The organism is Maribacter aestuarii (assembly GCF_027474845.2).
Taxonomy (GTDB): domain Bacteria; phylum Bacteroidota; class Bacteroidia; order Flavobacteriales; family Flavobacteriaceae; genus Maribacter; species Maribacter aestuarii.
This window is the reverse complement of sequence record NZ_CP107031.2, coordinates 633,847-864,532: the sequence shown is the minus strand read 5'-3', so window position 1 is coordinate 864,532 and position 230,686 is coordinate 633,847. Positions and strand designations below refer to the sequence as shown.

Here is a 230,686-nt window from a genome sequence, read left to right as displayed (position 1 = left end):
ATGGATTCCTAAGATGGAAGCTTTCAAAAGTATTGTACAAAACTTATATGCTGAAAAACGCAACAAAACTAAATTTGAGGGCATAACAACTTTTTTAAATTATGAAGAACTACTAGAGCAAAAAAATATTGATGCGGTTGTAATTGCTACACCAGATCACTGGCACGCTTTACAATCAATAGACGCCATGAATAATGGTAAGGACGTCTATTGTGAAAAACCAATGACCAATACTATTAAGGAGGGAAGGGCAATGGTCGATGCTACGATCAGGAATGACAAAGTCCTACAGGTGGGGAGTATGCAACGTTCTTGGGAAAAGTTTGCAAAGGCGAAAGAAATCGTTGCATCTGGTAAGCTAGGTGAGATTTCCAGGGTATTCGTGAATGTTGGTGATCCTGCAATAGCTTATAATCTTCCTAAAGAAGAAATACCAAAAGGAATTGATTGGAATCTTTGGTGTGGCCCAGCACCGTTACTAACATATCACCATACTATTGCCCCTGAAGTTGTGGATAAATATCCCGCTTGGAGAGATTTTAAAGAGACTGGTGGTGGCATTCTTTCGGATTGGGGCGCCCATATGTTCGATATTGTCCAGTGGTGTTTGGGTATGGACCGGACCGGACCTACTACCTATATTCCGCCCAATGATAAAAATTTTGTTAGAGGCCTGAAAATATATTATGAGAATGGCATTGAAATGGTACACGAAGATTTTGGAAGGGGATGGGCGGTAAGGTTTATTGGTTCTGAAGGAACTATGGACGTTAGCCGAAGTTTTCTGGAAACAACTCCAATAAATATTTTAATGCCCAATGGAGGAAATTCCACGGAACTCTTCAAGAATCAGGGAAATCATTATGAAAATTGGTTATCTGCGATAAAAACGAGGACAAGTCCGATATGTGATGTTGAAACAGGTCATAGATCAGCAACTATTTGTAATGTCGCTAATATAGCTTATGAATTAGGAACAACCCTGAACTGGGATCCTAAAAAGGAAAAGTTCAAAGGTAATTCTGAGGCGAATAAGCTTCGCAAAAGAAAAAACAGAAATTACGCTTTATAACTTGGGCATAATTAAAAGATGATTTCTAAATGAGGATGTTCTTCATTGAACAAGCCAGTTTTTTCTATGTTCAGATTTGTTCTCCACAAGTAAACGCGTTTAAGACTTGGTATCTGGGTTAAATACCCGAGACATTTTTCAGAAACACTAGTCTCATATAGATTGATGGTCTCCAGATGTTCAAGTACGGATAGCGGCTCGATTCCTTCATCGGAAATATCGGTTCGTTCTAGTTGTAGTCTTGTCAGATTTTTGAATTCAGCTACATATTTTAGTCCCCTGTCGGATATATTGCTTTTAGCAAAAGATAGCCAGGTGACATGTTCAGAAATTTCCGATAATGATTGAAGTTTTTCATCACTTAAATCTTTTCCCTCAAATTTAACGTCCAATAAATTATTCGTAAAGCCAAGCCTTTTGATAACAAAGCCCATACTGGATACATCCTTTATTATAGAACTATCTGCCGGCTCAATTTTTACGGTTTCGTACCATGGTTTGGGTGTTGTATCTATACCATATGTTCTTAATAAAAGAGATTTAACGGATTCATCAAGTTTTGCATCCTTAAGGCTTATCGCAAAATCAGCCCCATTGTTTATCCACCAATCAAGAAGTTGTATTTCGGAATAAGTCATGGATTCCCCTACTGGGGGCATAAACTTTGTATTTTTTTGGGATAAGGTAATTCTTTTGAAAATTTCGCTTTCTAGTGTATTTCCAGAAACAAGCACTGGCCCGCTCTCGCCCCCTACCATGAGAGAATCCGGATGTTCCATGTTTAGGCCGCCCCTTTTAACTTCCGCATTATGACAGGCAAAGCATTTTTTCGCAAAGCTTGGTTCAATCAGGTCATGGTAGACCAAAATAGAATCCTTGCCAATTAAATCAATGCGTTGAAGGGTGTCTTCTTTTTGAAATATATTCTTAATGGACCTAGGGGCATACTGCAATAGATAGTCTTGCCCATGAGTTAAATTACCACCTAAGTGACCTTCAAACAGGATTAAGCTCAAAACCAAAACGTTAAAGACGTAGTGAAAAACACCGGAATATTCTGTGGGTTTCTTTTTAAGTAGCCACCCTCCAAAGGATAACAGAACAATTAAAATCCCCAACCAACGATGCCAAAACAAATCGTTCTCAAGGTATAGACCAGTCTCACCCAACCACCAGCCGCATAAAGCCGCAAGAGCCCCACCAATACCGCTTAGTAGCCATGCAAAGGAAATTAAAAAACTTAGTTGTTTTCTTTTCACTATTCTCTCATACCATTCCATAAAAATGGCCAGCAAGAGGAAACCTATGGGTAGATGGACTAAAATAGGATGGAAGCGACCAATAAAATTGGTAAAATCAAAGGCTAAAAATAGAATCATTTTTCCAAATTGGTTTAGATCCTATTGAGTTTGATAGGGTATGTTTTGCCCGACGCCCACTGTGGTACATATAGATTACCATCGTTATCAATAAGGACGTCATGGGGATTTCTAAAGGTTTTTCCATCATATATAGGTTCTTGCAAAACGCCATTGAGATACTGGGGAGCATCACCCCCTGGCAAAGAAACAACTTTGTTGTCGGTATCAAGAACGGCCAGCATGCCATCCCAAGAATCCCAAGTTTTAGTAACGATTACTGCAAAATAAAGATTATCACCATGAATCACGGGCCTACAAATGGAGCATCCGGGCAATGGAACAGTTTCCAAATGCTGTCCATTCAAAGAGAATCTTTTGAACTCTTGACTTGCCCTAGATGTGATTAAAAGCGTTGGGTTAGATTTATCCCTTGTATCTAAAGTAATACCATGACAGCAATTAAATTCATTGGATTTGTTGCCAGTCCCTCCAAAGTGATTCATGTATTCACCATTGGCATTATAATGTATGATGTAGTTCTCCCCATATCCGTCCGCCACATAAAATTCCCCATTTGGCAAGATTGCCGTTTCGGTAGGTTTAAATTGCTCGTCTTCGGTATAACCATCTATTTCTTTGGGTCGGGACAAGGTCATAAGTATTTTACCGTCCAAAGTGGTTTTCCAGACTTTATGAGAATCAGGGTCAGTTATAAAGAGAAATTGATCTTTACCTTCTCCCATTATGGACAGCCCGTGTGCCCCTGGAAATTCTTGCCCCCAAGATTTCAAAACTTTACCGGACTTATCATAAACCAAAATATTGTCATTGTTGGTACCCGTGGTGGTCATTAAGATATGACCATTGCTGTCCATCACCATTTCATGGCAATCGTTAACAGGTGTTTTTGAAGGGTCCTGAACGCCCCATTCCTTATCAACGTTATAGGTGAAATTCCCATGGCCTACTATTGAACTCATATTTTTAGTTGGATTTATAATTCCAAAAGTTTCACTGGGTAAAATAAATCCGGCTGCGGAAGCTACCAGTGTATTTTTAATAAAATGCCTTCTTGTCTTTTTCATAATTTGATGTTTATCTAGGCTAAGATTTCTTTAACCACCTCTCCATGAACATCCGTAAGACGGTACCTTCTTCCTTGAAATTTAAAAGTTAGTCTTTCATGGTCTATACCTAATAAATGCATTACTGTAGCCTGAAAATCGTGAACATGGACAGGACGCTGTGTTATATTAAAACCAAAATCGTCTGTTGCTCCTAGAGTCACCCCACCTTTGATACCTGCTCCGGCCATAAAAATTGTAAAACACTTACCGTGATGATCCCTTCCAAAATTTGTTGCGGTCAATTGCCCCTGAGAGTAATTGGTCCTTCCAAATTCACCACCCCAGATTACTAAAGTATCTTCCAGCATACCTCGCTGTTTTAAATCTTTAATAAGGGCAGCCGTTGCCTGATCTGTATCCTTACATTGTCTGTTTAGGGCATTAGGCAGATTCCCGTGCTGGTCCCAACCTTGATGATAGAGTTGGATGAATTTGACGTCACGTTCCGCTAATCTTCTTGCTAACAAAGCGTTGGCGGCAAATGTGCCCGGTATTTTGCTATCCTCTCCGTACATGTCATAAATGTAATCAGGCTCATCGGCCGTATCCATAATTTCGGGCACAGAGGTTTGCATTCTAAATGCCATTTCGTATTGGGCCATTCTAGCCAATATCTCAGGATCACCTATATCGTTATGATTTAATTGCTCTAATTTTTGAAGATAATCTAATTGCTCTCTTCTTCCTTTAGCATCTACTCCAGGAGGATTAGTCAAATATAAAACGGGATCTTTTCCAGCTCTGAATTGAACCCCTTGGTGTTGAGAAGGAAGGAAACCATTTCCCCACAATCTTGAATATAGTGGTTGTCCACCGGTTTTGCCCTTAGTAACTAGTACCACAAATTCCGGAAGATTTTTGTTGTCCGTTCCCAAACCATAGCTCAACCAAGAACCCATTGATGGTCTTCCCGGTAATTGAGAACCGGTTTGAATAAAGGTAATAGCCGGATCGTGGTTGATAGCTTCAGTGTACATCGATTTTATGAAACAAAGCTCATCAACGATTTTGGAGGTATACGGCATTAAATTGGTCATCCAGGCTCCGCTATCACCATACTGATTGAATTTGGACAACGTGCCCGCTAGAGGAAGGGAAGCCTGCCCCGAAGTCATTCCTGTTAAACGCTGACCTCCATGAACGCTTTCCGGTAAATCTTGACCCTGCATCTTGTTCAGAAGGGGTTTATAATCGAACAAATCCAATTGAGACGGGGCGCCACTCTGGAACAAATAGATTATTCTCTTGGCTTTTGGCGCAAAATGGGGTTGCCCTAAAACACCGCCCGTTCCAAAATCCGTCGGTATTCCCTTAGGAGCATTCCCAAAAATACTCGTTGGATCTATCATTGCACCGAGTGACAACGCACCCATACCCAGTGTGGTTTTGGTTAGAAAATCCCTACGGGTATAATTTTTGTTGTGATTATCGCACATTGCTGTTAGTTTTATCTTTTGGTATAGGCCTCATCATGGTTTAACAGGGTATTAGCAACGATGGTCATGGCCGCTGTTTTTGTTTTATCTAAGGAATTATCGACCAGTTTTTCTCCTACTGACAACAGTTCCGAAACTTCGCTGGGGTTATCTCCAAACCTCCTCTCTTGATGTTCAAAAAGTTCTAGAAGCAAGCCTAATTCTGACTTTTTTGGTTTGCGGGTTAGTGCTAATCTAAACGCAAAGGCAATCTGATCTTCTAAGGTATCACCTCCTTCTTTCTGTGCTCGTTCAGCGAGAATTTTTGAAGCTTCCACAAACTGTTTGTCGTTTAATAACACTAAGGCTTGTAAAGGTGTATTCGTATTTTCTCTGTTTATGGTACATACTTCCCTTGAGGGAGAATCAAATGCTATCATCGCGGGATGTGGTTGTGTTCTACGTATGAAGGTATATAGACTCCTGCGATACAAACTATCTCCTTTAGATTCCTTATATCTCAATAATTCGTGGGAAAAACTAGTTTTCTCTATCCATAAATCGGCTGGTTGATATGGTTTAACGCTTTTGCCTCCTACAATAGGAACCAACAGGCCACTTGCGGCCAAGGCGTTGTCCCGTATCATTTCTGCAGGTAACCTGTACGAGTTACTCCTTGCGAGATAATTATTGCCTGGATCCTTCTGTTTGAGTTCCTCAGGTACAACAGAAGACTGTTTATAGGTGTGTGACATTACCATTGTTTTGAGTAACGCTCTTACATTCCAGTTGCTATCCCTGAAAGAACTCGCGAGCCAATCCAATAGTTCTGGGTGTGTTGGAAGGGAACCCTGGACTCCAAAATCTGTAGGTGTATCCACCAATCCCTTTCCGAACAATAACTGCCAATACCTATTTACAGTCACTCTAGCGGTCAGAGGATTCTCTTTTGAAAAAAGCCATTCGGATAAGCCCAATCTATTTTTTGGAAATTCAGGAGAGAATTCCGGAAGTATAGACGGAGTATTCGCCTTGACTTCATAAGAAGGCTGTTCATAATCACCTCTATTGTATAGGAATGCCTTTCTTTTGTGCGGCATTTCTTCCATGACCATTACTTCCATAACTGGATTCATGGTCTTTAGCCATTGCCCCCTTAAATGTTTAAGTTCTTCTTGTAGGTCTTTAATTTCATTGGATTGTTGTACCCAAAATGATTTGTCTACAGGTAAATTCTCATTACTATCGTCTAAAATTCCTAGCCTTTTTATCTCTTGAGGGGATAAGGTCCTCTGATAAATTCTGATTTCATCAATCTTTCCTAAAAAATTTCCATTTTCTCCCGTAAAACCTCTATAACTTTTTGCTACCCTGACCGGGGCGTCAAAAGCTGAATGGTTACCACTTCTTATTGTCTTAATGCTTTTGTATAAATTATCAAAACCGATTTCCACTGCTGCCAACTCACCATCAATATATAACTTGATATCTTTTGCCTTTGACGAACCGTTGTAAGTAAAAGCAACATGTTTCCATTCATTGATTTTTATGGAATCCTTGGATCGTACATGAATGTAGTTATGAGGTAGTGAATGAATAAGCCTAGCATTGAGATGATTTAGACTGTCCAAATAAAGGTCCCATCCTCTCCAAAAATTATTTTTATCCCCAGAAGTACCTATCAGGGTCTGTGTTTTTCCGGCTTCCCTTTTCGTGGTATTCATCCAAAGACTTATGGAAAAAGCATCGGTCCATTCAAAATTTGGAATATTATGAAGGTTGAGGTCATCATATTCTCCATCAAACTCAAAGGCCCTGTCCTTAACCCCTGGAACAAGCTCAGGAGCTTCTCTGGTAGTCGCATTTCTATTGTTATCCGCAACATGGCCTTTGCTGTTCTTGGTAAGATTGTCTAATGGATAGTAATCTAATAGTTGCTTTTCTTTAAAATTTGGAGGTAGATTTTTAATATAGGTATCTAAATTTGAAAGTTCTTTTTGAGTTAAAAGAAGTTTACCCTCTTTTTTATTAATAATTTCCTCCAAGTTTTTCAGTTTTTTTTCGGTGTCTTTATCCGGAAGCGCCAGCATAGGCCCATAATTGCCATCATCCCCGGTCATGCCTAATTCTTTTATATTATTAAAGAAGGCTGTCATTTTAAAATAATCCTCTTGTGAAATAGGGTCAAATTTGTGGTCATGACATTTTGCGCATGCAACGGTTAGGCCTAGAAATGCGGTGCCGACAGTTTCTGTACGGTCAAAAACATAGTTTAACCTAAACTCTTCTTCTATTGCTCCACCCTCTGCAGTCATAGGGTGGTTTCTGTTGAATGCAGTAGCTAATTTCTGCTCTTTGGAAGAATTTGGCAAAAGATCTCCTGCGAGTTGCCAAGTGACGAATTGGTCATACGGCATATTATTTTTAAAAGCCTCAATGACCCAATCTCGCCAAGGCCACATTAATCGGGCTCCATCTGCATGTAACCCATGTGAATCCGCGTATCGTGATAGATCCATCCAATCCAAGGCCAATCGTTCGGCATTTGCATCCGTACTTAAAAGGCGGTCCACTAACTTTTCATAGGCATCCACATTATCATCTGAAATAAATGCGTCAATTTCATTTATCGTAGGTGGTAATCCCGTAAGGTCCATGGTAACCCTGCGTAACAACCTTTCTTTGTCCGCCTCTTGCGATGGTTCTAAATCGGTCTGTTGAAGTTTATCCTGTATAAATTGATCGATTTCATTATGATGCGGCCATGAGTCATTTTCAACCTTAGGGATATTTGGTTTTTCCAATTGAAGAAATGCCCAATGCTTTTTCCAATTTGCACCTTGTTCAATCCATTTAATAAGGATTGCCTTTTCCGTTTTAGAAAGTGATAAATTAGATTCTGGGGGAGGCATTTGGACCTCTGGGTCACTGCTTAGTATCCTACGGATACTTTCACTACTGCCCGGACTCCCTTTCACGAAGGCGGTATTTCTGCTTTCTAGGGTAGCAAAAGCATTTTCTTCAATATCGAGTCGTAATCCTGCTTTTCTTGAATTAGCATCAGGTCCATGGCAAGTATAACAACGGTCCGATAATATTGGCTTAACATGAAAGTTAAAATCAATAACATCCGGTAAGTCGTTATAGGCCATTTCCAATTCGTCCGGAACATTATATTGGCAACTAAAAAAAAGAGACTTATTAGGAAGAATCCAAAATGCCTGAAATTCATGGATTAAGAAAATTAGGTTGTACCCTAAATTTACATTTTTTTTGAAAACTATTGTAATTCGTTTCTTTTAAATGAAAGGATTGGTATTTGGATTTAATTATAGTGTAAGGTAAGCAACTACTGTATTTTGACGGAGGTTTCTTTTTCGTGATAAATAATTAAGTTTTACCTTAGCCCCCGAAAAGGGATATTAGCTCAGTTGGTTTAGAGCGCTGCCTTGACAGGGCAGAGGTCACTGGTTCGAATCCAGTATGTCCCACAGTATTTTCTCTGTACTAAATGAGCTCCAATATTCGTTCCAGAGCCATTCCGCGAGAACCTTTTATAAATAAGGTAGATTCTTGTGGAAGTTTAAATTCTTGTATATGTTTCTTAGCATCATCGAAAGACTCAAATTTTTGAAATTTGCTTTTAGTTCCGTAAAAGTTTTTACCTATTAACACTACATCCGAAAATCCAAGGTTGGCCGCAAGTTCCGCTATGTACTGATGTTCTTGAGCGGCACTTTCACCAAGCTCGAACATATCTCCTAAAAACAGAATTGGAGCTTGTGCATCTAAGTCTTTAAAACTTTCCAAAGCCGCTTGCATACTCGTTGGGTTGGCATTATAGGCATCCAATATTATTTTATGCCCGTTTTTATTTATTACCTGTGAACGATTGTTATCTGATTCATAATTTTCAATTGCCCCTTTAATAGCTTCTAGTTCAACATTGAAATACTTGCCGATGAGAATGGCGGCACAACAATTTGGGAAATTATACGCCCCTATCAGTTTGGTTTTAACCGATAAATTTTCAAATTCAATTTCCAGATAAGGGTCGGTTTTTAAAAGTTTTATTTTGTAAAATTTGGAATCATGTGTGCTGTAGCCATATTTCTTAACGTAACCTGCTAACTTCTCCCGTTGAATAGGATCATCTGCATTCAAGAAAATACTTTTATTAAGGGGCATTAGATAATTATATAGTTCACACTTGCCTTTTATTACACCTTCTACACCACCAAAACCTTCTAAATGGGCTTTACCAAAATTTGTTATATAACCAAAATCAGGTTCAGCAATTTTGCATAAAAATTCAATTTCTTTTTGATGATTGGCCCCCATCTCTACAATAGCAATTTCTGTAACCTCTTTTACAGATAATAGCGTAAGCGGTACTCCTATGTGATTGTTCAGGTTTCCCTTAGTTGCAACGGTTTTATATTTTCTGGATAGAACGACATTAATGAGTTCTTTGGTCGTGGTTTTTCCGTTACTTCCGGTAAGACTTATTACCTTAGCGGCACATTGCTTTCGATGATAATTGGCCAATTTTTGTAGCGTTTCTAATACATCGTCTGTCAGTAGTGTACGTTCGTTTATTACATATTTTTTCTCATCAAGAACTACGTAACTCGCTCCTTTTTCTAATGCCTGTTTGGCATACTCGTTCCCGTTAAAATTATCGCCTTTCAACGCGAAAAAAATATCACCTTCTTTTATTTTTCTTGTATCGGTACTAACCGATGGGTAATCAAGAAAAATTTTGTGTAGCCTATCAATCTCCATAAAATCGAAGATAAAAAAAAGCCCTTTATGAAAAGGGCTTTTTTAATATCTGTTAAGGGAAAAAATTATTTAGCCTTCTTTCCTCTTACGGTTTTGTTTTTAGTCTTAGATTTCGAACCAACTCTAGACATCGCACATCTAAAACCGATGTAATCCGTAGCCATATACTGTGGCATATATCTTCTTTGTGCTGGATCTAGCCAGTAAGCTCTATCTCTCCAAGAACCTCCTTTGTAAACACGTACTTCGTCGTTTATTAGAGTAGTTCTGTTGTTGGACTGATCATATTGTCTGGACAATGTACCTGCTGAATCTCTTTCTACTTTGTGTTTCGGAGAATTGTACATTTTACGTTGATTCTCATCATCTTCATCGCTAAAACGGTCAAAGAATCTTGAAGAACCTGGATCACCATCCCTATAACCTCTATTGTCACTGGATGAGAAATTTGTTCTTAAATAAGTTTCTTCTTCGTCCACAGGGACCATTTTAATCTCGCCAGGCAAGTTTACGGCAACTACCTTTCCGTTTGGTAGTGTATCATAAATGATGGAATCTCTAAGGATATTTACTTTACCATCTTCACCGATAGCAGTTTTCATATATATATTACCCCTGTAGTAATTAAAATCACTTACCTCATCATCAACTATAGGTCTGTATACATCCGCAACCCACTCGGCTACATTTCCAGCCATATCGTACAGCCCTAGGTCATTTGGCTTATATGACATTACTTCTGCTGTAATATCGGCGCCGTCATCAGACCAACCAGCTATTCCGCCATAATCACCTTTACCTTGCTTAAAGTTGGCTAATTGGTCGCCTCTACCAACCCTTTGTCCGTTTCTTGTATAATCACCTTCCCATGGATATTTTTTTCTACCCCTATAATTATTGTACTCCCTTTGTCCGACTTGGGCCTGAGCGGCATATTCCCATTCGGTTTCAGTTGGAAGTCTATATTCTGGCATAATAACGCCGCTACTTCTTTTTGCAAAAGTAGATACACTATCCTTTTTCTTTTTGCCTTGAAGCGAATCTATCTGACCATTGTAAACGGATTCTGGCCTGTTTAAGTAAGCTTCTGTACTAAAGGTACCTGAAACTTCTCCGGTAGCAGCTTGATACTTTGCATCTTCGGAAAGATACCCCTCACGTTCCAACATAACTTCGTTAACCCTATCCGTTCTCCATTCAGCAAATTGGGTAGCTTGTATCCAGTTAACACCAACTACAGGATATTCCGCATAGGCAGGATGTCTAAGATAGTTGTTGGTCATGGTCTCGTTGAAGCCCAATCTATTCCTCCAAACCAAAGTGTCAGGCAAAGCACCTTTGTAAATGTTTGTATACTTTGGATTTTCTGGGGGATAGACGCTTTTTAAATAGTCCAAATATTCGAGGTACATGACATTAGTTACCTCGGTCTCATCCATGTAGAAAGACTGCACGTGCTGTGAGGTTGGAGTATTGTTCCAATCATGCATTACATCATCCTGTACTTTTCCTTTGGTGAATGTTCCACCTTCTACGAATACCAATCCAGGTGCAGTCTCCTGTTCCTTAAAATCAGTATTGTATTGAAAGCCACCTTCCTTCGCATTTATTTTCCAACCTGTAGCTCTGGAAACGTTCTTTGAAGATGAAGATTTCTTACAGCTGGTAACTGTGAAACCTCCCGCTATAACGGTTAATGAGAGTACAACTTTAATAAACTGTTTTTTCATAATTAGGACTTGAGTTCAATCTTTGTAAACAACTATCTTCTTATTTAATAGCTATAAGAATTGGATTTATATTTTTTTACACTTTCCGGTGATTAGAACGATGTTTTCAATAGATTATTTTATCCGTTAAAATAAATTTAATGTTCATCACTTTTAACTACCTGAAAAAGGTATCACTATCAGTCATAACGCCACAAAAACCATTATAGTATGGTATAGGATTTACTTTTTTTGAAGAGGCGCGTTATTTGTTGTATTTCTATCCAAAATTGATATGTGCTCGTTTATATAAGGACTTATGGAGATAGAAAAATCTAAAAATATCTTCATCTTAACATAAGATAATCCTTAAAAGGGCGTTTACAAGTACAATATGGTTGATATTTTCCTAAATCCAATCTTACACATAATGAAAAAATTATTGATTCTTTCTGTGCTGTGTGCCGTGGTTAAGTTAGGCGCTCAGGATGAGCAACGCGTTATTACTACTGCAGTTCCATTCTTGACTATTGCTGCCGACGCTCGTGCGGCGGGTATGGGCGATATGGGCGTCGCAACATCCGCCGATGCATTTTCCCAGCAGTGGAACCCGGCCAAATTTGCCTTTGCGGAGCGCAAAATGGGCATAGGTCTAAGTTACACTCCTTATTTGGAAAGTGTCATTGCTGACATAGGACTCTTAAGCGGAAATTATTACAACAAAATAAACGAGAACAGTGCTTTTGCCGTTAGTCTACGTTATTTTACTTTAGGTGAAATAGAGTTACGACAAACTGCTTCTGATATAGGAACGCTGGTAAAACCAAACGAGTTTGCCTTAGACGGATCGTACTCCTTAAAATTGAGTCCAACTTTTTCCATGGCCGTAGCCGGTAGGTTTATTAGTTCAAATTTGAAATTTCAAGATGCAAGCACGGACTCTCAAGCAGCTAGTTCGTTTGCCGTTGATGTAGCCGGGTACTACCGATCAAGGGAGGTGGCCTATGACAATTTTGATGGACGCTGGAGAGCGGGATTCAATATTTCCAATATTGGCGGAAAAATTCAATATGATGAAGGTGGACAAGAAAACTTTTTGCCGAGCAATTTAAGATTTGGTCTCGGATTTGATTTTATTCTAGACCAGGACAATGTTATCGGGCTTACTTCAGAATTCAGCAAATTATTAGTTCCTACGCCCCAGGATTTTGATGGGGACGGCGATATTGATTCCGAGGATAACGATATCTACCAAAATGAAAGTGGCTTTAGTGGTATTTTTGGCTCATTTGGCGACGCCCCTGACGGATTCAGTGAAGAACTGAAGGAATTCACCTGGGCCCTTGGAGCTGAATATTCCTATCAGAACGCATTTATGTTAAGAACCGGCTATTTTAATGAAAGCGAGGAGAAAGGTTCCAGAAAGTTTTTTGCACTTGGAGCGGGCTTTAAATTTAAAGCTGCACAAATAGATTTATCCTACTTGTTTTCAACATCGCAAGTAAGGAACCCATTGGAGAATACGCTTCGTTTTTCACTTACATTTAATTTAGGTGAAGAGTTTATCAATGATTAACAAAACATATTTAACACGTATATAAAACCCGCTTCAAAGCGGGTTTTTATGTTTTAAAAGTTACCTATCTTGTAAACACAAGTATGGGAATATGTATCGAAAATAATTTCTTAAATAAATGGCGGTAAAGAAAAAAATCACTTTTGAAATTACGGTTTTCAATGATCTTAAGGAACTGGAAAGTACGGAAGCGGAACTGCTCAACAGAGCTGTTGCAGTGAGGGAAAATGCCTATGCGCCCTATTCGGATTTCAAGGTTGGTGCGGCTGTTCTCCTGGAGAATGGTGAAATAGTTACCGGGAACAATCAGGAAAATGCATCCTACCCATCTGGCTTGTGCGCAGAAAGGGTCGCTATATTTTATGCAGGGGCAAAATTCCCTGGGGTACAAATTAAAACTATTGCAATATCCGCAGCTTCTGCCAATCACAAAGTCGATTCTCCGGCAGCGCCTTGCGGAAATTGTCGGCAATCCATTTCGGAATATGAGTTTAAACAAAAAAAGCCTATTAAATTACTGCTGATGGGAGAAGTTGGTGACATTATTCAGTGCAACTCCATTGCCGATATACTCCCGTTAGGATTTAATAGTACTTTTCTAAAATAACATAGGTTAAGGGTTCTTGTAAATTAAACGATAGTGGACTTTAGTGTTACGCTTCTAAATTCTTCCTCCCTTTTGTTTCTATTTTTTTTATCGATTCATTTATATGTGTATTTTTGTTCTCTTGTGATGCAAAAAAGTGCTACCTTTTTTCAAGTCCAACAGGATTTACAATAATTAAACAAAATAAATGGAAAAAATTACCAAAGAAACTTATTTGAAATGGTATGAGGATATGCTATTTTGGAGAAAGTTTGAAGATAAACTGGCCGCAGTTTATATTCAGCAGAAAGTCCGAGGTTTTCTTCACTTATACAACGGTCAAGAGGCAGTTTTAGCGGGTGCACTTCATGCAATGGACTTGACCAAGGATAGAATGATTACTGCGTATAGGAACCATGTCCAGCCCATTGGGATGGGAGTTGATCCAAAGCGGGTAATGGCGGAACTTTACGGTAAGGTTACAGGAACCTCTAAAGGTATGGGAGGTTCAATGCACATATTTTCCAAAGAACATAGATTTCATGGTGGTCATGGGATAGTTGGTGGTCAGATACCCTTAGGTGCCGGTATGGCATTTGGGGATAAGTATCATGGAAGTGATGCGGTAACCCTCTGTTATATGGGAGACGGTGCGGTAAGGCAAGGTTCACTTCACGAAACTTTTAATTTGGCCATGTTATGGCAATTACCTGTAGTTTTCATCTGTGAAAATAATGGCTATGCTATGGGAACTTCTGTAGCTAGAACCTCTTTCTCTACAGAAATCTGGAAACTTGGTTTGGGCTATGAAATGCCTTGTGGTCCCGTGGATGGAATGAATCCCGTTACGGTAGCGCAAGAAATGAGCAAAGCTATTGACAGGGCACGAAGTGGCGGTGGACCAACTTTCCTAGAAATGAAGACTTATCGTTACAGGGGGCACTCTATGTCAGATGCACAACACTATAGAACTAAAGATGAGGTGGAGGAATATAAGAAGATAGATCCAATTACACAGGTTTTAGATATTATCAAGGAGAATAAATATGCCACAGACGAGGAAATAAAAAAAATTGATAAAAGGGTCAAGGCTTTGGTTTCGGAATGTGAAAAATTTGCAGAAGAGTCGGACTATCCGCCAGTAAATCAATTGTACGATATGGTTTACGAACAAGAAGATTTTCCCTTTGTGCAACATAAATTATAATACATGGCTACAGTTGTAAATATGCCCCGTTTAAGTGATACCATGGAAGAAGGTACGGTTGCCGCATGGTTAAAAAAAGTGGGAGATAAAATTGAAGAAGGTGATATTCTAGCGGAAATAGAGACGGATAAGGCTACTATGGAATTTGAGTCCTTTAACGAAGGAACGCTGCTTCATATAGGAATTCCGGAAGGTGAAACCGCACCGGTGGACTCACTTTTAGCCATTATTGGGGAAGAAGGAGAAGACATTTCTGGACTTATAAACGGAAGTGAAAACACGGAGGAGGAGAAAGAATCTGAAAAAGAAGCAACAGAAGAGGATAACGAAAGAAAGGAGGAAACAGCTGACGCCGGCAACCAAACTTCGGCCGAAATTCCAGAAGGGGTAGAGATTATTAAAATGCCTCGTTTGAGTGATACCATGGAAGAGGGTACCGTTGCAACTTGGTTAAAGCAGGTAGGGGATACCGTTGAGGAGGGTGATATTCTTGCGGAAATAGAAACGGATAAGGCTACAATGGAGTTTGAATCGTTCTATTCGGGAACCTTATTGCACATAGGAATACAAGAAGGAGAATCATCTCCAGTTGATGCGGTCTTGGCCGTAATTGGACCAGAAGGAACGGATGTCGATGCTGTATTAAATGCTAAATCATCTAGCGGAAAGAAGGCTACTTCGGAGAGTGAAAAGAAAGAAGAAAAATCTGAATCTAAAACAGATACTTCCTCGAAGAAGGAGACAAAATCCGTTAGTGATGGTGAGCGTATTTTTGCATCGCCACTCGCTAAAAAGATTGCTGAAGACAAAGGCATAGACTTGTCGGATGTTACAGGATCTGGGGATAACGGAAGAATCATCAAAAAGGATATTGAGAATTATCAGCCGTCAAAAGCTGATGCAACCGCTACTGCCAAAGTAGAGAGTTCTGCGCCATCTGCACTTCCTATTAGCTTGCCTGTAGGTGAAGAAGGTAGTGAAGAAGTGAAGAATTCCAACATGAGAAAGGCCATAGCAAAGGCTCTCGGAAATTCTAAATTCACAGCACCCCATTTTTACTTGACTATTGAGGTTGATATGGACAATGCAAAAGAATCGCGGGCTCAAATCAATAGTTTGCCAGACACTAAGGTATCTTTCAACGATATGGTATTAAAGGCTTGTGCCATGGCATTAAAAAAACATCCCCAAGTTAATACATCTTGGAATGGTGATACTACAAGATATAATAAACATATTCATATGGGAGTTGCCGTTGCTGTGGACGAAGGCCTTGTAGTTCCCGTCGTTAAATTTGCAGATCAGTTGGGTCTAACCCAAATAGGTGCTGCGGTTAAGGATTTAGCTGGGAAAGCTAGGAATAAGAAGATTGCTCCTTCCGAGATGGAAGGAAGTACATTCACAGTATCGAATTTGGGAATGTTTGGGATTTTAGAGTTCACCTCCATCATTAACCAACCTAATTCTGCGATTTTATCTGTTGGTGCCATTGTAGAAAAACCTGTGGTAAAGAACGGTGAAATAGTAGTGGGTAGTACTATGAAACTTACACTCGCCTGTGATCACAGAACAGTGGATGGTGCCGTAGGAGCTCAGTTTTTACAGACTTTACGTTATTTTGTGGAAAATCCGGTTACCATGTTGGCATAACTTGGTATTTTAAATTACAATCTAATGGCATCCCTTTTCAGGGATGCTTTTTTTATCTTTAGAAAAACTAACGAATCTCTATGAAAAGAATAATAGTTTTGCTGCAAATACTGGCCCTAATAGGGTGTGGTACAGCAAAAATTCAGCAGCAAACCACCTTAAATCCTAACAACGGTCCTCAAGGGGTAAAGGGTAGGATTGCAACTGCACCAGAAGAAGTCACTGGAAATGATGTTACCACAAACAAAGCCAATACACAGTTTACATCTCCCGAAGATATTAAGGCTATAATGCAGTTTTTAGCTTCGGATGAAATGAAAGGAAGGGATTCGGGAAGCGAAGAAATAGAAAAAGCTGCGGATTTCATTAAACAGGTATTTGTGGATAACGGAATAGCTCCCTATTTCGAATCGTACCGAGACACTCTAAGAAATTTCGATAAAACTGCCTTCAATGTTGTTGGTTATATCCAAGGTTCGGACACCCGTTTAAAAGATGAGTATGTGATTTTAGGGGCGCACTATGATCATATAGGAATGGTTAGTCCAGATAATGGTGATGCTATCGCAAACGGGGCAAATGACAATGCTTCCGGAACCGCCATGGTATTGGAGCTTGCTCGTTATTTTGGAAAAAATAAGAACAACAAAAGGAGTATTATTTTTGCGTTGTTCAGTGCAGAAGAAAAGGGTCTAATGGGCTCTAAACATTTAGCTTCTAAACTTAGCGACAAGGATTTGGACCTTTACACTACGCTCAACTTTGAAATGGTCGGTGTTCCAATGGTTGATAAAAATCATCTTTTGTATCTCACGGGTTTTAAGCTATCCAATTTGGCAGAGATTAGTAATAAATATGCAGGTGAGCAATTGGTTGGATTTTTGCCCAAAGCAAAGGAATTCAACCTTTTTAAACGTTCGGACAATTATCCGTTTCATGAGGCATTTAGAGTCCCCTCGCAAACTTATAGTACATTTGACTTTACTAACTACGGTTACTATCACAAAGCAGGGGACGAGAACTCTGAAATGGATTTTACACATATGGCCAATGTAGCCAACAAGTTAATACCCATGGTGACCGGAATAGTAAATGCAAATAATAAGGAAATAAAATATAATTAATGGCTAATGTCATAGTAACGGGTGCGAGTAGGGGAATAGGCCTAGAATTGGTGCGTCTGTTCGCAGGGGATGGGCACAACGTGTTGGCACTATCCCGAAATATCAGACCTATAGATGCCTTGCGTATTGATACCGTAAGTACTATTTCCATGGATTTATCAGTTCCTTCCGAAATTGAAAAAGTCCATTCCTTCGTAAAGGTCAATTGGAATCAGGTAGATATCTTAATCAACAATGCGGGCATATTGCTGAACAAACCTTTTTTGGAGACTACCATGGAGGAATTTGAAGCTGTTTATAAGGTAAATGTTTTTGGAGTTGCTTTAATGACCAAAGCAATTTTACCAAAAATGCCGAAGGCTGGTCACGTGGTCACCATCAGTTCTATGGGCGGTGTTCAAGGGAGTATGAAATTCCCAGGACTTGCTGCTTATAGTTCTAGTAAAGGAGCAGTTATTACCATGACTGAACTCTGGGCGGAGGAATTTAAGGAAAGTGGGCCCTCATTCAACGTTTTGGCCTTGGGTGCCGTACAAACCGAGATGCTGGAAGAAGCTTTCCCTAACTACCAAGCTCCAATTACCGCTTTGGAAATGGCCACCTATATAAAAGAATTTTCGCTTACGGGGAATAAATTATACAACGGCAAATTATTGCAAGTATCCAGCAGTACTCCATGATATGCAGGATACGCTCCATAAATATTTGCCGGAAAGAGCTGTTCAGTTATGTTTTGACCTTATAAAGGAAAATAAGGTACATTTAAAAATAGTGAATGAGCGTGTGACAAGGCATGGGGACTACAGAAGATTGTCCAACGGCCAACATCAGATAACAGTGAACGCCACGCTTAATAAATACCGGTTTTTGATTACACTTGTCCATGAAATTGCACATCTGGTAGCTTTTGAAAAGTATGGCAGACGGATTAAGCCGCATGGATTGGAATGGAAAAGAACTTTTCAATATCTAATGTTGCCATTTATCCGTCCCGAGATTTTCCCATCAAAATTATTACCGCTTTTAGCGAGGCATTTTAGAAATCCTAAGGCTAGTAGTAGCACGGATGCGAATTTGTCCATAGCTCTAAAAAGATTTGACGAACAAGAATTAAATAAAACGTATGTATTTGAGTTACCTTATGGGAGCACATTTCGAATCTATAATGGGAAGCTTTTTAAAAAAGGAAACAAAAAGATAAAGCGGTACGAGTGTGTTGAGGTACATACGGGCAGAACCTATTTATTTCAACCCAACGCAGAAGTAGAATTAATTATTGACTAAATTATACTTGTTTTTACAATACGGGAATCCAATGCTTAGTGGAAGGATGAACAAGGTTAAACTCAAACTTATACATGAATAGAATGAATAAGAATTATTATGCCGTTTTAATGGCGGGTGGGGTCGGTTCACGGTTTTGGCCCATTAGCACAACGGAATACCCGAAACAGTTTCACGATATGCTGGGAACAGGGGATACGTTGATACAAAAAACCTTTAAGCGTCTTAATAAATTTGTGCCTACAGAGAATATCCTGATTCTAACCAATGAACGTTATAACGATTTGGTCTTGGAGCAGCTACCAAAAGTGAAACAAGAACAGGTCGTATTGGAGCCTGCCATGCGAAATACCGCTCCATGTATTCTATATGCGGCCTTGAAAATCCAAAAAATGAATCCAGAAGGGGTAATGATTGTTGCTCCTAGTGATCACTGGATAGAGGATGAAGAGGCTTTTGCTAATGATGTAACCGCCTGTTTTGAAAAATGTGCAAAGGAAGAAGTGCTCTGTACTTTGGGAATTAAGCCAACTTTTCCAAATACCGGTTTTGGTTATATCGAATATGATAAAACAAGTGAAAATCAAATTAAAAAAGTAAGTCAATTTCGGGAAAAACCGGACTACGAAACTGCAAAGGACTTTTTGGCTCAGGGAAATTTTCTATGGAATGCGGGTATCTTTATGTGGAGCGTGAATACTATTGTAAACGCTTTCAAAAATTATCAACCAGAACAATACGAACTCTTTAAAGCTGGTCTGTCGTTCTATAATAATGAAGCCGAGAGCGGTTTTATAGCGGAGCAATATCCCAAGGCAGAAAATATTTCCATAGACTATGCAATCTTAGAACAATCAAAGTCAATTTTTGTCTTAGAAGCTACATTTGATTGGAACGATTTAGGTACATGGGGTTCGCTATTCGATAAGCTGGATAAGGATAAGAGTGGGAATGCTATCGTAAATGCCAAAGTGCTTGCGGAGGATGCCCATGGAAACATGATAAGGTCGCCTAAAGATAAAATAGTTGTCGTAGATGGGCTAAAGGATTATATTATAGTCGACAAGGAAGAGGTGCTATTGATTTATCCAAAGTCCAAAGAACAGGATATTAAAAAAGTACTTTTAAAAGTTAAGGATGCTTTTGGTAATAATTATGCGTAATCATGCAGGAAAAATTGAATCAAGATAACATCACCCCTACAGAAAAACCGAGTGAAAGCGGGGAAGAGGTAAAAAAAGACTTTAAAGGTCTTGCCGGTAGTATAAAGAAGTTTTTGTCCGAACTATTAAATATTCGAACAAATACAGATCAAGCGGCCACCAAAGAAGCTATTATTGCGGATATTCCTTTTAAAGGGCATACGTCTTGGATACTCGTCTGTTCCATATTTATAGCTTCAATAGGTTTAAATGCAAATTCAACGGCAGTAGTCATTGGTGCCATGCTTATTTCTCCGTTAATGGGGCCAATTCTTGGTATAGGTCTTTCTGTTGGAATAAATGATATAGATACTTTAAAGAGGTCTTTGAAAAATTTTGCGGTAATGGTCGTCCTCAGTGTTTTGACTGCATTTTTATTCTTTAAATTTTTTCCACTTCAAGAGGAATCTTCCGAATTGCTGGCTCGTACGGCGCCTGATATTCGTGATGTACTCATTGCTTTCTTTGGTGGTTTGGCATTGGTCATCGCAAGAGCCAAAAAAGGAACCATTGCCAGCGTTATTTTTGGTGTTGCAATAGCAACCGCTTTAATGCCGCCATTATGTACCGTAGGATTTGGTCTAGCTATAGGTAATTGGGAATATGCTGGTGGTGCCATGTATTTATTTACTATAAACACTATATTCATTGCCCTAGCCACTTTCTTAATTATAAAACTGCTTCGTTTTCCAATGGTGCGTTATGTGAATTCCAAACGTAGGAGACTTATTGGCCGTCTAGCATCAGTATTAGCCGTTGCAGTAATGATACCTGCCAGTATAACATTTTGGAACGTCTTTCAAGAGTCGCTTTTTAGAAAAGCGGCCAATGAATTTATTTCAGAAAACATTGCACCTTATAAATTTTCTGGTGAAGGAAGGTTTTTAGAAGATTTTACCGATTTGGAATATAATTCCGGTAAAAATTCTTTGGTAGAAGTTGTTTTTATGGGAAATGAAACAGTGCCGGACAATATTATTGCCATGTGGAAATCCAAAATGAGTGAAAACGATAGATTAAAGGGTTGCGAGCTTCAGGTGATTCAAGGTTCGAAAAGTGGCGAGGCAGATCAATTAAAATACATTAATGAACTCTACGAATCCCAAAAGAATCAATTATCATCCAAAGATGAAAAAATCGCGTTTTTAGAATCAGAGCTTGGACGTTTGAACAAAGTTGCGTTCGGACAAATACCTTTCAAGGAAATTAGTATGGAGGCTAAGGCCAATTACGAGAATCTTGACCGTCTTGCATATTCCTATTTAATTTCTACTGACTTTACGAAAACGGATAGTATTCCGGTATTTGAAATAACTTGGAAGGACAATACGAAAAGAAGTCAAACGGAGAAAGATGCTCAAAAACTTCTAATGTGGTTGAAACTAAGATTGAACAATAATAATATTCAAATCAAGGAATTATCAAGTAATTAATTGCGTTCCTCAATGTACATCTGACGTACTTTTTTGAAAAGATCCGAAGAATAGACAAAGTTTGTAACCGCTTCGTTATCGGTCTTGAAAATTTCATTTTTCGTACCCTCCCATTCCTTGAATCCGTTTTTCAGGAAAAGTATTTTTTCTCCAATTTGCATAACGGAGTTCATATCATGGGTATTTATGACGGTTGTAATATCGTATTCTTCTGTTATTTCTTTAATGAGGTCGTCAATCAATATCGCGGTTTTTGGATCCAAACCAGAGTTTGGCTCATCACAAAAAAGATATTTAGGATTCATGACAATGGCACGGGCTATCGCCACCCGTTTCTGCATTCCTCCTGATATTTCCGAAGGAAACTTGTTGTGGGCGTCAATAAGGTTAACGCGTTTAAGTACCGTATTAACGCGGTCCTCCATTTCAGATTTGGATTGTTTTGTAAACATATCCAACGGAAAACGCACGTTTCCTTCAACAGTCATACTATCAAATAATGCACTTCCTTGGAAAACCATTCCCATTTCTTGTCGCAGATCCCTCTTTTCGTCATCTGTAAGTTCAGAATATCTTTTCCCGTCATAAATAATGCTTCCTTCTTCAGGCGTAAAAAGCCCCAAAAGACATTTCAAGAATACGGTCTTTCCCGAACCACTCTGGCCGATGATTAAATTTGTTTTTCCGGTCTCAAACGTTGTGGAAACACCCTTTAAAACGTGGGCTTCCCCAAAAGACTTATGTATGTTATCTACTTCTATCATTAGCCGAGCAGGAGTTGCGTTAATAAGTAATTCAAAATAATAATCACCACACTCGTCCAAACAAAAGAAGTAGTACTTGCTTTTCCTACCTCAAGTGCACCACCTTTCATATAATATCCATGAAAAGAAGGAATAGTGGCAATTACAAAGGCAAATAAGAGGGTTTTTATGAATGCATAAGCGATATGAAAGGGTATAAAGTCAGTTTGTAAGCCGTTAACAAAATCGGTACTGGTTAAAAACCCACCAAAAACTCCGGCCAGCCAACCCCCAAAAATACCAACGTACATAGATATGGCAATGGCAAAAGGATAAAATAACATAGCGATTATCTTAGGAAAAACCAAATAGTTCAGTGAGTTGACCCCCATAACTTCTAAGGCGTCAATTTGCTCCGTTACCCGCATGGTGCCAATGCTGGATGTAATATAAGAACCAACTTTTCCTGCCATGATTATGGACACGAATGTAGGAGCAAACTCTAATATGACTGACTGTCTGGTTGCGAAACCGATAAGACTTCTAGGAATAATGGGATTGGTCAAATTTAGTGCTGTTTGTATAGCCACTACAGCACCTATAAAAAAGGATATAAATACGATGATACCTAAAGAACCATAAATTAGCTCATCTATCTCCTTTAATATCAGCGATTTCATTATTCTCCATTTCGTCGGTTTTTTAAAAACCTCTCGGACCATAATTGCATAGCTGCCAACAGACGCTAAATAGTTCATGTATTAAAAATAGATTTCTTCGCGTAAAAATAACAATAAAGGAATGGATTTAAACCTCATTTGAACTTTTAAGGGCTATGTATTTTATTTACTTTTACCTTATTAAGAAATTCCGCATGAAAATTAGAAGTCTTTTTTCCTTTCCTACCTTTATTTTGGCACTACTTATCGCTTTTTCCGTTAATTCCCAAAAAAGAGACAAAACAGAGGAGACAACCCAAATAAAAGTGTCTCCAAAACTGGTTGTGGGTATCGTAGTGGACCAAATGCGTTATGATTACCTGACCAGATTTTACGAGCATTACGGGGATGATGGTTTTAAGCGGTTTGTAGAAGAGGGCTATAATTGCAAGAACAACCATTTTAACTACGCACCTACTAGCACAGGTCCCGGGCATACATCGGTTTACACTGGAACCACACCTGCAACTCACGGTATAATTGGAAATAACTGGTACGATAAGGAAAATGATATTGATGTGTACTGCGCTTCGGATGATACGTATAATTCCGTGGGCACTGCTTCTGATGCAGGTAAAATGTCACCACATAGAATGACGGTCACTACCATTACGGATGAGTTGAGATTGCACACGCAAATGAGGGGAAAAACAATAGCTATTGCCCTCAAGGATAGGGGTGCCGTACTACCCGGAGGGCATACGGCCAACGCCGCATACTGGTTTCATGGTGGGGATGAAGGAAAGTGGATAAGCAGCACCTATTATATGAATCAGCTACCTAAATGGGTGGATGATTTTAACTCCTCAGGAAAGGCTCAATCCTATAAGAAGGCTTGGACTACATTAGGTGATATAAATACATATTTGGAAAGCGGTCCGGATAATAATGGTTATGAGGGGTTGTTCCAAGATGAGGTTACTCCTACCTTTCCCCACAGCACGCCAAACCTATTAGATAAAACACGGGATTATGAATTAATTAAGGCTACGCCCTACGGAAATAGTATTACTACGGATTTTGCTATTGAGGCCTTAAAACAGGAAAACTTAGGTAAGGATGCGATAACCGATTTCTTAGCTATTAGTTTTTCAAGTACCGACTATGTAGGTCATAAATACGGTGTAAATTCAAAGGAGATACAGGATACTTATCTCCGATTGGATGAAGACTTGGCGCGACTGTTCAAAGCTTTGGACAAAAATGTAGGCAAAGAAGAGTATACCGTCTTCTTAACGGCAGACCACGGTGCAGTCGAAGTTCCTAGTTATCTTAAAGATCAAAGAATACCCGCTGGTTATGTGGATTATGAAACGACCCAAACAAAATTCTCAGAGTTTCTAAAATTCAAATATGGCACCGAGGATATCATTAAGAATTTTTCAAACCTTCAATTCTTTTTGGATGATAAAATTGTTAAAAATCTAGATTTGGAATTAAAAAACGTTCAAGAAACAATCGCGCTTGAACTTCTAAGCTATGATTATGTAGACAGGGTATATACGGGTTATCAAATGTGGCAGAACGACTATACCTCTGGAATACCCTATATCCTACAAAATGGCTTCAACCAGAAAAGATCTGGAGATATATTGTTGGTCTTAAAACCTGGCACTGCTAGTTACGGGTCTACGGGGTCAACACATGGTTCTCCTCAAGTTTATGACACGCACTGTCCTTTACTTTTTTACGGAAAGGGTATAAAGCAAGGAAGTACCGTAGCAAGAACGGAAATCCCTGATATTGCTCCCACAATAGCCACACTATTAGGAATATCCTTTCCGAGCGGTAATACGGGTCAGCCAATCGCCGAAGTATTAGAGTAATATGGTATTATGAGCAAACTTCCCATTGGCGTTTTTGATTCCGGGATTGGAGGAACCTCTATTTGGAAGGAAATTCAAGCCCTTTTGCCAAAGGAAAATTCCATTTATTTAGCTGATAGTAAAAACGCTCCATATGGAGAAAAATCTTCTGAGGAAATACTGGGACTAAGTATCAAAAACACCGAGTATCTTTTAAACCATAATTGCAAGTTAATCGTCGTGGCCTGTAACACGGCGACTACCAATGCCATAGACTACCTTAGAAAAACCTATAAGGTTCCATTTATTGGTATTGAACCAGCCATAAAACCTGCGGCCTTAAACTCAAGATCTAAGTCGGTCGGCGTTTTAGCCACTAAAGGAACCTTAACTAGTAGTTTGTTTCACAGCACTTCACTTAACCATGGGGAGGGGATAGAAATTGTGGAGCAACAGGGTAAAGGATTGGTAGAACTTATTGAAAGCGGTGAAGTGGGAAATGAAAAAACAAGGCAACTTTTACAAGAGTACTTACGGCCAATGTTGGATAAGGGAATAGATTATCTGGTTTTAGGGTGTACCCATTATCCGTATTTGATACCCTTATTAAAAGAATTGCTGCCCGAGAGCGTTAAAATCATTGATTCTGGTGAGGCGGTTGCGCGGCAGACGAAATCTATTTTAGAGCAGCACGGAATATTAAACCTTTCTAAGGTTAATGGCAAGCATCAATTTTATACAAACTCCAACGTGAGCGTACTTAAGCGATTTTTAGATGACCATAGAAATTCGGTTAAAGTGGCTTATTTGGATTTTTGACCTTTGGCGGGACAATTTTATTAAAAATTCCAAATAGTTCGGGATAGTCGTTATTTTATTCTTATGTAAGTTAAATAACTAAAAGCATACTTGTGCTTTTCATCCTTTGGATGGTATTCCTCGGTTACGAGCTTCCATGTTTTATGGTCAAGATTCGGAAAATACGTATCCGCCTCAAAGCTCTCATGTACCTTGGTAAGTTCTATCGTGTTCGAGAAAGGTTCGGCCTGTTTGTAAATTTCACCACCGCCGATAATGTAGGCGTGTTCATTTGAAACTAATTGGAGCGCTTCAACCAAAGAATTTACCACAATGCAGTCTTTAGAATCTACCTTATAATCTTTATCCCTGGTTATGATAATATGAATACGGTTGGGCAAGGGTTTAGAAAAACTCTCAAAAGTCTTTCGGCCCATAATGATTTTATGTCCCGTGGTTAGACGCTTAAATCTTTTAAAATCATCTGGAAGATGCCATATTAAATCATTATCCTTTCCTAAAGCACCGTTTTCCGCTGCCGCCGCTATCATCGTAATAGTATTCACTGTTTTTCTAAATTATATGAAACGAAATAGCAAAAAGCACGCCATTAAAATGCGACAATAACTATCTTTAAGCTAAGATACGGCAATTGATTTTTGTGCATAATCTATATGACAATTTGCCATAGATATTAAATAGAGAAATCAATTCATAGTCAACGCAGGTAGGGGTGGATACCATTGATGCAATACAAGTGTTGGAGGACTGACTTTTTGTTTATACAATAACAAGATATTACAGATATAAGATTTAGATGGAAAAAATAAGAAACGATTTTCCGGTAGTACGAAAAAGTATATATGTCAACACCGCCGTATTTGGACCTTTGTACGATTCCCTAATTGATTGGCGCCAAGAACACGATTTGGATTTGCTTTTGCACGGGAGCGATATGCGTGAAAAAACCATGAAGATACTGAGCGATACCCGTAAGACCGTTGGAACTTTTTTTAATTGTAAGACGGAAAATATAGCCTTGGTAAACAATTTTTCAACGGGATTGAACGTATTGTTGGAAGGATTGGACCCCAAAAGGAAAATTCTATTGCTGGAGAACGATTATCCATCTGTTAATTGGCCATTTGAAGATCGGAAATTTGACATCTCTTATGTAAAGATGAGCGCCGATGTGGAAAACGAAATTAGGGAAACCGTGCGCTCCGAGAATATTGACGTTTTGGCCATCAGCTTGGTACAGTGGCTAGATGGTTTTCTCATCGATTTGGAATTTATAAAGGACTTGAAGAAGGAATATTCTGATTTAATTATCATTGCTGATGGAACGCAGTTTTGCGGTGTAGTAGATTTCAATTTTGAATCCTCTGGAATAGACGTTCTTGGGGCCAGTGCCTACAAGTGGTTATTAGCAGGATATGGCAATGGGTTTATGTTGTTTTCTGACCAAGTTAAGGAGGAATTTTTTCCAAAAACGATTGGCTTTAATTCGGCAAATGGCGATGTTGATAAAAAGGAAAGCATCAGGTTTGCCAAAAAGTTAGAGCCAGGCCATTTATCCTGTCTCAATTTTGGAAGCCTTAAGTTCTCTTTGGAGTATTTAAAGAGTATAGGTATGGACAAAATATCGGCCCATAACAACAATTTGTCCCACAAGGCGAAACAGGAATTTACAGATTTAGGACTTTTAGACGATGATATAATAGAAAGGGCGAAGCATAGTACCATCTTTAATCTAAAAATTGACAATCATAAATTTCAACGATTATTGCATGAAAATGTATTGTGTGCGCAACGTGGAGATGGTGTACGTGTTGGGTTTCACTTTTATAATAATGAAAACGACCTGAATACGATTGTAAGAATCTTAAAAACAGCCTAGTTGTAATTATTTACTTCTAAATTTTGATGGTCCAATTTTTATAAGTGATGTTAAATCTTACCAAATTTTTATCAATTTCATAAAAATGATATTAATCATTGGAAATGAGCATCTTAATATAGTAGTTTTGCCGTAAATTATAAAAATCACATAATCATGGCAATAGCAAAACAATATTTAAAGACTAAACCGGTATGTAAGGTAACTTTTACAGTACCTGCAGAAGAAGCAAAAAAAGTAGCCGTAGTAGGTGACTTCAATAACTGGAGCCCAAAAGGTAGCACCTTGAAGAAACTAAAGAACGGTACCTTTAAAGGAACCTTCGACTTACCAAAAGAGAACTCTTATGAATTTAAGTACATCGTTGACGGTGCTTTCATAAATGAAACCGAAGCGGATGGATACAAGTGGAACGACTATGCTGGTTCTGAGAACGCTGTTCTAGAATTATAGTATTAGTTTAAAATATTAAAAAAGGCATGGAATTAATTCCATGCCTTTTTTATATGTTCTATCTATATTCCCCCGTATTACTTTACTACAGCTACACCTTTCCAAAAGGCAACCCTTCCTTTAATGCCTTTTGCCAATTCGCTCACTTCTGGGTAATACCAAGCGGCATCCTTATTTTCTTTTCCATCTACGGCTAAGGTATAATAAGAAGCGGTGCCCTTCCAAGGGCAATTGGTATGGGTATCGCTGGATTTGAAATATTCTTTTTTTATGCTCTCTGCAGGAAAATAATGATTGTTTTCGATAACCAAAGTATCATCACTTTCTGCTAGAATCGTGTCATTCCAAATTGCTTTCATAAGTTCAGTTCTTTTTTAAAACGTAATTTTTAAATTGATTTTGCGCGTCACTAAATTCGGTCTCAATAGTTAACCCTGATTCTTGTGCCAACCACTGCATGATTTCGTCGTCGTATTTCTGGGAAATTTCGGTATGAATAGTTTCCCAGGATTTAAAGCTAACTGTCAAATCTAATTTTTTTATTGAAACCTCTTGTGCTTCTTTTGAGACTAGGTAACTTTTTGCTGTACCGGTTTCCGGGTCGTACACTTCCCAATGCAAAAATTGATTTGGATTAAAGTCCCCTCCAAGTTCCTTGTTTATCCTGAACAAAATATTCTTGTTGAAGGCAGCGGTAATTCCCGTTGCATCATTATAGGCATCCAATATTTTTTTCGGATGTTTTTTTTGATCAACGCCCAAAAAAAGTAAATCATCCTTTAACATGATTTCTCGCACACTACGAAGAAAATTAATGGCTTGTTCATGCAAAAGGTTTCCTATATTGGAGCCGAGAAACAAGATTACTTTTTTGGCGTAGTTTAATTCATTGAAGGTCGAAAGGGTTTCAAAATAGGTTCCTTGTAGGGCTTTGGTTTTTACGGTGGGCAATTCATTTTCTATGGTTTCCGTCAATTGGTTCAGGGCATTCTGACTTATATCAATGGGTAAATACGTGAAATCTATATTCTGGTCGGACAATTCCTTAAGAAGGATTTTTGTTTTTTTGCCATCACCTGCACCTAATTCTATAAGATTAAAAGTTTCTGAGCCACGGGAAAACAATTCAGTGATATCAGTTTTGCGTTGTTCCAAAATAGCAAATTCCGCATCCGTTAAATAATATTCTGGCATCGCCATAATATCCTGGAAAAGTTTATCACCCACGGCGTCATAAAAATATTTAGAGGATAAATGTTTGGGGAAGTCCGTTAAACCTTGTCGCACTTCGCGTTCAAAATCTGTGGTGAGTTTCTGCGTACTTATTTTAGTCATGTAGTATATGTCGAGATTATTGAACCAACCTTAATCCGGTAAATTGCCACCTAAGGTATGTCGGGAAAAAATTGCGATAGGTAGGCCTGGAATGTTTAATGGGTGTGGCTACCGAGCTTCCCCTGAGCACTTTTTGATTCACCATAAATTTCCCATTGTATTCTCCCAGTGCGCCATCTGCTTTTTGGTAATTGGGATAGGGTAGGTAGGCGCTTTCTGTCCATTCCCAACGTTGTCCCCATTTGAAAAAATGTTGAGCGGCCTCCCATTCAAATTCCGTTGGTAGTCGCATACCTTTCCATTGCGCAAAGGCAAAAGCTTCAAAATAGGAGATGTGGGTCAAAGGCGCTTCGAAGTTTATTTTTTGCAGCCCGCTTAACGTGTAGTGTTGCCACTCACCATCAATTAGGTGCCAATATAAAGGTGCGGCAATGTGCTGTTGGTTTACCCAATCCCAGCCCTCGGCGTGCCAAAGCTCAAACCGCTTATATCCATCATCATTTATAAATTGAATAAATTCTCCATTGGTTACTAGTTTATTCGCTATCCGATAAGAATGTAGAAAAACCTTGTGCCTGCCCAATTCATTGTCATAGCAGAATTCCGCAGAATTGTGTCCAATCTCATAGATGCCTTCATCCATTGCTATCCACTCGCAGGTATGATTTTCGACTGGGTTTTCCTTGAATGTATTCGAATACTTCGGCAGTAGTGGATTATTTCCCAAAATATATTTAATGTCCGTAAGCAGTAATTCCTGATGCTGTTTTTCATGATGGATACCGATTTCCATTACTTCATCCATCTCATTATTGTCAACATTGGAAATCAATTCTTTAATGGCATTGGTGACATGGGCCCGATATTCATAGACTTTTTTGACGGAAGGTCTGGAAAGGTTGCCACGGTCCGAACGTACTACCCTTTTACCTACGCTTTCGTAGTAGCTATTAAAGACAAATGAAAAATCTTCATCATAAACCTTATAGTCCTCATCGTATACTTTTAAAATGAATTCTTCAAAAAACCAAGTGGTGTGTCCTAGATGCCATTTAGGAGGAGACACGTCTACGATTGGTTGTACCACATAATCCTCAATCTCTAAAGGTTGGCAAATAGTTTCGGTATGCTTTCTGGTTTCTAAGAAAAAATCCAAAAGCGAATCGGTAAGTATCATTAAAGCAATTTTACCTTAAAGATAAATAATAATTTCGGTCGAAGGTATTTTTAGAACTCTTCAAGCCGTGTCATAGACCGGTAGACTGAAACTAAAAGCAGTGCCCTCGTTAGGCTTGCTTAAAACTTTTATGCTTCCATTATGGAGTTCTATTATTTTTTTCACAATAGCGAGGCCAAGACCCGCCCCTTCCTTCTGTTTCGTTGTTTTGGTCTGGCGGTAGCGCTCAAAAATAAGTGCCTGGTTTTCTTTTCGAATTCCCGGACCTGAATCCTTAATCGTAATCTCAACATTTTTTCCTTTGGGTTCAATTTTTACGATAATCTCTCCTTTTTCAGGTGTAAACTTTAGGGCATTGTCCATTAAGTTCTGTATTGCTCTTTCAACAAGTGATATATCCGCAAAAACAAGGGGAATACCCTTCTTCATTTCTAATTTTAAACTTATATTTTTTTGTGCTGCCAGTACTTGATAATTCCTGTGAATATCGTTGGCCAACTCACTTATTAAAAATGGCTCTTTTTGTGGTTCAATCTGATTGGCTTCCAATTTCGAATATTCAAAAAGCTGTGAAATAAGTTTAGAAAGCCTTTCCCCACTGGATTTTATAGTTTTTAAATAATCTGAACGTTGCTCATTGGTTAGTTCGATATCCTTCATTTGCAAGGTTTCGATATATCCTTGCATAATGGCAAGTGGTGTCCGTAAATCATGTGAAATATTGGCAATTAACTCTCGTCGCAAAACCTCTAGCGACTTTATTTTTTCAATATCGTTCAAAATGGTATCCGCCATTTCATTATAGGTGGTAGCGACTCCTGCCAAATCGGTGTTCTCTGCGTCCTTAATTCTATATGTTAAATCCCCCTGCTGAAAACGTTTGGCGGCGTAGACCACAGCCCTTAAATTTTTTGTCAGATACCAGACTGATAATATTCCCAGAACTGCCGCAAAAAAAAGGGTCAAGAGGGATGTTCCCAACCCCAGTTTTAGGGCATAGCTATTAAAGAGCGTATTTCTGGTAGCCAGATAATCCTCTCCAGCCAATATAATATAGATGTAACCTTCTTTACCATTCTTATCAAAATGAGCGGCGGAAAAGACCTGTTTGTTGTCCAAGTTCTTTGGATCGTCCCCAAGAATATAATTCTGACCTTTAGAGGAAATAAACTTTTTAATTGGAGCTAGGTCTATTTTCTTTAGATTGGTATCCGGTGCATCATGGTCAAGAACTACAGAGTATTGTATACGCCCATCCAAATCTAGTAAGTAGACCTCAATTGCTCTGTTTACCGCCATCATGTCGTGCATAATATCTCCGAACAAAGCTTTGTTCACTACTCCCGCACTATCAATTGGGCTTTGGTCAATAAACTTCTCGTCAATTAAGTCTTGCGCCAAATTGGAATGCAGTCTTTGGGTAGTTTCATAAAAGTACTTATTGGATAGGTAGATGGTGGCTATTGTATAGCTTACCCCTGCCAAAACGAGAATGGCCAGAAAGGAGAATACCAGTCTTTTTATTAGCCTATTTGAGAGTATATTGTCACTCATAATTCCTCATTGAATTTGTATCCTACCCCCCATGTGGTCAAAATAAATTTTGGCTTGCTCATGTCTGGTTCAATTTTAGAACGAAGGCGGTTTATATGTGAGTTTACGGTGTGTTCATATCCTTCAAAGTCATACCCCCAAATAAGGTTCAAGAGTTTGGCGCGATCATAACTTTTACCGGGGTTGGAGGCCAACAACACTAATAGTTCAAATTCTTTTGGTGACAGTTCTATTTTGGTATCATTCAAAACAACCTTTCGCATTTCGATGTTAACTGATAGATTACCGAATTTTATTATATTTTGAGTTGAGTTGTTTAATTCGGTTTTAGAAATCATTTTTTGTCTTCTGAAAATAGCCTTAACCCTTGCGATAAATTCCCGAACACTAAATGGTTTGGTTAAATAGTCATCGGCACCCAATTCCAAACCTAACACTTTATCAATTTCCTCAGAGCGGGCAGTGAGCATTATAATGGGTGATTTTATCTTGTTGGCCCTTATCTTCTGACACACTTCAAGACCATCCATTTCAGGAAGCATAATATCTAGTATTATTAAATCCGGCACTTCCTCAATAGCTTTATGAAGGCCGTCACCTCCTCTTGTGGCAAAGGACACTTCACAACCTAAATCCTTCAAATGTATTTCCAACAAATGAATGATTTCGATGTCGTCTTCAATAATCAATACTTTTTTCATGAATAGCGAAATAAAGGGTAAAATGTCACGGAAAGTTCACAGTTCTTCAAAAATTATCCAGTTTCCGTGACTAAAAAGTCGTTTAAAATGGTCGTTTCTTTCAAAAACCTAAGAAAATAATGGTTAAGAAACTGAAAATCAATAGATAATAAAAATTGAATTTTGTGTGATACTTCTGTTACAGCATCTGGGTTTCTTTGAATCGGATTTAAAAATAGACCGATTATGAATAATTTAAAAACACTTTTACTGATACTTGCTATGTCTGTCTTCATAGTTAGTTGTGAGGACGACGACCCTACTGTCGCCGAAATAACCTTGGATGCGGGAACTTTATCTGGAGGACCTTTCACCTTTACAGTGGATGGAAATCCTGATATGGTAAGCGGGATAACCCTTGATGCGTCAACGCTAACGGGTAGTTTTCAAAACTATGTGATTACCGATGCAGAAAGAAACATACTTGGACTACCGCCAACTTTGGAGGCCGTTGAGGGTGTGAATTTTGATGAAGCCGGTGAGGGCTCTTGTTATATTTATCATTTGACCTATGAACAGGGCTTGAACGGTTTGGTGGCTGGAGAAAATCTGGATAATCTTTTTGGTGATTTTGACCTTTCCAATTTTATTACCGTAAACAGAAATGGATTGAACGCGGGTGTATTGGGAGGTGGTCCTTTTGAGTTTACGGTTAATGGCATGGCTGATATGGTTAGTGGTATCACTTTGGACGATAACTTGCTAAATGGCGACAACCAGACCTATGTTATAACAGATGATGCCAACACAATTCTTGGACTGCCACCAACATTGGCTGCGATTGAAGGCGTAAACTTTGATGAAGCCGGTGCTGGGGTATGTCTTATATGGCATTTGACCTATGCGGATGGACTAACAGGTCTTGAAGCAGGAAATAACGTTTCTGATTTGGTTGGCGGATATGCACTTTCAAATTCAATAATGGTCACTAGGAATGCTCTTAATGGAGGTACTTTATCAGGCGGACCATACGAGTTTGTTGTTGACGGAACACCGGATAAAGCAACAGACCTAGCTTTGGATGACACCGCAGTTAACGGTGGAAATAGTGGTTTTGTAATTACCGATGCGGATTTGAAGATTCTTGGATTGCCACCCACTTTGGAAGCCGCTCAAGGGGTTGATTTCGATAGTGCAGGGGCAGGGGTTTGCTTAATCTGGCATATTACTTATGAGGATGGATTGGTAGGTCTGGAAGTAGGAATGAATGCGGGAGATTTAGATGGTTTCTTCGCCTTGTCCAATTCAATAACCGTAACCCGAGAACCATTGGATGCGGGAACACTTTCTGGAGGTCCTTTTACTTTTACCATAGACGGCTCACCTGACATGGTAAGTAACATCACATTAGATTCCAGTAATTTAAACGGTTCTAACCAGACCTATGTAATTACGGATGATGTCCTCAATATCTTAGGTTTGCCGCCTACCTTGGCTGCGGTAAAAGGCGTAGATTTTGATGGAGCGGGAGTGGGTGTTTGTTATATTTGGCACTTAACGTATGAGAATGGTATTGTTGGTTTGGAGGCTGGAGAAAATCTGGATAATCTTTTTGGTGATTTTGACCTTTCCAATTTTATTACGGTCACCAGGGAATAATTTTTGAAAAAGAAAATTTATTTTGCTGTGAAGCCCAAGCGGAAGTTTGGGCTTTATTTATGGCTAATACCAGATATAAATATGCTCTATGCTAAATAGCTACCACTCCCTTAATATGTGGATGGGGATTGTAATCTACAAGCGTGAAATCATCGAACTTAAAATCAAATATATTTCTTACCTCCGGATTAAGAATCATTTTTGGAAGTGGTCTGGGTTCCCTACTTAACTGAAGCTCTACCTGCTCCATGTGGTTGTTGTATATGTGGGCATCTCCAAACGTATGGATAAAATCCCCAGGCTCATAACCACATACTTGCGCCATCATCATGGTAAATAAGGCATAAGACGCTATGTTAAAGGGAACACCTAAAAAGATATCGGCACTTCTTTGATATAGTTGACACGAAAGTTTACCGTCAGCGACATAAAATTGAAAAAAGGCATGACAAGGCGGTAAGGCCGCTTTTCCGTTGGCCACATTTTCAGAGAACGATTTAGAGGTATTCGGCAGTACGCCTGGATTCCAAGCGGAGACCAGCATTCTTCTACTATTGGGATTGTTTTTCAGGGAATTGATAACCTCTTGGATTTGATCAATATCGTCACCGTTCCAATTGCGCCATTGATGGCCGTAAACCGGTCCTAAGTCACCATTCTCATCTGCCCACTCATTCCATATACGTACACCATTTTCCTTAAGGTAATCAATATTGGTATCGCCTTTAAGAAACCACAACAGTTCGTACACAATGGACTTTAAGTGCAACTTTTTCGTAGTAACCATAGGAAATCCTTCGCTGAGGTCAAACCGCATTTGGTAGCCAAAAACGCTTTTGGTCCCCGTTCCTGTGCGGTCTCCTTTTTGGTTTCCTTCAGCTAAAACATGTTTAAGTAAATCGTGGTATTGTTTCATAAGTCCCAAGCCTTCCTAAGGGCATATTCCCTTTGGTTAAGTTTTGTAAAAATAGGAAAAGCCTATTGCCCTTTTGTCAAAGTCTGATAGGCTTTTATTAAAAATTATTAACCAAAGATTTAAGCACCCGTTTTGCGGGGTAGATGGCTTCACCCCAAAATCATACCTGCTATGGTCGCAGATAATAGGGAGGCCAAAGAACCGCCTAGTACCGCTTTCATTCCAAACTCTGAAAGGGTTTTTCTCTGACCCGGAGCCAGGGAACCAATCCCGCCAATCTGTATGCCTATAGAAGCGAAATTTGCAAATCCGCATAACATATAGGTTGCCATAATGATGGATTTATTGAACTTTAAGTGTGGCAGAGTTGTCATATCCTTTAATTCCGCCAGTTGAATGTAGCCTACGAATTCACTGGCCGCAAGCTTAATACCCAATAACTGACCCATGAGCATGATATCCTCATTGGCAACACCTATTAACCACATCAGTGGTGCGAATATGGTCCCTAAGATGGCTTCCAGCGAAAATTTCTGATAAGAGGTATTATTCGCAATCCAACCATTCAGGCTTGTAAGGTCTCCCGTCCATTCCAAAATGCCATTAATCATTGCAATGATGGCGACAAAAACCAATAACATGGCCCCAACATTTACGGCTAGTTTCAATCCTTCCGTAGTTCCATTGGCAATTGCATCCAAAATATTGGAACCTATTTTTTCTGAGGAAACACTAACGTCCGTATTTATGGTTTCCGTCTGTGGATATAACATTTTAGAAATAACAATTGCACCTGGGGCCGCCATGACCGAAGCCGCCAATAAATGTTTGGCAAACACAAGCTGTAGCACTTCGTCCTCACCTCCCAAAAATCCAATATAGGCCGCAAGTACCGCTCCGGCAACAGTAGCCATTCCTCCGATCATTACTAAAAGAATTTCTGAGCGGTTCATTTTTTCCAAATAGGCCTTAATCAAAAGTGGGGCCTCCGTTTGGCCAAGAAATATATTTCCGGCAACGGATAAGCTTTCTGCACCTGAGATACCCAGACTCTTGGACAATAACCAAGCTAGGCCTTTTACAACCTTTTGTATAATTCCTAAGTAGAACAATAAAGACGTTAGCGCTGAAAAGAAAATAATGGTAGGTAATACCTGAAAGGCGAAAATATAACCAAAAGTATTGGTGTCTACGACAAGGCCTTCAAAAAGGAATTTACTTCCCGCCCGGGTAAACTCCAGAATACTCACGAATACTTTACCAATCTGTTCGAAAACGAGTTGAACAAAAGGAACCTTTAAAACTCCTATGGCAATAATCAATTGCAAAGAGAGTCCTATTCCAACGGTTCTCCAATTTATTGCCCTTCTATTTGAACTGGATAAAAATGCAATTCCCATCAGCACCAGCATTCCTAAAATGCCACGCCACAGGCTATTTATGGAGAAACCTTCGTTCTCAACCACTGTAACAGAGGTTGGGGTTTCAATGTCGTTAAGGGTAATGGTGTCCACGGAATTTGAGATTGTATCAATTCCTACTGGGGTCTGAGAGAAGGTGTTAAGGGAGCAAATTAGGGCAAGAATAATGAACAGTAACCAAGTACTTTTTTTCATGTAGCGGTATTTGTACTTTAGTTTCTTTTGGAAATCTCATCCCTTAGTTTGGCCGCCTTCTCATAATCTTCATTGGCAACGGCCTTTTTGAGTTCTTTTTCAAGTTCCTCTATACTTAATTCTTGGTAGCCGTCCGAGGCACCTGACTCTATCTCAACAGTTTCGCCTTCTTGTAGAATTTCATCTACCATAATACTATCGTCATTTTTCTTTTCTTTGTCCTTTGTTGAGAATTTTAAAAAGATGCCAGCCTTGTCCAAAATGGTTTTATAGGTAAAAATAGGGGCGTTAAATCTGAGGGCTAAAGCAATGGCGTCACTCGTACGGGCGTCTATAATTTCTTCTATTCCGTCCCTTTCACAGATTATACTCGAATAAAAAACACCGTCTACTAATTTATGTATGATGACCTGTTTGATGACAATATCAAAACGGTCGGAAAAATTCTTAAAAAGGTCATGTGTAAGTGGTCTGGGAGGCTTAATTTCCTTTTCTAACGCAATCGCGATAGACTGAGCCTCAAAAGCACCGATGACAATGGGGAGTTTGCGGTCTCCTTCAACTTCATTCAATATAAGGGCATATGCGCCATTTTGGGTTTGGCTATAAGAAATCCCTTTTATTTTTAATCGTACTAGACTCATAGGTTTTATTAACTAAAAAAGGCTGTTCAAAATACTTGGGACGCCAACTATTTGAACAGCCCTTTCGGGGCACAAATTAACAAAAATTAAGCGTTTTGGGCTTTAAATTCCTTTAATTTTTCTATCAATTCGGGTACTACTTCAAAGGCATCTCCTACTATTCCATAATCCGCAGCTTTAAAAAAGGGCGCTTCAGGATCGGTATTGATGACTACTTTGGTTTTGGAGGCACTAACCCCCGCAAGATGTTGAATTGCACCTGATATTCCAATAGCAATATAAAGATTACTTGCTACGGGTTTTCCTGTTTGCCCTACATGCTCACCATGAGGTCTCCAACCCAAATCCGACACTGGCTTTGAGCAAGCGGTTGCAGCTCCCAAAACATCGGCCAATTCTTCTATCATTTCCCAGTTTTCAGGACCCTTTAAACCTCTACCCGCGGATACTACTATATCAGCGTCGGCTATGGTTGCCTTTCCAACCACCTTGTCGATGTCCACAGATTTAGTGGTAAACGCATCATCATCCAAAGAAACTAAAAAATCTTCTAATGAAACTTCAACCTTATTTTCAATTACACCGAAGGCGTTATTGGACACACCAATTATTTTTATATCGGACTTAATCTCGGTATGCGCAAATCCCTTGTTACTGAAAGCCGTTCTTTTTACTTTAAAGGGACTAGTGCCCTCAGGTGCTTCTACCACATTAGGGACATATCCGGCTTCCAATGATGCCGCCAAAAGTGGCGCCATATATTTAGTATCCGCGCTTGAACTTACTATAATTACGCTCGCACTTTCTTTTTGTGCAGCTTGTGAGATAGCTTGGGCATACGCCTTAGCATTAAATGTAGCCAATGCATCATTTTTAATGTTAAGCACCTTGCTGATTCCATAGGTACCCAACTCTTCGTTCGAATTAGAGTTGATAGCAATTGCAGTGGCAGTCGTGCCCAACTGCTTCGCAACGGACGCTGCATAGGATGCTACTTCAAAGGCATTCTTTTTGAATTTTCCGTTTTCGGACTCTGTATATACTAGTACTGACATTTTTTTAATTTTTGATTCTTAAATTATGGCAAGTAAACTGACTAAATGACCTTGGCCTCATTATGGAGCAAGTTCACCAATTCATCTACATTATCTGCCAATTTTACAGTTCCTTTTGGTGCGGGCTTATCAAATTTGATATCCGTTGTTTTTATGGCCGTATCTATGGGTTCTACAACATTGAGTTTTTTCTGTCGTGCTTGCATAATGCCACGCATGTTAGGAATTCTTAAATCGCTTTCTTCAACTAGGCCTTTTTGTCCGCCTACTACGAGTGGTAAGCTAGTGCTCAAGGTTTCCTTTCCACCATCAATTTCCCTGATTGCAGTAGCCTTATCGCCGTCCACTTCAAGACTGATGCAGGTATTTACAAAATTCATATCCAAAAGGGATGCAAGGATACCGGGAACCATTCCACCATTGTAATCAATGGATTCCCTTCCTCCAATAATCAAGTCATAATCTCCATCCTTTACAACCTGAGCCAATTGTTGGGCAACGAAAAATCCATCCGTGGGTTCTGCATTGACACGGATGGCTTCGTCCGCACCAATGGCCAGGGCTTTTCTCATGGTAGGTTCAACATTGGCCCCGCCAACAGTCGCAATATGCACCGTTGCACCTTGTTTTTCCTTAAACCACATAGCTCTTGTTAACCCAAATTCATCATTAGGATTAATGACGAACTGTACGCCGTTAGTATCGAATTTAGTATCACCATCAGTGAAATTTATTTTAGAAGTAGTGTCCGGAACATTACTTATACAAACTAATATTTTCATTAATCAAATGCTTTTAAAATGATGGTCACGAAGATAACTATTAATTTCGAAATTTACTATGCATGCATAGTAAATTTTATTGCTTTTTTGATTCTGCCAAAGGATATTTTGATATATAATTTGCTATTTTTGCTTGCTTTCAATCCAACAATTATTTACAGAAATGAAAACACTACAATTTAGAGAAGCGATAGCTGAAGCTATGTCCGAGGAGATGCGCAGGGATGAGTCCATTTATTTAATGGGAGAGGAAGTTGCGGAATATAATGGCGCTTATAAAGCTTCTAAAGGAATGTTGGATGAATTTGGAGCCAAACGGGTTGTTGACACGCCTATTTCAGAACTAGGTTTTGCCGGGGTTGCTGTTGGTTCTACCATGACGGGTAACCGACCTATAGTGGAATTTATGACCTTCAACTTTGCTTTGGTAGGGATTGACCAAATTATAAACAATGCGGCCAAAATAAGACAAATGTCCGGCGGGCAATTTCCGTGTCCAATTGTTTTTAGGGGCCCTACGGCTTCTGCAGGTCAGTTGGCAGCAACGCATTCACAGGCTTTTGAAAGCTGGTATGCCAATTGCCCTGGTTTAAAGGTAATTGTTCCATCCAATCCCGCTGATGCGAAAGGGCTTTTAAAAGCCGCTATCCGTGATGACGATCCGGTCATTTTCATGGAATCTGAACAAATGTACGGGGATAAGGGGGAGGTCCCTGAAGGGGATTACGTAATACCAATTGGTGTTGCGGATATTCGCAGGGAAGGTAAAGATGTTACCATAGTTTCTTTTGGGAAGATTATTAAGGAAGCGGACAAAGCTGCGGATGAGTTGGAAAAGGAAGGAATTAGTTGTGAGATCATAGATTTACGTACCGTAAAACCTATGGATTATGATGCCATATTAAAGTCTGTCAAAAAAACGAATCGCTTGGTGGTATTGGAAGAGGCCTGGCCTTTTGGGAATGTAGCTACGGAAATCACTTATCACGTTCAGGCACATGCTTTTGACTATCTGGACGCTCCAATCGTAAAAATTAATACGGCAGATACGCCTGCGCCATATTCTCCGGTTTTGTTAGAGGAGTGGTTGCCCAATCATAAGGATGTTGTTAACGCCGTTAAAAAAGTGTTATATAAATAATCGGTATCCTTTGTAAAAGTATCTTAGCTTCTTCGACCAAGGTTGAAGAAGCTTTTTTTTGATATGTTAATTGCGACGTAGCTTCTTTGGAATACATCATCATTCATGAAACAAACCTTAATTTCCCTTTTCATTTTATTTTCAATTCTAGTGCATTCACAGACCAAGGTTGGCGGAATTGTGGTGGATGAAGCTGGCGAGCCTGTGGCCTTCGCAAACATACTTTTTAAAAATTCTACAGAGGGGACCATTACCAATGACGACGGTAGATTCTATTTGGAATCCGATAACAATCATGAGGTGCTTGTAATTTCTTTTATTGGATTTGATAATGTTGAGATGCCACTGACTACCAGGGTGATGTACAATATGAAAATCACACTGATAGAGGCTACGGAACAGCTAAACGAGGTAATCCTGATTTCAGGAAAACAATCAAAAAAAATAATCCTGCGGTAGATATACTTCGCAAAATTTGGGCCAAGAAACGGGAAAATGGAGTGCGTAAGTTTAATCAGTATGCATTCGATAAATATGAAAAGGTAGAGTTTGATCTGAACACTATAGATAGTGCCTTGATGAAACGAAAGATATTCAAAGGGCTTGAGTTTATTTTTCAAGATTTGGATACTTCAAGAATTACTGGGAAAACGTATTTGCCCATCTTTTTGAACGAGACATTTTCAAAAGTTTACGGAGATAACATCCTAAAGGAAGAAAAGGAAGAAATATTGGGAAACAAGAACTCTGGGTTCGAGAACAATCAAGCGATAATAGCTTTCGTAAAGGACTTGTACCAGAGTTATGATATCTATGACAACTATCTAAAGTTTTTTGATAAAAGCTTTACCAGCCCACTCTCGCGGACAGGTGTGGACACCTACAACTACGCCCTGCGGGACAGCGCATTTATCGATAACAAATGGTGTTACAACATCGTTTATTACCCTAGACGGAAGAACGAGCTCACCTTTAAAGGTGATTTTTGGGTGAACGATTCCACATGGGCCATCAAGAATATCAACCTTGAAGTTACCAAAAGCGCTAACATCAACTGGGTAAAGGAGATTTACATAGAACAGGATTTTAACGTGGTAAACGATTCTGTCTTTCTATTGAAAAGGGATTATATGCTTAGTGATTTTAGTTTTCAAAAGAAAGAGGAATCAAGAGGTGTCTACGGGAAACGAACAACAGTTTTTGATAACTATAAATTTAATGACCCTAAGCCAAACGAATTTTATAGGAGAGACATAAATCCGTTGGATATTGATGTCATTGTAAAGGACGATGCTTTTTGGGAAAAGAACCGCTTGGAATCCTTGAACAAGGACGAGGCAGGGATTTACAAACTTTTGGACACACTAAAAACGGTGCCCAAATTCAAGTCTTACTATAATTTGGTGAGTATACTAGGTTCCGGATATGTAGAAATCGATAAATGGAATCTTGATGTTGGAACCATCTATGATTTTTTTGGGTACAACGATGCCGAAGGGCCACGGGTCCGTATTGGGGCTAGGACTTATTTTGGACAAAATGATCCTTGGCGTTTAGAAGGGTATACCGCTTACGGATTTACGGATAACAGATTTAAATACGGAATATCAGGTAAATTTTTGTTGGACCGCAAAAGCAGATTGATAGTATCCGGAGGAAATCGAAGGGATATTGAGCAGCTTGGTGTTAGTCTCACCGCCACGAACGACGTACTGGGCCGGAGTGTTGCCTCTTCATCCTTACTAACGGTCGGTGCCAATAACCGGCTAACGAATATTAATTTAAGTGCCCTTAATTTTGAAATGGAACCCATCACAAATTTCAGGGTTTCGCTAGGCGGAACATTCCGGACGTTAAGTTCTGCATTACCCAATGACTTTAGTTTAGAATATATAGATGCCGATTCCCCCACGGGAATATCTTCGGAGATTAGACAGTTTGATTTTAATACATTGTTAATATATACACCAGGAAAGAAGACCATTGGTTATGGAGTAGAGCGCAGGGATGTGAACGATACCTACAGTACCCTACTTCTGAATTTCACGAAAGGAACAGAAGGCTTGCTGGATAGCGATTTTAATTACAGCAAGCTGCAGTTTTCATACAGTCAGCCATGGCAAATTGGAGGTTTTGGTAGGTTATTGAGTACATTGGAATTGGGGAAGACTTTTGGTGAAGTGCCGCTGGGTTTACTAAGTGTGGTACCGGGGAACCAGACGTTCTTCTCTAATTATGGCACGTTCCCCAATCTGGATTTCTATGAATTTGTGACGGATACCTATGCTTCGGTTCATTTAGAACATAATTTTAATGGACGATTGTTTTCTAGGATACCTTTCATGCGTAAATTGAATCTAAGGGAAATTGTAGGATTGAGAGGGGTTTGGGGAAGTCTTTCCGTTGCGAATAGAGCGCTAAGTGCTCCGGCAACCTTAACTACACCATTGAGGGCGCCTTCGGATAAGATTTATTACGAGTATTCATTTGGGGTAGGAAACATTTTTAAAATATTCCGAATCGATTTTAATTTTAGAGGTAATTATCTAGATAACCCCGATGCAAGGCCTTTTGGTGTCACCGGAACCTTTGGCTTCAATTTTTAAGAAGATTTCGTACACGGGCAATTTGGCAAAACGAAAATCGTTTTGCTTAGAAATAATGATTTATTAAAATTCAAGAACCATGGAGGAAGTAACTTTTGACGTATTGATAGAAATACCAAAGGGCAGTAGAAATAAGTATGAGTATGATTTTACATTGAACAAGATTCGTTTTGATAGGACCTTGTTTTCCTCAATGATGTATCCGGGTGATTATGGTTTTGTTCCGGAGACATTAGCTCTGGACAAAGATCCTCTGGATGTTCTAGTGTTAGGGATAGAACCAACATATCCTATGGTGGTCATGGAAGTTAAACCAATAGGTGTTTTTCATATGGCAGATGAAAAAGGACCTGATGAGAAAATAATTTGTGTGCCCGTTTCCGACCCCATATGGAGTAGGAGGGATGATATCAGCGACTTAAATCCACATAGATTAAAGGAAATTGAGCATTTCTTTCAAGTTTATAAAGATCTAGAGAAGAAAAAGGTAGATACCGGAGGTTGGGGAGACGCTGAGGAGGCCATAAAAATTTATCACGAATGTGTAAAACGCTATGAAGAAAGCGAACATAAAAAGAAGCGCACGTTTACGATTTAAGTAACCTATTTTTAATTTTAAGCCACCTTACTTTATTGTAAGGTGGCTTTTTTTATTCTGTTCTATTTTACTACTTTAGCACCCGCTTAAAAAACTATAAATAATCAAACAAATGGAATTAATCGTAAACTATTTACCGGCATTCGGTATCCTGGCTTTGATCTTCGTATTCGTAAAGAATATATGGGTCGGCAAACAAGATGAAGGAGACGCCAAAATGGCTAGAATTGCCAAGAATATTGCCGATGGCGCAATGTCCTTCTTAAAAGCGGAGTACAAGATCCTTTCGGTCTTTGTTATAGCCGTTGCTATCTTATTGTATTTTAAGGGTAGTAATGAAACTGGTTCCCACGGTATGGTGGCACTTTCGTTTATAGTGGGCGCCATCTGTTCCGCGCTTGCAGGATTTATTGGAATGCGTGTGGCTACGAAGGCGAACGTAAGAACAACACAAGCGGCTAAAACATCATTGGGTAAGGCATTAGAAGTTGCTTTTGTCGGTGGTGCAGTAATGGGATTGGGTGTCGTTGGTCTTGGGGTTCTAGGACTCAGTGGACTGTTTATGATTTATCAAAATATATGGCCGGGTGCGGATAACCTTGGATTGGTATTGAACGTCCTTTCCGGATTCTCATTAGGAGCGTCCTCGATTGCCCTTTTCGCCCGTGTAGGTGGAGGTATTTATACCAAGGCTGCTGATGTTGGAGCGGATTTGGTTGGAAAGGTAGAAGCGGGTATTCCTGAAGATCACCCGCTGAACCCTGCTACGATCGCGGATAACGTAGGTGATAACGTTGGTGATGTTGCAGGTATGGGAGCGGATTTGTTCGAGTCCTATGTTGGTTCCATTATTGGTACCATGGTATTGGGAGCTTTTATCATTACTCCAGATTTCGCTGGTTTAGGTGCAGTATATCTTCCATTGGTGTTGGCCGCGGTAGGTATCATCATGTCCATTATCGGAACATTTTTTGTTCGGGTTAAGGATGGCGGTAACCCACAGACTGCTTTAAATATCGGTGAGTTTGGTTCTGCATTTTTAATGGTAATTGCCTCATACTTTATAATCAATGCCTTAATTCCTGAATCTGTAGAGGGTCTTCCAAGCGGAGCCATGGGAATATTTTATGCTACGTTGGCCGGTTTGATTGCTGGTCTAGGAGTTGGTAAGATTACTGAATACTATACCGGTACCGGTACAAAACCTGTGAACTCTATAGTTCGTCAATCAGAGACTGGTGCGGCTACAAACATAATTGCAGGATTGGGTGTGGGAATGATGTCTACTATGATTCCTATTTTATTAATTGCTGCGGCCATATTGATTTCACATCATTTTGCAGGTCTTTATGGTATCGCGATTGCTGCGGTAGGAATGTTAGCGAATACCGGAATTCAACTGGCGGTTGATGCTTACGGACCTATTTCCGATAACGCTGGTGGTATCGCCGAGATGGCGGAATTAGACCCGGAGGTTAGGGAGCGTACGGATAAATTGGATGCGGTAGGTAACACTACTGCTGCTATTGGAAAGGGCTTTGCGATTGCTTCTGCCGCTTTAACGGCTTTGGCGTTGTTCTCCGCCTTTATGAAGGTTGCCAATGTAAGTTCTATTGATGTTTCTAAACCTACCGTAATGGCAGGGCTGCTAGTAGGTGCAATGCTGCCTTTTGTATTCTCGGCATTGTCCATGAATGCTGTTGGTCGTGCTGCAATGGCAATGATTGAAGAAGTTCGTCGTCAGTTCAGGGATATCCCTCAATTAAAAGCTGCCTTGGAGGTTATGCGAGCGGTAGATTCAGATATGTCTAAAGCAACTCCGGAACAACGCGCGACTTTCGATGCCGCAGATGGATATGCCGAGTACGATAAGTGTGTGGATATCTCAACAAAGGCTTCTATTAAAGAAATGGTATTGCCGGGTCTTTTGGCCATAGCCGTACCCGTTGCAGTTGGATTCATTGGTGGTGCAGAAATGTTAGGAGGTCTTTTGGCCGGTGTAACTTCTGCAGGTGTGCTAATGGCTATTTTCCAATCTAACGCCGGTGGCGCTTGGGATAATGCTAAGAAAATGATAGAGTCCGATGGACGTAAAGGTTCAGATGCTCACAAGGCAGCCGTAGTTGGTGATACTGTTGGTGATCCTTTTAAGGACACCTCAGGTCCTTCTTTGAACATCTTGTTAAAATTGATGTCCGTAGTGGCATTGGTCATTGCGCCAAGTATCGCTATTAGTGGGGATACTATGACAGCTTACAACGAAGCAAAAATAAACACGGAGGTTGTTGCAAAACAAATGCAAAAGCGTGTTGAGGTTAAGATGGACAAAAATGATGATGGAAATACAACTGCTGTAATTACTACGACGACTACGGAGAACGGTGAGGAAAAGGTTACTGAACAAGTTTTTGAAGGTACCGAGGAGGAAGTAAAAGCTAAAATTGAGGCATTCAACGCTGCCTCAAAGGATGTGAAAGTTCAAGTAGAGAAAGTTGTTGAAGAAATTGAGGAAGAACGGAACTAAAATTCTTTCTTCTTTAAGAAAAGCCCTTATTCAAACTTGAATAAGGGCTTTTTTATTACTGCAATTTAAAAGTTATGGGCTGCGTAAATGGAACTTTTACTGGTGTACCCCTTTGCTTACCAGGTTTCATTTTTGGCAGTTTCTTTAAAATTCGTTCTGCTTCGTCCTCTAATAATTGATGAGGCCCTCTTTTCTTAATTGCACCAATAGTCCCATCTTTTTGTATAATGAATTGTGTGCTTACCCTACCTTGCAAGCCTATTTCCTGAGCCAATTCTGGGTATCTGAAATGTTTCTTTATATGCTTTTGCATCATTTCGTTAAAACAGGCCCTTTTGTCTTTTTCGTTCTCGCAACCAGGAAAAATTGGGACTTCTTCTATGGTAATCCAATTCACATCTACATCTTCTTCAATCTCGTCCACCTCAATTTCGTCCACCTCTAGAATTTCGGTGTCCGGATTTGCTTCCGTAGAAAGGATTTCCGTCTCCTCAATTTCTACATTATCTTCTTCTATTTTTATTTCAGGAGGTAATACTTGTTTTATTTTGGGCTTTTCAATTTTAAATTTTTCCAAGGGCTCTTCTTCAATCTCACTTTCGGAAACGATCATCGATAGGTCATAAATAGCATCCGATTCGTATGTTTTCCATTCAAGAGCAGCGAAAGTCAGTAGCATTACGATCAATAATCCAAAGACAAAATACAGGCTGCTATTTTTGTTCAAGTCTTTTTTAGGGTTCTTTTTTAGTTCCATTTTTTTAATTTTTAAGAATTAACAAGTACTTAAAGCTAAGACAAGGAATCAGGGATTGAAAGGACTACTGAGTAAAGTAGCTCTTTCATTGAGTAAAGCGAACTTAATAGGTTTCTAGGTTAACAAAAAGTATTTAGAGAAAAAATGAATAGAAATTCTCTGTGAGGATATGTAGCCCTGTTTTTTTTTAAATTTATTATTGTTCAAACAGCTTTGACTTTGGTTTCATTCACTTTCTTTGCAAAGAATTGTATTATATTCATTGATGATGGACTACAGTGACCTTACAACATTAGTAATAGCCTTTGGTCTCGGTTTATTGGTGGGTCTACAACGGCAACGCCACGAAGATGAAATGGCCGGGGTACGCACGTTTACGCTTATAGCTATTTTGGGGGTGCTTTCTGGATTTTTATCGCGTGATTTTGAAAATCCTTACTTGTTGCCGCTCATGGGTATCTCGCTAACCGCCCTCTTAGTAGTGGCCAATATCATAAAGCTCAGAAAGCTTTCAGACGCCGATATAGGGCAGACCACGGAGGTGGCCGCATTACTCATGTTCGCCATTGGTGCCTATCTGGTTATGGGTAATCAGGTTATAGGAGTTATCGTGGGTGGACTTTTGGCTATTTTATTATACGGTAAAGATCATCTTCATGATTTCATAGAAAATCTGAAGGATAAAGACCTTGCGGCCATTATGACCTTTGCAGGCATATCGCTTATCATATTGCCCATTTTACCTAATAAAACCTATGGTCCCATGGAGGTCCTCAACCCATACAATATTTGGCTCATGGTCGTTTTAATTGTGGGAATCAGCGTCGTCGGTTATTTCATTTATAAATACTTAGGAAAGAAAACAGGTATTATTTCCAATGGCATTCTAGGAGGTCTAATAAGTAGCACCGCTACTACGGTAAGTTATGCACGAAAAACGGCCGATGTCAAGAACATCAATAAAATTTCGGCCTTTATAATAACCACAGCCTCTGCAATTGCTTTGGTGAGGGTGATAATTGAGGTTAGTGTGGTCGTTCCTGAAAAACTTACCCAGCTCATTCTTCCCCTGGCGATCGAATTTTGTATAATGGCTATCATTTGTACCGTCTTATTCTATTTAATAAATAAGGACAATACCGATGATGAAATGCCGGAACCAGAAAACCCGGCACAATTCAAAAGTGCGCTTATATTTGGGTTATTGTACGGGCTTATTTTGTTGGCCGTCGCTTTCACCAAGAAGGAATTTGGAAACGAAGCACTTTATGCCGTAGCTATTATTAGTGGCTTGACGGATGTTGACGCAATTACCCTATCACTCTCGCAGCTAATGAAAGGCGATAGTTTGGCCACGACTACCGGTTGGCGATTGATTTTATTGGCCACACTTTCCAATTTACTTTTTAAGGGAATAATGGCCGCCGTATTGGGTTCTAAAGGCCTTGCCAAGTGGATTGGCATATCATTTGGACTATCTATTGTTTTTGGATTATTCATAATCTGGCTCTGGCCGAATTCATGGCACTTTTAATATGACGCTATTCGGAAAAAAAGATAAATATCAAATCATAGTCTTCCAGACTTATGGAACGCAAAGTCATTTTTATACTAGAGGCAGGGCTTTGGAGGATGAGAATATCGATTTGGAGCAAAAAGGAATTTTAAACCTTTTAGTAAATTTTTATAAAAGGTTTGAGACCGATGAGGTGGTCAATACGTCCATCTTGACCAATTTAGGTGATGGCACCTCAATTTCTGGTAAGACAGATGATGAAGGCTATTTCTTAATTGATAAGCAAATGGATGCTCTATCGGGATTGGCAAATGAAGAAGGCTGGGTGAATTTTGAAATAGCGTTCACGGATTTCGACTTAAAACGGGAAATTTTGAACAAAAATAAATTCCCTGGAGAAATGTTGATTCCTAGTCCCGAAGCTTCTTTTGGTGTCATTAGTGATATTGACGACACCATTCTCCATACAGGTGTGGTCTCTTCCCTAAAATGGAAGGTTGCCATCAATACTATTTTTAAGAGGGCGACCAAAAGAATGGCTTTGGAAGGAGCGTCAGATTTCTATCACAGGTTGCACAGGGGAAATACAGGAACGGAAGCAAACCCTATATTTTATGTTAGCCATAGTCCATGGAATCTCTATCGGTATTTGGAACTCTTTTTAAAAACGAACAATTTTCCTAAAGGACCTATTCTGCTCCGAAGTATGTCCAGCTTCAGATCTCGAAATAAAACGGACGGATTACCCGAAAAACAACGTGAAATCTTAAACATTCTAAAAACTTATCCGAAATTATCATTTATACTGATTGGAGATAGTGGTGAGAAAGACGGGGACATTTACCAAGAAATTGCGGGACAATTTCCAAAACAGGTAAAAGCTATCTATTTACGAATCGTGACAGATTCAAAACGAATGCTACGTATTAAGAACTTATTTGCAAATTTTAAGGATATTCCGTTTTTAATAGTAGAGAAAACAGAAGACGCCATTACCCACGCGAAGGAACATGGTTTTATTTCCTAGAACAGCCCGTGAATCTCGGCATCAATTTTATTGATTACGGTGCCCAGGTCCTCTGGGCTATCGACAAAGTCCAATTTATCCACATCTATGACTAAGAGATTTCCTTTTTCGTAACCATGAACCCATGCTTCATAACGCTCGTTCAATCTACTCAAATAATCTATAGAAATAGTGTTTTCATATTCCCGGCCCCTTTTATGAATCTGATTGACCAAATTGGGAATGGAACTTCTAAGATATATCAATAAATCAGGGGGTTTTACCAGCGTTTCCATCAACTCGAACAAACTGGAATAGTTCTTAAAGTCCCTGTTCGTCATCAATCCCATAGCGTGTAAATTGGGTGCGAAAATATGGGCATCCTCGTAAATAGTCCGGTCTTGGATAATGTTTTTACCACTTTCCCTAATTTGTAATATCTGCCGATACCTACTGTTTAGGAAATAAATCTGAAGATTGAAGCTCCATCGCTCCATCTGATTATAAAAATCGTCCAGATAAGGATTGTCCACAACGTCTTCAAAATGAGCTTCCCATTTGTAGTGTTTGGCCAATAATCTTGTCAGCGTGGTTTTCCCTGCTCCAATATTTCCGGCTACGGCAATGTGCATTGTGGTCAGTTTTTACGGTTAGTTCCCTTGAAAAGTTGTGCCGCACAATATACAAAGTATATTAAGTTTTAAGAAAAATAGTGGATGAAATACGGCATTAATTCGTAACCTATTTTGTAAACAGGTTTACCACTATTAAATAAGGTGAGAATAATTTTTAAAAGAAACAATTTTCATACTTTTGTGGTATCAAATAAGAGGAAGGATTTGACTGATTGCAACCTCGTTAAAAATGCTAAAGCAGTTTGTTCCAAATTTGATTTTGGAATCTCTTTCCAAGGGACTTGTAAGCTACTTTTTTATATCCTGTCAAATCTTCTTCATTCTAAAATAGTGTAATGGCATATTTATTTACATCAGAATCTGTTAGTGAAGGACATCCAGATAAAGTTGCAGACCAGATAAGTGATGCTTTGTTAGATCATTTTTTGGCTTTTGACCCAGAAAGCAAAGTGGCATGCGAGACGTTGGTGACAACGGGTCAAGTCGTGCTTGCCGGAGAAGTGAAAAGTGATACTTATTTGGACGTTCAGAATATTGCGAGGGAAGTCATCAACAATATTGGCTACACCAAAGGAGAATATCAGTTCAGTGGTGATTCCTGTGGCGTAATTTCTTTAATTCACGAGCAATCCCAAGATATTAACCAAGGTGTGGATCGCGGTTCCAAGGAAGAGCAGGGTGCCGGGGATCAAGGTATGATGTTCGGATATGCAACCAAGGAAACGGAGAACTACATGCCGTTGGCATTGGATATTTCCCATCGTATTTTAAGGACCTTGGCGGAGATAAGGAGAGAAGGTAAGGAAATTTCCTATCTAAGGCCAGACGCCAAAGCGCAGGTTACCATCGAGTATTCCGACGACAACGTACCACAGCGTATTGATACCATTGTAGTATCTACGCAACACGATGCTTTTAACACGGACGACGATAAAATGTTGGCGAAGATTAAATCGGACATCATTTCCATCCTTATCCCCAAGGTAAAGGCGCAACTTCCCGTAGGGATACAGCAACTTTTTGACAATCAAATTAATTTTCACATCAACCCAACGGGGAAATTCGTAATCGGCGGTCCCCATGGAGATACAGGTCTTACGGGAAGAAAAATAATCGTTGATACCTATGGTGGAAAGGGCGCTCATGGTGGCGGAGCATTCAGCGGAAAGGATCCCAGTAAGGTAGATCGGAGCGCGGCGTACGCGGCTAGACATGCAGCCAAGAATTTAATCGCGGCGGGTGTTGCAGATGAAATTCTAGTTCAAGTGAGCTATGCGATCGGAGTAGTAGAACCAACTTCAATTTTTGTGGATACTTATGGCACCTCTAAAATAGCACTAAGCGATGGGGCAATTGCGGAGAAAGTCGCCCAACTATTTGATATGCGCCCTTTTGCCATTGAAGAACGCTTAAAACTCAGAAATCCAATTTATTTGGAGACGGCGGCTTATGGCCATATGGGGAAAGAACCACAAACGGTAACAAAGGTTTTTGAATCACCTTACAATGGTAGGGTAGAAAAAGAAGTAGAACTTTTTACTTGGGAAAAGTTGGATAGCGTAGACAAAATCAAGGCCGCTTTTGGGATCAATTAATTTTTCACTTAATTCCATTTGGACATTTATCCAGATATCGTTTTACATTCCCGTATGGGGGATATGAGAGAGCAACTTAACCAAGTTGCTCTGTTTGTTTTATAACTGGTAAAATAACAATACTTTCACAGGAAAACCTTGTTGAAGGAGATGCATTTTATGATAGTAATAGCATAGCCTCTTCATTCTGAACAATCTAAAACAGGTTGTACACCACACTAATCACTACGTTTACCACAAAAATCAAAATGTAAGAAAAATACTACATATCTTTGAATGGTTATTAATCGTGACTCCCAAATCACACCATATTTAAAAAGATGAAATACGTAGTACTAGTACAAACTAAAGATGGACAGCGACAAGTACAGGTTGACGCCCCAAAAGTTGACCTGAGCTTGCTTTTATCCTATTGTATGGATTCTTTAAATAGCCTAATGAAAGCCTAATCTACTGCCCTATGAAAACCTACTTAAAACTCCGCTATGTGTTCTTGGCAATGTTAATATGTACGATATTGAACTCGTGCTCAAAGGATACCGACCTAGTCTCGGAGTACCTTATTAGGGACGCTGATAAAAATGAAGTTTCATTCGTATCTGAAAGAACTGTAAATTATAATTTTTCGGTGCCGGAAAATAAAAGATTCGCTAATTTGACACAATCTGCCAAAGGCATTGAAAACCTATAAAATTATCCAAGAATCATTGAGACCTGACACAGGTCATTTTAAAAAGAGTATTAATCGACAAAAATAGTACAATGAGAAATCAATTTAACCCAGAAACAGAAGTGCAAGTTTGCAGAAGTAATTTTTTATCCGGATTGGTTCTTTTGACCAAAAAACTTCTAATGTTCTAAAGTTTACATTCCCGAATCTTTACAAAAGCGACTCACCTACAAGTCGCTTTTTTTATCCGTTGTTGAGAATGGCTTTTAATTTATTTAAGGGAGATTACTTATTAATGGCAACAATTTTTTATTTGGTTTTACATGCTGCCATTTTAAAAAGCTTTTTATTTCATTAGCTTTAACCACCTAAAAGATATTTATGAAAACCGTTCTAACTAGATTTGTTCTATTGTTCACGATAGTCTTGTTCATTTCTTCCTGCAAGAGAACAACCAAAATTTCCAAAGACCAAATATCAGAAACTTATGTGGCCGACAATTATACCAAGAAGGAGGTAGATATAGAAATGAGGGATGGGGCAAAACTGCATACCACTATCTATTCGCCAAAGGATACCTCTAAAAAATATCCCATCCTCATGCAGCGTACCCCCTATAGCTCACGACCTTATGGGGAAGGCAACTTTAAGGAGCAGATAGGACCTAATATTCACTTAATGCTAGAAGGGAATATAATCGTGTACCAAGATGTGCGGGGCAGATGGTTAAGCGAAGGCCATTATGAAAACATGCGAGCTTACATTCCCAATAAAACGTCGGACCAGGATGTGGATGAGAGTTCGGATACCTATGATACAATTGAATGGTTGGTAAACAATGTGGAGAATAACAATGGTAAAGTTGGTGTATGGGGTATTTCCTATCCTGGATATTACGCAACGTATGCCACTATTGATGCGCATCCGGCTTTAAAAGCGGCCTCCCCGCAAGCCTGTATCGGGGATTTCTTTTTTGATGATTTTCATCATAACGGAGCTTATCTTTTGAGCTATTTTAGGGCTACTTCACTTTTCGGAACGCCGCGCCCTAATGGTGACCAACCTATTGACACGGCCTGGTACACATTGCCGGATATACAGACGGAGGATCAATACCAGTTCTTTTTGGACCAGGGGCCCTTAAAAAATCTAAACTCGTTTTTCGAATACGAAACGGCGGATACCCCACGAATGGGAGTGGAGGGTAAAACCGATGATTTCTTTTGGAACGAACTCATAGAGCATCCCAACTATGATGAACTATGGCAAAGCCGTGGTTTGATTCAGCATTTGGACAAATCGAAATCCCATGTGGCTACCATGATCGTTGGAGGGTGGTTTGATGCGGAAGATCTTTACGGTCCGTTAGAAACCTATAAAAAAATAGAGAAGAATCGTGAAGGATATAACACCATAGTTTTCGGACCGTGGGACCATGGGCGCTGGGCGAGAAGAAATGGTAGGAATTTAGTTGGTAACTACTATTTTGGGGATTCCATCTCAGAATTTTTCCAAGAAAATATAGAAACCAAATTCTTCAATCATTTTTTGAAGGGCGATGGCGATGCCGACAGCGGGTTGCCGGAAGCCTATGTATATGATTCGGGTAGAAAGGAGTGGGCAAAATATGATGCATGGCCTCCCAAAGGGATGGCCAAACAAGAATTTTTCCTCTCCGAAAATCAAGAATTGACAAAAGAACCTAATAGTATAACCGGCTTTCAATTTATAAGTGATGTCAAAAAACCGGTACCGTATTCAGAGGATATCAAAACAGTGTTTACACCCCGTAAGTATATGACGGACGACCAGCGTTTTGCCGCTCGCCGTTCCGATGTATTGGTTTTTGAGACAGATGTTTTGGAAGAGGATTTGACGCTGGCCGGGGATATTTTAGCAAAACTAAAAGTGGCCACCACGGGAACCGCTGCGGATTGGATTGTAAAAGTAATTGATGTTCACCCCGCGAACACGGAAACGAATGAAGAAATGCAGGATCATTTAAAAATGAGTAATTATCACCTAATGGTCCGTAGTGAGGTATTACGGGGGCGCTTCCGGAATAGCTTTTCCGACCCAGAACCTTTTGTGCCCAATCAGAAAACAGATGTGACCATAAAACTACAGGATGTGTTTCACACCATTAAAAAGGGACACAAGCTGCAAGTACAAGTACAGAGTACATGGTTCCCGCTCATAGATTTAAATCCACAGACCTATGTGGACAACATCTTTAAAGCGGATGAGGGCGATTTTAAAACACAGACCCATACAGTATTCACCGATTCTAGTCTGGAGTTTTCAGTATTGGATTAAAATTATATATGAGTGGTTTTAAATATGGATATTTTCAAAACCTATATTCACTATTAAGTGTTAATTAAAAATGGAAAAGTCAATAATCCTGGTTGTGATATTAACTATTATTGTCTCATGTAAAAATTCGAAAGAATCAATGGAACAACATGTTGCTGATTTCAAAATAATCGGAATATCAATCGAATCGACAAATGAAGGTGGAAAATCCGTAGAAGATATGGGTAAACTTTGGGGAAAATTTTACTCGGATGGAATCTCCGATAAAATAGCAAATAAAGAATCGGACCTGGTCTATTCAATTTTTACCGATTATGAAAGCGACTATACGGGAAAGTACACTGCTATTATTGGTCATAAGGTGGAATCATTGGAAGAAATCCCGGATGGACTTGTTGGAAGACAATTTAAAGGTGGAAAGTATGTAAAATTTGTGGCCAAAGGGGAAATGCCAAATGCTGTAGTGGATTTGTGGAAAAAAGTTTGGAAGGAGGATAAAGAATTAAAACGCAGGTATACGGCAGATTTTGAAGTTTATGGAGCAAAATCCCAAAATGGAGCAGAATCGGAAGTAGACGTTTTCATCGCCACAGAATGAAATAATATATAACGACTGTGCAATTCTTAGGACACTTCCGGTGTAATGCTATAAAATCATAAGGCCACAATCAGCCTATAGATGAAAATATTTCTCAATAATAATTGATTTCCTAATGAAACCCATTATCAAATTAAGATCGTTTGAGATAGAAGACAAAGTCCGTTTAGCCCAACTAGCGAACAATAAAAAGATTTATGATAATGTACGGGACCACTTTCCTTTTCCCTACAACGAGTCCAATGCTATTTCCTTTATAAATAGAACACTGGAGGAAAATCCAAAACAGACGTTCGGCATAACATACGAAGGTGAATTATGTGGTGGGATTGGTTTAATCCTGCAAACGGACGTGTACAGAAAAACCGCAGAAATCGGCTATTGGATTGGGGAGCCATTTTGGGGCAAGGGAATCACAACTAAAGCTGTAGCCCTCATAACGGAATACGGTTTCAATGAACTTGACCTGATCAGGATATACGCTGGGGTATTCGATTTTAATAAAGGTTCCATGAAAGTGCTCGAAAAAAATGGATTTATAAAAGAAGGGGTCTTTAAGAATGCCGTTATAAAGAATAACGGTATTTGCGATGAGCACCGCTACTATAAACTAAAGGAGGATTAAATAGGAACATTAAGGATATTTGAATTAAAGTTAGTGCAAATACAAAACCCTAATCTTCATCAGAAGAATCCAAAACCTTTAAATCCGCTAGGATTTTGTGAAATTTTTCCAAATCATTAGGTTTTTAAAACTTTCCTCCCTTAATTTGTGCTTTACAAAGTTCAAACATTTATTGAATAGTTATCAAGAAAGGTGGAGGGATTAGACCCTTTGAAGCCTTAGCAACCCTTTGTTCCTTACAAAGAAGGTGCTAAATTCTACCCTGGATTGGGGAAGGATAACCGTCATCGAAATTCTTTCGGTCTCACTTTCTTATAACTTTTTGATTTCACCTAACCGCGACGTCGGCTGGCTAGGGTTTGGCTTTTAATTTTTTTTGTGCCCCGAGCGGAGTCGAGGGGCCTAACTTTAAAAAAACAAGAAATCATGAGTGATCAAAAATTAGCAACAAACGCTTTACATGCAGGCCATGACACCGCCCTAACTGGAGGTACAAGGTCAGTACCTATTTATCAAACCACATCGTATGTATTTAAGGATACCGACCATGCCGCCAATCTGTTTTCTTTGGCAGAACTTGGATTTATCTATACACGCTTAAACAACCCCACCAATCAAATATTACAGGACAGATTGGCGGCAGTTGAGGGTGGTGTTGGAGCAGTAGTATTCGCTTCGGGAACTGCGGCTATTTCAACGGGATTATTAACGCTCTTAAGGGCTGGGGACCATATTGTGGCCTCCAGCAGTCTTTATGGGGGTACCTTTAATTTGTTGAATGTCACTTTGCCCAGATTGGGCATAACCACCACGTTTGTAGACGCATCCGACCCATCCAATTTCAAGGATGCTGTTAAGGAAAATACTAGGGCCTTTTTCGTAGAATCATTGGGAAATCCTAAACTGGACGTACTAGATTTGAAGGCTATTTCCAAGGAAGCCAAAGCGGCCAAAGTACCTTTCATTGTGGACAATACCGTGGCTACGCCTGTTTTATTAAATCCTATTGAACATGGCGCGAACTTGGTTATTCATTCACTGACCAAATATATTGGTGGACAAGGCAATTCATTAGGAGGTGCAATCATCGATGCCGGTACGTTTGACTGGACCAATGGTAAGTTCCCGGAATTTACGGAACCATCAGCAGGATACCACGGTTTGGTATACAGTGAAGCATTGGGTGCCGCTGCATTTACTTTTAAATTGATATTGGAAGGATTGCGCGATTTTGGGGGTGCTTTGAGTCCATTTAATGCCTTCCAAATCATTCAAGGATTGGAAACATTACCTGTTAGGATCAAGCAGCATAGCGCAAACGCTTTGGAGTTGGCAGAATGGTTGCAAGGTAGGTATGAAGTGGCGTGGGTAAACTATCCAGGTTTAAAAGGGAATAAATACTATGATTTGGCAAAGGAGTATTTGCCGAAAGGGCAAAGTGGTCTGGTGACTTTTGGCATAAAAGGTGGTTTCGATGCTGCCAAAAAAGTAACGGATGCGACCAAGATATTCTCTTTGTTGGCGAATATTGGGGATACGAAATCCCTGATTATTCACCCAGCTAGCACCACGCACCAACAATTGAACGATGAACAGCAAGCTGGTGCGGGAGTATCAAAAGATTTAATCCGGCTTTCAGTGGGGCTGGAGGATATAGCCGATTTAAAGGCAGATTTGGAACAAGCGTTCGCCGCTGTGGATAAATCTGTTTTTGCATAGCTCAAATGAGAATTCATTCCCCCTCTACAAATATAGGAGGAATGAATTCGTCATGGATTGAGAAAGGATAGTTTAGCACAAATCCAAAGCCCACCATAACCGAATATCTCCATTTAATTGAAGAGAGATACAATTTTATAGTCTAAACCTAAAATGCTACAGCATCTTAAAATTGAGCAGTATACCACTCTGGGTGGTGTTTCCCAAGATATAAAACTCTCCTACCAACTTTTTGGTCGGGAGCTTCATTCTGCACCTATCGTTTTGGTCAATCATGCCCTAACTGGTAATTCCAACGTCACTGGAAAGGAGGGCTGGTGGTCTGCACTGATCGGGAATGGAAAATGTATCGACACTCAAAAGTATACGGTACTTTCCTTTAATATTCCAGGTAATGGCTACGATAAGTTTGTCATAGATAATTACAAGGATTTTGTGGCAGGAGATGTGGCACGGATTTTCCTTTTGGGCTTGGGTCAGTTAGGGATAAATCGTCTATTCGCTATAATCGGTGGTTCGTTGGGAGGTGGTATAGCCTGGGAAATGGCTGCATTAAATTCCAAACTAACGCAACATTTGATTCCTGTAGCATCGGACTGGAAATCTACGGACTGGTTGATTGCCAACTGTCAAATTCAAGAGCAGTTTTTAGTAAATTCTAAAAAGCCGGTACACGATGCTCGTATGCATGCCATGTTGTGTTACAGAACCCCCGAATCCTTTAAGGAACGCTTTAAGCGAACCACCAATGAGGAGCTTCAGGTTTTTAATGTGGAAAGTTGGTTGATGCACCACGGCGAAAAATTGCAGGAACGGTTTCAGTTATCGGCCTATAAATTAATGAACCAATTGCTGAAAACCATTGACGTAACCAGAAATGGAGACCAGAATTTCATCAATCTACAAAATAGTGATACCAATATTCACATTATAGGTGTGGATTCGGATCTGTTCTTTACTGCCAAAGAAAACAAGGACACCTTTAAGCAGTTGGCGCAGGCCAATAGTAACGTAACGTACGGCGAGGTACAATCGTTACACGGACATGACGCATTTTTAATGGAGTTTGAGCAAATGGAAAAATTGCTCGACGGTATTTTTAATACCAATGGAAAACGCGGAAAAGTTAAGATCTTAAAGTTTGGCGGTAAATCTTTAAGTAACGGGGAAGGGTTGGAGCACGTCCTCGACGTTATTGTTTCCAAGGTCAAAAATAAGGAGCACATTGCGGTCGTTGTTTCGGCGCGAGAAAAGGCTACGGATCAGTTAGAGACTATCTTAGAAAAAGCTGCTAAAGGACATAACTACAGAAAGGAATTTGAGGCCTTTGAAAAATACCAGCAACATACCTACTCGAATGTAAACCTATCCAAAGAATTTGCTGCACTCGCGAGATTGTTCGAGGGCGTATCCTTACTAGGCGATTACAGCCCTAAGATAAAAGATGAGGTGTTGGCTTATGGAGAGTTGATATCGGGTAAGTTGGTCACTAAACTGCTTATTGGCAAGGGAATTAAAGCCAAAATGTTGGATTCTAGGGATTTGATTACTACGGATGATTCTTATGGAGATGCAAAAGTAATTGAAGCCTTATCCAAGGAAAGAGTCTTGATTGAATTTTCCAAAGTGCCAAGTGAAAGCGTAGCTGTAATCACTGGATATATAGGCGCTACGGAGGATGGGTCTACGACCACGCTGGGAAGGAACGGGAGTAACTATTCCGCCGCTTTATTCGCTAATTTTTTGGATGCGGAAGAACTACAGAATTATACCCACGTGGATGGCATATTTACCGCAAATCCAGATTATGTGCCAGAGGCAAGACGAATTTCCAATTTGTCCTATGCGGAAGCCAACGAACTGGCCAATTTTGGGGCTACCATTCTACATGCCAAAACGATAATTCCTTTAATCGAAAAGAATATTCCGTTACGTATTTTGAATACGTATAATAATGACAATGAAGGCACCCTGATCAGCGCTAAATCGAGTAAAGAAGGTATTAAGTCATTATCGGTAATTGAGGATGTTGCCCTGATCAACTTAGAGGGTAGGGGCCTTTTAGGAAAAGTAGGTATTGATGCCCGTATTTTCAGAACGTTGGAAGCCAACAACATCAGTGTTAGTATCATCTCTCAGGGTTCTTCGGAACGTGGAATCGGGCTTGTCGTAAAACGGGATAAGGCCAAAAAAGCAAAACTGGCGTTGGATAAAGAATTTACGAGCGATTTTCAGGCTAAGGATATCAATACGATAACCGTGGTGGCGGACGTCTCTGTAATCTCCATTGTAGGGCAGGATTTAAGCACGTTCCATAATCCGTACAATGCCCTCATAAAAAATAGGATTATACCACTCCTTTTCAACAATACGGTATCGGGTAAAAACGTGAGTTTGGTGGTAAGGAAATCCGATTTGACCAAGGCTTTGAACGTGATGCACGGACAAATATTTGGGGTCAGCAAAAAAGTGAATCTGGCCATTTTTGGGCATGGTAATGTAGGAGGAACCTTGATAGACCAGATTTTGAAATCGAACGAAACCATTGAAAAAAGAAAAGGCTTGGATTTAAGGGTTTTCGCTATCGCGAATTCTCGTAAAACATTTTTGAATGCCAAAGGAATTTCCAAGAACTGGAAAAAAGACATTAAGGTAAAGGGGAAGAAATATCAAATTCAGGATATTATTGATTTTGCCTCAGAAAACCATTTAGAAAATTTGATTGTGGTAGATAATACGGCCAGTCAAGATTTTGTGGCCCATTATTTTGATTTTGTAGAGAATGGTTTTGATGTGGTTTCTTCCAATAAAATAGCCAACACCCTAGGTTTTGATTATTACCAATTGCTACGGGAGGAATTGGTTAAAAGTCAAAAACAGTATCTCTATGAGACCAATGTAGGCGCCGGACTTCCGTTGATAGATACCATAAAACTCCTGCACTTATCCGGGGAGAACATCACCCGTATCAAGGGCGTTTTCTCGGGTTCCTTGAGTTATATTTTCAATACGTTTTCCGAAGTGGACACTTCGTTTTCCTCCATTGTTAAGGATGCCATGCGGCAAGGTTTTACAGAACCTGACCCCAGGGAAGATTTATCGGGGAATGATGTAGGTAGAAAATTGCTGATTTTGGCCAGGGAGTTGGATTTGAGTAACGAGTTCTCGGACATCAACATCCAGAATTTAATTCCTTCGGCTTTACAAAAGGGAGAAACAAAATTCTTTATGGATAACATAGAAGTGCTGAACGACAAGTTCAACGAAATAAAGAAGAACCAAAAACCCGGTCATGTGCTCAGATATGTTGGCGAATTGCATGGTAATCTGCAAAAGGAGAAAGGTATACTGGACGTAAAATTAGTATCGGTTCCCAAGGAAAGTGCTTTGGGGCAAGTAAAGGGTTCAGATTCAATCATAGAAATCTATACCGAATCCTACGGTAAACATCCACTGGTCATCCAAGGGGCCGGTGCCGGTGCCGCGGTAACGGCTAGGGGTGTTTTTGGAGATATACTGCGGATTGCAGAGAAAGGGTGAAATCCATTGGGTCACCGAAAAATATTAAGATGAGTACAAAGAAATTCGAAACCAACGCCATACGCACACAGGTAAATAGAACGGAGCATCTAGAGCACTCTGTACCCCTGTATTTGACCTCAAGTTTTGTATTTGAAGATGCCGAGGATATGCGCGCTTCTTTTGCCGAAGAAAAGGATAGAAATATCTATTCCAGGTACTCCAATCCAAATTCATCTGAATTTATAGAGAAAGTTTGCCAGATGGAGGGTGCCGAAGCGGGTTTTGCCTTTGCCAGTGGAATGGCCGCTGTCTTTTCTACCTTGGCGGCGCTTTTAGAAAGTGGAGATCATATACTTTCTGCAAGAAGTATTTTTGGGTCTACGCATTCGCTGTTCAATAATTTTTTTCCGAAATGGAATATTTCACATAGCTATTTTAAGATTGATGATTTGGATGCAATTGAGCAATTGATAACTCCAAAAACAAAATTGATTTATGCGGAATCGCCCACGAACCCCGGGGTTGATATTCTGGATTTGGAAGCACTCGGGAAAATTGCGAAAAAGCACGACCTGATTTTAGTAATTGATAATTGTTTTGCATCCCCCTATTTACAGCAACCTATAAAATTCGGTGCCGATTTGGTCATCCATTCGGGAACTAAATTAATGGATGGTCAAGGGAGGGTGCTGGCAGGAATTACAGTGGGTAGCACCGAACTTATAGACAAAGTATATCGTTTTTCCAGAATAACAGGACCAGCGTTATCTCCCTTTAATGCTTGGGTGCTGTCCAAAAGTTTGGAGACCTTGGCATTAAGGGTAGACAGGCACTGTGAGAATGCTTTGAAATTGGCGCAATTTTTAGAAAGTCACGAAAAGGTGAACTGGGTAAAATACCCATTCTTAAAATCGCATCCTAAGTATGAAATTGCGAAAAAGCAAATGAAGGCAGGCGGTTGTGTAGTGGCATTTGAAATTAAAGGCGGACTAGAAGCGGGTCAAAAATTCTTTGATGCTATAAAGCTGTTATCGTTATCTGCAAACCTTGGGGATTCAAGAAGTATCGTTACCCACCCCGCGTCTACAACGCACAGTAAATTATCGGTTGAAGAAAGGGCCGAAACCGGCATCACCGACGGTATGGTCAGGGTTTCCGTTGGCCTGGAACACATTGATGATATCATCGCGGATATTAATCAGGCGTTGGATTAATTTCAATAAGCAAGGTTTTATATGCTTTACAATGGCAAACCGGACTATATATTGTTTTTACCGAAAATTATGGAAAAGATTCGATGCTTCTCCATACATTTTGAGGGTGTCGTTACCTCATATTAGAAGCGTTATGAGTAGCCTTGGGTAGAATTTAGCGTACCCCATTCCAAATATCCAAATACATTTTCCATTGGCCTTCTTCTTTCCGCCAAATAACCACATATTTGCCTTTCCAAGAACTTTCGGAGCCGTCGGCTTTTTTGGTAGTGCCTTCGTAATACCCATAATCATAGGCTTCGACTCCAATTACTTTGATTTCTTCGGGTATTAATTTGTGATGGCTGATGCTAACACTTTCCGGTAAGGTCCAATACTTGAGAATGGCTTCCTTACCTGTAAGTATTTCCATATTGTTGGGAAATATCTTGGCATCGGCGGTATAGGAGTCGAGGATCATCTCATAATCGGAATCAACGATATGTTCCGAAAAGTTCTTGGCGTTTTTCAGAATCTGGTCAATATCTTTTTTAGGGCCCATATATTCCTGTGCAAAGCATAGGCTAGAGCTAAAAAGTAGTAAGAAGAAGGTGGTGGTGAATTTCATGGTAGCAGTTGAATTTTAGGAACTTACCTATCTGCTAAGCTAGTAAAATTTAAAGTTATATCCTGTTCTGTATGAGAATCTTGTAAGTAAAAAAGAGCTTCTCGATACATTTTTCCTTCTTCGTATTTCTAAAAAACTCGAATTAACATCCATTTTAGAAATCAAAAGAAAAATACGGGACGGGAGGTTATAGTTCATTCTTATACACCTTCCCATCTTTCATAATCAGTTTAAGGTTTTTCTCAGGATGGGCAACGACCTCAATGTCTTCTAATGGATTGCCTTCGTAAATCAATAAATCGGCGTAGGCACCGACTTGGATGACGCCCAATTTTCCTTCGCTATATGGATTAATTCTTCCTGATAACGATAGTAATCTGGCATTTTCAGAAGTAGCTTGTTTTAAGATTTCCAGTGGCGCGTACCATTTAGTTCGCGAAGTAAACTCGGTCAGTGCATAGGACTCGTAACCCAAATCCCCATAGGCATCTGAACCAAATCCAACGTTGATACCATATTTTTTTGCGAGTTTAAAAACCGTGTCGGTTCCTTCTAATACAGGCTTTATTTTTTTATACAGGGCCTCGGGAATGGTGTCCTTTCCTGGAACCCAAAAACTTGCGGGGGTATCGTTCCAAAAAGCCTGTGGCACTAGCCAGGCATCTTTCTCCTTAATCAATTTTATGGTTTCCTCATTTAGAAGATGGCCGTGGTCCAAACATTTTACCCCGGCGTTCAAAGCCCTTATTGCACCTTTAGACTCGTATATATGAACTGCAACATACGTATCCCAATCGGCCGCGGCCTGGACCGCTGCTTCAAGCTCTTCCGAAGTAAACTGTACCGAGTGAATGGGGTCAAAATCAGAAGAAATGCCTCCGCCTGCCATCACCTTTAACTGAGTGGCACCCTTTCTCAGGTTTTCACGGGCCGCTTTCAGAACCTCAGGTACCCCATCAACAACATAAGACCAACCTAAGAGGTCCGCTGCCTGCATTTGGCCTCCTGATAATATCACGTTTGGTTCATTGGCACTACGAAAATCCCCGTGACCGGAAGTTTGGCTAATGTAAGCTCCTGAAGGATAAATACGAGGTCCCGGTATTAAACCTTCATCTACTGCTCTTTTTATACCGAATACCGGACCTCCCAAATCACGGACCGTGGTAAAACCTAGCATCAAAAAGTTTTCTGCAGCTTTGGCAGTTCTTACGGAAGTGTACATCCAATGGGCCTCGTTTCTGGCCTCTTTTTCACTCATGTTGGCGGACAAATGCACGTGAGCGTCCGATAGTCCCGGAATAAGGGTAAAACCATTGCCATTAATTACAACTGCTCCTTCCGGTACCGTGATATTTTTACCAACGTTCAAAATCAAATTATCAGCAATAAGTACCTGCAAATTGTTTTGTATTCGGTCGCTTGTCCCGTCCCAAATATTTACATTATCAATGAACGTATGTTTTTGAGCATTTAGGGCGGCAAAGCAAAACAAAAAAAGTATAATGGAAGCGGTTCTCATGGTGTTGGTTTATTTCTTCTTAGTAAGAAAACCTAAGATACAACCTTTATGTAAAGTGCCTAAACCGAATACTAATAACTCAATTTTTGTTTTTTCATGGCCCTTCTGTAGTTCATAGCAACGGCATCGAATTTTAAATGTAACTCTTCGGTAAAATCGAAAGGTACTTGCTCGGGGCGTTGCGATTCTACAATACGCTTGTCCTGGTCAAAAATCACCTGTTCAAATTCCTCTAAAATAGTGTCTGGCCCGTCATGGTCATAATTGCGACCTATGATACAAAAGCCTCTGCACTTGTTATGCGAAATAGGCTGTGAAGTAAAGAAATAAACCATGCCTTTATCACCACCCCATCCTAGCCTTAAAACGATTGTATAAGGCAAGTGCAGCTCATATACGCTTCTGCGTTCTGGCTGTACGATGTCATTATTGGCAAAAATTGGAAAGTCATCACTGTTGGTGGCTTCGGGACGAACTACGGAATAGTGTAAGACAGCATCTTTGACCGTGACCTTGCATTCGGGTACCTTTGGTCGCTCAGGGTCTCCTAAAAGTCCGGGATGCACCCATGGAAAATGACCGAAATCGGTAAAATTCTCGACTTGTCTTGAACTATCACTCTTCCAGGTAAAGGGTCCGGTATTTACCAATTTCCAGTCGGAAGCTTCGTATTCCGGAATATTGGGAAGGTCATAAACCGGTGCCTTAAAAGCGACCCATACCAATCCGAATTTTTCTTGACAATGGTACGCGGGAGTTTTTGCTTTAGCCGGAATTTCTGCTTCGGGTGCTTGCGGAATCTTTACACAATACCCTTTTTTGTCAAACTGCCAAGCGTGATAGGGGCAGACAAGGCAATCGTCTTTTATCCATCCCAAAGACAGGGCTGTACCACGATGTATGCAAACATCGCGCATGGCGTGTACTTTGCCATCTGAAGTTCGCCAAACAACCAAAGGTTCATCCAATAGAAAAGTACCGTAAGGTTCTTCCGCTTTTATTTCTTCACTATATCCAACAGGATGCCAGCAAGCAAATAGTTTTTCAGGAAAAATACCATGTTTGAAATCCATCGATCTAATTTGTGGTTTTAATAGTTCTAGTAAATATATGAGATTGTTATTAAAGTCGATTGAAACAGCGAAGCGATTCAATTCACTTTACCTAATTTCCCTATCTTAGCCTCATGCTGTCAAAAAAGACGAAATACGGACTTAAGGCACTTGCCTATCTGGGTTCCCAGAAAAACAAGCAACCTGTTCAAATTGCTGAAATTGCTGCGCATGAGAACATTTCGCAGAAATTTTTGGAGAGTATTTTATTGTCCCTTCGGAAAACTGGCTTTCTTGGGTCTAAGAAGGGAAAGGGTGGGGGATACTACCTTATCAAAAATCCAGATCAAGTTTTAATGACTGATGTCATGCGTGTATTGGAAGGCCCCATATCCATGGTGCCTTGTGTGAGTCTCAACTTTTATGAAAAATGTAGTGACTGTCCGGATGAGGAATCCTGCTCCGTACACAAGCTAATGTTAATGGTCCGGGATGCCAATTTAGCCGTATACCGTACTAATACGCTGGCCGATATCATCAAATAGCCTATTTCATTATTTTGAGAAATTATGTTTTGCGTTTATCAAATCTATAATTGTTTGTGCCATTTGTTATTAATCTACTAAATCTATAGGGTAATTATAATTTTTTAAAAGTCCGATGGTTGTATTGTGGGGATAATTTCTATTTTTGTTATCCTATTAAGTTAGTAGGGTATTAATATTTGAGCGAAAGTATGATTGTAGATCAGTTAATTCTAGACAGAAAGAATACTAAAAGTAAATACGCTTCGGACAAGACTTCCGAGCGGCCCATTAGAAGCGTGGCAAAAGCCATAAGTTGGAGGGTAATAGGTACGCTGGATACACTTTTGATTTCGTATCTGTTTACGGGAAAAGTGGCTTTAGCAGCTTCCATAGCCTCAATCGACTTTGTGACAAAGATGTTCCTGTACTTTTTTCACGAACGTTTATGGAATAAAATTAATTGGGGTAAATAAATAGGATATGGTATTTACACAAGAAGAAATCAAAAAATTGAACACACAGTTCAAGGGAATTCCGCCTGAGGAAATCATTTCTTGGGCCGTAAAGCATTCTAAAAAAGCGATAGTGACCACTAACTTTCGCCCTTATGAAGTTGCTATTCTTTATGCTGTATCACAAGTGGACCAGGACATTCCCGTTGTTTGGTGTGATACCGGTTACAATACACCCAACACCTATAAACATGCCGAAATGCTTATACAGCAGTTAAATCTGAACATCGATTTGTACGTGCCCCTGCAAACAACGGCACACAGGGATTCAGTAATGGGGATTCCGCAAATAGATGATGCAAGGCATGCCTTATTTACAGAGCAAGTAAAATTGGAACCATTTAGGAGGGCAATGGTGGCACACCGACCGGATGTGTGGTTTACAAATCTTAGAAAGGGACAGACTGCCTATAGGGATTCTTTAGATATTTTAAGCTTGAGTAAAGACGGAGTCTTAAAAGTGAGCCCGTTTTACCATTGGAACGACACCCATTTGGACGCTTACCTAAAAGAAAGAAATTTACCCAACGAACACAAGTATTTTGACCCCACAAAAGTGTTGGAGAATAGGGAATGTGGGTTGCATAATTAAAAAGTTATTGGCTAGATAAAAATTCATGGGAATTAAGACAACAGATTTGGACATAACATTGAAGCCCGACGTAGCCCCTTTTAAGGATACCTCTCATATTAACGCCTTGGAGAATGAAGCCATTTATATATTTAGGGAAGTGGCGGCACAGTTTGAAAAACCAGTGCTCTTATTTTCTGGGGGAAAGGATTCCATTACGTTGGTTCGCTTGGCACAAAAGGCCTTTTGGCCAGCAAAAATTCCCTTTCCGCTAATGCATATTGATACGGGTCATAACTTTCCCGAAACGATAGAATTCCGTGATAGACTGGTCAATGAATTGGGATTGGAACTTATCGTACGAAACGTTCAGGATTCTATTGATGAAGGAAAGGTAAAGGAAGAATCCGGAAGATATTCTAGTAGGAATTCCTTACAGACAACCACTTTATTGGATGCCATAGAGGAGTTCAAGTTCGATGCCTGCATTGGGGGTGCGCGCAGGGATGAGGAGAAGGCCAGGGCTAAAGAGCGTATTTTTTCAGTTCGGGATGATTTTGGGCAGTGGGACGAACGTAATCAGCGTCCGGAGTTATTTGACATGTTGAACGGACTAATAGAAATTGGTAAGAACGTAAGGGTATTCCCAATCTCAAATTGGACAGAGTTGGATGTATGGTCCTATATAAAAGAGGAGGAAATTGAAATTCCATCCATCTATTTTGCCCATAAAAGAAAGGTCTTTTTACGTGATGGATTAATATGGTCCCATTCGGACTTCGTGTACCAAGAAGAAGATGAGGAAGTATTGGAAAAAATGGTACGCTTTAGAACTGTGGGGGATATGAGCTGCACAGCGGCCGTATTTTCCAAAGCAATGGATATTGAAGCCGTGGTCCAAGAAATTAGGAATTCTACCATTTCCGAAAGAGGGGCAAGAATAGATGATAAACGCTCCGAAGCGGCCATGGAGAAAAGAAAACAACAAGGATACTTTTAGAATTTGCTAAGCAAATTCCGCCTTTAGCTTTTGGCTGTTAGGCATTAGTAAATCATTAAAATGAGTATTAAATAGGCTAAATGCCAAGGGCAAATAGCTGAGAGCCAGATGAAAAATGGAAGTACTAAAAATAGCCACGGCAGGAAGTGTAGATGATGGTAAAAGCACCTTGATCGGTAGGCTGCTATACGATACAAAATCCTTAACAACAGATAAGCTAGAGGCCATAGAAAAGACCAGCAAGCAAAAGGGTTATGATTATTTAGATTTCTCTCTGGCCACGGACGGTCTGGTAGCAGAGCGGGAACAGGGAATCACCATTGATGTAGCACATATTTATTTTTCAACGGAAAACAAGAGTTATATCATAGCCGATACTCCTGGTCATGTTGAGTATACCAGAAATATGGTTACCGGTGCCTCCACCTCACAAGCAGCCATCATATTGATTGATGCCAGAAAAGGAGTCATTGAGCAGACCAATCGCCACTTTTTTATTAATAACCTGCTACGGATTAAGGAGGTAATCGTAGCTATAAACAAAATGGATTTGGTCGGTTTTTCAGAGGAAACGTACAATTCCATCAAGACTGATTTTGAACAGTTGATGAGTAAGCGTGATTACAAAGACCAGAAAATAACGTTCATTCCCGTTAGTGCGTTAAAAGGGGATAACGTAGTCAATTCATCTAAACATATGCCGTGGTACAATGGCGAAACGTTACTGGAGCATTTGGAGGGTCTGGATCTAGCTGCCGTATCCAATGTGGGTACACCAAGATTTCCGGTACAATATGTCATCCGTCCAAAAACAGATGAACATCATGATTTCCGGGGATTTGCCGGAAAAGTTTATGGAGGTGAGCTAAGCGTGGGCGATGCCGTAGTGGCATTGCCATCACGAACACAATCCAAAATCAAGGCCATCTATTTTTATGACAAAAAATACCAAACGGCTTCGAGAAGGTCCTCCGTCACCATAACCTTAGAAGATGAAATCAATTTGAGTAGGGGAGATATGTTGGTTAAGGTAGATGATTTACCTACTATAGAAAAGCAGTTTACAGCTACAATATCTTGGATGGATTCTGATACTTTGAAATTGGGTAAAAAATATATCGTACAGCATGGGGTGAACAAGGTATTGGCAAAAGTTGATAATATACATCACAAAATAAATCCAGATTATTCCGGTATCGAGGAAAATGTTGACGGGCTCGGAATGAACGATATCGCTCAGGTAAGTTTCCGGTTGAACAAACCAATTTTTTATGATAAGTTCAAGGAACATAGGACCAACGGTTCTTTTATATTAATCGACACCCAAACGAACGGTACCGTTGGGGCAGGGTTCATCAACTAAAAGATAATGGTGATAATCTAGGAAAGCGTTGAGCACTTTCCAAGTAGGGGGTAAGAGAGTTTTTTTTGAAGTATTGAGTTTATTTATCCTATAAATCCCATAGGATTTAAATATTAATTAAAATCTGACGTCCAATTGTTCGCGTCTAATGTCTAAATAAATGCAAAGTTTTAGAACAGAAATAGAAAATCCGGTCGTAGAAAAAGATATCGTGGAATTGGAACGCAAAATCCATGAGTTCCAAGAGGGGAAGTTGGATGAGGAAAAATTCCGAAGCCTGCGTTTGGCACGTGGGGTATATGGCCAGCGGCAGCAAGGCGTACAAATGATTCGGATTAAACTGCCCTACGGAAAGGTCACTTCCAAACAATTGAAACGTATTTGCGATGTTTCGGACGAATATTCCACAGGACGGTTGCATATTACCACGCGTCAAGACATTCAGATTCACTATGTGGATTTAAACCGCACTCCAGAATTATGGGCAGAACTGGAAAAAGATGAAGTCACGTTGCGAGAGGCTTGTGGTAACACGGTACGCAATGTAACGGCCAGTGAAACAGCTGGGATAGATGTGGATGAATCCTTTGATGTTTCCCCTTATGCCGATGCCTTATTTCGATATTTCTTAAGAAACCCTATAAGTCAGGAAATGGGTAGGAAGTTCAAAGTTTCTTTTTCTGCGAGTGATGTGGATACGGGGCTTTCCTATATGCATGACCTAGGCTTTATTGCCAAAATACAAAATGGTGAAAAAGGTTTCAAAGTAATGCTAGGTGGTGGTTTGGGCTCACAACCACGCCATGCAGATGTGCTTTATGAATTTCTACCCTCGGATAAAATTATTCCTTTAATGGATGGGGTAATACGTGTTTTTGATCGCTACGGCGAGCGAAAAAGTAGGGCCAAGGCCAGAATGAAATTCTTATTGAAGGATTTGGGTCTAGACGGATTTAGAAAATTACTGGAAGCGGAACAGAAAGCTGTTCCCATAGCTACATTTTCCATTGATGCAGACTCCTATCCAAAGGCGTATGTGGTTGATGTGGCCATTCCAAAAGTAGAAATTAAGGATATCAAGGCTTTTGAGCAATGGAAATACACCAACATTGTTCCGCAAAAACAAAATGGATTTGTGGCTATAGGTATCAAAGTGCTTTTAGGTGATTTTTATACGGATAAAGCAAGATTGTTAGCAGATTTGGTTCAGAACTATGCGGCGGGTGAATTTCGTTTATCACTCAGACAAAACATTTTAATACCCTATGTAAAAGAGGAACTTGTTCCGTTTTTTTATACAGAACTGCAAAAGCTCGGTTTCGTAGAGGCGGGATATAATAAGGCATTGGACATCACGGCCTGCCCGGGAACGGATACCTGTAACTTAGGAATTGCCAGCAGTACTGGAATTGCTGTTGAATTGGAACGAATCATCAAAGAAGAATATCCGCAATACATCAGCAATGCTGACGTAGTTATTAAAATTAGCGGTTGTATGAACGCCTGTGGTCAGCATAATATGGCCAATATAGGATTTCAGGGCATGAGCATCCGAACAAAGGACAAACTGGTCGCTCCCGCATTGCAAGTACTTTTGGGTGGCGGAAATATTGGGAACGGAGAAGGACGTTTTGCGGACAAAGTGGTAAAAATACCCTGTAGAAGAGGTCCCGAAGCACTTCGATTATTGCTGGACGATTTTGAGAAAAACGGTAAGGGGTATTCCTATTCCGATTACTATCAAGAAAAAGGTCAGATGTATTTCTATGATTTCCTAAAACCGCTTACGGATATTAATAACCTTACCCAAGAAGATTTTATAGATTGGGGAAATACGGAGCGATATAAAAAGGAAATTGGAATTGGGGAGTGTGCAGGTGTCGTCATTGACCTCATCGCCACGTTGTTATTTGAAAGCGAAGAGAAAATCCAAAATTCCGAAGCAACATTTGAGGAAGGCAAATGGGCGGCAAGTATTTATCATTCGTATTCTTCCATGGTCAATACGGCGAAAGCTTTGTTGACCGCTGAAAATACGAAAGTCAATACCCATTCCAGTATCATCAAGGATTTTGATGAATTGTTCATCACGTCGGGAAGAATAAATTTAGGAAGAGGCTTTGAAGAATTGGTTTTACAACTCAACAAAAATGAACCTTCGCAAGCTTTCGCAGAGCAGTATTTAGTGGATGCCAAAGGATTTTTAAAGGCCGTGGAAGCATATAGGAAATTAGAACTGGCCCATGTATAAAGAACCAAAATTAACGGTAGTGGGAGCTGGCCCTGGTGATGCTGAGCTCATCACCCTAAAAGCGATTAAAGCATTACAAAGCGCAGCTGTAGTTCTGTACGATGCTTTAGTTAATATAGAACTATTGGAATATGCGCCCAATGCGGAAATCATATTCGTTGGTAAACGTATGGGCTGTTATTCTTATCAACAAAATCAAATAAACGAGCTCATTGTGAATAGGGCAAATTCGCACGGCCATGTGGTACGATTAAAAGGGGGGATCCTTTTGTTTTTGGGCGTGGTGCGGAGGAAATGGAATATGCGGCCCAAAACGGGCTCACGGTAGCTATGGTTCCCGGGATTTCGAGTTGTTTATCCGTTCCTGCATCACAGAATATTCCGGTTACTAAGCGAGGATCTTCAGAGAGTTTTTGGGTGATTACTGGCACAACCAAAGAGCATAAACTTTCCAATGATATTGCCTTGGCCGCTAAGAGTAGTGCAACGGTAGTTATTTTGATGGGAATGTCCAAACTATCTCAAATTATTACACTCTTTAAAGAGGAGGGTAAATCGGAAACTCCTATAGCCATCATTCAGAACGGAACACGAAAAAATGAAAAGATAGGTATTGGAACCATAAACACCATTAAAAAGGAAGTGGAGAAACAGAATTTATCCAATCCCGCAATAATCATTATTGGACAAGTTGTAAAGCATAGGGCCATCATTAAGGAGATAGCTCAAAACCAAGAATTAGAGTTAATATGAATACTATGATCAAAACAGATATACTCATCATAGGTGCCGGTCCAACGGGCCTGTTCACCGTTTTTGAAGCTGGATTATTAAAATTAAAATGTCATTTGATTGACGCGTTGCCACAACCTGGTGGACAGTGTTCAGAAATTTATCCAAAAAAGCCGATTTATGATATTCCTGCATTTCCAGAAATATTGGCAGGAGATCTGGTCGATAATTTAATGGAGCAGATTAGGCCTTTTGAACCGGGGTTTACCTTGGGTGAACGAGCCGAAACATTGGACAAGCAAGAGGATGGTTCTTATATAGTTACCACAAATAGGGGAACGCAACACCAAGCACCAGTGGTTGTAATAGCTGGAGGTTTAGGTTCTTTTGAACCTAGAAAACCACCCATTGAGAACATAAGGGATTTTGAGGAAAAAGGAGTGGCCTATATTGTTAAAGACCCGGAGGTCTATCGTGATAAGAAGGTGGTGATTGCCGGTGGTGGTGATTCTGCACTGGATTGGGCTATTTTCTTATCCGAAGTAGCTTCTGAAGTTTCACTGGTCCATAGACGGAATGAGTTTAGGGGTGCTTTGGATTCTGTTGAAAAAGCATCGGAGCTCGCCAAATTAGGTAAAATCAAACTGTTTACCGAGGCTGAGGTAAGGAAGTTATATGGTGATGAGCATTTAGAGGCCGTCGTTATCAAGCACAACAATTCCGAAAAAGGCGAGACTTATCTTGAGGTCGATAACTTTATTCCCTTGTTCGGGTTGTCTCCAAAATTGGGTCCAATAGGTAATTGGGGCTTAGAAATTGAAAAGAATGCCATTAAGGTAAATAATGCAAAGGATTACCAAACCAATATTCCTGGAATTTTCGCCATTGGCGATGTAAATACGTATGAAGGCAAACTAAAGCTAATATTGTCCGGTTTTCACGGAGCTGCCGTAATGTGTCAATTTGCCTATCAACTTATCAACCCCGGAAAAAGATATGTCATGAAATATACAACTGTAGGCGGTGTAGAAGGATTTGACGGTTCTAAAAAAGAAGCCAAAAAAGAAGTCGTTCAAAGTATTGCATAATTCCTCTCAATTTAATTAGCTAGCCACCCTCTAACTTAATTTTTGTTTAGAGGGTTTTTACTTTCTTTTAAAACCTAAAAAAGGGAAGCATTATTTGTTTATGAACAAACTGTGGTGTTACTTTGTCATAGTTCTTATATAAACTGAATTTGTTATCAAGAAAGGCGGAGGGAATAGACCCTTTGAAGCCTTAGCAACCCTTTATCTGTAAAGAAGGTGCTAAATTCTACCCCTTTAAAACGGGAATAGATAACCAAAAAGAAAGACGCTTCGTCCCTACCTTTCCTTGATGATTATAACTTTTTAATGTGCGCAATGAGCGTAGGAAAGGAATATGTTGATAAAGGATTTACTACATAGAAGAATTTTAGTTTTAGATGGTGCCATGGGCACTATGCTACAACGCTATAAGTTTACGGAAGAAGATTTTCGTGGCGACCGTTTCAGAGATTGGGAGCACCCCCTGCAGGGCAATAATGATTTGTTGTCCTTGACGCAACCGGAAGCTATTGCGGACGTTCATAGAAAATATTTTGCGGCAGGTGCGGATATCGTGGAAACCAATACCTTTTCAGGCACAACCATTGCCATGGCCGATTATCACATGGAAGAATTGGTTTATGAATTGAATTATGAATCCGCCAGAATCGCGAAAAAGGTTGCTGATGAATTTACTGCTAATGAGCCGAACAAACCAAGATTTGTAGCGGGGAGCATAGGCCCGACCAACAAAACAGCGAGCATGTCACCTGATGTAAATGATCCTGGGTTTAGGGCAATTTCTTTCGATGAATTAAGAGTTGCCTACAAACAACAGGTGGAGGCGTTGCTGGATGGAGGTGCGGATATCATTTTGGTAGAAACCATTTTTGATACGTTGAATGCCAAAGCGGCACTTTTTGCCATTGAAGAGGTCAAGGAAGAACGAAAAATTGATGTTCCGATTATGGTGAGTGGTACGATTACTGACGCTTCCGGTAGGACATTATCAGGCCAAACAGCAGAAGCTTTTTTAATTTCTATTTCCCATATCCCGATACTTTCCGTTGGGTTTAATTGTGCCTTGGGAGCGAGTCAGTTGGTCCCTCATTTGGAGGTAATATCCAAAAAGTCGGAGCATTTTATTTCTGCACATCCAAATGCAGGTCTTCCCAATGCATTCGGGGAATACGACGAATCTCCCGAACAAATGGCCGTACAAATAAAGGAGTATGTTGAAAAGAAAATCGTAAATATTGTCGGTGGATGTTGCGGAACAACTCCGGAACATATTAGGGCAATTGCAGATTTGGTCAAACAATATAAGCCAAGGAAGTTGACAGTTTTCGGTTGATAGTTGTCAGTAAATCATAAAAAATGGAATATACTGAGTTGGAGGTTTGGAAAGAGGCTAGAGTTTTGGTAAATAATGTATATCAGATATCAAAAGATTTCCCGAGGGAAGAAATGTATGGATTGACTAGTCAGATATGTAGATGTGCTGTTTCTATTCCATCAAATATTGCCGAAGGCTGTGGTAGAAGAACCTCTGCCGATACCATTCAGTTTTTGTATATTTCTCGCGGGTCTTTGTACGAATTGGAAACCCAATTGTTCATTGCATTAGACCAAGGATACCTGAAAAAGGAAGATTCTGATAATCTATTCAAACAGATTTTAAAATGTAAAAAACTCATTAACGGATTTATCAAATATTACAAAAAGAATAATTGATGACTCAAGGCAATTCACAAATACCGACAACCGACAATCGACAACTAACAACTAGATGCCTAAAGTTAAGCGGCTTAGAGCCACTAGTCGTCACTCCCGAAAGCAATTTCATAAACGTGGGCGAACGGACTAATGTGGCCGGTTCAAAAAAGTTTCTACGTTTAATCAAAGAAGAAAAGTTTGAAGAGGCTTTGGACATTGCCCGAGATCAGGTCGAAGGTGGAGCGCAGATAATCGATATTAATATGGACGATGGCCTAATCGATGGAAGGGCGGCCATGGTCAAGTTCTTGAATTTGGTTATTGCCGAACCAGATATCGCTAGAGTGCCCATCATGATTGATAGTTCTAAATGGGAAATCATCGAGGCGGGATTACAAGTTGTGCAGGGCAAATGCGTAGTGAATTCCATTAGTCTGAAAGAAGGGGAAGCTGAGTTTATTCATCATGCTAAGTTGATAAAAAGATATGGAGCTGCGGTCATCGTAATGGCCTTCGATGAGGTCGGCCAAGCCGATAGCTATGACCGCCGCATCGAAATTTCGAAACGATCGTACGACATTCTAGTCAATAAGGTTGGTTTTCCTCCTGAGGATATCATTTTTGACCTGAATGTTTTTCCAGTAGCAACTGGAATGGATGAACATAAGCGTAACGCCCTGGATTTTATCGAGGCGACCAAATGGGTGCGTGAAAATTTACCGTATGCAAGTGTAAGTGGAGGCGTGAGCAATGTATCATTTTCTTTTAGGGGAAATAACCCTGTACGAGAGGCCATGCATTCAGTTTTTCTTTATCATGCAATAAAGGCAGGAATGAACATTGGTATCGTAAACCCAACCATGCTGGAGGTTTACGATGACATCCCAAAAGATTTGTTGGAACGTGTAGAAGACGTAATGCTGAATCGCAGGGACAATGCTACCGAGCGGTTGATCGATTTCGCTGAATCGGTGGTAGGAAAGGCCAAAGAAAACAAGGTCGATTTGTCATGGCGTGAAGAACCGTTGCAGGATAGAATCACGCGTGCTTTGGTTAAAGGTATCGACCAATATATTGTTGAGGACGTCGAAGAGGCTCGACAAGCTTCCGATAAGCCTATCGAGGTTATTGAAGGTCATTTGATGACCGGTATGAATGTTGTCGGCGACCTTTTTGGAAGCGGAAAAATGTTCTTGCCACAAGTCGTAAAGTCGGCCCGAGTGATGAAAAAGGCCGTGGCGCATCTCTTGCCATATATTGAAGAGGAGAAGCTCTTGAATCCGCAAGCGGGGGATAAGAAAGGAGCAGGAAAAATATTGATGGCGACCGTAAAGGGTGATGTACACGACATTGGTAAAAACATCGTGAGTGTTGTACTGGCCTGTAACAACTATGAAATTGTTGATTTGGGCGTTATGGTTCCCCCAGAAAAAATAATTGCTTCGGCTATTGAACACAACGTAGATGTTATCGGATTAAGTGGTTTGATAACGCCATCTCTCGACGAAATGGTGCACCTCGCAAAGGAAATGGAACGGCAGAATTTTAAGGTTCCATTATTGATAGGCGGGGCAACGACCAGTAAAGCACATACTGCCGTTAAAATCGACCCACAATACAGTCAGGCCGTAGTATATGTCAATGATGCCTCCCGTGCCGTTACCGTGGTCGGGGATTTATTACAAAAAGAAACCTCTGATAGCTATAAAAAATCGGTAAAAGCGGATTATGATGTTTGCAGGGAAAAATTTCTGAATCGCTCGCAACACAAAGAATACAAAACCCTTGAAGCGGCGCGACGAAATAAATTCCGAATTGATTGGAACACTTCCGAAATTGTGAAGCCGAATAAGTTGGGAATTCAAATAATCGAGGATTTGGAGCTCGAAAAATTGGTTCCATTCATTGACTGGACACCATTTTTTAGAAGCTGGGAGTTGCATGGAAAATATCCTGATATACTTAAGGATGATATTGTAGGCCCACAAGCCGCGGAACTTTTTGAAGATGCCCAGAAAATGTTAGCGGAAATATTGAAAGAGAAAAAATTGAAGGCCAAAGGCATTTTTGGACTTTTTCCTGCCCACTCGATTATGGATGACGATATTCAAGTTAACGTAGGTGAAAAAGAGTTACATTTTCCGAACGCTACGCCAACAATTGCAGCGCAAGGAAGGCGTTCCGGATTATGCGCTTGCCGATTTTATAGCTCCTAAAGAAACCGGTGAACAAGATTATATCGGCTGTTTTTGTGTTACTACAGGTTTTGGGACAGAGGAATTGGCCGCTGTATATGAAACGAATTTGGACGATTATAATTCAATACTAGTAAAAGCCTTGTCAGATAGATTGGCAGAAGCTTTCGCTGAATATTTGCATAAAGAAATCCGAACGAAACACTGGGGGTATGCGGCTAATGAAAATCTTAACAATGCAGCTTTAATTGAAGAGAAGTATAAGGGAATACGGCCGGCACCTGGTTATCCGGCCTGTCCTGATCATTTGGAAAAATTGACGATTTGGGAAATGCTACAAGTTGAGGAAAAAATTGGTGTAAAATTGACGGAGAGTTTGGCAATGTGGCCAGCGTCTTCCGTTTCGGGTTATTATTTTGGAAACCCCGAAGCGCTTTACTTTGGATTGGGTAAAATAAAGGAAGATCAAGTCAAGGATTACGCGGAACGAAAAGGCATTTCGATGGAGAAAGCATTAAAATGGCTGGCACCTAACATTGCCGATGACTAATTTGTTTTAAGTATGAAAGTAACAGATCATATAAAAGAGGCTAACGGAAAGACCTTGTTTTCCTTCGAGATAATTCCTCCTGTAAAAGGACGCAATATTCAAGAATTGTACGATAATATTAATCCATTGATGGAATTTAAACCTCCATTTATTGATGTGACCACTTCTCGTGAAGAGTATGTTTACATAGATCGTGATGGTCTTTTGGACAAAAAACTCACGCGAATGCGACCCGGCACGGTGGGAATTTGTGCTTCCATTAAACATAAATACGATGTAGATACCGTTCCACATGTGCTCTGCGGTGGATTCACGAAAGAGGAAACCGAATATTTGTTGGTTGACTGTCATTATTTAGGCATTGATAACGTAATGGCTTTGAGGGGTGATGCCATGAGAGAGGAACAATATTTTGAACCTACAAAAGGAGGTCATAAGTACGCAAATGGCCTTGTCAAGCAAATTCAAAATCTGAACTGTGGCAAATATCTTCATGAAGTCATTGAGACGGATGATTGCGCTGATTTTTGTATTGGGGTAGCGGGTTACCCAGAAAAACATTTGGAAGCTCCGTCATTACAATCGGATTTGAAACGGCTGAAAGAAAAAGTGGACGCGGGAGCAGATTATGTAGTGACCCAAATGTTCTTTGATAATAAAAAGTATTTTAATTTTGTTGATGCGGTAAAAGATATGGGAATTAATGTGCCCATTATTCCTGGGATCAAACCTATTGCGGTCAAGCGACATTTGCAGCTACTCCCCCAGATTTTCCGTATCGATCTTCCGCAAGATTTGATCGATGCCGTTGATGCCTGTGAGGATAATAAGGCCGTTCGTCAAGTAGGAATTGAATGGGGAGTTCAACAATCAAGGGAATTGAGAGATGCCGGGGTACCTGTATTACATTACTATTCTATGGGTAAATCCGATAATATAAAGGCGATAGCACAGGAGATTTTTTAGGTACGAGTTTTCAAGTGTCTTTCAAATAGTTTCGATAACCTTCACTTTTTATAACTCTTATACCTTGTGTTTCCTACTTCATAACTACCTTTGAATCCCATGAAACTTAAGTTCCTTATTGGCCTACTTTTTTGGGTTTCTATTTCTTATTCTCAGGAAAATACTGAGGTGAAGAAGTTTACCGTAGACGCTAATCAATTTTATGGTTCCGTACTGCTTCATAATACGGATATTACACATTTGATAACTGATCATCCCGGCGGGGTAATTCTAGGTTTAAATAGAAAAACCTACGGGTCACAGGAGTGGGAGGCATTGTATAACTATCCGGATTATGGTGCTTCGTTCATTTATCAAGATATGAACAGCGAAACCTTGGGAAGAAACTTTGGACTTTACGCCCACTATAATTTTTATCTACTAAAACGGAACGTACAATTTAGAATTGGTCAAGGAATTGCTTATAACACCAATCCTTATGACCGTGAGACAAATTTTAGGAATAATGCCTATGGTTCCGACTTTATGAGTTCCACTTATTTAATGCTGAATTATCACAAAGAGAATATTTTTAAAGGATTGGGTATCAAAGCGGGGATATCGCTTATTCATTATTCAAATGCCAATTTTAGGGCGCCCAATACTTCAACGAATACTTTCGCTTTTAACGCTGGTTTGGTTTATGATTTGGATGAGGGAGTGGAACTTGAATATATAGGCAAAACCGAAAATGAAAAAATTAAAGAACCGATTAAATATAATTTTGTTTTTAGAAGTGGCTTAAATGAGAGTGATGAAATTGGGTCGGGACAGTATGGATTTATTGTGCTTTCAGGATATGCCGAAAAACGCCTGGGGAGAAAAAGCGCCATTCAATTGGGAACGGACATCTTTTTTTCTAATTTCTTGAAAGAACTTATTCGGTTTCAATCCATTGCCTTTCCTGAAAATAATGTTTCGGCAGATGATGATTTTAAAAGGGCCGGTGTGTTCATAGGACATGAGTTGTTCATTAATAAAATGAGTGTCATCACCCAGCTGGGTTATTACGTATATTATCCATTTGATTTTGAAGGGCGATTGTACAATAGGGTAGGTTTAAAACGATATTTTGGTGAAACCGTATTTGGTTCGATAACGTTAAAATCCCACGGGGCGGCAGCCGAAGCCTTAGAATTTGGAGTTGGATTTCGTTTTTAAAGTAAAAGTGTAAAGAGTAAATGGTTAGTCACAAAATTAGAATAGATTTTTCTTTTAGGGGAAGTATGGGAGTGTCTTCTCGAGCTAAGAGAATGGCCCTTATCATTCTTCCTATACTCATCTGCATCTCCTCCTGTTCTACAGACGCTGCTCCCGACTGCTTGCAAAATGCAGGGGATTTGGTTAGACAGGAAATAATGCTTCCTAATTTTGACAAAATTACTGTCTTTGAGAAAGTAGCCTTGGTTTTAAAACAGGGCGATATCCAAAAAGTTGAAATAGAAACCGGAGAGTTTTTAAGGGAGGAAGTAAGCGTAGTGGTAGAAGGGGATAGACTTGTACTTCGGAATGAAAATGGTTGTAATTTCTTCCGAGAATATGGTGTGACCACAATTTATGTAACATCTCCAAATATTACGCAAATACGGAGTAGCACTGGCCTTGCCATAAAAAGTGACGGAGTTCTTGATTACCCAAACCTTGCCTTGTTCTCCGAAAGCTTTAATGAGCCAGAAGCGGAAACTACGGATGGCGAATTCGATATGACATTGAACGCTACTTCCGTAAGCGTTGTTGTCAATGGCATTGCCTATTTCAAACTATCGGGAACAACTGAAAATCTCAGCTTAAATGTAGCTGCAGGTGATTCACGAATAGAAGCGGAAAACCTCATTGCCCAAAACATTAATTTAAATCACCGAGGTTCCAATGACTTGTTGATACTTCCCGAATCGGCGATAAGAGGTACAATTCGCGGTTACGGAAATGTAATTAGCTTTAACCGGCCATCTGTCATTGAGGTAGAGGAGCTTTTTAATGGTAAGTTGATTTTTAAAGATTAATGTATAAAATCCCCTTTCTGGTTAAGTGGAAGATGGCTATATACCAGAGGGTTCGGTGGGGATGGGCATAAAACAAAGTCCAAAAGCTTGTGATTAGAAAAGTTTAAAATGTCTAGATTATAAGGCTAGATTCATAATGAGGTTATGAACCCTATCAAAAAATTTATCTTAAATCTTTTTGCCTCGAAACATTTTCTAGGAAGTGACTCCAAATTAATGGGCTTGTTAAGAGCTGATACTATTTTGCAGAACTTAATTGTAGAACGTAGAGTACCTGGGTTAGCTATTACGGTTATTAAAGAAGGAGAGGTTGTTTTTCGAAAAGGATTTGGTTACGCTGACTTAGATACCAAAAAGTTTGTGGATCCGCAAAACTCTATATTCCGTATTGCCAGTGTTTCCAAACCTATTGCCGCTACCGCTCTAGCACAGATGGTTTCTGAGGGAATTATAGATTTGGATGCTTCTTTTTATAAATACGTACCCTACTATCCTAAAAAGAAATGGGATTTTACCATCCGTAACTTGGCGGGCCATACCGCAGGTATTAGAGGATACCGTGGAACAGAATATGGGTTGAACCAACCTTACTCAATCAAAGAAAGTATCGAAGTCTTTGCAGCAGATGATTTGCTTTTTGAACCTGGAACGGGTTACTTCTATAATAGTTACGACTGGGTACTAATTTCATTGGCAATGCAGGAGGCCAGCGGAATTCCTTTTGAGCAATATGTTCATCAAACAGTTTTGAAGCCTTTGGGGATGTCCAATACATTTACTCCAGCACCTATTGTAAAGTCAATCGGAGCCGAGTTTGGCTCAGAAAATAACAAAGAATTCTCAACTCCACGCGAACAAACTGAAGAAATTTCCAGTTTTTATACCAAAAACCGGGACGGTTTCCGAAAAGCTATTTCAGTGAATAATTTTTATAAGCTTGCCGGGGGAGGATACCTATCCACATCGTCGGACATTGCCAAACTGGGACAAGCTTATTTGGAGAAAAAAGTTTCAAATGATTCCGTTTTAGGCCAATTTTTGACTTCGGAAATCATCAACGGAGAACCGACTTATTACGGCCTAGGGTGGCAGGTCAGTGAAGATATTAAGGGAAGGCCCTACTTTGGGCATATCGGAAATGGAATAGGAGGATATTCCAACTTTTTTGTCTATCCCAATGAAAAAATGGTTTTTTCAATACTCGTAAACTGTACAAATCCAAATGTTCAGGACGAACTTGATGAGATAATTCAAATATTTTTAACTGAAAACTTCAACGATAGTCTTTCATAGAATTTGATTGTTTCTGTATATTTAAAGAAGCAACCTAAAACCTTTAATTTTGAAAAACGCCAAGTATATCATTATTGCACTTGTTGCTTTAATGGCCTGTAAGTCCGAAAAAAAACAAAATGGGTCAGAAGAAGCTGAAACCACTTCTCTGAGGCAAGAAACCATTAAAAAAATTGACGTCCATGCGCACTTTAAATATGAACGGGATTATTTTAAGAACTTTTTCAACAAATGGAATATGCAGGGAATACTTGTAGATGTGTCCAAAGCAGATTCTCTAGGTATTGGGCGTAGTTGGGATGAATATCTTATTCTTTCCCAAGCTCAACCAGATTTATTTTTTCTCTGCACTTCTTTAATTGGCGTAGGGATTGATGCACCGGATTTTGCCGATAGACAAATTGATCGCTTAAAACATGAAATTGAACAAGGGGCTCGGATGGTTAAAGTTTGGAAGAACTTTGGAATGGTAACAAAAGATGCATCCGGTAAGTTTATACAAATAGATGATGAGAGATTGCAGCCCATATGGGATTTCCTGGAAGCCCAAAAAATTCCCGTAATGGCGCATATAGGAGAACCGGTACAAGCTTGGCGTCCTTTGGACGATCCTAACAATCCACACTATGGCTATTATAAGAACAATCCGGAATACCATGCTTTCCAACATCCTGAAATACCTTCCTATGAAACCATTATTAAAGCCCGGGACAATTGGATTTCCCGCAACCCTGATTTAAAGATTTTATGTGCGCATTTAGGAAGTATGTCCCATGATGTGGATATGGTTGCGGAACGCTTGGATAAATTTCCGAATATGTATGTGGAAACCGCTGCTCGTTTTGGCGATTTGGTAGGTCAGGATTCCGATAAGGTTAGTGGATTTTTTGAAAAGTATCAGAACCGCATTTTCTTTGGAACAGATTATGGGAACTCTAGTCCACAAGAAGGGAAAACAGAAATAGAACTCGAAGATGAAGAACAGGACCTTCAAAATGACTACAATCGTTTATGGACGTATGTAAGCTCCAAAGATTCCGTTGCAGAGCGCGGTCAAAAAAATATCGGTCTGGGATTATCAGAGGATGTTTTAAGAAAAATTTACTATGAAAATGTAGTTAATTTTTTGGAACTGCAGTAGATGAAATATTTGAAATTAATTTTTTTCGTAAGCCTTGTTTTATCTTACACCTCTTGTCAGCAAGGTGTGCCGCTATTCGAAAATAATGGTAATAGGGATTGGATACAGAAAGGTGATGCCAAATGGGAGTTTTCCGATGATGAAATTACAGCAACACTACTAAGAGGTTCAGGCTTTATCATGACAAAAGAGGTTTACGAAGATTTTGAACTTGAGCTGCAGTTCTATCCCGACGAAACCATAAACTCAGGAATTTTTGTTCGGTGTTCTGAATCCGAACTAAGTTACACAGATTGTTACGAGATTAACATTTGGGATGATCATCCCGATCAAAATGAAAGGACGGGAGCAATAGTATCCAGGGCAAAACCGATTTTGTATGTTGAAACCACAAATACATGGAATACCTATACGATTAGATGTAAAGGAAATAGAATTAAGGCATGGATAAATGGAAACCTCACGGCCGATTTGGAAAATGACGATTTGGGCAAAGGCTATATTGCATTGCAAGCGGCTGGCTTGGGAACTGTACGATTTAGAAATATAGTACTGACGGTCCTGTAGAATTATAGTCCTATCGATAATCATAAAAAAATACTAAACTTCCACTATTTTATTTTTTGTTTATAAAATTTATTTTAACTAATCAAAAATGATATCTGCATGAAAACTATAAAAGAATTTTTAATTCTATCCGTTATTACCTTTTTCACCTCAAATATGTCCGCCCAAGAGATTACTGTTTTTCAAGGTGCGTGGGGTAACCAATTTTATCAGGATAAGGAAAAAATGACATGGAAGGAATTTGCTATGGCAATGGACAACAATCCGGCCTCCCAAGTTTATTGGTCAAAAGCCAAAAAGCAGTATGGCGTAACTTTTATTACCGCACGGCCAACTTAGGTTTTGGTATATGGTATTTAGTCAATGAAAATGAAGATAAAAGCACTACGGCTCAAATTATTGGTTTTGCAAGTACTGCAATAGTGGGCTCTATTTTTTATTGCTTGGCTAACAAGAACAAGAAGAATGCCATTTTGGAATTTAACGACAGTCTAGGAAAAACTACCTATAGATTGGTACCTTCCCAAGAAGGAATAGGTTTAGCTCTAAAATTCTAGGGGCTTAAAAAAGAAATATTGAGATAGAGGGATATTTGTTATTTTTATGGAATGTCCAATAAACTTCCAAAAGATGACTAAACATATCCCTTTTCTATTGCTGAATGTTGCATGTTTTTTATTTATTCAATTCACACAATCGCAAAGCCCTGATGAGTTGGACCGGCTTTCGGATAAATACGCAGATGCCAGTATTCCGCTGTTAAAGGACTTGTTGAGCATACCCAACGACGCTTTTTATCCTGCGCATATAGAGCGGAACGTGATCTGGTGCGAAAAAGCCTTCGGTGAGCGTGGATTTGAAACCAAACGCATAGAGACTTCGCATGCACCTCTTTTACTTGCAGAAAGGAAACATCCAAATGCTCTGGAGACGGTTTTGATTTATCTACAATTGGATGGTCAGCCTGTGGACAGCACACGATGGTTCCAAGAAAATCCGTACAAACCCGTTCTCAAAAAGAAAAAGGATGAAAATGAATGGGAAGAAGTTCCGTGGGAAGCTAATGAACAAATGGATGATGAATGGCGAATTTTTGCACGCTCTGCAAGCGATGCAAAAGGGCCCGTAGCGATGTTTTTAACTGCACTTGATGCTTTGGCTTCAGAAGAAATCACCCCAAATTATAATATTAAGGTCATTATGGATTTTGAGGAGGAACTGGGTTCTCCAAGATTGCCAAATGCTGTAACCGAAAACGCAGAACTTCTTGAGGCGGATATGTTAATTATTTTTGATGGCCCACGGCATATAAGTAATAAGCCGACTTTAACTTTCGGAGCTAGGGGTATTGCCACAATCACCCTTACGACCTATGGACCAGTAGTTCCACAGCATAGTGGTCATTTTGGTAATTACGCACCCAATCCCGCGCTGCGTTTAGCAAAACTTTTAGCCTCCATGAAGGATGATGAAGGGAGAGTAACGATTCCTGGGTTTTATGACGGAATAACTATAGATGCTGAAACAGAGCGAATCTTAAAGGATGTTCCGGACAATGAAGAAGAGATTAAGGAAAGACTACAGATTGTTTCTACGGATAAAGTAGGAGACTATTATCAGGAAGCCATCCAATATCCATCTTTGAATATCCGAGGTATGCAGTCCGGTTGGATTGATGAAAAGGTCCGTACCATAATTCCAGGTTGGGCAAGGGCAGAAATTGATGTTCGTTTGGTACTGGAATCTGATCCAGAGCTATTAATTCAGTTGATAAAAGATCATGTGGCTGCTCAGGGATACTTTATAACGGCTAAAGAACCCACACGAGAACAGCGATTGGAATATGATAAAATCGTAACCTTTACTTCTGAAATATCCTATCAGTCTTTTCGAACCGACTTTGATTCCAAGGTTGGTCAGTGGTTGACCAAGGCCTTGAAAAATGCATTTGGAGAAAATCCCATCCGTATTAGAATGAGTGGAGGGTCTATCCCAATATCTCCTTTCGTGACCACTTTAGGTATCCCTGCGGTAACGGTACCTACGGTAAATAGAGACAATAATCAGCATAGCCCCAATGAAAATCTTAGGATTGGCAACTATAGGGATGGTGTAAAAACGATGATAGCAATTCTAAAGGAAGATTTATAATTTAATATTTCAAAAATCAAATAATCAATGTTATCGATCGTTACAGCTAAGTGTTATTAACTTATTCTAAAATCCTATGAAATCCATTTGCCTTCTCGTAATTACGTCATTATTTACTTTCATCGTTAACGCCCAGGAGATTACTATGTTTTCTTCTTTTACCGGCTACAAATATTATCAAGATGATAAGGAAATCTCAAAGGATGATTTACAGAGTTTATTGTATAAGAATGATGAGGTGAAGAAATTCTGGAAAAAATCTAAAACTCAAGAAGCCATATCCATAGTAGGAATAGCTTCTGAAATGAGTTTTGCTGTTTGGATGACTCTAGAGCTTTTGAATGATGACCCATTTTTATCTGGTAGAGATAGAGCTCAAAATGCTCTTGGACCTGCTTTAGGTGTTATTGGTACTGGAATTGTTGGTGGTATTTTTATGTATGCATCTAACAATTCTAAAAAGAAAGCCATTCTCACATATAACAAGCAATTTGACAATAAAACAAGCTTTAGATTAGTCCCAGCATGTAATGAAAATGGCTTGGGTTTAGCACTTCAGTTTTAAAGTATTCATAGAAAAGACTTCTTTTTTCGGTGGATTATTTTGTGAAATACTACGAATTAAGAATAATTCCGAAAAAAAAACAGCTAAATACTGGTTTTTAAATATAATTAGTACATTAGCCAAAGTTTATTTAAATAATGACAAAGCAATATTTCTGGAACGGTTTCTATTTCTACTTCTTTTTTAAGAGAGGTATGGGACTGTTGTAGTATATATAAAAATATCAGCAAATGAAGTCCCGTGAAAAACGGGGCTTTTTTTTTGAACAAAAACTAAAACGAAGTTGTCTTTAAGAATTGCCATACAAGGAATTAAGGGGTCTAACCACCATCAAGTGGCAAAGGATTACTTCGATGATACTATAGATTTGGTGGAATGCCTGTCTTTTGACAAATTGGTGGACAGTCTTCTCAATAAGGAAGCGGATCAAGCGATTATGGCGATTGAAAACTCAATTGCAGGCTCAATTATACCAAATTATAATCTCATATATCATAATGGTCTTCACATCATTGGAGAGCATTATTTGAATATACATCACAATTTAATGGTCTTAAAGGGCCAAAAATTAGAGGACATCAAAGAGGTGAGTTCTCATCCCATGGCATTGTTGCAGTGCAAGGATTTTTTAAAGCGTATCCTAAAATTAGATTATTAGAAGACGTGGATACGGCAGAAGCTGCCAAACGCATTACAGAGCAGCAACTTAGTGATGTTGCGGCGATAGCACCTAAAGTTGCGTCAGATTTATATGGCTTGGACATCGTAGCTGCGGACATTCAGACTATAAAGAATAATGCTACCCGATTTATTATTGTAAAAACAAAAAACAAAGAGCTGCCAAAAGAGGAAATCAACAAGGCATCGGTACGTTTTATAACGGATCACAAACGTGGTAGTTTGGCAACAGTGCTTAATGTTATGAGTGATTGTAATCTTAATTTAACCAAGATTCAATCATTACCTGTAATCGAAACTCCCTGGAAGTATGCCTTCTTTGTGGATGTCACATTTGACGGATATGAGGATTTTCATAAAGCAAAATCGCTATTGATTATCATGTTGGAGGATTTTAAGGTTTTGGGAGAATATAAAAATGCCATGCAATGATTGAAACTGCTGAAAGATTAAATACCGTACAGGAATACTACTTTTCTAAAAAGTTGAGAGAAGTCCGTGGATTAATGGCCAAGGGCAGACCAATCATAAATATGGGAATTGGAAGTCCAGACTTGGCTCCATCACAAGTCGTACTGGAAAGTATACAACAGGCTGTATTGGAAAATGGTGCCCATCAATATCAAAGCTATCAAGGGCTACCGGAATTGAGGAACGCCATAGCCGCGTTTTACAAAAATAAATTTGGGGTACTGGCCGATGCTGAGAATGAAATTCTTCCTTTGATGGGCTCTAAAGAGGGTATTATGCATATAAGTCTCGCCTTTTTAAACGAGGGCGATGAAGTATTAATACCAAATCCTGGATATCCAACTTATACCTCGGTAACCAAACTTGTTGGAGGCGTGCCAAAGTATTACGATTTAACTGCGGCGAATGAGTGGTTTCCTAATATCAAAATTTTGGAAGCAGAAGATTTAAGTAAGGTGAAATTAATGTGGGTCAGTTATCCACACATGCCAACCGGAGCACTAGCTACCTCAAAGCAGTTTCAAAATTTAGTGGCGTTCGCCAAAAGAAACAAGATTTTATTGGTCAATGACAATCCCTATAGCTTTGTGCTTAACGATGCCCCACTAAGTATTTTAAAAATTGATGGTGCAAAGGAGGTTTGTTTGGAATTAAACTCCCTAAGCAAAACTTTTAATATGGCTGGCTGGCGCGTAGGATTTGTTCTAGGCAGTGCAGACCATTTGAATGCCATATTAAAAGTAAAGAGCAATATGGATTCTGGAATGTTCTACGGTATTCAAAAAGGAGCTATTACAGCTTTGGAAAGCACAGATGATTGGTACGAGGAGTTAAATGAGACTTATAGAAGACGAAGAGATTTGATTTTTGAACTGGCAAACAAATTGAACTGCTCTTATGATGAAAAGGCAGTAGGCATGTTCGTTTGGGCAAAACTGCCTTTTGACAGTGCATCCTCAGAGGAATTTATCGATTCAATTTTATATGACAAGGATATTTTTATTACACCGGGAACTATTTTTGGGAGCAATGGGGAGGGATATATCAGATTTTCTTTGTGTGTGACTGAGGAAAAGATAAAAGAGGCCATAAAAAGATTTGAACAGTGAGCTAGTTGAAGTGGGATTTTTAGGAGTGAAATAAAGCATCTAAAATCTCAATTCTAAGATGAAACATATAAAAGTAATATGAACGTATTTGTAGTCGGTATCGGTTTAATAGGAGGTTCTTTTGTAAAGGACATCAAGGCAAAATTGCCCCAAGTAACCGTTTACGGTATTGATTCAAATCCTGAACATTTGGAAGAAGCACTGACCTTAAGGCTGATCGATGTAAAATCCAGCTATGACGATTTGCATCTGGCCGACTTTGTTATGGTTAGTATTCCTGTAGATGTAGTCTTGAAAGAACTACCTATAATTTTGGATAAAGTGAATGATGAATGCGTTGTTTGCGATGCTGGTTCTACAAAGGAGTTGGTGTGCGCCACTTTGGATGATCATCCAAAAAGACGAAACTTCCTGGCCTGTCATCCCATTGCGGGAACGGAGTTTTCTGGGCCATCGGCTGCTGTAAGCGGACTGTATAGTAATAAAACCAACATTATTTGCGAAGTTGAAAAAACAGCATTTAAATTACAGGAAAAGGCGCTTGGTATCTTTCAAATTTTAGGCATGAGAATTAGGTACATGAACCCCAAAGCGCACGACAAACATATAGCTTACGTATCCCATTTGTCACACATAAGTTCGTTTATGTTAGGAAAAACGGTAATTGAAAAAGAGAAAAACGAACGTGATATTTTTGATATGGCAGGGAGTGGTTTTGAGAGTACTGTACGCTTGGCAAAAAGTTCTCCGGCAATGTGGACGCCAATTTTTGAGCAGAACAAGGAGAACGTGGTTGAGACATTGGAAGAATACATCCAAAATTTATTGGATTTTAAAGAATTGCTGTTAAAGGAAGATTATAAGGGCATTTACGATGAAATGAACAACACGAATAGAATAAAATCAATTTTAAGGGGAATACCTATAAACAAGAAATAATGGAGAATACAAAAGAAATGAGGACCTGGTTAGATGATATGGGTTTAGACCATCCACTAGTTATAGCAGGGCCATGCAGTGCAGAGACCGAAGAACAAGTACTGCGCATAGCGCATGAATTAAAGGATACCGATGTCAATTACTACAGAGCGGGAATCTGGAAACCTAGAACACGTCCAGGAAATTTTGAAGGGGTAGGCGCCCTAGGGCTAAAGTGGTTGCAAAAGGTGAAGTCGGAAACCGGGCTGAAGACAGCTACCGAGGTCGCAAATAGAGCACATGTGGAATTGGCTTTGGAACACGATATTGATTTACTTTGGATAGGTGCACGGTCCACGGTTAGCCCGTTTATCATGCAAGAACTGGCAGATGCCCTGGAAGGTACCGACAAAATTGTATTGGTGAAAAATCCTGTAAATCCGGATTTAGCCCTATGGCTAGGTGGTATAGAGCGATTGCACACCGCAGGAATCGATAAATTAGGCGCCATCCATAGAGGTTTTTCAACCTATGAAAAAACAAAATATAGGAATATTCCGGAATGGCAATTGGCCATCGAGTTTCAGAACAGGTTTCCAGACTTGCCTTTGATCAATGACCCATCACATATTACCGGTAGGCGTGATATGATTTTTGATGTATCGCAGACTGCCCTAGATTTGAATTTTGACGGATTGATGATCGAAACGCACCATGATCCGGACAATGCCTGGAGTGATGCCGCCCAACAAGTTACCCCGCAAAAATTGGTTCAAATTATGAAGGATTTAAAAATACGTAAGGAAACGGACCCCGAAGCGGAGTACAACACCAAACTCAGTAATTTACGGGCTCAGATTGATGTCATCGATAATCAATTAATAGAGACTCTTGGAAAACGAATGAAAATTTCCGATGGTATAGGGGAATTGAAAAAGGAAAGAAACGTAGCCGTTTTACAATCCAACAGATGGAACCAAATATTGGGGGCAATGATTTTGGAAGGGGAGAGCAAAGGCCTAAGCGAGGAATTCGTCCTGCGAATGTTCAAGGCCATACACCAAGAATCCATTAATCACCAGGAAAAAATAGTAAATTCATAAAAGGATGAAACCCCGGCAACCGCCGGGGTTTTTTATTTGAATTGGCTCTGTTTACATATTGAAGGAGTTTCAACCTAATATTGAGTTTATCATATTTTTATGATGGGAGAAAAGCATATGGATTCACTTCTTAAAAATGTACCTGGTAATGAAAATGCCTTGTCCGTCTTGCTTTCCTGCATCCGCTTCAACACTACTGGTAACGAATGCTAGTTCCCAGCCATCCGCTGCCATTGCACTCAATTTGGAGGAAATCACGGCATCGTTCGCCGCAATATTCTGAAAACGTATCCCAGCAATGTTGTAAAAGTTCAATAATTTGGTTTCTTCAAAATCCTTCACGCGAATATCACCTCTATCGGATTTATTTCGTGTATTATCATCCTCGGTCTGTATGGATGAAAATTCTTTGTAATCGCGATCCGCATTGGCATCAATAATACGGGAACGTCCCAATCCGCTGGGAACTATTGATTCTATGCTGGTAATTACCTTAAATTGTTGGGCGTTCGCGTCCATAAACGCTCCAGTAATTAAAAATACAAGACAAATGATTCTTTTCATGTGCGTAGCTATTAAAAGGTTAAAAATTTTGGATGAATTTAAAAGCTATTTTCCGTTTAGACGAATCAATTTCAAATATTTATCCTCAATACCCTATTTATTGTTTAGTTTATGATGGGAATAGGGGTGGATGTTTATATTGGAATTCTTTATTTCTATGTAGTAAGGAACAGGGAATTCATATTAAATATTGTTATTTTGTACAGATGAAGAAAATAGGTCGCATAGCATGGTAGGAACCGTATATAAATCTACGGGAAGTTGGTATACCGTGAAAGCGAAGGATGGTTCTTTTTATGAGTGCCGGATTAAAGGTAAGTTCAGAATCAAAGGAATCAAAAGCACCAATCCCGTTGCGGTCGGAGATTGGGTACAATTTGAGATAGAGACCATTGGGGACGATACCATTGGGATAATTCATAAGATTGAGGATAGAAAAAACTATATTATTCGAAAGTCCGTCAATTTATCAAAACAAACACATATCATCGCTTCGAACCTAGATCAGGTGTTTTTGTTGATAACCTTGAACAATCCAACGACCTACACGATTTTCATTGACCGATTCTTAGTAACTGCTGAAGCTTATGACATTCCGGTCGTTTTACTGTTTAATAAAACGGACAGTTACAGCGAGGAAGAATTGGACGAGGTTAAATTTCTAGCTAACCTTTACCGCGAAATTGGCTATACCTGCATAGGCATATCCGCAAAAACGGGTAAGAATATCGACAAGGTAAAGGAACTGATGACAGGTAAGGTTTCCATGTTTTCGGGGCACTCTGGCGTGGGCAAATCCACATTGATCAATAAGATAGAGCCTCAGTTGGACATTAAGACCGCGGAAATTTCGTCGCAGCATCTACAAGGTCAACATACGACTACTTTTGCCGAAATGTTCGACCTTACTTTTGATGCTAAAATCATTGACACCCCTGGTATAAAAGGGTTTGGGATATTTGATATGGAAGCATCGGAAATTGGGGATTATTTTCCTGAATTTTTTAAGCTGAAAAGAGACTGTAAGTTCAACAATTGTATTCATATGGACGAACCCAAGTGTGCCGTAAAAGAGGCTTTGGAAGCGGGTACTGTTTCTTGGAGTCGCTACAGAAGTTACGTGCAAATGATAGCAGGTGAGGATGAGGGATATAGAATGGACGACTACGCGGAAAAGAAATGAAAGCGGTTATACAAAGAGTTGCACATGCAAGTGTTACGGTTGATGGTGAGACGACTGCCAAGATTGGAAAAGGACTGTTGGTGCTTTTGGGAATAATGGATGAGGACCAAGAAGAAGATATTTCATGGTTAACGAAGAAAGTGGCCCATCTTCGTATCTTCAATGATGAACACGGCATTATGAACAGGTCTGTAATAGAGGAAAATAGCGATATTATCGTGGTGAGCCAATTTACCCTCTACGCCTCAACTAAAAAAGGGAATAGACCTTCATATATTAAAGCTTCAAAACCAGAAATTGCCATACCGGTATACGAGTCTTTCGTGAAAACCATGGAGAAAGAATTGGGAAAAAAAGTAGGGGCTGGAATTTTTGGAGCGGATATGAAAGTCGCATTGCTTAATGATGGTCCTGTGACCATAATTATTGATACAAAAAATAAGGAGTAGAAATGAAAATAAACAACGCACAACAAGCTGTAGATGATTGGATTAAGAAACACGGGGTCCGTTACTTTAATGAACTGACCAATATGGCGCAGCTAACAGAGGAAGTTGGAGAGGTGGCACGGATTATAGCCAGACGTTATGGTGAACAAAGTGAAAAGGAGTCCGACAAATCCAAGGATTTAGGGGAAGAATTGGCCGACGTGCTATTCGTAGTGCTCTGTTTGGCAAACCAGACCAGTATAGATTTACAACAGGCTTTTGATAAAAAGTTGCAACTGAAGTCAAAGCGCGACCACGACCGTCATCACAACAATAAAAAGTTGAAATAATACTATATTTGGATTCTTTTAAATAAAATTTCTCTTGAAAATTCAATTATCGGGACCAGCGAATAAATTGTTAAAAAACAATGTCGAAATAACAGGTTCCAAGAGTGAATCCAATCGGTCTCTTTTTCTTTCAGCATTATATCCGGAAATTTCCATTATCAATTTATCCAATTCGGACGATGCCCAAGTGATGGAGCGTGGTTTAAAGCAAAACTCCGGTACGGTAGACATTCATCATGCCGGGACCGCCATGCGTTTTCTAACCAGTTATTTCGCTTCACAGGATGGGAAAGAAGTAATTCTAACCGGCTCCCAACGAATGACCGAAAGACCCATAAAAATTTTAGTGGATGCCCTGCGGACATTAGGTGCGGAAATCGATTATAAAAAAGAGGAAGGTTACCCACCGTTGAAAATAAGGGGAAAAAAATTACAGGGACAAAAGGTAAGCCTTCCCGCTAATGTTAGTAGTCAGTATATTTCTTCGCTCTTATTGATGGCCCCGAGCCTAGAAAATGGAATAGAACTGGAATTGATTGGGAAAATTACTTCCGTTCCCTATATAAAAATGACCTTAGGTTTACTCAATGAAATTGGGGTCGACACATCTTTTAAAGGAAATGATATCAAAGTTTATCCAAAGGGAACAAAAGCGCCTTTGACCTTAGTGGTGGAATCCGATTGGAGCTCGGCTTCCTATTTTTACAGTATCGTTGCCCTAGCGGATTTGGGTACGGAAATTACGTTATCATCCTATAAAGAAAACAGCTTGCAAGGCGATAGTGTTCTTGCTGATTTATACAATGCCCTAGGTGTACATACAACGTTCCAAGAACACCAGATTACCTTAAAAAAAGTATCGAGTTCGAATCCTGAATTATTTCAGGCGGACTTGGCAGATGCTCCGGATATTGCCCAGACAATTACCGTTACTTGTTTCGGTTTGGGGATAGGGTGCCACCTAACGGGATTACATACCTTAAAAATTAAGGAAACCGATAGATTGGTGGCCCTGGATGTTGAGCTTTCTAAATTAGGGGCAGATATTGCAGTAACAGATAAATCACTTACACTCAATCCAACGAATTCAATCAATGAGGGTATTGTAATTGATACCTATAATGACCATAGAATGGCTATGGCGTTTGCACCGTTGGCAATGAAAACCAATCTTTTTATAAATGATGCCGAGGTCGTTTCTAAGTCGTATCCCGACTTTTGGAAGGATATGGAATCTCTTCAATTTGGGGTCACTGAATTATAATTACGTTTTTACTTGACAACCCCTATGCGCAGATTGTATATTTGCACCCGCAAAACGCGCGGTTGAAAATCGTACATCACCCCTAATACATTTAGCATACATATGAAATTATCTCACTTTAGTTTTGAGCTCCCCAAAGAATTACTGGCAGAACATCCTTCAGAAAATAGGGACGAATCCAAATTAATGGTCATCCATAGGGAAACCGGTAAGATTGAACATAAAATGTTCAAGGATATGATCGATTATTTTGATGAAGGAGACGTAATGGTACTGAACAATACCAAAGTTTTTCCGGCCAGACTTTACGGGAATAAAGAAAAAACTGGTGCTCGTATTGAAGTTTTTCTTTTACGCGAATTGAATGAGGAACAAAGGTTATGGGATGTTTTAGTAGACCCAGCACGTAAGATTAGAATTGGAAACAAGCTTTACTTTGGAGAGGATGAGAGTTTGGTCGCTGAGGTTATTGATAATACCACATCTAGGGGGCGAACCCTTCGGTTTTTATATGATGGTGCTTACCTAGACTTTAGAAGAAAATTACGTGAGCTGGGCGAGACACCGCTTCCTAAATATATTAAGAGAGACGTGGAGCCAGAAGATGAGCAACGCTATCAAACCATTTACGCAAAGCACGAAGGCGCTGTTGCCGCTCCTACAGCGGGATTACATTTTTCCAAGCATCTTTTAAAGCGATTGGAAATTAAGGGTATCGATTTTGCCGAACTTACGCTACATGTTGGTCTGGGTACTTTTAACCCTGTAGAGGTAGAAGATCTTTCCAAGCACAAAATGGATAGTGAAGAACTTTTTATAGATGAGAAGGCTACAGAAATCGTGAATAATGCTAAGTTGAAAAAGAAAAGGATTTGCGCTGTAGGCACTACCGCCATGAGAGGTCTGGAGAGCGCCGTTTCCTCGAACCATATGTTGAATACCTATGAAGGGTGGACAAACAAATTTATTTTTCCTCCTTATGAATTCAGCATCGCTAACTGTATGGTCACAAATTTTCACTTACCAAAGTCTACATTATTGATGATGGTGTCGGCTTTTATGGGGCATGATTTAATGAAAAAGGCGTATAAACAAGCAATCCTAGAGAACTATAAGTTCTATTCCTATGGGGACGCTATGTTGATTATATAAGTCTGACATTTCTTCGCTGTATAAAATTAGGCGAAACATAGAATAATGATTATTTAAATCCTGCTTTATCAATTTAAATTTGAAAAGCAGGATTTTTAGCTAAAAAGAGTGTGGAAGTTAAGAAAAAGGATATTCGAGCCCTAACACGGGAACAGCTTCGAAATTTTTTTGTCTCCAACGGAGACAAGGCATTTCGGGGCAACCAAGTGTATGAATGGCTATGGCAAAAATCCGCACACTCCTTTGATGTTATGACCAACCTATCCAAGGAGACCAGAGAGATGTTGGAAGCTCACTACGTGATCAACCATATTAAAGTGGATCAAATGCAACGTAGTGCGGACGGCACCATAAAAAATGCGGTGCGCCTGCATGATGATTTGGTGGTAGAGTCTGTTCTCATACCTACCAAAACAAGGACCACGGCCTGCGTTTCCAGCCAAGTAGGTTGTAGTTTGGATTGTAGGTTCTGTGCCACTTCGCGTCTCAAACGGATGCGCAACCTGAATCCCGATGAGATTTACGATCAAGTGGTTGCTATTGATAATGAGAGCCGTCTATATTTCAATAGGCCATTGAGCAACATTGTATTTATGGGTATGGGGGAACCCCTAATGAACTACAATAATGTTCTAAAGGCCATCGACAAGATTACATCCAAAGAAGGACTGGGGATGTCCCCAAAACGCATAACAGTATCTACTTCCGGAGTTCCTAAACTGATTAAGCGAATGGCGGATGAACAAGTAAAGTTCAAGTTGGCCGTGTCGCTGCATTCCGCAATCGATGAGATACGGACTTCAATCATGCCCTTTAACGCTACCTTTACTTTGAGTGATTTAAGGGAGGCGTTGATTTATTGGTATGAGAAGACCAAAAGTAGGATTACTTACGAATATGTAGTTTGGGAAGGTATCAACGATACTCAAAACGATATAGATGCGCTGGTCGAATTTTGCCGGTTCGCACCTTCAAAAGTAAATCTCATCGAATATAATCCTATTGATGATGGGGAATTCCGACAAGCCTCTGATAAGGCCATAGATAGGTATGTGCGTACTTTGGAAAGCAACGGAATCGTTGTCACGGTAAGACGTTCCCGTGGCAAGGATATTGATGCGGCCTGTGGACAGTTGGCGAATAAATCTTAGTATTAGTTGGCAGTTGGCAGTTGGCAGTTGGCAGTTGGCAGTTGTCCGTTTTACAGGGAAAAAGTACAGCCAAAATTCAAACTTACAATAAAATATGTGGTTGTTTGTCCAGTAACTTCTATCCTTCAAACACAAATTTAATTCTATTTGCATCAACCATTAAACCTATCTCTTGAATACTGCTATCCGAACACTGCTAACTGCTCCCTTTTCCCTAATTTTAACGTTCAAAGCCACACCGCTTGAAGATAGTAGCGCAAATTAAGGAACCCGTAAATGACGAAATGGAGCTTTTTGAATCCAAGTTTCGGGATTCCATGACTTCCAAAGTGGCGTTGCTCAATCGCATTACCTATTACATCGTAAATCGGAAGGGCAAGCAAATGCGGCCCATGTTCGTATTTCTTACGGCCAAGCTATTAAACGATGGTGAAGTTAACGAGCGTACCTACAGAGGGGCATCGGTAATTGAGCTTATTCATACGGCTACCCTAGTACATGACGATGTGGTGGACGAAAGCAATAAAAGGAGAGGTTTCTTTTCTATAAACGCCTTATGGAAAAATAAAATTGCGGTTTTGGTCGGGGATTACTTGTTATCTAAAGGGCTCCTGTTGTCCATTGATAATGGGGATTTTGATTTGCTCCGGATAATTTCCGTTGCCGTTAGGGAAATGAGCGAAGGTGAATTGTTGCAGATTGAAAAGGCCAGGAGACTGGATATTACAGAGGACGTGTACTACGATATTATCCGTCAAAAAACTGCTACCCTTATTGCAGCCTGCTGTAGTCTAGGCGCTTGTTCTGTAAAACCCGAGAGTCCGGAAGTGGAGACCTTCCGCAAATTTGGCGAACTATGTGGTATGGCTTTTCAAATTAAGGATGACCTCTTTGACTATGGTAACCAACGTATTGGGAAACCTACCGGCATAGATATTAAGGAGCAAAAAATGACTCTACCCCTAATTTATGCCCTTAATCACTGTTCCAAAAAAGAAAAGAGCTGGGTAATCAATTCCGTAAAAAATCACAACAAGGATAAAAAAAGGGTTAAAGAGGTTATTGAGTTTGTAAAGGATAAGGGTGGTCTTGATTATGCCGTGGCCAAGATGCTAGAATATAAGGATACGGCCCTGGAACTATTAAAAAACTACCCTGAATCTGACTATCGGAGCGCGCTAGAGCTTATGGTAAATTACGTTGTTGACCGTAAAAAATAACTGTACTGCTAAAACCAAAGCGCCGAATTCATCTACCTACTCAATTTTAAATCATTGAATATCAATTTTTTGGATTAATTTTTGATTTTATTTTTATATACAGGCAACCATTTTATAAACTACAGCGTCTAGATAAATAGAAGACAGCATTAAAATTTTGAAAATCATACCACTATATAAAAACGAAAGACAGCTCATTAAGAAGGCGATTGCCGGTAATAATGATGCACAACAACGATTGTATAGTAAGCACGCACCTAAAATGCTGGGTGTTTGTAGGCAATATATTAAGGATGTTCATTTTGCTGAGGACGTGATGGTGCAAGGTTTTTTGAAGATGTTTAGAAAGTTGCACACCTTTAATCACGAAGGCAGTTTTGAGGGATGGGTCAGGCGAATTATGATACGGGAAAGTATTTCGTACTTGCGGAAACAGCAATTTGTGGTCTATGATGATGAGGTATTTCAAAATAATCAAGGAAGTGAGGTATCGCAATCGATGGATTTGGACACGGAGCATATTCAACAGTTGATAGATGGTCTGCCGCAGGGATATAAGATGGTCTTTATACTTTATGCCGTAGAAGGCTATAAGCACGCTGAAATTGCCGATATGTTATCCATTACGGAAAGTACGTCCAAGAGTCAATTGTTCAAGGCGCGAAAAATGTTGCAGGAAAAATTAAAAAATCAAAATATCATAGGTTATGGAACCAGATAAATTCGAAAAATATATAAAATCAAAATTGGAAGAACGTGAAATTACACCCAGTGCAGATGTATGGGCAAAAATTTCCTCCCAGTTGGATACGGAAAATAAGAGGCCCAACCGTAGGTTTTTCTGGTACGGAGTGGCGGCAAGTGTCCTCGTAATAATTGGTATTGTTGTTTTTTATAACAATTCAGGAATAGAGGAGGGAAGTAGAAATGATAATAGCATCGTTGAAACGCCAATTATTGGGGAGATTGATGAAAAACCGGACCTAAAAACCAATGATATTACGCCAGATGCCCTGGTGCTTGAGCAAACAAAGGACGGCAAAGGAACCAATAGTAAAAAGGCCGAAGATGAAGCGTCAAAAATGATAGAAAATAAGATGCTTTTAGAGGATAGTGGAAAACAAGAAATTGCTCAAAAGTCAACAAATAGAGAAATTTTTGATACTGCCCAAATTGCTAAGGTGCCAGAGCATGTGTTAGATTCCAAAATTGCTGAGGTCGTGGTGCAAGTAGATATGCTGGAACTTTCCACAGAGGTTTCCGATGCTGAAGTGGATTCACTTTTACGTAAGGCCCAAGAAGATATTTTAAGGCAACGGCTTTTTAACGTGGATAACACCGTTGACGCCATGGCTTTGTTGACAGAGGTTGAGGAGGAACTTGATCAATCCTTCCGAGACCAAATTTTCCAATCGCTAAAGGCTGGTTTTCTTAAAGTTAGGACTGCTGTCGCAGACCGAAACAACTAAATCTTACAATTTAATCTTAAATCGTTAACTCCATATTTTACTATGGGGACAGGAACTGGAGTTTTATTCATCAACTGATACCGAGTTTAGGCGAGGTATCAAAAACAATCAAAAAAATGAGAACAATCACACTTTATCTGTTAGTATTATTATCTTTTTTTATTACAAAATCTGTGTTTGCACAGGAAGAAAATAGCGAGCGAATAGACCGTTTGGAGCAACAGAAGGAAAAAATAACCTTACAGGAAAAAGAAGCGCTAAAGTTTGAGGTTGAGGAAATTAATAAACGTTTGGAAAATGGGGCCATTACTGAGAGCGAGGCCAATGACCTAAAGCAAGCTGCCGCTGAAAAAAGAGCGCTAAATATCGAAAACCGCATTGCGATTTTAGATAATCAAATTGCCTTGTTGCAGCGTAATGAGGGTAAGACCCTAATCCTTATGGAAATGGACACCTTGGACAATGATAGAATCCGTTTGGGTATAGATATCGATGGTAAACCTGTGGTTAGCTTTAATTCGAAAAGGTGGAAGCGCGAAATCAAGTACGATCGCAGAACGTACTCGGATTTTGTTTTCGCATTGGGACTCAACAATGCCATCATAGACGGGGAATCTTTGGAGGATAGTCCTTACAAAATTGGTGGTAGTCGTTTTTTTGAGATGGGTTGGCAATGGCGCACCCGTGTTTTTGAAAACTCAAATTTTCTAAGACTTAATTATGGTTTTTCCTTTCAGTTTAATGGACTTAAACCTAAGGACAACCAATATTTTGTAGCTGTTGAAGACGGGCAGACAGAGCTTCAGGAATTTGATTTGGAATTGAATAAATCCAAACTACGCATGGATAATTTGGTCTTCCCTCTACATTTTGAGTTCGGACCTTCCAAGTTGCGAAAAACAGAGGAGACCATGAGGTATTCCTTGAATAATCAATTTCGCTTGGGAATTGGTGGTTATGGTGGATTTAATCTGGGTACACGCCAGAAACTCAAGTACGACCGAAATGGCGAAAGTGTAAAGGACAAATTGAAAAGGGGCTACAATACGTCCAACTTTGTGTACGGCTTAAGCGCTTATGCAGGATTTGATGGGGTGCTGCTTTATGTGAAATATGACCTGAACCCAATATTCAAGGATGCCCTTGTGGAGCAACGCAATGTCTCGTTAGGCCTTAGGTTCGATTTATAAATAGCTGAGTGTTTATCTTAATGGAAAGGGTACGAGGTCACGAATCAGGATTATCGTACCCTTTTTTATTCTTCTAGCGCTTTAAGCATGGGTTCCGTAAATTCAGTTTTATAATATATCTTTTTGCAATGGTTACATTCCGCTGTAACAGTAGTTGAGATTTTAAAAAGTTTGATCCAAAATAAATGAAAATAATTGTGGAGTGAATACATGGTCAAGGTTCCCATTTGTTCACAATGTGGACAAGGAACATTGGCAACTTGTTCGGTTTTGGTTTTCCCTGGTCTAGTTCCAAAAAATAAGATCATAAACTAAAAAATACGATATCAAAGAAGTTCAAAGGAAACGGAAATGTAATAAACCCTCTTGTTACCCGTATTTCCGTAATAAACGGATTCGGTAATTTCGTTGTTGTTCGTATCGCTTATGCTAATAGCCTTTCCAATACTCCTTCCAATTTTTTGGGATATGGCTTCGGCTTTTTCTTTTGCATTATCGAATGCGGCCTTGGCATAATTTGCCATTTGTTCATCGGTTAAACGGGCTTCCATGGTAGTGTCCGAACGTGAAACTCCAATAGATTTGACGTTTAAAAATTTTTGCATTTCGGCTATGGATGTAGTTTTAAAGGTCATGACCGTACCTTCCTTCTCATAACCTAAAAGAGCATAATATAAGGCGTCCTCCGTAAGTTGGTCGGTTTTAATACCCGCCTTGGACAGCTTATCCAAATAGGTGGACTTTACTTCGTCCAAGCTCATGGTCATGGCATCGTAATACACGTTATTGAGACTTACGATCATCTTACTAGAATATTCCGGGCTTATGGAATAATCCGTCGTGCCGTTAACGTTAATACTGTTAGGCGTGGTTTGTGCTATTATTAATTGGGCCGTAAAAAACAGGAGTAATGCTAATAAATTCTTTTTCATTGTTCTTTTTATTCAATTCAATACTAATATAGGGGTAGAAATCGATATTTTTAGTTTTATTTTTACGTTTCCCAATCCTTTAAAAAACTAATTTTTGATTTCAAAAACAACCATAGATCAAGTTTATGAAACTGCCCGTTTGGAGGAGGTCATCGGGGATTTTGTGCAATTGAAGAAATCGGGTTCCAACTTCAAGGGTCTTAGTCCTTTTAGTGACGAGCGTACCCCTAGTTTTATGGTTTCTCCGGTAAAACAGATATGGAAGGACTTTAGCAGCGGCAAAGGGGGTAACGTAGTGGCCTTTTTGATGGAGCATGAACATTTCACCTATCCGGAAGCTATCAAATATTTGGCTAAGAAGTACAATATTGAAGTTGAGGAAACCGAACAATCCAACGAGGAGAAGGAGCAGGCCAACGAACGTGAAAGTATGTATCTGGTTTCTGAGTTCGCCCAGAAGTATTTTAAGGAAATGCTTTGGGAAAGCGAGCTGGGAAAGGCCATAGGTTTAAGTTATTTTAAGGAGCGTGGTTTCACCGAGGAAACGATAAAAAAATTCGATCTGGGATACTGCCTAGATCAGTGGGATGGTTTTACTACTGCCGCACTGGATAAGGGTTATAAATTGGAGTATCTGGAAAAAACGGGGTTGACAATCGTAAAGGAAGATGCAAATAACCCGAATAGCCCGAAAAAATTTGACCGGTTTAAAGGTCGTGTTATGTTTCCCATTCACTCGCTGAGTGGGCGTGTATTAGGTTTTGGTGGTAGAATACTTACGAACGATAAAAAGGCGGCCAAATACCTGAATTCTCCCGAAAGCGATATTTACCATAAGAGTAAGGTGCTGTATGGAATTTATCACGCTAAACAGGCCATAGCAAAAGAGGATAATTGTTATTTGGTAGAGGGGTATACGGATGTCATCCAGTTCAACCAACGCGGAATCAACAATGTAGTTTCCTCTAGTGGTACCGCTTTGACGCCCGAGCAGATTAGGTTGATCAATAGGCTCACCAAAAATATCACGGTATTGTTCGATGGTGATGCGGCCGGTTTGCGGGCCTCATTAAGAGGAATAGATTTGATTCTGGAACAAGGCATGAACGTCAAAATTTGTACGTTCCCGGAAGGGGAGGACCCGGATAGTTTTGCCAAGAACAATGACTATGAGGATGTAGTGCGCTATCTCCAGGAGAATGCTAAGGATTTTATCCAGTTTAAGGCTTCGTTATTAATGAAAGAAGCCTCTGACGACCCCATTAAAAGAGCGGATACCGTAAGGGACATTGTAAACAGTATAGCTAAAATTCCCGACCGGATAAAAAAGGAAATATACATTCAGGAGTGCGCCCAAATAATGAACATATCGGAAGCGGTATTGTTTAATACATTGGCGCAAATAGACAAAAAGGAATCCTACGAGGCCAAGAAAAAAACACAACAGGACCAGACCGCTTTTAATGTGGTCCGGAATGAAACCGTACAAGAAAAGGTAGATGTACAATTTGAACTAGAACGAAAAATAATTGAGATGTTACTGCTTTATGGCGACCAAAAAGAGGAATTTGAAGATTTGGTGCTTAAGGAAAACGACAAGGGCGATTTAATCTTAGAGCCAGAATTCCTGGAGATTAAGGTCTATGAAAAAATCTACCTTGATTTACAGGACGATGAAATTGAATTGGCCAATGAACGTTTCCGGAATATGTATTACAAGATTATAGAAGCTCTTAACGAAACTGAAGATTTTTCCATTAATGGTTTTATTTCCAACTTAGAGCAGGAAATGGCCAATGATATTTCTTCTATTTTAATGGAAGAGGAAAAATATGCCCTACATAATTGGGAAAGCAAGGACATTTACCCCAAAAGTAAAGCCACCGGTATTTCCCAATTGGTAAGTGAGACCATTTTAACGCTCCGCTGCTTCCTAATTAAGAAACGTATGGAGAGTTTGCAGAACGAAACGCAACATAGGCAGGATGATAATAAGGAAACTCTAGAGGAGATAATCAACTACCTGCAGTTGAACAAGCTTTTGAACAAAAAACTGAATAGGGTGCTGTCCTGAACCAAAAAAACCCGCAGATGCGGGTTTTTATCTTATAATTTAGTGTCAGATTAATACAGTTCCAGCGCTTTTGCCTGTTGCAATAAATCTACCATGTTGTCCACATTCAATTTTTTCATTAAACGTGCCTTATAGGTACTGACTGTTTTTTCATTGAGGTTTAATCCTTGGGCTACCTCTTTGTTTCGTTTTCCGCTGGCAAGAAGTTTTAAAACTTCTACTTCCCTAGTTGATAACTTACGGAAGAATCTTCTTGGCTTCTTGGTGCCTTCATCGAACGCTAACCTTTGGGCCAACTCGTTGGTGATGAACATGCTCCCTTCACTTACTTTGGTAACTGCGGAAATAATGTAATCGATATCCGAGGATTTGGCTAAGTATCCGAAAGCACCAGCCCTAATAGCACTTAACGCATAGACATCTTCCGATTGTCCGCTGTACATCAAGACTTTTACATCGGGATATTCCTTTTTGATTTTGCGTAAGGCGGCTATACCGTTCATTTCCGGGATATCCATTTCTAGCATTACAACATCGGGGGTTACATTTTCCAGTTTTTCAAAAAGTTCTTCAGTAGTGGCAACATCGTCCACCATTTCAAAACCTGTTGCGGAATCCAGTACGTTTCTAACGCCCATTCTGACGATGGGGTGGTTGTCCGCGATTAAAACTTTGATCATTATGTTGAGTTTTCTAGATTGTCTTTATGTGCTGATTGTGTATAAAACCGCACATGCAATGTAAGACTTAATAATCTAAATTAGAAGTCAAAGATGTACTATTTTTCTTTAAACCATTAATTTGTAAGCAAAAACTCGTTTTATATACCTGATTGTTAGGTGAGTGGTTTATTTTAACGTTTCTGGAATTATACAAATGGGAATGGGCAGCATTTTGTGTTGATTCATCGAATTAAACCTACTGAATATAGAGAACACCTCTCTGTCACGGCCCGTAAAGTCATCTATGGTCTTACCTTCGTCTTTCATTCTCATGGCCCATTCCAATTCTGGATAGGAGGCACCTATCTGGTCTTCATCGGTCCTGTCATCTCCCCATAGTCCATCTGTTGGAGGGGCTTTTATAATTTCTTCGTTCACACCCAAGAACTTTGCGATTTCATATACTTCTGTTTTTAACAAATCGGCTATCGGACTTAAATCTACACCTCCATCTCCATATTTGGTATAAAACCCTACACCAAAATCTTCAACCTTATTTCCGGTACCGGCAACGAGATAACGGTTCAGGGCCGCAAAGTAATACAAGCTCGTCATGCGCAGCCGTGCACGTGTGTTGGCCAAAGACATAAAGCGTTCCTCTTCATTTGCAACGGTAGGGAATGCGGCTACCAAACCATCAAAGATAGGGGTAAGGTTTACGGGCTGTCGTTTTACGTTCTCAAAATTAGCCTGCAACCAATCAATATGCCTAGATGCCCTATCCGATTGAGTTTCTGCCTGATGTATGGGCATTTCCAAGCAGAGCAGGTCCAGTCCCGTTTTTGCACAAAGGGTTGAGGTCACGGCAGAATCTATACCGCCCGATACACCAATCACAAATCCCTTCTGCTTGGCATTGGTGGCATAATCCCTTAACCAATCCACTATGTGGTCTATCACTTTTTCAGTTTGCATATCCCTATCAATATTTGTTTAAATCGATTAACTTTGCACTAAAAATAAACTGTACTCGCTGAAAAATAAAATGTAATTGGAAATACTTCGTATGAAAAAAACCATTTTTACCGTATTATCAATTTTAATGCTATTTATTGGCTGTAATGATAGCGATAAGGTGGCTGCCGAAGTGGCAAAAATCCCAATGGACCTGGAACTATCACGTTTTGACCTGGAATTCGCAGAGGCCACTCCAGAGGGACTTCCTGGTTTAAGAGCGACATATCCGTATCTGTTTCCCGCACCGGACAGCATCTGGATAATGAAAATGCAGGATTCCTTGCAGGTGGAGTTGTTTCAGGAAGTAGGGAATACCTTTCGCAGTTTTGAGGATGAGGAATTGGGATTACAGGAAATGTTCAGGTATGCCAAGTATTATTTTCCCGAATTCGTGCCACCGCATGTTATTACCGTGACGAATGATGTGGATTACAATAACCGGGTCATACTTACAGATTCTTTACTACTAATTGGACTGGACAATTATTTGGGTGCTGAGCATAAATTTTACGGAGGCTTTCAGCGGTATATTGCCAAGGGTCTTGACCGTAAATATTTGGTGAGCGACGTTGCCAGTGCCTTTGCAAAGAAAGTAGTGCCCAGACCACGAGATCGTACCTTTTTGGCGCGAATGGTCTATTTTGGCAAGGAACTGTATGTAAAGGATAAGCTGATGCCGGAAGCTGACGATACTGTCAAGATTGGATATTCCGAGGAGGAAATGGATTGGGCCATTGCCAATGAAGAACCTATTTGGCGAAATTTTGTTGAGCAGGAATATTTGTACAGTACGGACAATAAATTAAACCTCAGGTTTTTAGACCCTGCACCATTTTCAAAATTTGGTCTGGAGCTGGATAACGAGTCACCAGGAAGGTTGGGCAGGTACATTGGATTGCAAATTGTACGTTCCTTTATGGAGAATAATGATATTGGTCTAAAACAGTTACTGGCCATGCCGGCAGAAGAATTGTTTAAAAAATCAAACTACAAACCTAGAAACTAAATGGCAGATTTGCACACATCGGAAATAACTTTGATCGTAGGATTGGATGAAAACCGTGTACCGGAAAAATTGTCTTGGTCCGCTCAAGATGGGGGAATAGATAATGAAGATGCAAAAGCAATGTTGTTATCTGTTTGGGACAGTAAGAATCAGGAATCCTTGAAAATTGACTTATGGACCAAGGATATGCCCGTAGACGAAATGAAAATCTTTTTTCACCAAACCTTGGTTTCGTTGTCCAATACTTTTATGAAGGCCACCCAAGATGAAAAAATGACGGCCACCATGAAGGATTTCTGTGATTATTTTGCGGAGAAAATGGAATTAAAACGGTAGGCGCAGAGCCAGGTAACCATTATTCTGTCAGCAGGGTAATGTTCATTTCTATATTCTTGTCCACAAGCGTCCTATCGGACCAACTGCCCGTGTAGGCAATATCCCATTCATATCTGTTGATGGTAAACTTTGTGGCGAATGTGTCGTTTTCATAGTTTGCGAAAAACTCAATATGTCTAGTCACATCCTTCAAGGTTAGGAATCCTGCAACTTTTAGGCTGTCAGCAGTTGTTTGATCAATGATTGTAATCTGGAACTCAGCGTTTGGATGTTTTTCCACGTCAAAAAAATCCTGACTTTTTAGGTGGTTGTTCAAGTTGTTCCTTGGAATGGTTTCGTGCTCCGGAATATCCGTTACTAGTATGGTGGTCATGTCTACCACAAATTTACCACCTACCAATTGCCCACATTCACTTATTAAATAACCGTTTTTTAAATCGATTTCACCTTCGTGCTTTCCCGCTCCTCGCATTTTTGTTCCTTTCCAATGAATGTTCGAATTTACCTTGTCAATATAAGTGGTATCCCCATCAATCAATGCTGTGGGTTTTAATTTCGTATTTGTTATCGTCGCTTTTTGAGCCTTGGAATTGTGTCTCCCCATACAAGAAATAAACAGCGACAATATCAAAATTACGAGCATCCTATTCATACTTGGGAATATTTAGGCCTAAAATGATATCACGCGTGCCAACCCAAATACTATCTTTCCGTATAAATTGGATAATACCACTTCCTCCTCTATTTTTTAATCTTTTTCTTTTTTCTGATGTTAGAAGCGGGTCGTTGTCAAATACAAAATCATCTATGTAATACGGTTCTGGAATTTTTTCTTCCTTAATCGTGACATGAATGTGGGCAGGTTCATCCCTGCTTGGATAACTGCCTGGTTTTATGGTGTAGATTGAATAGCTTCCTAGCTCGTCGGTCCTTAGCCAACCTCTAATGTAGCCATGGGTTTGGCCCAATTTGTTTTTGGGCATGTTCCTTTCTTCATCTTCTTTAATAGCGTAAACCCCACTGGGATCTGTTTGGTAATAGTAGAGAACGATATTTGATGCCGGTGTTTTACCGTCTGTTTTATATACTGTTCCCGTTAGCAGGATTTTCTGGCCTTTTTCGTCGAATGCAGGACTAGTGTCGGTTGACAATAAACGTTCTGGTATTTTGTGGTAAAACGGTGGCGATTTGTCAAAATCATCACTTAAAATATTTATCTGTTCATTTGGAGTTTGTGCATGGCAAATGGACAAGTTCAGCCAAGTTAATAGTAGTATCCCTATTTTAAATAATCGTAGCATTTTTGAAGTTTTCCAATAAATGTAGGTGATAAATCATATGATCACGCAACAGATTTGAGACACCTATCTAAGTGGAGGGAATAATAGGTTTACTGGAGTAGTTGATGCCAATTGTTCCTGTAGTGCCTGCTTAACCTGATGATTTGACCGTTCTCAAGTTTCGCGTCGTAATCCCCATTATTTCTGGATTTTAGTTCTTTTAGGTACGTAACGTTTATGATTGCTGAGCGGTGCACTCTTAAAAAAATGGCCGGGTCCAATTCAGATTCAAATTCTTTTAAACTCTTGTTGTCAAGAAATTTTTGGTTGTTCGTACAAACCTTAACATAAGGCTTATCCGTCATAATAAGCTGAATTGTCGCTGTTGGAATAGTCATGATTTTCCTACCGATTTTAAGCTTTGTTTTTTCGGAATAGTGATGGAATATGTTAGTTTGCTTGTGTTTAGAAATAAAAATTGCAGGAAAAATAGTGTACCACAATAGGACGATGTAGAATTGATTGGAAAGGGCAGTATTAAAAATAGCAGAAAACCGATGCGGAGGCGTAAACACTAAATTAATTACAGAAAAGAATAAAGCTGTAAAAAATAGAATATGGATAAAGCTAAAAGCGATTCCAGCGACTAGATTTAAGGGTAGTTTGCCCACTTTGTTCTTGGGATTAATTTTTCTGATAAGTCGGTTTATTGAAACAGAAAAAGGGATGAACAAAAGCCAAAACGTATTGTAAAGCATGGATTCCGATATATAAAACCCCGTTTGCTTTATGTAACTGTAAATGTAGTCTTGAAGTACCGCTGACAGGAAAACAACGCCTACAAGAAAAAAATACAGCGGTATTTTACCAACTTTTGGAATTTTAAATTTCTCCCGTATGTAAACGGTTTGTTCCATTGTCATTTTCAGCTTAGGTAAAATTGCCTTAGCAAACAATCTATTCAACTATACTGTGTTTTGAAAAGTCTTAGAAAGCTGTTTGCCCTAGTCCTAAGTTAGTAAATATCCAGGATTTTTGTTTGAGGGATTCTCAAGAATGATTTATAGCCGCTGTTGTGCTTTCGTTAGTTTTTTAATTCGTTATCAACTTGTTTGATGCGACTTTCAACTTTTTGTTTTAGTTGTTTACAACGATTGAACTACGGACACTACGTGGGCAAACTGGCGTTTGCTTTTCGCCTTGCACATAGCGAATTCTTTTTGTTTTGTTTTTTATTGTTTAAAGCAAAATCCTAAAGATTTTACGGACTTCGTGAAAATATAGAATAACTTTTCGTCTAAGCCTTAAGCCCTATTTATAATTGGTCCAAACGTTCATAATTATTTTTCCGTTTGCTTTAAAACCCAATCCATAAGTTCATTTTTATTTATTGCATCCCAAGTTGATTGGGTATTCTTGATTGCTGATAAATTATCATTGGGTTGTAGAACAATTAATTCGGTATTCTTATTTCCTGCCAGTTCCAACTCGGCTAAAAAACCAACTATATCTGTCGAGTTATTCTCATACAAGGTTCTTAATTGTTTAGTTAGCTTATATTTTATGGCAGGTTCTATATACGCTCTAATAGCGTAGTTTTTGTAAGTCTTAACGTTTCTATTTTTTTCATCGAAGTAGCTGTATGCTGAGAAATTGTGATAACTCTCTGGATTATTTTTGGGCGTACCTTTCAAATGTGTTTCCAACAAATAATTTATGAATTTCGGTTCCCAAAGGTCAATTCGGTTAATTCTAATATCCCGTTCATGTTGATACCATTTTCTCGTAAAATCTAGCGTAAAATTGCAAATGACGATGCCTTTTACGTTGAGTTGAAACTCAAAACCGCCCTCTTTCATAAATTTAATATAGCGCATCGCTCTATGTCCTACTAAACTTGCTCCTAAAAAGAAAATGTTCTCATTCGGTAAATTATGTGTTTTAAAAACCTCTCTAATTAGCTCATGGGTAGAAACCATAGATGATTTTGAAAAATAAAAGTCTAGAGGAATTTCTGTTGAAACTGACAATACCGCAAAATCTTTTTCAGATGCTTGATTATACAGCTGCTTGGCGCTCCTATTCTTTTTGTCATACATGGAATCCTCTAGAAAAATGAGCACCCCTTTAACTTCCTTGTTTTCCGGAATCATTAGCGTATAACCTTTTTGAATAAAAGGCAAAAAGTCTTTTTCGCCCGATCCAACTCTAAGGCTAACATTCTTTGCGGGTACGTAATTTTCAACAATTTGCTGTGAAAAAGACTTAGTACTTATAAAGGTAGTTACGAGTAAAAAGAATAACTTAAAATGTATTTTCAATTTTGATTGGTTTAACTACGTACAAGTATTGGATTAAGGTTCGTTCTCGCCTCCGATGACCAGGTCTCGGCGTGGGAGAGGAAGGCACAAGAGTCCAAAGGACAATCCATGCGAACCTAAAGATAGCTTTTTTGCATATTATTTCCGTTTAGGAAATCCGTAAGCAATTAATTTTAGGCATAGTAACCAAAATGCTTTTCTCCGTTTGAGTTGTTCGTTTTAACGTCGTTCGAATGAAGTTCATCTAGTGAACTAACTAAAAAGTCCATTTGCCCAGGCGGCAACTAAAGCTATTATTTTAAAAATCCCATTGTTAAATGCATGAAAACAAATAGCCAATATTATACTAGAACTTAGTCGGATATATGAATATACTAAACCCCCCAATATTCTAGGTAGAATAATAATAGGTGAGAATAATAGGACCTCTGTAGTTATTTCATAGTTTTTGAGATGTAAAAAGCTAAATATAAACAAGAAGATATAGAAAATAGCAAGCTTATTTTTAAACCATAACTCTCGAAGTATGGTTACTCTTTTTGGTCGTAAGTAAAAATAAAACAAAGTTCCACCCCCTACACTAGATACAAAGCAATATAGATATTCTATTTCTCCAAATATTCGTAAAATTGCCAAGTTCAAACCCATTAAAGAGATAATAAGATTCCATTTGGAAAATTTTAAAGGTAGTCTATAAGTCAACTCTTCTATTATTGGTGCATAAACCGCCATCATGAATAATATTTCAAAATCGCTAGAATTTGCAAATCTTGACTTATTCATATTAAATGGTATTTTAAATATGTCTAGCGATTCTAAAAGGAAGGCGAGACCAAATGTGCATATTTTGAAAAGCACTAAAATTAAGAGCATTTTCAATAAGAAGAGTATTAGTTCTTTGTTGCTCCTTTCTTTTTTATTTGCAAATCCAGTTTTTGCTAGATTCCAAATGTTTTTTAGTTCTGACAAATTTTTCTTAAAATGTTTGGTAACCACAGCGCTAAACACGACAGCTACACAAGCAGTGGGCGGGTTGTTGCGTTGGCATTGATTTCTACGAAAATATAACAAAATCCATCCAACTATGTGACGGATAGCTATCTTCCAGTCGGATTCGCTCCATAGTTTGCCAACGAATCCGCTTGAGCGGACGTATGCTTGTGGGATTCCGTGGTATTGGGAGTATAATTACAGGGCCACCGAGCGGAGCGACCTATGAACACCCGTAAAATAATAAGTAGCAGTGAATAAATTACTTTTAGTGGCCGTTCATGTCGGTTTTGGTTTGATGCCCAACGGAGGTGATGTCGTTTAGGGCTTCCCATGGGGTAATCCGGTTTATCGCTGTGGTTCAGGTCAATGTACTTTGCGGGCGGGAGTGCGCAGCACGGAGCGATTAAAGTTCACCGAAGGTGTTCCGAGCGAAGCGAACACACGACGACCACGAAGTGGTTTGGCTAACTGACCTGAACGACCTTAATAAAATACATTTCATTGTATTTTATCTTTTGTTAGCATCTTTTTAGTATTTTTTCATTTGTGGTGATTTGTTATCGCTTCTGGAGAAAGCTCTAAAAAACGGGCAGCATTATTATATAGAATGTCTCTTTTCTCTTCTTCGGATAAAAATGGGGCTTCTTTAATCGTCCTAACTGCAATCGAAATAGCCCCTGGCCATAACATCTGATCCGTTCCAAACATGATTCGTTTTCCAAATCCAGCATCCATCAACTGTTGTAGTGCAGTGTAGAACGCTTCCTTTGGGAGTGCCCAGTTCAGGACTCCAATGTCTGTGTACAATTTAGGATAAATGTACATCATGGCTATCGTTTCAGAAATGTAAGGCCACCCGGCATGTGCTAAGAAAGCTTTCATTTTAGGGTGTCTGACCAACACCGGCTCAAACAGCGTTGGTTTGCCAAGTGTGGTTCTGAATTTTGGGGCAAAGGTGTGTGGTCCACCTGGAGGACCTAATCCTGTGTGCAAACAGATTGGAATACCATTATCTTCTGCAACTTGGTAGTATGGTTTCATCATTGGGTCATCCGGTGAAACACCGGCATATTGAAGCCCCAATTCTCCGAGAACATTGACTTGATTATTATCGAAATATAGCTTGAGAGAGTCTGGACTTAAAATCGGTTTGCCATCATCCCTTGTTTGAATACCCGTAATAAATAATCCGGGTCGGGATTGTTGCCATGTTTCAAGTGCTTTTACTGAAGTGCTACTTGTAAGTGCCAACTTGATATTATTTTTCTCAATCTCATCAAGTACCATTTGAAGATGAATCGCTGCATTTTCCGGTGAACTAAGTGCTTGTGAATAAGATTCACCTGCCCAGGAAGCTTTCACGTTTGGAGGAATTTCTTGATAGGCATGAAGGTGAATATCGATAATGGGTAATTGGGGTTCTTGCGCGAAGCACTTAATATTTATCGCAATTAACAGAATAAGAAAAAGTTTTTTCATGGTTTAATTCCTAATTGATGCTACGGTAAATATAACAAACGTTGCTATCCCGAAGGGTATCTATGTTTTGTTATATAGTGTTGTGTGTAGGTTGTTTTCATTCAGCAAATACATCATAATGAGTTACTTTTTCTTCAAATTCAAGTAAATAATCTTTATCCCGATGATAGTATTTAGCTATTTCATAATCATCTCCTGCAAAATTTTGGATTACATCTAGATTTTCCCAAAAAGTTATCAAGTTGAAATGAGCAATATCCCCTTCAATTCGTCTTAGAAATGTCAATTTTATAAATCCTTTGGTCTTTTTGTAATCCGGAATAGCCTCAGATTTCATAAAGTCAGTATACTCTTCAAAATGTTCGGCTTTAGTTTTTCCGTGCCATATTCTTGCTATCATATCCTTAATTTAATGTTCATTCCCTTTATAAATCCACATTGGTTCTGTTTCACCAGCTCTTTCAAAACCCACTTTTTGGTAAAAGTCAATGGCTTTTCCGTCAGCGGTTTACATCTGCATATGAAATTCTTTATACTTTTCCTGTATTTTAGCAACAATCATTTGTCCGATTCCTTTTCCTTTATGATTTGGGTGAACTAATAAATATGGATAGTAAACGACTAATTGACCATCAGAAATTGCGTTACCAATCCCAACCAATTCGTTACCACTCCATGCAGAAATAAGCGAATGAGAATCCATTAGAGCATTATATAATTCAACAGGTTTGTTGGCGGAACTCCATTTGTTTGCTCTATATAATTCGATTATTTGTTCCTTGTTAATATTTTTAGTTTCCGAAATCTTAATTTTCATTATTTAGTTTACGGTTTTAGATACTTACACACAACTACAGCGATAAACATGACAGCTGCGTAGGCAGTGGGCGGGTTGTTGCTTTGGTATTGATTTCTACAGAAATATAACAAAATCCGTTCAACTATGGTGCGGATAGCTGTCTTCCGATTGGATTCTCTCCATAGTTCCTCAAGGAGTCCGCGTTAGCGGACGTATTCCTGTGGGATTTTATGGTATTGGGAATATAAATTACAGGGCCACCGAGCGGAGCGACCGATGAACACCCGTGAAATAATAAGCAGTGAATAAATTACTTTTAATGGCCGTTCATATCAGTTTTGGCTCGATGCTCACCGGAGGTGATGTCCTTTAGGGTTTTCCTTGTGTTAATCCGGTTTAGCCATGCGAAGTATCCCGAAGGGCATTGCGTATAGGTGTAGTTGTGAGCAGTTTTTTTAATTTTCCATTTGTATAATTAGTTTCCCCTTCAATCCTCTTTTTTCAATTAGTTTATGTGCTTCTTTTGCGTCCTCTAATTTGATGGTTTTGGATATAAGGGGCTTTAGTTTCTTTTCCGAAAGAAGTTTAAAAAGCTTTTTTAAGTCACTTTCAAACCAATCACGATGCTTTTTATGCCATGAACCAATGGAGTAGAAGTTGGTAGAAGGCATCCAAGGGGCAAAATTCCATATTTGAACACGTAAAAAACTCTTTATCAAGTCCATTTTCGTTTTTGCATTGTAGGCTCCAAAAGCCACTAGTTTGCCTTTTTTGTTAAGTGTTTTAATAGAACGTTTGAAGTGGTCTCCACCAAATGGGTCAAATACTGCATCAAGTCCATTTGGTTCCAAATTCGTGACTACCTGAACAAAATCTTCAGACTTATAGTCAATTGGTTTACAGCCTAATTCTTTTAAGATGTCATGCTGATCCACTAATGCAGTGCCGTACATTTTCAGCTTTAAGATAGAGCCAATTTGTAATAAGGCACTACCAACTGCTCCTCCAGCTCCGTGAATAAGAATTTTGCTTCCTTCTTTAACTTTAACTGACCGAGTTAGCATTTGGTAAGCTGTCACATATGAAAGTATCATTGAGACTGCCTCGGTCGAATTCACATTTTCTTGTACGGTAACTAGTCGCTTAGCAGGTAGAATAATGTATTCTGAGTAAGCACCGATTACGGTCAGTTCTGCCACTTTTTGACCTACTTTAAAATCAGTAACTCCAGCACCTAGTTTGTCTACAACTCCAACCATGTCATAACCTGGCGTAATGGGAGGCTTCTTTTTAACATCAGGATAAATACCTCTGCGGATTAACGTGTCAGTAAAGTTGATACTAGTCGCTTGCACTTTAATCCTTACCTCACCTTGATTGGGTTCTGGAAGTCTTTCCGCTGTTTCAACACCTAATACCTCAGGACCTCCAAATTCGTTAAAACTAATGTATCTGTAGCTCATTATGGTTTGTCTTTTAATTGCCCACAACTACAGCGCTAAACACAACAGCTACGCAGGCAGTGGGCGGGTTGTTGCGTTGGCATTGATTTCTACAGAAATATAACAAAATCCATCCAACTATGGGGCGGATAGGTGTCTTCCGATTGGATTCTCTCCATAGTTCCTCAAGGAGTCCGCGTTAGCGGACGTATTCCTGTGGGATTTTATGGTATTGGGAATATAAATTACAGGGCCACCGAGCGGAGCGAACAAACGACGACCACGAAGCTAGAGCTTTTGGTTATTCTTTTTCTTTTTTTGTCCAAAGCTAAATCCATAAGATTTAGCGACATCATAAATATACACAGACCTTTCGACTTTGTCCTCAAGTCCGCATTAAGCTTAGGCCGTGTTGTAAAGAGTTATTTTAAGAGAGCTTGTTTGAATTCTAATACTTCTGAAAGATAAATTTCGTTCAAAAACTCATTGTAAACATCGTCTCGTTTGTAATCTATATTTTCTACTGTTTTAAGAATATGTTCTGTTGCTTTTTCGATCTGTCCAAGTTTTTGATAAGATTTTGCTATTCCAAAGTAGGATTCAGGTATGTTTTTCGATTGTATTAATGCTCGTTGAAATTCACAAATCGCTTTTTCGTAATTCCCAAGTTCATATTCACATAGTCCCAAATAAACGAAACTGTGAATATCTGCCCAGTCTTCTTTTTGGTTCTTGATATTGCGATTAAATAATTCAATAGCTTTTTGATAGTCCCTTTTTCCATAATAGCATTCTCCTCTCAAAAAGTCAATGTCTTCTCCCCAAGGCGCATCAACAACGTTTGGTGTAAGGCTGTCAAGTCTTGCAAAGTCCATCAAAGCTTTGTCGTAGTCACGCATTTTTCTTAATCTAATCCAACCTCGATATCCCAAATGTTTTTCTGGTTCTAGCTCTACGGCTTGGTCCAAATACTCGAACCCTTTTTTGAAATCTCCAGCTTCATTAAACGATACGGAACGCTCCATCCAAGCATCGCTATTATCTTGATTAAGCTCAATAGCTGCATCATAAGCATGCGCACCTAATAATAAGTCTGATTTTTCCCCGTCGGTTTTTGTATTCCACCAAATTGCAACTCCGACAACTACTAATAGGATTAAAGAGCCTAGACCAATGAATAAATATTTAAAAAATTTCTTCAATTTTTCCATTTTTAATTTTTAACCTTATTGGGTTATAGGTTCTATAATCTTTCTCTCTTTTCCAATCTGTTAGTCCAACTGCGATTTCCTCAAGACCTTTAGCTAACTTTCCGTTATTAAATTCCGTACTCTCATAATTTTCGTCGATTTGGAATGTTTCAATAGCGCAGAATTTCCCCGTTTTCGAGATATTAAGTCTTAATGTTATGAATCCGTTACTCGGTGTGATATTAGTTTCGGCTAATTGAATTTCTTTAAAAACCTTTCTTAAAGTTGGGCTTTCTCCCTTAAATCGGCTATTTATTCCATACAACCAATAGGGCTTTGTCTCTTCGTCACATTCATTTTTTTCCTGTGAAAAGGATAATAATGTTAAGAGTATTAATATGAGTAAACTTTCTTTCATTTAGACGTTTATAAGTTGATTCAAATCTATTTCTAATATAAGAGTAATGAAAAGCTGAATGAGTAAACCAGCCTTTTGAATTAGTAAACAAGATTTTTAATAATTGTGTACAACGGTCTCGGCTATGAGTAGTTGCGGACTTTTCCAACGCAAAGCGTTCGCCCACAATTAATCATACACCTAGTTAGCAAACGTTTTTTTTATTCCATCGTAGTTTTCCACTCTTATTTTTCCATTTGTTGGAATCATATTTTGCCACACCCAATTGTAATGTCTGATAACTTTTTCGGCGCTTATATGAGGTCTTTCTCCTGTAGTATGTCCGTCCGCAACTACGGTTATGTTATAATCTTTTGTCAGGGCAGATTGAATCGTGGATTCTACGCAAAAATCTGTTGCACAACCAGTAATTAGCAATTCCTGCGTTTTCAATTCTGTAAGTTTGTCCTGAAGTTCAGATTTGTAAAAAACATCGTTTGCGTATTTATCCAGTCGAATGTCTGTCGGTTTGATTTTAAGTTCATCTAACAATTCCCATTCCCAAGTATTCTTTTCAAACTCTCCAGCCCCACTTCCATCGTGTTGGATAAAAATCACTGGAAAGTCCATTTTTCGGAATAATTCCGCGAGTCCGTTTATTCGGTTTACAACTCCATTTGTATCAAATCGAGGAGTTTGAGGCGTGAAAGAGCCTTTTTGCATATCAATTACCAAAAGGGCTTTTTTTGTTTTCATCAGTTTGATTTAAATGTTTGCTAACGTCTCAGCTATGGCAAGTAGTGAAGGCAAGGAAACTTTTCGTTTCCGTCTTCGTACGAAGCTAAACCTTATTGTTTAGTTTTTTCTTTTGTTGTCCAAAGCTAAATCCATAAGATTTAGCGACTTCATAAATACACACAAACCTTTCGGGAAGCCTATAATAGCTATGTTTTATATACGTTATTGTAGCAAGTTTTTATTTGCAGTTTTTGTAAAATGTTTGACGGTCAATTTCTGGTACTTCTGGCATTTTTTCAATCAAGTCTTTTTCTAAATCGGTTTTTAGTTGCTCGAATGGAAGCCCATAAACCTCTTCAAATTTTCCAAATCCACCTTTCCAGACTTGTTCAAATTGGTCTACACCGTAATTTGCTAAAAGATATTCGACAATGTAAGCTGATTGATGATATGCGAAATTTTCGGGTTGCTTATAAAAATCCGCTTTGAGCAGGTCAATCGAAATTAGTTGGTCGGTTTCAAGAAAGTATCTGTAAATCTGTGCGACAGTCCATCCGCTACAGTTGTTTTCCGCAAATGTGCCAAGGCCTTCGTTCATCCAAGTTGACGATGCTGGTGGATAATTCCATTCCAACATTGCAATTAAATGCATTAACTCGTGTTTAATAGGTGGTCGAGTGCTGTCATTAGCAACAACGTAAAGGGTTTTGATGTGTGGATAAGCACTTCCACTTGGCGTGTTACCAGTTAGTGGTATCATTGCCTCTCTACTCGGTAAAATTCTTATGAAAATTGTATCGTTGAATTCTTCAAGTTTGATTAGTTCGCTGTCATATTTCATTGCTTCAAAACACTCGCTTACAAGTCTTTCTCGATTTTCATTTGCAAATCCGTTTTCTGGAAAAGTGAAAATTATATTGTCAATTTGCTTTTCTATTTGGCTTACTGTTTTCCAGCCGTCTTTTTGATTTGGTTTGAAGTTTTCTTTTCGTTCATTACATCCTATTATAATTATTGCAAGGCTTAAAAAGGACAGAAATTTTAAAGTATTTTCCATAGTTTAATGGTTTGGTCAAAATGTGCTACAACGGTCTCGTGTATGGCTTCGTTGCTGAAAATGTCCAACGGACTTTTCCTCCATTGCCCTAATTTAGCGAATCAGGCTGGATTTTCCATCTGGAAAATCCGAACGCAATGAGCTATACACAATGTTGTAAACAGTTATTTTATTAGATATATAGTCCTTTTGTACTTTTCAAAGTTTCTTAAGTCCACTTGTGAATAATTTGGATTCTCTGATGAATAGTACACATCAACTTCATATCCAAGACATTCTTTGTTTTTATAGCAATCAAACCTTTCAACTCCCACAGTTCCAACATATTTTTCATCATTTACATAATATTCGTAATCAATCGAATAACGAGCCATGTTGATAAATTCGAAGTCCACTATTTTTCCTACTACGTGTTTTTTATTCGTTTTTACATTGTAGTCTTTGATAAAATGGTAAGCAAGAGTGCCTATGATGGCCATGAAAATAAGTCCTAATACGAACTTGTCCCAAAATGGTTTTTCCTTAAATTTTTGTAGTAGAGTTTTTTGTTTATCCAAAATATTTCAGGAAAATTTTATAATTGTTTACAACGAAGTAATATAGATCATATGATCTATATATATTTTATATGGCGAACTAAGATAATCTTTAAATTTATGTCCAATTCATTCATAATTAATTGAGTATAAGCAATAGTCGCAAAATATGCGTTTACAATTGTTTATAGTCGATTAAGCTATTTTAATCGGCTAGCATTATAGGTTTTAATCCAAAATTACTGTTATCGGCCAGCCCTCAAATTGCTGGGCGTCCGGATGCGTCACATCCACATCGCGGGGCCAGCATTCAAAAGTTACGTTGTTATTTTTCTTATGAAAACGAATTAATCCATAACCACTGCCATGCGAAGGGTTTTCGGGATTCACATAGGCCATCATGGTAATCTTATTGTGAAACCCATCCAAGTAATTACCAGTCCAAGGTAAAGTGGTATCGGGATTAGGGTTTTCTCCTGCTTTTTCGTCTTCTGGCCACCACCAGCGGCTATAGTAATCGTTAACAATGGCGGGCACCACAAACGCCCAAGGGCCGTCACCAAATTCATCTAGTCCCTGTTTAATGACCGTGGCCAAATGCTGGTCGCCCGCAATGTGTACTGCTTTGGCTTGTTGTATCAGTTTCAAGGCTTTTAACCGCCCGGTCTGTGGCCAACCGTTACTATCCAAATCCGCATGTAGCCGATTATCTAGGGTGCCATGAATGTGCGCCCCGCCACAAAAACCGGTTTGGGAAAGCACCACCTTAATGGCGCCCTCATTTGTTCGGCCCCATTGGTCCAAAAATTCAAGTTGCCGGTCTCCCAGTAATTTGAGCCCAGGAAGGTCAATGGAAGCGGGATCGTAATCTGGATTTCGTATATGGTCGGGACGGGGTCCTTGTTGCGGAATTTTCCCCTCCGGTCCAGATTTGAATTTTCGGTCCTCCAAAATAGCGAAGTCTACGCCCCCTAAAAGCAGATTGGTGTAATAGACTCCAATACCCTGTTCAATTGGGGTAGGGTCAAAGGGATCGGGGAGGTGTGCCGTTTGGCACCGCTCTACCATCTTTACGTATTCCGGATGGTAGCGGTAACCCCCGTCCGGGCTGCCCGGAGTAACGGAGACTTTTCCATTTTCTCCCCAAAGGTTTCCCTGTCCAATATCATGGTCATCGGGAATGGTGATGCAGGGACGGTGACGAAACGTCTCCCTAAACTGTAATCCAAATTTGAGCCATGCGGCCGTATGTTCCGTATGGTCATAGGATTGATCGCCCGCAAAGAACATAAGGTCCGGATTCTGGTGATTTATATTGCGCACATAATATTCCCGCATTCCGCGATCTTTGTTGCTATTGCACGAGAGTGCCGCCAAGGTTATTTCTTCCTTTTCTTTAGGGTTTTTGCGAATGGTGCCTTCATAAGACGCGTTCTTGCCATGACGGAGCCGGTACCGGTAATCCTTTGCGTCATCCCAATTTTCTATACGGAATAGGGCGGACCAGCCCAAATCGTTTATTCGTTGCCGCTGAACTTCCTCCCAATTACCACTTTTTAAAATTTCTAAGGAAACGTCCCTTGTCTCTTCCGGATATAGGGGGTATAATTGTGCGCTCAGTTTTAAGGTAGTATTGGAAACGGTATAAATGCCAAAAGCGATGACACTATCCCGCGGTACTTTTAAATTGATGATGGGATTTTCACCTCTGTTCCACCAATCGTTTATGGCCAAGGTATCTATTTCTGAGAATGGAGCCGTAGTAGGTGGAATTCTTTCTGTTTTCTTTTCGGTACAACAAATAAAAGTTAAGGCGATACTTAACAGAAGAATAAGCTTTTTCATGGGAATGCGTGTTAGAAATTGTAAACTATGCGAACTAATGAACCATTTAAATATACTACTTTAGGGTATGGCTATGAAAAGTGAAGGAGTACAAAAATTAATATTAGTTTACAACGCCGATTCCGGTGTTAGAAATCTTATCGTAGATGGTGCGCATAAAATTTTAAGTCCGTCCACCTACGCTTGTAATCTCTGTGATATTACATTTGGGAATTTTAGGGAAAACAAGATTTGGAAAAAGTTCCGAAAACAATTGGAGGCTCAGGCAACGGAGCTGGAGTTCCTACACAAAGATGAATTTGCAAAAGCATACAAATCCAAGTTCGGCTATAAATTCACTTTCCCTATTATTTTGGTGCAAGGGAATGATTTAGAAATCTTCGTAAGCACGGACGAGCTGAACGAACTGAAAAATGCCGAAGGCCTTATTGCTATTCTAGAAGAGCGGATGTAAGTTCCCCGCCTTGGTTAAATGACAGGGAATACATAACTAGAAAGACCTTTTGTTATTGTACCTTATCGGCTATCCAAACTGAGAGAAAATCTCTATCCACTGCATGGGTGGTGCCATAAAGTTTACCGTTATCGTAATAGAAGGAAGTATTGTAGTCTCCTGAATTATCTCCTGAGGTTAATGCGGCATATATTATTCCCCGCTGTGTATTAATTTGTCCATTTTTAAGCTGAACTCCCTCTCGATAAAAAATACCTTCCATTTTATTGTCTTCAACACTTGTAATTCGCATTAGGGCAAAATTATTGTCGTCTTTGGTTTGTGGACTCATGTCAAGTTTCCACTCGCCCAAAAGGACCTCTGTATTTGTCTCTTTATTGTCTTGGGAAAAGATTGAAATGGTTAAGGAGAAAAAAATAAAGGCTACTGCTATTTTTGTTTTCATGATTTATATATTTTTAATTTTCTCAAACCTAGGACTTCTCACTACGGATTACGCCCCAATTTCAAAATTGAAACCACTTATAAAGATGGCATAGGTGCCAAATAAGAAAATGAAACCTTAAAAAGAAGTCTTTAGTTCGCTAGGTGAGATGCCCAAATGTTTCTTTACTGCTCTATTGAAAGACGATTTAGAATTGAACCCTGCTTCAAAAGCCAAGCTTAGAAGAGTGTATTTAGAGTTTTCTGATTGCTGTAATAATCGCTTTAATTCGTCCACCCTTAATTCATTTATATAATCTGCGAATTTTTTGCGTTTAACGGTGTTTAGACATTTGGTCAAGAGATATGGTTTAACCTCCATTTTTGAAGCCAAAGTACTCAGCGTAAGTTCAGGATTTTTAAACCATTTGTTTTGTTTCATTGTCAAATCCAAGTCGTTAGCCATTTGTGTTAATTGACGTAGTTCTTCATTGGAGACTTGCGATTTTAAAATCTTAACATCCTTTCTTTTGTAGCCTTCTAGACCTAGCCAATAGGTGAGCCCAGATATCCCTATAAAAAATGGGTAGTAGTAAAATTGTGTAAAATAAAAATAGGAGGTAAACTGAGCCTTGTTTATGAATACGAAATCAACCAGAAGAATGGTCAGCACAATCGAGAAATATACCTTGAATGAAATTATAACCCTTTTAAGCCAATTCATGCTGCCACTGGAAATAGCGCCCTTAAGACTTTCAGTTTTCAGTAGTTTTTGAGCCTTAGTAGTATAAATAATGATCAGAATGCTAGCCACAAAATAGATAGTTGAAAGGTTCATCCAGACTACATATCCCCAATACCCCAACCATGACAAACTTTCACGGGTACCGTCCCAATAGAGGTTTTGTAATCGCACGAAAATACTGAATCCTATTTGTATAAGGAAAGGGACCAAATGTAGTATATCTTTTTTCCTGAACTTAAAATAGGGAGTTAGGTGAGCCTTTAGATAGAAATAAAGCAGCGGTCCGTGAATCCAACTAAAATCCAACATAAAATAGTACCAGGTGTCATACCGCCCTAGACCAAATAAGCGTAAAATTTGAATTAACAAGCGATAGGAGAGAAAGAATAAAATTGTCGCTAGGAGCCTGTTCGCCATTTTATTCTCCTTGGTGCTTTTCATTAAAATACCTCCATAAATTAGCCCTTGGACACAGCCAATAGAAAGTAGTATAATGATTAATGTAGTGGTATTGTTCATCTAGGATTGAAAAATAGGTATTTTCAAAAATAGATTTAAATATTGAAATGTAGTCGGTAGGTGCGCTGAGCTGACAAATTTAGATGTAACTATGGGTTGAAGCTAATACATGAGGTCTAGTCTAGACTAATCTATTTCTTGGTGGCCTCAAAAAACTGAAGGTTTATGCCATCGATGTATTCAAGAAGCTCGTCCCGCCCAATTTTTTTACTAGATGAGGTGACGAAATGTTGTGGCGCTTCTTCCCAGGCACCAGAAAGCAGCTCATTGATGTAGTTTTCTACATGCTTTTCAATGGCAAGAGGCTTTAATTTGTCGGCCTTTGTAAATATGATGGCAAAGGGTATGCCGTTCTCTCCCAACCATTGCATAAAATCCAGGTCTATCTTTTGGGGTTCGTGGCGTATATCTATAAGTACAAAAGAGCATACGAGCTGCTCCCGTTGCAAAAAGTAGTTCGTAATGTATTTCTGAAAAATGTTCTTGTCGCGCCTAGAGACTTTGGCGTAGCCATAACCCGGTAAATCTACCAAAAACCAATTTTCATTGATTTTGAAATGATTAATGAGCTGGGTCTTTCCTGGCCGACCGGAGGTCTTTGCCAAGCTTTTACGCTCTGTGAGCATATTTATCAATGAAGATTTCCCAACGTTGGACCTACCGATAAACGCATATTCGGGTAGGGGTTCGTTCGGACATTTGGCAACATCGGAATTGCTCATTACAAAGTCGGCCGACTTTATTTTCATCAAAAAAAATTTAGAAATTTCTCTTTTCCAACCAAGCGTCCAATATGGCATTGAACTCCTTGGGATGTTCCATCATAGGGGCGTGCCCACATTCGTTGATCCAGAAAAGTTCGGAATCCGGCAGCAGTTCATGAAAGAGTTCCGCTACGTCGGGAGGGGTTACACTATCGTTCTTGCCCCAGATAATACACGTAGGGGTTTTCATCTTTGGCAGGTCCTGAGCCATGTTGTGGCGTATAGCGCTTTTGGCTATGGCCAAAGTCTTCACCAGTTTTACCCGGTCGTTAACGGTAGCAAAAACTTCGTCGACAATTTCCTTAGTGGCAACGGCGGGATCATAAAATACGTCCTGTGCTTTTTTCTTAATGAACTCATAGTCCCCCCTTTTCGGGTATCCATCGCCCATAGCGCTCTCATACAATCCAGAACTTCCGGTAATGACTAGCGCTTTGACCATTTTGGGATAGAGCTTCGTGTGTAGTAAACCAATGTGGCCGCCCAAAGAGTTACCTAAAAGAATAACATCTTTAAGTCCTTTGTGCTCTATAAACTTTTCAAGAAATTTTGCAAAGTTCTTTACGTTGGTCTTAAGCATGGGCATATCATAGATGGGTAGCTCGGGCACGAAAACTTTGTAGCCTTTTTTCGGGAAATAATCGGTTACCCCGTGAAAATTGCTCAATCCGCCCATAAGGCCGTGCAGGATGATTATAGGAGTACCTTCTCCTTTTTCAATATACTTGAATTTCCCGTCTTGTAGTATTTCGTCTTCCATTCAGAATGGTGCTGATCTTTGGGCAAATATAGACAATTACCCGTAATGGGATTCCACTCATTATACAGGTATCAATTTTATGCAGTAACTATTTTTCGATGGGTTAAAGCACTCAAAGGGGGAGAACGAACCCATTTAAAGCACACAAAATGACTAAAATGATGCAAAATCTGTCAATTTTATTAACAAAGTGTTTTTTAGTGGTAAAATGTGGTAATAATATTTATATATTTGAGTTATATAACAAAGACCAACAATTTTGGAAATCTATTTTTCAGGAGTTTACAATTGTAAAGCCGATGCTAAAGGAAGGGTAATGTTACCCGTTTCCCTTAGGAATCAGATGGCTCCTTTGCTCCATGATGGTTTTTTTATAAAGAAATCCTATTACGATGAATGTCTAGAATTCTATCCCGATGCTGTTTGGAAAGCCGAGATCAAGAAATTGAACGAGCGTTTGGGCGATAGTAGAAAGGATAGGGAATTTAAGCGAAAGTTTACGGCAGGGTTGCGCAGGGTAGAAATTGATGCAACAGGCAGGTTATTGATTCCTAAGGATATAATCGGTTTAGTCAATATTACAAAAGAGGTGACCCTTTCTCCTATGGACAATCGTTTGGAAATATGGGATAAAGCTACCTATGACGGTGAAGTGGATTCGGCCCCCGAGAGCAGGGAAGAATTAGCTTATGAGGTGAACTATGCCGAAAAACCAAAGGACAATGTATCATAATCCGGTACTCTTAAAGGAATCGGTAGATGGATTGGCTATAAAGGAAAATGGAATTTATGTGGATGTCACATTTGGCGGAGGAGGGCATTCCAAGGAAATATTGAAAAGACTGGGAGAGAATGGCAAATTGTACGCCTTTGACCAGGATGAAGATGCACAGGCCAATAGCCTTGCAGATAAAAGATTTGTACTAATTGGGGAAAACTTTAGGTATATCACCCAATTTTTGAAGTTCTATGGCATTCGGAAAGTAGATGGAATCTTAGCGGATTTTGGAGTTTCGTCACATCAATTCGACAAAGCGGAAAGGGGTTTTTCCACCAGGTTCGATGCGGATTTGGACATGCGGATGAGCAAACGAAATACGGTTTCTGCGTATGAGGTCATCAACTCCTATTCTTATGACGATTTGCGCAAAGTGTTGTTCGAATATGGGGATTTGCGTAATGCGAACGCTATGGCAAATGTGATTGTGCAGCAACGTGAAATTGATAGTATTAAAACCACAGAGGAGTTGAAGCTGGTATTAAAAAAGTTTTTGCCTGAGCATAAGAAGCATAAGATTCTGGCCCAGATTTATCAGGCCATTCGCATAGAGGTAAATCAGGAGGTTGAGGTCATCAAGGAGTTTTTGGAACAGGTTCCAGGACTTCTCGAAAAAGGTGGAAGATTAAGTGCAATTAGTTATCACTCTTTAGAAGACCGTTTAGTAAAACGCTTTATAAGGGCGGGGCAGTTTGAGGGAGAGCCGGAAAAGGATTTTTATGGGAATATAGACGTTCCCCTTAAAAAAGTAGGTTCGTTGATAGTGCCATCTAAGGAAGAAATAAAGTTGAATAATAGGGCACGCAGTGCAAAACTGCGGATTGCCGAAAGAATTTAAAATAAAGAACACTCATGAAAAAAGGTTTATTGGACATTTTAAAAGGGAAGTTCTTGGTAAGCGGTGATGCGCCAAAGAATTGGTTGTTCATAATTTTTGCTTCGTTTTTAGCCGCCGTAATGATCAGTAGCTCCCATAGTGCGGACAAAAAAGTACACAGAATTGCCGCTCTAAACGAAGAGGTAAAAGAATTGAGAAGTGAGTTTGTGGATGCACGGTCGGACGTACAACGATTGAAACTGGAATCCACTATTACAGGTACTGTAGCCGCCAAAGAATTATATCCCTCGGAGAATCCCCCAAAGAAAATTATGGTGAAATCCTTAAACGACGCTAAGTAAAAATGCCCGCAACCGATAAGAGCATACTAACTCGATTATATTTTGTAGCTGGCGCACTGGTGCTTTTTGCAGCGGCCGTTCTATTTAAATTGGTTTCCATTCAAGTTGTGGACGGCGAGAAATACATGGTCTTATCGGAAACCCGTACCACTAAAATGTTCACGATTGCGCCCAATAGGGGAAATCTCTATTCGGATGATGGGAGCTTGCTGGCCACATCGGTTTCTAAGTATACCATTCGTTTTGATGCGGTTACCGTGAAAGACGCCGATTTCAAGGAAAACATAAAACCTTTATCGGACGCCTTGTCCAAACTTTTAGGAAAAACTTCTTCACACTACCAACAGTTGTTACGTAAAGCAAAGGCCAATAAAAACCGATATGCATTAGTGGCCCGTAATCTGGATTACTCCGATTTTATAGCGGTCAAGGAAATGCCACTTTTTAACAAGGGTCCTTTTAAAGGGGGCTTGGTCATTGAGCAAAAAACCAAAAGAGAGCATCCCTTAGGGAAAATTGCGGAGCGAAGTGTTGGTTACGAAAGAGTGGATGAAAATGGATACCGCACCAGGGTAGGTATGGAAGGTGCTTTTGGAGAGTACTTACGTGGTGTGGAAGGAAAGCGACTAAAGCAAAAAATAGCCAAGGGACAATGGAAGCCTATCGGTAATGATAATATTGTAGAGCCTAAGGATGGTTATGATGTATATTCAACCATTGACATTAATATACAAGATATTGCCCACCATGCACTGCTTCGGCAATTGGAATATTATAAGGCCGATCACGGGACGGTCATCGTAATGGAAACCAAAACGGGTGAAGTAAAAGCCATTTCCAATCTGGGAAGAACATCCGAAGGGAAGTATTACGAGCGGTTGAATTATGCCATTGGCGAATCCCATGAGCCTGGTTCTACTTTCAAATTGATGAATTTGGTGGCCGCCCTGGAAGATAAAGTAATAGATACCAGCACTGTGGTCGATACCGAAAAAGGGAGATGGCGCATCTATAAGCACACGGTAAGGGATTCTAAAAACGGCGGTCATGGAGAGATTTCCGTTGCCAAAGCCTTTGAGGTTTCCTCCAACACAGCCTTTGCCAAAATAATACATAATAATTATAAGGACAACCCGGAGAAGTACGTGAATCGGCTTATGAGCATGGATATTCATAAAGAATTAGGTCTTCCTGTAAAAGGGGAGGGCACACCAATTCTACGATATCCTGGTGATAAAGGTTGGTCCGGTCTATCATTGGCGCAAATGGCCTATGGTTACGAAGTGGCGCTGACGCCTTTGCAAACGCTGGCTTTTTATAATGCCATAGCTAACAATGGTGAATTAATCAAACCTAGATTGATCAAAGAGGTTAAGGAATGGAACAAGACCATCAAAAAATTTGATAAAGAGGTATTGAACAGTGCAATTTGCTCCAAAGAAACGGCTAAAAAAGTACAACAATTGCTTAAGAATGTAGTGGAGCAGAAGCACGGTACAGGTCATGGTCTGTACTCCCCAAATTTTTCAATGGCAGGAAAAACGGGAACTACCCAAAAGAACTATGTTTCAAAAGACCCGGATAAGTTAAAATACATTTCAACTTTCGCTGGCTATTTTCCTGCGGATGATCCTAAGTATTCTTGCATCGTGGTTATCCACGAGCCGGATCAAAGTGTGGGTTATTACGGAGCGGATGTTTCCGGTCCTGTTTTTAAATCCGTTGCACAAAAGATTTACGCCAATTCCCCCTTAATTGACGAAGTGGAGGGCAAAGAGACTTTAATAGAGGGCTTGGAAGATAATTATCAAGGCTATTTTGCCGATGCCCAAAAGAATTATAACGAGGTGCCCAATGTAAAGGGTATGAGCGGCATGGACGCGGTGTCCATTCTGGAAAATCTCGGGTTGGAGGTGGAAGTAAGGGGTAATGGCACCGTACGTCGTCAATCCATATCAAAGGGAACGGATATTAAAAAGGTAAAGAAAATAGTGTTGGAGCTTTCATGAAGGTATTAAAGGACATATTGTTCGGGGTAAGTCTAACGGCGGTAAGCGGTACTACAAATTGTCGTATCAACGCCATATGCTTTGATTCCAGAAAAGTTTCTTTGGATGATGTCTTCGTTGCCATCAAAGGAACTCAGACCGATGGCCATCAATACATTGAAAAATCAATCAATGCAGGAGCTCGTGCAATCATTTGCGAAGAATTACCGGATAAGATTGTAGATGGCATTACCTATGTTGAGGTAGATAATGGAAATAAAGCACTGGCCATAATGGCTTCCAATTTTTATGGAAACCCATCTAAAAACTTGAAACTGATTGGGGTTACTGGCACCAACGGAAAGACAACGGTTTCCAGTTTGCTCTACCAACTCTTCAAAAAAGCAGGTTTTAAAGTAGGATTATTATCTACGATAAAAATCATGGTGGATGAAAAGGAATATAAAACAAGTCATACCACTCCGGATGCTTTGACCATAAACGAACATCTCAGCCTCATGAACGAAGCTGGGGTAGAATTTTGTTTTATGGAAGTAAGCTCTCATGGCATCCATCAAAAAAGAACGGAAGGTCTGGTTTTTGAAGGTGCCATTTTCACCAACTTGTCCCATGACCATTTGGACTACCACAAGACCTTTGCGGAATATCGCGATACTAAAAAAATATTGTTCGATAAGCTACCAAAAAGGGCGTTTGCGTTGACCAATATTGACGATAAGAATGGGTTGGTCATGTTGCAAAATACGAAGGCCAGAAAACTTACATATGCCCTAAAGAATTATGCGGATTACCGTGCACAAATTTTGGAAAACCAGTTTGATGGCCAATTATTGAAGATTGATGACAATGAACTGTGGACCAAACTAATAGGTCATTTTAATGCCTATAACATACTGGCCATCTATGCTACGGCAGATTTGCTGGGATTGGAAAAACTGGAAACCCTTCGTCTACTGAGCGAATTGGAAAATGTAGATGGAAGGTTCCAATATTATATATCGAAAAAGAAAATTACGGCTATAGTTGATTATGCCCATACGCCGGATGCTTTAAAAAATGTGCTTGAGACAATCAACACATTGAGGACTGGAAATGAAAACGTCATCACCGTTGTGGGGTGTGGTGGCGACAGAGACAGATCTAAGCGTCCGGTAATGGGCAATATCGCATCGGAAATGAGCAATAAAATCATTTTCACATCTGATAATCCTAGAACGGAGTCCCCAACAGTAATTATTTCTGAGATGGAGGCGGGCGTGGAGCCGCAAAATGTTAAAAAAATATTATCCATTGAAAATAGGGAGCAGGCCATAAAAGCGGCTTGCCAATTGGCAGATGAAAACGATATAATTCTGGTTGCGGGGAAAGGGCATGAGACCTATCAAGAGACCAATGGCGAAAGAATAGATTTTGATGATTTTAAAATAGTAAAGGAACAATTGCAAAGCTTGAACAAATAATTTTCCCCTAAAAAGGACTATTGAAGTGTTCTTTAGAATGCTGTATAAAAGAAAAATATGTTAACCTACCTGTTCGAATATCTTGAGAAACAATATCAGTTGCCCGGAGCAAGTTTGTTCCAGTTTAGCACCTTCCGTGCTGGCATGGCCATATTGTTTTCCCTGATTATCGCCACTGCCTACGGTAAGCGTATAATCGTATTTCTTCAGAAAAAGCAAGTAGGGGAATCCATTCGAGATTTGGGACTTGAGGGTCAAAAACAAAAGGCAGGTACACCCACTATGGGTGGTATCATCATCATCTTGGCGACATTAATTCCTGTTTTACTCTTTGCGAAGTTGGATAATATTTACATCATTCTTCTCATATTCACTACGTTATGGATGGGTGTCATTGGTTTTATAGATGACTACATCAAAGTTTTTAAAAAGAACAAGGAAGGATTAAAAGGCAGGTTTAAGGTACTGGGACAAATTGTATTGGGACTTATTGTTGGCGCAGTGCTCTATTTCCATCCCGAGGTAACCATGCGAGATCATTCCAAAACAACGATTACGAGCGATTATAAGGTGGAAGTAGTACAGGGTTCGGAAATAAAATCCACCATGACAACCGTGCCTTTCTTTAAGAACAATGAGCTGGATTATAGCAGTTTCATTTCATGGATGGGAGAAGGGGTAGTTGCCTATTCTTGGCTCATTTTTATCCCTATAATTATTCTCATCGTCACAGCGGTGTCCAACGGAGCCAACCTTACGGATGGCATCGATGGTCTAGCTGCGGGTTCCTCCGCTATAATCGTATTCACACTGGGTGTTTTCGCCCTGGTTTCCGGTAACATCATTTTCTCGGATTATCTGGATATCATGTATATACCCAGGGTAGGTGAGTTGTTGGTATTTGTTACGGCATTCGTTGGGGCTTTGGTAGGATTCTTATGGTACAATGCTTTCCCCGCACAAGTATTTATGGGTGATACAGGAAGTTTAACGATAGGTGGTGTCATTGCCGTTATCGCTATCATAGTCCGTAAGGAATTATTGATTCCCATATTGTGTGGGATATTCTTTGCAGAATCCCTGTCCGTCATGTTGCAGGTTGGGTATTTCAAATACACCAAAAGGAAAACCGGGGAAGGTAAACGTATTTTTCTCATGTCCCCTTTGCACCACCATTATCAAAAGAAAGGTTACCACGAGAGTAAGATTGTTACACGGTTTTGGATTGTAGGGATTATGTTGGCCATAGTAAGCATCGTGACACTCAAGGTGCGCTAAATGAAAAGATTGGTCATTCTTGGCGGAGGAGAAAGTGGAGTTGGTACGGCCATCTTGGGAAAAAAGAAAGGATATCAAATATTTCTTTCCGATAAAGGGAAGATTAAAGAAAAGTATAAAAACGTTCTTGAACATTTTGGAATTGATTGGGAAGAGGAAAAACACACTGAGGCTCGAATATTAGAGGCGGATGTAGTGATGAAAAGCCCGGGAATACCTGATACTGTGCCCTTGGTAAAACAGTTGGAGGCAAAAGGAATACCGGTAATTTCGGAGATTGAATTTGCTTCACGGTATACGGACGCTAGAATCATTGGAATAACCGGTAGTAACGGTAAGACCACTACCACTATGCTCACCAACCACTTGTTGAAAGGTGGAAACTTAAATGTAGGCATGGCAGGAAATATTGGGGACAGTTACGCCAAGATGGTAGCTGAAAACGATTTCGACTACTACGTTTTGGAAATCAGCAGTTTTCAGTTGGATGGTATCGTAGAATTTAGACCAGAAATAGCCGTGATAACCAATATCACCCCGGATCATTTAGATCGGTACGATTACAAGTTTGAAAATTATATAGCCTCCAAGTTTCGCATTGCGGAGAATCAAACTGCCTCCGATTATCTGATCTATGATGCCGACGATGAAGTAATCGTAAAGTGGCTCCATGATAACCCTGTCAAATCCAAACTGATGCCATTTTCTTTAAAGGAAACTTATGAAGAAGGTGCTTACATAGAGAATGAAAAAATAATAATTAGAACAACAATTGACACTATAGAAATGACAACAGACGCTTTGGCCCTTGAAGGACAACACAATTTAAAGAATACCATGGCGGCGGCCACTATCGCAAAGCTCTTGGGTATCCGAAAGGAAACCATTAGGGATTGTATCTCCAATTTCCAAGGAGCACCGCATAGGCTAGAAAAAGTCTTGAAGATTCACCATGTACAATACATCAATGATTCCAAGGCTACCAATGTGAATGCGACATACTACGCGCTGGATAGCATGAAGACACCAACGGTTTGGATTGTTGGGGGTGTGGATAAAGGAAATGAATACAAAGAGTTGATGCCGCTAGTGCGTGAAAAGGTAAAAGCGATCATTTGTTTGGGTTTGGATAATTCCAAGATTAAGGAGACTTTCGGAAATGTGGTGGATTTGATGGTGGAGACCTTTGCCATGGAAGAAGCAGTGAAAGTCGCGTATAAAATTGCGGAACGTGGGGATACCGTATTGCTTTCCCCGGCCTGTGCAAGTTTCGACTTGTTCGATAACTATGAGGACCGAGGAAACCAATTTAAAAATTGTATAAAGAATTTATAGGTGCTGAAATTATTTAAAAATATAAATGGAGATAAGGCTATCTGGGCAGTGGTTGCTTTGTTAGCCCTATTTTCATTTTTGCCCGTGTACAGTGCCAGTAGCAATTTGGTCTATGTAGTAGGTAACGGGACCACTATTGGGCATTTGGTTAAACATGCCGTTTTACTGTTTATGGGCTTTGGGATAATTTATGGGATTCATAAAGTGCCTACGCATTTTTTCAAGGGCCTTTCTTTAATAGCTATGCCCATAGTTTTGGTGCTGCTTGTATTCGTTTTGGCACAAGGCACTACCAGTGGAGAGACCAATGCTAGCCGTTGGATTCGAATTCCGTTTGTTGGTTTTGGTTTTCAGCCTTCGAACCTGGCAGCTGTCGTAGTCATGATCTATGTAGCCAGATATTTATCCAAAATTAAGGACGTAAAGGTGACGTTCAAAGAAAGCATTTTGCCCTTGTGGATGCCTGTTTTTTTTGTGGTGGTGTTGATACTTCCCGCCAATTTTTCTACTGCTGCCATTGTCTTTTGTATGGTTTTGATGCTTTGTTTTTTGGGTGGATACCCCATTAAATATTTAATAGGAATAGTAGGTACTGGAATACTTTGCTTGACCTTGTTTATTCTAACGGCGAAGGCTGCTCCGGAACTTTTCCCCAATAGAGTGGATACTTGGATGAGCCGTATCGACAGTTTTTCTAATCCTGAGGATACGGAGGGAACCTATCAAATAGAGAAAGCCAAAATTGCAATTGCCACTGGAGGTATTGTGGGCAAGGGAGCCGGAAAGAGCGTACAGAAGAATTTTTTACCCCAGAGCTCTTCGGATTTTATTTATGCCATCATTGTTGAGGAGTACGGTCTGATTGGTGGTTTCGCCCTGATGTTCTTTTACCTCTTTTTATTGTTCAGGATTGTGGTGGTCGCGAACGGATGCGAAAAGATTTTCAGCAAGCTATTGGTGCTAGGTGTAGGGCTACCCATAGTTTTTCAGGCACTGATTAATATGGCGGTGGCCGTGGAATTGTTTCCAGTGACCGGACAAAATTTGCCGCTCATAAGTAGTGGCGGTACCTCTAGCTGGATGACCTGTCTGGCCATCGGAATAATATTAAGTGCAAGCAATAAAAACCTGGCTAAAAGTAAACGTAGCAAATCCGGAATAGATGAGACCAACCCTTTAGAAGTTTTAAGTGGGCAATTATAGGTTCATACTTTCCGGAGGGGGAACTGGAGGGCATATTTATCCGGCGATAGCCATAGCCAATGAATTGGAAAAAAGACATCCTGAGGCGGAATTCCTATTCGTAGGAGCAAAAGATAGAATGGAAATGGAGAAGGTGCCGCAAGCGGGTTATAAAATAGAAGGATTGTGGATCACGGGGTTACAAAGGAAACTAACCCTTAAAAATTTAATGTTTCCGATAAAATTGATAAGTAGTTTGATAAAAGCATCTAAAATAGTATCCCGAGTTAAACCCCATGCCGTCATTGGTACGGGAGGGTTTGCGAGCGGTCCACTTTTAAGGATTGCTTCGGGTAGGGGTATTCCATGCTTATTGCAAGAACAAAACTCCTATGCGGGTATCACTAACAAATTACTTAAGGATCGGGTGGCAAAAATTTGTGTAGCCTACGATGGAATGGAAAAGTTTTTCCCCAAGGAGAAATTGGTGAAGACTGGGAACCCGGTAAGGGCCGATTTGGTAGAAATGATGGTGCCCAAAAGCGAAGCGTTGACGTTTTTCGGGTTGCAATCAAATAAGAAAACCCTTTTGGTGATTGGTGGTAGTCTAGGGTCAAAACGCATCAATGAACTCGTAGAAGCCGAGCTCACTTATTTAAAAAACCTCAATATTCAAATTTTATGGCAATGTGGCAAAGGTTACATTGAAACCTATGAAAAATATAATGCTGATGACGTAAAGGTTTATGCTTACTTGAACAATATGGACTTTGCTTACACCGTAGCCGATTTTATTATTTCTAGGGCCGGGGCGGGAGCAGTTTCTGAATTGTGTATCGTAGGAAAACCTACCGTCTTTATTCCATCACCGACTGTGGCAGAAGACCATCAAACGAAAAACGCGCTGGCCTTGGTTAAGGAAAATGCAGCCGTAATGATACGGGAGAAGGATTTGGAGCAGGACTTTGAAAAGGAATTCAGCCAAGTATTCGCATCGGTAGAATTACAGAAAGAACTATCCAACAATATGAAGACTTTGGCACTGCCCAATGCGACAAAAGATATTGTTGACGAGATTGAAAAACTACTGAATAGCAAGTAGAAAAATAAAAGAAATTAATGAATCAACAGCTCTTCGGAGCTTCAACTTGAAATTGAATTTTGGATTTAAATAAAATACATAATGTTTACTTCATAGGGATAGGTGGCATAGGTATGTCCGCTCTGGCCCGTTATTTCAAGTTCGTTGATAAAGAAGTTTCCGGATACGATAAAACGGAGACCCCTCTGACCATACAATTAGCGGAATTGGGAATTCCAATACATTATGAGGATGACCTGGACAGAGTTCCCGAGCAGTTTTTGGATAAGGAAAGCACCTTAATTGTATATACTCCGGCAGTATCTGCCGAACACGGGGAATATCAGTATTTTCTAAAAAATGGTTTTGACATTAAGAAAAGGTCGGAAGTATTAGGGTTGATTACTAAGGATACCTTTTGTTTTGCAGTTGCCGGTACACATGGCAAGACAACTACCTCGAGTATTCTGGCGCATCTGTTAAAAGAAACCGGAACGCCCCTAACGGCATTTTTAGGCGGAATTTCTGAGGACTTTGATAGTAATTTACTTTTGGAAGGAACCGAGTACTCTGTAGTGGAGGCGGATGAATTTGATCGTTCCTTTTTAAGGTTGTCGCCCAACGTGGCATGCATAACTTCTATGGATGCGGACCACTTGGATATTTATGGCGATAAGGGTGAACTGGAAAAGTCTTTTGCAGAATTTGTGAAACGTATAAAACCGGGAGGTAAACTTTTTGTACGACAAGGGTTGCCCTTGGATGGCATTACCTATGGAATTGAGGATGAATCGGATTACTGTATCCGGAACATAAAAATAGAACATGGTGCCTACATTTTTGATTTGGGAACTCCCGACACTGTGCTAAAGGGAGTTAAGTTTAACAAACCGGGAAGGCATAATTTGCTCAACGGTCTAGTCGCTTTTGCCATGGCGATACAAGGAGGTTCTCCACCGTATCGCCTGGCCGAGGCTCTAGGTACTTTCAAAGGAGTACAAAGACGATTTTCTTATCAAATAAAGACGGATAGCTTCATCTTCATAGACGACTATGCCCATCATCCAACGGAAATTGATGCCGTTTTTGACGCTGTTTCAGAGATGCATCCCAATAAAAAGGTACTAGCCGTTTTTCAACCGCATTTGTTTTCCAGAACTAGGGATTTTGGTGATGATTTTGCAAAAAGTCTATCCAGATTTAAAAATGTGCTGTTATTGGAAATATATCCGGCCAGGGAGCAACCCATGGAAGGCATTAATTCTAAATGGCTATTAAAAAAGATGACCAATACGAATAAAAAATTAATAAAAAAAGAAGAACTAACGGCAGAAATAAAAAGCCAAAATCCTGACCTTCTGATTACTATGGGAGCCGGGGATATTGGCCTAGAAGTAGAGAAGCTAAAAAAACAATTTGATTATGCGCATTAACTGGAATTACATCAAAATCTTATCGCTGGTAATAGTGATTACGGGACTTTACGCCTTTTCCAATCAAAGGAACAGCAGTAAAAAGGTGTCGGAATTTAAGGTAGAGTTCGTAGGTGACCAAAATTTATACCTCACGGAGGGGACGGTTAATAAATTGTTAATACAAAAATATGGGAGGCTCGAAAATGTGCCCAAAGAAAAATTAGTTTTGAATACTGTAGAAGAGGTCATCCAGGCCAATGAAATGGTAAAAAGTGCCCAAGTCTATCTTACCGTAGATGGTAAGCTTACGTCTAAAATTGTTCAGCGTAAACCAATCGGACGAATTGAGGGGAATGACAAATTTTATCTAGATGATGAAGGAAAACGTATGCCGTTTTCCAAAAATCATTCGGCAAGGGTGCCTATTATAACGGGTGAAATCACTGGTAAGAGCCTAGAGGACGTGTATGTCATCTTGGAATATATTAACAAAGACAGTTTTTTACGAAAAAACGTGATTGGTATACACGTGGAGAGGGAAAATAGTTACCAATTAAAATTTAGACTGAACCAGTTCGTGGTCAATTTGGGAGGTATTGAAAATTTAAATGAGAAATTCAGCAATTTCAAAGCTTTTTATACAAAAGCGAATAAGGACAAAACGTTGGAAAATTTTGCGGTAGTAAGTTTAGAATTCAATAACCAAGTAGTGTGCACTAAAATATAATAGAAAAATGGAAGAACCTAAGTACTCAGTCGGTCTAGACATCGGCACAACCAAAATAGTCGCCATAATCGGTAAGGAGAACGAATATGGAAAAATCGAAATTTTGGGCCTTGGCAAGTCTAAAAGTTTGGGTGTTCACCGCGGTGTTGTAAATAATATAACACAAACGATAAAATCTATTCAGCAGGCCGTTGAACAGGCCGAAGTAAATTCTGGGCTCAAAATTGGGTCGGTCGTCGTTGGTATTGCGGGTCAGCACATAAGAAGTTTGCAACACAGCGACTACATTACTAGGAAGGATTCTGAAGAAGTAATCAATGAAGAGGACTTGGATAAACTTTGCAATCAGGTATACAAGCTGATTATGCTTCCAGGTGAAGAAATTATTCATGTATTGCCACAGGAATACAAGGTTGATGGACAGGCGGAGATCAAGCAGCCAATTGGAATGTATGGAGGCCGTTTAGAAGCTAATTTTCATGTGGTCGTTGGTCAGGTAACTTCCATAAAAAATGTTGGAAGATGTATAAAAAGTGCTGGATTGAATCTAGGTAACATCACCTTAGAGCCCTTAGCCTCTTCGGATGCCGTCTTGAGTCAGGAAGAAAAGGAGGCTGGAGTTGCCTTGATCGATATAGGCGGTGGTACTACGGATTTAGCCATTTTCAAGGATGGCATTATACGGCATACGGCAGTAATTCCTTTTGGTGGAGGAGTCATTACGGAAGATATAAAAGAAGGCTGTTCCATTATTGAAAAGCAGGCAGAACTGCTAAAGACCAAATTTGGTTCGGCATGGCCGGGAGAGAACAGGGATAATGAGATAGTTTCCATACCCGGGATTAGGGATAGGGAGCCAAAGGAAATCACACTAAAAAACCTATCTAAGATTATCCACGCCAGAGTAGTGGAAATTATAGAGCAGGTCTACGTAGAGATAAAAAATTACGGTCACGAAGAGCAAAAAAAGAAACTTATTGCCGGAATAGTACTTACAGGTGGAGGAAGTCAGTTAAAGCACCTGAAACAGTTGGTGGAATACATCACTGGAATGGACACCAGGATTGGGTATCCAAACGAACATTTGGCTGGAGATTCAGATGAAGAAATTGCCAGTCCGTTGTATGCAACGGCAGTAGGTTTGTTGATGAATGCCGTTAAGAACGAGACAAAACCGCAACGACCCGAGTCTTATAACGAAGAGGAAGATATGGAAAGAGAGCAAAATGCGGTGAGCTCACATAATGAGGGGATACGAAGAGAACGCAAATCGGTCTTTGATAAATGGTCGGAAAAATTAAAGGAGTTCTTGGATAATGCCGAGTAGCCTACAGTAAATATAAAATTGAATACAATAACCAGTAATTAAAACATTATGAATAAGAACAGCGAATTTGATAACATATCCTTTGATCTTCCAAAAAATCAAAGCAACGTCATAAAGGTAATTGGAGTAGGCGGTGGCGGTAGCAATGCCATAAACCATATGTTCCAGGCCGGTATAAACGGTGTGGATTTTGTCATTTGTAATACAGATTCGCAGGCATTGGACAATAGTCCGGTACCTAATAAGATTCAATTGGGAGTTTCGCTAACAGAAGGTTTGGGGGCTGGTGCCAATCCGGAAGTAGGAGAACAGGCTGCTATTGAAAGCATGGAAGATATAAAGCGCATGTTGGATACAACCACCAAAATGATTTTTATTACTGCCGGTATGGGTGGGGGAACAGGTACTGGTGCTGCTCCTATTATCGCAAAATTCGCCAAGGAGTTGGATGTGCTTACGGTGGGTATTGTGACCATGCCTTTTCAGTTTGAAGGAAAAATGCGTTGTGAACAGGCACAGCTGGGAATCGAAAAATTGAGAAGAAATGTAGATTCTTTGATTGTTATCAACAACAATAAATTGCGTGAGGTTTACGGAAATCTTGGTTTCAAAGCCGGGTTCTCAAAAGCGGATGAGGTTTTAGCCACGGCAGCAAGGGGTATAGCTGAGGTAATTACCCATCACTACACACAAAACATAGATTTACGTGATGCCAAAACGGTGCTATCCAATAGTGGCACGGCAATAATGGGATCCGCTATCGCATCAGGTTCTGGAAGGGCGAACGAGGCCATCATGAAAGCGTTGGATTCCCCATTGCTGAACGATAATAAAATCGAAGGTGCTAAAAACGTGTTGCTACTTATCGTTTCTGGCTCACAAGAAATCACCATAGATGAGATAGGGGAAATAAACGACCATATTCAAGTAGAAGCGGGTCATGGCGCCAATATCATTATGGGTGTAGGTGAGGACGATACGTTGGGCGAAGCGATTGCCGTAACCGTCATTGCCACGGGTTTTAATATTGACCAACAAGACGATATCGTAAATACGGAAACCAAAAAAATCATCCACACCTTAAACGATGAACAAAGGGCGGAGCAGGAACTTTTAGACAATAAAACAGTTCATTCTTTAGAAGTTGAAGAAGAAGCGGAATTGGTGGAGGAACCGAAAAGAATAACGTATGAATTGTTGGATGAAGGGGATTTTGATTTGATACCTACTACCAATTACATCAAGAATTTCAATGTTTTTTACGAGGAGGTTCTTGTTGAAAATATCAAAGAAGATGATTTTGTAATTATTGAGACTTCAGCTGCTTTAAGGGATATAGAGGTTGTGGAACCGGAAATATTAAGAACAAAGAAAGAAGAAGACCAGTTCGCTATCAGTTTTGACCTCCCCTTGGTAACCGATGAAGAAGAAAAAGAAAATACGATAACGTTCAGTTTAGATGATGAGGTTAAGGATATGGACGTAAAAGATAGTGTTGAGGTGATACCAGTTTTGGAATATAATAAGAATGGTGAAACACGCTATAGTTTGGATGATTATATGCAATTGGAAAACCAACTTACCGGAGCAAAATCCAAGGCTGAGGAGTTTGAGCCTAAAATCATCGAGGACGAGTTGATTTTTGAAAAAAGGACCGTTGCAGAGCAAGAACAGGCACCGGTTGATAATAGGCCAATTGATCCAATGGAAAGACCCATTGATGAATTGAGGCTAAGGGCGGACGAGCGTAGAAGAAAGTTGAAGGACTTTAACTATAAGTTTCAGAATAGCCTAAGTAATATTGATGAAATCGAAAAGCAACCGGCATACAAAAGACAAGGTGTAAACTTGAACGAAAGTCAACGTGAATCTAAAATATCCAGAACTAGTATAAGTGGAGATAGCAATGATGAAATACAGTTACGGTCCAATAATTCATTTTTACATGATAATGTAGATTAATAAACCTAAAAAGACCACGTTTAAACCCGAAAACAAAAGCTGTTTTCGGGTTTATTTTTTATCTTCGTGCCGCTAAAAAGCATATTATGGGACTACAGCAAAAGGTAATGGAGCAGATGAAAACGGCGATGAAAGCAAAGGATACGGTGGCCTTGGAATCTTTACGTGCTATAAAATCAGCGTTGTTATTGGCACAGACCAGTGGGGAAGGTGATTTGTCTGAAGACGATGAAATAAAACTAGTTCAAAAATTGGTTAAACAGAGAAGGGATAGTGCCGCAATTTTTGCGGAGCAAGGTAGGAATGATTTGGCCGAACCTGAACTGGCACAAGTTAAAGTAATTGAGCAGTTTTTACCGGAACAACTCACTGAGGATGAAATAGAAAAAGTGGTTGTACAGACTATTGAGGCTACAGGGGCATCAGGTATGAAAGATATGGGAAAGGTCATGGGAATAGTTTCCAAAGAATTAGCTGGGCAGGCTGATGGGAAAACAATTTCCAGTATCATAAAACGAAAATTAGCTTAATAAAGTTATATGGCCGCGTGGCGCAATCCGCCATAGGCGGACATGCTGAATACAAGCCCGACTTGGTCGGGGCGCATCAGTAGAGAAATGAAGTTTTTCGTTTATGTTCTTAGAAGTATAAATTTTGACAGGAATTACGTTGGGTTTACCAGAAATGTTGGAATACGTTTAAAACAACATAATGCCGGAAAAACAAAATCAACCAAACCATATCTACCTTGGAAGTTGGTACTTGTTGAAGAGTTTGAGTTTAAAGAGGATGCTCTTGCAAAAGAAAAGTTTTTAAAAACTGGCAGGGGTAGAGAGTATATTAAGAATTGGCCGCGTGGCGCAACTGAATAGCGCATCAGATTTCGGCTCTGAGGGTTGGGGGTTTGAATCCCTCCGCGGTCACGAATAAATAAAAACGCTGCATCTCAAATCAAGCTTGCTTGAATTTGAAAGTGTGGTTTTTTTATTTTCAAAGCGGAGCTTTGAGGGAAAAACGAGCGGAGCGAAATTTATAGTAACTCCAAGTTAAAGTTCTGAACCAATCTGCCTTCTTATTTTACATGCGGTTTTTTTTTCCCATATCTTTAATTCTCAAAGGAATTACATGAAATTCGTATTAGCACCGGACAAGTACAAAGGCTCTTTATCAGGTGCTGAGTTTTGCAATGCGGTGGAGGAAGGGATTTTAAAAGTTCTCCCAAAAGCTACAATTCTTAAAAAGCCTTTGGCCGATGGAGGTGACGGTACTATAGCTGTAGTCAAACATTACTTAAATGCTGATACCATTAGTGTCCAGGTAAATGACCCACTTTTTAGAGTTATAGACTCAGGATATTTGTTATCTCATGATAGTAAAACTGCATTTATCGAAATGTCCGAAGCGTCTGGACTCAAATTACTGCACAGTGGGGAGCTAAATTGTATGGAAACCACTTCCTTCGGAACCGGAGAGCTCATTTTGGATGCTCTAGAAAAAGGGGTAGCTAAAATAATTCTTGGTATCGGAGGTAGTGCAACCAATGACGGGGGTATGGGAATAGCGGCTGCTCTAGGTTATGAGTTTTTGGACAAAGACGGCAACGTATTGAAACCTATCGGAAAAAATTTAAAAGCTGTTGCTACCATATGTAAGAATTTAGTATATAAGAAACTCTCTCAGGTCAAAGTGAAAGTTGCCTGTGATGTTAGTAACCCGTTTTATGGAAATAATGGAGCTGCGTTCGTATACGGGCCTCAAAAAGGAGCTTCTGAGAAAGAAGTCAAGCTACTGGACGAAGGATTAAAGAACTTTGCTGATTGTATACACGCGGAATTTAATGTTGATGTACAAGATATTCCTGGGGCTGGTGCCGCTGGTGGAGTAGGCGGGGGAGCCATAGTGTTTTTGAATGCCACCTTGACCTCCGGTATTGATTTAATAAAAGAATTGGCCGATTTTGATAAAGTTATTTATGGTGCCGATTGGATTATAACGGGGGAAGGAAAATTGGATGCTCAAACCTTATCCGGAAAGACAATCGCAGGAGTCCTTACAGCCGCCCACAAAAAAAACATAAAAGTTGCTGCATTATGTGGCGCTGTGGAACTGACTCCAGAACAGCAAGAAGAAATAGGATTGCACTATGTATGTTCAATTCTTAGGGGAGTATCCTCTTTAGAGGATGCCTTAGGAAACAGTTACGATAACCTCGTAACTGCAAGCTATAATTTTGCTAAACTCCTGAAGAAGGGGCTATAAGCATCAAATTCGCTCTTCCAATTATCGGCTATCTAAAATGTGTTGAGCGATTATTTTGGCGTGGACCCTGGAGTTTTCTATAAACCATTTATGGGTTTCCATGCCTCCGCATATGACTCCGGCTAAATAAAGACCCTCCACATTGCTCTCCATGGTGTCGGGATCATAGGCTGGAAGTCTTTTTTCGTCATCGGAAAGTTGTATCCCTAGCTTTTCTAAAAATTCAAAATTGGGTTTATAACCTGTAAGTGCCAAAACAAAATCGTTAGGTAGACTACGGGTGCCTTCTGGTGAATTTAAAATAATCTCTTCGTCCTTAATTTCGGTTACATTGGTATTGTAAAAGGCATTTATACTGCCTTCTTCGATGCGATTGATAATGTCTGGTCTAACCCAATACTTTACACGTTGACCTACCTCAGGACCACGGATGATTAGGGAGACTTCGGCTCCTTTACGGTAACACTCCAGTGCCGCATCTATGGCAGAATTGCTTGCCCCGATCACGGCCAGTTTTTGACCAGCATAGAAATGGGGGTCTTTATAATAATGGGAGACTTTAGGTAATTCCTCACCTGGAATATTCAATTTGTTGGGAATGTCATAAAATCCAGTCGCAATGATGACGTTGTTGGAAACGTAGTTACTTTTTGTGGTGGTTACAGCGAAAACATCATTCTGCTTGATAACGCTTTCTACTCGCTCAAAAAGGTGTATGTCCAGCTTGTTGGACGTAACAATCCTTCGGTAATATTCCAAAGCTTCGTCTCGTTTTGGCTTTGCTTCTTTACTTATGAAGGGAATCTCATCAATTTCCAGCTTTTCTGAGGAAGAAAAGAACTGCATGTTCACCGGGTAGTTAAAAAGTGAGTTTACAATGGGTCCTTTTTCTATGATTACATAGGTTAAACCCTTTTTCTGTGCTTCCAGACCACAGGCAATACCTATGGGCCCGCCCCCAACAATAACAATATCAAGTTTATCCATTAGGCTACTACTTCTTTTAACTCCCGGATGGTTTTTGTCGGGTCGGCACTTTTAAAAACAAAGCTTCCTGCCACCAGAACATCCGCTCCGGCCGCTACCAATGCCTTTGCATTTTTGGAGGTTACTCCACCATCCATCTCGATTAATGTATGAGCACCTTTTTTATTGATGAGTGTTTTTAAGGCCTTCACCTTATCGTAGGTATTCTCGATGAAGGATTGACCACCAAATCCTGGATTTACACTCATCATACAGACCACATCGATATCTTTGATAGTATCTTCCAATAAATTGATGTTCGTATGCGGATTTAAAGCCACCCCAGCCTTCATTCCTTCTGCTTTGATAGCCTGTAGCGTTCTATGCAAATGTGTACAAGCTTCATAGTGGACACTTAGTATGTTGGCTCCTAAATCGGCAAAGGTCTTAATATACCTATCGGGGTCTACAATCATTAAATGCACATCTAAGGGTTTAGTAGCATGCTCCGCAATAGCTTTGATTACCGGCATTCCATAGGAAATGTTTGGTACAAAAATACCGTCCATGACATCAATATGATGCCAATCCGCAGCACTATTATTTACCATTTCAACATCCCGCTGCAAGTTTCCGAAATCGGCCGCAAGTAGGGAAGGAGCAATTTTTGTCTTCTGCATTTTGTCTCACTAAAATTATATACTACAAAAGTAGTGATTTGAGTTGTTCTAGGAATAATACGAAATGAAGCTTATAGATTCTACTTTCCATAGTAATATAGGAGGTCGCTTTCGGCGGCAATGTAGCCAAAGGAACTCCACGAAGGACTATTAACTATGTCGGTCATGATTTCCAGAGCTTTTTCTTTTTCACCATTATAGAAATGCCAATTAGCGAGTCCGTATGCCACGGCATCGTTGGAGGGACTTCCTGTTTCGGTTTGTAAAAGGGAATCAACTGGAATTAGTCCTTTGTACAATTTACAAAGTTCGTAGTAGCTCTGGTTCTCAATAACATCCATTTCTAATGAGATTGGTATCAACATTTCATCCGCTAATTCAGGATTTCCCAATCGGCGTTGAATCATATACAGCCAATGTGTACTAGAAACGATATTGTCGGGTAAACTGCCCGATTCCCTGCACTTGAGATAAGCTTCGTAAGCTTTTTCATAATCGTGTTTCAGATAATATGCCAGACCTAAATGATACCAGATGTTCCCGTGCAAAGTGCTTACGGGTATATTTTTGGCATTAGGCATGCCATCGGGTTCAATTTCATTGTCGGTACCCTGTATCAATTGTCCAGCTTTTTCCAAATCGGAAATTGCCGCATCGAAATTGCGGAGTGAGATTTGCCGATGCCCTCGATGACGGCGAAAACGAAGCTCCTCAGGATATTTTTCGATTCCCTGCGTGTAAATGGAAATGGCCTCCTCATAGCGACCGAGATATGCCGTTCTTCTGCCGTACCAAATGATTGCCTCCACACTGTCCGGGTAAGACTCAAAGGTAGTTTTCGCCTCTTCATATTGCCTCAAAAGCTTTTCCGAGGGTGCCGGAACTATGAATTCCTTACCCAAGGGTGTCATAAAAACGACTGGTTTTTCAACCGTTTCTTTTGGTTTTGAGGGAACATTCTTTTTATCGTTCTTGCAACTCACAACTACTAGTAAAACCATTACCAGCGAATAGAGAAATCGTAAGTTCTTACCAATAATTTCCATAAAATTTAATTATTCTGGCGCTTCAATTTCTTCGATTTCTGCATTCTTTAGCGCGGTATTGACTTGTGGTAATTGCTCTGTCATTACGGTATTTAGATTACCCAAGTGTAATGCTAATTCTGTGGATAGTTCATTAAAAACTTTATATGCCCCGTCCGTTGGTCTGGCATCTCCATTTTCCACACTCCGCCGTAATGAAGCCAGACGGTTGTTCAGTTTAATCGGGAAATTCAACGGATCTTGTCCGGATTGGTTCTTTACCTGGTAAAGCTCTTCTTCTATGCCGGAAATTTTCTCAAGAAAAGGAGCTATACTTTTTTTATAAGCCTCACTAGGAATCTTGGATTTGGCACTATCAATAGTTTTCTTGATCTGTCGTATTTGTATGACAGCATTATTGGCTGCCGTAGTCTTCTGCATTATCTTATTGGCCAATTCGAATTGCTCATCCAGATGTTCTTTTGTAATTCCTTTTAGGTTTGGGTCGATATGAATATTGAATGGAAATGTCTTTTCGTAATCTTTGGTTTTCATCCTTACTTTATAAGTGCCTAAAGGTGCCTTTGGCCCACGTTGTGGACGAGCGCTCCAAATAATCATTCCATCAAATTCCGTTGCCCCAGGATACCTCAGGTCCCAGGTGAAGTTATTGATTCCAGCAGCGGTTGTCGGTTTGGAAGAGCCACCTGTTTCCCACCAAGGCGCATCCGGGTCTTTTTCATACTTTGGTTTGCTGCCGGTGAACGTATTGATAAGCATGTCATTGGCGTCCAAAATCTCAAAGGTTATACTATCCGCCTGTTCCTTCAGATAATATTGAATTTTTGCGTCATTAATTCCTCGTATGGGATCGGCAGGTTGGAATAAAACCGCCGATTCATTTTTCATTTCGTCGGTATATTGCCGTATGGGCTGAATGTCATCTAAAATCCAAAATCCCCTACCGTGAGAACCCAGTACCACATCATTATCTTTTACAACAAGGTCGCGTATTGGAGTATCCGGGAGCTCTAGCTGAAGGCTTTGCCAAAGCGCACCGTCATTCATGGAGAAATAAACGCCATGCTCGGTAGCCAAAAATAATAAACCTTCTCTTTCATGATCTTCCCGAACGGCCCTAGCAAAATGACCATCTTCTATTCCGTTGATGATTTTGGTCCACGTCTTCCCGTAATCATGGGTTTTAAAAACATAAGGTTTCCGATCATCAACCTGATATCTATTTGCTGCAACGAACAAGGTTCCTGGTCTGTGTTTGGATTCGTGAATAATACTTACCCTGGAGAATTTGGGTAAATCTTTTGGAGTAATGTCCTGCCATTTTTTTCCGCCGTCCCGAGTGATATGAATTTTCCCGTCATCCGAACCTGCCCATATAGTATTGATATCATGAAACGAGGGCGCCAATGCGAAAACCGTAGCATATATTTCGGGTCCGTTCATATCCATGGTTATAATACCACCGGTCTTACCCAAAGTCTCAGGGTCGGCATAAGTTAAATCCGGACTTATTTTTTCCCATGATTGCCCATCGTCCGTTGTTTTCCAAACGTGCTGTGAACAGGTGTACATGACATTTGAATCTTGCGGAGCGAACATGATAGGAAACGTCCATTGCCACCTTTCGGGAAGTGCGCTCGCAGGTTCGCCAGAGAAGAATCTAGGATATACTTGAATATCCCTTATCTGTCCGTTACTACGATCATATCGGGTTAGAAGAGCGCCTTGGCTTCCAGCATAAAAAATATCTTTTTTCTCCGGATGTTGCGTGATCCATCCACTCTCGCCCCCGCCTACTGCATAGTACCATCCGTGATTTGGGCCTCTGGCCTGCATATGTTCCCAACCATCGCTTGGCATGGCCAAAGTGCTATTGTCCTGTTGAGCACCCGCTACATGATAGGGCACATCGCTGGTGGTCATCACATGATAAAATTGTGTTGTGGTATAATCTTGTTCTGTCCAGCTTTTGCCTCCGTTAATACTTACATTACCCCCGCCATCATTCGAATTGATCATCCGCTCCGGATTATTGGGGTCTATCCACAAATCATGATTATCTCCATGGGGAACTTTGATGGTGGTATCAAAGGTTTTACCTCCATCCGTAGATTTGTACAGGCCTGTATTCAAACAATATACGGTTTCCTTGTCCAAAGGATCCGCATAAATTCTGGAGTAATAAAAAGCGCGCTGTCTTAGTTTGCGTTCGTCATTGGTACGTTCCCAGGTCTTACCACCATCATCAGAACGAAAAACCCCACCTTCATTGGCCTCCATAATGGCCCAAACACGATTGGAATCTGCCGGGGAAACGGTAACCCCAATTTTGCCTACCGGTGGTGCGGGCATACCTTCATTGCTTGTTAAATCGGTCCAAGTATTCCCACCATCCGTGGATTTCCATAATTTGGAGTCGCCGCCACCGCCCCACATTTTCCATGCTTTTCGTTGTACTTCCCAAGTGGTGGCATATAAAACATCGGGATTATTACGGTCAATGATTAAATCCACAGCACCTGCCTTGGGGCTAACATAGAGGACTTTTTCCCAAGAACTACCACCGTCCTTGGAACGAAAAACACCTCTTTCTTCATTGTCCCCGTAAGGGTGGCCTAAAGCTGCGACGTACACTAAATCCGGATTAGTTGGATGTATGCGAATACGTGCTACGGCCTGAGTTTCTTTTAATCCTAAGTGGCGCCAGGTTTTTCCTCCGTCCTCGGTTTTGTATACACCATCACCTTGGGTTATGCTTCCGCGCAATTGTACCTCGCCCATACCGATATAAACAATATCCGGATTGGTTTCTGCCACGGCAACAGCGCCAACAGAAGAACTGGTTATTTGTCCATCGGTAACCGGTGACCACTCCGTACCACCGTCAACAGTTTTCCAAAGGCCTCCTCCCGTTGCTCCAAAATAATATTCGTTCGGTCTACTGGGGCTTCCTGCACACCCTAAGGAACGGCCACCCCTATTCGGACCTATATTTCGCCATTCCAAACCTTCATAAAAGCTTTTGTCAATGGGGGAATCCGTAGTTGTATTTTTTTGAGCAAAGGTTGAAAAGTAACTGCACGTTAAGGTGGCAACGAACAGTATTTGAAAATAGGACTTCATAAAAATGTATTTAAAGTGAAAAGTATATTCAACGTGGTTTGTTTATAAATGTAATAAAATGACTTGGTACTTATTTGAAAGCTCACAGGTAAACCTCAATAAAATGCGTCGTCAAATTTTCTCGGCAATGATTTCAACCATCAAGCAAGTTGCAATGGACGCTCCAGTCGTATTTTCCAATGCTTCTAAATCAGTGAGCGCATCAGTAACTTGTTCAGGAGTAAGATAGCCTTGGGGAACAAGTCTTGGAAAGTAACTTTGGAAAAATGTTTTGGGCCATTGCCAAATACCGTTTTGCGGGGTAGCTATTTTCATCATAGGGCGCAATCCTATGACTTTCATGCCAATTCGCTCCAATATTGCCGGAAGGAATTTTCCAATGTCGATTTCGTTTGGAGAATCTTTAAAACTTTTAAGAGCCATTGCTATGCCATGGGCAAGTGCCTTTTTTGGAGGTTCTGTTTGCAAAACGCCCCAATCATAATATTCGTGAAGTACCATCTTGCCTTTTGGCTTTAGGGCATCAACTACTTTTTTCAAAACCTCCTCGGGGTTCGGAATCCAAGCCAGGGCCCATCTGCAATACATACCATCCAGGCTGGACTGTTGTAGTTTCATGTTATCAAAGTCTGCATGAATGGTTTCGATATTTAAATTGTATTGTTTTGCTACACCATCAAGGAACTGTATATATTTTTTTGATTTATCTATTCCTATAACCTTACCCTCAGCACCGGCAAGAAAAGCAAGTTCTTTGGTGCAGTAGCCCGGGCCACATCCTAGGTCAAGTAGTGTTTGCCCGGCTTTAAAATTGGCTAAGCGCCATCCGTGCTGGGCTTCTTCCGCCCATACTTGGTGTTGAACGCCCAATCTAAAAAGTTCCTCTGCATCCGCTCCTAAAATGTACGTTTTTTCGTTGTTCAATATTATTGTTCTTTATCTTGTTGATAGACTTCATGATTTGCATCCCCGCCCGCTTGTATGTAGGCAAACAGATTTTTGATTTCCTTTGGATTTAATCGATTTAATAGTCCTGAAGGCATCGGGGATAATGGAGATAATTCTCGTTTCAAGACTTTATCCTTTAGAAGTTCTACCGTATAACCCTCATTAAATGGGTTGGGCATAAGCGTTATTGAATCATCCGTTTCTTTTTTAATGCGTCCTGATATTTTCTTGCCATCTTCCATATGAAACAGGGTGTTGGCATATTGGTCCGATATTTCGTCATTGGGGCTGTAAACGGCAAAAATCATCTCATAATTATTGAATTTGGTATGGGCTTGGGTTAAATCGGGACCGGCTGCTCCCCCTTCTCCGCGCATACGATGGCAGAGGATGCACATACCGGCTTGGTACGCTCGCTCGCCACCTGCAAAATCAACTTCAACATCCGAGAGGGCATCTCCCCAAAGCATATCACCAATTTCCTTACCACCGTATTGACCGCCGGGTCCTACAGGTTGTGGAATTTCAGCTATTGCCGTGGTAGGGGAATAAACCCCGGAAAGTTCTTGAAAGTATTCCCTGTCCTCCTCTGGAACATTTTCCATGGCCGCCAATCGAATGTTCTCCATTCCAGGTTTGAAACTCAATCCGCCCTTCGCATTTAGGACATCGTAGAACCATTGAAAATAAGTTTCACGGGTTTCTTTTGTCCAACCGCTATCGGCGTGGCTCAGTATTACACCATAGAATATGGCTTCGCTTGGAGGCATTTTAGCGATTATTTCACGAATCAATGGTCCGTATTGTTCGCTTCGTAGCGTAGTTTCCTCAGCTAAGTATGCGCTGGGGTCATTATTTTTTTCTTCTGTATATTTTTTGAGAAGTTCTACCAAGCCCTCAGTTATACCATCCGATTTTAAGTACAACAGGAGTTGACCTAATTCACGATTCATTTTGGAATCTCTATGCGGAAAATGCTGTTTTAATTTATTTGCTATCGCCAGACGTTGTCTCTCGTCAGGTGCTCCTTGTCTGATGAACTGAAGTTCGTAACTCCGTAGAAGATTTAACTGTTGTTCAGAAGTAAGTGTCTCAAACTTGATAGTCCCTAACTTGTCCAATACCTTAGATTTAATGTTGGGATTTCCTTGATGCGCCAAACCAATACTGGCCTCAATGATTTTTCTAGAATCTTTCTCGTTATAGAATAGGGGCAACCACTGTTCCAATGGTTGATTTTCTAGTGCCACTCGAGAGGCATAGCGAATAAACCTATCATTATGGTTTAAATTCTCCCACGCCAAGGCAACACCTTCTGATGATTGTTCTGTATGGTATTTTTCAATGGTGCGTCTAAGTTGTCTTAAACTGTTCTCGGCCGTACTTAAGGTTTCTTCCGTTTTCGTTTCTGGATTTCCGTTATAACTCAATCGATACAAATGAGAATCTATGCGCCGTCCGCCCGTAGCAAAATAAAGATTGCCATCCGTTCCAGCGACCATATCGGTCAAGGGTAGGGGAGTACCCGATAAGAATTCCTCACGCTCGGCAGTATAACTACTGCCGTTTGGTTTTAAATCGATAAAATAAACGGTACCAAAACTCCAATCCATGATTAAAAGTCCATTGGCATATTTGTTCGGAAAATTCAAAGTAGCTCCAGAGAGTACCGCAGTGGGCGAACCTTGTTCTAAATTATGAACAGCCGGTAAGGCATCTGGATAATATTCTGGCCACTTGCCCGATCCGGTTCGCCACCCATATTCACTTCCGCTAGTCACATGGCATATTCTTGTAGGGCGATACCATGGCATACCAATATCCCATTCCATATCCGCATCATAGGCAAAAAGTTCCCCGTCTTCATTGAAGGCGATATCGAAAGCGTTTCGATAGCCAGCTGAAATTAATTCCCAATTTGTGCCGTCCGGATTAAACTTACAAACCCAACCACCGGGCGCTTTTATATCATTGGCATGCCCTCTGGCGTCAAGATAGGGTTCGAATAGATTGTCCTCACCCCAATTGGTAGGGAGGCGGCTATTTTTTAGAACTGTTTCGGGAATTAACGTATGATTTCCGGCGATAAAATAAATTTCTTCACCATTTGGTCCTAATGCAAAACTATGTGGTCCGTGTTCTCCTTCCCCCTCTAATTTAAGAAGCATTTTTACCGTATCCAGTTTTCCGTCGTTATCGGAATCCGTAAGCCGATAAATTCCGCTGCCATTTTCTTGGGAGTCGGGAATGTCTTCATCCCATCTTTTGTTTACGGCAACGTATAAGCTATTAAAAGCCCATAATAGCCCATGGGCAGAACCCACATCCAGATCAAGTGGCTTTATATCCGATTTTTTTAGTGTCTTTCCCTCTTTTGGTATGCGGAACTCATATATTTTTCCATACTGGTCGCAAGCGAATAAAGTCTGTTTCGGACCTTGGGCAAGGGCCACCCATGAGCCCTGTTCGTATGCACTGGGATTGTAAAGTTCTTCCAAAAGAAAACCATCTGGAACATTAAAGGTAATATCCTTTTCACCTGTCTCTTTGTTAGCATCTTCATTATTACAGGCAAAAAGAAACAACGAAAAGAACGTTATGAGCGCGAATTGAAATTTAGTATGGTGCATAGGTTGATTATTGACTACTTAAAGATACAAAACGGACCTTTATGTTGATCGCAGTTGTCGTAGTCCTTCATAAACAACGATACCTACGGAATTAGCCAGATTCAAACTGCGGATATGAGAGCTATAGATCGGAATTTTATATAAATGCTGTTGGTTGTTTTCAATTATTTCCTTTGAAAGTCCAACGGATTCCTTCCCAAAAATCAGGAACATATCCTCCTTAAAGGGTATAGACCAATGTTCCTTACTTCCATGACTTGAAAAGAAAGCCATATTATTTGAACGATGCGTGTGGAAAAATTCATTTTGATTTTCGTAGATATGAAGCGATAAATGTTGCCAATAGTCTAAACCAGCTCTCTTTACTCTCTTGTCATCTAGGTCAAAACCTAAAGGTTTTACCAAATGTAGCTTTGAATTGGTAGCTAATGCCAACCTTCCAATATTGCCTGTATTATTTGGGATTTCAGGCTCTAGAAGTACAATGTTTAAAGCCATTAGTCTTTTTGAATGGATTTTAAGTAAAGTTGCTCCACCTTCTCCCGTGCCCAAGATGTTCGCCTTAAAAATTTTAAACTGGATTTAATGGAAGGGTTGCTTTTAAAACAGTTAATATTGATTTTGGACGCCAGGTCCTCCCATGTGTAAATTTGGGTAAGGTGTTCCATAATTTCTACCAATGTTACACCATGAAGCGGATTGTTTGGTTGGCTCTCGGAATTTTGATGCATAGTTTGAATTGAGAATGTTTTCGTTACTCAGTGCCCGATTTGTTTATTTTTGATAAGCCACCAACATCGATATCGGCGGTACTTGTACTGTTTTTTTTAATGGTTTTCCATTTACAAGACTAAAGTCGTCTCCTATGACGGCCAATTGCCACACACCTTCTAAAATATGCTTTATAGGTTTGGGGTTGGCATTGTAAATTACTAAAATATTATTCCAAGAATCATAATTTGCATTGTTTTGGATTACGTACGATACAACTCCGTCCGTTGATTTTAAGAAGGTAAGGTTATCAACTACATCTTTGGAATTTGTCATACGAACGGCAGGATGGCTTTTTCTTAATTCAATTAAGTTTTTATAGTAATCAAAGACCGGTTTATGCTCTAGCTTCCAGTTCCAATCAATTTGATTGATAGAATCAGGAAGATTATACGAATTTTCTTCTTCTTTTTTGGTGCGTAAAAATTCCGCTCCGGCGTGCATGAAAACTGTGCCTTGGGAAGTTAGCACAATGGCATTTGCCAACTTGTCCATAGCCACTAATGCCTCCTGTGACGCATCTCCACGTGAAACCTTAAGTTTATCGAACAAGGTATGATTGTCATGACATGAAACATAGGAGATGGCCTGCCAGGGGCTGAACTCCAAGGTTGGTCAGAATAGTTTACTTTGTCATAATCTATTTGAGGGTGTAGAATGGATCCGACTACCCCAAATTTTATGGATTCTTCCATATTTTTGGCACCACTGACGAAGCCAGCACTATCGTTGTCAAAAACAGATCCTTTAAGACCATCTCTTAAATCATCACTAAATACAGCTATCTCCGGTATTTGTTGAGCATGCTTTTTGAGCGCCCGTTCACTTTTAGACAATGGAGAATCTTTAGCCGTCCACCCTTCACCATACAGCAGAATATTCGGATTAATTTCTTTTAGCCTTGCAGAAACCTGGTTCATGGTTTGAATATCATGAATGCCCATGAGATCAAATCGAAAACCGTCCACATGATATTCTTTTGCCCAGTAGGAAACCGATTCCAAAATAAACTTACGCATCATAGCTCTTTCCGACGCTGTTTCATTTCCACAAGCTGCGGCATCGGCGTAAGTGCCATCCTCCCAATATCTGTAATAATAGCCAGGAACTTCTTGATTAAAATTAGACTCTTCCGTTTTCCCGGTATGGTTATAGGCCACATCTAAAATGACCCCGATTCCGTTTGTGTGAAAGGTCTGAACCATCTTCTTGAATTCCTCTATTCGCACTTTTGCTTCATAGGGGTCGGAAGAATAAGATCCTTCTGGAACATTATAATTTTGTGGGTCATAACCCCAATTATATTGGACACTATCCAGCTTTGCTTCGTCAATGGCGTAATGATCAAAGCTGGGCAGTAAATGCACGTGGGTAATCCCCAATTCCTTTAGATGGTCTATTCCTGTAGCAACATTTTCAGGTCCTCTAGTGTTACTTTCAACCAATCCTAAATATTTTCCGGGCATCGATGAACCGGATTGGGGATGGATGGTCATATCTCTTATGTGCAGTTCGTAGATTATGGCCTCGTTGGCAGTTTTTATTTGCGGCCCTTTGTCCCTTTCCCAACGCTCGGGATTTGTACTTTCCATGTCCAAAACCATGGCTTTTTTTCCATTTACTCCTACGGCTTTTGCATAAATACCAGGGGTTTCTTTTAACCAATGGCCATCTGCCTTTACCTGATAGGTATAGTAGGTACCATCTAGGTTTCCATCAATTTTTACCTTCCAAAGGCCATTTTCACCTGTCTCCATTTCAAAATTGGAATAGGACGTAGTATCATCCCCAGTTCTATAAAGTTTTAGTATTACTCGTTCTGCCGTGGGAGACCATAGCTTGAATTCAGTCGCGAGTTTACTATAATCCAACCAAAGGTTGGAATTCGTTGCAATTGGATAATCTTCAAAATTTTGATATTTCTTTTCCTCTACTGTGCAAGAATCAAGAAAAAATATCATAATAATAATAAGTTTGGCGGTAATTTTCATCCTGTGGAGTGACGCGGCAAAATGTAAGTTAAGTAATTTGTGGATATTCTATCAAATCATCCAGCATACAATTGGAATACAGTGGCATCGGATAATTTTTGACTATGGGTATAAATGAAAAAACTCCGGTAATCAGCCGGAGTTTATTCATCAATCAAAAAACGAACAGTCATGATAAACTGTTGTTACCGTTAAAATTACAACTTATATGCCAAATTTCCAATTTAAGGAATATTTAACGTGTAATTTTTATAACGCTAATACGAATGGTATTAGCCCAAATACGTTTTCAAGATTTTACTTCTTGATGTATGTTTTAATCTACGGATTGCCTTTTCCTTAATCTGGCGTACTCTTTCCCTTGTAAGGTCAAAAGTTTCACCAATTTCTTCAAGAGTCATTGAGTGCTGCCCCGCAAGACCAAAGTACAGGCGAATGACGTCCGCTTCTCTTGGTGTTAAGGTTTCCAAAGCACGTTCAATCTCCGTACGTAAAGATTCATGCAACAATTCCTTATCAGGGTTTGGAGACTCTCCACTACGCAATACATCGTATAGGTTGGAATCTTCACCATCGATCAAAGGCGCGTCCATGGATACATGACGACCTGAATTTTTTAAGGACTGTTTTACGTCGTCAACCGTCATATCCAGTTCCTTGGCAATTTCTTCTGCGGAAGGCATACGCTCATGCGCTTGCTCCAAGAAAGCGAAGGTTTTGTTGATTTTGTTGATCGAACCGATTTTGTTCAAAGGCAATCGAACAATACGGGATTGTTCTGCCAATGCTTGTAATATAGATTGACGGATCCACCATACGGCGTAGGAAATAAATTTAAATCCCCGCGTCTCGTCAAAACGCTGTGCAGCTTTAATCAGACCAAGGTTCCCCTCGTTGATTAAATCCGGTAAAGTAAGCCCTTGGTTTTGGTACTGCTTCGCAACTGATACCACGAATCTGAGGTTGGCCTTCGTAAGTTTTTCAAGAGCGATCTGGTCGCCTGCCTTGATGCGTTGTGCCAACTCTACTTCCTCATCAGCGGTAATCAAGTCTACTTTTCCAATTTCTTGCAAGTACTTGTCCAAAGATGCGGTCTCCCTATTGGTGACCTGTTTTGTAATCTTAAGCTGTCTCATTAAAGTAAATTAAGTTCAATTTGCATAGACTGCATATACTTATACGTAAAAAAGTATGGAATGTTACAAATTGACTTAAAAAAGTTCCATTATCCGTTGTAGCGTACAAAAAAGCCCCAACTAGTTGTTGAGGCTTTTTTAATATTAATTGTCTTTAATTTAATCCCTTCTGGGTTTGCGATCACGGTTACGGTCGTTTCCGCGACGATCATCTCTACGATCGTTGCTACGTGGCGGCCTCTCCTTAAAACCTTCAGGCTTTGGCAATAAAGCCTTGCGCGAAACTTTTTCCTTACGCGTTCTTGGATCCGTACCTAAATACTTCACTTCAAACTCGTCTCCCATGTTTACCACGTCAGAAACATTTTCTGTACGTTCCCATGCCAATTCAGAAACGTGTAGTAAGGTCTCATTGCCAGGAGCATCCAAATATTCTACCACCGCACCAAAATCCAACATCTTAATAACCTTAACTTTATAAGCTTCGTTCATTTGAGGTTTGAACATCAAAGAATCAATTTTTGCCAGTACAGCATCGATTCCATTTTGGTCCGTTCCTAAAATTTCGACAATACCTTCTTCCGTAACAGGATCTTCGTTAATAACGATAGTAGTACCTGTTTCTTTTTGAAGTTCTTGAATTACTTTTCCACCAGGTCCGATTAAAGCACCGATAAATTCATTAGGAATAGTACGTGTTACCATTTTTGGAGCATGTGCTTTAACATCCTCATTTGGAGTGGCAATCGTGTCCGTTAATTTGGTAAGAATATGTAAACGACCGTCTCTTGCTTGTTTCAAAGCATTCACCAAAATTTCATAGGACAAACCTTTTACCTTAATATCCATTTGGCAAGCGGTAATTCCGTCTGCGGTTCCAGTTACTTTAAAATCCATATCCCCAAGATGATCTTCATCACCAAGAATATCTGAAAGAACTGCATATTTACCACTATCTAAATCTGTAATCAATCCCATGGCGATACCGGAAACAGGTTTTTTCAATTGTACACCAGCGTCCATTAATGCCATTGTACCGGAACAGACCGTTGCCATTGAAGAGGAACCGTTTGATTCCAATACCTCGGAAACAACACGGACCGTATACGGACAATCTTCGGGTACCATTCCCTTTAAGGCACGTTGTGCCAAGTTACCATGCCCAACTTCTCTACGAGATGTTCCACGTATTGGTCTTGCTTCTCCTGTTGAAAAAGGAGGAAAGTTATAGTGCAGGTAGAAACGCTCTTCACCTTCAAAGGAAGGCATATCTATCTGGTTAGAATCTCTTGATGTTCCCAAGGTTACCGTTGCCAGTGCCTGAGTTTCACCACGAGTGAAAATTGCAGAACCGTGTGTGGAAGGAAGGTAATCCACCTCACACCAAATAGGTCTAATTTCATCGGTCTTACGGCCATCCAATCGTAAGCCTTCATTTAATGTAAGGTCACGAACGGCGGCTTTTTCAGCTTTGTAAAAATATTTGGAAATCATACCACCATACTCCTCTTGCTCTTCTTCGGAAAAAGATGCTTTTACTTCTTCTTTGATTTCGCTAAAGGCCGCGCTACGTTCATGCTTGGCAGAACCAGCTTTCGCTATAGCGTATACCTTATCATAGGCCATATCATGAATTTTCTTGGCCAATTCTTCATCTTCGCGTTCACCCTCGTACTCGCGAACCTCTTTCTTGCCAAAAGCTTCTGCAAGTTTTACTTGAGCAGCGCATTGTACCTTTATAGCCTCGTGCGCAAATTTGATAGCTTCGGTCATTTCTTCTTCAGAAATCTCATCCATCTCACCTTCCACCATCATTACTGAATCTGCAGAAGCACCAATCATCATATCGATATCCGACTCTGCTAATTGCGCCCTTGTTGGATTAATGACGAACTCGCCGTTTACACGACCAACCCTAGCCTCTGAAATGGCACATTCAAAAGGAAAATCCGATAACTGAATAGCAGCAGATGCAGCCAAACCGGCCATAGCATCTGGCATAACTTCATCATCATGGGACATGAGTTGAATCATTACCTGAGTCTCGGAATGATAGTCTTTTGGAAAAAGTGGACGTAAAACACGATCCACCAAACGCATGGTCAATACCTCACCGTCACTTGGTCTAGCTTCTCTTTTGAAGAAACCACCAGGATAACGGCCTGCGGCTGCAAATTTCTCACGGTAATCTACAGTAAGCGGAAGAAAATCCACGTCACTTTGTTTGTAATTGGAAACGACTGTACACAATAGCATACATTTTCCGGATTGCACAACAACAGAACCATGTGCCTGCTTTGCCAATTTTCCAGTTTCGATAGAAATTTCCCTACCGTCACCGAGGTCTATGACCTCTTTAAATACTTTTGGAATCATAAAATTGATTTAAACCCGATACCTATCGGGACTTGTTAAACAATGGTCACCCCACCATACTTTTTTGGTCGGAGTTGTTGTTGTGTTGTTGGACCAATGAAAAACTATGTGTAGCTTTTTTACGCTGAAACCAGTTCAGTGTCAATTCGTCTTTTTTGGCTTCTTAGACTTGAAGGTTTTAAAAAAAGGGATGGCTAGCCATCCCTTTTTATCTATTTTCTAATACCAAGCTCTTTTATCAGCTCTCTGTACTTGACAATATCTTTTTTCTTTAGATAGTCTAAAAGACTTCTTCTTTTACCTACCAATTTCACCAATGACCTTTCTGTATTGTAATCTTTGTGATTATTCTTCAGGTGTCCGGTCAAATGGTTAATTCTGTGTGTGAACAACGCAACTTGCCCTTCTGTAGAACCAGTGTTCTCTGCTTTTCCGCCGTGTTTCTTAAAGATATCGGCTTTTACTTCTTTGGTTAAATACATTCCAATATTATGTTAAATGATTTTTATGTATCCGATTGATTTTCAATCAGGGCGCAAAGATAGACATTTTTAGTATTTCGAACTGTCTTTTTGCTAAAATACTGATGGGAACCGATTTATTTTCGAATTACATTGTTCTGGATTAAATCGATATAAAGATTAATTTTCTTTTTTAAATCCTTTCTATGCGAAATGAAGTCCAAAAATCCATGTTCCAATAAGAATTCCGCCGTCTGGAAATCATCAGGGAGCTCTTTTCCGGTGGCTTCTTTTACCACCCTTGGTCCAGCAAAACCAATTAAGGCACCTGGTTCCGAGATATTAATGTCCCCCAACATAGCGTAGGAGGCGGTAGTGCCGCCCGTAGTTGGGTCGGTACATAAAGAAATATAGGGTAAACCAGCCTCCGATAATTGTGCTAATTTAGCCGATGTTTTGGCCAACTGCATGAGCGAAAGCGCGGCTTCCATCATCCTAGCACCTCCGGATTTTGAAATCATTACAAAGGGTACTTTCTTCTTAATGGCATGATTTATGCCACGTGCAATTTTTTCTCCTACAACACTTCCCATAGATCCACCTATAAACGTGAAATCCATACAACAGATAACAATGTCCTTGCCTAAAGATTTTCCATAACCAGTTCTAACAGCGTCTTTCAGGCCTGTTTTTTTCTGAGCTGCTTTTAAACGATCACTATACTTTTTAGTGTCCTCGAACTTTAAAGGGTCTTTCGAGGTAAGTTTAGCGTCTAACTCAGTAAACTTGTTATCATCAAAAAGAATTTCAAAGTATTCCTTACTGCCGATTCTGACATGGTAATCGTCTTCCGGACTTACATAAAAGTTCTTTGCTAGATCGTCCGACTCTACAATTTTTCCCGTAGGGGATTTATACCAAAGTCCTTTTGGCGTGTCCTTTTTTTCCTCGGTAGAAGTTTGAATTCCTTTTTCCTTTCTTTTAAACCAAGCCGTCATGTTTTCCATTTTAAAAGTTAGTGTCCTTAGGGAATTATAACGTATTTACATTGTTCAAATCCTCGAATGCTTTCTTAAGTCTTTCAACGAAAGCAGTTTCGCCGGAGCGTAACCAAACACGAGGATCATAGAATTTCTTATTAGGTTCATCGGAACCTTTGGGGTTACCAATTTGGGTCTGGAGATATTCCTTGTTGTCCTGAACATAGTCCCTTACTCCGGATAGAAAAGCGTATTGTAGATCGGTATCTATATTCATTTTAATTACGCCGTAGCTGATCCCTTCTCTAATCTCCTCAACAGAAGATCCAGATCCACCATGAAAAACAAAATCAATATGATTATGCTCAACTCCAAATTTCTTAGAAATGTATTCCTGAGAATTCTTTAATATTTTTGGCGTCAATTTTACGTTACCTGGCTTGTAAACTCCATGGACATTTCCGAAGGCGGCCGCGATGGTAAACCTAGGGCTAACTTTTGATAATTCTTCGTAAGCATAGGCAACCTCTTCGGGTTGTGTATATAATTTGGAGTCGTCCACATCTGAATTATCTACCCCATCTTCTTCACCTCCTGTAATACCCAATTCTATTTCCAAAGTCATGTTCATTTTGCTCATGCGCTCCAGATATCCTTTACAGATTTCTATATTCTCCTCTAAGGGTTCCTCAGAAAGGTCGATCATATGTGAACTGAACAATGATTTTCCGGTCTCGGCAAAATGTTTTTCGCTGGCATCCAGTAGACCATCTATCCAAGGTAATAGTTTCTTGGCACAGTGATCGGTATGCAGAATTACAGTAGCACCATAGGCTTCCGCTAACTGGTGAACATGTTTTGCTCCGGCGATGGCACCATGTATGGCGGCATTCTGTCCTTCATTGGAAAGTCCTTTACCTGCGTTGAACTGTGCTCCACCGTTAGAAAATTGAATTATTACGGGAGCTTTGAGGGTAGCTGCAGTTTCCAGTACGCCGTTAATGGTATTAGATCCAATTACGTTGACTGCGGGCAGGGCAAACCCTTTTTCTTTTGCATAGTTAAAGATTGCCTGTACTTCGTCACCTGTGGCTACGCCTGGTTTTATATTGTGGGCCATACTGTTTCTGGTCTATTTTGTTAATCAAAAAATGTGCAACAAAAGTAATAAAACAATTAGATCTAAAAAGGATAGTTGATACCTATTTGCAATACGGAATTGGCAAAATTATAATCCCTGAACCATCTTTTAGAAGGTACTTCCGCCGGGTTATAAGTTTTGAAACCTAAATCCAACCGGAATAGGAAATAGGTAAAATCGTAACGTAATCCAAATCCAGAACCGAGCGCAATGTCCTTTAGAGATGAGATTCCGTTAAAGGTGGCATCTGGATTTTCAACGTCGTCAAAAACATTCCAAATGTTACCGGCGTCAGCAAAAATAGCTCCGTTGATATCACCAACTACAGGAAAGCGATATTCCAAATTGAAAGCTAATTTTAGGTTAGCCTCATTAAAATCATTGACTGCCGAAGTACTTCCTGGGCCAAGGGAATAGGGAAACCAAGCCCTATTGTCGTTGGATCCCCCGGCAAAATAACTTCGTACGAAGGGAATGTTATCCGAATTGCCATACGGGATAGCAATACCAAAAAAAGACCTCGCCGCCAGCACATTGGAGCGAGATAAATCCCAGTACTTTACAAAATCAAATTCGGTTTTAATGTATTGAGAAAAGGGCACTCCAAAAACGAGGAGGTCCCCATCCTCATCTTCGTTAAAAGGAATGATATTCGATAGTCCCGAAAGTAGGTTTCCTGCGCTTTCTACTTTAAAACGGAATTGGTAAAAACTATTATCGGCAATTCCATTTCTATTATTCTTGTTCAACGTATAGTTACTAGCGAAAATAAGGTTGTTTTCAGTTAGCCTTACCCGACGCTCCTCAATCCTTGAAACTTCCGTAAAATCTGTAGATGAAGTAGCCAGGCTCCTATCCTGAACAGCATTTATGAAACCTCTGGTACCTTCTGGTATGATAAGGACAGGATTGGTCTCACCTTCCGGGGTAACAAAAAAATCAGATACTAGAGGATTATCCTGATACGTATCCGCTATTCCATCCAGCTGCTCATAGGTATTCCTGTATACATTGAAAAACCGATTGCTGTTCACATTTCTGACGAATTGGACATTTAATAGTTCAATGGTATTTCTTATAAATTCATTTGGGGTCCAATTGTAACCAAGAACCGTATTGAATGTCTGCTTGTCCAGACCAATATTGTTCTGAAAACTAGTACCGATAGCTATGCGTGTTTTCGGCAAGGTATAATTTGGAATAATTTTGGAAGTGTTCAGAAAGGGAAACCATATTCTGGGAAAGTCCAGCGTTATTTCCCCACCAAGTTCTGTAAAGTAATCCTCTTGAAAAGAGGAACTGCTCAACAATCCGAACGCGCCATCTGCGGATAAACTTAGATTTTCAGCGCCTTTGAAAATATTTCGAATTAATAAGGAGGCTCCAATTCCAACTCCTAACCTTCTTAAGTTGGATCTACTTATCTCAAAATCTGTCCCTAAGGAGTATTTCGGCTTTGGAGCTAGGTAAATATTGGTATTGGTTCGAGTTCCGGTACTATCGGAATCAAAAATGATATTTGGATATTTAAAAACATTTAGACTGTTCAATTGTCTGGAAGTTCTAATTTTATCTATATCCCTGTAAATACTGTCTTTTTTGAAAAAGATGGCGTTGGCCAAGGTTTTCGGCTTGATTTGAAATTTATCCGAATAGTAGATGGTATAATCCCCGTAGTCAACGGTTCTAATTGAATCGGTAGTGTTGGTAGAGAGATAATCTGTATAAACATTAATTGTGTTGATACGTTCCACTTTATATTCTGATGTGGTGACTTGATTTTCTCCTCGTTTTCTTAAATCCCCAATGTTAAGGGTAATATTCATTTTCTGATCATCGGACAATCGGGTGGTGTCCCTAATGATATCAAATGTGATGGAACTCTCTTGAAAATTGCGAATTCCATTATTTCTAAAAATTTCCGTTAGTCGTTCCCTTTCATTGTTAAAATCATCTAGATTAAATTGTTTTCCTTCTTTAATAAAGGAATTGTTCGAATTGATGAAATATAGAGAGTCGATAGCTTTGGAAGAAATTTCATTACTTATGGAATCTAAAATGAAAGGCTTATCCAGGGAAATCTGATAGCTTACTTTAGCCCTTTGTTTTCGACCCATTGAATCGATGTTGTACGTTGTGCTGTTGTTAAAGTATCCTTTGCTGTCATAATAGGCGCTTAAACGCTCTAAACTTCTTCTAGTTCTGGAGGTATCCAAGACGACCGGGGCTTCCCCAATGTCCTTAAGCCAAACACTCAGCCCCTTTACCAAGAAGGATTCGCCCAGGCGTTCTACTTGTTTTGGAGAAAGAAATTTGTCCAGTCTTTCTTTCCTATTTTCTTTGCGATACAACCAATCCTGATACAGGGAATCTGGATTTTCCTTCGCAAGATTATAAAGATTTAAACGAAGGGGATAGCCTAAAATAGCCGTATTGGGTTTTTGATAAATAAGACTTTCTAACTCCTCATTATTAATTTTTATTGAATCTACAAGAATTTCGTTCTTAACGACCAAAAGCTCGTCGTCAGCCACTTTTTTTAGGGAGTTACAGGAAAAGGTAATTATTGCCAGTAGCGATAATAAGCTTAATTTAGCTATGTTGTTTTTTTGGCACACTACCGTCCTCATAGAAATCAAAAATACATTATTTGAATGGTTGTTAAAAGTGAATTGAAACTAATAAAAAGCTTACATCAAAAAAAGTACCGAACTCAACATGGACTTTTTATTGTGGAGGGAATTAAAGCTGTAGAGGAGGTTTTGAATTCCGATTTTAAGGTTCATAAAATATTTGCTTCTACACCAATAGCATCGAATGTTTTGACTGATATGGTGACATTGATTTCGGCCAGGGAACTAGCGCAAATGAGCAGTCTAACCAACCCAAATGGCGTTCTTGGAGTTTTTCATATACCAGAGCCAAAAAAGGTAGTTTCGAGTGATTGGATTTTGGTTCTGGACGATGTTCAAGATCCGGGAAATATGGGTACGATTATCCGACTTTGTGACTGGTTCGGAATTCAACATCTGGTCTGCTCAGAACATACCGTAGATTGCTATAATCCCAAAGTACTTCAGGCCACAATGGGTTCCATAACAAGGGTCAACATAGTTTATCTGGATTTAGCGGAGTTCCTTCAATCGGTTCAACTTCCAATATATGGTTCGTTTATGAGTGGTACATCCATTTCGCAAACCAAACTTCCCGAAAAGGGCGTATTGATAATGGGAAATGAGGGAAAAGGCATTTCAGGGCGGATTAAAGAGTTTTGTGAGCATACCATTGCAATTCCGCAGTATGGTTCAAAAACTGCTGAAAGTCTTAATGTCGCTACTGCTACATCAATTCTATTGAACGAAATTAGAAGAGAGTAAGCCTAACAACATTTGTAATGGGCAGGGACCGCTGAACTACTCAAAAGTAAAGTTGATGAATATGCCTCGGGTTCTCATTGCAGCCACGTTGCTGGTCCAAGGACTATTTGGGTCGTTGTCCCGAATTAGTTCATCGTTGATAGCGAACACACCGCGTATAGATGGACTAAACTTAAAGTATTCCAGATAAAAATCGATGCCGAAGCCAAGTTCGTAATTGTAGACCCATTTGGTCATACGAAAAGTTCCTGCGCTGTTATCGTCTAGACTATCTTCGTTACTGCCCAGGTTCAATGTCATGGAACCGCCACCTATAACAAATGGCTTCCAATTTCCTAACCGTCTGGTGCTGGCTTTCAATAACAGTGGAAAATTAATGTAAGTAGACTTTACCTCTCTGATCGCCTCTCTCTCCTCATCAAATCCCGGAAATCCAAGTTCTCTAGAGGTGTAATGCAGACCAGGCTCTAGACGCAGGTCTAGAAACTCATTTAAGCGCAACTCCCCAATAAGACCCACATTGAACCCTAAACTTTTGCTCACCAAGATATCTTGGGCATTATCAATGTAATCAAACTTAAAATCATATTGATTAAAACCTAAGAAATACCCCCAGTTCAATAATTTCTTATCCTCATTTTCTTTGTTAAGAATAGGGCGCTCGTTAAATTGGGCGCTAAGTGAAGGGGTCAAAAATAAAAGCCCCATTCCCATCAAAAACCATTTCTTCATCTAGATGCAATTACGTCAATCAATTATTCATCGGCAAGGGCATGAACCCTATTGAGTTTCAACCTCTTTTTTTGGCGATGTAAATTGATGCAACCCCAAATGTTTGGGGTCTGTTAGTTACATCTATAAACCCAATTTTGCGTAAAATATTGTTGAAGTTTTCGCCATGGGGGAAAACAGAGGCAGATTTAGATAAATAGCCATAGGCAGAATCATCCTTGGAAAATATTTTACCTATAAGTGGTAGTACATTTTTCGTATAAAATTGATATCCTTGCTTAAAAGGAGTTTTAACCGGAACGGCTGTTTCTAGAACGACCAGCGTTCCATTGGGTCTGAGCACCCTTAAAATTTCTGACAGACCAGTTTCCAGTGTTTCAAAGTTCCGTACTCCAAAAGATACGGTAACCGCATCGAAAGAATTGTCTTGAAATGAGAGATTCTCACTGTCTCCCACGACCATTTCTATAATACTGTCCAGATTTTTATCTTGTACTTTCTCTTTTCCAACGGCTAGCATACCAGGAGAAATATCCAGTCCAACAATTTTTTCCGCACCGGTCTTGGTTAGTGCAATGGCCAAATCTCCGGTACCAGTAGCTATATCCAAAATTTTTCTAGGTTTTTCCTTCTGCAATAGTGCTACAACTCTTTTGCGCCATTTTATATCGATACCAAAAGAAATGACCCTATTTAAGCCATCGTAATCCTTAGAAATCGTATCGAACATTTGAGTGACCTGTTCCTTTTTGCCCAGTTCGGAATTCTTATAGGGCTTAACTTTCTCTGCCATGAACAAATTTTTGGCAAAGATACAATATAGCCCATGCTTAACTCGAGCTTTGATTTTAAATTACAATTGGGTAGAAGGTTAAAAGATTGAAAATAAATGAAAAGCTAATTAAATTATGTAATTTTGCCGCGTAAAATTTGTGAATTTTTGAGATTCTTTTTCTGAAATTTCACAACGAAAGAACAAAAAAAATAGCTTTCGTATCTCAAAAATATACAACGTAATACATTAGATGAAGATTATAATTGCCGGGGCTGGTGAGGTAGGGTTTCATTTGGCTAAATTACTATCCTACGAATCTCAGGATATAACCCTTATAGATACACATAAAGAGAGTCTCGCTTATGCGGATAATCATTTAGATATCCGGGTACTGCGTGGCGATGCCACTTCCATTTCCGTACTTAGGGATGCACAGGTTGGGCAATCCAATTTGGTTATTGGCGTGACTTCATCTGAGACTACGAATATTACCTTATGCATTTTGGCCAAACAATTGGGCTGCGAGCGCACCATCGCAAGAATATCTAACACGGAGTTTGTAGAGCACAAGGATATTCTAAAATTTTCCAGTTTGGGTATTGATGAATTAATTTCGCCTGAGGAACTTGCTGCGACGGAAATACAATTGTTATTGAATAAGTCTGCCTTTAACGATACATACGAATTTGAGGAAGGTAAGTTAATAATGGTCGGAGTTTCATTACCTAAATCTGCACCCTTTGTGGGGAAAATGGTAAAGGAGGCTGCTAATATCTTTCCGGAATTACACTTCATGCCCATAGCATTACAGCGAATGGGTACTCAGTTTACGGTAATACCGAGGGGGGATACTATTTTTAAGGAGGGCGATCAAGTCTACTTTATTACGGTCAAGGAGGGTGTTGACGAGCTATACAAGTTAACGGGAAAGAAAAAAGAGGATATTAAGAATGTCATGATCCTGGGGGTAGCAAAGTGGGGTTCAAAACAGCGAGGGATTTATGTGCTAATAAATTTAATGTGAAGCTTATTGAAAAAAATAAGGAGAAAGCGTTTGATTTAGCTGATGACCTGCCCAACGCTTTGGTCATCAATGGTGATGGTAGGAATGTAGAACTTTTAGATGAAGAAAGTCTAGAATCTATGGATGCGTTTATCGCGGTTACCGGTAACTCTGAAACGAACATCATGTCCTGTTTGGTAGCTAAATCCAAACACATCAAAAAAACAATTGCGTTGGTGGAGAATATGGATTATTTCCAATTGTCACAATCAATTGGAATCGATACTTTGATTAACAAAAAATTATTGGCTGCGAACAATATATTCAGGCATATTAGAAGAGGAGAAGTCGTTGCGCTGATGCGATTGAATAATTTAAACGCCGAAATTTTGGAATTTATCGTAAAAAAGGACTCCAAAGTTACAGGCTCCACTATAAGGGAATTGAACTTTCCAAAATCGGCTACTATTGGTGGTGTGGTTAGGGACGGTGAAGGAATTATTGCCCTTGGTGGATTCGAAATAAAACCTGGAGACAGGGTAGTAGTCTGTTGCTTGCCTACCGAAATTCCAAAAATAGAACGAATGTTCCTTTAATATGCGCCTTAACTCAAGGATTATATTTCATTTGATGGGCCTACTGCTTCTGTGTAACGGAGGATTTATGCTTTTGGCCGCAGTAGTTAGTGGTATTTATGAGGACGGTGCTACATTGAGCATAACGCTCGCAGCTGTAAGTACCATGTTCGTGGGAACTTTCGCCATGTACTACACGAGAGGTCACCGAAAGGAGGTCAAGCAAAAAGAGGGCTATATCATTGTGACATTTGGGTGGATAGTTATGTCTATTTCTGGAATGCTACCTTATTTGTTTTCCGGTGCCATTCCTGACATCACTAATGCTTTTTTTGAAACTATTTCAGGATATACGACCACAGGAGCTTCAGTGGTAAATGATATAGAGGCCCTCCCTGAGGGTATTCTTTTATGGCGTAGTCTTACCCATTGGATAGGGGGCATGGGAATAATAGTTTTGGCTATTGCCATTTTGCCACTTTTGGGGATTGGTGGCATGCAACTATTCGCCGCAGAAGCACCAGGGCCTAGTTCGGATAAACTACACCCAAGAATTACGGATACTGCAAAACGGTTATGGCTAATTTATTTTGGATATACCGTAGCGGAAACTTTACTATTGAAGTTAGCGGGAATGTCGTTTTTTGATGCTGCGAACCATGCGTTGTCAACGCTATCTACTGGTGGATTTTCAACGAAAAATGCTAGCTTGGCTTATTGGAACGATCGGCCATTGATTCAATATATTGTTATATTCTTCATGTTCTTAGCGGGAACCAATTTTGTGATGAGCTACTTTGCTTTCAAAGGAAAGGTGCAAAAGGTATTAAAGGACGAGGAGTTTAAGTTTTACGCTTTGTTCGTTGTGTCTGCCACTATTTTGGTGGCGTTGGTTATTTATTTTCAAGCTCATATCACTGAACTTACTCCAGGCTATCCTATGGTGCTTGGGAAGTTGGAAAGTTCTTTTAGACACGGACTTTTTCAGGTTGTGGCCATAGTGACCACAACAGGATTTGTAAGTGCTGATTTCACCGCATGGACACCTTTCTTGACCATATTTTTCTTTGGACTATTCTTTTTAGGGGGTTCCGCCGGCTCTACATCTGGCGGTATAAAAGTGATGCGGCATTTATTGATTATAAAAAATGGGGTGTTAGAATTTAAACGGACATTACACACCAATGCTATCATTCCCGTACGCTATAATAACAAAACAATTAAGGTGGAAATTGTTTATAATATTATTGGATTTTTTGTTTTATACATGTTGTTGTTCGTTATTGGTGCGCTTGTTCTTGGATTTTTAGGATTAGATTTTGAATCTGCTATTGGGGGCGCTGCTTCCTCATTGGGTAATGTAGGCCCTGCATTAGGTAGTCTTAATCCGGTAAGCAACTTTAACGGACTTCCTGCACTGGCGAAATGGTGGTGCGGTTTTCTAATGTTAGCCGGGAGGTTGGAACTCTTTACGGTGCTTATCTTGCTCACTCCCTATTTCTGGAAAAGGACATAAAAAAAACCCAAAATTCTAACAAGTCTTAGGGTTTCTTAAACGTTATAAGAATTAGGGGTCTATGAAACCACTTCCTTAATCCTTGCAATGGCCTCTCTAATCTCCTTTTCAGAAGCTGCGTAGGAAATACGAATGCAATTTCCATTACCAAAAGCATCGCCGGTTACTGTAGCGACGTTGGCATGTTCCAATAGATACATCGAAAAATCGGAAGCGTTGTTAATTTTGGATCCGTTCAAGGTTTTACCGAAATATGCCGTTACATCCGGATAAACATAAAAAGCGCCTTCAGGTTCGTTGCACTTGAATCCGTCGATATCCTTTAAAAGGTCCAAAATCAATTTTCTTCGCTCTTTAAACTCATCCACCATATATTTAATACGATCTGGGGATTCCTCTAAAGCAGTAATTACGGCACGTTGCGCGATGCAATTGGCTCCACTGGTGACCTGACCTTGTAATTTGTTACAGGCACGGGCAATGTAGGCGGGTGCACCGATGTAACCAATACGCCACCCTGTCATCGCAAAAGCCTTTGCCACACCATTAACCGTAACGGTGCGGTCGTACATATCTTCAAACTCGGCCATGGAGGCGTGAGCCGTCACTCCATAATTTATATGTTCATATATCTCATCACTAACCACGATAATTTGAGGGTGCTTTTGTAGAACATCTGCTAAAGAACGAAGTTCTTCCTTGCTATATATAGAACCGCTAGGGTTACAGGGAGAGCTATACCATAGCATCCTGGTTTTTGGAGTAATGGCGGCCTCTAATTGCTCAGCAGTCATTTTGAAGTCATTTTCTAAAGTAGTGGGAACTTCTACGGGTACACCATCGGCAAGTTTTACTATATCCGAATAGCTAACCCAATAGGGGCAGGGAAGTATGACTTCATCCCCTTTGTTTAAAATTACTTGCGCAACATTATAAAGAGACTGTTTGGCACCCGTAGAAACCACTATTTGAGGAGCCTGATAAGATAAAACGTTATCACGTTTGAACTTAGCGATAATAGCATTTTTCAATTCTACATATCCATCCACCGGGGTATACGAATTATACCCATCGTTTACCGCTTGTATCGCGGCTGCCTTAATGTAATCCGGAATATCAAAATCAGGTTCACCAAGACTTAATCCTATGATATCTTTTCCTGAAGCTCTTAATTCTCTGGCCTTAGCGGCCATTTCTAATGTAGCGGATGGAGTTACGCTATTAATCCTATCCGAAAGTTGATTGCTCATAAGTGGTATAAAATTACTAGTACTGTAAGGAAGGTTCTTTGCCTAGTTCCTTGAGATGTTTGAAATGCGAAATTATAGCTTTTCTAGTAGTTTTATATTCATTGTATGGCAAATTAAATTCCGATGCCGTTTGTTTAACAATTTCGGAAATTTTTGTATAATGTACATGGCTAATATTCGGAAAAATATGATGTTCTACTTGGTGATTCAGTCCGCCTGTAAACCAGTTTACGATCCGATTCTTCGTACCAAAATTTACAGTTGTGAAGAGTTGATGTATGGCCCAAGTATTTTTCATGGTTCCAGTATTGTCCGGTAAAGGTGTATCCGCTTCATTAACGATATGGGCCAATTGGAATACTACGCTCAAGATTACCCCTGCTACATAATGCATCACAAAAAAGCCTATCAATATTTTCCACCAGGCGATATCCAATACGAGCATAGGCAGTACAATCCATATAGCAACGTAAAGGGTCTTGGTAATTAACAAGGTACTCCAGTTTACGGCAGCACTAGGCAATTTGCCATACGAAAGTTTGCGCTTCATATACCGGTACATTTGCTGAAAGTCTGTGGTAATAGCCCAGTTAAAGGTCAGTAGCCCGTAGAGAAATACAGAATAAAAGTGTTGAAACTTATGGTGCTTTTTCCACTCTGCATGTTTCGAAAAGCGCAGAATTCGGCCAGCTTCCATATCTTCATCATGCTCATGGATATTGGTGTATGTATGGTGTAATACATTGTGCTGTACCTGCCAGTTGTATACGTTACCTGCAAGAATATAAATGCTGCTTCCCATGAGTTTGTTTACCCATTTCTTATTCGAATAAGAGCCATGGTTACCGTCATGCATTACGTTCATGCCCACGCCGGCCATACCCACACCCATAACTATGGTTAGTAAAAGGTTGGCCCAGTTAGGAAGGCCTAATGTTAAAATCAAGAAATAGGGAGCCAAGAACAGGGTAAACATGACAATGGTCTTTACGTGTAGTCTCCAGTTTCCTGTTTTCTTAAGTTTATTTTTTTTAAAGTAGTCGTTTACTCTACCGTTTAAGGTTCTAAAAAATTTGGCAGAATCCTTTCTAGAGAATCGAATGGTATTTTGTTCCATAATCAAACAATCTTTTCTTTTATATATAACGCTAAAGATTCTTCAATAGTCTCAAAACTTCGATAAAAAGGAATCTTTATAAAGGTGAATATACTAATTTTATCGCTTTACAAAGATAAGCATGACAGTTGAAACGATATTCCAATATTTTCCCAATTTATCCGAAGCGCAGCAGACCCAGTTCCAACAGTTGGAAACTTTATATAAGGATTGGAATCAAAAAATCAATGTAGTCTCTAGAAAGGATATAGAGGAACTCTATTTACGTCATGTTTTACACTCCTTAGGGATTGCTAAAATACAAGAATTTAAGGACGGTTCTGAGGTTTTAGATGTGGGAACGGGTGGCGGTTTCCCAGGGGTGCCTTTAGCAATCTTATTTCCAGAGGTTCATTTTACATTAGTGGATTCCATTGGTAAAAAGATAAAAGTCGTGGATGAGGTGGTGGCTGGTCTTGGTTTGGAAAATATCAAAACAATAAACGCTAGGGTAGAGGAAGTACCGGGGCAGTTCGACTTTATCGTGAGTAGAGCTGTTGCGGCCATGCCTACATTCGTGCATTGGGTAAAAGGTAAAATAAAAAAAGAATCAGCTCATGAGAGGAGAAACGGAATTCTATATCTAAAGGGAGGTGATTTAACAGAAGAACTTCAGAATTACAAGACTGTTGAAATTTTTGATCTGACGGACTATTTTACAGAGGATTTCTTCGAGACAAAGAGAGTGGTCTATTTGCCTCTAAAATTCAGAGGTTAACTACAGGCTTAACAAGGTGTAATAACATTCACGGTATCTTCTGGCGTACATTTTGATATAAGCCCATAGGTGTATTTTAGCCCCCTATTATCGTCCATTCGGGGAGGAGTTTGTGTAGTCTTCATAATCAATACTTTAGATAACATGAATATCTATAATTAATATTCAATTTACAATTAATTAACGTTAAATTTACATTTAAATTGTGTGTATTCACATATTTATGACTGTTTTCGATTCTTACAATGCTGAGATGTTGGTAGGAATAATCATTTTGACACCCTAAAATGAAGTCCTGAAAAATTCTGTTTCCATTCATGATAGCCTTGGCAACAGATTTGGATTTCTCTCAAAAATGCAAGGACATCCTGGGCATTTATAACCCCGAGTATTTGGAAATTGATTGTATCTTATTACTCAAGGATGACGGTTGTTTTAAAATACATTTTATTAGTAACTCTGATGTCAGTAGAACTGCTCGCAGTTTCGGAAGAGATGATATAATTTCTTTATTTTACTTGACACTCAACCGATTCAGTTCTTTCCTAAGACTGTAACCAGATAAAATTTGCGCCAAGTTTATGCACAAAAAAAAGCCTTTGATCCAAAAATGGTCTAAGGCTTTATCTCAGATTTAATACTGGTATTATTTACTCCAAGGCGGCACAACTCCGTTTGTTCTCGCATAAGCGATAAGTTGTCCCTTGTGTTCTCCGTTATGCTCCATAATAGCCAGAAGGCCTCCCATTTTGTTCATTTTCGCAAAACCGAAATCCACTTCCTCATTCAAGTCATCGCTTTCTACTTCCATTATTTTCTCCAATACAAATTCGTTGGATTTTTTTAAGGTAGCAATGATATTATCCTTACCAGTAATTTTGCCAAGACTCATCATATCTACATCTTCCGGTGGCGGAAATCCCAGTTTGGAAGCTAAGAAGTAATTACCTCCGGCAATGTGTAAAAGGGCCTCTCCTACGGAGTTAACGCCCTCAGAAGGTCTCCAATCGTACTGGTCTTCAGAGAAGGCTTCGGCCAGTTGTACCACTTGTGCTTGATTTCCCGTTAAAACTCCCTGTATCGTAGCTTGGGCTAGTTTGTCCTGTGCATAGGTCATAGTCACGACCATCAGCATACATGCAAAAATTAATTTTTTCATTTTATTGGATTATAGTTGTTCAAGTCTAAAGGATTATTCCTCAGACCTTTAAATGTAATAAAAAACTTTTCCTAGATGCTGATTTTGGTATTTGTTTAACATTGAATCACCCTAAAAACGGATATCTGTAGTCTTCTGGAGTAATAAAAGTTTCTTTGATTAAACGTGGCGATACCCATCTTAAAAGGTTTTGAGCCGAGCCCGCTTTGTCGTTAGTTCCAGAAGCTCTGGCACCGCCAAAAGGTTGCTGACCTACTACGGCACCGGTAGGTTTGTCGTTAATGTAAAAATTACCTGCGCAGTTTTGTAATGCTTTGGTCGCCTCTTCAATAGCATACCTGTCCGCCGAGAGCACTGCTCCCGTAAGTGCATACTCGGAAGTAGAATCAACCAATTCCAGCGTTTTGCTCCAATCCTTATCTTCATACACATATATGGTAACCACTGGACCAAATAGCTCGGTCTCCATGGTCGTGTATTTTGGGTCTGTGGTTAGGATAACAGTGGGTTCAATAAAGTAACCTTCAGATTTATCATAAGTTCCTCCGGCTATAATTTCAGCGCTCTCATCCTTCTTAGCTTGGCTTATGTATTTCACCAACTTATCAAAAGAATTTTCGTGAATTACTGCCGTAATAAAATTGGACATATCTTCTGGAGAACCTGGTTTGTTGAATGAATCGATGTCCTTTTTCACCAAATCCAAAATTTCCTCGGAAGTGGATTTTGGCAAATAGACTCGTGAGGCTGCACTACATTTTTGACCTTGGAATTCAAATGCTCCACGAACAATAGCGGTTGCCACTTGGGCAGCTTTGGCCGAGGGATGTGCGACTATAAAGTCCTTGCCTCCTGTTTCTCCAACAATTCTTGGGTATGTTTTAAAGGTGTGAATATTGTTTCCGATTTGTTTCCAAAGTTCCTTGAAAACATGCGTGGAACCTGTAAAGTGTATTCCGGCAAAATCTGGGCTGGCTAGGACGGTCTCCGTTATCATGACCGGGTCTCCGTAAACAACATTTATGACACCATCTGGAAGTCCGGCTTCCTTAAAAACATCCACGATAACCTTGGCCGAAAAAATTTGGCTATCACTTGGTTTCCAAAGCACTACATTTCCCATCATTGCTGCACTAGCGGGTAGATTCCCTGCAATTGCCGTAAAATTGAAAGGTGTTACCGCATAAACGAAGCCCTCTAAAGGGCGATATTCCACCCTGTTCCAAATACCTTCAGCGGAGTCTGGTTGCTCCTCATAGATTTGAGACATATACTCTACGTTAAACCGCAAGAAATCTATGAATTCACAGGCGGCATCTATTTCTGCCTGATGAATGGTCTTGGATTGTGCAATCATTGTGGCCGCATTGATTTTATCACGATAGGGCCCTGCGATTAGTTCGGCGGCCTTCAAGAATATTGCAGCGCGCTGCTCCCAAACTAAATTTGCCCATGCTTCGCGGGAATCCAAACAATTTTGAATAGCCTCCTCTACGTGTTTCTTTTCGGCCAAATGGTATTCGCCTACCACATGTTGATGATCGTGGGGAGGAGACATGGGTTTAGTTTTCCCGGTTCTCACCTCTTTCGATCCAATGTACATTGGGACATCTACTTTATCTTTATAATAGGCTTTATATTGTTTTAAGACAGATTCGCGCTCAGGTGTACCCGGAGCGTAGCTTTTAATTGGTTCGTTGAATGCAGTTGGCACTTGAAAAACACCTTTACCCATGGTCAAAAATTTTAAATTAAAAAGTAGCCCAAAGGTACTAAAAGGGATAGCGACTAAAAACCAAAAAATGGATTAAAAGAAATTAGTTCAGGGCAAAGGGAGCGCTGAACTTGAATGTAGGTATATGTACCCTGAATTTTTCAGTGGAACTAAAATTAACCATATTATAATGGCCTTTCATTGCCCCAATTGGAGAAGTTAATAAACAACCTGAGTTGTAGGTATGCGACTCTCCCGGTTTAATTACGGGCTTTTTTCCGATAACGCCTTCCCCGTCCAAGGTATCCATATCATTTAAAGAATCGTAAATTTTCCAATGGCGAGAGGTAAGCTGAACGGCATCCTTGCTTTGGTTTTCAATTGTAATCGTATAGCCAAAAGCATAGTGCATCTTATAATTTTTGAAGAAGGTTCCTTCAAAATTAGTCTGAACTGAAATCTTTATGCCTTTTGTTACCTGTGTTATCATAAATGAAACTAGTAAGTGAATAAGCTACCTGCCAATAATACTACTACGCCGATGGCTGCTAAAATAACGAAAATAGTGTTCAGAAAAACGTATTTAACAATAGTTTTAAATCTTCCCTGTTTATAAAAATTCCGCATGGCCTTATATAGGTATATGCTAAAAATCAAAAGAAAGATTCCACTACTCGCCGTACCAAAGACCGAGTCTATCAAAGAGCTTATAATGAGCAAGATAAACAACAGTGATTGATTGTGGAAACTAAAGATTAAATGATCGGTATAAGTATGTTTTTTCCTGATATATGCCAACCAAACAAAGATTGTGAAGACCGGTAAAAAGAAAAATGTTGTAAACGGTAGCTTTGAGATAAGTGAGTTGAGGTAAGCCCCGGGCTCTCTCTTTGCCTTGACCAAACTCTGGGCAGCATTAAACGCAAGTTGGTTGCCTGTGCTGTTTTCTATTCCATACTTGGTTATGGCCTCATCAAGGCTATATATTGAGTCTTTTTCAATTAAGGTTACAAAAATTTCCTGTTTTCCAAAATGACGGGAGAAAAACGAATCGTCCGAAACGGCATCAAACTGTTTTTTGGGATTTGCTAATATGATAGAATCTTTAATTCTTGTTTGTTTTGAAATTTTTTCGCCCAACTTTAGGGAATCCAACCCTGCCAATAATTCTTTTTTCTCCTTTTCATCCCCAAAGTCAAGTCCGTCAATATCAGTGACATTCAGATTAAAGGGGTTGTCCGTTGCGTTGGTTCCGTATCGGTTTAATTCATCAAAATCTCCTGAAAGACTCATCAGGAGGAAATAAATAATTGCCAAACTTAGAAGAAACCTAAAGGGGTTGGTATAAGAGACCCTTTTGCCGGCGATGTAGTCCTTGGTTATCCTTCCAGGACGCAATAAGAGGGCCGCCAACGTTTTGAGCAGTCTGGAATCATAAGAAATAATATTGGAAAAAAACTCGTCAAAAAAGTCTTTTAAAGTGAGTTTGCGCGTACTATTGGCTTGCGAGCAATTTGGACAATATTTGTGGCTAATGTCCAATGGATGCCCACAGTTAAGACATTCAACCCCCCTGTGCTTTAATTTAAAACGCCCTGCTGTATTAACGCCGGGTTTGGTCTCCATGGTGATCTAAATTTTATGTATTCAGTTAGTTGGTAATATTCCTAGAGTTCGCGGAACCCACACCAATAATACTGTCATACATATCCCCAAAATCTCTATAATACACCAGAATCAGGTAATTATTTTCAGTAAAATGGAAATTTCCACTTACTGCGTTCAGGCGAATTTTCCCATTGTTTCCTCTAATGGCGTATTTATAATTATAGAACCCCTGCTTTAATTTTAAGGTAGCTTCCATCATTCCGTTGTTCTCGTTATACGCCATCTTATTGGTGTCCGTAAATGCATAGTTGTTGTATTTCCCAAAAATATATACGTCGTCCAAGGCAATGGTGCCGGTATATGGCAAGCTAAAGTGAACATAGGTGTATTCCGCCTCTCTGGAGTCGTTGTCACCCTGTAAGGTCCTTACAACAAAATCTCCGTTTATATCGGGAAAATAAGTGTAGGGCTCATCATACCTGTACTCATCTGAAAATAAGTAATGGTTGTATAGCTCGTCTACCTCTATTCTGGAAATTTGCGAGCTGGGTGCCCTTAGGTCACTGGTGTCGAATAGCAAGAATTCATTGCCGCCAAAGAAAGATGTTTCCTTGTCATATCTGTAAATGAGCTCATTGCCCAATGTATATTGGGGAGGAACATTATAAATGGCCGTTGGCCAATAATAATTTTGAATAATGGCAATTTTAACTTCTTTCATAGGATTAACCAACCTGAAATTACCAGAATTGATGCTGAACTGGACTACTTGCTTTTCGTTCAAAAAATTAAAATCCCTTGATCTTTTGACCGTTGCGCCGACCTTTACCAAATCTTTGTAAACCACAAAACGTCTGGAAAACTGTAGTTCATAATTGCTGTTATAGATTTCTAACAGATAATTCCCGCTAACTTTAAGGCTCACGTTTTCGTTTGGAATCGTCAACTGATAGTTTGAGTAGGTCTCTAAGGTAGTATAGCTATTCTCGTAATTTATGATTCGTTGGTTATCTATCCCGTCTAAAAATTGAGATTTTAAAAGGTCCGATGGTGTCCAGTCGTAATCGCAATGTACTATTTTGTAGTAGTAGTCCTGTTCGTTGGCCAAAAGGTCATCAAAATCCAGGTAAATAGGTTCGCCAATTTGGATGATAGGAAACTGGTCATCCGTAGGTCCTTTAAAGATTATTGATTTAATATTCTCTGGGGGATTTACCTCCTCTTGTACCTGTGCGAGTACCATTTGGGCACAAAGTAGGCACAAAATGTGTTTAAGAAATATCCGCATTAATAAGCTAATTTTTAAGTAAAGGTAAACAAAAACGATACTGAACAAATTAACATCGTTGTAAAGCCGAAATTATGGGGTAATTATTATGAAAACTTTCCATTTAGTAGTAAATTCGCACCAAATTTTGTTAATCAAAGGTCTACATGTATATGTCCAAAGACATCCGAATAAAAAAAGGGTTGAACATTAATTTAGTAGGTGCTGCAGAACAAACCACTTCCAAAGCAGTTGCGAGTAATGCTTACGCAATCAATCTTGAAGATTTTCATGGAATAACCCCAAAAATGCTGGTAAAACAAGGGGCCGAGGTTAAAGCCGGTGAGCCGTTGTTCTACAATAAGAATATTGAGGATATGTTGTTTGTTTCCCCTGTGAGCGGAGAGCTCGTGGAGATTGAAAGAGGGGCTAGAAGACGTATTCTAACCATTAGGATTTTAGCGGATAAGACACAAGAAACGATAGCGCACAAAAAGTTGGATGTTGAAAAAGCGTCTAAAGAAGAGATTAAATCATATTTACTGAAAGGCGGATGTTGGCCATTTATTAAACAACGACCTTATGAGGTAATCGCCAATCCAGATACGACGCCTAAAGCAATCTTTATTTCGGGCTATGCCACTTCTCCTTTAGCCGCTGATTTGGATTATGTCTTACAGAATAAAGAAGAGCAGTTACAGGCTGCCATCAATGTACTTTCTAAATTAACTCCAGGAAAGGTGCACGTTTCAGTAGGGAAATCTGCAAACTCGCCTTTGGCATCATTGGAAGGGATAGAATTACACAAGGTATCCGGACCACATCCTGCGGGACTGGTGGGTACACAAATTAATAAAATTGACCCCATCAATAAGGGGGAATTGGTCTGGACGATCAGTCCTCAGGACCTAATTATATTGGGGGAATTTATTTTGACTGGAAAATTCAATGCCGAGCGTCTGGTCGCTTTGGCCGGTTCGTCGGTTAAAACGCCAAAGTACTACACTACAAAAATCGGTGCGGAAATTTCTACTTTTTTATACGCCAGTGGTGTAAACGAGGAAAATTTCAGGGTAATTAACGGTGATGTACTTACTGGTTCAAAAAGTAGCCCAGATGGATTCCTGGGATTTTATAATAATATCGTAACGGTTATTCCCGAGGGAGACGATTATGAGTTTTTTGGCTGGAACAAACCCGTATTCAACAAGGTTTCCACCACAAGGGCTCTTACTTTTTCATGGTTACAGCCCAAAAAGAAATATGATTTGGACACCAATACTAACGGAGAGCACAGGGCATTTGTAGTAACCGGACAATATGAAGAGGTTTTTCCAATGGATATTTACCCAATGCAACTTCTTAAGGCCTGCATGGTAAAGGATTTGGACGAGATGGAACAGCTGGGTCTTTATGAGGTTTCACCAGAAGATTTTTCCCTAACAGAATTTATATGTATTTCTAAACAACCACACCAGAAAATTATTCGTGAAGGATTAGATTTATTGCAAAAAGAAATAGGATAAAAAATGAGCATAAAAAGTAAATTACACGAACTTAAACTGAAGTATCAGGATAAAAAGATGGCGCCTGCCTTCAATGCATTCCATACTTTTTTGTTTACCCCCGATGAGACTACCCACGCAGGTGGTACTCATGTCAAAGCTGCGGATGATTTGAAGAGAACAATGAACACTGTTATAATGGCGTTGATTCCAATCTTGCTGTTTTCAATGTTCAACGCTGGGTATCAATACTATTCTGCACTTAATGGTTTTCCAGAGAACTTCTCGGTTTTGGAGCATTTCATTACTTGGGATAATTTTTGGGTCGGTATTACACAGGTATTGCCATTAGTGGTTGTTTCCTACGGCGTAGGACTATTGGTCGAATTTATATTTGCGGTCATAAAAGGCCATGAGGTAGAAGAAGGATATTTGGTAACGGGTATGTTAGTGCCATTGATTGTTCCCATTGATACACCATTATGGATGTTGGCTGTCGCCGTTGTTTTCGGTGTAGTAATCGTAAAAGAGGTTTTCGGCGGAACAGGAATGAATATTATAAATCCAGCACTTAGTATCAGGGCATTTCTATTCTTTGCATACCCAACATGGATGAGTGGTGATAAGGTATGGGTCTGGACCGCGCGTGAGCGATCTGAACAAATTTTAGCGGGTAATACAGATGTGGAAGCTATCTCGGGTGAAACAATACTTGGTTATTTGGCACAAAACAACGACGCTGCCATGACCGCTAAATATAGTGTTTCAGATATGTTCTTTGGTTTTATTCCAGGTTCGGTCGGAGAGACTTCAGCGTTCTTGTGTCTTCTTGGTGGAGCATTTTTAATTTTCAGTAAAATTGCAAGCTGGCGAATCATGTTGAGTGCCGTTTTAGGAGCTTTATCAATGGGACTTATTTTTAATCAAGTGGTTGATTTTGGTTGGATAGGAGAGACGAGTAAATTTTACGGACTGATGAGCTTCGATTTCTGGAAACACCTGATAGTAGGAGGTCTGGCATTTGGTATCGTCTATATGGCTACTGACCCGGTTACTGGGTCGCAGACCAATCGTGGAAAATGGATTTACGGATTCTTGATTGGATTTATTTCCGTTATGATACGGGTTTTCAACCCAGCATATCCAGAAGGTGTTTTCTTGGCAATATTATTAATGAACGTATTTGCTCCGACCATTGATCATTATGTTATTCGTGGAAATATAAAGCGAAGAATGAAACGGTTAAAGAATGCCACAATATTACCAAAGGACTCCGAGAGCAAAACACAAGAACTACAACCCGAAACAGTTTAGTTATGGCAATAGATACAGATAAAAACATATATACCGTAGTTTTCGCAGCCGTAATGGTTGTAGTAGTAGGTTCAATTCTTGCTTTTTTGGCTTCAGGATTAAGTCCGCAAATCAAGGAAAATGAGCGGTACGAGAAACAACAGAACATTCTTTACGCCATGGGCGTTAATGAGAACGGCGATGATAGCGGAAGTGTTAACTTCGTACCTACGGATAGAGTGGAAAATGAATTCAAAAACTATATAAAAGAGCAATTAGTTATACAGGGAGATAAAATCACCCAAAATGACGAAGCGTTTCTTATCGATTTAAAAAAACAGCTAGCGGCCATTAAGAAGGGCCAAGATTATCAATTGCCTGTTTTCATTGGTGAGAAAGAGGGTAAGAAGTTTTATATTATCCCAATGTATGGAAAAGGCCTTTGGGATGCCATTTGGGGTTTTGTTGCCCTTGATGAAACGTTGACAGTACAAGGCGTTTATTTTGACCATAAAGGAGAAACCCCAGGTTTAGGGGCGAACATTAAAATGCGCTATTTCATGGACGACTTTTCTGGGGAGTCCATTTTGGATGGAACAAGATATGCCGGAATCTCGGTTGCAAAAGGAAACAATGATCCCTTGAACAAGGATAAGGAGGATAATGAAGTTGATGCGCTTGCAGGAGCAACGATAACCGGGAACGGGGTATCAGCTATGATTAAGGAAAGCGTTAATTTGTACAAACCTTTTTTAGAAACTATTAGAGCAAAGTAATATGGCACTACTCTCAAAAAAAGACACCAATCTAATTTTAGATCCACTTGCGGATAACAATCCAATTACAATCCAAGTATTGGGAATCTGCTCAGCATTAGCGATTACAGCGGAGTTAAAGGCTTCTGTAGTAATGGCACTTGCCGTAGTATTTGTACTTGGGCTTGGCAATGTAGTTGTATCATTGATGCGTAATATCATACCCTCAAAAATCAGGATTATCGTTCAATTGATTGTGGTTGCAACCTTGGTAATTATTGTTGATCAGGTTTTAAAAGCCTTTGCTTATGAGCTAAGTAAAACTTTAGCCGTTTTTGTTGGTTTGATTATTACGAATTGTATCATAATGGGGCGTTTTGAAGCTTTTGCGTTGGCCAACGGTCCTTGGAAATCCTTCTTGGATGGTATTGGAAATGCCTTAGGTTATGGGGTCATATTGATCATGGTCGGTTTTTTCAGGGAATTACTAGGATCGGGAACACTTTTTGGAATTCCGGTATTAGGTGACCCAATAGCTAAAACTGGACTATACTCCACAGGTTATGAAAATAATGGATTTATGATTATTCCACCTGCAGCTTTGATTGTGGTGGGTATCATCATATGGGTGCAACGTTCAAGAAATCCTGCTTTAGTCGAAGAAAACTAACAAGACAATAAAAAGAGATTATGTTAGAGCATGTAGAGTTATTTTTTAAATCCATTTTTATTGACAACATGGTATTTGCCGTGTTCTTGGGAATGTGTTCTTATTTGGCAGTTTCTAAGAAGGTAGCGACGGCTGTGGGTCTTGGTGCTGCGGTAATTTTTGTATTGGCAGTTACAGTGCCCTTAAACTGGTTACTGGATAAATATTTATTACAAGATGGTGCGCTGGCTTGGTTGGGTCCAGAATATGCGGAATATAACCTAAGCTTTTTATCCTTTATCCTTTTTATCGCAACAATCGCCACTATGGTGCAACTTGTAGAGATAGTGGTAGAGAAATTCTCACCTTCACTTTATAACTCTTTGGGAATCTTTTTACCATTGATAGCCGTAAACTGTGCCATCTTAGGGGGTTCTTTATTTATGCAGGCTAGAGAGATTGAAACTTTGGGCTTGGCTTTTAATTATGGAGTGAGTTCCGGAATCGGTTGGTTCTTGGCAATTTTAGCCATTGCCGCAATAAGGGAAAAAATCAGATATTCAAATGTACCCGCTCCTCTACGTGGACTAGGAATAACGTTCATTATTACCGGATTAATGGGGATTGGATTTCAAAGTTTTGGTGGAATGTTAACCGGAGGAGACGACCCAGTGGAGACGCCAGAAACAGCGGTAGAAATTAAGGTAGAAGAAAAAATTTCTCCAGTTGATGAAGTAAGTAAAATTGAAGAAGAGATAGACGATAAGGAAATCTCTTATAACGATGTAAACGAATAAGAATGATTTTAGCTGCAAGTACGAGTGGAACGATATTGATAACGGTAGTTGCCTTCTTAATACTTTTAATGGTATTGGTGGCCTTGCTATTGTTTACAAAAGAAAAGTTGTCGCCCTCAGGACCGGTAACTTTAACTATAAATGGCGAGAAAAAAATAGAGGTTTCTTCTGGAGGAACTTTGTTATCTACTCTAGGAAACCAAAAAGTGTTTTTACCATCAGCCTGTGGTGGCGGTGGAACATGTATTCAGTGTGAATGTCACGTGCTCTCAGGTGGTGGTGAGGCGTTGCCCACAGAAACACCTCATTTCTCTAAAAAAGAATTGAATCAAGGTGCGCGCTTGGCATGTCAGGTCAAGGTTAAGCAGGATATGGAAATTACCATTCCTGAAGAAGTATTCGGCATCAAAAAATGGCCTGCCAAAGTGGTGCGTAACTATAATGTAGCATCATTTATTAAAGAATTCGTAGTAGAGATACCGGAGGATATGGGCTATAAGGCTGGTGGGTATATTCAAATTGAAATACCAAAGTGTGAGGTCAAATATTCTGATATTGACATTACGGCGCATCCAGAAGAGCATGAGACTCCCGATAAATTTCAGGCAGAATGGGACAAATTTAATTTGTGGCCCTTGGTAATGAAAAACCCGGAAACCGTAGAAAGAGCCTATTCCATGGCATCTTTTCCAGCGGAAGGAAGGGAAATTATGTTGAATGTTCGTATTGCTACACCACCTTGGGATAGGTCAAAAAATGGATGGATGGATGTTAATCCGGGGGTTGCTTCTTCCTATATTTTCGCCCTAAAACCCGGTGATGATGTTACCATTTCAGGACCTTACGGAGAATTCTTCATCAATGAATCGGATTCTGAGATGTTATACGTAGGTGGAGGAGCAGGTATGGCACCTATGCGATCGCACTTATACCATTTATTCAAAACTTTGAAGACCGATAGAAAAGTGACCTATTGGTACGGTGGTCGTTCAAAAAGAGAATTGTTTTATATAGATCATTTCAAAGCTTTGGAAAGGGACTTTCCTAATTTCAAGTTTTACATGGCGCTTTCTGAGCCCTTGGAAGAGGATAACTGGAAGGTGAAAGAAGATATAGACGCTCCTGGCGACGGTTTTGTGGGCTTTATTCACAATTGCGTTATCGATCACTACTTAAGCCATCACGAATCTCCTGAAGATATTGAGCTTTATTTCTGCGGCCCTCCATTGATGAACAAAGCGGTACAAAAAATGGGTGAGGATTTTGGTATCCCAGATGAACATATCCGTTTTGATGATTTTGGCGGTTAAAATAAAATAGTATTGAAACTGTTTCATTTTCTTATGAAACATTAATTTATAAAAAGAACCGATATTTCTAATATCGGTTTTTTTGGAAAAGACTTATCACATGCAACCATTAAGTGCACAAGAACTTCATAATTTGGCTATGAATATCGTTGGGAAACAATTAGAAGCCGATGGATTTGAATTTTTGTCAGTCAACAGTAAGCTTAAAAAAATCCACAGTTTGTTTGTACCAAGAACAAAAAGCTTCACTTTATAGTGGTGAAGAGTATTGAATATCCTGGCGACCCTAAAGACTTGGAATTTTATAGGGCAGATTTGAATAAAATGAAGGAACATGCTTTGAAATTTGAAGCAAACACCTATTATGCGCCCGTTGGCTTGGTCAATTCCAAGGATTATAATCTCCCTGTATATTTGAATGAAGAATATATTGTGGATTACGATGGTTTAATTTTGATATGAGAATGAAATTCCAATTTTTAATATGTGTCTGTATCATGTTCGTTTCGTGCAACGAAGGTAATCTCGTAAAAAATAAAGCTACGGGACAAGCTTTGGGAACAACGTACAGTATAATTTATTTCTCAAATCAAGAACAATCTTTTGAAACAGAGATAGATTCAGTTTTTAAAGCGGTCAATCAGTCGCTGTCCACATACATTCCCAATTCAGATATTTCTAAAATAAATAATGGGGATAGTAGTGTAGAAGTCGACCATATGTTCAAAGAAGTCTTTAATCTTTCAAAAGAAATTTATAAGGCAACTGATGGATATTTTGATCCTACCGTAGGGGTATTGGTAAACGCATGGGGTTTTGGCCCGGAAAGGAAAATTGAAATGGATAGTGTTAAAATTGACAGTCTACTAAAGTATGTTGGTTTTGATAAGGTATCGCTCTCCCAAGTTGGTACCATTAAAAAGACGCATCCCAACATCTATTTTGACTTCAATGCCATTGCCAAAGGCTATGCAATAGACAGGTTGGCGGTAATGCTAGATAACCAGGGGATAGCCAATTATTTAATTGAGGTGGGTGGCGAACTAGTCGCGAAAGGCCAGAATAAGATTAAGGAAAAGCCATGGGTAGTTGGTATAGACGACCCGGAAATAACCGAGGGTAGGGAATTGAAGCAGGTAATTAATTTGAGTGATAGGGCGCTAGCTTCCTCTGGAAATTATAGAAAGTTCAGAATTGATGAGCGTACAGGAATGAAATTTGTACATACTATTGACCCTAAGACGGGCTATACCAAAAACTCAAATACGCTTGGCGTAACCGTAGTTGCTAATAATTGTGCCACGGCCGATGCATATGCAACTGCGTTTATGGCAATGGATTTGGAAAAAGCCTTTGATGTCATTTCTAAAAATAGAACGCTAGAAGCTTATATCATTTATATGGATGAGCAGGGGCAAACCCAAGAGTTTTTAACTTCAGGATTTGAAGAACTGGTAGTAAAATAATCATTTACGTACCAAGGGGATGAGTTCGCCTTTGGCCAATCTGTACTTTTCTACATCAACTAACGGAATTATTGAAGTGTAATTTACAGCCTCTACCTTAAAACCAACGCTTCTCAATTTATCAAAATAATCCGTTCCGTAGATACGAACGTGGTCATACTGCCCGAAAATTTTTGCCCTTTCCTTTTTATCGGTGATGGAATCATCTTCAAAGGTCTCTTGGCGGTTAATATCCTGTGGTATTTGAAAAATACCCCAACCATTATGTTTTAAAACACGATAGAGTTCCTGCATGGCCTTTTCATCGTCAGGTATATGTTCTAAAACATGATTGCAAAGGATAATGTCAAAGGAATTTTCAGCAAAAGGCAAATTACAGATGTCTGCTTTTACATCGGCTAGTGGGGAATTAAGATCTGTAGTCGTATAGTTTATGTTCGTTAGCCTTTTAAAGCGTTTATAGAAAGCTTGTTCGGGCGCAAAATGTAGCACCTTTGCCGGAGCTTTAAAAAAAGTTGTTTCGTTCTTGAGGTACAACCAGAGTAGCCGATGTCTTTCTAAGGACAGGGTGGAGGGGGATAGTACATTTTCCCTAGGCTTTTCATAACCATAAGGTAAGAAACTGCGAAATTTTTTTCCGTCAATTGGATCCTCATAAGTATCACCAGAATAATACCAAGCGAATAGCGGCCTAAGAAAATAACTGAATTGGATAAGTACGGGACGTGGTATGATGTTTAGAAAAAAGCGAAAGATTTTCTTCATCTTCTTAGCACCTAGGACTGTACCTTAGTTGGTCTAAATTCATCTTCCTCATCCGACTCTATTCCCAGAGCATCATAAATATATTGGAAAGTGGATAATAGTTCGGGTTTTCCATTAATGAGGGCCACATCATGTTCAAAATGGGCGCTAGGTTTACCATCTGCAGTTAGAATAGTCCAACCATCCTTAAGTTGTTTTATGTTTTTGGTTCCCATATTGATCATGGGCTCAATGGCTACGGTCATTCCATTCACGAATTTTTTTCCTCTTCCCCTTCGGCCATAATTAGGCATTTCCGGACTCTCATGTAGTTTCTTCCCTAATCCGTGGCCAACAAGTTCCCTGACTACACCGTAGCCATGACTTTCACAGTAATTTTGAATAGCAAAACCTACATCACCCACACGGTTTCCCAACTTGAATTCACGAATACCAATATACAGCGATTCTTTAGTAACCTTAAGAAGCTTTTTGGTTTCTTCTGCCACTTCCCCTATCTCAAACGTATAAGCGTGGTCTCCATAGTATCCATTCTTTACTGCTCCACAATCCACCGATATAATGTCCCCGTCTTTTAAGGGTTCGGCATTGGGAATTCCATGCACCACTTGAGCGTTAGGACTCATATTTAGGGTGTTCGGAAAGCCGTACATTCCTAAAAATCCGGGTTCGGCTCCATGGTCCCGAATGAATTCCTCGGCTAGTTTGTCCAGATGCAAGGCATTTACTCCAGGTTTTATTTCAGCGGCTATCATCCCCAAAGTCTTGGACACGATAAGTGCGCTTTCACGCATCAATTCTATTTCCTCGGCTGATTTTATTTTCACCATAGCTGCAAAGGTAGATTAATTTATAAAATATTAATCCACTAAAGATTCACGGGTCATAAATTGGGATTTGGGGATTCCCATCAACTTTAATATCGTTGGTGCAATATCTCCCAATACGCCGTCCTTTATTTGCTTTATTTCATTGTCCACTAAGATTAATGGTACCGGGTTAGTCGTATGAGCCGTATTTGGACTACCATCTGGATTAACCATAGTTTCACAGTTTCCGTGATCGGCGATTACCAAAGTAGTATACCCGTTTTCTAGACCAGCTTCAACTACGGCCTTTGCGCATTCATCGACCACTTCGCAGGCCTTAATGGCAGCGTTCATATCACCGGTATGTCCTACCATATCTGGATTGGCAAAATTTAAGCATACGAAATCTACTTCCCCTTTATTAAGCTCTGGAATAATGGTATCTCTTATTTCGTAGGCGCTCATTTCTGGTTTCATGTCGTAGGTAGCCACTTTTGGTGATGGGCATAACAAACGACTTTCGCCGTCAAAAGGAGTCTCCCTACCACCGTTAAAGAAGAAAGTAACATGCGGATATTTTTCCGTTTCCGCTATGCGTATTTGTTTTTTGCCCGCATTCGCCAAGACCTCTCCTAAGGTTTCCTTTATGTTGTCCTTATCGTAGACTATGTGAATTTTCTTAAAAGAATCATCATAATTGGTCATCGTCACATAATAGAGGTTTAATTTATGCATATTGTATTCATGCATGTCCTTTTGACTCAATACTTGCGTAAGTTCCCTTCCCCTATCTGTCCTGAAGTTAAAAAATACGACCACATCGTCTTCTTGAATCCTGGCAATTGGACTTCCGTCCGAATTGGTCATGACAATAGGTTTTATAAATTCGTCCGTAATGTCTTCGTCATAACTTTTTTGTATTGTATTCCCAATGTTCGTGGATTTTTTACCTTCTCCATTGACCATGACGTCATAAGCCAATTTCACTCGTTCCCAACGTTTATCCCTGTCCATGGCGTAATATCTCCCAATGACCGAGGCCAATTTTGCATTTTTATCGGAACAAAAGCCTACTAGGTCTTCCAAAAAACCTTTGCCGCTTTTTGGGTCTACATCCCTACCGTCCGTAAAGGCATGTATATAGATATTGGTTAGGCCATAATCGTTTCCTGCAGCAATTAGCCCTTTTAGATGTTCTATGTGGCTGTGAACACCTCCGTCGCTTAAAAGACCCAGGAAGTGAACTGGTTTATTGTTGTTTTTTGCATGGAGAAAAGCCTCTTTTAAAACCGCTTCGTCTTTTAAAGTGTTCTCTTGAATGGCCAAATTGATTTTTGCCAAATCCTGATAGACAATTCTTCCTGCGCCTAGATTCATATGCCCTACCTCGCTATTTCCCATTTGACCATCAGGCAGGCCTACGTTCATCCCGTCGGTAAGAAGGTTGGCATTGGGGTATTTGGTATATAAACTGTCTATAAACGGTGTATTTGCATTATCCACTGCTGAAATCTTTGGGTCGGGAGATTTACCCCAACCGTCCAATATCATCAAAATCACTTTTTTGTTCATGCTTCGAATAAAATTTATACATCAAAAATAGTATGATTTAGCTACTTAATCTATTATAAGTATGACCTTTTTCCCAATGTTCTGGGCTGATGTTAAATATTTTAACGTTAAACAGTTCACATTTGTTAAACTTTAGTTATTTAAGTGTTAATGCTGAAACATTCGGCTATAGATGACGTCTATATTTATATAATCAAAACCTATTCATCAATCGGTACTGAACTAGTTTCAGTGCAAAAATTCATTCATCATGAAAAAAACAATTCTAACATTGTCCATGGCATTTTTGTTCTTGGGCAACGGCCTCATGGCCAACAAAACACAATCAAAAGTGGAGTTTACTTCTGAAATTAAGGCAGGAGTTGAAATCAGTTCTTTCTGTAAGGCTGTTATGCAAGGTGATGCGGACACCGTAAAGCGCATGATTCAGCTCGGAGAGGACGTCAACCAAAAATCATTGGGTATGACACCTGCAATGTTCGCGTCCCGTTACAACAAGGCTGAGGTGTTACAAATATTGATTGACCACGGGGCCGATCTAAAAATAAGGAGTAACCGAGGTTTTTCTGCAAGAAAATATGCGGAACTTTCTAATGCTACGGATGCGTTGACCGTATTAGAAGCTGCCTCAAATAGTTAGGGAATTTTAAAACAATCAATCAAAAAACGAAAAAAACCGCTACGAATTGGTAGCGGTTTTTTTGATTTTGAAAATCAGTCTCTTATAGTGTTCAGGTAAAAGAGTTATAACATTAAAATTCAAAACCACTGAAAGCTCTATACATGAAGGCATAAACAGCCATAAATAACATTAGGGCACAGAATACCGAATATACTTTTAAAAGTATGACCAGAATTTCTGGTTTACAATTCTCAAATGCCTGCACATAAAGACTCTTAAAATGTAATAGTGTTCCCATTATAGTTCTGTTTAAGTGATTAAATCAAAGCTACAAGGGTCAAATCTAAAGTGGTAAAAACTAATTTGGGATAATCAAATATACAAAAAAGGGGATACGAATTGTTTTGTTTTGCCGTTCATCGGCAAGAATTAACGTTTAACCTTGACCTTTGTATTTTTCAATGGCCTCCTTAATTTTTTGAATTCGGTTTTCGGGATCGGGGTGTGTACTTTGAAACTCGGGTACCCGGTTTGGTCCACCGGCGGCCTTTAGGATTTCCATCACTTTTATCATTTCATAAGGGTCATAGCCCGCTTGTATCATAAAAAGTACTCCAAGTTCATCGCTCTCCAACTCGTCTCCCCTGCCATTGGTCAGTAAAGTATTTTGCCCTATACTTCCTACCACATTTCCCATGTCTGCCCCCACAGATGCACCCATCGTTAATGTTTGCCAAAAATTACTATCGGCGATACGTTCGGCAGAATGTCTGCCGATTACATGACCTATTTCATGACCCAGGACCCCTGCCAATTGTGCCTCGCTCAATTGTGAAAAGAGGGCGTAGGTAATGAAGCATTGACCACCAGGTAAGGCGAATGCGTTTATGGTCTGGTCATCGGCCAACAAATGAAAATCATATTTATAGGGAGTTTCCCTTGCTATAGTATTGTTCACCAATTTTCTACCCACATTGTCAACGAAGGCTTGTAGACGTTCGTCCGGATACAACCCACCATGTTGTTGTGCTATTTCGGGGGCGCTTTGGATACCAATCGCAATCTCTTGCTCCGCGGTCATGTTAATGTGCTGGGAGCGTCCGGTATACGGATTTTCTTCTTTATTGCTGCACTTCTGGATAAAGGCAAAGGCCACAATTGCCAAGCCGATAAAAATTCTAATTTTCCAACTTCCTCTTCTCATGGTTATAGTGTTCCGATAGGAAGTCTAAGATACAAAAGTGTTACAGAAGGTCTCTATTTATGTCTAAAATATTGTTTTGGATATAATTTTTTAAGAATCCAATGGTAAAGTGTTCCGCACCATAGAATGTTTCCTTCTGTAGTAGTTGCACAATGTTTTTACCTCTAAAGGCCTCTAACATTGGTATGGAAAGAGGAGCATAGCTATAATGCCAAGGCTCATACTTAAAACCTCTTCTTTTAGGTTCATCGGTATAAACCAGATGGTAGTCGTATGTTTCCGAGTTTTCGTCCATCCACTTTTTAAAATCTTCGTAGGGACCACCAACGCCAAATTTTTCTGGTACCAGGACATCACCATCAACTTTTCGGTAACCGTCCACGATATCTATATCCGTGCCCCAGTGGTGCCGGCTGGTACCGGGAATGGTAGAATACTCAATAATCTTATCGATTGCCGCGAGAGGTTCCATTCCCTCGTCGGTATAAGTAATAAACTTCCTTTCAAAAATGCGTTCCTGGCGCTGGAAATTTCTGTAGCTGGAAACGATTTTCAAATCGATACCATCATTGTATGCGGCTTTTTTCATTTCCAAAAATGCATCGTGCGCCTCCTTTCTTAAGTTGATGTCCTTTCCGTAAAGTTGGATATCGGATTTACCCATCAATTCTACAACGGAATATTCTCCATCTTGATTCACTAATAATGTAGGTGCTAAAGCGATAACTAAGCCGGTAGCTCCACTTTTTTTGATAAAGAATCTTCGTTTCATAGATTTCGGACGCTTCGTTTTGAATTAATTATACAGTCTTATTACTGCTCAAGTTGATGTATGGTTTAAAATTAAACAAATAATTCTGGATTCATTGTGGGTACACTCTCCTAAAAGCTTAGTACTATATGTAACGCAAAAGTTAATTTAGCATTGTCGTAAATAGAGGAATTAATTATACATCTCGTTCTTTTTGCCAGAAAATAGTAATAATTGAAAGACTGAAGGTTTAAAATAGCACGAGCAGGGTAGTCTAAAATTTTTTATCGCGCTAAATAAAGAAAACCTTGGTAGTTGAGGTCCAAGTCGACCATGTAAATAGTGTAGAAATAAACACCTACTGGAAGTCCGTCATCTCTTTGGATAACAAAATTGTTTACATTGGAAAATCCAGCAAATTCATCCGTATAATTATCTAGCTCAAAAACTTTGAGTCCGTAGCGGTCATAAATACGCACCTCATTGTTGGGCGATTGCAATAATTCCGGAATAAAGAACGTATCGTTAATACCGTCTCCATTGGGGGATACAAAGTAGTTATCCAAACTTAATACTTCTCTTTCCAGAGGTTCGAACGGAATTTTGGAAACACCCAGGGTAATGATTTCGTAATCGTCCGGAATAAAAGCCTCCGACGTTACAAAACCTTCTTCCAAGCTTCCTAAAACCGGGTTGCCTCCCAAGTTAATCCAACGGTTACTTACTTTGCTCCAACCTGCAACTACGACCTTGGTGGCATCATCGGTAAGAGCGCTGATATCGCTTCTAGCATTCCAACTTAGACTCACGGTAGAGGTTACACTACCTTCCAAACGCCAGAATTCCAACGGACTTACAAATTCAAGGTCAAGGTCCAGTTCGTCCACGTTAAAACTACCGCTTAACGAAACCGGATTCTCCGTATTCTCAAAGAAATAGGCACATTTTGCGGTCAGATTTGCGCTTTGTGAGTTTAGCACCAAGGGTCTGAGCTGTTGGTCGTCCCCAACCGGAAAGATAAAATTCTGTTGGTTGGTGATGCCCGCATAGCCATCTATTTTAGAAAGATTTCGCTCTCCTACATAAAACCCGTTTTCTAAAAAATTGTAATAGACATTGGGTTGTGTTCTTGGGGTAAGGATATTTCCGGTAATGAAAAGGGTGTTGTTGGCATTATCGATGCCCAACTCCATAAAAAGACCATTGTCAGTGCCACTTTCCACATCAAAGAACAAGGGTACCACGGAACCCGAAACCGTAATGGCCGACCCATAAAACCCTGCCAGGCCACTATTATCGTCAAAAGGGGAATCGTTAATCAAGTCCGTATGAAATCCCAAATTGCCCTCCTCATGTATACGGATGTTGCCGTTATTGTACAGGGCGGTTTGACCGCTTACAACAGCCGTTAATAATAAGAGTGGTATGTATAAAAAGCTCTTCACTATTCGTTTTTGCTTTCTAATAGTTGTTTTATAGCCGCTACGTCATTTTGCAACGTTTCTAATTTTTTGTACAACTCTTTATTTTCTGAAGTTAAATTCTTAATCTTTTTCTCCTGTTCAATGGTATGCAGGAACAGTTCTTCGATTTTTTCAAGGTTTTGAATATTGGATTTACTAAGATTCCATAAACCATCTTCTTTGACCTGTTTGGCGGATTTTATACCGGGTAAATGGTTATTTTGCTTGACAAATTTTTCAATTTCCTCCAAAGTAGTGAATTTATAGTCTGCTTTTAATTCTGATTTGCCAAGGAAATATTGTTGGAATACATAATCTGGATGAACTAAACCATCTGTACCGGTAGTAATTGATCCTTGTACAAATAGAGTTCCGGTAGTGCTGACATTTGAGGTAAAAACAGGATTTATTTTTGAACCATCTACCGCTGCACTATTGGCTATATCTTCGTTAAGAATACTGTTGTCATCAATCTCATCGGATGAAACTGCATTCGATTGAATTTCTCCAGCTCCAATAGCATTTGGTCCTATATCGCCCTGTGTGATAGAGTTGGTGGCAATGTTTCCAGATGGCCCCCCAGATATTGTTCCCAGAGCAAACACCGTTCCTGTGAGCGTAAGTCCTGCACCCGCAGTATACTGCGTATCGTTGTCAATGTCATCAGCGAAGTCGGCTGGTATACCAGTTAGATTACTCCAATCGGCTACGACGTTTGCTGCATCTAGAGAAAAAGTCGTTCCAGTCAGAATAAGTCCGCCTGACGCTGTATACTGTGTATCGTTGTCAACATTGTCCGCGAAGTCGGCTGGAATACCGGTGAGGTTCCCCCAGTCCGCCACGATTGTTCCGGCGTTGAGTGCGAACTCGGTTCCGGTAAGCGTAAGTCCCGCCCCTGCGGTGTACTGCGTGTCGTTGTCCACGTCGTCGGCGAATCCTGCCGGTACGTTTATGAACGTTGTCCAATCTGGGGTAATTGATGAATTATCAAATGCGAATGTCGTCCCGGTAAGTGTCAGTCCCGCCCCCGCGGTGTACTGTGTATCGTTGTCAACATTGTCCGCGAAGTCGGCTGGAATACCGGTGAGGTTCCCCCAGTCCGCCACGATTGTTCCGGCGTTGAGTGCGAACTCGGTTCCGGTAAGCGTAAGTCCCGCCCCTGCGGTGTACTGCGTGTCGTTGTCCACGTCGTCGGCGAATCCTGCCGGTACGTTTATGAACGTTGTCCAATCTGGGGTAATTGATGAATTATCAAATGCGAATGTCGTCCCGGTAAGTGTCAGTCCCGCCCCCGCGGTGTACTGTGTATCGTCGTCAACATTGTCCGCGAAGTCGGCTGGAATACCGGTGAGGTTCCCCCAGTCCGCCACGATTGTTCCGGCGTTGAGTGCGAACTCGGTTCCGGTAAGCGTAAGTCCCGCCCCTGCTGTGTACTGCGTGTCGTTGTCCACGTCGTCGGCGAATCCTGCCGGTACGTTTATGAACGTTGTCCAATCTGGGGTAATTGATGAATTATCAAATGCGAATGTCGTCCCGGTAAGTGTCAGTCCCGCCCCCGCGGTGTACTGTGTATCGTCGTCAACATTGTCCGCGAAGTCGGCTGGAATACCGGTGAGGTTCCCCCAGTCCGCCACGATTGTTCCGGCGTTGAGTGCGAACTCGGTTCCGGTAAGCGTAAGTCCCGCCCCTGCTGTGTACTGCGTGTCGTTGTCCACGTCGTCGGCGAATCCTGCCGGTACGTTTATGAACGTTGTCCAATCTGGGGTAATTGATGAATTATCAAATGCGAATGTCGTCCCGGTAAGTGTCAGTCCCGCCCCCGCGGTGTACTGTGTATCGTCGTCAACATTGTCCGCGAAGTCGGCTGGAATACCGGTGAGGTTCCCCCAGTCCGCCACGATTGTTCCGGCGTTGAGTGCGAACTCGGTTCCGGTAAGCGTAAGTCCCGCCCCCGCGGTGTACTGTGTATCGTCGTCAACATTGTCCGCGAAGTCGGCTGGAATACCGGTGAGGTTCCCCCAGTCCGCCACGATTGTTCCGGCGTTGAGTGCGAACTCGGTTCCGGTAAGCGTAAGTCCCGCCCCTGCCGTATACTGCGTATCAGCGTCACCGTCCAAAAGGTCCGCTGGTACATTGATGATATTTAACCATTCCCCGTCGAAGTCGTCCGTTGCATCAAGATCCAGATTAGCTGGTATGTTGGTTAGATTATTCCAGTCGGCCGCCACTGTTGTCGCATCCACTGAAAATTCACCAGCAGCAAGTGTAAGTCCCGCCCCTGCGGTATACTGTGTATCAGCGTCCCCGTCCAAAAGGTCCGCTGGCACATTGATGAGATTTAACCATTCCCCGTCGAAGTCGTCCGTTGCATCAATATCCAGATTGGCTGGTATGTTCGTTAGATTATTCCAGTCGGCCATCACTGTTGTCGCATCCACAGAAAATGCACCTGCAGCGAGTGTAAGTCCTGCCCCTGCGGTATACTGTGTGTCATTATCTATATCATCTGCAAAGTCCGCTGGTATTCCCGAGAGGTTTGTCCAATCTGGAACGTAGTTTGTTATGGCCGTTGCGAGTTCTGCTTCGGTTACAAATGTGGGATCTAGGTCAATACTTCCGTTAAAACCACCATTAGACCCTAAAAAATCTATTCCAGTTCCGGAAGTGGATACGTTAGTAATAACACCATCGACACCACCCGTAGCCAATATGGTGGCAATTCTACCTTCAACATAATTAAGGGTTGCGGCATCTTGTGGTAAAGTTGGGTCTGTAAGGTCGTTTATGGGAGCATTGCCTGCACTGCTTCCATTGGTTAAAACGCTAGCTAGGTCCTGGGAAACGGTAGTTGCTAGAGATGCATCAATACCCGCTAAATGACCTTCCACATCACCAGAGGTCGGGGTATAGTTAGTTGGAGTCGCCACTACATTGACTTCTCCAGCTGTCTGGTCATCCAAGAAGGATGTCAAATCAATAGGTGTTCCACCATCTACTAAGGTCAGCAAGTTCCCGGGTTCCAATGTCAATTGTTGATTATCTGTATTTGCAAGTGTTCCCAAAGGAATATTGCCATTAAAACCCGGTGCCGTTCCCGTAACTACTAAGTCTGTTCCTGTGAGTTCCATATTGGTTATAACACCATCTGCACCAGTACCTCCACCAAGACTAGCTAAACTTACGGCTCCCGTAAAACCACCGGGTGAACTTGTAAACTCTAAATCGGTACCATTTAAGAGCACGTTGGTTAGTGAACCATCTGCTGAACCTCCACCGAGACCAGCTAAACTCACCGTTCCATTAAAACCGCCACCAGCTCCTGTAAAATTAAGATCGGTTCCCGCAAGTGCAACTTGAGATATAACGCCGTCGGCTCCTGAGGCCAAAATTGGGGTTAAATCAACGCCTGTTCCATTCGTAATGTTCAAGGTGTTCCCTGCAAGACTAAGATTCTGTTGATCGGTGTCGACAGTACCAGGAGGCAAATCAACAAATCCACCATCCGTTAAGGATATTCTGTTACCAGCAATCGATAATTGTTGGTCATCCGTATCTACTGTGCCAGGTGGAAGATTTACAGATCCTCCATTGGTCAAACTAATGATATTTCCTGCGATGCTCAATGTTTGGTTATCTGTATTCACAAATCCCGCTAGACTAACATCGTTTCCGCCGGTAATAGCCAATGTATTCCCATTGAGACTTAGCGTCTGATTATCAGAACCCGGATTGTTAAAAATATTCAGGTCAATTTCATTACCGTCTTCAATTTGTAATCGGTTGTCCGCCGTAAGGTTTAGTGTTTGGTCATCCGAGCCCTCTAATGAACTTAAATCCGCAATCTGGCCCCCAATTGTTGCTGAATTTGTTAAGCTAAGTGTAAATGTTTCTTTATCAAATAAAACATCCGTTAGCTCGTTCGTGTCATCGGTATCCTCATCTTCGAGAATATGATCGGCAATGTCCATCGCATTTTCCGCAATATCCAGCGCTACTTCATTCGTCAAATTATCGGCATCTTCCCATCTGGGAATTCCGTTTTCATCCGTCGTCAATACCTGTTCGGGGATAGTGTTCGCCAAATCTTCCGGGCGTATGCTACCGTCCACCACTTCTGAACTTCCCACGGAGTTGTCCCTAAGCTCATTGGAACTTACTGAGTCCGTTCCCAACTTGCTTTCTCCAATGGAATTGTCCTGTATGTCCACCCCGTTGATACCCCCGTCCACTATTTGCTCACTTCTGATGCTGTTCGGCGCAACCTCAAAATTGTAGGTACTTCCATTTTGCGTAATCACTATGGAGGGGCCTAAACTGGTATTGGCCAAATGCTCGTTGGTAAAAGTAATGCCCGCTGCATCGCAAAGATTTATCCATTCACTACCGTCGTAATAACTAATACAATTGGTATCGGTATTAAAGACAAGCCCCCCTCTTTGAGGAACAATAGCCTCCATCTCCGCGGTATTAACTCTTGTTATGACAAGCACCCTATCCCTGCTCTCCAGTTCCAATACCGAAGCGGCATCTATATTTTGTGGATTATCACCAATTTTAATCTGTCCGAACGCCATAGGAACACTCAGTACAACCAGAAGTAAAAACAGGACTATTAATTTCATAATTAGGGATTTAAACTTAAAAATAGCGGGAAGACAAAAATAGGATTATCTATATATTTACCTAAGTTTGGAGCTTAAAATAATGCCGCAATAAGCTGAAGTGATGGCAATAATCGGTGAACGGAATTCGGATTGGTGAGGGCCTGTTTAAAAGAAAGGTATTTGTACGTACGATTCCGATACTGAGAAATTAACAAAAGTTTATTGAAGCCTTTTTTTAAAACCCCGAACTTATACTTTCTTTATGAATTAATTAATGGATGAGGGCTAAGCGATTCTCCTCGAAATATAGACTTATGACCAAAAAATTACTGTCCCTAGTACTGTTCCTAGCCATATTTTCCGTAAGTGCCCAAGACGACGGAAGAAGATTATTATTGGGAAAAGTGCTGTACAGGAATACTAGCGTGATAAACGAAAATGTAATTAACACTACTTCGGAAAGGGCTACTATTACCAATGACAAGGGTGAGTTTGCCATTAATGTAAAAGAAGGGGACGAGTTGGTTTTTACTGCAGTGAACTATCAACTTAAAATCGTTAAGATTACGGAAGAAATCCTAGCCAACAATCGGTTGGTCGTAGAGGTTAACGAGAAGGTTACGGAGTTGGATGAAGTTATCGTAACCCCGGAAGATCAAGAACGTTTTTTAAAATTGAAGAACGAAGAATTTAAGGAATATGAATATGAGATAGATAGGGGCACGGAGGTACAGAACATTGCATTGTCCCGCGCTGAACGGGGTATGACGGACGGGATTAATTTCGCGAATATTTTTAGGGCCATATTCAAATCGAAAGAGGATACGGAGGAGACCGGTCCAAAATTACTGGTAAGCGATGTGCTACGACAAGTATATGATGATGAATTCTTTGTGGTAGATCTTAAAATACCCCAGGACAAGATTGATGCTTTTCTTTTGTATTGCGATACGCGCATGCCCGCCCAATCGTTACTTAGAAAGGAGAACGAATTTCAGTTAATAGATTCCCTGGTTAACCTTAGCAAATCATTCCTGAAGGAGTTGAATGAGGAGTAAATTCCTTTTTTTCTTTTTTTTCGGTTCCGTTCTTTTAACGGCTCAAACCGGTTTGCAAAAGGATTTAGAGGGAAAAGTTTATAGTGCCGATGGCGATGTTGCTGCCACTCATGTACTGAATACGACAACGCAACGGGCCACTATAACGGATATCAACGGTTTTTTTTCCATACCGGTCCATGTCAACGATACCCTAGTTTTTTCCGCTGTACAGTTTAAGAAGAAGCAAGTAGTCGTAACTCTATCCATATATTCCAGTACATTTCTTTCCGTTCCGTTGGAGGATGCGCTAACTGAGCTTGATGAAGTTGTGGTCACTCCCTATAACCTTTCCGGCGATATTACTAAGGATATAACTACGTTGAACTTGGAACCTGTGGTTACGGCTTCCACCTTGGGGCTTCCCAATGCGTATGTAAAAAAAATGTCCCAAAGTGAGAGGTTGTTAAGAAGTGCCTCTTATATCCCTTTTGAAGGAACAAAATTAGCTTTGGATCCTATTATCAATTCTATAACAGGTCGAACAAAAATGCTGAAAAAACGGGTAGAAAGAAATAATTTATACGATAGAACTGAACGGGTGAGGGATTTTTATGCGGATTCCCTCTACCGCACAGAACTGAAGATTCCAGAGGAAAAGACCGATGATTTCTTCTACTTTTGTGAAGTTGATAGCAACTTCCAAAGAATTGTGGATACGCACGACCTGTTCAAGATTTGGGAATATTTAAAAGCCCGAAGTGTGCTGTACAGGGAAAATAATGATATGGACTAAGTGCCGGTTGGCACCAATTTTGCACAAAACTTTAAAAGCACTTTGCTATGCGGATTCAAAAAAAAACTTTTCTAATTTTTTTAATGCCCCTTTTGGCCTTTACCGTTGCACATAAGTTTTACATAAGTGTCACCAATGTAGGCTATTCCGAGAAGGATAAGGCCATTCAGATAACTACGCGTGTTTTTTTGGACGATATGAATGCGGTCCTCAAAGCACGGTACGATATCGATTCCAAGCTCGGTACTAAAAAGGAGTCCGATGTGGACCGGGAGTATTTGGAGAAATACTTGAGAACAAAATTTCTAGTAGAAATCGACGGTAATCCAAAGGATTACACGATATTGGGTAAAAAGTACGATACGGATATGATTATCTGCTATCTGGAAGTCCCTAATGTGGAGCTTTCCAAAGTCTCCAGTATTGCCATACAGAATGAAATATTAACGGATATCTACGATGAACAGCAGAATGTGGTGCATCTGAAGATTAATGGAAAGAAAAAGAGCTTCGTGCTCCTAAAATCGGATACTAAAGGAATGTTAAATCTATAACAAGTCCGAAGAAATACCTTAAAAAACTTTATTTTTCCAAGATTAAAATTTAATAAAATATGAGAAAATTCAATTATGCTTTCGCTTCTATATTATTCTTATTTGCCGGGGTTTTAACGGCACAGGAAGAAGAGAAAAATGAAAGGGAACCGGGGCATTACAATCAGAGTAAATTCAAACAGCTTTACGAGGAATTCGCCACACCAAATACCTATCGTTCGGCTTCTGGAGCACCCGGGCCCGATTATTACCAACAACAGGCGGATTATGTTATGGATATCCGTTTAGATGATAAAAATGCCAAAATATTCGGGGAGGAAACCATTACCTATACGAATAATTCTCCTGACGATTTGGAATATTTGTGGGTACAATTAGATCAAAACGTTAGGGCCAAAGATTCCAAAGCAGCCTTAAAAGATGGTGGCGGGGTACCACTTGCGGAACAGCCCGGAACTTTTGCCGGCAAATATATGGGAGAGCCTTTTGATGGGGGATTCAATATCGATTACGTAAAGGATGCCTCAGGAAAAGCGTTGCCGTACACTACCAATTTTACAATGATGCGCGTTGACCTTCCAACGCCACTTAAAAGTGGTGAAAAGTATTCTTTTGCTATTAAATGGAATTATAATATTCCGGACCACACGGTCAATCGTGCCCGTTCGGGATTTGAATATTTTCCAAAAGATGGTAACCGAGCTTACGTAATAGCGCAATTTTTTCCTAGGATGGCAGTGTACAGTGATGTAGAGGGGTGGCAAAACCACCAATTCTGGGGAAGTGGGGAGTTTGCCCTTCCTTTTGGAGACTACGAAGTAAACATTACCGTACCTGCGGACCATGTTTTGGATGGTACAGGAGTGCTACAGAACAGAAAGGAAGTGTACACCAAGGAAATGATGCGACGTTACGAGCAAGCCAAAAAATCTTATGACAAACCCGTACTCATTGTAACGCAGGAAGAGGCGGAAGCAGCGGAAAAAGGTTTCTCGGATAAGACCAAAACCTGGAAGTTAAAAGCACAGAACGTGCGTGATTTTGGATTTGCTACATCTCGTAAGTTCATTTGGGACATGCAGGCCGTTAAAATGGGTAATCGTGATATAATGGCAGTTTCCATGTATCCAAAGGAGGGAAATCCGTTATGGGAAGAGTACTCCACAAAAGCAGTGGCACATACACTTAAATCGTATTCTGCCCATACGTTTGATTACCCTTATCCAAAAGCCATATCCGTGCATGCTAAAAATCAGGGTATGGAGTATCCTATGATTTGTTGGAACTATGGTAGGCCTAATGAGGACGGCACCTATTCCGATAGGGTAAAATATGGGATGATCAGTGTAATTATCCACGAAGTTGGCCATAATTTCTTTCCTATGATCGTTAATTCAGATGAGCGTCAGTGGGGTTGGATGGATGAAGGTCTGGATACCTTTATGCAATATATGGCAGAGCAGGAATTTGGGGAGGAGTACCCGGAGGCCATAGCACCGAATAGTGCTTATCCGTCCAGAAGGGGAGCGCCTGCCAAAATAGTACCTTATATGAGCGGAGACCAAAGTACCATTTCGCCGATTATGTCAAATCCAGAGAATGTGTATCAACTAGGTCCCAATGCATACGGGAAACCTGCAACAGCCTTAAATATTCTAAGGGAAACGGTAATGGGTAGAGAGCTTTTTGACCATGCCTTTAAAACCTATTCCCAACGCTGGAAGTTTAAACATCCCACACCCGAAGATTTCTTCCGTACAATGGAAGATGCTTCCGCGGTGGATTTGGATTGGTACTGGAGAGGATGGTTCTATACAACGGATTATGTGGATATCGGAGTTAAGGGCATAAAAAAATATTATGTGAGCGATAAACCCAGCAAGAAAATGCAGGAATATCTAGCCGCACGTAATATGACCGAGTCAGATTTACCTCCTTTAGTGTATTTGGAAGATGAAGAAAGCGAGAATTTCGATGCCAACCTTAAAGGCAAATTACCCTCGGAGAATTCTCAAACCTTAAAGGAATTTATGATGGACAATATGACGGAAGCGGAAAGAGCGGCCGTGAAGGAACCCAAGTATTTCTATGAGGTTACCTATGACAAGCCAGGTGGATTGCCTATGCCTATAATAGTGGAGTATACGTATGCCGATGGAACTACGAAGAATATAACATATCCGGCAGAAATCTGGAGGAAGAACGATAAAGAGGTAAAATTGGTCATATCTTCTGCAAGCGAGCTTACGGGCATCGTGGTTGATCCCAGGCTGGAGACAGCCGATATTGACACCTCGAACAATAGTTGGCCCAAAAAAGAAGGCGAGAACGACTTTGATAAATTCAAGGAAAATATCAAAGGAAAATAATCTTATAATTTCTTTATAAAAAGCCCCGTTAAACAACGGGGCTTTTTTATTGGAGAGCGAAACTTGTTTATATTTGTGGTATGATTTCATTGTATTTCTTATTCATTAGTGGGGCGGAGATTTTTTTCATCATGTTTATCGTGGTGATGGTTTTTGGCGCGGACAAAATCCCTGGTATCGCCAAGGGGCTGGGCAAAGGAATGCGCCAGCTCAGGGATGCTACGGACGATATTAAAAAAGAGATTCAACGTAGTGCAGAGAAACAAGGAATAGACACTAGTGTGATAAAGGATATTCAAAATGATATCGATGATGTTAAAAGTAGCCTGGGCGATTCCGGTATTGGAAAGGACATCAAAAAAGGAATTGGGGATGTGGGTAAAAGTATAGGAGACGTTACCGGCAGTATAAAAAGAAAGTAGGTTCCTATGTTGAAAGAGCTTTTGGAGTGGGATAGGGAAATGTTTATCTATTTGAATAGTTTAGGCATTGAGCAATACGACGCTTTTTGGTCTACCGTAACCAAAATTCCTACATGGATACCGTTGTTTCTGCTATTCGGTTATCTTTTCTTCAAGAAATATACTAAACGAGAGGCCCTTTTCATGATTCTTACCGTATTGGTCATGGTGTTTTTTGTGGTAACGCTTACCGATATTACCAAGGAGGTGGTGGCCCGTTTAAGACCCAATAATGATCAAGAAATAAATACGCTTATCAGAATATTGCGAAGCCCAACAGGTTACAGTTTCTTTTCAGGACATGCTTCTTCCTCGTTTTCAATTACAACAATTGTCTATCTTTTTCTACACAAACATTTTAAATGGACCATCCTCTTTTACCTATGGCCGTTGCTTTTTGTAATGAGTAGGATTTATGTAGGGGTGCATTTTCCGGTCGATATTATCGTTGGAGCTCTCGTCGGGATATTTTCTGCATGGTTATTTTACCGTTTGTATCTACAACTTATTTTACCCTACTTAGCGTTAAACCGTCGCGTATAGGTAATAATACCGTTTCCAGCATAGCATGTTCCTTAAGTTTCTTATTGTAGTCAATTAGGACTTTAGTCGCCTTGTCCTTTGGATTTAAGGGTTCGATTACTTTACCTGACCATAGTACATTGTCGGATAAGATTATGCTCCCGGATTTAGTTTTAGGTAAAACGACCTCTAAATAATTGCCGTATTCCTTTTTTTCTGCATCTATGAACACTAAATCGAAAACGACATCCATTTGCGGAATTAGCTCCAGGGCGTTGCCTGTATGTTGAATAATTTGATCGCCATAACCACTTTTGTCAAAATACTTTCGTTGTATCGGATACAATTCGGCATTCACATCTATTGTGTGCAATACACCTGCATTTTGAAGTCCTTCCGCTAGGCAAATAGCGGAGTACCCGGTGTAGGTACCAATCTCTAATATATACTTTGGGTTACTTATTTTTGAAAGTAAGCTCAATACCCGCCCTTGATAATGTCCAGTAAGCATTCTAGGTTGTACGACCTTTACATGGGTCTCGCGGGTAAGTTCTTTTAATACATCCGGTTCCTCCTGAGAATTATTGGCAATGTAACTTTCCAATAACGGGGATAAAAAATGCATGGCTTCCTTTTTGTAAAAATATGGATTTATAACGTATTTTAATCGTTCGAAACAAGAAGGTAAATGGTACATAATATTATTATAAGAGAAGCGAACGAGGACGATTTGAATGTGCTGTTACAGTTTGAACAAGGGGTCATAAGTGCGGAACGACCCTATGATCCAACCTTGGGAAAGGGAAAAATTACTTACTATGATTTAAACGAGTTCCTCATTTCTGATGATGCCAAAATTGTGGTTGCGGAGTCCGATTCAAAACTGATTGCCTGTGGCTATGCCCTTAAAAAAAAGGCTCGCCACTATTTAGACCATGAATTCTATTCCTATTTGGGTTTTATGTATACGCATCCCGATTTTAGAGGACAAGGCGTTAACGGGTTGATTGTGGATGCCCTAAAGAAATGGTCCCTATCCAAAGGTCTGACAGAAATTCGTTTAACGGTGTATGACGAAAATACCCCGGCTATAAAGGCCTATGAGAAGATGGGTTTTAAAAAGCACATAATCGAAATGCGGATTAGTTGAAAGGCATAGCACTTCTATTCCTCCAATGCCATATAAAACCCTCGGAGTCGTATTCAATGTCGTATTTTTGAAAAAAAGAATCCTATGCAATTTGAGAATACCCTGGCCTTCGCAAAAAAATTAGATGCCACAGACCCGCTTCGAAAATATCGGGAAGAATTTCATTTCCCGAAGGTAAACGAAAAGGAGGTTATCTATTTTACAGGTAACTCACTGGGACTACAACCCAAAAGGACCAAGAAATATGTAGATGAAGTTATGCGGGATTGGGCAGAATTGGCCGTAGAAGGTCATTTTTATGCTGAGAAACCTTGGTGGGACTACCACGAAAGATTAGCGGAACCTCTGGCTAAGGTAGTAGGTGCAAAAACAAAGGAAATATCCGTAATGAATACGTTGACCGTTAACCTACACCTTTTGATGGTCTCGTTTTACAATCCCACTGCGAAAAGGTATAAGATTATCTGTGAAGAAAAGGCTTTTCCAAGCGATCAGTATATGCTTCAGAGCCAAGCTCGTTTTCACGGCCTAGACCCAAATGATACCATTGTTGAAGTTAAGAAGAGGAGTGGAGAACACTTTTGGCGAACGGAGGATATTGTTGCCAAAATCGATGAAGTAGGAGAGGAGTTGGCCTTAGTGCTTATAGGAGGTGTAAATTATTACAACGGCCAAGTGATGGATATGGAAGCAATTACCAAGGCCGGTAAGGCCGTTGGCGCTAATGTTGGTTGGGACTTGGCGCACGGGGTTGGGAATGTGGAACTGAAGTTGCATGACTGGAATGCCGATTTTGCTGCCTGGTGCAGCTATAAGTATATGAACAGCGGTCCCGGTAATGCCTCTGGAATATTTGTCCATGAACGTTATTTAGGCAGAAAAGACATACCACGGTTTGAAGGTTGGTGGGGTACTAAAAAGGAAACCCGTTTTTTGATGAAGCCGGAATTTGAACCCATGGAGAATGCGGATGCCTGGCAATTGAGTAATGCACCCATATTATCTGTGGCCCCATACTTGGCTTCCTTAGAGCTTTTTGAAGAAGTTGGGATGTTAGCCTTAATTGAAAAACGGAATACCATCGTTGCGTATTTAGAGTTTGTTTTAAAAGAAATTGACGATGAAGTAGCGGAGAGTACTTTTGAAATCATTACCCCAAAGGAAAGGGGTTGCCAGTTATCGGTTTTTTTACACGGGCAAGGTAAGTCGTTGTTCAACTATTTAATGGAAAACGGAGTAATTACAGATTGGCGGGAGCCCAACGTCATACGTTTGGCACCTGCACCATTCTACTGTTCCTATGAGGATATGTACCGGTTTGGGCAAATTTTAAAAGATGGAATACTAGCAAAATAGATGCTGTAAAAGTTTACGAATTCAATCAACCATATAATAACCATGCCTTCCCGATGACCAATGAAATCGCTTAAGCTTATCCTAACAAATTCCAGGTATTTTGGCCCCTCTTGGGTTTTTGCCAGTTTGAATATCTTATTCGGAACCTGGGCCATTTACATCCCAACGGTTAAGGAAGCCTTATCCATTGATAAATCTCAGTTGGGGTTTGCTATTTTCTTTTTGTCTCTTGGGGTTTTTTCCATTTTTCCTTTTGCGTCCGCTATTATAAATAAGACTGGTGTCGGTAAGGCTACTTGGCATGGCGTATTGCTCAGTTGTACGGCTGCAATGTTGCCCTTAATGGCTCCCAGCTATTATTCATTGATGGGAGCACTTTTCATTTTTGGGGCTTCCAATGGTTTTACGGATATAGCCATGAATACCTTAGTCACAGAACTCGAAAAAAAGGACAAGGTTAAATTTATGTCCGCCTCCCATGGCTTTTTCAGTTTGGGTGGTGTTTTGGCGGGCGTTGGAAGTTTTCTTATCGGTCCTTTAGGTAATCCCGTCCTACATATGGGAATAGCGGTGGCTTTGGTATTTGTTGTAAATCTAATTTTCCATAAAAAGTATGTCTCACAAGTAGCGGAAACCATTGAAAAGGAACCTTTTAACTTAGGTCTGTTTAAACCGATTTTACTATTAGGTCTTATTTCGTTCGTGGCCATGGGTAGCGAAGGAGCTATTGTTGATTGGAGCGGCCTCTATTTGATGGAAGTAAGTGTTGCTCCGGAAGCTTTATGGGGTGCCGGTTTTCTAGGTTTTCAGATTACGATGACTTTGGGTAGATTTCTGGGCGATGGGGTCAGCGCCAAAATGGGGTCTGTAAAAATGGTTGCATTAGGGGCCGGTTTAGCAATGATAGGATATGTACTGGTGTTGACAACCAATACGTATCTGGCCATTACAGGTTTTGCTTTAAGCGGACTGGGTTTTTCCGTTATGGTGCCAGAAATATTTAGAATTGGAGGTAATGTTAAAGGTATTGAGTCCTCACAGGGAATCGCATTTATAGCCGGAACGGGATACGCAGGTTTTTTATGCGCACCTCCCATTTTAGGCTTTTTGGCGGAAAGCTATACCTTAAAATCCAGTTTCTGGCTGTTATTGGGTTGTGCACTACTTATCTTAGGAGCTAGTTTTAGGCTGAATAAAAGAACAAAATAAAATATATTCAATCTAAATTGCTCCGCACCTTAAACTGGCTATTGTCACCATCCATTTTTTGAATAAAGGCGGACGATTCTTTTTTAATCGTAGTTGATTTTTGAGTGTTCCAAAAAGTTTCTTTTTTGGAGCTGCTTGTACAGTAACTATTTCACCTCTATATCGGTGAAATAAAGTTGAAAATTGGCCTCTGGCATTTTATGCATGGTAGCAATATCCAATCCTTGCAAAGTTTTATAGTCTTCCCAACTAGTCACCATCGACGGTTCCTCTTGATTACCTTTTCTAAATACCCATTCTTTGATGACGTAATCGTCCCCAAAATAATAATCATAAGCATCTCCCGGCGTATAACCACCTTCATTGGCATAAACTGTGGTCAGTTTATGCATTTTCTCTTTGCTAATAGGCGCCTCTTGATTTTCTGAATGTTCATAGGTAAAACCCTTTTGGTCCCAGACCAATTGAAAAGGAGCCAATAACCAAAACTTGTCATTGACGAAACCTCCATCGGTCTTAGCGGTAAGGCTGTCCACAGCTTTTCTGTTATAGGTTATCGTATCTTCCCTAGTCATAAACACGACTTCGTTAGATTTTGGCTGCCACAACCACGTACGTTCAAAGTGTGATGAGTCCCTGTCTACATTAAAAGTGAATTTTAAACTGGAAACGTTCTTCCAATTGTCATATCCGTGTGCCTGGGCCACTTTTTCTAAAATATTCAATTCTTTTAAAGGGATATCGGTTTCAGTCTTTTTATCGCTCTTGCAACCTGCTAGAGCAAATACCAATGTCACTGATAGTACTAAATAATTTTTCATCGCTATATAATGTTTTCGTAAAGATATAGATTACCTTTTTTCTTTTGGTTATAATTCTTTATCGTGTGCTTAGCACTTATTTCCATATAAAGAAATAGTCATTCCTCAAAGGGTTACTGTAAAAGTATGGCTCTTTCATTTACTACTTTTTAAAATAGCTGTATCCTTCTTTTAAGATTGTAGGTTTCATAATTAATTCCTTAATTTTGATTTTGATAAAAAAGAAAACTATATGAGTGCTAAAAAGGGGAAAATACAAGAGGCCATAGATGAAAAAATGTTGGAGGAAAGAAAGGTTTTTCTTTGGGGTATGGTAGATGATGATTCTGCCAAACACGTGATAGACAGGTTGATGTATTTAGACATGCAGAACAATAAAGAAATCCAATTATATATCAATAGTCCGGGCGGTTATGTTACTTCCGGTTTTGCCATATACGATACCATTAAGGCCCTAAAAAGCCCGGTTTCTACCATCTGTACAGGATTGGCCGCTTCCATGGGAAGTATTCTCTTATCCGTTGGGAAAAATGGAAGACGTTTCATACAGCCACACGCACAGGTAATGATTCATCAACCCAGTGGAGGGGCTAGGGGACAGGCATCCAACATTGAGATACAGGCAAAGGAAATTATCAAAACTAAAGAGTTGAGCGCCCAGATTTTAGCCGATAATTGTGGACAGAAATTTGAAAAAGTGCTTAGAGATTTTGATAGGGACTATTGGATGAACGCTAACGAATCCATCGAATACGGAATTGTTGACGGGATTCTAAAATAATATCATAAGAATTCAACTAAACAAAAAGTCCTTTCCAATACGTTGGAAAGGACTTTTATATATATAGGCGCTCTCGCGGAATAGTTTTAATATATACGTAAGAACACTTGATTTTGGGTCACCCAATTATTAAAAAATTAATAGTTGTCTGGATTCGAAATGATTTGTTGAGCACGTTCTTGCAGGTCATTAAGCTCAGCGTTATTTTTCTTCTCTAAGAGACTCATCATCATATTCATACGATGGTTATCCTTAAAATGTTCTCTCTTTTCGTTTAGAAAATTCCAGTATAGAGAATTAAAAGGGCAGGCGTTCTCACCTACTTTTTTGGTATGACTGTATTGGCAACCACCACAATAATTACTCATTTTGTTGATGTAGTTTGCACTGCTCACATAAGGTTTTGTAGCAACAATACCACCATCCGCAAACTGACTCATTCCTCTTGTATTGGTGATTTCCACCCATTCTATAGCATCTATATAAACCCCCAGATACCATTTGTCCACTTCATCCGGATGCAACTGCGTAAGCAGGGCATAATTGCCAATAATCATAAGTCGTTGTATGTGATGGGCATATGCTTCGTCCAAACTCTGCCCAATGGCATGTTTTAAGCAGTTCATCTTGGTCTCACCAGTCCAGAAGAAGTCGGGTAGGTTGTTATGGTTATCGAGTTTATTCAATTGTTTATACTCGGGCATTTCTTTCCAGTAGATACCGCGCATGTATTCCCGCCAACCTAAAATCTGACGCACAAAACCTTCCACTTGTGAGATATCAATATCTTTTTCATTATCGTAATAAAAGTCCAGAACTTTGTCAATGACTTCTTTAGGGCTCAATATCTTACTGTTCATGGCAAAAGAAAGCCTAGAATGGAATAAGAACTTCTCGTCGGTGTGCAGCGCATCTTGATAATCCCCAAAATGCACTAAAAGTTCTTTGCAAAAATAGCGCAAGACTGATAGGCTATCCTCTCGTGTAACTGGCCAGTTGAAGGAGTTAGCATCGATGTTGCCGAAAGTTTTTACCTCTGCTTTTTCTAATTCTTCCAGTATACCGGAAACATCCTTTCTAAAACCCCTTTTGTGCGGTATTTCAGGCTCTCCCTTCCATTTTTTACGGTTACTTTGATCAAAGTTCCATTTGCCCCCTTCTGGTTGTCCGTTAGCCATCATTATATCATGTTTCTTACGCATCATGCGGTAGAAACTTTCCATGACCATTTGCTTGTTTCCTTTATAAAAATCTGCTAGTTCGGTTCTGGAAGTATAAAAGTGTTCCGTATCAAATGCTTCTGATGTAATGTCTAAGGATTTACAAATGTCTTTAAGTTGCTGATCAAGCCGGTATTCATCCGGTAGCAGGTATTCAAACTTCTCTGCATTGGTCTTTTTTATATGATCCTTGATAATACTGTCTAAATCCTGCAGATTCTCAGCATCGGTAATTTTTAAATAAATAAACTGATGGCCTTTGTCTGTAAGATCATCTTTAAAGCTACGCATCGCCATAAAAAAGGCCACTACTTTCTGAATATGATGCTTTACATAATCGGTTTCTTGCCGCATCTCTGCCATGATATAGGTTATATCCGGGTCTACTTCATTAAACCAAGAATGTTTTTGATTTAGTTGGTCTCCTAAAATTAATCGTAGTTTCTTCATTTCAGTTTCTTAAAAAAGTGATTCTTGTAGCCACAGGTTTTGAAATTTGCCATTTCCATCGTACATCTCCGCCTGTCTTTTAATATTAAACTTTCTATCTCTAGGATCGTTACCAACGCCGCTATTATACATCCAATTGCCCCAGTTGCTGTGTACGTCATAATCTAACAACATACTTTCAAAATAAGCCGCGCCTATCCGCCAATCTTGCTTAAGTTCCTTGGACCAATAACTGGCTACATTTTGCCTTCCCCGATTGCTCATCCATCCGGTTCCTGCGATTTCCTTCATATTGGCATTGACGAAAGGTTCTTTGGTTTGACCATTTATCCACTGGTCCTTCGCTATTTTTGAGTTATTCCAGTCATAATCCTTGTCAAGGATTCCACCAATCATGAAAATTTTATTCTTATGTTTCAGGGATACGTACTTAAAATAATCGCGCCAAATAAGTTCAAATATTAACCAATACGTATCCTGATTTTTCTTAATCTCTTCTTCAAAACGTTTTACCTCCCAATAAATGGTGCGTGCGGAAATACTACCATTTGCAAGCCAAGCGGATAATTTAGAACTGTAATCTTTACCTACTAGACCGTTTCTTGTTTTCTTATAATACGCAAGCTTTTTAGTAGTCCAGAAATATTCTTCAATTCTGTCCAAGGCTTCAAATTCCCCTCCTTTGAAAGGAAAGGCAGTTCTAGAATCCGTTTGAAACTCTTCAAACCCCAAGTCTTCTAAGGTAGGTATGGAGGTGGATATCTCCAGAAGATTTTGTTTAGGCATTGGGACTGGGATAGGGAGCGGCTTAGATACGCTTACATTTTTCTCGCACTTTTTTCTAAAGGTGGTAAACACCTCTGGAATCTCTTTAAAACTTTTATAGGGAATATCTTCTGGATGAAATAAAAACTGGTCGTACGACTCTTCAAAATTCACCAATGCCGGAACTTTGGCTATCACACCATCCTTAACCTTACTTTCATCACGAGTCCATTCTTTTTGCAAATAGATGTTTTTTATTTGATGGTCATTGACCAATTTGGGTATGATGATTTCTGGACGCTCATTATAGGTCAATAACGTGATATTGAGCTTTTTCAGCGCATTTTTTAATTCTTGGACGGTTTCTAATAAAAACTTAGCACGGTATTTTTCTATTTTTTTAAATCCAAAGTCACCTATATCGTAATGTCTAGGGTCGAAAAAATATACTGCTACCAGTTTTTCTCCTTTAGAAGCTTTGGTCAAGGATATATTGTCGGCAACGCGCAAGTCGTTTCTAAACCAAATTAGGTTGTTCATGTTGTTGAGTTTAAAAAATATCTTTTCGAATTTGAATGTTCATTTTAATAGTCCTGGCCTATTGCATGCTAGACTTGTTCCTTCTGCAACGCTCACTACAAAATTTTACTTGCTCCCAATCTCTTTCCCATTTTTTACGCCAAGTGAACGGTAATCCACAGCGAGCGCATATTTTTTGGGGCAACTGTTGTTTTTTATGAGCCACTTTCTAAAATATGGGTTGTTTCATAGGGTCTGGCATAAGCAAAGCGATGTAAAAGATCGGGCAATGCGTAACCGTCCAAACCAATGGTGGCTACGGTGTCCATTTTGTCCAATTGTACCCAACCATCTGCATGAATAGTATCTTCCGGTAAGTACAGATGCTCTATCGCCCCAATGATTAAAAGACAGTCATTTTCTGCTATCGTGTATTCATTAACATAACTACAGCCAATTTTTATGGCACTTTCCTGGACATATGGGGCCGGGAAATCATCCAAAAAGTCTTCGGTAAGATTTGTTTTTGAAAATTCCGATATACTCTCATCGTATTTAGCAGAAGTGTGGTGAGCATCCCCTAAAATATTTGAATTTACCTGGTTTACGGTAAAAAATCCAGATTCTTTAAAATTGATATAAGTATCTCGGCGAACGGTCAACGGTCGTAAGATGAATCCTAGCAAAGCTGGATTACTACCTATATGCACTACTGAATTGAAAATTGCTAAATTGGTTATTCCCTGACCGGACATAGTACCCAACAGATTGCAGGATTTATAACCGGTACAGCTGTTTACCAGATTGGCCCTGTACCTACCTTTCAGATTTTTAAGTTCTTCTTTGGTATAATGTTTCAAAGATTTAATTTTTTGTCTATCAAAAATAACCAATTGTTAAACATTTCTAGTTAAGGGAATATTAAATTGACCATGAGTCACATCGTTTGGGATAAGCTTAATACCATATATTTTCCTATTTTTATGGCCAAACCAAGTTATTTGCTAGATCCGTTGTAATCCATGAAAATTACCAAAAAGAGTATCGCCATCATTGGATCCGGTTTAGTTGGTTCATTGTTAGCTATCTACCTAAAGCAATACGGTCATAAAATCACCGTATTTGACCGTAGACCGGATATTAGAAATATAAATTTTTCCGGGCGCTCCATCAATTTGGCTATGAGTAATAGGGGTTGGAAGGCACTTAGAGAGGTTGGCATTGAAGATGAGATAAGAAAAATAGGAATCCCTCTAGACAAGAGGGCCATGCATGTTGTTGGTAAGGAGGAATATTTTCAAAAATATGGTAAAGAAGGGGAGGCTATATGGTCCATTTCAAGAGGCGTCTTGAACAAGCGGATGATAGACTTGGCGGAGCAGGCCGGAGTAGACTTTAGATTTAACGAGAAAGTCTGGGATGTAAATCTTCCCGAGGCTAAGATATATACTGGTGAGAGTGAGAAAAGTGAATGGAAAGCATACGACCATGATCTAATTTTTGGTTGTGATGGGGCATTCTCCAGAGTAAGACACAAAATGCAACGAAGAAGTCGGTTTGACTATTCACAGGATTTTATAGACGTTGGATATAAGGAACTCAGCATACCACCCAATGAAGATGGTAGTCACAAATTAGATAAAAACTCCTTTCACATATGGCCCAGGGGGAGGTTCATGTTAATTGCTATGCCTAATTTGGACGGAAGCTTTACCTGTACCCTTTTTATGCCCTTTGAAGGTGAAATTTCCTTTGAAAGTATAAAAACAAAGAAAGAGGCCCTTTCCTTTTTTAAAGAACATTTTCCAAACGTTAGAAAAGATATAGAGAATTTGACGGAGGATTTTTTCAAGAATCCTACCAGTGCCATGGTAACGATGAAATGCTATCCCTGGACTTATTGGGACAAAGTCGCCTTGGTCGGTGATTCTGCTCATGCCGTGGTACCTTTTTACGGACAGGGTATGAATGCAGGATTTGAGGATATTTATGTTTTGAATAGCATGATTAACAAGTATGGTAACGATTGGGAGTCTATCTTTCAGGAATATCAAAAGGAAAGAAAACCAAATGCGGATGCCATTGCGGAATTAAGTTATCGCAACTTTATGGAGATGAGCAGTAAGACCGCAAATCCAGAGTTTCTACTTCAAAAGAAAATTGAAAAACGTTTCGCATCCAAATATCCCGATAAATGGATTCCGGTTTATTCTCGCGTTACATTTTCTGAGAGGCCTTATGCGGAGGCGCTGGCAGTGGGCGATAAACAGGAAAAAATTATGCAAGAGGTAATGCAACTAGAAAATATTGATAAAGAATGGGATTCCAAGGAAGTTGAGGAGAAGATACTCTCGTTATTGTAACCTTAAATATTATCGCTCATTTTTCATCTCCGCCCTCCTCATGGGCATACCATCTATTAAGGTAAAAATCTCATCGGGCGGTACTATAAATTCTTTTTTCAGTTTAACCCCGCCATCCTTACCAATTAATAACAGTCCGTTATAATCTTTATCTGGAACCGACTTAGTGTTCATAGGGGTGGCACTACCTGAAATGTCAAATAATTTTCCGTTTGCATAGCGGAAAATAATTAAATTTCTTTCCAACAATTCTTTTTGACGGCTTTTAAGAAGGGATAGTTGTTCGTTTAAAACTGGGGATTCCGAACCCATCAGGAGGATTATCCGATTTTTCCATTTATAATCTGACAAACTTTGGGCATTGGAATTGGATGGTGTCAACATTAAAAAAAATAAAAGGATTATCAGATAACGCATATTTCTCTTCTCTCAACTCAAGATAATAAAAAAGCCATCCGGTATAGGATGGCTTTAAGAATAATTTAGAATATAAATTGCTTATAATTTTGAAAACATTTTTTGCATTTTCTCAGATTCTTCGTCCGCTAATGCCGGGTCTACCAATATGCGCCCACTATGCTCATCCGTTATAATTTTTTTCCTAGAAGCAATTTCTACCTGAACTTGCGGCGGAATCGTAAAGAAAGACCCTCCAGAAGCACCTCTTTCAATAGGTACTACGGCCAAACCGTTCTTAACGCTATTTCGGATACGGGCATAGGCTTTTACCAGACGCTCCTCTATTTTATCTTGAAACTTTAAGGATTCCTCCAACAACGCTTTTTCCTCTTTCTCTGTTTCCGCTAAAATAGCATCAAGCTCATTCTTCTTGTGCTTTAGATGAGCTTCGCGTTCCGCTAGACGTTCTTTGTTTTCGGCTATTACTTCTTTCTTTTGCTCTATTTGGGCTTTGAATTCCTTAATATGCTTTTCGGCCAACTGAATTTCCAATTCTTGAAATTCCAATTCTTTACTTATGGAATTGAATTCCCTGCTGTTCCGTACATTTTTTTGTTGCTCCGTATATTTTTTGATTAAAGCTTTAGCCTCATCTATAAGGTTTTTCTTGGCTCCAATTTCAAAATTGATTGTGTCTAAGTCAGTCTTTAGTTTGTCCATCCTAGTTCTAAGACCGAGTACCTCATCTTCCAAATCTTCAACTTCTAAAGGTAATTCTCCACGTACATTACGTATCTCGTCCACCCTGGAGTCAATTAATTGCAAGTCATATAATGCTCTTAACTTCGCCTCTACGGATGAATCTTCTTTTTTTGCCATACTTAAAAATACTTGATAGGATTTGTTATACTTTCCGATAAATGGATTGCAAAATTAGGAATTTTTTCCGTAAGATAATCAACTAAAATGTTTTTTGTAAACTGCTCAGTTTCAAAGTGTCCAATATCTGCAATGACCATCTGTTTTTCAGCTTCGTAAAATTGATGGTATTTAACATCCGCGGTAACAAAAACATCCGCGCCGGCAGCTTTGGCGGCACCAATGGCAAACGCTCCGCTACCTCCTAAAACTGCTATTTTTTTAACTGGTTTACCTCTAAGTTCGGAGTGCCTAACTACCGTAGCGTTCATTCTGGATTTTAGTTGTTTTAAAAACACTTGTTCCGAAATGCTTTCTTCCAGTTCTCCAATCATTCCCATACCAATATATTTATTGGTGTTTTCTAGTGTTTGTATTTCGTAAGCGACTTCTTCATATGGATGGTTCTTCAACAAAGCATCCAAAACCTTGGCTTCTACAGATTTAGTAAATACCACCGAAATCAACGACTCTTCTTCATAATGGGTACTACCTATAATTCCCTTTGTGGGATTCGCATTTTTTCCTGCTTTGTAACTTCCTGTGCCGGATACCTCAAAACTACAATTGCTGTAGTTTCCAATTTTTCCGGCCCCGGCGTTGAACAACTTCTTTTTTTAAATTTTGGGCTTTATCAACGGGGATGTATGTGGTAAGTTTTTTAATCGTATTTTTTTGAGGAATAAGGGCTTGAGTATTCTTGAGACTTATAACCTCGCATATCTTAGCATTTACACCTTCGGGACAATTATCCAAAGCGGTGTGAATAGCATAAATGGCAATATCGTTCTTTATGGCTTTTAAAACCGTGCGCTCCACGTAATTTTTACCAGTAATCTTTTTTAATCCGCTGAAAATAATTGGATGAAAACTTACAATGAGATTGCATTTTTTAGAAATAGCTTCGTCCACTACATTTTCTAAAGTATCTAGCGTTACCAATATTCCGTTTACCGTTGCGCCTTTGTTCCCGATCAATAAACCCACATTATCAAAATCTTCGGCATAGTCCAACGGAGCAAATTCCTCTAAAATACGGGTAATGTTATTTATGGTCATTTTCTTGGAATATAAGGTTTTCAAAGATAAAATATTATAATTTCGTTCCGATGCAAGTGTTGAGAAAACTTCTTTTCCCGGTTTCGTTGGTCTACGGTACAGTAGTACACTTAAGGAACCTCCTTTTTGATTCGGGAATTTTGAAATCCGAAACCTATAAAATTCTAACAATTTGCGTGGGAAATCTCAGTGTGGGGGGCACGGGTAAAACCCCCATGATAGAGTTGCTCATTCGTACCTTGGGCAAAGAAAATAGTATTGCCGTGCTCAGCAGGGGGTATAAGCGTAAATCAAAGGGTTTTCATCTCTCAGATCCAAAATCCACTATAACGGAACTTGGTGATGAACCTTATCAAATTCATTTAAAGTTTCCTGAAGTTTTTGTTGCGGTCGACACCGATAGAAGAAACGGAATTTCAAAACTCAAAAGCCTTATTAATCCCAAAGTAATTTTACTGGACGATGCTTTTCAACACAGATGGGTAAAGGCGGGTTTGAATATCCTTTTAACTTCATACGACAATCTTTATGTAGACGATTGGTTTTTACCAACAGGTAATCTCAGGGATGCGAAAAAGGAAGCTAATAGAGCGCAGCTTATAATCGTCACAAAATGTCCCGAAGACCTGTCTAAGTCGTCTGCCAATAAAATTATAAAAAAAATAAATCCAGTTGAGAATCAACTAGTTTTATTTACAAAACTGGAATATGACAAAGGCCTTAAGGGTCAGTCAGAGGTATTGGATATTAACCAATTACGGAATACGCAATTTACTTTGATTACGGGAATAGCCAACCCGGAACCTTTGGTTACTCATTTAAAATCTAAGGGATTAAAATTTGAACATTTGCCTTTTAAAGACCATCATTTTTTCACGGAAAAAGAGATAGAAAATCTTAAAAAGAAGCGGTTAATACTTACTACAGAAAAGGATTATGTTAGGTTGAACGGGCAGTTGGAAAATATTATTTACATAACCGTGAAGCATACCTTCCTTTTTGACGGACAGTTGACTCTGGAAAAAGCAATTCATGAATTTATGAAATAGCGTTCTTTGCTTTTTTGTCAAAAATATTCTCTCCTATTTTTTGATAGAAAATTTCAGGTTTGAAAGGTTTGGTCACCACGTCATTGCAACCTGCGGCATAAAAACTTTCTAAACTGTCATCCAAGGAAATAGCTGTTAACGCAATTATCGGGGTTTCTTGGTCAAATTGCCTTATCTGTATCGTAGCTTCTTCACCGCTTATACCAGGCATGTGAATGTCCATAAGTATTGCATCGTAGGTATTCTCTTTAGCCAGAACTACAGCCTCTTCCCCGTTGCTGGCAATATCACTGGTTATCTCTTTTTTACTTAGCATTTTCTTGGTAATCACCTGATTTATTTTGTTATCCTCCACAATCAACAGGTGAAGACCTTTAAAATTATAATCACGCTTCGTAATCTCGAATGATACGTCGTCTATCACATCATCCATGCTCTTCATATCGATTTCAAAGAAGAATGAGCTGCCTTCCCCAAGTTTACTTTTTAGTTCAATTTTACTTTGGAACAAGCCCAGTAAGCTTTTTACAATGGTAAGTCCCAATCCGGTACCACCATATTCTCTGTTAATTTGAATGGAACCCTGCTCAAAGCCTTCAAAAATACTTTGTTGTTTTTCTTTGGAAATACCGATGCCATTATCCTTTACTTCAAAATAAATGGTTACATCATCATCTTCTTTTTTCAATAGTTTGGTAATGACTTTGACTTCGCCATTTCTGGTGAATTTAATGGAGTTGCCAATCAAATTCATAAAAATTTGTGAAAGTTTTAATGGGTCGCTCATCAAGTGACCGGGAATATCATTGTCGTATTCTAAAACCAGTTTTGTATTGTTGGCCTTGGCGCTTTGCTGTAGGGATTCCATCACTTCATTCAACACCTTTTTCAGGTTGAATTCCATGTTTAGCGGTTCTAGCTTATTCGCATCAATTTTATTGATGTGAAGAATATCATTGATAAAGTTCAATAAGTAATCTCCAGAGAACTTAAGCGCTTTTAGGTGTTCCAGTTGGTGTTTGGAAGGATTCTCTTCCAGAAGCAAGTGTGTAAGCCCGGTAACGGCATAGAGAGGCGTCCTAAGTTCATGACTTACAGTGGACAAGAAATTGGTCTTGGCTTCCATAGCCTGTACGGCACCATCCCTTGCTATCGTTAACTCCTTGTTCTTGGTCTGTAACAGGTCGTTGGTTTTGAGTTTAATTTGATTGTTTCGGAACAAAGAAACAGCCAATAGGGAGATGATGGTCAAAAATGCTGCGGTTAGTATAGCCGTAATCTCCGATCGGTTTTGGGACTCGGTGAGCTCTTCTATTTTTGTTTCTTGCCTAGCTATCTCCTCTGTCTTAAAATCATCACGTATTTTATCTGCGGTTTTGGCCTCCATTTTTAATTTATCAACATTAAAAATAGAATCGTTTATTTGAAGAAGATTTTGGCTATTTGCCCATGCTTTTTGATAAAGCCCGAGCTTTTCATAGACGGTATTCAAATGCTCATTAGCTTCTTTGACATCTCTTGCAAAGTCATTGTTTCGTGCCAACTCTAATGCACTTTCGGCATATTTGGCACTCTCGCTGAGGTTGCCGGTTGTCAAATTCAATGTTGCAAGACCTAAATATGCTTGTACGGTAAAATAATCCTTTTCGTATAAATCCGTATTAACTATAAGGGAGTTAAAGTTTTTAGAGGCGCTGTCATATTTTTCTAGATTTAGATAAACCTGACCTTCAGCAAGTAAAATTCTATTGAAGAAGTTACGGTCATTGTTCAATTGTTTGGCTTCGTTGAGCATAAACAAGGCTTGAAAATTTTTATCACTCCTATACAACAATACGGCTTCAATATATTTGTGCATGGCGTCCCCATACGGATATGCAATATCCTTTAAAAGTACGCTGGCCCTATCCCAATAAAACTCTGTATCTCCTTCTCTATTCAATTGCAAGTATAACAGGGCAATTTCGTGTAAGCTGTCAATAAGAGCTTTTACATCCTCATTCTTTTCCGCATTGTTTGCTGCTTTATCTAAAGCCTCCAAGGCTAAATCTATCTTATTTTGATTCTTAAGTTTTCGTGCCTCAGTGAAATAAGGCTCTAAATCTTGATTTGGAATTGAATCCTGACCATAGAAGTTATGTACGGTCACTAAGAGTAGGAGAAGTAACAGAAGATGCCTAAGGCCTTTATTTATGATTGAGAAAATCAAATATGTTTTTTATTAATCATGAAGTTGATAAGATCGATAATTCTACTGCTGTAGCCTGTTTCATTATCGTACCATCCTATTATTTTAACCATTTTTCCAATAACGGAGGTCATCTTAGAATCAAACGTACAAGAGTAACAACTATTGTTTATATCTATTGAAACTATAGGATCTTTCGTATAAAAAAGTATATTTTTTAAATCATTGTTTGATACCCTTTCAAATGTATCATTAATTTCTTTAATAGTAATATCACGCTTTACATTGAAGGTAATGTCCGTCAAAGACCCATTCGGGACTGGAACACGGATTCCACAACCTCCAATAACTTTTGCCAAATCCGGGAAAATCCGGGTCAAAGCCTTAGCGGCACCTGTTGTTGTAGGTATGATAGACTGCGATGCAGCTCTAGCTCGCCTCAAATCGTTATGTGGTTGGTCATGCAAACTTTGATCACTGGTGTACGAATGAATGGTGGTGATGTATGCCTGCTCCACACCGCACAAATCGTTTATGACCTTTATCATTGGGGCCGCGTTATTGGTGGTGCAAGAGGCCGCAGATAAAATAGTATCGTCGCTTTCTATGATGTGTTCGTTTATTCCATAAACAATCATTTTAATATCATCGGCTTGTGGCGGGGCCGATAGAATTACCTTTTTAACACCATTTTTTAAGTGGAAAGATAGACTATCTCTATCCTTAAATTTTCCGGTACATTCTATGACCACATCTACTTCAGATGCCCCCCAATCTATATCTTTAGGATGTAAAAAATTGGTAAGCCTTATAGATTTTCCTTCAACTATAATATATTGCCCTTCATAGGAAATTTTATTTGAAAGTACCCCATGAATACTGTCATATTTAAGCAAATGTGAAAGTGTTCTGGCATCGGCAAGGTCGTTAGTTGCGACCACGTTAATATTTGAATTTTGCTGAAGCAAACGAAATAATGTCCTGCCAATCCTACCAAAGCCATTGATTCCAACATTCACTTTTCTCATGGGTCAGGTTTTATGGATTTGAAGATAAATTTCTAAACTATAGGATTTGAATGGGCCCAAGTAAATGAAATGGGACCCTTTTTGGCTTAAGATTTAAAGAATATGTTTGTGGGCTTTATATGAAGATCTTACCAAAGCACCACTTTCAACATGTCTGAATCCCATTTCCAAACCAATTTCCTCATATTTATTAAACTGGTCCGGTGTAATAAATTCTTTTACCGGTAAATGCTTTTTAGAAGGTTGTAGGTATTGCCCAATGGTCACCACATCAACGTCCACGCTTCGTAAATCTTCCAAAGTAGTTATAACCTCTTCCTCCAACTCTCCCAATCCGAGCATGATTCCGGACTTGGTTCTATTTATACCATTTACTTTCAAATACTTTAAAACTTCTAGGCTTCTTTCGTATTTGGCCTGTATCCGAACTTCCCTTGTCAATCTCTTTACAGTTTCCATGTTATGGGAAACAACTTCGGGAGCTACCTCTACAATACGATTCAAGTGCTTTTCTATTCCTTGAAAATCTGGAATAAGTGTTTCAAGTGTAGTGGCAGGATTCATTCTTCTGATGGCCTTTACCGTTTCTGCCCAAATGATAGACCCCATGTCCTTTAGGTCGTCACGGTCAACAGACGTAACCACGGCATGCTTTATCCCCATGATCTTGATGGAGCGCGCTACTTTTTCAGGCTCGGCCCAATCCACATTTTCCGGTCTTCCTGTTTTTACACCACAGAAACCGCAAGATCGGGTACAAATATTACCCAATATCATAAAAGTGGCCGTACCTTCTCCCCAACATTCGCCCATATTAGGGCAACTACCTGAGGTGCAAATGGTATGAAGGTCATACTTCTCGACCAAACCACGTAATTGCGTGTATTTTTTACCTGTAGGAAGTTTGACCCTAAGCCATTTTGGCTTGCCTTTAGGTGGCGCAACATTTTCCTTAATCGCTACGGACATACTTTTTTTTACAAATATACGAACTAAATTGAGGAAGCTATAGTTTGGACTTTGATGATAACAGGAAGGTTTTGAGGAAAAACGAATTTGATGTACAGCAGCTAATTACCTTCTGTTTCTTATGATTTCGGCCAATAATTTTTTCGCACGAAGTAGTTTTACTTTAACGTTGTTTACCGGCTCATTGAGCGAATCCGCCATATCTAAATAACTAAGCTCGTTAAAAAACCGAAGGTTAATTACTTCTTGGTAGTGGGGTTTTAACTTTTTAATATCCTGTAACAAATTGGCGAGGTTCTGTTCTTGTATGAGTCTATCTTCCATAGAGGGAGCATCGTCCAATACTTTTTTAATCGCATCGCCGTTTCCACGGTCATTGAAAAGGTTTCTTTTCCGCTTGCGCACTAAATCGATATGAATGTTTTTTGAGATAGCTATTAACCACGTTTTAAAAACATAGGATTCGTCATAGGTGCTTATCTTATCAAATGCTTTGGAGAAGGTTTGTATGGTTATGTCCTCGGCATCATTTTCATTTTCAGTACGTTTCAGCTGAAAACCGTAAACATCGTTCCAAAAAGTATCCAAAAGGCGACTAAAGGCTAGTTGATTACCTTTTTTGGCCTTTTTGATGGTTTCCTCTATACTTTCGGTTTTATTCAAAAAGAAATTTTAAAATAAGATTTTCAAATCATCCCTCTTCAGAAGATAATTCCTGACGGCAGTCCTGTTCGTAGGGCATTTTACCGCACATTCCACATGCTTCACCGTCCTGGTTTAAAAATGGGCTCTGACTGGCACAGGTGCCTGCAAACTTCCCATCCTTTTTTGACCATATCTTAATGGCTATTCCTGCAAAAGCAACTGCCAAAAGTCCAATGGTCAACAAAACTAATTTCATAACTATGATTTTGTACAAAGATAAAAAAATAAAGCCCCAATTAGGGGCTTTAAGACTTGTTTAAATATTACGTTAGTAAGAGATGTTTGCTACGATATTGTCCACCGTCGGATTAGTATTTCCACCTTTCGGTTCTATAGTTATATAGCCCACGGCATTTTTCGCATAAGGTAGAGCTTTAAGATTCTGACCGTCTCCAGCTTCCTCTAAAATTCCTAAGTTGATCATTTCGCCATTAACTTCTGCCCACATCTGAAAACACTGGTCCTCCGGAAGATTAGGTAATTTACTTACGTTTATATAAGATAATTTCTTAACTGGATTAATATAAGCTACGGCTTTAAGTTCCTTTGCTTTTTTATTCCCGCTAACATTATATTTTTTAGTTCCTGGATTATTTAAAACAATGAATTGGTTTCGCACATCCTCCAATTGCTGCTTCATATCCTCTTCAAGGAGCTTTATTTTATTGCTCACCATAATATTTTCTTCTTGAAGGTCTTGGTTCTGATCCCAAAAGAAATACGAGAAACTGGCGAACATTATTGCTGCAAAACTAGCCGCAATGGCATATCTGAAGAATTTTTTCCTTCCTTGGCGCTCAGAGCGTATTCTGAAAATTATCTTTTCCTTTAGACCTTCGGGTGATTTTATGGCGTGCAGTTTAGCGAATGTCTCCAAGTTTTCCTGAAGTTCATTGTAGGTATCCCTTACTTCTGGATACATAGCGATATAGCGCTCTACTTGAAGCGATTCTAATTCCGTTGTATCACCTAATAAATAGTTTTCCAAAAGGTCGGAATCCAAGAATGTTTTTATTTTTTCTTTCATCACATTACATTTAATAGAAGTAGAATCATTGCAGGGCCGTATATCTTACGGAGTTCCCTGAGTCCAATTTTAAGTCTGGATTTAATCGTTCCCAAGGGTATGTCCAATTCATCACTGGCTTCTTGTTGTGTCATCCCTTGAAAAAATAATGCTTCTAGCACTATTTGATATTTATCTTCAATCTTATCCAAGTTCTCCTGTACGTCCATGAACTCTGGCCTGATACTATCAACTCCTAAATTATATACGTCAGAAACATCTATTTGGATTTCCTTATCGGATTTTGTGTTGACACTCCTTAATTTATCAATAGCCGTATTTCTGGTTATACGGAAAAGCCATGTAAACAGTTTAGCTTTTGATGGGTCATAGGAGTCTGCTTTTTTCCAAATTTTAATGAAACTCTCCTGTACAACATCCTGGGCCAGTTCAGGGTCACGAACTACCTTGTTGGCCACGCCCAGTAACGTATCCGCATAGTTATCGTACAACAACGAAATGGCCTTTTCATTTCGCTCCTGCAGTAGTTCCACTATATGTTTTTCAAGTAGTGTGCTCATAAGTAACAGATGAACCAAATCTCTTTGGCTCCAAAGATCCAAAAGGCTTAGTTGAACCGTATATCAATAAACGCTAATTTATAAAATTGATTGTTAAAGAGGCGTTATCTAAAAATATAAATCTCATAAGTGCACAGCTGGTAACTGTTCACTTAGTTTTTGGTTAGTTTGGTTTGGTATAACCCTCGTGATTCTTATTACGAGGGTTATTTTATTAGGTTGACTTCCGGAACAATCATAATCCCGAATTTGATTTTGACATTATCTATAATGTTCAATGCCAAGTCCATTATTTCAGCACCGGTGGCATTCCCGTAATTGACTAGCACCAAGGCCTGGTTTTTATGCACTCCGGCATCCCCAAAACGTTTCCCCTTAAAACCACATTGCTCTATAAGCCATCCCGCAGGAATTTTATATTCCTTTTCAGAAACTTTATAAAAGGGTGCTTCGGGGTGTTCCTCCATAAATTTTTCGAATTCTTTTTTTGAAATTATCGGGTTTTTGAAAAAACTTCCGCTATTTCCGATTTTCTTAGGGTCTGGTAATTTACTGTTTCTAATGGCGATTACCGCGTTAGAAATGTCCCTTATCGTAGGATTTTCAATATTATCCTTATGCAATTCTTGTTCAATTGCACCGTAACTTTTATTTATCTCATGATTCTTTTTCGATAGTTTGAAGCTGACAGAAACAATCACGTAAGTATCCCTTCCTTTATTTTTGAAAAACGATTCGCGATAACCAAATTGACAATCCTTCAAGAAAAAAGTTGTCAATTCTAAATTTTCCTTGTGTAAAGCTTCACAGCTAACGAACCTGTCCTTCAATTCTACTCCGTAAGCCCCAATATTTTGAATGGGTGCCGTACCGGTATTACCCGGTATTAAGGATAGATTTTCCAATCCGCCATAGCCATGGTCCAAAGTCCACAATACCAATTGATGCCAATTCTCACCGGCCATCGCTTTCAAAACAATGCTATTCTCATCCTCTTCAACTACCCGAATCCCTTTGATGTTTACATAAATTACTAGGGCGTCAATATCTTGGGTCAACAACATGTTGCTTCCCCCGCCGAGTATAAATTTATTGGGATAATCTTGAAACTTTAAAACCTTGATAAGTTCCTCTATAGAAGTAATTTCCACAAAAAAACGCGCCTTAGCAGCTATACCAAAGGTATTATAGTTCTTAAGTGAAAAATCCTCTATAATTTTCATTAGCCTATGTAGCTTTTTAGAGCTTCACCTAGAATGAATACGGCCCTTTTAAGACTATCCTGATCTAAGACATAGGCGATTCTTATTTGATTCTTGCCAAGACCGTCCGTTGCGTAAAAACCTGCCGCTGGTGCCACCATTACGGTTTCATCGTTAACCCGAAAGTCCTCAAGTAGCCATTGTGCAAAATCATCTGCATCCTGTATTGGTAACTCTGCAATACAATAGAATGCACCTTGCGGACGAGCAACTTTCACCCCTTCTATCTTCTCCAGTTCAGCTATTAAAAGGTTCCTTCGGGCTACGTATTCCGTTTTTACCTCGTCAAAATAGCTTTGTGGCGTTTCTAATGCCGCTTCGCTCGCTATTTGGGCATATGTTGGAGGGGACAAACGTGCTTGACCAAATTTTAAGGCGGTTGCAATGAGCTCCTTGTTCTTTGATACTAGAAAACCAATGCGTGCGCCACACATGCTGTATCGCTTGGATACGGAATCTATAATGATAGCATGTTCGTCCAAACCTTCTTCCTGTAAAATAGAATAATGTTCCCTGTCGTCATAGGTAAACTCACGATATACTTCATCCGCTATCAAATAGAGGTCGTGTTTTTTAACGATACGGGCAAGCTTTTGAATTTCTTCCTTACTGTAAAGGTAACCAGTAGGGTTACCGGGGTTACATATTAAAATCGCTTTGGTCCTTGGAGTTATCAGCTGTTCAAAATCCTCAATTGGCGGTAGCGCAAAGTTGTCCTCAATTTTAGAAACGACTGGAACCACTTTAATCCCACAGGCGGTTGCAAAGCCGTTGTAATTTGCATAAAATGGCTCGGGAATGATAATTTCATCATCGGTGTCGGCAATACTGCCCATGGCAAAGGACAAAGCTTCAGAGCCACCGGTTGTTACGATGATATCATTGGCAGCAACATGAATAGCATTTTTTGCATAATATCCTGCGACCTTTTCCCTAAATGATTCCGAACCTTCCGTCCTGCTGTATTCAAGTACGGAGAGTGTATTGTTCTTTACTGCATCTAAGGCAATTTGAGGTGTTTTTATATCAGGCTGACCAATGTTGAGGTGAATTATCTTTGCTCCCTTTTTCTTAGCGTTCTCTGCAAAAGGAACTAATTTTCTGATGGGGGATTGGGGCATGGCTTGCCCTTTTTTGGAAACTGACGGCATTTACTTTCTATTTTACACAAAAGTGGGAAATCCTTACCGTTCGTACAATAATAGAGGCTTTTATTTACTTTACTGAAAGAGATGTTAAAACTTACAAATGAATGAGAAAAAGTCGTAACTTGAAGAAAGTTAGTCCATTAGGAAAGGTAATGTTGAGAAATATTCTACATACGGTCTTAATAGTATTGTTCATGCTACCCATTGCGATGCAGGGACAACAGTTTTCCATTCCATATAATGTAAAGTATGAAAAGCTCAATTTTGAGCTCATCAATAATTTAATTGTAATTCCACTGGAGGTCAATGGAACGCAACTGTCCTTTGTTTTGGATTCTGGGGTCAGCACGCCCATTTTGTTTAATTTGACCGATCAAGATTCCATTCAATTACGAAATGTTTCGGAAATCACTATAAATGGACTAGGAGACGGGGAGGCTATAAGTGCTTTGAGCTCAACCGGTAATTTCTTCAGGCTTGGAAGTATGAAAAATCCCTCTCAAAAATTATTTGTGGTTATGGACGCGAATATTAATTTTTCGCCCAGTTTGGGTATTCCAATCCATGGCATAATCGGATATGATCTTTTTAAGGATTTTATAGTAGATGTAAATTACGGCACCAAAACTATAAAGTTTTTTGACCCAGAATCCTATGTTTACAAACCGCATAGAAAAGCACAAACCTTGGATATTTCATTAGTTGCCAGGAAGGCTTATCTGAATGCCAGTATCGATTTAAAGGATAATTCGGAATTGAAGGTTAAGATGCTCTTGGATACGGGGAGTAGTGATGCCATTTGGTTATTTGAAGACGAACGTATAAAGTTACCGGAAAAATACTACGAGGATTTTCTCGGAAAAGGACTCGCTGGGGATATTTATGGCAAACGCACAAAAGTTAACCGTATTAAGATTGGAACTTTTGACTTGGAAGATGCCAAGGCTGCATTTCCAGATATGTTGACCTTCAACGCTATCAAGGATTTAGGTAATAGAAACGGAAGCTTAGGAGGAGAAATTTTGAAACGGTTCAATATTATTTTTGACTATCCAAACGAGAAAATAACGCTTAGGAAAAACGCCAATTTTAAAAAGCCCTTTCATTATAATATTAGTGGAATTGACTTACAGCATGCCGGGATGCGTTATGTCTCCGAACGTATTGCGAGTACAAATGGGGTAGTTTATAATGAGGAGCGTACCTATGGTGATGTTCAAATCATTCTTCAGAATGCGACAAAAATTAGCCTAGTTCCAGAAATTGTAGTTTCTGCGATACGTGCGGGTAGTCCGGCCCATTCTGCGGGACTAATGGAAGGAGATATAATCTTGGCTGTAAACGGGAAGCGAATTCATAGGTACAAACTGCAAGAGGTCATGCAAATGCTTAATGATAACCAAGGGAAACGTGTTAAGGTCTTGGTAGAGCGCTATAATCGAGATTTACTGTTCAGCTTTGTTCTAAAGGATTTGTTCAAATAAAAAAGCCCGAAAAATTCGGGCTTTATTTTTATAATTTCTTTCCTATTATTTAGTTCCGGTGCCGGAATCCTTTACTTCTCCCTTAATTTTTAAGACCTTGGTTGGAGTATCGGCATTGGAAATAACCGTAATCGCCTTTCTAATTGGACCAACACGGTTCGTGTCATACTTCACTTGAATTTCACCACTTTTTCCAGGTAGTATCGGATCTTCCGGTTTCTTAGGAATGGTACAACCACAACTGGAACTTACTTTACTTATAATCAACGGCGCATTTCCGGTATTCGTGAACTCAAAGATGCGAATGCCGTCGGAACCTTTAGCGATTTCACCGTAATCTACAGTTTCACTTTTAAATTCAATTTTAGCGGCCGTATCTTGTGCTGTTACACTTAATCCAAGTAGACCTACAAATAATACAAGTACTATTTTTTTCATCATTTTTAGTTTTGGGTGGACCTCAAAATTAAATCTTTTCAGATGAACCTCAAAATCCTTTTCTTATACTCTAACGTTACTTATTTTTGTTTCGTATTTAATATGGGGTTCAAAACTGCTGAAAAGGTCCTTTTAACATATCTTTTCAGCCCTATTTGTTCTTCAAGCCTTTGTGTTCAAAAACTATTCCAAAAATGGAAATTCCATCAAAATATGACCCCAAACGTGTAGAGAGTCAATGGTATGACTACTGGATAAATAACGAATATTTTTATTCTAAGCCAGATGACCGTGAGCCTTTCACTATTGTTATTCCTCCACCCAATGTGACAGGGGTATTGCACATGGGACATATGCTCAATAATACGATTCAAGATGTCTTGACAAGAAGGGCTCGCCTTATGGGGAAAAACGCCTGTTGGGTGCCAGGAATGGACCACGCCTCTATTGCTACGGAAGCTAAGGTGGTTGCTAAACTGAAGAAAGACGGGATTTCAAAATCCGATTTGACACGGGCAGAATTTTTAAAGCACGCTTGGGATTGGACCGACGAATACGGGGGGTTATATTGGAACAGTTGAAAAAATTGGGATGTTCCTGCGACTGGAACAGAACAAAATTCACGATGGATGACGATATGTCAGCCTCGGTTATCAAAGTTTTTGTAAATCTTTTTAACAAAGGTTTGATTTATAGGGGTCATCGCATGGTGAATTGGGACCCCGAGGCACAGACAACCTTATCCGATGAGGAAGTGATTTATGAGGAAAGACAGGGCTTATTGTACTATCTGGCGTATGAAATTGAAAATTCTGATGAAAAAGTAATTATAGCCACGACGAGGCCAGAGACCATTTTGGGAGATACTGCAATATGTATCAATCCTAATGATGAGCGCTTTCAGCATTTGAAGGGTAAAAGGGCAATTGTCCCTATCGCCAACCGTGTTATACCTATTATCCAGGACGAATACGTGGACATGGAATTTGGTACGGGTTGTTTAAAAGTAACACCCGCACATGATACCAATGATAAGGCTTTGGGGGAAAAGCATCAGCTAGAAACTATCGATATTTTTAACGATGACGCAACGCTGAACAGTTTTGGTTTGCATTACGAGGGAAAAGATAGGTTTGCCGTTAGAAAAGAAATCGCAAGGGAACTGGAAGAGAAAGGATTCTTGGTCAAGACCGAAAATTATGTAAATAAAGTAGGGACCTCTGAACGCACCAAGGCAGTAATAGAACCCAAACTTTCCGATCAATGGTTTTTAAAGATGGAGGATTTGGCGAAACCTGCATTGGACGCGGTAATAACAAGCGGGGATGTAAAACTCTATCCTAAAAAATTCGAGAACACGTACAGGCATTGGATGGAAAATGTTAGGGATTGGAATATTTCCAGACAGCTCTGGTGGGGTCAACAAATACCGGCTTATTATTTTGGGGACGGTCAAGACGATTTTGTGGTGGCTGAAACGCCGGAGGATGCGCTGGAATTGGCCATAGCTAAATCCAAAAATCCTAATCTTAAAGTGGAAAACCTGCGTCAGGATTCTGATGTGTTGGACACTTGGTTTTCTTCGTGGCTCTGGCCCATAAGTGTCTTCGGTGGAATTTTGGAACCTGATAATGAAGAGGTTAATTATTATTATCCGACCAATGATTTGGTAACCGGACCGGATATCTTATTTTTCTGGGTGGCTCGTATGATAGTTGCAGGATATGAATTCAGGGGAGAACGTCCGTTTGAAAATGTATATTTTACCGGCTTAGTGAGGGACAAACAACGAAGAAAAATGTCCAAATCCTTAGGAAACTCTCCGGACGCCTTACAACTCATTGATAATTATGGTGCCGATGGCGTTAGGGTAGGGCTTTTATTGAGTTCTGCGGCCGGAAACGATTTAATGTTCGATGAAGACTTATGCCAGCAAGGCAAGAATTTTGCCAACAAAATCTGGAACGGATTCCGATTAATTAAAGGTTGGGAGGTCAAAGACATACCGCAGCCTGAAGCCTCCAAGCTTGGAATTGAATGGTATACCGCCAAATTAAATCAGACTTTAGCCGAAATTGAAGATCATTTTGGTAAGTACCGTATCTCAGATGCGCTGATGACCATTTACAAGCTGGTTTGGGACGATTATAGCTCTTGGCTACTGGAAATAATTAAACCTGCCTATCAACAACCCATTGACTATACTACGTTCTATGCGGTCCTTCACTTATTCGAGCAGAATTTAAAGCTGTTACATCCTTTTATGCCATTTCTTACAGAGGAGGTTTGGCAACATGTTGCCAAACGGACACCAGAGGAGGCTTTGGTCGTTGCGCAATGGCCAAAAGTAACGAAGCACAATAAGCAATTGATAACCGAATTTGAATTCGCAGCCGAGGTTATTTCGGGTATTCGTACGGTTCGCAAAGAGAAGAATATTCCCATGAAGGAGACGTTGGAACTTTCTTTATTGAATGAGGAAAATGTCACTAGGGATTGGGACGTAATTATCGCTAAACTTACCAATTTATCGGAAATTAATTACGTAGATAGTCCTGTGGACGGTGCTTTGACCTTTAGGGTAAAAAGTAACGAGTATTTCATA

The 230,686-nt window shown here is 39.8% G+C and carries 203 protein-coding genes, 2 tRNA genes, 8 pseudogenes and 2 riboswitches (2 of these 215 running past the window's edge); of the genes and pseudogenes, 113 read left to right on the top strand and 100 right to left on the bottom strand.

Features of this window, described 5'->3' with window-relative positions; translation table 11 throughout:
- Nucleotides 1-1,072 carry the 3' portion of a Gfo/Idh/MocA family protein gene (locus N8A89_RS03815; RefSeq protein ID WP_281541060.1) on the top strand. It extends 263 nt beyond the left edge of the window, so 1,072 of the gene's 1,335 nt are visible here — the last part of the coding sequence; the start codon falls outside the window, past its left edge; it ends in the stop codon at nucleotides 1,070-1,072.
- Nucleotides 1,073-1,083: 11 nt separating this feature from the next.
- On the opposite strand, the gene N8A89_RS03810 is transcribed toward N8A89_RS03815, so the two are convergent.
- The 4 genes from N8A89_RS03810 to N8A89_RS03795 are packed head-to-tail and all read right to left on the bottom strand — an operon-like array spanning nucleotide 1,084 to nucleotide 8,127.
- Nucleotides 1,084-2,451, bottom strand: a complete 1,368-nt coding sequence (locus N8A89_RS03810) for a c-type cytochrome domain-containing protein (RefSeq protein ID WP_289644955.1) — start codon at nucleotides 2,449-2,451, stop codon at nucleotides 1,084-1,086.
- 14 nt (nucleotides 2,452-2,465) lie between these two features.
- Nucleotides 2,466-3,518: a 6-bladed beta-propeller gene (locus tag N8A89_RS03805; RefSeq protein WP_289644954.1), complete on the bottom strand. Its 1,053-nt coding sequence runs from the start codon at nucleotides 3,516-3,518 to the stop codon at nucleotides 2,466-2,468.
- Between the two features lie 14 nt (nucleotides 3,519-3,532).
- Nucleotides 3,533-4,996, bottom strand: a complete 1,464-nt coding sequence (locus N8A89_RS03800) for a DUF1501 domain-containing protein (protein ID WP_281541056.1) — start codon at nucleotides 4,994-4,996, stop codon at nucleotides 3,533-3,535.
- A gap of 11 nt (nucleotides 4,997-5,007) precedes the next feature.
- Entirely contained in the window at nucleotides 5,008-8,127 is a 3,120-nt protein-coding gene (locus N8A89_RS03795) for a DUF1553 domain-containing protein (protein ID WP_289644953.1), read from the bottom strand.
- Between the two features lie 264 nt (nucleotides 8,128-8,391).
- Between N8A89_RS03795 and N8A89_RS03790 the strand changes: the two genes are divergently transcribed.
- A tRNA-Val gene (locus tag N8A89_RS03790) sits at nucleotides 8,392-8,466 on the top strand.
- Nucleotides 8,467-8,482: 16 nt separating this feature from the next.
- On the opposite strand, the gene N8A89_RS03785 is transcribed toward N8A89_RS03790, so the two are convergent.
- Together N8A89_RS03785 and gldJ are read right to left on the bottom strand one after the other, a co-directional pair.
- Complete coding sequence (locus N8A89_RS03785) at nucleotides 8,483-9,760, bottom strand: UDP-N-acetylmuramoyl-tripeptide--D-alanyl-D-alanine ligase (protein ID WP_281541053.1); 1,278 nt, start codon at nucleotides 9,758-9,760, stop codon at nucleotides 8,483-8,485.
- Between the two features lie 65 nt (nucleotides 9,761-9,825).
- Complete coding sequence (gldJ, locus tag N8A89_RS03780) at nucleotides 9,826-11,490, bottom strand: gliding motility lipoprotein GldJ (protein ID WP_281541052.1); 1,665 nt, start codon at nucleotides 11,488-11,490, stop codon at nucleotides 9,826-9,828.
- A gap of 409 nt (nucleotides 11,491-11,899) precedes the next feature.
- Between gldJ and porV the strand changes: the two genes are divergently transcribed.
- The 9 genes from porV to N8A89_RS03735 all read left to right on the top strand — a co-directional run bounded on the left by porV (nucleotide 11,900) and on the right by N8A89_RS03735 (nucleotide 21,531).
- Nucleotides 11,900-13,045, top strand: a complete 1,146-nt coding sequence (gene porV, locus N8A89_RS03775) for a type IX secretion system outer membrane channel protein PorV (protein ID WP_281541051.1) — start codon at nucleotides 11,900-11,902, stop codon at nucleotides 13,043-13,045.
- A gap of 118 nt (nucleotides 13,046-13,163) precedes the next feature.
- Nucleotides 13,164-13,652, top strand: coding sequence for a cytidine deaminase (gene cdd / locus N8A89_RS03770; RefSeq protein WP_289644952.1), 489 nt, complete (start codon nucleotides 13,164-13,166; stop codon nucleotides 13,650-13,652).
- A 187-nt stretch (nucleotides 13,653-13,839) separates the two neighbouring features.
- Entirely contained in the window at nucleotides 13,840-14,838 is a 999-nt protein-coding gene (gene pdhA / locus N8A89_RS03765; RefSeq protein WP_289644951.1) for a pyruvate dehydrogenase (acetyl-transferring) E1 component subunit alpha, read from the top strand.
- A 3-nt stretch (nucleotides 14,839-14,841) separates the two neighbouring features.
- Nucleotides 14,842-16,488: a pyruvate dehydrogenase complex dihydrolipoamide acetyltransferase gene (locus N8A89_RS03760; protein ID WP_281541050.1), complete on the top strand. Its 1,647-nt coding sequence runs from the start codon at nucleotides 14,842-14,844 to the stop codon at nucleotides 16,486-16,488.
- Nucleotides 16,489-16,568: 80 nt separating this feature from the next.
- Nucleotides 16,569-17,612: a M28 family metallopeptidase gene (locus N8A89_RS03755; protein ID WP_281541049.1), complete on the top strand. Its 1,044-nt coding sequence runs from the start codon at nucleotides 16,569-16,571 to the stop codon at nucleotides 17,610-17,612.
- Entirely contained in the window at nucleotides 17,612-18,292 is a 681-nt protein-coding gene (locus tag N8A89_RS03750) for an SDR family NAD(P)-dependent oxidoreductase (RefSeq protein ID WP_281541048.1), read from the top strand. The genes N8A89_RS03755 and N8A89_RS03750 overlap by 1 nt, the downstream gene beginning before the upstream one ends.
- Before the next feature lies 1 nt (nucleotide 18,293).
- Complete coding sequence (locus N8A89_RS03745) at nucleotides 18,294-18,896, top strand: SprT-like domain-containing protein (protein ID WP_289644950.1); 603 nt, start codon at nucleotides 18,294-18,296, stop codon at nucleotides 18,894-18,896.
- An 83-nt stretch (nucleotides 18,897-18,979) separates the two neighbouring features.
- Nucleotides 18,980-20,059 (top strand): mannose-1-phosphate guanylyltransferase, encoded by a 1,080-nt coding sequence (locus N8A89_RS03740; RefSeq protein WP_281543333.1) that lies wholly within the window; start codon nucleotides 18,980-18,982, stop codon nucleotides 20,057-20,059.
- Between the two features lie 2 nt (nucleotides 20,060-20,061).
- Nucleotides 20,062-21,531 carry a DUF389 domain-containing protein gene (locus N8A89_RS03735; RefSeq protein WP_281541047.1) on the top strand — a complete coding sequence of 490 codons (1,470 nt, stop codon included), beginning with the start codon at nucleotides 20,062-20,064 and terminating at the stop codon, nucleotides 21,529-21,531.
- Here N8A89_RS03735 and N8A89_RS03730 read toward each other — a convergent pair.
- Both N8A89_RS03730 and N8A89_RS03725 read right to left on the bottom strand, forming a co-directional pair.
- Nucleotides 21,528-22,295, bottom strand: a complete 768-nt coding sequence (locus N8A89_RS03730; protein WP_281541046.1) for an ABC transporter ATP-binding protein — start codon at nucleotides 22,293-22,295, stop codon at nucleotides 21,528-21,530. The two genes, N8A89_RS03735 and N8A89_RS03730, sit on opposite strands and share 4 nt — an antisense overlap.
- The gene (locus N8A89_RS03725) at nucleotides 22,295-23,032 is read right to left on the bottom strand and encodes an MlaE family ABC transporter permease (RefSeq protein ID WP_281541045.1); all 738 of its coding nucleotides are present in this window, start codon (nucleotides 23,030-23,032) and stop codon (nucleotides 22,295-22,297) included. The genes N8A89_RS03730 and N8A89_RS03725 overlap by 1 nt, the downstream gene beginning before the upstream one ends.
- 116 nt (nucleotides 23,033-23,148) lie before the next feature.
- Between N8A89_RS03725 and pafA the strand changes: the two genes are divergently transcribed.
- Together pafA and murI are read left to right on the top strand one after the other, a co-directional pair.
- Nucleotides 23,149-24,819 carry an alkaline phosphatase PafA gene (gene pafA / locus N8A89_RS03720; protein ID WP_281541044.1) on the top strand — a complete coding sequence of 557 codons (1,671 nt, stop codon included), beginning with the start codon at nucleotides 23,149-23,151 and terminating at the stop codon, nucleotides 24,817-24,819.
- A gap of 9 nt (nucleotides 24,820-24,828) precedes the next feature.
- Entirely contained in the window at nucleotides 24,829-25,617 is a 789-nt protein-coding gene (murI, locus tag N8A89_RS03715; RefSeq protein WP_281541043.1) for a glutamate racemase, read from the top strand.
- 50 nt (nucleotides 25,618-25,667) lie between these two features.
- Here murI and N8A89_RS03710 read toward each other — a convergent pair whose 3' ends face one another.
- Nucleotides 25,668-26,147: a dihydrofolate reductase gene (locus N8A89_RS03710; protein WP_281543332.1), complete on the bottom strand. Its 480-nt coding sequence runs from the start codon at nucleotides 26,145-26,147 to the stop codon at nucleotides 25,668-25,670.
- 266 nt (nucleotides 26,148-26,413) lie between these two features.
- Here N8A89_RS03710 and N8A89_RS03705 point away from each other — a divergent pair, with 266 nt between their 5' ends.
- Complete coding sequence (locus N8A89_RS03705) at nucleotides 26,414-27,496, top strand: aminotransferase class V-fold PLP-dependent enzyme (protein WP_281541042.1); 1,083 nt, start codon at nucleotides 26,414-26,416, stop codon at nucleotides 27,494-27,496.
- Nucleotides 27,497-27,652: 156 nt separating this feature from the next.
- Nucleotides 27,653-27,949: an isoamylase early set domain-containing protein gene (locus N8A89_RS03700; RefSeq protein ID WP_281541041.1), complete on the top strand. Its 297-nt coding sequence runs from the start codon at nucleotides 27,653-27,655 to the stop codon at nucleotides 27,947-27,949.
- Nucleotides 27,950-28,026: 77 nt separating this feature from the next.
- Here the strand turns inward: N8A89_RS03700 and N8A89_RS03695 are convergent, their stop codons facing one another.
- From N8A89_RS03695 to N8A89_RS03675, 5 genes are read right to left on the bottom strand one after another with little or no spacing between them, the layout of a single operon-like run.
- Entirely contained in the window at nucleotides 28,027-28,308 is a 282-nt protein-coding gene (locus tag N8A89_RS03695; protein ID WP_281541040.1) for a DUF427 domain-containing protein, read from the bottom strand.
- Between the two features lie 4 nt (nucleotides 28,309-28,312).
- Nucleotides 28,313-29,284: an L-histidine N(alpha)-methyltransferase gene (egtD, locus tag N8A89_RS03690; protein WP_289644949.1), complete on the bottom strand. Its 972-nt coding sequence runs from the start codon at nucleotides 29,282-29,284 to the stop codon at nucleotides 28,313-28,315.
- Between the two features lie 16 nt (nucleotides 29,285-29,300).
- Nucleotides 29,301-30,461 (bottom strand): ergothioneine biosynthesis protein EgtB, encoded by a 1,161-nt coding sequence (egtB, locus tag N8A89_RS03685; protein WP_281541039.1) that lies wholly within the window; start codon nucleotides 30,459-30,461, stop codon nucleotides 29,301-29,303.
- Nucleotides 30,462-30,521: 60 nt separating this feature from the next.
- Nucleotides 30,522-32,015 (bottom strand): sensor histidine kinase, encoded by a 1,494-nt coding sequence (locus N8A89_RS03680; protein ID WP_289644948.1) that lies wholly within the window; start codon nucleotides 32,013-32,015, stop codon nucleotides 30,522-30,524.
- Nucleotides 32,012-32,716 (bottom strand): response regulator transcription factor, encoded by a 705-nt coding sequence (locus tag N8A89_RS03675; RefSeq protein WP_289644947.1) that lies wholly within the window; start codon nucleotides 32,714-32,716, stop codon nucleotides 32,012-32,014. The genes N8A89_RS03680 and N8A89_RS03675 overlap by 4 nt, the downstream gene beginning before the upstream one ends.
- Before the next feature lie 225 nt (nucleotides 32,717-32,941).
- Between N8A89_RS03675 and N8A89_RS03670 the strand changes: the two genes are divergently transcribed.
- Nucleotides 32,942-34,354 carry a hypothetical protein gene (locus tag N8A89_RS03670; RefSeq protein ID WP_281541035.1) on the top strand — a complete coding sequence of 471 codons (1,413 nt, stop codon included), beginning with the start codon at nucleotides 32,942-32,944 and terminating at the stop codon, nucleotides 34,352-34,354.
- Between the two features lie 91 nt (nucleotides 34,355-34,445).
- Here N8A89_RS03670 and N8A89_RS03665 read toward each other — a convergent pair whose 3' ends face one another.
- The 5 genes from N8A89_RS03665 to N8A89_RS03645 form a co-directional block, all read right to left on the bottom strand.
- The gene (locus N8A89_RS03665) at nucleotides 34,446-35,270 is read right to left on the bottom strand and encodes a thymidylate synthase (RefSeq protein ID WP_281541034.1); all 825 of its coding nucleotides are present in this window, start codon (nucleotides 35,268-35,270) and stop codon (nucleotides 34,446-34,448) included.
- A 149-nt stretch (nucleotides 35,271-35,419) separates the two neighbouring features.
- Nucleotides 35,420-36,886, bottom strand: a complete 1,467-nt coding sequence (locus tag N8A89_RS03660) for a NupC/NupG family nucleoside CNT transporter (protein ID WP_281541033.1) — start codon at nucleotides 36,884-36,886, stop codon at nucleotides 35,420-35,422.
- Between the two features lie 17 nt (nucleotides 36,887-36,903).
- Nucleotides 36,904-37,530, bottom strand: a complete 627-nt coding sequence (locus N8A89_RS03655) for a bifunctional nuclease family protein (RefSeq protein WP_281541032.1) — start codon at nucleotides 37,528-37,530, stop codon at nucleotides 36,904-36,906.
- An 86-nt stretch (nucleotides 37,531-37,616) separates the two neighbouring features.
- On the bottom strand, nucleotides 37,617-38,585 hold the full coding sequence (locus N8A89_RS03650; RefSeq protein ID WP_281541031.1) for an electron transfer flavoprotein subunit alpha/FixB family protein: 969 nt from the start codon (nucleotides 38,583-38,585) through the stop codon (nucleotides 37,617-37,619).
- Nucleotides 38,586-38,626: 41 nt separating this feature from the next.
- Nucleotides 38,627-39,367 (bottom strand): electron transfer flavoprotein subunit beta/FixA family protein, encoded by a 741-nt coding sequence (locus tag N8A89_RS03645; protein WP_281541030.1) that lies wholly within the window; start codon nucleotides 39,365-39,367, stop codon nucleotides 38,627-38,629.
- Nucleotides 39,368-39,530: 163 nt separating this feature from the next.
- Here N8A89_RS03645 and N8A89_RS03640 point away from each other — a divergent pair, with 163 nt between their 5' ends.
- The 4 genes and pseudogenes from N8A89_RS03640 (at nucleotide 39,531) to N8A89_RS03625 (ending at nucleotide 46,236) form a co-directional block, all read left to right on the top strand.
- Complete coding sequence (locus N8A89_RS03640) at nucleotides 39,531-40,508, top strand: pyruvate dehydrogenase complex E1 component subunit beta (protein ID WP_281541029.1); 978 nt, start codon at nucleotides 39,531-39,533, stop codon at nucleotides 40,506-40,508.
- Nucleotides 40,509-40,613: 105 nt separating this feature from the next.
- Nucleotides 40,614-43,114: pseudogene (locus N8A89_RS03635) on the top strand (DUF5686 family protein).
- 79 nt (nucleotides 43,115-43,193) lie between these two features.
- Nucleotides 43,194-43,712, top strand: a complete 519-nt coding sequence (locus N8A89_RS03630; protein WP_281541028.1) for an inorganic diphosphatase — start codon at nucleotides 43,194-43,196, stop codon at nucleotides 43,710-43,712.
- 112 nt (nucleotides 43,713-43,824) lie between these two features.
- Entirely contained in the window at nucleotides 43,825-46,236 is a 2,412-nt protein-coding gene (locus tag N8A89_RS03625; RefSeq protein WP_281541027.1) for a sodium-translocating pyrophosphatase, read from the top strand.
- Between the two features lie 55 nt (nucleotides 46,237-46,291).
- On the opposite strand, the gene N8A89_RS03620 is transcribed toward N8A89_RS03625, so the two are convergent.
- Nucleotides 46,292-46,993 carry an energy transducer TonB gene (locus N8A89_RS03620; RefSeq protein WP_281541026.1) on the bottom strand — a complete coding sequence of 234 codons (702 nt, stop codon included), beginning with the start codon at nucleotides 46,991-46,993 and terminating at the stop codon, nucleotides 46,292-46,294.
- Nucleotides 46,994-47,231: 238 nt separating this feature from the next.
- Here N8A89_RS03620 and N8A89_RS03615 point away from each other — a divergent pair, with 238 nt between their 5' ends.
- Nucleotides 47,232-48,527 (top strand): MgtC/SapB family protein, encoded by a 1,296-nt coding sequence (locus tag N8A89_RS03615; protein WP_281541025.1) that lies wholly within the window; start codon nucleotides 47,232-47,234, stop codon nucleotides 48,525-48,527.
- A 1-nt stretch (nucleotide 48,528) separates the two neighbouring features.
- On the top strand, nucleotides 48,529-49,536 hold the full coding sequence (locus N8A89_RS03610; protein WP_289644946.1) for an App1 family protein phosphatidate phosphatase: 1,008 nt from the start codon (nucleotides 48,529-48,531) through the stop codon (nucleotides 49,534-49,536).
- On the opposite strand, the gene N8A89_RS03605 is transcribed toward N8A89_RS03610, so the two are convergent.
- Entirely contained in the window at nucleotides 49,533-50,147 is a 615-nt protein-coding gene (locus N8A89_RS03605) for a deoxynucleoside kinase (protein WP_281541024.1), read from the bottom strand. The two genes, N8A89_RS03610 and N8A89_RS03605, sit on opposite strands and share 4 nt — an antisense overlap.
- A 338-nt stretch (nucleotides 50,148-50,485) precedes the next feature.
- On the opposite strand from N8A89_RS03605, the gene metK reads away from it, so the two are divergent.
- The 9 genes from metK (at nucleotide 50,486) to N8A89_RS03560 (ending at nucleotide 62,409) form a co-directional block, all read left to right on the top strand.
- Nucleotides 50,486-51,745 (top strand): methionine adenosyltransferase, encoded by a 1,260-nt coding sequence (metK, locus tag N8A89_RS03600; protein WP_281541023.1) that lies wholly within the window; start codon nucleotides 50,486-50,488, stop codon nucleotides 51,743-51,745.
- A 320-nt stretch (nucleotides 51,746-52,065) separates the two neighbouring features.
- On the top strand, nucleotides 52,066-52,194 hold the full coding sequence (locus N8A89_RS03595) for a hypothetical protein (protein ID WP_281541022.1): 129 nt from the start codon (nucleotides 52,066-52,068) through the stop codon (nucleotides 52,192-52,194).
- An 11-nt stretch (nucleotides 52,195-52,205) separates the two neighbouring features.
- Nucleotides 52,206-52,436 (top strand): hypothetical protein, encoded by a 231-nt coding sequence (locus tag N8A89_RS03590; RefSeq protein ID WP_281541021.1) that lies wholly within the window; start codon nucleotides 52,206-52,208, stop codon nucleotides 52,434-52,436.
- A gap of 360 nt (nucleotides 52,437-52,796) precedes the next feature.
- A complete protein-coding gene (locus tag N8A89_RS03585) occupies nucleotides 52,797-54,731 on the top strand; it encodes a CocE/NonD family hydrolase (protein WP_281541020.1) in 1,935 nt (644 codons plus the stop codon).
- Nucleotides 54,732-54,870: 139 nt separating this feature from the next.
- Nucleotides 54,871-55,329, top strand: coding sequence for a GyrI-like domain-containing protein (locus N8A89_RS03580; RefSeq protein WP_281541019.1), 459 nt, complete (start codon nucleotides 54,871-54,873; stop codon nucleotides 55,327-55,329).
- Nucleotides 55,330-55,444: 115 nt separating this feature from the next.
- Nucleotides 55,445-55,954 (top strand): GNAT family N-acetyltransferase, encoded by a 510-nt coding sequence (locus tag N8A89_RS03575; protein WP_281541018.1) that lies wholly within the window; start codon nucleotides 55,445-55,447, stop codon nucleotides 55,952-55,954.
- A 177-nt stretch (nucleotides 55,955-56,131) separates the two neighbouring features.
- Nucleotides 56,132-56,238: riboswitch (SAM riboswitch) on the top strand.
- Between the two features lie 142 nt (nucleotides 56,239-56,380).
- Nucleotides 56,381-57,673: an O-acetylhomoserine aminocarboxypropyltransferase/cysteine synthase family protein gene (locus N8A89_RS03570; RefSeq protein WP_281541017.1), complete on the top strand. Its 1,293-nt coding sequence runs from the start codon at nucleotides 56,381-56,383 to the stop codon at nucleotides 57,671-57,673.
- 153 nt (nucleotides 57,674-57,826) lie between these two features.
- Nucleotides 57,827-61,213 (top strand): bifunctional aspartate kinase/homoserine dehydrogenase I, encoded by a 3,387-nt coding sequence (gene thrA, locus N8A89_RS03565; RefSeq protein ID WP_289644945.1) that lies wholly within the window; start codon nucleotides 57,827-57,829, stop codon nucleotides 61,211-61,213.
- A gap of 29 nt (nucleotides 61,214-61,242) precedes the next feature.
- The gene (locus N8A89_RS03560) at nucleotides 61,243-62,409 is read left to right on the top strand and encodes a trans-sulfuration enzyme family protein (RefSeq protein ID WP_281541016.1); all 1,167 of its coding nucleotides are present in this window, start codon (nucleotides 61,243-61,245) and stop codon (nucleotides 62,407-62,409) included.
- Between the two features lie 154 nt (nucleotides 62,410-62,563).
- On the opposite strand, the gene N8A89_RS03555 is transcribed toward N8A89_RS03560, so the two are convergent.
- The 3 genes from N8A89_RS03555 to N8A89_RS03545 form a co-directional block, all read right to left on the bottom strand.
- Complete coding sequence (locus N8A89_RS03555) at nucleotides 62,564-63,016, bottom strand: YybH family protein (protein WP_281541015.1); 453 nt, start codon at nucleotides 63,014-63,016, stop codon at nucleotides 62,564-62,566.
- A 187-nt stretch (nucleotides 63,017-63,203) separates the two neighbouring features.
- Nucleotides 63,204-64,538 carry a metal-dependent hydrolase family protein gene (locus N8A89_RS03550; RefSeq protein WP_281541014.1) on the bottom strand — a complete coding sequence of 445 codons (1,335 nt, stop codon included), beginning with the start codon at nucleotides 64,536-64,538 and terminating at the stop codon, nucleotides 63,204-63,206.
- A gap of 71 nt (nucleotides 64,539-64,609) precedes the next feature.
- Nucleotides 64,610-65,611 carry an aromatic ring-hydroxylating dioxygenase subunit alpha gene (locus N8A89_RS03545; protein WP_281541013.1) on the bottom strand — a complete coding sequence of 334 codons (1,002 nt, stop codon included), beginning with the start codon at nucleotides 65,609-65,611 and terminating at the stop codon, nucleotides 64,610-64,612.
- Nucleotides 65,612-65,724: 113 nt separating this feature from the next.
- Here N8A89_RS03545 and N8A89_RS03540 point away from each other — a divergent pair, with 113 nt between their 5' ends.
- The 24 genes and pseudogenes from N8A89_RS03540 (at nucleotide 65,725) to N8A89_RS03425 (ending at nucleotide 91,078) form a co-directional block, all read left to right on the top strand.
- Nucleotides 65,725-66,135 (top strand): RrF2 family transcriptional regulator, encoded by a 411-nt coding sequence (locus tag N8A89_RS03540; RefSeq protein WP_281541012.1) that lies wholly within the window; start codon nucleotides 65,725-65,727, stop codon nucleotides 66,133-66,135.
- Between the two features lie 191 nt (nucleotides 66,136-66,326).
- Nucleotides 66,327-66,590: a DUF2061 domain-containing protein gene (locus tag N8A89_RS03535; RefSeq protein ID WP_281543331.1), complete on the top strand. Its 264-nt coding sequence runs from the start codon at nucleotides 66,327-66,329 to the stop codon at nucleotides 66,588-66,590.
- Nucleotides 66,591-66,597: 7 nt separating this feature from the next.
- On the top strand, nucleotides 66,598-67,221 hold the full coding sequence (locus tag N8A89_RS03530) for a phosphoadenosine phosphosulfate reductase domain-containing protein (RefSeq protein ID WP_281541011.1): 624 nt from the start codon (nucleotides 66,598-66,600) through the stop codon (nucleotides 67,219-67,221).
- 25 nt (nucleotides 67,222-67,246) lie between these two features.
- Complete coding sequence (cysD, locus tag N8A89_RS03525; protein WP_281541010.1) at nucleotides 67,247-68,200, top strand: sulfate adenylyltransferase subunit CysD; 954 nt, start codon at nucleotides 67,247-67,249, stop codon at nucleotides 68,198-68,200.
- Nucleotides 68,201-68,315: 115 nt separating this feature from the next.
- Nucleotides 68,316-69,563 (top strand): sulfate adenylyltransferase subunit 1, encoded by a 1,248-nt coding sequence (locus N8A89_RS03520; RefSeq protein WP_281541009.1) that lies wholly within the window; start codon nucleotides 68,316-68,318, stop codon nucleotides 69,561-69,563.
- Nucleotides 69,564-69,723: 160 nt separating this feature from the next.
- The gene (locus N8A89_RS03515) at nucleotides 69,724-71,814 is read left to right on the top strand and encodes a HEPN domain-containing protein (protein ID WP_281541008.1); all 2,091 of its coding nucleotides are present in this window, start codon (nucleotides 69,724-69,726) and stop codon (nucleotides 71,812-71,814) included.
- Nucleotides 71,807-72,567 (top strand): annotated as a pseudogene (gene cobA / locus N8A89_RS03510) (uroporphyrinogen-III C-methyltransferase). The gene N8A89_RS03515 and the pseudogene cobA overlap by 8 nt, the downstream one beginning before the upstream one ends.
- A 5-nt stretch (nucleotides 72,568-72,572) precedes the next feature.
- Nucleotides 72,573-73,634 (top strand): NAD(P)/FAD-dependent oxidoreductase, encoded by a 1,062-nt coding sequence (locus N8A89_RS03505; protein ID WP_281541007.1) that lies wholly within the window; start codon nucleotides 72,573-72,575, stop codon nucleotides 73,632-73,634.
- 149 nt (nucleotides 73,635-73,783) lie between these two features.
- Nucleotides 73,784-73,890: riboswitch (SAM riboswitch) on the top strand.
- Nucleotides 73,891-73,968: 78 nt separating this feature from the next.
- Nucleotides 73,969-74,967 (top strand): homocysteine S-methyltransferase family protein, encoded by a 999-nt coding sequence (locus N8A89_RS03500; protein WP_289644944.1) that lies wholly within the window; start codon nucleotides 73,969-73,971, stop codon nucleotides 74,965-74,967.
- Between the two features lie 23 nt (nucleotides 74,968-74,990).
- On the top strand, nucleotides 74,991-75,347 hold the full coding sequence (locus tag N8A89_RS03495) for a four helix bundle protein (RefSeq protein ID WP_281541005.1): 357 nt from the start codon (nucleotides 74,991-74,993) through the stop codon (nucleotides 75,345-75,347).
- Nucleotides 75,347-78,074: pseudogene (gene metH, locus N8A89_RS03490) on the top strand (methionine synthase). Before N8A89_RS03495 ends, metH begins: the two are co-directional and overlap by 1 nt.
- A gap of 12 nt (nucleotides 78,075-78,086) precedes the next feature.
- Nucleotides 78,087-79,040, top strand: coding sequence for a methylenetetrahydrofolate reductase [NAD(P)H] (gene metF, locus N8A89_RS03485; protein WP_289644943.1), 954 nt, complete (start codon nucleotides 78,087-78,089; stop codon nucleotides 79,038-79,040).
- A 99-nt stretch (nucleotides 79,041-79,139) separates the two neighbouring features.
- The gene (locus N8A89_RS03480; protein ID WP_281541003.1) at nucleotides 79,140-80,240 is read left to right on the top strand and encodes an acyloxyacyl hydrolase; all 1,101 of its coding nucleotides are present in this window, start codon (nucleotides 79,140-79,142) and stop codon (nucleotides 80,238-80,240) included.
- A gap of 20 nt (nucleotides 80,241-80,260) precedes the next feature.
- The gene (locus N8A89_RS03475) at nucleotides 80,261-81,082 is read left to right on the top strand and encodes a head GIN domain-containing protein (RefSeq protein WP_281541002.1); all 822 of its coding nucleotides are present in this window, start codon (nucleotides 80,261-80,263) and stop codon (nucleotides 81,080-81,082) included.
- A 144-nt stretch (nucleotides 81,083-81,226) separates the two neighbouring features.
- On the top strand, nucleotides 81,227-82,375 hold the full coding sequence (locus N8A89_RS03470) for a serine hydrolase domain-containing protein (RefSeq protein ID WP_289644942.1): 1,149 nt from the start codon (nucleotides 81,227-81,229) through the stop codon (nucleotides 82,373-82,375).
- A 49-nt stretch (nucleotides 82,376-82,424) separates the two neighbouring features.
- Complete coding sequence (locus N8A89_RS03465; protein ID WP_289644941.1) at nucleotides 82,425-83,516, top strand: amidohydrolase family protein; 1,092 nt, start codon at nucleotides 82,425-82,427, stop codon at nucleotides 83,514-83,516.
- Nucleotides 83,517-84,083 carry a 3-keto-disaccharide hydrolase gene (locus N8A89_RS03460; protein ID WP_281540998.1) on the top strand — a complete coding sequence of 189 codons (567 nt, stop codon included), beginning with the start codon at nucleotides 83,517-83,519 and terminating at the stop codon, nucleotides 84,081-84,083.
- 99 nt (nucleotides 84,084-84,182) lie between these two features.
- Entirely contained in the window at nucleotides 84,183-84,422 is a 240-nt protein-coding gene (locus tag N8A89_RS03455; RefSeq protein WP_281540997.1) for a hypothetical protein, read from the top strand.
- A 291-nt stretch (nucleotides 84,423-84,713) separates the two neighbouring features.
- A complete protein-coding gene (locus tag N8A89_RS03450; RefSeq protein WP_281540996.1) occupies nucleotides 84,714-86,234 on the top strand; it encodes a M20/M25/M40 family metallo-hydrolase in 1,521 nt (506 codons plus the stop codon).
- A gap of 76 nt (nucleotides 86,235-86,310) precedes the next feature.
- Complete coding sequence (locus N8A89_RS03445; RefSeq protein WP_289644940.1) at nucleotides 86,311-86,799, top strand: hypothetical protein; 489 nt, start codon at nucleotides 86,311-86,313, stop codon at nucleotides 86,797-86,799.
- Between the two features lie 283 nt (nucleotides 86,800-87,082).
- A pseudogene (locus N8A89_RS03440) lies at nucleotides 87,083-87,909 on the top strand (prephenate dehydratase).
- Entirely contained in the window at nucleotides 87,906-89,057 is a 1,152-nt protein-coding gene (locus N8A89_RS03435) for a pyridoxal phosphate-dependent aminotransferase (RefSeq protein ID WP_281540993.1), read from the top strand. The pseudogene N8A89_RS03440 and the gene N8A89_RS03435 overlap by 4 nt, the downstream one beginning before the upstream one ends.
- A gap of 78 nt (nucleotides 89,058-89,135) precedes the next feature.
- Nucleotides 89,136-89,996 (top strand): prephenate dehydrogenase, encoded by an 861-nt coding sequence (locus tag N8A89_RS03430; protein ID WP_281540992.1) that lies wholly within the window; start codon nucleotides 89,136-89,138, stop codon nucleotides 89,994-89,996.
- The gene (locus N8A89_RS03425) at nucleotides 89,996-91,078 is read left to right on the top strand and encodes a bifunctional 3-deoxy-7-phosphoheptulonate synthase/chorismate mutase type II (protein WP_281540991.1); all 1,083 of its coding nucleotides are present in this window, start codon (nucleotides 89,996-89,998) and stop codon (nucleotides 91,076-91,078) included. Before N8A89_RS03430 ends, N8A89_RS03425 begins: the two co-directional genes overlap by 1 nt.
- 123 nt (nucleotides 91,079-91,201) lie before the next feature.
- On the opposite strand, the gene N8A89_RS03420 is transcribed toward N8A89_RS03425, so the two are convergent.
- Nucleotides 91,202-91,642, bottom strand: a complete 441-nt coding sequence (locus N8A89_RS03420; RefSeq protein WP_430682073.1) for a hypothetical protein — start codon at nucleotides 91,640-91,642, stop codon at nucleotides 91,202-91,204.
- 229 nt (nucleotides 91,643-91,871) lie between these two features.
- Between N8A89_RS03420 and rsgA the strand changes: the two genes are divergently transcribed.
- The 10 genes from rsgA (at nucleotide 91,872) to N8A89_RS03370 (ending at nucleotide 101,049) form a co-directional block, all read left to right on the top strand.
- Nucleotides 91,872-92,825, top strand: coding sequence for a ribosome small subunit-dependent GTPase A (gene rsgA, locus N8A89_RS03415; protein WP_281540990.1), 954 nt, complete (start codon nucleotides 91,872-91,874; stop codon nucleotides 92,823-92,825).
- Nucleotides 92,822-93,274 carry a D-aminoacyl-tRNA deacylase gene (gene dtd / locus N8A89_RS03410; protein ID WP_289644939.1) on the top strand — a complete coding sequence of 151 codons (453 nt, stop codon included), beginning with the start codon at nucleotides 92,822-92,824 and terminating at the stop codon, nucleotides 93,272-93,274. The genes rsgA and dtd overlap by 4 nt, the downstream gene beginning before the upstream one ends.
- A 2-nt stretch (nucleotides 93,275-93,276) precedes the next feature.
- Complete coding sequence (locus tag N8A89_RS03405) at nucleotides 93,277-93,603, top strand: nucleotide pyrophosphohydrolase (protein ID WP_281540989.1); 327 nt, start codon at nucleotides 93,277-93,279, stop codon at nucleotides 93,601-93,603.
- Nucleotides 93,604-93,637: 34 nt separating this feature from the next.
- Nucleotides 93,638-94,867 carry a 3-phosphoshikimate 1-carboxyvinyltransferase gene (locus N8A89_RS03400; RefSeq protein WP_289644938.1) on the top strand — a complete coding sequence of 410 codons (1,230 nt, stop codon included), beginning with the start codon at nucleotides 93,638-93,640 and terminating at the stop codon, nucleotides 94,865-94,867.
- Between the two features lie 102 nt (nucleotides 94,868-94,969).
- The gene (queA, locus tag N8A89_RS03395; RefSeq protein WP_281540988.1) at nucleotides 94,970-96,019 is read left to right on the top strand and encodes a tRNA preQ1(34) S-adenosylmethionine ribosyltransferase-isomerase QueA; all 1,050 of its coding nucleotides are present in this window, start codon (nucleotides 94,970-94,972) and stop codon (nucleotides 96,017-96,019) included.
- 110 nt (nucleotides 96,020-96,129) lie between these two features.
- Nucleotides 96,130-97,170 (top strand): dual-specificity RNA methyltransferase RlmN, encoded by a 1,041-nt coding sequence (gene rlmN, locus N8A89_RS03390; RefSeq protein ID WP_281540987.1) that lies wholly within the window; start codon nucleotides 96,130-96,132, stop codon nucleotides 97,168-97,170.
- Nucleotides 97,171-97,412: 242 nt separating this feature from the next.
- The gene (locus N8A89_RS03385; RefSeq protein WP_281540986.1) at nucleotides 97,413-98,390 is read left to right on the top strand and encodes a polyprenyl synthetase family protein; all 978 of its coding nucleotides are present in this window, start codon (nucleotides 97,413-97,415) and stop codon (nucleotides 98,388-98,390) included.
- 157 nt (nucleotides 98,391-98,547) lie between these two features.
- Nucleotides 98,548-99,111 carry an RNA polymerase sigma factor gene (locus N8A89_RS03380; RefSeq protein WP_281540985.1) on the top strand — a complete coding sequence of 188 codons (564 nt, stop codon included), beginning with the start codon at nucleotides 98,548-98,550 and terminating at the stop codon, nucleotides 99,109-99,111.
- A complete protein-coding gene (locus tag N8A89_RS03375) occupies nucleotides 99,098-99,859 on the top strand; it encodes a hypothetical protein (protein ID WP_281540984.1) in 762 nt (253 codons plus the stop codon). The genes N8A89_RS03380 and N8A89_RS03375 overlap by 14 nt, the downstream gene beginning before the upstream one ends.
- Before the next feature lie 116 nt (nucleotides 99,860-99,975).
- The gene (locus tag N8A89_RS03370; RefSeq protein WP_281540983.1) at nucleotides 99,976-101,049 is read left to right on the top strand and encodes a hypothetical protein; all 1,074 of its coding nucleotides are present in this window, start codon (nucleotides 99,976-99,978) and stop codon (nucleotides 101,047-101,049) included.
- 65 nt (nucleotides 101,050-101,114) lie between these two features.
- Here the strand turns inward: N8A89_RS03370 and N8A89_RS03365 are convergent, their stop codons facing one another.
- Entirely contained in the window at nucleotides 101,115-101,357 is a 243-nt protein-coding gene (locus N8A89_RS03365; protein ID WP_289644937.1) for a zinc-ribbon domain-containing protein, read from the bottom strand.
- Between the two features lie 18 nt (nucleotides 101,358-101,375).
- Complete coding sequence (locus N8A89_RS03360; RefSeq protein ID WP_281540981.1) at nucleotides 101,376-101,981, bottom strand: SIMPL domain-containing protein; 606 nt, start codon at nucleotides 101,979-101,981, stop codon at nucleotides 101,376-101,378.
- Between the two features lie 94 nt (nucleotides 101,982-102,075).
- Here N8A89_RS03360 and dnaG point away from each other — a divergent pair, with 94 nt between their 5' ends.
- Complete coding sequence (gene dnaG / locus N8A89_RS03355; protein WP_281540980.1) at nucleotides 102,076-104,055, top strand: DNA primase; 1,980 nt, start codon at nucleotides 102,076-102,078, stop codon at nucleotides 104,053-104,055.
- Nucleotides 104,056-104,105: 50 nt separating this feature from the next.
- Here the strand turns inward: dnaG and N8A89_RS03350 are convergent, their stop codons facing one another.
- Nucleotides 104,106-104,735, bottom strand: coding sequence for a response regulator (locus tag N8A89_RS03350; RefSeq protein ID WP_281540979.1), 630 nt, complete (start codon nucleotides 104,733-104,735; stop codon nucleotides 104,106-104,108).
- Between the two features lie 168 nt (nucleotides 104,736-104,903).
- Nucleotides 104,904-105,692, bottom strand: coding sequence for an NAD(+) synthase (gene nadE / locus N8A89_RS03345; protein ID WP_281540978.1), 789 nt, complete (start codon nucleotides 105,690-105,692; stop codon nucleotides 104,904-104,906).
- 91 nt (nucleotides 105,693-105,783) lie between these two features.
- Here nadE and gldB point away from each other — a divergent pair, with 91 nt between their 5' ends.
- Together gldB and gldC are read left to right on the top strand one after the other, a co-directional pair.
- Nucleotides 105,784-106,740 carry a gliding motility lipoprotein GldB gene (gene gldB, locus N8A89_RS03340; RefSeq protein ID WP_281540977.1) on the top strand — a complete coding sequence of 319 codons (957 nt, stop codon included), beginning with the start codon at nucleotides 105,784-105,786 and terminating at the stop codon, nucleotides 106,738-106,740.
- Nucleotides 106,741-107,076 carry a gliding motility protein GldC gene (gene gldC, locus N8A89_RS03335; RefSeq protein WP_281540976.1) on the top strand — a complete coding sequence of 112 codons (336 nt, stop codon included), beginning with the start codon at nucleotides 106,741-106,743 and terminating at the stop codon, nucleotides 107,074-107,076.
- 19 nt (nucleotides 107,077-107,095) lie between these two features.
- On the opposite strand, the gene N8A89_RS03330 is transcribed toward gldC, so the two are convergent.
- The 15 genes from N8A89_RS03330 to N8A89_RS03260 form a co-directional block, all read right to left on the bottom strand.
- Nucleotides 107,096-107,728: a YceI family protein gene (locus N8A89_RS03330; protein ID WP_281540975.1), complete on the bottom strand. Its 633-nt coding sequence runs from the start codon at nucleotides 107,726-107,728 to the stop codon at nucleotides 107,096-107,098.
- Nucleotides 107,721-108,377, bottom strand: a complete 657-nt coding sequence (locus N8A89_RS03325; RefSeq protein ID WP_281540974.1) for a dioxygenase family protein — start codon at nucleotides 108,375-108,377, stop codon at nucleotides 107,721-107,723. The genes N8A89_RS03330 and N8A89_RS03325 overlap by 8 nt, the downstream gene beginning before the upstream one ends.
- Nucleotides 108,378-108,466: 89 nt before the next feature.
- Nucleotides 108,467-109,273, bottom strand: coding sequence for a LytR/AlgR family response regulator transcription factor (locus N8A89_RS03320; protein WP_289644936.1), 807 nt, complete (start codon nucleotides 109,271-109,273; stop codon nucleotides 108,467-108,469).
- A gap of 423 nt (nucleotides 109,274-109,696) precedes the next feature.
- Nucleotides 109,697-110,677, bottom strand: a complete 981-nt coding sequence (locus tag N8A89_RS03315) for a hypothetical protein (protein WP_281540972.1) — start codon at nucleotides 110,675-110,677, stop codon at nucleotides 109,697-109,699.
- A gap of 252 nt (nucleotides 110,678-110,929) precedes the next feature.
- Nucleotides 110,930-111,646 (bottom strand): CPBP family glutamic-type intramembrane protease, encoded by a 717-nt coding sequence (locus tag N8A89_RS03310; RefSeq protein ID WP_281540971.1) that lies wholly within the window; start codon nucleotides 111,644-111,646, stop codon nucleotides 110,930-110,932.
- Between the two features lie 564 nt (nucleotides 111,647-112,210).
- A complete protein-coding gene (locus N8A89_RS03305) occupies nucleotides 112,211-113,032 on the bottom strand; it encodes an amidohydrolase family protein (protein WP_289644935.1) in 822 nt (273 codons plus the stop codon).
- A 214-nt stretch (nucleotides 113,033-113,246) separates the two neighbouring features.
- Nucleotides 113,247-113,549: an antibiotic biosynthesis monooxygenase family protein gene (locus tag N8A89_RS03300; protein WP_281540969.1), complete on the bottom strand. Its 303-nt coding sequence runs from the start codon at nucleotides 113,547-113,549 to the stop codon at nucleotides 113,247-113,249.
- A gap of 108 nt (nucleotides 113,550-113,657) precedes the next feature.
- Nucleotides 113,658-113,966 carry a GNAT family N-acetyltransferase gene (locus tag N8A89_RS03295; RefSeq protein WP_281540968.1) on the bottom strand — a complete coding sequence of 103 codons (309 nt, stop codon included), beginning with the start codon at nucleotides 113,964-113,966 and terminating at the stop codon, nucleotides 113,658-113,660.
- Nucleotides 113,967-114,403: 437 nt separating this feature from the next.
- Nucleotides 114,404-115,411: a medium chain dehydrogenase/reductase family protein gene (locus N8A89_RS03290; protein WP_281540967.1), complete on the bottom strand. Its 1,008-nt coding sequence runs from the start codon at nucleotides 115,409-115,411 to the stop codon at nucleotides 114,404-114,406.
- A gap of 401 nt (nucleotides 115,412-115,812) precedes the next feature.
- Nucleotides 115,813-116,601 carry a tetratricopeptide repeat protein gene (locus N8A89_RS03285; RefSeq protein WP_281540966.1) on the bottom strand — a complete coding sequence of 263 codons (789 nt, stop codon included), beginning with the start codon at nucleotides 116,599-116,601 and terminating at the stop codon, nucleotides 115,813-115,815.
- Complete coding sequence (locus tag N8A89_RS03280) at nucleotides 116,576-116,998, bottom strand: hypothetical protein (RefSeq protein WP_281540965.1); 423 nt, start codon at nucleotides 116,996-116,998, stop codon at nucleotides 116,576-116,578. The genes N8A89_RS03285 and N8A89_RS03280 overlap by 26 nt, the downstream gene beginning before the upstream one ends.
- Before the next feature lie 180 nt (nucleotides 116,999-117,178).
- Nucleotides 117,179-117,733, bottom strand: a complete 555-nt coding sequence (locus tag N8A89_RS03275) for an isochorismatase family protein (protein ID WP_281540964.1) — start codon at nucleotides 117,731-117,733, stop codon at nucleotides 117,179-117,181.
- A 220-nt stretch (nucleotides 117,734-117,953) separates the two neighbouring features.
- Nucleotides 117,954-118,772: a peptidase MA family metallohydrolase gene (locus tag N8A89_RS03270; RefSeq protein ID WP_281540963.1), complete on the bottom strand. Its 819-nt coding sequence runs from the start codon at nucleotides 118,770-118,772 to the stop codon at nucleotides 117,954-117,956.
- Between the two features lie 164 nt (nucleotides 118,773-118,936).
- Nucleotides 118,937-119,329 carry a hypothetical protein gene (locus N8A89_RS03265; RefSeq protein WP_281540962.1) on the bottom strand — a complete coding sequence of 131 codons (393 nt, stop codon included), beginning with the start codon at nucleotides 119,327-119,329 and terminating at the stop codon, nucleotides 118,937-118,939.
- A 207-nt stretch (nucleotides 119,330-119,536) separates the two neighbouring features.
- A complete protein-coding gene (locus N8A89_RS03260; RefSeq protein WP_281540961.1) occupies nucleotides 119,537-121,153 on the bottom strand; it encodes an alkaline phosphatase D family protein in 1,617 nt (538 codons plus the stop codon).
- Between the two features lie 67 nt (nucleotides 121,154-121,220).
- On the opposite strand from N8A89_RS03260, the gene N8A89_RS03255 reads away from it, so the two are divergent.
- Nucleotides 121,221-121,607, top strand: coding sequence for a GTPase (locus tag N8A89_RS03255; RefSeq protein WP_289644934.1), 387 nt, complete (start codon nucleotides 121,221-121,223; stop codon nucleotides 121,605-121,607).
- Between the two features lie 52 nt (nucleotides 121,608-121,659).
- Here N8A89_RS03255 and N8A89_RS03250 read toward each other — a convergent pair whose 3' ends face one another.
- The 4 genes from N8A89_RS03250 to N8A89_RS03235 form a co-directional block, all read right to left on the bottom strand.
- Complete coding sequence (locus tag N8A89_RS03250) at nucleotides 121,660-122,052, bottom strand: hypothetical protein (RefSeq protein WP_281540959.1); 393 nt, start codon at nucleotides 122,050-122,052, stop codon at nucleotides 121,660-121,662.
- A 117-nt stretch (nucleotides 122,053-122,169) separates the two neighbouring features.
- Nucleotides 122,170-123,294, bottom strand: coding sequence for a helix-turn-helix transcriptional regulator (locus N8A89_RS03245; protein WP_281540958.1), 1,125 nt, complete (start codon nucleotides 123,292-123,294; stop codon nucleotides 122,170-122,172).
- 131 nt (nucleotides 123,295-123,425) lie between these two features.
- Entirely contained in the window at nucleotides 123,426-124,043 is a 618-nt protein-coding gene (gene yihA / locus N8A89_RS03240) for a ribosome biogenesis GTP-binding protein YihA/YsxC (protein WP_281540957.1), read from the bottom strand.
- 10 nt (nucleotides 124,044-124,053) lie between these two features.
- Nucleotides 124,054-124,818 carry an alpha/beta fold hydrolase gene (locus tag N8A89_RS03235; RefSeq protein ID WP_289644918.1) on the bottom strand — a complete coding sequence of 255 codons (765 nt, stop codon included), beginning with the start codon at nucleotides 124,816-124,818 and terminating at the stop codon, nucleotides 124,054-124,056.
- A gap of 259 nt (nucleotides 124,819-125,077) precedes the next feature.
- Here N8A89_RS03235 and N8A89_RS03230 point away from each other — a divergent pair, with 259 nt between their 5' ends.
- The 17 genes from N8A89_RS03230 (at nucleotide 125,078) to N8A89_RS03150 (ending at nucleotide 142,810) form a co-directional block, all read left to right on the top strand.
- A complete protein-coding gene (locus tag N8A89_RS03230) occupies nucleotides 125,078-125,551 on the top strand; it encodes a division/cell wall cluster transcriptional repressor MraZ (protein WP_281540956.1) in 474 nt (157 codons plus the stop codon).
- Entirely contained in the window at nucleotides 125,541-126,434 is an 894-nt protein-coding gene (rsmH, locus tag N8A89_RS03225) for a 16S rRNA (cytosine(1402)-N(4))-methyltransferase RsmH (protein WP_281540955.1), read from the top strand. The genes N8A89_RS03230 and rsmH overlap by 11 nt, the downstream gene beginning before the upstream one ends.
- A 14-nt stretch (nucleotides 126,435-126,448) precedes the next feature.
- Complete coding sequence (locus N8A89_RS03220; protein WP_281540954.1) at nucleotides 126,449-126,775, top strand: FtsL-like putative cell division protein; 327 nt, start codon at nucleotides 126,449-126,451, stop codon at nucleotides 126,773-126,775.
- Between the two features lie 2 nt (nucleotides 126,776-126,777).
- A complete protein-coding gene (locus N8A89_RS03215; RefSeq protein WP_281540953.1) occupies nucleotides 126,778-128,784 on the top strand; it encodes a penicillin-binding protein in 2,007 nt (668 codons plus the stop codon).
- Nucleotides 128,781-130,244: a UDP-N-acetylmuramoyl-L-alanyl-D-glutamate--2,6-diaminopimelate ligase gene (locus N8A89_RS03210; RefSeq protein WP_281540952.1), complete on the top strand. Its 1,464-nt coding sequence runs from the start codon at nucleotides 128,781-128,783 to the stop codon at nucleotides 130,242-130,244. Before N8A89_RS03215 ends, N8A89_RS03210 begins: the two co-directional genes overlap by 4 nt.
- Nucleotides 130,245-130,301: 57 nt before the next feature.
- The gene (mraY, locus tag N8A89_RS03205; RefSeq protein ID WP_281540951.1) at nucleotides 130,302-131,522 is read left to right on the top strand and encodes a phospho-N-acetylmuramoyl-pentapeptide-transferase; all 1,221 of its coding nucleotides are present in this window, start codon (nucleotides 130,302-130,304) and stop codon (nucleotides 131,520-131,522) included.
- A complete protein-coding gene (murD, locus tag N8A89_RS03200) occupies nucleotides 131,523-132,857 on the top strand; it encodes a UDP-N-acetylmuramoyl-L-alanine--D-glutamate ligase (RefSeq protein ID WP_281540950.1) in 1,335 nt (444 codons plus the stop codon). It abuts the gene before it with no gap.
- Nucleotides 132,858-134,060 carry an FtsW/RodA/SpoVE family cell cycle protein gene (locus tag N8A89_RS03195; RefSeq protein ID WP_289644914.1) on the top strand — a complete coding sequence of 401 codons (1,203 nt, stop codon included), beginning with the start codon at nucleotides 132,858-132,860 and terminating at the stop codon, nucleotides 134,058-134,060.
- On the top strand, nucleotides 134,047-135,141 hold the full coding sequence (gene murG / locus N8A89_RS03190) for an undecaprenyldiphospho-muramoylpentapeptide beta-N-acetylglucosaminyltransferase (protein WP_281540949.1): 1,095 nt from the start codon (nucleotides 134,047-134,049) through the stop codon (nucleotides 135,139-135,141). Before N8A89_RS03195 ends, murG begins: the two co-directional genes overlap by 14 nt.
- A gap of 59 nt (nucleotides 135,142-135,200) precedes the next feature.
- Nucleotides 135,201-136,553: a UDP-N-acetylmuramate--L-alanine ligase gene (murC, locus tag N8A89_RS03185; RefSeq protein ID WP_281540948.1), complete on the top strand. Its 1,353-nt coding sequence runs from the start codon at nucleotides 135,201-135,203 to the stop codon at nucleotides 136,551-136,553.
- The gene (locus N8A89_RS03180; RefSeq protein ID WP_281540947.1) at nucleotides 136,543-137,262 is read left to right on the top strand and encodes a cell division protein FtsQ/DivIB; all 720 of its coding nucleotides are present in this window, start codon (nucleotides 136,543-136,545) and stop codon (nucleotides 137,260-137,262) included. The genes murC and N8A89_RS03180 overlap by 11 nt, the downstream gene beginning before the upstream one ends.
- 7 nt (nucleotides 137,263-137,269) lie before the next feature.
- Nucleotides 137,270-138,589, top strand: a complete 1,320-nt coding sequence (gene ftsA, locus N8A89_RS03175; protein WP_281540946.1) for a cell division protein FtsA — start codon at nucleotides 137,270-137,272, stop codon at nucleotides 138,587-138,589.
- 48 nt (nucleotides 138,590-138,637) lie between these two features.
- Nucleotides 138,638-140,551, top strand: a complete 1,914-nt coding sequence (gene ftsZ, locus N8A89_RS03170; protein WP_281540945.1) for a cell division protein FtsZ — start codon at nucleotides 138,638-138,640, stop codon at nucleotides 140,549-140,551.
- An 86-nt stretch (nucleotides 140,552-140,637) separates the two neighbouring features.
- A complete protein-coding gene (locus N8A89_RS03165; RefSeq protein ID WP_281540944.1) occupies nucleotides 140,638-141,081 on the top strand; it encodes a GatB/YqeY domain-containing protein in 444 nt (147 codons plus the stop codon).
- A gap of 87 nt (nucleotides 141,082-141,168) precedes the next feature.
- A complete protein-coding gene (locus N8A89_RS03160) occupies nucleotides 141,169-141,423 on the top strand; it encodes a GIY-YIG nuclease family protein (protein WP_281540943.1) in 255 nt (84 codons plus the stop codon).
- Nucleotides 141,401-141,474 (top strand) — tRNA-Arg (locus tag N8A89_RS03155). The genes N8A89_RS03160 and N8A89_RS03155 overlap by 23 nt, the downstream gene beginning before the upstream one ends.
- Nucleotides 141,475-141,676: 202 nt before the next feature.
- Entirely contained in the window at nucleotides 141,677-142,810 is a 1,134-nt protein-coding gene (locus tag N8A89_RS03150) for a glycerate kinase (RefSeq protein WP_289644910.1), read from the top strand.
- Between the two features lie 21 nt (nucleotides 142,811-142,831).
- Here the strand turns inward: N8A89_RS03150 and N8A89_RS03145 are convergent, their stop codons facing one another.
- The 16 genes from N8A89_RS03145 to tamL all read right to left on the bottom strand — a co-directional run bounded on the left by N8A89_RS03145 (nucleotide 142,832) and on the right by tamL (nucleotide 163,689).
- Nucleotides 142,832-143,797, bottom strand: coding sequence for a YpdA family putative bacillithiol disulfide reductase (locus N8A89_RS03145; RefSeq protein WP_281540942.1), 966 nt, complete (start codon nucleotides 143,795-143,797; stop codon nucleotides 142,832-142,834).
- A complete protein-coding gene (gene rpe, locus N8A89_RS03140) occupies nucleotides 143,797-144,456 on the bottom strand; it encodes a ribulose-phosphate 3-epimerase (RefSeq protein ID WP_281540941.1) in 660 nt (219 codons plus the stop codon). The genes N8A89_RS03145 and rpe overlap by 1 nt, the downstream gene beginning before the upstream one ends.
- 80 nt (nucleotides 144,457-144,536) lie before the next feature.
- On the bottom strand, nucleotides 144,537-145,502 hold the full coding sequence (locus N8A89_RS03135; RefSeq protein ID WP_281540940.1) for a tetratricopeptide repeat protein: 966 nt from the start codon (nucleotides 145,500-145,502) through the stop codon (nucleotides 144,537-144,539).
- A 9-nt stretch (nucleotides 145,503-145,511) separates the two neighbouring features.
- Entirely contained in the window at nucleotides 145,512-148,625 is a 3,114-nt protein-coding gene (locus N8A89_RS03130; protein WP_281540939.1) for a VPS10 domain-containing protein, read from the bottom strand.
- A gap of 111 nt (nucleotides 148,626-148,736) precedes the next feature.
- A complete protein-coding gene (locus N8A89_RS03125; RefSeq protein WP_281540938.1) occupies nucleotides 148,737-149,549 on the bottom strand; it encodes a methyltransferase domain-containing protein in 813 nt (270 codons plus the stop codon).
- A gap of 2 nt (nucleotides 149,550-149,551) precedes the next feature.
- The gene (locus N8A89_RS03120) at nucleotides 149,552-152,203 is read right to left on the bottom strand and encodes a c-type cytochrome (RefSeq protein ID WP_289644909.1); all 2,652 of its coding nucleotides are present in this window, start codon (nucleotides 152,201-152,203) and stop codon (nucleotides 149,552-149,554) included.
- Nucleotides 152,204-152,242: 39 nt separating this feature from the next.
- Nucleotides 152,243-152,701 (bottom strand): tRNA (cytidine(34)-2'-O)-methyltransferase, encoded by a 459-nt coding sequence (locus N8A89_RS03115; RefSeq protein WP_281540935.1) that lies wholly within the window; start codon nucleotides 152,699-152,701, stop codon nucleotides 152,243-152,245.
- Nucleotides 152,701-152,934: a VF530 family protein gene (locus N8A89_RS03110; protein ID WP_281540934.1), complete on the bottom strand. Its 234-nt coding sequence runs from the start codon at nucleotides 152,932-152,934 to the stop codon at nucleotides 152,701-152,703. Before N8A89_RS03110 ends, N8A89_RS03115 begins: the two co-directional genes overlap by 1 nt.
- A 43-nt stretch (nucleotides 152,935-152,977) precedes the next feature.
- Nucleotides 152,978-153,526 (bottom strand): alpha-1,6-glucosidase domain-containing protein, encoded by a 549-nt coding sequence (locus N8A89_RS03105; RefSeq protein ID WP_281540933.1) that lies wholly within the window; start codon nucleotides 153,524-153,526, stop codon nucleotides 152,978-152,980.
- The gene (gene pulA, locus N8A89_RS03100; protein ID WP_289644906.1) at nucleotides 153,475-154,935 is read right to left on the bottom strand and encodes a type I pullulanase; all 1,461 of its coding nucleotides are present in this window, start codon (nucleotides 154,933-154,935) and stop codon (nucleotides 153,475-153,477) included. The genes N8A89_RS03105 and pulA overlap by 52 nt, the downstream gene beginning before the upstream one ends.
- Nucleotides 154,936-155,237: 302 nt before the next feature.
- Nucleotides 155,238-156,101 carry a sigma-70 family RNA polymerase sigma factor gene (locus N8A89_RS03095; RefSeq protein WP_272652294.1) on the bottom strand — a complete coding sequence of 288 codons (864 nt, stop codon included), beginning with the start codon at nucleotides 156,099-156,101 and terminating at the stop codon, nucleotides 155,238-155,240.
- Nucleotides 156,102-156,260: 159 nt separating this feature from the next.
- The gene (locus tag N8A89_RS03090; RefSeq protein ID WP_281540930.1) at nucleotides 156,261-158,477 is read right to left on the bottom strand and encodes a polyribonucleotide nucleotidyltransferase; all 2,217 of its coding nucleotides are present in this window, start codon (nucleotides 158,475-158,477) and stop codon (nucleotides 156,261-156,263) included.
- 212 nt (nucleotides 158,478-158,689) lie between these two features.
- Entirely contained in the window at nucleotides 158,690-158,959 is a 270-nt protein-coding gene (rpsO, locus tag N8A89_RS03085) for a 30S ribosomal protein S15 (RefSeq protein ID WP_281540929.1), read from the bottom strand.
- Nucleotides 158,960-159,075: 116 nt separating this feature from the next.
- Nucleotides 159,076-159,936: an acetyl-CoA carboxylase, carboxyltransferase subunit beta gene (gene accD, locus N8A89_RS03080; protein ID WP_289644902.1), complete on the bottom strand. Its 861-nt coding sequence runs from the start codon at nucleotides 159,934-159,936 to the stop codon at nucleotides 159,076-159,078.
- Between the two features lie 34 nt (nucleotides 159,937-159,970).
- Nucleotides 159,971-161,038, bottom strand: coding sequence for a class II fructose-bisphosphate aldolase (gene fbaA / locus N8A89_RS03075; protein WP_281540928.1), 1,068 nt, complete (start codon nucleotides 161,036-161,038; stop codon nucleotides 159,971-159,973).
- A 62-nt stretch (nucleotides 161,039-161,100) separates the two neighbouring features.
- A complete protein-coding gene (gene tamL / locus N8A89_RS03070) occupies nucleotides 161,101-163,689 on the bottom strand; it encodes a translocation and assembly module lipoprotein TamL (protein WP_289645543.1) in 2,589 nt (862 codons plus the stop codon).
- 42 nt (nucleotides 163,690-163,731) lie between these two features.
- On the opposite strand from tamL, the gene N8A89_RS03065 reads away from it, so the two are divergent.
- Nucleotides 163,732-164,436, top strand: coding sequence for a TrmH family RNA methyltransferase (locus tag N8A89_RS03065; RefSeq protein WP_347343950.1), 705 nt, complete (start codon nucleotides 163,732-163,734; stop codon nucleotides 164,434-164,436).
- A gap of 36 nt (nucleotides 164,437-164,472) precedes the next feature.
- Here N8A89_RS03065 and porT read toward each other — a convergent pair whose 3' ends face one another.
- Both porT and ubiE read right to left on the bottom strand, forming a co-directional pair.
- Nucleotides 164,473-165,168, bottom strand: a complete 696-nt coding sequence (porT, locus tag N8A89_RS03060; protein ID WP_281540926.1) for a type IX secretion/gliding motility protein PorT/SprT — start codon at nucleotides 165,166-165,168, stop codon at nucleotides 164,473-164,475.
- Nucleotides 165,169-165,226: 58 nt separating this feature from the next.
- A complete protein-coding gene (gene ubiE, locus N8A89_RS03055; protein WP_281540925.1) occupies nucleotides 165,227-165,961 on the bottom strand; it encodes a bifunctional demethylmenaquinone methyltransferase/2-methoxy-6-polyprenyl-1,4-benzoquinol methylase UbiE in 735 nt (244 codons plus the stop codon).
- 232 nt (nucleotides 165,962-166,193) lie between these two features.
- Between ubiE and trkA the strand changes: the two are divergent.
- Together trkA and N8A89_RS03045 are read left to right on the top strand one after the other, a co-directional pair.
- Nucleotides 166,194-167,542 (top strand): annotated as a pseudogene (gene trkA / locus N8A89_RS03050) (Trk system potassium transporter TrkA).
- Between the two features lies 1 nt (nucleotide 167,543).
- On the top strand, nucleotides 167,544-169,037 hold the full coding sequence (locus N8A89_RS03045; RefSeq protein ID WP_281540924.1) for a TrkH family potassium uptake protein: 1,494 nt from the start codon (nucleotides 167,544-167,546) through the stop codon (nucleotides 169,035-169,037).
- A 59-nt stretch (nucleotides 169,038-169,096) separates the two neighbouring features.
- Here the strand turns inward: N8A89_RS03045 and N8A89_RS03040 are convergent, their stop codons facing one another.
- Both N8A89_RS03040 and N8A89_RS03035 read right to left on the bottom strand, forming a co-directional pair.
- Nucleotides 169,097-170,287, bottom strand: a complete 1,191-nt coding sequence (locus N8A89_RS03040) for a pyridoxal phosphate-dependent aminotransferase (RefSeq protein WP_281540923.1) — start codon at nucleotides 170,285-170,287, stop codon at nucleotides 169,097-169,099.
- 16 nt (nucleotides 170,288-170,303) lie between these two features.
- Nucleotides 170,304-171,404: a fatty acid desaturase family protein gene (locus tag N8A89_RS03035; protein ID WP_281540922.1), complete on the bottom strand. Its 1,101-nt coding sequence runs from the start codon at nucleotides 171,402-171,404 to the stop codon at nucleotides 170,304-170,306.
- A 121-nt stretch (nucleotides 171,405-171,525) separates the two neighbouring features.
- Here N8A89_RS03035 and rsmG point away from each other — a divergent pair, with 121 nt between their 5' ends.
- Nucleotides 171,526-172,161: a 16S rRNA (guanine(527)-N(7))-methyltransferase RsmG gene (rsmG, locus tag N8A89_RS03030; protein WP_281540921.1), complete on the top strand. Its 636-nt coding sequence runs from the start codon at nucleotides 171,526-171,528 to the stop codon at nucleotides 172,159-172,161.
- 646 nt (nucleotides 172,162-172,807) lie between these two features.
- Here rsmG and N8A89_RS03025 read toward each other — a convergent pair.
- The 5 genes from N8A89_RS03025 to N8A89_RS03005 form a co-directional block, all read right to left on the bottom strand.
- A complete protein-coding gene (locus N8A89_RS03025) occupies nucleotides 172,808-173,320 on the bottom strand; it encodes a DinB family protein (RefSeq protein WP_281540920.1) in 513 nt (170 codons plus the stop codon).
- A 106-nt stretch (nucleotides 173,321-173,426) separates the two neighbouring features.
- A complete protein-coding gene (gene pruA / locus N8A89_RS03020) occupies nucleotides 173,427-175,055 on the bottom strand; it encodes an L-glutamate gamma-semialdehyde dehydrogenase (RefSeq protein ID WP_281540919.1) in 1,629 nt (542 codons plus the stop codon).
- An 82-nt stretch (nucleotides 175,056-175,137) separates the two neighbouring features.
- On the bottom strand, nucleotides 175,138-175,524 hold the full coding sequence (gene apaG / locus N8A89_RS03015) for a Co2+/Mg2+ efflux protein ApaG (RefSeq protein WP_281540918.1): 387 nt from the start codon (nucleotides 175,522-175,524) through the stop codon (nucleotides 175,138-175,140).
- An 8-nt stretch (nucleotides 175,525-175,532) separates the two neighbouring features.
- Nucleotides 175,533-176,660 (bottom strand): DUF3667 domain-containing protein, encoded by a 1,128-nt coding sequence (locus tag N8A89_RS03010; RefSeq protein WP_289644900.1) that lies wholly within the window; start codon nucleotides 176,658-176,660, stop codon nucleotides 175,533-175,535.
- A 25-nt stretch (nucleotides 176,661-176,685) separates the two neighbouring features.
- Nucleotides 176,686-177,930 (bottom strand): type IX secretion system plug protein, encoded by a 1,245-nt coding sequence (locus tag N8A89_RS03005; RefSeq protein WP_281540916.1) that lies wholly within the window; start codon nucleotides 177,928-177,930, stop codon nucleotides 176,686-176,688.
- Nucleotides 177,931-178,082: 152 nt separating this feature from the next.
- Here N8A89_RS03005 and N8A89_RS03000 point away from each other — a divergent pair, with 152 nt between their 5' ends.
- From N8A89_RS03000 to N8A89_RS02965, 8 genes and pseudogenes are all read left to right on the top strand, one after another.
- Entirely contained in the window at nucleotides 178,083-179,435 is a 1,353-nt protein-coding gene (locus tag N8A89_RS03000; RefSeq protein ID WP_281540915.1) for a Na(+)-translocating NADH-quinone reductase subunit A, read from the top strand.
- Nucleotides 179,436-179,438: 3 nt separating this feature from the next.
- Nucleotides 179,439-180,728 carry an NADH:ubiquinone reductase (Na(+)-transporting) subunit B gene (locus tag N8A89_RS02995; RefSeq protein WP_281540914.1) on the top strand — a complete coding sequence of 430 codons (1,290 nt, stop codon included), beginning with the start codon at nucleotides 179,439-179,441 and terminating at the stop codon, nucleotides 180,726-180,728.
- A gap of 2 nt (nucleotides 180,729-180,730) precedes the next feature.
- Nucleotides 180,731-181,483 (top strand): Na(+)-translocating NADH-quinone reductase subunit C, encoded by a 753-nt coding sequence (locus tag N8A89_RS02990; RefSeq protein WP_281540913.1) that lies wholly within the window; start codon nucleotides 180,731-180,733, stop codon nucleotides 181,481-181,483.
- Between the two features lies 1 nt (nucleotide 181,484).
- Entirely contained in the window at nucleotides 181,485-182,132 is a 648-nt protein-coding gene (locus N8A89_RS02985) for an NADH:ubiquinone reductase (Na(+)-transporting) subunit D (RefSeq protein WP_281540912.1), read from the top strand.
- Between the two features lie 20 nt (nucleotides 182,133-182,152).
- Entirely contained in the window at nucleotides 182,153-182,908 is a 756-nt protein-coding gene (nqrE, locus tag N8A89_RS02980; RefSeq protein WP_281540911.1) for an NADH:ubiquinone reductase (Na(+)-transporting) subunit E, read from the top strand.
- Between the two features lie 2 nt (nucleotides 182,909-182,910).
- A complete protein-coding gene (gene nqrF / locus N8A89_RS02975; RefSeq protein ID WP_281540910.1) occupies nucleotides 182,911-184,218 on the top strand; it encodes an NADH:ubiquinone reductase (Na(+)-transporting) subunit F in 1,308 nt (435 codons plus the stop codon).
- A 100-nt stretch (nucleotides 184,219-184,318) separates the two neighbouring features.
- Nucleotides 184,319-184,680, top strand: a pseudogene (locus N8A89_RS02970) (Na(+)-translocating NADH-quinone reductase subunit F).
- Nucleotides 184,681-184,682: 2 nt separating this feature from the next.
- Nucleotides 184,683-185,684 (top strand): FAD:protein FMN transferase, encoded by a 1,002-nt coding sequence (locus N8A89_RS02965; RefSeq protein WP_289644898.1) that lies wholly within the window; start codon nucleotides 184,683-184,685, stop codon nucleotides 185,682-185,684.
- Here N8A89_RS02965 and N8A89_RS02960 read toward each other — a convergent pair whose 3' ends face one another.
- The 3 genes from N8A89_RS02960 to gpmI are packed head-to-tail and all read right to left on the bottom strand — an operon-like array spanning nucleotide 185,685 to nucleotide 188,830.
- Nucleotides 185,685-186,449, bottom strand: coding sequence for a class I SAM-dependent methyltransferase (locus tag N8A89_RS02960; protein ID WP_281540908.1), 765 nt, complete (start codon nucleotides 186,447-186,449; stop codon nucleotides 185,685-185,687). It abuts the gene before it with no gap.
- Nucleotides 186,450-186,460: 11 nt separating this feature from the next.
- A complete protein-coding gene (map, locus tag N8A89_RS02955) occupies nucleotides 186,461-187,279 on the bottom strand; it encodes a type I methionyl aminopeptidase (RefSeq protein WP_289644897.1) in 819 nt (272 codons plus the stop codon).
- A gap of 30 nt (nucleotides 187,280-187,309) precedes the next feature.
- Complete coding sequence (gene gpmI, locus N8A89_RS02950; protein WP_281540907.1) at nucleotides 187,310-188,830, bottom strand: 2,3-bisphosphoglycerate-independent phosphoglycerate mutase; 1,521 nt, start codon at nucleotides 188,828-188,830, stop codon at nucleotides 187,310-187,312.
- Between the two features lie 250 nt (nucleotides 188,831-189,080).
- On the opposite strand from gpmI, the gene N8A89_RS02945 reads away from it, so the two are divergent.
- A complete protein-coding gene (locus tag N8A89_RS02945; protein ID WP_281540906.1) occupies nucleotides 189,081-189,470 on the top strand; it encodes an ankyrin repeat domain-containing protein in 390 nt (129 codons plus the stop codon).
- A 112-nt stretch (nucleotides 189,471-189,582) separates the two neighbouring features.
- On the opposite strand, the gene N8A89_RS02940 is transcribed toward N8A89_RS02945, so the two are convergent.
- The 5 genes from N8A89_RS02940 to N8A89_RS02920 all read right to left on the bottom strand — a co-directional run bounded on the left by N8A89_RS02940 (nucleotide 189,583) and on the right by N8A89_RS02920 (nucleotide 197,492).
- Nucleotides 189,583-189,750 carry a DUF6747 family protein gene (locus tag N8A89_RS02940; RefSeq protein ID WP_281540905.1) on the bottom strand — a complete coding sequence of 56 codons (168 nt, stop codon included), beginning with the start codon at nucleotides 189,748-189,750 and terminating at the stop codon, nucleotides 189,583-189,585.
- Between the two features lie 138 nt (nucleotides 189,751-189,888).
- Nucleotides 189,889-190,656, bottom strand: coding sequence for a M48 family metalloprotease (locus tag N8A89_RS02935; protein WP_281540904.1), 768 nt, complete (start codon nucleotides 190,654-190,656; stop codon nucleotides 189,889-189,891).
- 40 nt (nucleotides 190,657-190,696) lie between these two features.
- Nucleotides 190,697-191,428, bottom strand: coding sequence for a M15 family metallopeptidase (locus N8A89_RS02930; RefSeq protein WP_281540903.1), 732 nt, complete (start codon nucleotides 191,426-191,428; stop codon nucleotides 190,697-190,699).
- A gap of 263 nt (nucleotides 191,429-191,691) precedes the next feature.
- On the bottom strand, nucleotides 191,692-192,852 hold the full coding sequence (locus N8A89_RS02925; protein ID WP_281540902.1) for a T9SS type B sorting domain-containing protein: 1,161 nt from the start codon (nucleotides 192,850-192,852) through the stop codon (nucleotides 191,692-191,694).
- A complete protein-coding gene (locus tag N8A89_RS02920; protein ID WP_289644896.1) occupies nucleotides 192,852-197,492 on the bottom strand; it encodes a beta strand repeat-containing protein in 4,641 nt (1,546 codons plus the stop codon). The genes N8A89_RS02925 and N8A89_RS02920 overlap by 1 nt, the downstream gene beginning before the upstream one ends.
- Before the next feature lie 296 nt (nucleotides 197,493-197,788).
- On the opposite strand from N8A89_RS02920, the gene N8A89_RS02915 reads away from it, so the two are divergent.
- The 6 genes from N8A89_RS02915 (at nucleotide 197,789) to N8A89_RS02890 (ending at nucleotide 203,234) form a co-directional block, all read left to right on the top strand.
- The gene (locus N8A89_RS02915) at nucleotides 197,789-198,532 is read left to right on the top strand and encodes a peptidase associated/transthyretin-like domain-containing protein (protein ID WP_281540899.1); all 744 of its coding nucleotides are present in this window, start codon (nucleotides 197,789-197,791) and stop codon (nucleotides 198,530-198,532) included.
- The gene (locus tag N8A89_RS02910; RefSeq protein WP_289644895.1) at nucleotides 198,522-199,307 is read left to right on the top strand and encodes a carboxypeptidase-like regulatory domain-containing protein; all 786 of its coding nucleotides are present in this window, start codon (nucleotides 198,522-198,524) and stop codon (nucleotides 199,305-199,307) included. Before N8A89_RS02915 ends, N8A89_RS02910 begins: the two co-directional genes overlap by 11 nt.
- 47 nt (nucleotides 199,308-199,354) lie before the next feature.
- The gene (locus N8A89_RS02905; RefSeq protein WP_289644894.1) at nucleotides 199,355-199,861 is read left to right on the top strand and encodes a DUF6702 family protein; all 507 of its coding nucleotides are present in this window, start codon (nucleotides 199,355-199,357) and stop codon (nucleotides 199,859-199,861) included.
- A gap of 59 nt (nucleotides 199,862-199,920) precedes the next feature.
- Nucleotides 199,921-202,230, top strand: coding sequence for a M1 family metallopeptidase (locus N8A89_RS02900; RefSeq protein ID WP_281540894.1), 2,310 nt, complete (start codon nucleotides 199,921-199,923; stop codon nucleotides 202,228-202,230).
- Nucleotides 202,231-202,310: 80 nt separating this feature from the next.
- The gene (locus N8A89_RS02895) at nucleotides 202,311-202,652 is read left to right on the top strand and encodes a Sec-independent protein translocase subunit TatA/TatB (protein ID WP_281540893.1); all 342 of its coding nucleotides are present in this window, start codon (nucleotides 202,311-202,313) and stop codon (nucleotides 202,650-202,652) included.
- A gap of 6 nt (nucleotides 202,653-202,658) precedes the next feature.
- A complete protein-coding gene (locus N8A89_RS02890) occupies nucleotides 202,659-203,234 on the top strand; it encodes a phosphatase PAP2 family protein (protein ID WP_281540892.1) in 576 nt (191 codons plus the stop codon).
- On the opposite strand, the gene N8A89_RS02885 is transcribed toward N8A89_RS02890, so the two are convergent.
- A complete protein-coding gene (locus N8A89_RS02885) occupies nucleotides 203,197-203,838 on the bottom strand; it encodes an O-methyltransferase (RefSeq protein ID WP_281540891.1) in 642 nt (213 codons plus the stop codon). The genes N8A89_RS02890 and N8A89_RS02885 overlap by 38 nt on opposite strands.
- A gap of 63 nt (nucleotides 203,839-203,901) precedes the next feature.
- On the opposite strand from N8A89_RS02885, the gene N8A89_RS02880 reads away from it, so the two are divergent.
- The 3 genes from N8A89_RS02880 to N8A89_RS02870 all read left to right on the top strand — a co-directional run bounded on the left by N8A89_RS02880 (nucleotide 203,902) and on the right by N8A89_RS02870 (nucleotide 206,928).
- Nucleotides 203,902-204,363, top strand: a complete 462-nt coding sequence (locus N8A89_RS02880) for a GNAT family N-acetyltransferase (RefSeq protein WP_289644892.1) — start codon at nucleotides 203,902-203,904, stop codon at nucleotides 204,361-204,363.
- Nucleotides 204,364-204,447: 84 nt separating this feature from the next.
- Complete coding sequence (gene kynU, locus N8A89_RS02875; protein WP_281540890.1) at nucleotides 204,448-205,719, top strand: kynureninase; 1,272 nt, start codon at nucleotides 204,448-204,450, stop codon at nucleotides 205,717-205,719.
- Between the two features lie 60 nt (nucleotides 205,720-205,779).
- Nucleotides 205,780-206,928 (top strand): MFS transporter, encoded by a 1,149-nt coding sequence (locus tag N8A89_RS02870; RefSeq protein WP_281540889.1) that lies wholly within the window; start codon nucleotides 205,780-205,782, stop codon nucleotides 206,926-206,928.
- Nucleotides 206,929-207,074: 146 nt separating this feature from the next.
- Here the strand turns inward: N8A89_RS02870 and N8A89_RS02865 are convergent, their stop codons facing one another.
- Entirely contained in the window at nucleotides 207,075-207,749 is a 675-nt protein-coding gene (locus tag N8A89_RS02865) for a hypothetical protein (RefSeq protein ID WP_281540888.1), read from the bottom strand.
- Between the two features lie 232 nt (nucleotides 207,750-207,981).
- Here N8A89_RS02865 and N8A89_RS02860 point away from each other — a divergent pair, with 232 nt between their 5' ends.
- Nucleotides 207,982-208,530, top strand: coding sequence for a ClpP family protease (locus tag N8A89_RS02860; RefSeq protein ID WP_281540887.1), 549 nt, complete (start codon nucleotides 207,982-207,984; stop codon nucleotides 208,528-208,530).
- Between the two features lie 137 nt (nucleotides 208,531-208,667).
- On the opposite strand, the gene N8A89_RS02855 is transcribed toward N8A89_RS02860, so the two are convergent.
- The 4 genes from N8A89_RS02855 to N8A89_RS02840 are packed head-to-tail and all read right to left on the bottom strand — an operon-like array spanning nucleotide 208,668 to nucleotide 212,344.
- Nucleotides 208,668-210,200 (bottom strand): cryptochrome/photolyase family protein, encoded by a 1,533-nt coding sequence (locus N8A89_RS02855; protein ID WP_281540886.1) that lies wholly within the window; start codon nucleotides 210,198-210,200, stop codon nucleotides 208,668-208,670.
- A gap of 9 nt (nucleotides 210,201-210,209) precedes the next feature.
- Nucleotides 210,210-211,505: a DASH family cryptochrome gene (locus N8A89_RS02850; RefSeq protein WP_289644891.1), complete on the bottom strand. Its 1,296-nt coding sequence runs from the start codon at nucleotides 211,503-211,505 to the stop codon at nucleotides 210,210-210,212.
- A 58-nt stretch (nucleotides 211,506-211,563) separates the two neighbouring features.
- Nucleotides 211,564-211,710, bottom strand: coding sequence for a DUF2256 domain-containing protein (locus tag N8A89_RS02845; protein ID WP_281540884.1), 147 nt, complete (start codon nucleotides 211,708-211,710; stop codon nucleotides 211,564-211,566).
- The gene (locus tag N8A89_RS02840; RefSeq protein WP_281540883.1) at nucleotides 211,700-212,344 is read right to left on the bottom strand and encodes a flavin reductase family protein; all 645 of its coding nucleotides are present in this window, start codon (nucleotides 212,342-212,344) and stop codon (nucleotides 211,700-211,702) included. The genes N8A89_RS02845 and N8A89_RS02840 overlap by 11 nt, the downstream gene beginning before the upstream one ends.
- A gap of 162 nt (nucleotides 212,345-212,506) precedes the next feature.
- Between N8A89_RS02840 and N8A89_RS02835 the strand changes: the two genes are divergently transcribed.
- Entirely contained in the window at nucleotides 212,507-213,847 is a 1,341-nt protein-coding gene (locus tag N8A89_RS02835; protein WP_289644889.1) for an FAD-dependent oxidoreductase, read from the top strand.
- Nucleotides 213,848-213,856: 9 nt separating this feature from the next.
- On the opposite strand, the gene N8A89_RS02830 is transcribed toward N8A89_RS02835, so the two are convergent.
- The 3 genes and pseudogenes from N8A89_RS02830 to N8A89_RS02820 all read right to left on the bottom strand — a co-directional run bounded on the left by N8A89_RS02830 (nucleotide 213,857) and on the right by N8A89_RS02820 (nucleotide 216,223).
- Nucleotides 213,857-214,231, bottom strand: coding sequence for a DUF4174 domain-containing protein (locus N8A89_RS02830; protein WP_281540882.1), 375 nt, complete (start codon nucleotides 214,229-214,231; stop codon nucleotides 213,857-213,859).
- A gap of 114 nt (nucleotides 214,232-214,345) precedes the next feature.
- Nucleotides 214,346-215,125, bottom strand: a complete 780-nt coding sequence (locus N8A89_RS02825; RefSeq protein WP_281540881.1) for a zinc ribbon domain-containing protein — start codon at nucleotides 215,123-215,125, stop codon at nucleotides 214,346-214,348.
- A gap of 2 nt (nucleotides 215,126-215,127) precedes the next feature.
- A pseudogene (locus N8A89_RS02820) lies at nucleotides 215,128-216,223 on the bottom strand (Nif3-like dinuclear metal center hexameric protein).
- Nucleotides 216,224-216,273: 50 nt separating this feature from the next.
- Between N8A89_RS02820 and lpxK the strand changes: the two are divergent.
- Nucleotides 216,274-217,272 carry a tetraacyldisaccharide 4'-kinase gene (lpxK, locus tag N8A89_RS02815; protein ID WP_281540880.1) on the top strand — a complete coding sequence of 333 codons (999 nt, stop codon included), beginning with the start codon at nucleotides 216,274-216,276 and terminating at the stop codon, nucleotides 217,270-217,272.
- Here the strand turns inward: lpxK and N8A89_RS02810 are convergent.
- The 9 genes from N8A89_RS02810 to N8A89_RS02770 form a co-directional block, all read right to left on the bottom strand.
- Complete coding sequence (locus N8A89_RS02810) at nucleotides 217,262-219,481, bottom strand: hybrid sensor histidine kinase/response regulator (RefSeq protein WP_281540879.1); 2,220 nt, start codon at nucleotides 219,479-219,481, stop codon at nucleotides 217,262-217,264. The genes lpxK and N8A89_RS02810 overlap by 11 nt on opposite strands.
- On the bottom strand, nucleotides 219,478-220,488 hold the full coding sequence (gene gap / locus N8A89_RS02805; RefSeq protein ID WP_281540878.1) for a type I glyceraldehyde-3-phosphate dehydrogenase: 1,011 nt from the start codon (nucleotides 220,486-220,488) through the stop codon (nucleotides 219,478-219,480). The genes N8A89_RS02810 and gap overlap by 4 nt, the downstream gene beginning before the upstream one ends.
- Nucleotides 220,489-220,581: 93 nt before the next feature.
- Nucleotides 220,582-221,457 carry a lipoyl synthase gene (gene lipA / locus N8A89_RS02800; protein ID WP_281540877.1) on the bottom strand — a complete coding sequence of 292 codons (876 nt, stop codon included), beginning with the start codon at nucleotides 221,455-221,457 and terminating at the stop codon, nucleotides 220,582-220,584.
- 105 nt (nucleotides 221,458-221,562) lie between these two features.
- Nucleotides 221,563-222,120 carry an RNA polymerase sigma factor gene (locus tag N8A89_RS02795; protein ID WP_281540876.1) on the bottom strand — a complete coding sequence of 186 codons (558 nt, stop codon included), beginning with the start codon at nucleotides 222,118-222,120 and terminating at the stop codon, nucleotides 221,563-221,565.
- A 28-nt stretch (nucleotides 222,121-222,148) separates the two neighbouring features.
- Complete coding sequence (locus N8A89_RS02790; protein WP_281540875.1) at nucleotides 222,149-222,358, bottom strand: membrane or secreted protein; 210 nt, start codon at nucleotides 222,356-222,358, stop codon at nucleotides 222,149-222,151.
- Nucleotides 222,359-222,430: 72 nt separating this feature from the next.
- Nucleotides 222,431-223,189 (bottom strand): anti-sigma factor, encoded by a 759-nt coding sequence (locus N8A89_RS02785; RefSeq protein WP_281540874.1) that lies wholly within the window; start codon nucleotides 223,187-223,189, stop codon nucleotides 222,431-222,433.
- The gene (locus N8A89_RS02780; protein ID WP_281540873.1) at nucleotides 223,189-223,749 is read right to left on the bottom strand and encodes an RNA polymerase sigma factor; all 561 of its coding nucleotides are present in this window, start codon (nucleotides 223,747-223,749) and stop codon (nucleotides 223,189-223,191) included. Before N8A89_RS02780 ends, N8A89_RS02785 begins: the two co-directional genes overlap by 1 nt.
- A 206-nt stretch (nucleotides 223,750-223,955) precedes the next feature.
- Complete coding sequence (murB, locus tag N8A89_RS02775) at nucleotides 223,956-224,972, bottom strand: UDP-N-acetylmuramate dehydrogenase (RefSeq protein WP_281540872.1); 1,017 nt, start codon at nucleotides 224,970-224,972, stop codon at nucleotides 223,956-223,958.
- Nucleotides 224,972-226,162 carry a pyridoxal phosphate-dependent aminotransferase gene (locus N8A89_RS02770; protein ID WP_281540871.1) on the bottom strand — a complete coding sequence of 397 codons (1,191 nt, stop codon included), beginning with the start codon at nucleotides 226,160-226,162 and terminating at the stop codon, nucleotides 224,972-224,974. Before N8A89_RS02770 ends, murB begins: the two co-directional genes overlap by 1 nt.
- Before the next feature lie 101 nt (nucleotides 226,163-226,263).
- On the opposite strand from N8A89_RS02770, the gene N8A89_RS02765 reads away from it, so the two are divergent.
- Nucleotides 226,264-227,643 (top strand): aspartyl protease family protein, encoded by a 1,380-nt coding sequence (locus tag N8A89_RS02765; protein ID WP_281540870.1) that lies wholly within the window; start codon nucleotides 226,264-226,266, stop codon nucleotides 227,641-227,643.
- Between the two features lie 45 nt (nucleotides 227,644-227,688).
- Here N8A89_RS02765 and N8A89_RS02760 read toward each other — a convergent pair whose 3' ends face one another.
- Nucleotides 227,689-228,084: a DUF1573 domain-containing protein gene (locus tag N8A89_RS02760; RefSeq protein WP_430682069.1), complete on the bottom strand. Its 396-nt coding sequence runs from the start codon at nucleotides 228,082-228,084 to the stop codon at nucleotides 227,689-227,691.
- Between the two features lie 191 nt (nucleotides 228,085-228,275).
- Here N8A89_RS02760 and N8A89_RS02755 point away from each other — a divergent pair.
- Nucleotides 228,276-230,686: pseudogene (locus N8A89_RS02755) on the top strand (valine--tRNA ligase); it runs 219 nt beyond the window's last position.

Bases quoted from the DNA above. Each gene is read 5' to 3' on its own strand.
- N8A89_RS03210 (WP_281540952.1), top strand. From the start codon at position 128,781: ATGAAGGTATTAAAGGACATATTGTTCGGGGTAAGTCTAACGGCGGTA.
- N8A89_RS03660 (WP_281541033.1), bottom strand. From the start codon at position 36,886: ATGAAAAAAAGTACTTGGTTACTGTTCATTATTCTTGCCCTAATTTGC.
- N8A89_RS02960 (WP_281540908.1), bottom strand. From the start codon at position 186,449: ATGAAGAAAATCTTTCGCTTTTTTCTAAACATCATACCACGTCCCGTA.
- N8A89_RS02885 (WP_281540891.1), bottom strand. From the start codon at position 203,838: ATGCATTTTTTATCCCCGTTATTGGAAAGTTACATTGCCAATAATTCT.
- N8A89_RS03560 (WP_281541016.1), top strand. From the start codon at position 61,243: ATGAGTACAAAGAAATTCGAAACCAACGCCATACGCACACAGGTAAAT.
- kynU (WP_281540890.1), top strand. From the start codon at position 204,448: ATGCAATTTGAGAATACCCTGGCCTTCGCAAAAAAATTAGATGCCACA.
- N8A89_RS02915 (WP_281540899.1), top strand. From the start codon at position 197,789: ATGACCAAAAAATTACTGTCCCTAGTACTGTTCCTAGCCATATTTTCC.
- N8A89_RS03505 (WP_281541007.1), top strand. From the start codon at position 72,573: ATGATCAAAACAGATATACTCATCATAGGTGCCGGTCCAACGGGCCTG.
- N8A89_RS03375 (WP_281540984.1), top strand. From the start codon at position 99,098: ATGGAACCAGATAAATTCGAAAAATATATAAAATCAAAATTGGAAGAA.
- pruA (WP_281540919.1), bottom strand. From the start codon at position 175,055: ATGGGTAAAGGTGTTTTTCAAGTGCCAACTGCATTCAACGAACCAATT.
- N8A89_RS03570 (WP_281541017.1), top strand. From the start codon at position 56,381: ATGAGTGATCAAAAATTAGCAACAAACGCTTTACATGCAGGCCATGAC.
- mraY (WP_281540951.1), top strand. From the start codon at position 130,302: ATGTTAACCTACCTGTTCGAATATCTTGAGAAACAATATCAGTTGCCC.
- N8A89_RS03605 (WP_281541024.1), bottom strand. From the start codon at position 50,147: ATGCACATTGCCGTAGCCGGAAATATTGGAGCAGGGAAAACCACGCTG.
- N8A89_RS03420 (WP_430682073.1), bottom strand. From the start codon at position 91,642: ATGAAAAGAATCATTTGTCTTGTATTTTTAATTACTGGAGCGTTTATG.
- metF (WP_289644943.1), top strand. From the start codon at position 78,087: ATGAAAGTAACAGATCATATAAAAGAGGCTAACGGAAAGACCTTGTTT.
- N8A89_RS03280 (WP_281540965.1), bottom strand. From the start codon at position 116,998: ATGAAAGAAAGTTTACTCATATTAATACTCTTAACATTATTATCCTTT.
- N8A89_RS03005 (WP_281540916.1), bottom strand. From the start codon at position 177,930: ATGCGGATATTTCTTAAACACATTTTGTGCCTACTTTGTGCCCAAATG.
- N8A89_RS03040 (WP_281540923.1), bottom strand. From the start codon at position 170,287: ATGAGCAATCAACTTTCGGATAGGATTAATAGCGTAACTCCATCCGCT.
- N8A89_RS03145 (WP_281540942.1), bottom strand. From the start codon at position 143,797: ATGGATAAACTTGATATTGTTATTGTTGGGGGCGGGCCCATAGGTATT.
- N8A89_RS03215 (WP_281540953.1), top strand. From the start codon at position 126,778: ATGCCCGCAACCGATAAGAGCATACTAACTCGATTATATTTTGTAGCT.
- porT (WP_281540926.1), bottom strand. From the start codon at position 165,168: ATGAAGAAATGGTTTTTGATGGGAATGGGGCTTTTATTTTTGACCCCT.
- cysD (WP_281541010.1), top strand. From the start codon at position 67,247: ATGGGAATTAAGACAACAGATTTGGACATAACATTGAAGCCCGACGTA.
- fbaA (WP_281540928.1), bottom strand. From the start codon at position 161,038: ATGGCCCACAATATAAAACCAGGCGTAGCCACAGGTGACGAAGTACAG.
- N8A89_RS03640 (WP_281541029.1), top strand. From the start codon at position 39,531: ATGAAAACACTACAATTTAGAGAAGCGATAGCTGAAGCTATGTCCGAG.
- thrA (WP_289644945.1), top strand. From the start codon at position 57,827: ATGCTACAGCATCTTAAAATTGAGCAGTATACCACTCTGGGTGGTGTT.
- N8A89_RS03460 (WP_281540998.1), top strand. From the start codon at position 83,517: ATGAAATATTTGAAATTAATTTTTTTCGTAAGCCTTGTTTTATCTTAC.
- N8A89_RS03405 (WP_281540989.1), top strand. From the start codon at position 93,277: ATGAAAATAAACAACGCACAACAAGCTGTAGATGATTGGATTAAGAAA.
- N8A89_RS03290 (WP_281540967.1), bottom strand. From the start codon at position 115,411: ATGAGCTACAGATACATTAGTTTTAACGAATTTGGAGGTCCTGAGGTA.
- N8A89_RS02760 (WP_430682069.1), bottom strand. From the start codon at position 228,084: ATGATGAAAAAAATAGTACTTGTATTATTTGTAGGTCTACTTGGATTA.
- N8A89_RS02850 (WP_289644891.1), bottom strand. From the start codon at position 211,505: ATGAACAACCTAATTTGGTTTAGAAACGACTTGCGCGTTGCCGACAAT.
- N8A89_RS03130 (WP_281540939.1), bottom strand. From the start codon at position 148,625: ATGAAGTCCTATTTTCAAATACTGTTCGTTGCCACCTTAACGTGCAGT.
- N8A89_RS03680 (WP_289644948.1), bottom strand. From the start codon at position 32,015: ATGAGTGACAATATACTCTCAAATAGGCTAATAAAAAGACTGGTATTC.
- lpxK (WP_281540880.1), top strand. From the start codon at position 216,274: ATGCAAGTGTTGAGAAAACTTCTTTTCCCGGTTTCGTTGGTCTACGGT.
- N8A89_RS03300 (WP_281540969.1), bottom strand. From the start codon at position 113,549: ATGATAGCAAGAATATGGCACGGAAAAACTAAAGCCGAACATTTTGAA.
- N8A89_RS03500 (WP_289644944.1), top strand. From the start codon at position 73,969: ATGTTGATAAAGGATTTACTACATAGAAGAATTTTAGTTTTAGATGGT.
- N8A89_RS03730 (WP_281541046.1), bottom strand. From the start codon at position 22,295: ATGATAGAAGTAGATAACATACATAAGTCTTTTGGGGAAGCCCACGTT.
- nadE (WP_281540978.1), bottom strand. From the start codon at position 105,692: ATGCAAACTGAAAAAGTGATAGACCACATAGTGGATTGGTTAAGGGAT.
- egtD (WP_289644949.1), bottom strand. From the start codon at position 29,284: ATGACTAAAATAAGTACGCAGAAACTCACCACAGATTTTGAACGCGAA.
- N8A89_RS03760 (WP_281541050.1), top strand. From the start codon at position 14,842: ATGGCTACAGTTGTAAATATGCCCCGTTTAAGTGATACCATGGAAGAA.
- porV (WP_281541051.1), top strand. From the start codon at position 11,900: ATGAAAAAATTATTGATTCTTTCTGTGCTGTGTGCCGTGGTTAAGTTA.
- N8A89_RS02965 (WP_289644898.1), top strand. From the start codon at position 184,683: ATGAAATTCCAATTTTTAATATGTGTCTGTATCATGTTCGTTTCGTGC.
- gldB (WP_281540977.1), top strand. From the start codon at position 105,784: ATGAAAAAAACCATTTTTACCGTATTATCAATTTTAATGCTATTTATT.
- N8A89_RS02930 (WP_281540903.1), bottom strand. From the start codon at position 191,428: ATGAAACGAAGATTCTTTATCAAAAAAAGTGGAGCTACCGGCTTAGTT.
- N8A89_RS03325 (WP_281540974.1), bottom strand. From the start codon at position 108,377: ATGCTACGATTATTTAAAATAGGGATACTACTATTAACTTGGCTGAAC.
- pdhA (WP_289644951.1), top strand. From the start codon at position 13,840: ATGGAAAAAATTACCAAAGAAACTTATTTGAAATGGTATGAGGATATG.
- N8A89_RS03475 (WP_281541002.1), top strand. From the start codon at position 80,261: ATGGTTAGTCACAAAATTAGAATAGATTTTTCTTTTAGGGGAAGTATG.
- gldJ (WP_281541052.1), bottom strand. From the start codon at position 11,490: ATGAAAAAACAGTTTATTAAAGTTGTACTCTCATTAACCGTTATAGCG.
- N8A89_RS03675 (WP_289644947.1), bottom strand. From the start codon at position 32,716: ATGAAAAAAGTATTGATTATTGAAGACGACATCGAAATCATTCATTTG.
- N8A89_RS03495 (WP_281541005.1), top strand. From the start codon at position 74,991: ATGGAATATACTGAGTTGGAGGTTTGGAAAGAGGCTAGAGTTTTGGTA.
- N8A89_RS03755 (WP_281541049.1), top strand. From the start codon at position 16,569: ATGAAAAGAATAATAGTTTTGCTGCAAATACTGGCCCTAATAGGGTGT.
- N8A89_RS02855 (WP_281540886.1), bottom strand. From the start codon at position 210,200: ATGAAGAAACTACGATTAATTTTAGGAGACCAACTAAATCAAAAACAT.
- murI (WP_281541043.1), top strand. From the start codon at position 24,829: ATGAGCAAACTTCCCATTGGCGTTTTTGATTCCGGGATTGGAGGAACC.
- murB (WP_281540872.1), bottom strand. From the start codon at position 224,972: ATGAAAATTATAGAGGATTTTTCACTTAAGAACTATAATACCTTTGGT.
- ftsZ (WP_281540945.1), top strand. From the start codon at position 138,638: ATGAATAAGAACAGCGAATTTGATAACATATCCTTTGATCTTCCAAAA.
- N8A89_RS03480 (WP_281541003.1), top strand. From the start codon at position 79,140: ATGAAACTTAAGTTCCTTATTGGCCTACTTTTTTGGGTTTCTATTTCT.
- N8A89_RS03180 (WP_281540947.1), top strand. From the start codon at position 136,543: ATGCGCATTAACTGGAATTACATCAAAATCTTATCGCTGGTAATAGTG.
- N8A89_RS03045 (WP_281540924.1), top strand. From the start codon at position 167,544: ATGCGCCTTAACTCAAGGATTATATTTCATTTGATGGGCCTACTGCTT.
- N8A89_RS03575 (WP_281541018.1), top strand. From the start codon at position 55,445: ATGAAACCCATTATCAAATTAAGATCGTTTGAGATAGAAGACAAAGTC.
- N8A89_RS03710 (WP_281543332.1), bottom strand. From the start codon at position 26,147: ATGATAGCGGCGGCAGCGGAAAACGGTGCTTTAGGAAAGGATAATGAT.
- N8A89_RS03150 (WP_289644910.1), top strand. From the start codon at position 141,677: ATGAAATTCGTATTAGCACCGGACAAGTACAAAGGCTCTTTATCAGGT.
- gap (WP_281540878.1), bottom strand. From the start codon at position 220,488: ATGAGAAAAGTGAATGTTGGAATCAATGGCTTTGGTAGGATTGGCAGG.
- pulA (WP_289644906.1), bottom strand. From the start codon at position 154,935: ATGATATTTTTTCTTGATTCTTGCACAGTAGAGGAAAAGAAATATCAA.
- gpmI (WP_281540907.1), bottom strand. From the start codon at position 188,830: ATGAACAAAAAAGTGATTTTGATGATATTGGACGGTTGGGGTAAATCT.
- rsgA (WP_281540990.1), top strand. From the start codon at position 91,872: ATGGTAGGAACCGTATATAAATCTACGGGAAGTTGGTATACCGTGAAA.
- N8A89_RS02935 (WP_281540904.1), bottom strand. From the start codon at position 190,656: ATGAGAAGAGGAAGTTGGAAAATTAGAATTTTTATCGGCTTGGCAATT.
- N8A89_RS03110 (WP_281540934.1), bottom strand. From the start codon at position 152,934: ATGCATCAAAATTCCGAGAGCCAACCAAACAATCCGCTTCATGGTGTA.
- N8A89_RS03435 (WP_281540993.1), top strand. From the start codon at position 87,906: ATGATTGAAACTGCTGAAAGATTAAATACCGTACAGGAATACTACTTT.
- N8A89_RS03010 (WP_289644900.1), bottom strand. From the start codon at position 176,660: ATGGAGACCAAACCCGGCGTTAATACAGCAGGGCGTTTTAAATTAAAG.
- N8A89_RS02870 (WP_281540889.1), top strand. From the start codon at position 205,780: ATGAAATCGCTTAAGCTTATCCTAACAAATTCCAGGTATTTTGGCCCC.
- N8A89_RS03630 (WP_281541028.1), top strand. From the start codon at position 43,194: ATGGAGGAAGTAACTTTTGACGTATTGATAGAAATACCAAAGGGCAGT.
- N8A89_RS03625 (WP_281541027.1), top strand. From the start codon at position 43,825: ATGGAATTAATCGTAAACTATTTACCGGCATTCGGTATCCTGGCTTTG.
- N8A89_RS03450 (WP_281540996.1), top strand. From the start codon at position 84,714: ATGACTAAACATATCCCTTTTCTATTGCTGAATGTTGCATGTTTTTTA.
- N8A89_RS03275 (WP_281540964.1), bottom strand. From the start codon at position 117,733: ATGAAAACAAAAAAAGCCCTTTTGGTAATTGATATGCAAAAAGGCTCT.
- dtd (WP_289644939.1), top strand. From the start codon at position 92,822: ATGAAAGCGGTTATACAAAGAGTTGCACATGCAAGTGTTACGGTTGAT.
- N8A89_RS03550 (WP_281541014.1), bottom strand. From the start codon at position 64,538: ATGAGAACCGCTTCCATTATACTTTTTTTGTTTTGCTTTGCCGCCCTA.
- N8A89_RS03665 (WP_281541034.1), bottom strand. From the start codon at position 35,270: ATGAAACAATACCACGATTTACTTAAACATGTTTTAGCTGAAGGAAAC.
- yihA (WP_281540957.1), bottom strand. From the start codon at position 124,043: ATGAAAATAAAGTCGGCCGACTTTGTAATGAGCAATTCCGATGTTGCC.
- map (WP_289644897.1), bottom strand. From the start codon at position 187,279: ATGGTGAAAATAAAATCAGCCGAGGAAATAGAATTGATGCGTGAAAGC.
- N8A89_RS03670 (WP_281541035.1), top strand. From the start codon at position 32,942: ATGAATAATTTAAAAACACTTTTACTGATACTTGCTATGTCTGTCTTC.
- N8A89_RS03250 (WP_281540959.1), bottom strand. From the start codon at position 122,052: ATGAAAACAAAAATAGCAGTAGCCTTTATTTTTTTCTCCTTAACCATT.
- ftsA (WP_281540946.1), top strand. From the start codon at position 137,270: ATGGAAGAACCTAAGTACTCAGTCGGTCTAGACATCGGCACAACCAAA.
- N8A89_RS02895 (WP_281540893.1), top strand. From the start codon at position 202,311: ATGATTTCATTGTATTTCTTATTCATTAGTGGGGCGGAGATTTTTTTC.
- N8A89_RS03160 (WP_281540943.1), top strand. From the start codon at position 141,169: ATGAAGTTTTTCGTTTATGTTCTTAGAAGTATAAATTTTGACAGGAAT.
- N8A89_RS02770 (WP_281540871.1), bottom strand. From the start codon at position 226,162: ATGCCGTCAGTTTCCAAAAAAGGGCAAGCCATGCCCCAATCCCCCATC.
- N8A89_RS03585 (WP_281541020.1), top strand. From the start codon at position 52,797: ATGAAAACCGTTCTAACTAGATTTGTTCTATTGTTCACGATAGTCTTG.
- rpsO (WP_281540929.1), bottom strand. From the start codon at position 158,959: ATGTATTTAACCAAAGAAGTAAAAGCCGATATCTTTAAGAAACACGGC.
- N8A89_RS02990 (WP_281540913.1), top strand. From the start codon at position 180,731: ATGGCAATAGATACAGATAAAAACATATATACCGTAGTTTTCGCAGCC.
- N8A89_RS03530 (WP_281541011.1), top strand. From the start codon at position 66,598: ATGGTATTTACACAAGAAGAAATCAAAAAATTGAACACACAGTTCAAG.
- N8A89_RS03235 (WP_289644918.1), bottom strand. From the start codon at position 124,818: ATGGAAGACGAAATACTACAAGACGGGAAATTCAAGTATATTGAAAAA.
- nqrE (WP_281540911.1), top strand. From the start codon at position 182,153: ATGTTAGAGCATGTAGAGTTATTTTTTAAATCCATTTTTATTGACAAC.
- N8A89_RS02995 (WP_281540914.1), top strand. From the start codon at position 179,439: ATGAGCATAAAAAGTAAATTACACGAACTTAAACTGAAGTATCAGGAT.
- N8A89_RS03740 (WP_281543333.1), top strand. From the start codon at position 18,980: ATGAATAAGAATTATTATGCCGTTTTAATGGCGGGTGGGGTCGGTTCA.
- N8A89_RS03430 (WP_281540992.1), top strand. From the start codon at position 89,136: ATGAACGTATTTGTAGTCGGTATCGGTTTAATAGGAGGTTCTTTTGTA.
- N8A89_RS03695 (WP_281541040.1), bottom strand. From the start codon at position 28,308: ATGAAAGCAATTTGGAATGACACGATTCTAGCAGAAAGTGATGATACT.
- N8A89_RS03115 (WP_281540935.1), bottom strand. From the start codon at position 152,701: ATGGCTTTAAACATTGTACTTCTAGAGCCTGAAATCCCAAATAATACA.
- N8A89_RS02880 (WP_289644892.1), top strand. From the start codon at position 203,902: ATGGTACATAATATTATTATAAGAGAAGCGAACGAGGACGATTTGAAT.
- rsmG (WP_281540921.1), top strand. From the start codon at position 171,526: ATGACAGTTGAAACGATATTCCAATATTTTCCCAATTTATCCGAAGCG.
- N8A89_RS03025 (WP_281540920.1), bottom strand. From the start codon at position 173,320: ATGAAAAAATTAATTTTTGCATGTATGCTGATGGTCGTGACTATGACC.
- rsmH (WP_281540955.1), top strand. From the start codon at position 125,541: ATGTATCATAATCCGGTACTCTTAAAGGAATCGGTAGATGGATTGGCT.
- N8A89_RS03590 (WP_281541021.1), top strand. From the start codon at position 52,206: ATGAAAACCTACTTAAAACTCCGCTATGTGTTCTTGGCAATGTTAATA.
- N8A89_RS03750 (WP_281541048.1), top strand. From the start codon at position 17,612: ATGGCTAATGTCATAGTAACGGGTGCGAGTAGGGGAATAGGCCTAGAA.
- N8A89_RS02860 (WP_281540887.1), top strand. From the start codon at position 207,982: ATGAGTGCTAAAAAGGGGAAAATACAAGAGGCCATAGATGAAAAAATG.
- queA (WP_281540988.1), top strand. From the start codon at position 94,970: ATGAAATTATCTCACTTTAGTTTTGAGCTCCCCAAAGAATTACTGGCA.
- N8A89_RS02985 (WP_281540912.1), top strand. From the start codon at position 181,485: ATGGCACTACTCTCAAAAAAAGACACCAATCTAATTTTAGATCCACTT.
- N8A89_RS02900 (WP_281540894.1), top strand. From the start codon at position 199,921: ATGAGAAAATTCAATTATGCTTTCGCTTCTATATTATTCTTATTTGCC.
- nqrF (WP_281540910.1), top strand. From the start codon at position 182,911: ATGATTTTAGCTGCAAGTACGAGTGGAACGATATTGATAACGGTAGTT.
- N8A89_RS02890 (WP_281540892.1), top strand. From the start codon at position 202,659: ATGTTGAAAGAGCTTTTGGAGTGGGATAGGGAAATGTTTATCTATTTG.
- N8A89_RS03260 (WP_281540961.1), bottom strand. From the start codon at position 121,153: ATGAAAAAGCTTATTCTTCTGTTAAGTATCGCCTTAACTTTTATTTGT.
- N8A89_RS02945 (WP_281540906.1), top strand. From the start codon at position 189,081: ATGAAAAAAACAATTCTAACATTGTCCATGGCATTTTTGTTCTTGGGC.
- N8A89_RS03725 (WP_281541045.1), bottom strand. From the start codon at position 23,032: ATGAACTATTTAGCGTCTGTTGGCAGCTATGCAATTATGGTCCGAGAG.
- N8A89_RS03810 (WP_289644955.1), bottom strand. From the start codon at position 2,451: ATGATTCTATTTTTAGCCTTTGATTTTACCAATTTTATTGGTCGCTTC.
- N8A89_RS02920 (WP_289644896.1), bottom strand. From the start codon at position 197,492: ATGAAATTAATAGTCCTGTTTTTACTTCTGGTTGTACTGAGTGTTCCT.
- N8A89_RS03320 (WP_289644936.1), bottom strand. From the start codon at position 109,273: ATGGAACAAACCGTTTACATACGGGAGAAATTTAAAATTCCAAAAGTT.
- N8A89_RS03795 (WP_289644953.1), bottom strand. From the start codon at position 8,127: ATGGCCTATAACGACTTACCGGATGTTATTGATTTTAACTTTCATGTT.
- N8A89_RS03370 (WP_281540983.1), top strand. From the start codon at position 99,976: ATGAGAACAATCACACTTTATCTGTTAGTATTATTATCTTTTTTTATT.
- N8A89_RS02835 (WP_289644889.1), top strand. From the start codon at position 212,507: ATGAAAATTACCAAAAAGAGTATCGCCATCATTGGATCCGGTTTAGTT.
- N8A89_RS02825 (WP_281540881.1), bottom strand. From the start codon at position 215,125: ATGGCAAAAAAAGAAGATTCATCCGTAGAGGCGAAGTTAAGAGCATTA.
- N8A89_RS03220 (WP_281540954.1), top strand. From the start codon at position 126,449: ATGAAAAAAGGTTTATTGGACATTTTAAAAGGGAAGTTCTTGGTAAGC.
- N8A89_RS03330 (WP_281540975.1), bottom strand. From the start codon at position 107,728: ATGAATAGGATGCTCGTAATTTTGATATTGTCGCTGTTTATTTCTTGT.
- cdd (WP_289644952.1), top strand. From the start codon at position 13,164: ATGGCGGTAAAGAAAAAAATCACTTTTGAAATTACGGTTTTCAATGAT.
- N8A89_RS03455 (WP_281540997.1), top strand. From the start codon at position 84,183: ATGAAAACTATAAAAGAATTTTTAATTCTATCCGTTATTACCTTTTTC.
- rpe (WP_281540941.1), bottom strand. From the start codon at position 144,456: ATGCAGAAGACAAAAATTGCTCCTTCCCTACTTGCGGCCGATTTCGGA.
- lipA (WP_281540877.1), bottom strand. From the start codon at position 221,457: ATGTCCGTAGCGATTAAGGAAAATGTTGCGCCACCTAAAGGCAAGCCA.
- N8A89_RS03785 (WP_281541053.1), bottom strand. From the start codon at position 9,760: ATGGAGATTGATAGGCTACACAAAATTTTTCTTGATTACCCATCGGTT.
- N8A89_RS03580 (WP_281541019.1), top strand. From the start codon at position 54,871: ATGGAACAACATGTTGCTGATTTCAAAATAATCGGAATATCAATCGAA.
- N8A89_RS03540 (WP_281541012.1), top strand. From the start codon at position 65,725: ATGCTGTCAAAAAAGACGAAATACGGACTTAAGGCACTTGCCTATCTG.
- N8A89_RS03120 (WP_289644909.1), bottom strand. From the start codon at position 152,203: ATGCACCATACTAAATTTCAATTCGCGCTCATAACGTTCTTTTCGTTG.
- N8A89_RS03620 (WP_281541026.1), bottom strand. From the start codon at position 46,993: ATGGAACTAAAAAAGAACCCTAAAAAAGACTTGAACAAAAATAGCAGC.
- N8A89_RS03135 (WP_281540940.1), bottom strand. From the start codon at position 145,502: ATGGAAATTATTGGTAAGAACTTACGATTTCTCTATTCGCTGGTAATG.
- N8A89_RS03165 (WP_281540944.1), top strand. From the start codon at position 140,638: ATGGGACTACAGCAAAAGGTAATGGAGCAGATGAAAACGGCGATGAAA.
- N8A89_RS02910 (WP_289644895.1), top strand. From the start codon at position 198,522: ATGAGGAGTAAATTCCTTTTTTTCTTTTTTTTCGGTTCCGTTCTTTTA.
- N8A89_RS03595 (WP_281541022.1), top strand. From the start codon at position 52,066: ATGAAATACGTAGTACTAGTACAAACTAAAGATGGACAGCGACAAGTA.
- apaG (WP_281540918.1), bottom strand. From the start codon at position 175,524: ATGATAACACAGGTAACAAAAGGCATAAAGATTTCAGTTCAGACTAAT.
- N8A89_RS02780 (WP_281540873.1), bottom strand. From the start codon at position 223,749: ATGAGCACACTACTTGAAAAACATATAGTGGAACTACTGCAGGAGCGA.
- N8A89_RS03520 (WP_281541009.1), top strand. From the start codon at position 68,316: ATGGAAGTACTAAAAATAGCCACGGCAGGAAGTGTAGATGATGGTAAA.
- murD (WP_281540950.1), top strand. From the start codon at position 131,523: ATGAAAAGATTGGTCATTCTTGGCGGAGGAGAAAGTGGAGTTGGTACG.
- N8A89_RS03245 (WP_281540958.1), bottom strand. From the start codon at position 123,294: ATGAACAATACCACTACATTAATCATTATACTACTTTCTATTGGCTGT.
- N8A89_RS02790 (WP_281540875.1), bottom strand. From the start codon at position 222,358: ATGAAATTAGTTTTGTTGACCATTGGACTTTTGGCAGTTGCTTTTGCA.
- N8A89_RS03535 (WP_281543331.1), top strand. From the start codon at position 66,327: ATGATTGTAGATCAGTTAATTCTAGACAGAAAGAATACTAAAAGTAAA.
- N8A89_RS03270 (WP_281540963.1), bottom strand. From the start codon at position 118,772: ATGGAAAATACTTTAAAATTTCTGTCCTTTTTAAGCCTTGCAATAATT.
- N8A89_RS03470 (WP_289644942.1), top strand. From the start codon at position 81,227: ATGAACCCTATCAAAAAATTTATCTTAAATCTTTTTGCCTCGAAACAT.
- N8A89_RS03645 (WP_281541030.1), bottom strand. From the start codon at position 39,367: ATGAAAATATTAGTTTGTATAAGTAATGTTCCGGACACTACTTCTAAA.
- N8A89_RS03365 (WP_289644937.1), bottom strand. From the start codon at position 101,357: ATGATCTTATTTTTTGGAACTAGACCAGGGAAAACCAAAACCGAACAA.
- N8A89_RS03425 (WP_281540991.1), top strand. From the start codon at position 89,996: ATGGAGAATACAAAAGAAATGAGGACCTGGTTAGATGATATGGGTTTA.
- egtB (WP_281541039.1), bottom strand. From the start codon at position 30,461: ATGATACTTACCGATTCGCTTTTGGATTTTTTCTTAGAAACCAGAAAG.
- N8A89_RS03705 (WP_281541042.1), top strand. From the start codon at position 26,414: ATGGAAAAAATAAGAAACGATTTTCCGGTAGTACGAAAAAGTATATAT.
- metK (WP_281541023.1), top strand. From the start codon at position 50,486: ATGGCATATTTATTTACATCAGAATCTGTTAGTGAAGGACATCCAGAT.
- N8A89_RS03360 (WP_281540981.1), bottom strand. From the start codon at position 101,981: ATGAAAAAGAATTTATTAGCATTACTCCTGTTTTTTACGGCCCAATTA.
- N8A89_RS03735 (WP_281541047.1), top strand. From the start codon at position 20,062: ATGCAGGAAAAATTGAATCAAGATAACATCACCCCTACAGAAAAACCG.
- N8A89_RS02830 (WP_281540882.1), bottom strand. From the start codon at position 214,231: ATGTTGACACCATCCAATTCCAATGCCCAAAGTTTGTCAGATTATAAA.
- N8A89_RS02785 (WP_281540874.1), bottom strand. From the start codon at position 223,189: ATGAAAGAAAAAATAAAAACATTCTTGGATTCCGACCTTTTGGAAAAC.
- N8A89_RS02865 (WP_281540888.1), bottom strand. From the start codon at position 207,749: ATGAAAAATTATTTAGTACTATCAGTGACATTGGTATTTGCTCTAGCA.
- N8A89_RS03655 (WP_281541032.1), bottom strand. From the start codon at position 37,530: ATGAGTCTAGTACGATTAAAAATAAAAGGGATTTCTTATAGCCAAACC.
- tamL (WP_289645543.1), bottom strand. From the start codon at position 163,689: ATGAGGACGGTAGTGTGCCAAAAAAACAACATAGCTAAATTAAGCTTA.
- gldC (WP_281540976.1), top strand. From the start codon at position 106,741: ATGGCAGATTTGCACACATCGGAAATAACTTTGATCGTAGGATTGGAT.
- pafA (WP_281541044.1), top strand. From the start codon at position 23,149: ATGAAAATTAGAAGTCTTTTTTCCTTTCCTACCTTTATTTTGGCACTA.
- N8A89_RS03285 (WP_281540966.1), bottom strand. From the start codon at position 116,601: ATGGAAAAATTGAAGAAATTTTTTAAATATTTATTCATTGGTCTAGGC.
- N8A89_RS03515 (WP_281541008.1), top strand. From the start codon at position 69,724: ATGCAAAGTTTTAGAACAGAAATAGAAAATCCGGTCGTAGAAAAAGAT.
- N8A89_RS03090 (WP_281540930.1), bottom strand. From the start codon at position 158,477: ATGATTCCAAAAGTATTTAAAGAGGTCATAGACCTCGGTGACGGTAGG.
- N8A89_RS03035 (WP_281540922.1), bottom strand. From the start codon at position 171,404: ATGGAACAAAATACCATTCGATTCTCTAGAAAGGATTCTGCCAAATTT.
- N8A89_RS03295 (WP_281540968.1), bottom strand. From the start codon at position 113,966: ATGAAAATTAAGATTTCGGAAACTAAAAATATTAACAAGGAACAAATA.
- N8A89_RS03805 (WP_289644954.1), bottom strand. From the start codon at position 3,518: ATGAAAAAGACAAGAAGGCATTTTATTAAAAATACACTGGTAGCTTCC.
- N8A89_RS03445 (WP_289644940.1), top strand. From the start codon at position 86,311: ATGAAATCCATTTGCCTTCTCGTAATTACGTCATTATTTACTTTCATC.
- N8A89_RS02940 (WP_281540905.1), bottom strand. From the start codon at position 189,750: ATGGGAACACTATTACATTTTAAGAGTCTTTATGTGCAGGCATTTGAG.
- N8A89_RS03650 (WP_281541031.1), bottom strand. From the start codon at position 38,585: ATGTCAGTACTAGTATATACAGAGTCCGAAAACGGAAAATTCAAAAAG.
- ubiE (WP_281540925.1), bottom strand. From the start codon at position 165,961: ATGGCAGAGAAAGTTAAGCCCTATAAGAATTCCGAACTGGGCAAAAAG.
- N8A89_RS03555 (WP_281541015.1), bottom strand. From the start codon at position 63,016: ATGAAATTCACCACCACCTTCTTCTTACTACTTTTTAGCTCTAGCCTA.
- N8A89_RS02905 (WP_289644894.1), top strand. From the start codon at position 199,355: ATGCGGATTCAAAAAAAAACTTTTCTAATTTTTTTAATGCCCCTTTTG.
- N8A89_RS03610 (WP_289644946.1), top strand. From the start codon at position 48,529: ATGACGCTATTCGGAAAAAAAGATAAATATCAAATCATAGTCTTCCAG.
- N8A89_RS03255 (WP_289644934.1), top strand. From the start codon at position 121,221: ATGGCTATGAAAAGTGAAGGAGTACAAAAATTAATATTAGTTTACAAC.
- N8A89_RS03745 (WP_289644950.1), top strand. From the start codon at position 18,294: ATGCAGGATACGCTCCATAAATATTTGCCGGAAAGAGCTGTTCAGTTA.
- N8A89_RS02765 (WP_281540870.1), top strand. From the start codon at position 226,264: ATGAGAAAAAGTCGTAACTTGAAGAAAGTTAGTCCATTAGGAAAGGTA.
- N8A89_RS03095 (WP_272652294.1), bottom strand. From the start codon at position 156,101: ATGAGACAGCTTAAGATTACAAAACAGGTCACCAATAGGGAGACCGCA.
- N8A89_RS03545 (WP_281541013.1), bottom strand. From the start codon at position 65,611: ATGGATTTCAAACATGGTATTTTTCCTGAAAAACTATTTGCTTGCTGG.
- accD (WP_289644902.1), bottom strand. From the start codon at position 159,936: ATGACGGCTTGGTTTAAAAGAAAGGAAAAAGGAATTCAAACTTCTACC.
- N8A89_RS03800 (WP_281541056.1), bottom strand. From the start codon at position 4,996: ATGTGCGATAATCACAACAAAAATTATACCCGTAGGGATTTTCTAACC.
- N8A89_RS03700 (WP_281541041.1), top strand. From the start codon at position 27,653: ATGGCAATAGCAAAACAATATTTAAAGACTAAACCGGTATGTAAGGTA.
- N8A89_RS03350 (WP_281540979.1), bottom strand. From the start codon at position 104,735: ATGATCAAAGTTTTAATCGCGGACAACCACCCCATCGTCAGAATGGGC.
- N8A89_RS03000 (WP_281540915.1), top strand. From the start codon at position 178,083: ATGTCCAAAGACATCCGAATAAAAAAAGGGTTGAACATTAATTTAGTA.